The sequence below is a fragment of the Reichenbachiella agariperforans genome, from assembly GCF_900142205.1.
Lineage (GTDB): Bacteria > Bacteroidota > Bacteroidia > Cytophagales > Cyclobacteriaceae > Reichenbachiella > Reichenbachiella agariperforans.
In genome coordinates this window covers 686,831-917,516 of record NZ_FRAA01000001.1, presented here as the reverse complement: position 1 = coordinate 917,516, position 230,686 = coordinate 686,831, and the positions used below count along the sequence as shown (strand labels likewise).

General features: G+C 43.1%; 174 protein-coding genes, 3 tRNA genes, 1 other RNA gene, 1 pseudogene and 1 riboswitch (2 of these 180 cut by a window edge). Of the genes and pseudogenes, 123 read left to right on the top strand and 56 right to left on the bottom strand.

The features are described 5' to 3' along the window. A protein-coding gene (locus BUB99_RS03455; protein ID WP_073119445.1) for an aldehyde dehydrogenase family protein crosses the window boundary here: on the bottom strand, positions 1 to 655 show its 5' end (the start). 758 nt of this gene lie to the left of the window's left edge; the window shows 655 of its 1,413 coding nt (coding positions 1–655); the start codon lies at positions 653 to 655; the stop codon falls past the left edge of the window. A 225-nt stretch (positions 656 to 880) separates the two neighbouring features. On the opposite strand from BUB99_RS03455, the gene BUB99_RS03450 reads away from it, so the two are divergent. Further along, positions 881 to 1,675, top strand: coding sequence for a hypothetical protein (locus BUB99_RS03450; protein ID WP_073119443.1), 795 nt, complete (start codon positions 881 to 883; stop codon positions 1,673 to 1,675). Between the two features lie 122 nt (positions 1,676 to 1,797). On the opposite strand, the gene BUB99_RS03445 is transcribed toward BUB99_RS03450, so the two are convergent. Beyond that, positions 1,798 to 4,734: a DEAD/DEAH box helicase gene (locus BUB99_RS03445; RefSeq protein WP_073119442.1), complete on the bottom strand. Its 2,937-nt coding sequence runs from the start codon at positions 4,732 to 4,734 to the stop codon at positions 1,798 to 1,800. A gap of 177 nt (positions 4,735 to 4,911) precedes the next feature. On the opposite strand from BUB99_RS03445, the gene BUB99_RS03440 reads away from it, so the two are divergent. After that, on the top strand, positions 4,912 to 7,320 hold the full coding sequence (locus tag BUB99_RS03440; protein WP_073119440.1) for a bifunctional UDP-N-acetylmuramoyl-tripeptide:D-alanyl-D-alanine ligase/alanine racemase: 2,409 nt from the start codon (positions 4,912 to 4,914) through the stop codon (positions 7,318 to 7,320). Here the strand turns inward: BUB99_RS03440 and BUB99_RS03435 are convergent, their stop codons facing one another. After that, positions 7,321 to 7,503: a hypothetical protein gene (locus tag BUB99_RS03435; RefSeq protein WP_073119438.1), complete on the bottom strand. Its 183-nt coding sequence runs from the start codon at positions 7,501 to 7,503 to the stop codon at positions 7,321 to 7,323. After that, the gene (locus BUB99_RS03430) at positions 7,500 to 8,165 is read right to left on the bottom strand and encodes a tetratricopeptide repeat protein (protein ID WP_170863725.1); all 666 of its coding nucleotides are present in this window, start codon (positions 8,163 to 8,165) and stop codon (positions 7,500 to 7,502) included. The genes BUB99_RS03435 and BUB99_RS03430 overlap by 4 nt, the downstream gene beginning before the upstream one ends. Positions 8,166 to 8,223: 58 nt before the next feature. Between BUB99_RS03430 and BUB99_RS03425 the strand changes: the two genes are divergently transcribed. The 15 genes from BUB99_RS03425 to BUB99_RS03355 all read left to right on the top strand — a co-directional run bounded on the left by BUB99_RS03425 (position 8,224) and on the right by BUB99_RS03355 (position 26,865). Beyond that, on the top strand, positions 8,224 to 8,721 hold the full coding sequence (locus BUB99_RS03425; protein ID WP_073120565.1) for a PaaI family thioesterase: 498 nt from the start codon (positions 8,224 to 8,226) through the stop codon (positions 8,719 to 8,721). A 196-nt stretch (positions 8,722 to 8,917) separates the two neighbouring features. Next, positions 8,918 to 8,990: transfer RNA gene (locus tag BUB99_RS03420), tRNA-Gly, on the top strand. Between the two features lie 117 nt (positions 8,991 to 9,107). Continuing rightward, a tRNA-Leu gene (locus BUB99_RS03415) sits at positions 9,108 to 9,191 on the top strand. Between the two features lie 362 nt (positions 9,192 to 9,553). After that, complete coding sequence (holA, locus tag BUB99_RS03410) at positions 9,554 to 10,573, top strand: DNA polymerase III subunit delta (RefSeq protein ID WP_084190322.1); 1,020 nt, start codon at positions 9,554 to 9,556, stop codon at positions 10,571 to 10,573. A 66-nt stretch (positions 10,574 to 10,639) separates the two neighbouring features. After that, the gene (locus tag BUB99_RS03405) at positions 10,640 to 13,606 is read left to right on the top strand and encodes a tetratricopeptide repeat protein (protein WP_073119433.1); all 2,967 of its coding nucleotides are present in this window, start codon (positions 10,640 to 10,642) and stop codon (positions 13,604 to 13,606) included. A gap of 7 nt (positions 13,607 to 13,613) precedes the next feature. Next, positions 13,614 to 15,251 (top strand): porin family protein, encoded by a 1,638-nt coding sequence (locus tag BUB99_RS03400; protein WP_139280881.1) that lies wholly within the window; start codon positions 13,614 to 13,616, stop codon positions 15,249 to 15,251. An 85-nt stretch (positions 15,252 to 15,336) separates the two neighbouring features. Further along, positions 15,337 to 15,879, top strand: a complete 543-nt coding sequence (locus BUB99_RS03395) for a hypothetical protein (protein WP_073119429.1) — start codon at positions 15,337 to 15,339, stop codon at positions 15,877 to 15,879. Between the two features lie 194 nt (positions 15,880 to 16,073). Continuing rightward, positions 16,074 to 16,211 carry a hypothetical protein gene (locus BUB99_RS03390; protein WP_317041705.1) on the top strand — a complete coding sequence of 46 codons (138 nt, stop codon included), beginning with the start codon at positions 16,074 to 16,076 and terminating at the stop codon, positions 16,209 to 16,211. A 547-nt stretch (positions 16,212 to 16,758) separates the two neighbouring features. Beyond that, the gene (locus BUB99_RS03385; RefSeq protein WP_073119426.1) at positions 16,759 to 18,318 is read left to right on the top strand and encodes a type I restriction-modification system subunit M; all 1,560 of its coding nucleotides are present in this window, start codon (positions 16,759 to 16,761) and stop codon (positions 18,316 to 18,318) included. Position 18,319: 1 nt separating this feature from the next. Next, on the top strand, positions 18,320 to 19,594 hold the full coding sequence (locus tag BUB99_RS03380) for a restriction endonuclease subunit S (RefSeq protein ID WP_073119424.1): 1,275 nt from the start codon (positions 18,320 to 18,322) through the stop codon (positions 19,592 to 19,594). Between the two features lie 5 nt (positions 19,595 to 19,599). After that, positions 19,600 to 20,796, top strand: coding sequence for a PDDEXK-like family protein (locus tag BUB99_RS03375; RefSeq protein WP_073119421.1), 1,197 nt, complete (start codon positions 19,600 to 19,602; stop codon positions 20,794 to 20,796). Positions 20,797 to 21,101: 305 nt separating this feature from the next. Continuing rightward, positions 21,102 to 22,049 carry an Abi family protein gene (locus BUB99_RS03370; RefSeq protein ID WP_073119420.1) on the top strand — a complete coding sequence of 316 codons (948 nt, stop codon included), beginning with the start codon at positions 21,102 to 21,104 and terminating at the stop codon, positions 22,047 to 22,049. A 145-nt stretch (positions 22,050 to 22,194) separates the two neighbouring features. After that, the gene (locus BUB99_RS03365) at positions 22,195 to 23,094 is read left to right on the top strand and encodes an Abi family protein (RefSeq protein WP_073119418.1); all 900 of its coding nucleotides are present in this window, start codon (positions 22,195 to 22,197) and stop codon (positions 23,092 to 23,094) included. Then, on the top strand, positions 23,091 to 25,964 hold the full coding sequence (locus BUB99_RS03360) for a type I restriction endonuclease subunit R (protein WP_073119416.1): 2,874 nt from the start codon (positions 23,091 to 23,093) through the stop codon (positions 25,962 to 25,964). The genes BUB99_RS03365 and BUB99_RS03360 overlap by 4 nt, the downstream gene beginning before the upstream one ends. A 487-nt stretch (positions 25,965 to 26,451) precedes the next feature. Further along, entirely contained in the window at positions 26,452 to 26,865 is a 414-nt protein-coding gene (locus BUB99_RS03355; protein WP_073119414.1) for an HU family DNA-binding protein, read from the top strand. A 51-nt stretch (positions 26,866 to 26,916) separates the two neighbouring features. Here BUB99_RS03355 and BUB99_RS03350 read toward each other — a convergent pair whose 3' ends face one another. Both BUB99_RS03350 and BUB99_RS03345 read right to left on the bottom strand, forming a co-directional pair. Then, entirely contained in the window at positions 26,917 to 27,129 is a 213-nt protein-coding gene (locus BUB99_RS03350; protein ID WP_073119412.1) for a hypothetical protein, read from the bottom strand. Between the two features lie 167 nt (positions 27,130 to 27,296). Continuing rightward, entirely contained in the window at positions 27,297 to 27,620 is a 324-nt protein-coding gene (locus BUB99_RS03345; protein WP_073119411.1) for a hypothetical protein, read from the bottom strand. 216 nt (positions 27,621 to 27,836) lie between these two features. Between BUB99_RS03345 and BUB99_RS03340 the strand changes: the two genes are divergently transcribed. Then, positions 27,837 to 28,202, top strand: a complete 366-nt coding sequence (locus BUB99_RS03340) for an STAS/SEC14 domain-containing protein (RefSeq protein ID WP_139280880.1) — start codon at positions 27,837 to 27,839, stop codon at positions 28,200 to 28,202. Positions 28,203 to 28,239: 37 nt separating this feature from the next. Here the strand turns inward: BUB99_RS03340 and BUB99_RS03335 are convergent, their stop codons facing one another. Both BUB99_RS03335 and BUB99_RS03330 read right to left on the bottom strand, forming a co-directional pair. Further along, positions 28,240 to 28,632, bottom strand: a complete 393-nt coding sequence (locus tag BUB99_RS03335) for an acyl-CoA thioesterase (RefSeq protein ID WP_073119407.1) — start codon at positions 28,630 to 28,632, stop codon at positions 28,240 to 28,242. Positions 28,633 to 29,226: 594 nt separating this feature from the next. Next, positions 29,227 to 29,574 (bottom strand): 4Fe-4S dicluster domain-containing protein, encoded by a 348-nt coding sequence (locus BUB99_RS03330; RefSeq protein WP_073119405.1) that lies wholly within the window; start codon positions 29,572 to 29,574, stop codon positions 29,227 to 29,229. Positions 29,575 to 29,681: 107 nt separating this feature from the next. Here BUB99_RS03330 and BUB99_RS03325 point away from each other — a divergent pair, with 107 nt between their 5' ends. The 3 genes from BUB99_RS03325 (at position 29,682) to BUB99_RS03315 (ending at position 32,586) form a co-directional block, all read left to right on the top strand. Next, positions 29,682 to 30,680, top strand: a complete 999-nt coding sequence (locus BUB99_RS03325; RefSeq protein WP_073119403.1) for an acyl-CoA reductase — start codon at positions 29,682 to 29,684, stop codon at positions 30,678 to 30,680. Positions 30,681 to 30,830: 150 nt separating this feature from the next. Then, positions 30,831 to 31,703: a hypothetical protein gene (locus BUB99_RS03320; protein ID WP_139280879.1), complete on the top strand. Its 873-nt coding sequence runs from the start codon at positions 30,831 to 30,833 to the stop codon at positions 31,701 to 31,703. A gap of 184 nt (positions 31,704 to 31,887) precedes the next feature. Then, entirely contained in the window at positions 31,888 to 32,586 is a 699-nt protein-coding gene (locus tag BUB99_RS03315; RefSeq protein ID WP_139280878.1) for a phytochrome family protein, read from the top strand. A gap of 58 nt (positions 32,587 to 32,644) precedes the next feature. On the opposite strand, the gene BUB99_RS03310 is transcribed toward BUB99_RS03315, so the two are convergent. The 4 genes from BUB99_RS03310 to miaE (BUB99_RS03295) all read right to left on the bottom strand — a co-directional run bounded on the left by BUB99_RS03310 (position 32,645) and on the right by miaE (BUB99_RS03295) (position 36,121). Continuing rightward, positions 32,645 to 32,717: transfer RNA gene (locus BUB99_RS03310), tRNA-Thr, on the bottom strand. A gap of 144 nt (positions 32,718 to 32,861) precedes the next feature. Then, positions 32,862 to 34,913 carry a DUF349 domain-containing protein gene (locus BUB99_RS03305; protein ID WP_073119398.1) on the bottom strand — a complete coding sequence of 684 codons (2,052 nt, stop codon included), beginning with the start codon at positions 34,911 to 34,913 and terminating at the stop codon, positions 32,862 to 32,864. A gap of 41 nt (positions 34,914 to 34,954) precedes the next feature. Next, the gene (locus BUB99_RS03300) at positions 34,955 to 35,533 is read right to left on the bottom strand and encodes a YqgE/AlgH family protein (RefSeq protein ID WP_073119396.1); all 579 of its coding nucleotides are present in this window, start codon (positions 35,531 to 35,533) and stop codon (positions 34,955 to 34,957) included. 3 nt (positions 35,534 to 35,536) lie between these two features. Then, entirely contained in the window at positions 35,537 to 36,121 is a 585-nt protein-coding gene (miaE, locus tag BUB99_RS03295) for a tRNA-(ms[2]io[6]A)-hydroxylase (RefSeq protein WP_073119394.1), read from the bottom strand. Positions 36,122 to 36,224: 103 nt separating this feature from the next. On the opposite strand from miaE (BUB99_RS03295), the gene pdxH reads away from it, so the two are divergent. Continuing rightward, the gene (gene pdxH / locus BUB99_RS03290; protein ID WP_073119393.1) at positions 36,225 to 36,869 is read left to right on the top strand and encodes a pyridoxamine 5'-phosphate oxidase; all 645 of its coding nucleotides are present in this window, start codon (positions 36,225 to 36,227) and stop codon (positions 36,867 to 36,869) included. Positions 36,870 to 36,879: 10 nt separating this feature from the next. Continuing rightward, positions 36,880 to 38,121: a glycosyltransferase gene (locus tag BUB99_RS03285; RefSeq protein ID WP_139280877.1), complete on the top strand. Its 1,242-nt coding sequence runs from the start codon at positions 36,880 to 36,882 to the stop codon at positions 38,119 to 38,121. Positions 38,122 to 38,124: 3 nt separating this feature from the next. On the opposite strand, the gene BUB99_RS03280 is transcribed toward BUB99_RS03285, so the two are convergent. Next, complete coding sequence (locus BUB99_RS03280) at positions 38,125 to 38,718, bottom strand: tetratricopeptide repeat protein (protein ID WP_139280876.1); 594 nt, start codon at positions 38,716 to 38,718, stop codon at positions 38,125 to 38,127. 332 nt (positions 38,719 to 39,050) lie between these two features. On the opposite strand from BUB99_RS03280, the gene BUB99_RS03275 reads away from it, so the two are divergent. The 5 genes from BUB99_RS03275 (at position 39,051) to BUB99_RS03255 (ending at position 43,879) form a co-directional block, all read left to right on the top strand. Next, entirely contained in the window at positions 39,051 to 39,896 is an 846-nt protein-coding gene (locus tag BUB99_RS03275; RefSeq protein ID WP_073119388.1) for a prephenate dehydratase, read from the top strand. Next, positions 39,877 to 41,034, top strand: a complete 1,158-nt coding sequence (locus tag BUB99_RS03270; RefSeq protein WP_073119386.1) for a pyridoxal phosphate-dependent aminotransferase — start codon at positions 39,877 to 39,879, stop codon at positions 41,032 to 41,034. The genes BUB99_RS03275 and BUB99_RS03270 overlap by 20 nt, the downstream gene beginning before the upstream one ends. Further along, on the top strand, positions 41,031 to 41,924 hold the full coding sequence (locus BUB99_RS03265; protein WP_073119385.1) for a prephenate dehydrogenase: 894 nt from the start codon (positions 41,031 to 41,033) through the stop codon (positions 41,922 to 41,924). The genes BUB99_RS03270 and BUB99_RS03265 overlap by 4 nt, the downstream gene beginning before the upstream one ends. Positions 41,925 to 41,949: 25 nt before the next feature. Beyond that, positions 41,950 to 43,062, top strand: coding sequence for a chorismate mutase (locus tag BUB99_RS03260; RefSeq protein ID WP_073119383.1), 1,113 nt, complete (start codon positions 41,950 to 41,952; stop codon positions 43,060 to 43,062). Positions 43,063 to 43,327: 265 nt separating this feature from the next. Next, positions 43,328 to 43,879: a hypothetical protein gene (locus BUB99_RS03255; protein ID WP_073119381.1), complete on the top strand. Its 552-nt coding sequence runs from the start codon at positions 43,328 to 43,330 to the stop codon at positions 43,877 to 43,879. A 70-nt stretch (positions 43,880 to 43,949) separates the two neighbouring features. Here BUB99_RS03255 and BUB99_RS03250 read toward each other — a convergent pair whose 3' ends face one another. Then, entirely contained in the window at positions 43,950 to 44,669 is a 720-nt protein-coding gene (locus BUB99_RS03250; RefSeq protein WP_073119379.1) for a cytidylate kinase-like family protein, read from the bottom strand. A 615-nt stretch (positions 44,670 to 45,284) separates the two neighbouring features. Here BUB99_RS03250 and BUB99_RS03245 point away from each other — a divergent pair. Then, positions 45,285 to 46,934, top strand: coding sequence for a lipocalin-like domain-containing protein (locus tag BUB99_RS03245; RefSeq protein ID WP_073119377.1), 1,650 nt, complete (start codon positions 45,285 to 45,287; stop codon positions 46,932 to 46,934). 251 nt (positions 46,935 to 47,185) lie between these two features. After that, positions 47,186 to 47,668, top strand: a complete 483-nt coding sequence (locus tag BUB99_RS03240) for a GNAT family N-acetyltransferase (protein ID WP_221407480.1) — start codon at positions 47,186 to 47,188, stop codon at positions 47,666 to 47,668. Positions 47,669 to 47,820: 152 nt separating this feature from the next. Here BUB99_RS03240 and BUB99_RS03235 read toward each other — a convergent pair whose 3' ends face one another. Further along, on the bottom strand, positions 47,821 to 48,348 hold the full coding sequence (locus BUB99_RS03235; RefSeq protein ID WP_084190321.1) for a CAP domain-containing protein: 528 nt from the start codon (positions 48,346 to 48,348) through the stop codon (positions 47,821 to 47,823). 197 nt (positions 48,349 to 48,545) lie between these two features. Between BUB99_RS03235 and BUB99_RS03230 the strand changes: the two genes are divergently transcribed. The 6 genes from BUB99_RS03230 to BUB99_RS03205 all read left to right on the top strand — a co-directional run bounded on the left by BUB99_RS03230 (position 48,546) and on the right by BUB99_RS03205 (position 56,426). Further along, complete coding sequence (locus BUB99_RS03230; protein ID WP_139280875.1) at positions 48,546 to 48,725, top strand: hypothetical protein; 180 nt, start codon at positions 48,546 to 48,548, stop codon at positions 48,723 to 48,725. Between the two features lie 502 nt (positions 48,726 to 49,227). Continuing rightward, positions 49,228 to 50,850, top strand: a complete 1,623-nt coding sequence (locus tag BUB99_RS20540) for an SEC-C metal-binding domain-containing protein (RefSeq protein ID WP_221407479.1) — start codon at positions 49,228 to 49,230, stop codon at positions 50,848 to 50,850. A gap of 530 nt (positions 50,851 to 51,380) precedes the next feature. Further along, the gene (locus BUB99_RS03220) at positions 51,381 to 52,865 is read left to right on the top strand and encodes a xylulokinase (protein ID WP_073119372.1); all 1,485 of its coding nucleotides are present in this window, start codon (positions 51,381 to 51,383) and stop codon (positions 52,863 to 52,865) included. A gap of 16 nt (positions 52,866 to 52,881) precedes the next feature. Then, positions 52,882 to 54,225 carry a xylose isomerase gene (xylA, locus tag BUB99_RS03215; RefSeq protein WP_073119371.1) on the top strand — a complete coding sequence of 448 codons (1,344 nt, stop codon included), beginning with the start codon at positions 52,882 to 52,884 and terminating at the stop codon, positions 54,223 to 54,225. A gap of 50 nt (positions 54,226 to 54,275) precedes the next feature. Further along, positions 54,276 to 55,754, top strand: coding sequence for a sugar porter family MFS transporter (locus BUB99_RS03210; protein ID WP_255416049.1), 1,479 nt, complete (start codon positions 54,276 to 54,278; stop codon positions 55,752 to 55,754). Between the two features lie 195 nt (positions 55,755 to 55,949). After that, positions 55,950 to 56,426, top strand: a complete 477-nt coding sequence (locus BUB99_RS03205; RefSeq protein ID WP_073119367.1) for a DUF4468 domain-containing protein — start codon at positions 55,950 to 55,952, stop codon at positions 56,424 to 56,426. Positions 56,427 to 56,536: 110 nt separating this feature from the next. Here BUB99_RS03205 and BUB99_RS03200 read toward each other — a convergent pair whose 3' ends face one another. Then, the gene (locus tag BUB99_RS03200) at positions 56,537 to 60,670 is read right to left on the bottom strand and encodes a carbohydrate-binding protein (RefSeq protein ID WP_073119365.1); all 4,134 of its coding nucleotides are present in this window, start codon (positions 60,668 to 60,670) and stop codon (positions 56,537 to 56,539) included. Between the two features lie 364 nt (positions 60,671 to 61,034). On the opposite strand from BUB99_RS03200, the gene BUB99_RS03195 reads away from it, so the two are divergent. The 5 genes from BUB99_RS03195 to BUB99_RS03175 all read left to right on the top strand — a co-directional run bounded on the left by BUB99_RS03195 (position 61,035) and on the right by BUB99_RS03175 (position 67,656). Further along, complete coding sequence (locus BUB99_RS03195) at positions 61,035 to 63,461, top strand: ATP-binding protein (RefSeq protein WP_073119363.1); 2,427 nt, start codon at positions 61,035 to 61,037, stop codon at positions 63,459 to 63,461. Next, complete coding sequence (locus tag BUB99_RS03190; RefSeq protein WP_073119361.1) at positions 63,458 to 64,801, top strand: sigma-54-dependent transcriptional regulator; 1,344 nt, start codon at positions 63,458 to 63,460, stop codon at positions 64,799 to 64,801. Before BUB99_RS03195 ends, BUB99_RS03190 begins: the two co-directional genes overlap by 4 nt. 131 nt (positions 64,802 to 64,932) lie before the next feature. Then, positions 64,933 to 65,430: a hypothetical protein gene (locus BUB99_RS03185; RefSeq protein ID WP_073120559.1), complete on the top strand. Its 498-nt coding sequence runs from the start codon at positions 64,933 to 64,935 to the stop codon at positions 65,428 to 65,430. 136 nt (positions 65,431 to 65,566) lie between these two features. Then, complete coding sequence (locus BUB99_RS03180) at positions 65,567 to 66,469, top strand: Cbp1 family collagen-binding glycoprotein adhesin (protein WP_073119359.1); 903 nt, start codon at positions 65,567 to 65,569, stop codon at positions 66,467 to 66,469. Between the two features lie 809 nt (positions 66,470 to 67,278). After that, the gene (locus BUB99_RS03175; RefSeq protein WP_073119356.1) at positions 67,279 to 67,656 is read left to right on the top strand and encodes a hypothetical protein; all 378 of its coding nucleotides are present in this window, start codon (positions 67,279 to 67,281) and stop codon (positions 67,654 to 67,656) included. 191 nt (positions 67,657 to 67,847) lie between these two features. On the opposite strand, the gene BUB99_RS03170 is transcribed toward BUB99_RS03175, so the two are convergent. The 3 genes from BUB99_RS03170 to BUB99_RS03160 are packed head-to-tail and all read right to left on the bottom strand — an operon-like array spanning position 67,848 to position 71,260. Then, on the bottom strand, positions 67,848 to 69,335 hold the full coding sequence (locus BUB99_RS03170; protein WP_139280874.1) for a tetratricopeptide repeat protein: 1,488 nt from the start codon (positions 69,333 to 69,335) through the stop codon (positions 67,848 to 67,850). Between the two features lie 37 nt (positions 69,336 to 69,372). Then, positions 69,373 to 70,158 carry a zinc ribbon domain-containing protein gene (locus BUB99_RS03165; RefSeq protein WP_073119353.1) on the bottom strand — a complete coding sequence of 262 codons (786 nt, stop codon included), beginning with the start codon at positions 70,156 to 70,158 and terminating at the stop codon, positions 69,373 to 69,375. Positions 70,159 to 70,165: 7 nt separating this feature from the next. After that, positions 70,166 to 71,260: a Nif3-like dinuclear metal center hexameric protein gene (locus BUB99_RS03160; RefSeq protein ID WP_073119351.1), complete on the bottom strand. Its 1,095-nt coding sequence runs from the start codon at positions 71,258 to 71,260 to the stop codon at positions 70,166 to 70,168. A 56-nt stretch (positions 71,261 to 71,316) separates the two neighbouring features. On the opposite strand from BUB99_RS03160, the gene BUB99_RS03155 reads away from it, so the two are divergent. From BUB99_RS03155 to BUB99_RS03105, 11 genes are all read left to right on the top strand, one after another. Beyond that, entirely contained in the window at positions 71,317 to 72,087 is a 771-nt protein-coding gene (locus BUB99_RS03155) for a hypothetical protein (RefSeq protein ID WP_073119349.1), read from the top strand. 15 nt (positions 72,088 to 72,102) lie between these two features. After that, positions 72,103 to 73,938, top strand: coding sequence for a putative porin (locus BUB99_RS03150; RefSeq protein ID WP_139280873.1), 1,836 nt, complete (start codon positions 72,103 to 72,105; stop codon positions 73,936 to 73,938). Positions 73,939 to 74,020: 82 nt separating this feature from the next. After that, the gene (miaE, locus tag BUB99_RS03145) at positions 74,021 to 74,614 is read left to right on the top strand and encodes a tRNA-(ms[2]io[6]A)-hydroxylase (protein ID WP_073119345.1); all 594 of its coding nucleotides are present in this window, start codon (positions 74,021 to 74,023) and stop codon (positions 74,612 to 74,614) included. Positions 74,615 to 74,816: 202 nt separating this feature from the next. Further along, positions 74,817 to 75,548, top strand: a complete 732-nt coding sequence (locus tag BUB99_RS03140; protein ID WP_073119344.1) for a hypothetical protein — start codon at positions 74,817 to 74,819, stop codon at positions 75,546 to 75,548. After that, entirely contained in the window at positions 75,545 to 78,292 is a 2,748-nt protein-coding gene (locus tag BUB99_RS03135; RefSeq protein WP_073119342.1) for a TonB-dependent receptor, read from the top strand. Before BUB99_RS03140 ends, BUB99_RS03135 begins: the two co-directional genes overlap by 4 nt. Positions 78,293 to 78,296: 4 nt before the next feature. After that, a complete protein-coding gene (locus BUB99_RS03130; RefSeq protein WP_073119341.1) occupies positions 78,297 to 79,469 on the top strand; it encodes a DUF4249 domain-containing protein in 1,173 nt (390 codons plus the stop codon). Continuing rightward, entirely contained in the window at positions 79,466 to 81,673 is a 2,208-nt protein-coding gene (locus BUB99_RS03125; RefSeq protein WP_073119339.1) for a hypothetical protein, read from the top strand. Before BUB99_RS03130 ends, BUB99_RS03125 begins: the two co-directional genes overlap by 4 nt. Positions 81,674 to 81,829: 156 nt before the next feature. Further along, positions 81,830 to 82,888, top strand: coding sequence for a S66 peptidase family protein (locus tag BUB99_RS03120; protein WP_073119337.1), 1,059 nt, complete (start codon positions 81,830 to 81,832; stop codon positions 82,886 to 82,888). A gap of 591 nt (positions 82,889 to 83,479) precedes the next feature. Then, the gene (locus BUB99_RS03115; protein WP_073119335.1) at positions 83,480 to 86,578 is read left to right on the top strand and encodes a SusC/RagA family TonB-linked outer membrane protein; all 3,099 of its coding nucleotides are present in this window, start codon (positions 83,480 to 83,482) and stop codon (positions 86,576 to 86,578) included. A gap of 5 nt (positions 86,579 to 86,583) precedes the next feature. Next, positions 86,584 to 88,026: a SusD/RagB family nutrient-binding outer membrane lipoprotein gene (locus BUB99_RS03110; RefSeq protein WP_073119333.1), complete on the top strand. Its 1,443-nt coding sequence runs from the start codon at positions 86,584 to 86,586 to the stop codon at positions 88,024 to 88,026. Between the two features lie 23 nt (positions 88,027 to 88,049). Next, entirely contained in the window at positions 88,050 to 88,490 is a 441-nt protein-coding gene (locus BUB99_RS03105; RefSeq protein WP_073119331.1) for a hypothetical protein, read from the top strand. 125 nt (positions 88,491 to 88,615) lie between these two features. On the opposite strand, the gene BUB99_RS03100 is transcribed toward BUB99_RS03105, so the two are convergent. The 7 genes from BUB99_RS03100 to BUB99_RS03070 all read right to left on the bottom strand — a co-directional run bounded on the left by BUB99_RS03100 (position 88,616) and on the right by BUB99_RS03070 (position 97,930). After that, positions 88,616 to 89,581: a hypothetical protein gene (locus tag BUB99_RS03100; RefSeq protein WP_073119329.1), complete on the bottom strand. Its 966-nt coding sequence runs from the start codon at positions 89,579 to 89,581 to the stop codon at positions 88,616 to 88,618. 92 nt (positions 89,582 to 89,673) lie between these two features. Beyond that, positions 89,674 to 91,926, bottom strand: coding sequence for an ATP-binding protein (locus BUB99_RS03095; RefSeq protein ID WP_139280872.1), 2,253 nt, complete (start codon positions 91,924 to 91,926; stop codon positions 89,674 to 89,676). Positions 91,927 to 92,110: 184 nt separating this feature from the next. After that, complete coding sequence (locus tag BUB99_RS03090; RefSeq protein ID WP_073119324.1) at positions 92,111 to 93,544, bottom strand: TolC family protein; 1,434 nt, start codon at positions 93,542 to 93,544, stop codon at positions 92,111 to 92,113. A 22-nt stretch (positions 93,545 to 93,566) separates the two neighbouring features. Continuing rightward, entirely contained in the window at positions 93,567 to 94,688 is a 1,122-nt protein-coding gene (locus BUB99_RS03085) for an efflux RND transporter periplasmic adaptor subunit (protein ID WP_073119322.1), read from the bottom strand. Between the two features lie 54 nt (positions 94,689 to 94,742). Next, positions 94,743 to 96,005 (bottom strand): ABC transporter permease, encoded by a 1,263-nt coding sequence (locus tag BUB99_RS03080; protein WP_073119320.1) that lies wholly within the window; start codon positions 96,003 to 96,005, stop codon positions 94,743 to 94,745. 1 nt (position 96,006) lies between these two features. Beyond that, positions 96,007 to 97,236, bottom strand: coding sequence for an ABC transporter permease (locus BUB99_RS03075; RefSeq protein ID WP_073119319.1), 1,230 nt, complete (start codon positions 97,234 to 97,236; stop codon positions 96,007 to 96,009). Continuing rightward, positions 97,226 to 97,930, bottom strand: coding sequence for an ABC transporter ATP-binding protein (locus tag BUB99_RS03070; RefSeq protein WP_073119317.1), 705 nt, complete (start codon positions 97,928 to 97,930; stop codon positions 97,226 to 97,228). Before BUB99_RS03070 ends, BUB99_RS03075 begins: the two co-directional genes overlap by 11 nt. A 415-nt stretch (positions 97,931 to 98,345) precedes the next feature. On the opposite strand from BUB99_RS03070, the gene BUB99_RS03065 reads away from it, so the two are divergent. Then, a complete protein-coding gene (locus BUB99_RS03065; protein ID WP_073119315.1) occupies positions 98,346 to 100,406 on the top strand; it encodes a beta-N-acetylhexosaminidase in 2,061 nt (686 codons plus the stop codon). 184 nt (positions 100,407 to 100,590) lie between these two features. Here the strand turns inward: BUB99_RS03065 and BUB99_RS03060 are convergent, their stop codons facing one another. Both BUB99_RS03060 and BUB99_RS03055 read right to left on the bottom strand, forming a co-directional pair. Beyond that, positions 100,591 to 101,307 (bottom strand): LytR/AlgR family response regulator transcription factor, encoded by a 717-nt coding sequence (locus BUB99_RS03060; protein WP_073119313.1) that lies wholly within the window; start codon positions 101,305 to 101,307, stop codon positions 100,591 to 100,593. 3 nt (positions 101,308 to 101,310) lie between these two features. Beyond that, positions 101,311 to 102,366, bottom strand: a complete 1,056-nt coding sequence (locus BUB99_RS03055; protein WP_073119311.1) for a sensor histidine kinase — start codon at positions 102,364 to 102,366, stop codon at positions 101,311 to 101,313. 307 nt (positions 102,367 to 102,673) lie between these two features. Between BUB99_RS03055 and BUB99_RS03050 the strand changes: the two genes are divergently transcribed. The 5 genes from BUB99_RS03050 to BUB99_RS03030 all read left to right on the top strand — a co-directional run bounded on the left by BUB99_RS03050 (position 102,674) and on the right by BUB99_RS03030 (position 112,556). Continuing rightward, the gene (locus tag BUB99_RS03050) at positions 102,674 to 105,766 is read left to right on the top strand and encodes a SusC/RagA family TonB-linked outer membrane protein (protein ID WP_084190319.1); all 3,093 of its coding nucleotides are present in this window, start codon (positions 102,674 to 102,676) and stop codon (positions 105,764 to 105,766) included. Between the two features lie 26 nt (positions 105,767 to 105,792). After that, entirely contained in the window at positions 105,793 to 107,367 is a 1,575-nt protein-coding gene (locus BUB99_RS03045; protein WP_073119310.1) for a RagB/SusD family nutrient uptake outer membrane protein, read from the top strand. Positions 107,368 to 107,729: 362 nt separating this feature from the next. After that, on the top strand, positions 107,730 to 109,685 hold the full coding sequence (nagB, locus tag BUB99_RS03040; protein WP_073119308.1) for a glucosamine-6-phosphate deaminase: 1,956 nt from the start codon (positions 107,730 to 107,732) through the stop codon (positions 109,683 to 109,685). A gap of 85 nt (positions 109,686 to 109,770) precedes the next feature. Then, on the top strand, positions 109,771 to 111,576 hold the full coding sequence (locus BUB99_RS03035; protein WP_073119306.1) for a sodium:solute symporter family protein: 1,806 nt from the start codon (positions 109,771 to 109,773) through the stop codon (positions 111,574 to 111,576). Positions 111,577 to 111,581: 5 nt separating this feature from the next. Next, complete coding sequence (locus tag BUB99_RS03030; protein WP_073119305.1) at positions 111,582 to 112,556, top strand: ROK family protein; 975 nt, start codon at positions 111,582 to 111,584, stop codon at positions 112,554 to 112,556. A gap of 29 nt (positions 112,557 to 112,585) precedes the next feature. Here the strand turns inward: BUB99_RS03030 and BUB99_RS03025 are convergent, their stop codons facing one another. The 3 genes from BUB99_RS03025 to dnaK form a co-directional block, all read right to left on the bottom strand. Beyond that, positions 112,586 to 113,638 (bottom strand): tetratricopeptide repeat protein, encoded by a 1,053-nt coding sequence (locus BUB99_RS03025; RefSeq protein WP_073119303.1) that lies wholly within the window; start codon positions 113,636 to 113,638, stop codon positions 112,586 to 112,588. A gap of 80 nt (positions 113,639 to 113,718) precedes the next feature. Beyond that, positions 113,719 to 113,877: a hypothetical protein gene (locus BUB99_RS20355; protein ID WP_170863724.1), complete on the bottom strand. Its 159-nt coding sequence runs from the start codon at positions 113,875 to 113,877 to the stop codon at positions 113,719 to 113,721. A gap of 194 nt (positions 113,878 to 114,071) precedes the next feature. After that, positions 114,072 to 115,991: a molecular chaperone DnaK gene (gene dnaK / locus BUB99_RS03020; RefSeq protein WP_073119301.1), complete on the bottom strand. Its 1,920-nt coding sequence runs from the start codon at positions 115,989 to 115,991 to the stop codon at positions 114,072 to 114,074. A gap of 259 nt (positions 115,992 to 116,250) precedes the next feature. On the opposite strand from dnaK, the gene BUB99_RS03015 reads away from it, so the two are divergent. After that, positions 116,251 to 116,493: a hypothetical protein gene (locus tag BUB99_RS03015; protein ID WP_073119299.1), complete on the top strand. Its 243-nt coding sequence runs from the start codon at positions 116,251 to 116,253 to the stop codon at positions 116,491 to 116,493. 2 nt (positions 116,494 to 116,495) lie between these two features. After that, on the top strand, positions 116,496 to 116,840 hold the full coding sequence (locus BUB99_RS03010) for a type II toxin-antitoxin system PemK/MazF family toxin (RefSeq protein ID WP_073119298.1): 345 nt from the start codon (positions 116,496 to 116,498) through the stop codon (positions 116,838 to 116,840). Between the two features lie 18 nt (positions 116,841 to 116,858). Here the strand turns inward: BUB99_RS03010 and BUB99_RS03005 are convergent, their stop codons facing one another. After that, the gene (locus BUB99_RS03005) at positions 116,859 to 117,203 is read right to left on the bottom strand and encodes a phage holin family protein (RefSeq protein ID WP_073120556.1); all 345 of its coding nucleotides are present in this window, start codon (positions 117,201 to 117,203) and stop codon (positions 116,859 to 116,861) included. A 170-nt stretch (positions 117,204 to 117,373) separates the two neighbouring features. Between BUB99_RS03005 and BUB99_RS03000 the strand changes: the two genes are divergently transcribed. The 23 genes from BUB99_RS03000 to BUB99_RS02890 all read left to right on the top strand — a co-directional run bounded on the left by BUB99_RS03000 (position 117,374) and on the right by BUB99_RS02890 (position 143,361). Beyond that, entirely contained in the window at positions 117,374 to 118,957 is a 1,584-nt protein-coding gene (locus BUB99_RS03000) for a peptide chain release factor 3 (protein ID WP_073119296.1), read from the top strand. A gap of 29 nt (positions 118,958 to 118,986) precedes the next feature. Continuing rightward, a complete protein-coding gene (locus BUB99_RS02995; RefSeq protein WP_073119294.1) occupies positions 118,987 to 119,727 on the top strand; it encodes an RluA family pseudouridine synthase in 741 nt (246 codons plus the stop codon). Continuing rightward, a complete protein-coding gene (locus tag BUB99_RS02990; protein ID WP_073119292.1) occupies positions 119,728 to 120,042 on the top strand; it encodes a DUF6787 family protein in 315 nt (104 codons plus the stop codon). After that, positions 120,032 to 121,006 (top strand): aminodeoxychorismate synthase component I, encoded by a 975-nt coding sequence (locus BUB99_RS02985; protein ID WP_073119290.1) that lies wholly within the window; start codon positions 120,032 to 120,034, stop codon positions 121,004 to 121,006. The genes BUB99_RS02990 and BUB99_RS02985 overlap by 11 nt, the downstream gene beginning before the upstream one ends. Further along, entirely contained in the window at positions 120,990 to 121,583 is a 594-nt protein-coding gene (locus BUB99_RS02980; protein WP_073119289.1) for an aminotransferase class IV, read from the top strand. Before BUB99_RS02985 ends, BUB99_RS02980 begins: the two co-directional genes overlap by 17 nt. 56 nt (positions 121,584 to 121,639) lie before the next feature. Beyond that, positions 121,640 to 122,263: a SiaB family protein kinase gene (locus tag BUB99_RS02975; RefSeq protein ID WP_084190318.1), complete on the top strand. Its 624-nt coding sequence runs from the start codon at positions 121,640 to 121,642 to the stop codon at positions 122,261 to 122,263. A 167-nt stretch (positions 122,264 to 122,430) separates the two neighbouring features. Then, the gene (locus BUB99_RS02970; RefSeq protein WP_073119287.1) at positions 122,431 to 122,835 is read left to right on the top strand and encodes a DUF1987 domain-containing protein; all 405 of its coding nucleotides are present in this window, start codon (positions 122,431 to 122,433) and stop codon (positions 122,833 to 122,835) included. A gap of 62 nt (positions 122,836 to 122,897) precedes the next feature. Further along, positions 122,898 to 124,214 carry an ATP-binding protein gene (locus tag BUB99_RS02965; RefSeq protein ID WP_139280871.1) on the top strand — a complete coding sequence of 439 codons (1,317 nt, stop codon included), beginning with the start codon at positions 122,898 to 122,900 and terminating at the stop codon, positions 124,212 to 124,214. Between the two features lie 27 nt (positions 124,215 to 124,241). Next, positions 124,242 to 125,510, top strand: a complete 1,269-nt coding sequence (locus BUB99_RS02960) for a response regulator (RefSeq protein WP_170863723.1) — start codon at positions 124,242 to 124,244, stop codon at positions 125,508 to 125,510. A gap of 46 nt (positions 125,511 to 125,556) precedes the next feature. Then, positions 125,557 to 126,150, top strand: a complete 594-nt coding sequence (locus BUB99_RS02955; RefSeq protein WP_073119282.1) for a chemotaxis protein CheW — start codon at positions 125,557 to 125,559, stop codon at positions 126,148 to 126,150. A gap of 8 nt (positions 126,151 to 126,158) precedes the next feature. After that, complete coding sequence (locus BUB99_RS02950) at positions 126,159 to 129,521, top strand: methyl-accepting chemotaxis protein (RefSeq protein ID WP_073119281.1); 3,363 nt, start codon at positions 126,159 to 126,161, stop codon at positions 129,519 to 129,521. 9 nt (positions 129,522 to 129,530) lie between these two features. Beyond that, positions 129,531 to 130,280 (top strand): ParA family protein, encoded by a 750-nt coding sequence (locus tag BUB99_RS02945; protein WP_073119279.1) that lies wholly within the window; start codon positions 129,531 to 129,533, stop codon positions 130,278 to 130,280. Positions 130,281 to 130,285: 5 nt separating this feature from the next. Beyond that, the gene (locus BUB99_RS02940; RefSeq protein ID WP_073119277.1) at positions 130,286 to 131,293 is read left to right on the top strand and encodes a chemotaxis protein CheW; all 1,008 of its coding nucleotides are present in this window, start codon (positions 130,286 to 130,288) and stop codon (positions 131,291 to 131,293) included. Between the two features lie 5 nt (positions 131,294 to 131,298). Then, on the top strand, positions 131,299 to 132,339 hold the full coding sequence (cheB, locus tag BUB99_RS02935; protein ID WP_073119276.1) for a chemotaxis-specific protein-glutamate methyltransferase CheB: 1,041 nt from the start codon (positions 131,299 to 131,301) through the stop codon (positions 132,337 to 132,339). A gap of 11 nt (positions 132,340 to 132,350) precedes the next feature. After that, positions 132,351 to 134,132 carry a chemotaxis protein CheA gene (locus BUB99_RS02930; RefSeq protein WP_073119274.1) on the top strand — a complete coding sequence of 594 codons (1,782 nt, stop codon included), beginning with the start codon at positions 132,351 to 132,353 and terminating at the stop codon, positions 134,130 to 134,132. Positions 134,133 to 134,156: 24 nt separating this feature from the next. Continuing rightward, positions 134,157 to 134,792, top strand: a complete 636-nt coding sequence (locus tag BUB99_RS02925; protein ID WP_073119272.1) for a hypothetical protein — start codon at positions 134,157 to 134,159, stop codon at positions 134,790 to 134,792. A gap of 39 nt (positions 134,793 to 134,831) precedes the next feature. Continuing rightward, positions 134,832 to 135,659, top strand: coding sequence for a CheR family methyltransferase (locus tag BUB99_RS02920; RefSeq protein ID WP_084190316.1), 828 nt, complete (start codon positions 134,832 to 134,834; stop codon positions 135,657 to 135,659). Between the two features lie 4 nt (positions 135,660 to 135,663). Further along, on the top strand, positions 135,664 to 136,029 hold the full coding sequence (locus tag BUB99_RS02915; RefSeq protein WP_073119270.1) for a response regulator: 366 nt from the start codon (positions 135,664 to 135,666) through the stop codon (positions 136,027 to 136,029). Positions 136,030 to 137,070: 1,041 nt separating this feature from the next. After that, positions 137,071 to 139,419: a zinc-dependent metalloprotease gene (locus tag BUB99_RS02910; protein ID WP_170863722.1), complete on the top strand. Its 2,349-nt coding sequence runs from the start codon at positions 137,071 to 137,073 to the stop codon at positions 139,417 to 139,419. Between the two features lie 162 nt (positions 139,420 to 139,581). Further along, complete coding sequence (locus BUB99_RS02905) at positions 139,582 to 140,181, top strand: Crp/Fnr family transcriptional regulator (RefSeq protein ID WP_073119267.1); 600 nt, start codon at positions 139,582 to 139,584, stop codon at positions 140,179 to 140,181. Positions 140,182 to 140,234: 53 nt separating this feature from the next. Continuing rightward, positions 140,235 to 140,684 carry a DMT family transporter gene (locus BUB99_RS02900; RefSeq protein WP_073119265.1) on the top strand — a complete coding sequence of 150 codons (450 nt, stop codon included), beginning with the start codon at positions 140,235 to 140,237 and terminating at the stop codon, positions 140,682 to 140,684. Then, positions 140,681 to 141,427 (top strand): GNAT family N-acetyltransferase, encoded by a 747-nt coding sequence (locus tag BUB99_RS02895; protein ID WP_073119264.1) that lies wholly within the window; start codon positions 140,681 to 140,683, stop codon positions 141,425 to 141,427. The genes BUB99_RS02900 and BUB99_RS02895 overlap by 4 nt, the downstream gene beginning before the upstream one ends. Positions 141,428 to 142,308: 881 nt before the next feature. Continuing rightward, a complete protein-coding gene (locus BUB99_RS02890; protein WP_073119262.1) occupies positions 142,309 to 143,361 on the top strand; it encodes a S66 peptidase family protein in 1,053 nt (350 codons plus the stop codon). 39 nt (positions 143,362 to 143,400) lie between these two features. On the opposite strand, the gene metF is transcribed toward BUB99_RS02890, so the two are convergent. The 3 genes from metF to BUB99_RS02875 form a co-directional block, all read right to left on the bottom strand. Further along, entirely contained in the window at positions 143,401 to 144,357 is a 957-nt protein-coding gene (metF, locus tag BUB99_RS02885; protein WP_073119260.1) for a methylenetetrahydrofolate reductase [NAD(P)H], read from the bottom strand. Positions 144,358 to 144,402: 45 nt separating this feature from the next. Then, a complete protein-coding gene (metH, locus tag BUB99_RS02880; RefSeq protein WP_084190314.1) occupies positions 144,403 to 147,132 on the bottom strand; it encodes a methionine synthase in 2,730 nt (909 codons plus the stop codon). A 98-nt stretch (positions 147,133 to 147,230) separates the two neighbouring features. Then, complete coding sequence (locus tag BUB99_RS02875; protein ID WP_073119259.1) at positions 147,231 to 148,223, bottom strand: homocysteine S-methyltransferase family protein; 993 nt, start codon at positions 148,221 to 148,223, stop codon at positions 147,231 to 147,233. Positions 148,224 to 148,271: 48 nt separating this feature from the next. Continuing rightward, a riboswitch (SAM riboswitch) is annotated at positions 148,272 to 148,394 on the bottom strand. 480 nt (positions 148,395 to 148,874) lie between these two features. On the opposite strand from BUB99_RS02875, the gene BUB99_RS02870 reads away from it, so the two are divergent. Next, positions 148,875 to 149,942: a ferredoxin--NADP reductase gene (locus BUB99_RS02870; RefSeq protein WP_073119257.1), complete on the top strand. Its 1,068-nt coding sequence runs from the start codon at positions 148,875 to 148,877 to the stop codon at positions 149,940 to 149,942. Positions 149,943 to 149,967: 25 nt separating this feature from the next. Here BUB99_RS02870 and BUB99_RS02865 read toward each other — a convergent pair whose 3' ends face one another. Genes BUB99_RS02865 through BUB99_RS02855 form a run of 3 tightly spaced genes read right to left on the bottom strand, consistent with a single transcriptional unit; the run spans position 149,968 to position 152,413 of the window. Beyond that, the gene (locus tag BUB99_RS02865; protein ID WP_073119256.1) at positions 149,968 to 150,675 is read right to left on the bottom strand and encodes an SIMPL domain-containing protein; all 708 of its coding nucleotides are present in this window, start codon (positions 150,673 to 150,675) and stop codon (positions 149,968 to 149,970) included. Between the two features lie 51 nt (positions 150,676 to 150,726). Beyond that, positions 150,727 to 151,527, bottom strand: coding sequence for an ABC transporter permease subunit (locus tag BUB99_RS02860; RefSeq protein ID WP_073119254.1), 801 nt, complete (start codon positions 151,525 to 151,527; stop codon positions 150,727 to 150,729). Further along, positions 151,520 to 152,413, bottom strand: coding sequence for an ABC transporter ATP-binding protein (locus BUB99_RS02855; protein ID WP_073119252.1), 894 nt, complete (start codon positions 152,411 to 152,413; stop codon positions 151,520 to 151,522). The genes BUB99_RS02860 and BUB99_RS02855 overlap by 8 nt, the downstream gene beginning before the upstream one ends. Positions 152,414 to 152,513: 100 nt before the next feature. On the opposite strand from BUB99_RS02855, the gene BUB99_RS02850 reads away from it, so the two are divergent. Together BUB99_RS02850 and BUB99_RS02845 are read left to right on the top strand one after the other, a co-directional pair. Next, positions 152,514 to 153,221 carry a DsbA family protein gene (locus BUB99_RS02850; protein WP_084190313.1) on the top strand — a complete coding sequence of 236 codons (708 nt, stop codon included), beginning with the start codon at positions 152,514 to 152,516 and terminating at the stop codon, positions 153,219 to 153,221. An 80-nt stretch (positions 153,222 to 153,301) separates the two neighbouring features. Then, on the top strand, positions 153,302 to 154,135 hold the full coding sequence (locus BUB99_RS02845) for a mechanosensitive ion channel family protein (RefSeq protein WP_084190312.1): 834 nt from the start codon (positions 153,302 to 153,304) through the stop codon (positions 154,133 to 154,135). 114 nt (positions 154,136 to 154,249) lie between these two features. Here the strand turns inward: BUB99_RS02845 and BUB99_RS02840 are convergent, their stop codons facing one another. From BUB99_RS02840 to BUB99_RS02800, 9 genes are all read right to left on the bottom strand, one after another. Further along, positions 154,250 to 155,113, bottom strand: coding sequence for a DUF4249 domain-containing protein (locus BUB99_RS02840; protein ID WP_073119251.1), 864 nt, complete (start codon positions 155,111 to 155,113; stop codon positions 154,250 to 154,252). 4 nt (positions 155,114 to 155,117) lie between these two features. Continuing rightward, positions 155,118 to 157,712, bottom strand: coding sequence for a TonB-dependent receptor (locus BUB99_RS02835; RefSeq protein WP_245816783.1), 2,595 nt, complete (start codon positions 157,710 to 157,712; stop codon positions 155,118 to 155,120). Positions 157,713 to 157,793: 81 nt separating this feature from the next. Next, the gene (locus tag BUB99_RS02830; protein ID WP_073119249.1) at positions 157,794 to 158,786 is read right to left on the bottom strand and encodes a FecR family protein; all 993 of its coding nucleotides are present in this window, start codon (positions 158,784 to 158,786) and stop codon (positions 157,794 to 157,796) included. A gap of 132 nt (positions 158,787 to 158,918) precedes the next feature. Then, positions 158,919 to 159,533, bottom strand: coding sequence for an RNA polymerase sigma-70 factor (locus BUB99_RS02825; RefSeq protein WP_084190311.1), 615 nt, complete (start codon positions 159,531 to 159,533; stop codon positions 158,919 to 158,921). 599 nt (positions 159,534 to 160,132) lie between these two features. Beyond that, positions 160,133 to 160,429, bottom strand: coding sequence for a hypothetical protein (locus BUB99_RS02820; protein ID WP_073119245.1), 297 nt, complete (start codon positions 160,427 to 160,429; stop codon positions 160,133 to 160,135). 112 nt (positions 160,430 to 160,541) lie between these two features. Then, positions 160,542 to 161,606, bottom strand: a complete 1,065-nt coding sequence (cydB, locus tag BUB99_RS02815) for a cytochrome d ubiquinol oxidase subunit II (protein ID WP_073119243.1) — start codon at positions 161,604 to 161,606, stop codon at positions 160,542 to 160,544. Positions 161,607 to 161,608: 2 nt separating this feature from the next. Then, entirely contained in the window at positions 161,609 to 162,940 is a 1,332-nt protein-coding gene (locus BUB99_RS02810) for a cytochrome ubiquinol oxidase subunit I (RefSeq protein ID WP_073119241.1), read from the bottom strand. Between the two features lie 316 nt (positions 162,941 to 163,256). Continuing rightward, entirely contained in the window at positions 163,257 to 164,063 is an 807-nt protein-coding gene (locus tag BUB99_RS02805; RefSeq protein ID WP_073119240.1) for a 3'-5' exonuclease, read from the bottom strand. A gap of 16 nt (positions 164,064 to 164,079) precedes the next feature. Further along, positions 164,080 to 165,438: a UDP-N-acetylmuramate--L-alanine ligase gene (locus BUB99_RS02800; RefSeq protein WP_073119238.1), complete on the bottom strand. Its 1,359-nt coding sequence runs from the start codon at positions 165,436 to 165,438 to the stop codon at positions 164,080 to 164,082. 216 nt (positions 165,439 to 165,654) lie between these two features. Here BUB99_RS02800 and dnaB point away from each other — a divergent pair, with 216 nt between their 5' ends. Then, positions 165,655 to 167,232: a replicative DNA helicase gene (gene dnaB, locus BUB99_RS02795; protein ID WP_073119236.1), complete on the top strand. Its 1,578-nt coding sequence runs from the start codon at positions 165,655 to 165,657 to the stop codon at positions 167,230 to 167,232. A gap of 262 nt (positions 167,233 to 167,494) precedes the next feature. Here dnaB and BUB99_RS02790 read toward each other — a convergent pair whose 3' ends face one another. Then, complete coding sequence (locus tag BUB99_RS02790; RefSeq protein ID WP_073119235.1) at positions 167,495 to 169,015, bottom strand: FMN-binding glutamate synthase family protein; 1,521 nt, start codon at positions 169,013 to 169,015, stop codon at positions 167,495 to 167,497. A gap of 154 nt (positions 169,016 to 169,169) precedes the next feature. Between BUB99_RS02790 and BUB99_RS02785 the strand changes: the two genes are divergently transcribed. The 3 genes from BUB99_RS02785 to BUB99_RS02775 are packed head-to-tail and all read left to right on the top strand — an operon-like array spanning position 169,170 to position 171,301. After that, on the top strand, positions 169,170 to 169,727 hold the full coding sequence (locus tag BUB99_RS02785) for an RNA polymerase sigma factor (RefSeq protein ID WP_073120544.1): 558 nt from the start codon (positions 169,170 to 169,172) through the stop codon (positions 169,725 to 169,727). Continuing rightward, positions 169,717 to 170,271, top strand: a complete 555-nt coding sequence (locus BUB99_RS02780) for a hypothetical protein (RefSeq protein WP_073119233.1) — start codon at positions 169,717 to 169,719, stop codon at positions 170,269 to 170,271. Before BUB99_RS02785 ends, BUB99_RS02780 begins: the two co-directional genes overlap by 11 nt. Continuing rightward, positions 170,252 to 171,301 carry a DUF4097 family beta strand repeat-containing protein gene (locus BUB99_RS02775; protein WP_073119232.1) on the top strand — a complete coding sequence of 350 codons (1,050 nt, stop codon included), beginning with the start codon at positions 170,252 to 170,254 and terminating at the stop codon, positions 171,299 to 171,301. Before BUB99_RS02780 ends, BUB99_RS02775 begins: the two co-directional genes overlap by 20 nt. Positions 171,302 to 171,308: 7 nt before the next feature. On the opposite strand, the gene BUB99_RS02770 is transcribed toward BUB99_RS02775, so the two are convergent. The 3 genes from BUB99_RS02770 to ffs all read right to left on the bottom strand — a co-directional run bounded on the left by BUB99_RS02770 (position 171,309) and on the right by ffs (position 172,358). After that, the gene (locus BUB99_RS02770) at positions 171,309 to 172,019 is read right to left on the bottom strand and encodes a cell division ATP-binding protein FtsE (RefSeq protein ID WP_073119230.1); all 711 of its coding nucleotides are present in this window, start codon (positions 172,017 to 172,019) and stop codon (positions 171,309 to 171,311) included. Between the two features lie 3 nt (positions 172,020 to 172,022). Continuing rightward, on the bottom strand, positions 172,023 to 172,226 hold the full coding sequence (locus tag BUB99_RS02765; protein ID WP_073119228.1) for a fructose-6-phosphate aldolase: 204 nt from the start codon (positions 172,224 to 172,226) through the stop codon (positions 172,023 to 172,025). Between the two features lie 34 nt (positions 172,227 to 172,260). Further along, positions 172,261 to 172,358: signal recognition particle sRNA small type (gene ffs / locus BUB99_RS02760), an RNA gene on the bottom strand. Positions 172,359 to 172,486: 128 nt separating this feature from the next. Here ffs and BUB99_RS02755 point away from each other — a divergent pair. After that, positions 172,487 to 173,296 (top strand): hypothetical protein, encoded by an 810-nt coding sequence (locus BUB99_RS02755; protein ID WP_073119226.1) that lies wholly within the window; start codon positions 172,487 to 172,489, stop codon positions 173,294 to 173,296. Between the two features lie 98 nt (positions 173,297 to 173,394). Here BUB99_RS02755 and BUB99_RS02750 read toward each other — a convergent pair whose 3' ends face one another. After that, positions 173,395 to 174,294 (bottom strand): nucleotidyltransferase family protein, encoded by a 900-nt coding sequence (locus BUB99_RS02750; RefSeq protein ID WP_073119224.1) that lies wholly within the window; start codon positions 174,292 to 174,294, stop codon positions 173,395 to 173,397. Positions 174,295 to 174,480: 186 nt separating this feature from the next. On the opposite strand from BUB99_RS02750, the gene BUB99_RS02745 reads away from it, so the two are divergent. Together BUB99_RS02745 and BUB99_RS02740 are read left to right on the top strand one after the other, a co-directional pair. After that, positions 174,481 to 174,825 carry a hypothetical protein gene (locus BUB99_RS02745; protein ID WP_073119222.1) on the top strand — a complete coding sequence of 115 codons (345 nt, stop codon included), beginning with the start codon at positions 174,481 to 174,483 and terminating at the stop codon, positions 174,823 to 174,825. 25 nt (positions 174,826 to 174,850) lie between these two features. Then, positions 174,851 to 175,126 (top strand): acylphosphatase, encoded by a 276-nt coding sequence (locus tag BUB99_RS02740; RefSeq protein ID WP_119843630.1) that lies wholly within the window; start codon positions 174,851 to 174,853, stop codon positions 175,124 to 175,126. A gap of 3 nt (positions 175,127 to 175,129) precedes the next feature. Here the strand turns inward: BUB99_RS02740 and BUB99_RS02735 are convergent, their stop codons facing one another. Next, on the bottom strand, positions 175,130 to 175,681 hold the full coding sequence (locus BUB99_RS02735) for a DnaD domain protein (protein WP_084190310.1): 552 nt from the start codon (positions 175,679 to 175,681) through the stop codon (positions 175,130 to 175,132). 239 nt (positions 175,682 to 175,920) lie between these two features. On the opposite strand from BUB99_RS02735, the gene BUB99_RS02730 reads away from it, so the two are divergent. The 5 genes from BUB99_RS02730 (at position 175,921) to BUB99_RS02705 (ending at position 185,006) form a co-directional block, all read left to right on the top strand. Next, positions 175,921 to 178,503, top strand: coding sequence for a TonB-dependent receptor (locus BUB99_RS02730; protein WP_073119219.1), 2,583 nt, complete (start codon positions 175,921 to 175,923; stop codon positions 178,501 to 178,503). 21 nt (positions 178,504 to 178,524) lie between these two features. After that, entirely contained in the window at positions 178,525 to 180,243 is a 1,719-nt protein-coding gene (locus BUB99_RS02725; RefSeq protein WP_139280870.1) for a choice-of-anchor J domain-containing protein, read from the top strand. 65 nt (positions 180,244 to 180,308) lie between these two features. Next, positions 180,309 to 182,828, top strand: coding sequence for an endonuclease (locus BUB99_RS02720; protein WP_084190309.1), 2,520 nt, complete (start codon positions 180,309 to 180,311; stop codon positions 182,826 to 182,828). 868 nt (positions 182,829 to 183,696) lie between these two features. Next, entirely contained in the window at positions 183,697 to 184,329 is a 633-nt protein-coding gene (locus tag BUB99_RS02710; RefSeq protein ID WP_073119213.1) for a hypothetical protein, read from the top strand. Positions 184,330 to 184,331: 2 nt separating this feature from the next. Further along, positions 184,332 to 185,006, top strand: coding sequence for a hypothetical protein (locus BUB99_RS02705; RefSeq protein ID WP_073119211.1), 675 nt, complete (start codon positions 184,332 to 184,334; stop codon positions 185,004 to 185,006). A 151-nt stretch (positions 185,007 to 185,157) separates the two neighbouring features. On the opposite strand, the gene BUB99_RS20350 is transcribed toward BUB99_RS02705, so the two are convergent. Then, positions 185,158 to 185,298 carry a hypothetical protein gene (locus tag BUB99_RS20350; protein WP_170863721.1) on the bottom strand — a complete coding sequence of 47 codons (141 nt, stop codon included), beginning with the start codon at positions 185,296 to 185,298 and terminating at the stop codon, positions 185,158 to 185,160. Positions 185,299 to 185,597: 299 nt separating this feature from the next. Further along, positions 185,598 to 185,984, bottom strand: coding sequence for a hypothetical protein (locus tag BUB99_RS02700; protein WP_073119209.1), 387 nt, complete (start codon positions 185,982 to 185,984; stop codon positions 185,598 to 185,600). Positions 185,985 to 186,856: 872 nt separating this feature from the next. On the opposite strand from BUB99_RS02700, the gene msrA reads away from it, so the two are divergent. From msrA to purU, 3 genes are all read left to right on the top strand, one after another. After that, positions 186,857 to 187,459: a peptide-methionine (S)-S-oxide reductase MsrA gene (msrA, locus tag BUB99_RS02695; protein ID WP_245816782.1), complete on the top strand. Its 603-nt coding sequence runs from the start codon at positions 186,857 to 186,859 to the stop codon at positions 187,457 to 187,459. Beyond that, positions 187,460 to 187,693 carry a hypothetical protein gene (locus BUB99_RS02690; protein ID WP_215976413.1) on the top strand — a complete coding sequence of 78 codons (234 nt, stop codon included), beginning with the start codon at positions 187,460 to 187,462 and terminating at the stop codon, positions 187,691 to 187,693. It abuts the gene before it with no gap. A 190-nt stretch (positions 187,694 to 187,883) separates the two neighbouring features. Further along, on the top strand, positions 187,884 to 188,753 hold the full coding sequence (gene purU / locus BUB99_RS02685) for a formyltetrahydrofolate deformylase (RefSeq protein ID WP_073119206.1): 870 nt from the start codon (positions 187,884 to 187,886) through the stop codon (positions 188,751 to 188,753). 182 nt (positions 188,754 to 188,935) lie between these two features. On the opposite strand, the gene BUB99_RS02680 is transcribed toward purU, so the two are convergent. Further along, the gene (locus tag BUB99_RS02680) at positions 188,936 to 189,505 is read right to left on the bottom strand and encodes an acyl-CoA thioesterase (protein ID WP_073119205.1); all 570 of its coding nucleotides are present in this window, start codon (positions 189,503 to 189,505) and stop codon (positions 188,936 to 188,938) included. Between the two features lie 111 nt (positions 189,506 to 189,616). Here BUB99_RS02680 and BUB99_RS02675 point away from each other — a divergent pair, with 111 nt between their 5' ends. The 22 genes and pseudogenes from BUB99_RS02675 to BUB99_RS02565 all read left to right on the top strand — a co-directional run. Continuing rightward, on the top strand, positions 189,617 to 191,824 hold the full coding sequence (locus tag BUB99_RS02675) for a B12-binding domain-containing radical SAM protein (RefSeq protein ID WP_073119203.1): 2,208 nt from the start codon (positions 189,617 to 189,619) through the stop codon (positions 191,822 to 191,824). A gap of 96 nt (positions 191,825 to 191,920) precedes the next feature. Further along, positions 191,921 to 193,072, top strand: a complete 1,152-nt coding sequence (locus BUB99_RS02670; RefSeq protein ID WP_073119201.1) for a hypothetical protein — start codon at positions 191,921 to 191,923, stop codon at positions 193,070 to 193,072. Between the two features lie 793 nt (positions 193,073 to 193,865). Then, the gene (locus tag BUB99_RS02660; protein WP_073119197.1) at positions 193,866 to 194,462 is read left to right on the top strand and encodes an RNA polymerase sigma factor; all 597 of its coding nucleotides are present in this window, start codon (positions 193,866 to 193,868) and stop codon (positions 194,460 to 194,462) included. A gap of 117 nt (positions 194,463 to 194,579) precedes the next feature. After that, a complete protein-coding gene (locus tag BUB99_RS02655) occupies positions 194,580 to 195,512 on the top strand; it encodes a FecR family protein (RefSeq protein ID WP_073119196.1) in 933 nt (310 codons plus the stop codon). 184 nt (positions 195,513 to 195,696) lie between these two features. Then, positions 195,697 to 199,062, top strand: coding sequence for a SusC/RagA family TonB-linked outer membrane protein (locus BUB99_RS02650; protein ID WP_139280869.1), 3,366 nt, complete (start codon positions 195,697 to 195,699; stop codon positions 199,060 to 199,062). Positions 199,063 to 199,074: 12 nt separating this feature from the next. Further along, entirely contained in the window at positions 199,075 to 200,997 is a 1,923-nt protein-coding gene (locus tag BUB99_RS02645) for a RagB/SusD family nutrient uptake outer membrane protein (protein ID WP_073119192.1), read from the top strand. A gap of 51 nt (positions 200,998 to 201,048) precedes the next feature. Continuing rightward, positions 201,049 to 204,024, top strand: coding sequence for a SusC/RagA family TonB-linked outer membrane protein (locus BUB99_RS02640; RefSeq protein ID WP_245816781.1), 2,976 nt, complete (start codon positions 201,049 to 201,051; stop codon positions 204,022 to 204,024). A gap of 21 nt (positions 204,025 to 204,045) precedes the next feature. Beyond that, positions 204,046 to 205,809, top strand: coding sequence for a RagB/SusD family nutrient uptake outer membrane protein (locus BUB99_RS02635; protein ID WP_073119188.1), 1,764 nt, complete (start codon positions 204,046 to 204,048; stop codon positions 205,807 to 205,809). Between the two features lie 20 nt (positions 205,810 to 205,829). Further along, positions 205,830 to 206,921 carry a DUF5627 domain-containing protein gene (locus tag BUB99_RS02630; RefSeq protein ID WP_073119186.1) on the top strand — a complete coding sequence of 364 codons (1,092 nt, stop codon included), beginning with the start codon at positions 205,830 to 205,832 and terminating at the stop codon, positions 206,919 to 206,921. A 25-nt stretch (positions 206,922 to 206,946) separates the two neighbouring features. Further along, positions 206,947 to 209,073: an endo-1,4-beta-xylanase gene (locus BUB99_RS02625; protein ID WP_170863720.1), complete on the top strand. Its 2,127-nt coding sequence runs from the start codon at positions 206,947 to 206,949 to the stop codon at positions 209,071 to 209,073. A 251-nt stretch (positions 209,074 to 209,324) separates the two neighbouring features. Next, entirely contained in the window at positions 209,325 to 211,709 is a 2,385-nt protein-coding gene (locus BUB99_RS02620; protein ID WP_170863719.1) for a cellulase family glycosylhydrolase, read from the top strand. 23 nt (positions 211,710 to 211,732) lie between these two features. Then, positions 211,733 to 213,643, top strand: coding sequence for an alpha/beta hydrolase-fold protein (locus BUB99_RS02615; RefSeq protein ID WP_073119181.1), 1,911 nt, complete (start codon positions 211,733 to 211,735; stop codon positions 213,641 to 213,643). A gap of 227 nt (positions 213,644 to 213,870) precedes the next feature. Beyond that, entirely contained in the window at positions 213,871 to 215,814 is a 1,944-nt protein-coding gene (locus BUB99_RS02610; RefSeq protein ID WP_073119179.1) for an RICIN domain-containing protein, read from the top strand. 234 nt (positions 215,815 to 216,048) lie between these two features. Then, the gene (locus BUB99_RS02605) at positions 216,049 to 217,155 is read left to right on the top strand and encodes an endo-1,4-beta-xylanase (protein WP_245816780.1); all 1,107 of its coding nucleotides are present in this window, start codon (positions 216,049 to 216,051) and stop codon (positions 217,153 to 217,155) included. A gap of 14 nt (positions 217,156 to 217,169) precedes the next feature. Next, complete coding sequence (locus BUB99_RS02600) at positions 217,170 to 218,504, top strand: family 43 glycosylhydrolase (RefSeq protein ID WP_170863718.1); 1,335 nt, start codon at positions 217,170 to 217,172, stop codon at positions 218,502 to 218,504. Between the two features lie 15 nt (positions 218,505 to 218,519). Next, entirely contained in the window at positions 218,520 to 220,988 is a 2,469-nt protein-coding gene (locus tag BUB99_RS02595) for a glycoside hydrolase family 95 protein (protein WP_073119176.1), read from the top strand. Continuing rightward, on the top strand, positions 220,985 to 222,541 hold the full coding sequence (locus tag BUB99_RS02590) for a glycoside hydrolase family 43 protein (RefSeq protein ID WP_073119174.1): 1,557 nt from the start codon (positions 220,985 to 220,987) through the stop codon (positions 222,539 to 222,541). The genes BUB99_RS02595 and BUB99_RS02590 overlap by 4 nt, the downstream gene beginning before the upstream one ends. 8 nt (positions 222,542 to 222,549) lie before the next feature. Then, positions 222,550 to 223,373: pseudogene (locus BUB99_RS02585) on the top strand (sialate O-acetylesterase). Positions 223,374 to 223,406: 33 nt separating this feature from the next. Further along, positions 223,407 to 225,170 (top strand): glycoside hydrolase family 43 protein, encoded by a 1,764-nt coding sequence (locus BUB99_RS02580; RefSeq protein ID WP_073119172.1) that lies wholly within the window; start codon positions 223,407 to 223,409, stop codon positions 225,168 to 225,170. 87 nt (positions 225,171 to 225,257) lie between these two features. Then, the gene (xyl3A, locus tag BUB99_RS02575) at positions 225,258 to 227,870 is read left to right on the top strand and encodes a xylan 1,4-beta-xylosidase (RefSeq protein WP_073119171.1); all 2,613 of its coding nucleotides are present in this window, start codon (positions 225,258 to 225,260) and stop codon (positions 227,868 to 227,870) included. A gap of 41 nt (positions 227,871 to 227,911) precedes the next feature. Further along, complete coding sequence (locus tag BUB99_RS02570; RefSeq protein ID WP_245816779.1) at positions 227,912 to 230,488, top strand: glycoside hydrolase family 9 protein; 2,577 nt, start codon at positions 227,912 to 227,914, stop codon at positions 230,486 to 230,488. Further along, positions 230,485 to 230,686, top strand: partial view of a glycoside hydrolase family 97 protein gene (locus BUB99_RS02565; RefSeq protein WP_073119167.1) — the 5' end (the start) only. 1,727 nt of this gene lie beyond the right edge of the window; the window shows 202 of its 1,929 coding nt (coding positions 1–202); the start codon lies at positions 230,485 to 230,487; its stop codon lies beyond the right edge, outside the window. The genes BUB99_RS02570 and BUB99_RS02565 overlap by 4 nt, the downstream gene beginning before the upstream one ends.

The following is a 230,686-nucleotide window of genomic DNA, read 5'->3' as shown; positions in this document are numbered from 1 at the left end:
CGGGAGATTTCCCGCCTAATTCTAGGGTCACTGAGGTGAGGTGCTTTGCAGCTGCTGCCATCACGATCTTCCCTACAGGTGTGCTGCCCGTAAAGAATATGTGATCAAAGGGTAGCGATAGCAAGGTCTGTGTTTCGTCAATAGCTCCTTCCACGACGGTGACCCAGCTAGGGTCAAAGAGCTCACGTACCATTTCGGAGATGAGCCGCGAGGTGGTAGGGGTGTTTTCGGAGGGTTTTAGGATGGCGGTATTGCCCGCAGCTAGACAGCTCACCAAGGGACCTACCGTTAACTGAAAGGGGTAGTTCCATGGTGCGATGATTAAGCAGCGTCCCTTAGGTTCATATTTGATTTTTCCTTGCGTGCCGATGTAGGTTAGTCCTGAGCTGACTCGTCGCTCTCTTGTCCATTCGCTAAGGTGCTGGAGTGTATGGCTGATTTCAGCCATGACGGGAAATATTTCGGAAATATCTGCTTCTAGTTGTGGTTTGTGCAGGTCTTGGTATAGTGCCTCATAGATGCGTGACTTGTTGTCTAGTATCCACCTTTTGAGTTTGGAGAGTTGTGCTTTTCGTTCGCTGATGGGAGCGCTTCGTAGTGCCGTAGCTTTGTTTTTTTGGGAATCAAAAAGAGTTTGGATGGAGCTAGATGTCATGTTGTTTTGGGATTGAAACGTTGCAAAATCTGTAAGCAGAAGTTAATGTATCTTTAAGAATTAGCAAGTTGGATATAGGGTTTTGCAGTGCGTTTTGGTTAAAAAGCTCATTTTTTAACTCTAATTAGGTGTTTTGCGTATAGATTTAGTGTGTTAATACGGTTAACATTGTGGTAACATTAAATTAACATTGACTATATTGAGTTAGATTCCATTCGAAAATAGATGAAAACAGTTTTTAAAACCATACCGATACTATTAGTCTTTTTGCTCCTGAGAGTAGAAATGATGATGGCTGTAGTCCCGACGGGTGATACGAAGCTGGCACTATTTATACGTGACGATTTTGATAGCTTTTCTCATGAAGAGTTCGTGAGTTTCGAAGCGACCTACCTTGATATGTTGAGCAAACTAAGAGAGAAGGATGAGTCGATGAAGTCTGATGAGGCTTTTTTGAAATTCATGTTTTACAAAGTGCACCGTAAGTTTTTGAAAAGCTATGAGCAGCAGGTGTTGTTCAGTGAGATATTTCGCCCGTCTGGTAAGTATGATTGTGTGACGGGGTCTGCGCTGTTGGCTTTGTTTCTTGATGATCTCGGTTATCATTACCGTGTGGTCGAGACGGACTATCATGTGTACTTGATGGTAGAATCTGGGGGTAGGGAGTTTATGATGGAGGCCACCGATCCGTTGAATGGTTTTGCTTCGGATAAAGAGGAGATCAAGGAAAGAAAGCAAATCGTACTAAGCGATGCACAGCGAATCAATGAAAAGTTGGCCATGTCTGGTGTATCAAGCGATTTCAGCATGGGGTCACCCAAACAAGTAACTGTGATAGATAATGAAGTAGGTATGAAGGAACTTGCTGGTCTGCATTATTACAACCAAAGCCTTCGGGCTTACAATAACGAAGATTTACGTAAAGCCTATAAATATATCACGGTAGCGCAGGGGATTTATCCTTCTAAGCGTATCAAGAACGCCAGTTCTTTCATTTTTGCAATGGCTTTTTCTAATTAATAGTCTACATTTTTTAATGAGGTCTAACTACTAGGTCATTTTGTCTAGAATATTTCGTCCTTTGGTCACGGTTTTATTGATTCAATTTCAATCCATAATTAGGCGTTGAATTAGAGAGTTGTTTAATCTAATAAGCCTACTAAGTCGTCTTTGGATAGGTTCTTTACGAAACTCTCTTCTGTTGTGATCAAGTCTGCTGCCAGTTGTTTTTTGGACTGCTGGAGGTGCATTATTTTCTCTTCTACGGTGTTTTTGGTGATGAATCGGTAAGTGAATACTTTGTTTTTCTGACCGATGCGGTGCGCACGGTCTATGGCTTGTGCTTCGATGGCAGGATTCCACCAGGGGTCTAATAGGAATACATACTCGGCCTGTGTCAGATTGAGGCCTAGCCCGCCTGCTTTGAGGGAGATCAGGAATACCTGTATCGTAGGGTCGTTTTGGAACTTCTCCACTTGGCCTTGTCTATCCTTGGTCGTACCATCTAGGTAGGTATATTGTATCTTTTGTCCATCTAGGTACTTGGATACGATTTTGAGATGCTTCACAAACTGTGAGAATACCAGTATCTTTTGATCCTTCTTTATGGCATTTTCTAGCATGTAGCTGATGTCTTCTAGTTTGCCAGATTCCCCCTCGTAGGTTTCATCTGCTAGGAGCGGGTGATTGGCGATTTGCCTTAGTTTGGTAAGTCCCTGCAGGATCATAAACTGAGACTTGCCCAGACCACCTGCGTCGATCTCCTTCATGATTTTGTCACGGTAGGCAGATTTTACTTTTTCATAGGCTTCTTCTTGTTCTGCACTCATGGTGCTGTAGCGTACATTTTCAATTTTTTCGGGTAGGTCAGTGGCGACCTGCGATTTGTTTCGTCTTAGCAGAAACGGTTTGATGATCGAATACAGCTTTTTGGTACTCGCTTCGTCTTTCTTCTTTTCGATAGGAAGTTGATACTGCTTCTTGAAGAATGATTTGGTTCCCAGTAGGCCTGGATTGACAAAGGACAGTTGAGACCAAAGATCCATGGTGGTGTTCTCTATCGGTGTACCTGTCAGGATCAGTTTGTTAGACGAGTAGAGCTCTCTGATGCTCTTAGATATGATCGAATCAGGGTTTTTGATGACTTGAGATTCGTCCAATATGATGTAGTTGAAATGAAACTCTTTGAGGAGATCGATATCTTGCCGAATGATTCCATAAGAGGTCAGTACCAGGTCATACTTAGAAAAACCCTTGATGTTTTTTTCTCTTTTTCCTCCAGTATAGTTGAGGATTTTAAGTTTAGGAGTGAATTTCTCGGCTTCTTTCTCCCAGTTGTATATCAGAGAGGTAGGCATGACCAGAAGGCTGGTGCCAGCCTCTTCTTCACTGTGCACTGACTGTAGGAGAGCTAGTGTCTGTACGGTTTTACCTAAACCCATATCATCGGCTAGACAGCCTCCCAGACTATAAGATCGTAAGAAGCGCATCCAGTTGTATCCGGCTTTTTGATAAGGTCTCAGATCTCCCATGAACCCCTGTGGAATCTCAAAGTCATCGATCTTATCAAAGTCCTGTAATTTTAAGAGTTTGCCTTTAAGGTTGATCTGAGCTAGATTGGATTCAGTCAGCTCTTTGACTAGAGAGATGTGATGCTTTTGTAGTTGTAGCTCTTCGGCATTTCCTTCATCACTGAAGGCCATGAGCTCTGCATATTGTTCGAACCATGCATCGGGGATCACCGCAATCTCACCGTTAGGTAGTTCGATTTCCTTGATATTCTTTAGTATGTAGTTACGGATGACTTTGAATGGGATTTCAAATTCACCGAATTTGACTATCGCGTGGATGTCAAACCAGTCGATATTCTCTTTGATTTCCAGTGTCATCTCCGACTTGCCTATGAAATATCGCTTGATGCTTTTTCCATTTTGTACCAGCGAGATGCCAGCATCTTGTAGGAATTTTTTGGTGTCTTCTATCCATGAGAAAGCTTTACCCAGAGGAACTGTCACTTGAGAGGATCTTAGTGCTAGCCCTGATTCTTCGAGGAACTTGAGGTATTTCTTTTCTTGCGTGATATTTCGGCGGATACGGTAGAAGGTATAGTCGTCATCTTCACTCTCCACATGCACATTGACTTCTTTGAAGTGATCTGCTTTGTAACTGTGGTTCCCATATTTGAACTTGAGTTCAAATAGGATTTTACTCTCTTGGAGCAGATCGGTATTGGCGTTTCCATTAGAGCCGAAGAGCTCCATAGATTGGCCATTTGTACTGGCGAGTTCGGAGAAGTATAGCGTCGGCTTCAAGTCATGATGCTCTGTTTTGATGTCAAACCCCTTGGCATAGACATCAAAAGATGCAACCAACGGTGCGACGAATTTTCGATAGTAGCTGTCCTCTATTTTTTTAGGGACGGCTATGAATTTCTTGTTGAGGAAAGGCTTTAGCTTGTTGGCATCTACGTTTTTTTGAAAACTATATAGCTTGTTTTCAATGACGATAAACGCAGGGTCATTGCAGAGGATGTATGCTCCTTTGTACTGAAACTCTATCTTTTCGTCTCGATGTTTTATTGTCGGGAAGTAATGCGTGTTCTCCTCGTTTCGTCTGAAGTGAAACAATACGGAAGCCTCATCCTCAAGTACCTCGATTTCTTTCCAAGCTGGCTCACCATCATTTCCCATCTCAAAGAGTCTCTTGCCCTTTATGAGCGGCATGATTTTCGCCCTTCTCCTCTCTACATAAGCCCGTATCTCATCTTGTTTGGTTTGGTCTCCATTCTTTGGGTCAAAGACTTTGAGGAAGTAATCGTCAGGTTTTATTCTCTTCTTTTCAAAGTGTTTGACGACAGTGTCGGCTTGCATAGAGTCCATTTGTTTGATGAGCTCATAGTCTGCCTCGTCTAGTCCATCGGCGAACTCCGCAGCGTTCATAGCAGAGATATTCTGATGAGCAAAAGTCAAGCGTCCCTCCGTATCCTTCTGAATCACAAAGGATTCGAAAAGATAGCCTAGATACTGGTGATCAAATAGGGTGTATATAAGTTGAAAAGGTTCGTTAGGAGAGACTTTCATCTACCGACAATCACATTAAATTGATACTGGATTCATATCGAATCAATCTTGCAATTTACTCCAAAATGCGAAACGGGAAACAAAAACATTGTGAAATTTTGGTCGTCAGATATTGAATAATTACAATTAAATTGGGACGGTAAATAACGTCATTCAGATCATCAATTAGCAGTGTATATGAAGTTCACAGAGTTAGAAAAAATAGGGAAGGGTAAAATCACTAAACTGTCCAGAGATGCCGAAATTAAGGAGCTCGTGACCGATACCCGTAATATTTCTATTCGCTCTGGTGTGTTGTTTTTTGCGATTGAGGGGATCAACCATGATGGGCATGAGTTTGTGCAAGAAGCCTACGACAAAGGGGTGCGTTGCTTTGTGGTAGAGAAGGAAATCAAACTACCCGATGATGTGAACATACTGGAGGTGCGCCATTCGCTCAGTGTGATGCAATGGATCGTGACGTATCATAGGTTGCTTTTTACCTATCCTGTGATAGGAATCACAGGCAGCAATGGCAAGACGATCGTCAAGGAATGGCTGGCGCAGCTGCTGGATTATAAATTTAAGATCGTCAAAAGCCCAAAGAGTTATAACTCACAGCTCGGAGTGCCTCTGTCGGTGTGGCAGATGTCGGATCAGCACAATCTGGGAATCTTCGAGGCGGGAATATCTGAGCGTGGAGAGATGGCTCGTTTAGAACCGATGATCAAACCCACACTAGGCGTATTTACCAATATCGGTGAGGCGCATAATGCTGGTTTTGAATCTCTCCAGCAGAAGGCTAATGAAAAGGCGCAGCTCTTCGCTGGTTGTCAAAAGGTGATTTACAGTGCTGCGTATCCTGAAATCGAACAAGCACTTGAATCCGTATTTTCGGCTGATACAGAGTTGATTCCATGGACCGTTGAGCGTCAAGAAAAAGGAGTGGTTGAGATGATTATAGGAGAGCAAATACTCTCCTTGCGTCTTAAATTCTCTGATCCAGCTTCGATAGAGAATTCACTCCAATGTGCAGCAGTACTACATGTGATGGGGTTCGGCGTGGAGATGATACAGACGCGACTCGATACCTTGTCGTCGGTGAAGATGAGGCTTGAGATGAAACAAGCAGTGAACAGATCCTATGTGATCGATGACACTTACAACAATGACCTGTATGGACTAGAAGTTGCGTTAGATTTTCTCCATCGCCAAAATCAAAAAAGTAAGAAAACTGTGATCCTGTCAGACCTTTATCAAACGGGTCTATCATCAGATGCACTGTACCAACGCATCGATGACCTGATGCGCAATTTGAACATTCATCGTTTGATTGGTGTGGGAACAGAAATCTCCGAGGCGAGAGGGTTGTTTCATACGCAGGCAGAGTTTTTTGCGAGTACAGATGCGTTTTTGTCATCTGATTTTCAGGTGCAGGATGAGATTGTACTGGTGAAAGGAGCAAGGGATTTTCAGTTCGAGCGAGTGGTAGAGAGACTAGAGTACAAAGCCCATGGTACGATCATGGAGATCAACATGGAGTCTCTCACCAATAACTTGAACTACTACCGGGCGAGGCTGAGACCAGAGGTCAAGTTGATGGTGATGGTAAAGGCATTTGCTTACGGTGGAGGTAATTTTGAGATTGCTAACCTGTTACAGTTTCACAAGGTAGATTATCTCGGTGTGGCGTATACGGACGAGGCTGTGGAGCTTCGTAAGAGTGGGATTCATCTTCCGATTATGATCATGAATGCATCACCTGATTCATTTCGGTTTTTGAAGGAGTATAATCTAGAGCCTGAGATTTATTCCTTAGAGCAGTTGTTTGATTTTAATGACTTCTTCGAAGGGGAGGAGCAAGTCCCAGCTATTCACATCAAGCTGGAAACAGGGATGAATCGCTTAGGTTTTAAATCTGAAGAGCTCAAGCGTCTCGTCGAGGTACTGAAACTGCACAAGAGGATCAAAGTAAAGAGTATCTTTAGCCATTTGGCTGGGAGTGAAGATCCACGCCATCGCGACTTTACCTTGAAGCAGGGACGAGTCTTTGAGGAGATGAGTGACCTGGTGATGAAAGCGCTTTGGTACAAACCGCTGCGGCATTTGGTCAACACGGCTGGGATAGACAATTACAAAGCTTTTCATTTTGATATGGTGCGCTTAGGGATAGGATTGTATGGATTTGATCCTGTGATGTCGGAGGAGCAAAAGCTAAGTATAGTCAGTACGCTCAAAGCACACGTATCTCAGGTGAAGCACATCAAAGAAGGGGAATCTGTCGGCTATGGACGGCTTGGGTTTGCGAAGCGGGATATGAAAATAGCGATTGTGCCTATAGGTTATGCGGATGGCTATGCACGTGCCTTTGGTAACGGGGTAGGTAAGATGTCCATCGCAGGGCAGTGGGTGCCTACGATTGGGAATGTATGCATGGATATGACCATGCTAGATGTGTCTGCCGTAGAGATCAAGACTGGAGACGAAGTGGTCGTCTTCGGCGAGAGTCCTACCATTCAGGACTTGGCCAGTTGGGTAGGTACCATTCCTTATGAGATTCTGACCAGTATCAGTCAGCGTGTCAAAAGAACCTATGTTTCGGGTTAGTTAGCCACCACAGCCCATAAATTTTTTTAGATCTATATCAGGGAGTCCTAACTGTGTCGTTTCATCATCCTTGTCAGAGGTGTTGTCTGCTTTTTTTGTTTCGGAAGTGTCCTTTGATTTGGAGATATGACTGTTTTTCTTGCTTTGCTTTTTCTTCTCGCTAATCTCTTTTTTAGTGGTCATGGGCAGTATCTGTCTATGTATTTTTGGGACATTTTGCTACCGAGTTCTTGCGCTTTGTAGAAGTCTTGGCAAGCCATGTCGTATTCCTCCCTGTTCTTATACGCAAGTGCGCGGTTGTGGTAGGCGATAAAGCTATCTTCATTCGCATCAATGACCCGAGAAAAGTCGTTGATAGCAGAGCGATACATGCCCGCCGAGAAGTAGGCATTGCCACGGTTGTAGTAGCAGTTGATCAGATCAACAGGTATGTCAGAGGTGTCGTTGGCACGGATGGCACTACTATAGTTGCGTGCGGCTAGTTCGAAATACTCCATCTTGAAATAGATATTTCCTGCTAAATAGAACATGTCTGCTTGATCTGGTGCCAGCAATAGTGCGGTCTCTATGTCTTTTTGCGCCTCGCTGAATCGGTCGATTCGTAGTAGTGCATTGGCACGACCAACGAAACTGTCAGCATTGCCATCGTAGCTATCTATCGCTAGATCAAACTGCGAGAGCGCATCTTCGAATTGCTCTTGGCCAATCAGATCCCAGCCATTAGAAGTGTGCTGCTGGTTGGAATTGTAGTCATCCTCATCTATGACAGTATCCTGTGCTGTACTGCTACTAACTGCCAATAGGACAATGCAACCCGTCATCCATCCAATGTATCTCCTTCTCATAGCCATTTGTTTTGTATGGATGCTTAAATTAGCAAAAACTGATAACCCAACATTAATAATGAGTGAACTAATTGAAAAAAAATATTTTCAGGATTACATGCCCGAAAATGTATGCTTCGGCTGTGGGATCAACAACGATCAAGGGCTGCATGTCAAGAGCTATTGGGAGGGAGAAGAATCCGTTTGTAGGTGGGATTCGGAGGAGAAATATCACGGGTGGTCTGAATTGATGAACGGAGGAGTGATAGCCACGCTCGTTGATTGTCACTGTATGTGTACGGCCATGGCGTATGCGTATCGCCAAGAGGGGAGAGCGCTCGGTTCCTTGCCAGAGTATCGTTACGCTACAGGAACCTTATCTGTCAAGTATCTGAGGCCTACTTCCAACAATGATACCGTGGAGCTGCGTGCTCGTGTGGTAGAGGTCAAAGGCAAGAAGACGGTCTTGAAGTGCGATTTTTATTGTCTCGGAGAGAAAACCGCTGAGGCGGATGTTGTCGCAATCCGCGTCTTTGATAGTAGTCAAGATGGGGGAGACAATGTTTTTAAATCCTGAGACCATGAGTAGTGTGGTGAGTGCTGGTTTTGGGGGCAATCCAAAGGTGCTATTGTTGAGGGTGAAAAAAGTTTCAATCGGAAAAATCAGATAATCAATAGCTTAGAAAATTCTTTTCTTTTTTTGCAAGTCAAGACTTGAATATGTCGAATTGCTTTCTATCTTTGCACTCGAATTTAGTCAAACGGACTAACAAGTGAAAGTAGCTCAGCTGGTAGAGCGCCACCTTGCCAAGGTGGAGGTCGCGGGTTCGAACCCCGTCTTTCGCTCAATTGAGTGTGAGAGTGTATGTGAGTGAGAAGGTGCAATAGCATCGCGCATACACTTTTTTTGTATCCAAGCAGTTCTTAACTTTAGTCTCTGGTACAGCACTACATCATGATCCTGCCGGAGTGGTGGAATCGGTAGACACGCAAGACTTAAAATCTTGTGACCTTCTGGTCGTGCGGGTTCAAGTCCCGCCTCTGGTACAAAAACCTCTGTTAATCTATTGATTTTCAGAGGTTTTTTGTTTTTAGGTGGTGGAGTTGGCGGTAATTTCGGATCAGTCGGTAAAGTTAGGATCAATCCGTGATTCAAGATTCATTGTTCGAAATTCATTATTGTTTTTCGTGAATAACCATCTCTTATAGGTCCTTGAAGTTAATTTGAATGATTGGAATAAAAAATATCGAACCTGTCTACCGAGTTTATCCCCCAAGTTAACAGACTGACCCTAATGTTAGGGTGAGATGTCGCCCTAGTGTTAGTTGATCGAAATCTGATGCTTCTTTTCTGCGATAAGTAAGCCAAAATTCATTTATTTGTGCTGTTTTAATCCTAACACATCGAAGTGGCACAATTCCCAGAAATATTAAAGAATCTAAAAGCTGGACAATACGCTCCTGTGTACCTTCTGCAGGGCGAAGAGTCTTTTTTTATCGATCAAATCGTAGACTATATAGAGGCCAACGCGATGGATGAAAGCATGCGAGGGTTCAACCAAATAGTGGTCTACGGCAAGGACTCTGATATCCCCAATATCATCAATCATGCGAAAGGCTATCCGATGATGGCAGAACGAAAGGTAATCATCGTCAAGGAGGCGCAAGAGTTGGCGGGATTGGATAAGGAGATGGGGGAGAAGTTCTTTACCAACTATCTCGAAAATCCACAGCCGTCGACCATATTGGTGTTGGCCTATAAGTATAAGTCCCTCGACAAGCGCAAGAAGATCACCAAAGCTTTCGTGAAGCACGCTGTGGTGATGGACTCATCCAAAATGTATGACAACCAATTGCCTGCCTGGATAGAAGGTTATGTCAAGGACAAAGGCAAGAAGATAGATCAAAAGGCACTCTTTCTGATCACAGAGAACATAGGGAACAACCTTACCAGAATCTCCAACGAGATAGACAAGATGCTGATCAATATTCCGAATGAGGCGTTGATTACGGCTGATCATGTTTATAAGAATATCGGAATCAGTAAGGAATATAATGTGTTTGAACTCCAAAAAGCACTGTCCTACCGAAACGTGATGAAGGCCAATGAAATTATACATTATTTCAAGTCCGACCCGAAATCAAATCCGTTGATTCCGATCATTGCCAATGTATTTGCGTTTTTTAATAAGTTGCTGTTGATTCATCATTCACAGAATAAGTCGGACAAACATTTGGCATCTTTATTGGGTGTTCATCCATTTTTCGTGAAAGAGTACATTATGGCAGCTAAGAACTATCCGTTATCTAAGGTGATCGACAATATCAAATATGTCAAGATCGCTGATATGAAATCGAAAGGAATCGACTATCCTTCACAGTCCGAAGGGGAGATCATGAAAGAATTGGTTTTTTCGCTCTTACATTGATTCCTAGGGCTTAAATTTATTGTATTATTCATACTGCTAGTTAGTATCCTAAATTACTATTGAGACTTGAGGACCATCATACATACTCCACATATTCTATTCAAAGGTTTTATAATCACGCTGTTGCTCCTGACACAGGTAGCGGCACAGGCGCAAGAGTTAGATCAGGACGCACGTTTTCGGCATGCTAAGCTGCTCTACCAAAAAAATGCCTATGTAGCGGCGCGCTTGGAGTTTGCCAAAATCACGGCGAAGGTTTATCGAGAGGATGTGGACTATTTTATCGCATCGTGTGCCGTACGTGCAGGGCAGGACGATGGAGAATACCTGATCCAAAAATTCGTAGAAGACTACCCATATAACCACTATGCGAAGAGTGCCTATGTCGATCTAGGTAACTACTACTTTGATCGAGGAGAATACCAAGAGGCGATTCGCAGCTATGAAAAGAATCAAAATAATACCTCTCCCGAACTCATGTTCAAGAAAGGCTATGCATTCTTCAGTACAGGAGAGAATAACAAAGCGATGGCTTCATTTGCGCAGTTGGATAATAGCTTTACTAGCTATGAAAAGGATGCAGCCTATTTTCAGGGCTATATTTTGTATCACGGAGGAAAAATCAAACAATCGTATGAGTACCTCGAAAGAGGATTCGAGTCAGAGGAGTTTGGCGTATCTGCTTTCGAGCTGTATATGTCAGCACTCTATAGCACCAAGCAGTACAAGGAACTGATCCGTATGGTGGATGATCGTGGCACGGCCAAAACGAGCCAAATGATCGTGAATTTCTATGCGGATGCACATTATGCATTAGGCAAATACAACAAAGCATCTGACGAATACACCAAGTTGTTTAACGCCTATAGCCGTTCTCGCAATGAGGTGAACTACTACAAAGCGGGCTACTCCAACTACAAGCTGGGTAATACGAAGTTGGCCGAGGAGCAACTCAAGAGATCAGCGGTCGCAGATGATACTGTAGGTGCTTATGCTTCTTATTATTTGGGGGTGTTGTATTTGCAGACGGCCAATATACCGTTTACCATCACGTCTTTTGAGAATACGACCAAATACGACACAAGACTGAAAGAAGATGCCTACTACCAACTAACGAAGGCACTGATGCAGGTGCCCAATTATTCAAGAGTCATAGAGGTCGTCGATGAATATGCGGATCAATTCCCGAACGGAAAGTACAAAGATTTGTCAGGAGAGATGCTGAGTATGGCCTATGCGTTAACTGATAACTATGACCTAGCGATCAACTACATCGAAAGCCGAGATGTATTGACTACCCAGATGAAAAGAACCTATCAGCGTGTTTCTTTCCTGAAGGCAATGTCGTTGTTTAATGATAAGAAGTTCGAACTAGCGATTGAGGTATTCAAAAAGTCATTGATTCATAATTTGGATCGATCTATTACTCAAAATGCTTACTACTGGACAGGGGAGAGCTTGGCGGTATTGGAGCGAGATGAGGAGGCATTGTTTTACTATCGTAGTGTCACCAATGACGGATCAGAGATTTACAAAAAATCACTATACGGTAAGGGTTATGCCTATTTTAACATGAAAGAATACGAGGATGCAAAGGTGTCCTTCGAAGCATTCGAGAAGAACTATACCAAGGATCTGAATGCAAAATACATCTCGGATGTTTACATGCGTTTGGGTGACTGTAATTTCGCTTTGAAGAATTATTCGAAAGGCATAACTTATTATAAGCAAGCCGAGCAAGCGGGAGACAAACGATTAGGGGAAATCTATTTTCAGATCGGATTGTTGAACCGATACATTGATAAAGATGCCGAAGCAACGCGATATTTTAAGAAGCTGATCGCCGAAGTGCCTAACTCTCCTAAACTCGATCATGCGCATTTTCAAATTGCCAAAATAGAATTTGAACAAGGAGATATGACCGAAGCTATCGAGTCTTACCGAAAATTCATGTTTAAGTTCCCGAGTAGTCCTCATGTGCCTTTTGCGCTGCTAGATCAGGCAGTAGCCTATGACAACAAAGGCAATACTGCTTCTAGTATTACGAATTATAAGGAGATTCTAGATCGGTTTCCAAGACACGAGACGGCCAATAGCGCCCTCTTGGGACTGCAGCAGAAAAGCAACCAAGGGGAGTTTAAGGATTTCGAGACTTACTTGTCCCGCTACAAATCGGCTAATCCGAATAGTGAAGCTTTGGAGAATATTGAGTTTGAGACAGCTCAGGCACATTACTACAACCAGCAGTACACGTTAGCGATTAGTGGCTTGCAAGATTTTATCAAGACATACAAGAAGAGTTCACTCGTGGTAACGGCTAAGTATCTGATCGCAGACTCCTACTACAGAATAGACGAATATGATAAGTCACTCAGCCAGTTTTATGAAATAGAGCAGGAGAAGGATTTTTCGAAGTATAGCAAGGTGCTCCACCGCATCGCAACTATAGAAGCTGAGAAGGGGAATGTAGTCGTGTCAAATGTGTACTTCCATGAGATGATGAACGCATCTACTTCGTCTAAAAATATGATTCAGGCAGCAACTGGACTGATGGAGAATTTCTACAGAGTGGATCAGTATGATTCGGCGATCTACTATGGTACCGCCTTGCTGAGCAATGCAAGGACGAGCGTACTGGTAGAGGCTAATGCCAACTTGATCGTAGGAAAGTCCCAGTACCATCTCGAAAACTATGAAGACGCTCTCGTATATCTACTACCACTAGTGGGTAACTCCCCTGACGAGCGTGGAGCAGAAGCCTATCTTTATATCAGTAAGATTTATTATCTCTACCAGGATTATGAAAAGGCACTTGAGAGTCTGTTCATCTTGACGAACAATTTTAAGAATTATGAATATTGGCAGAGTGAAGCGTTCCTTTTGATGGCAGATATATACATCGATACCGATGAGGTGTTCCAGGCGAAAGCCACGCTGAATTCATTGATCACGCATTCTACCATAGATGAGATCAAATTCAGAGCGGAGAGCAAATTGAAGAAGATAAGTGAGGAGAATAATGAAAACAACTAATCAAATCATGAAGTCAAATTTGAAAAATATACTTTGGGTGACCTTGATGTTAGTTGCGGGTACTGCAGTGGCTCAAGATGAAGATGGCGATGTGCAGGATGCTGAAATTGTCATAGAGAAAGATAGACAGATAGAGTTGGAGAAGGAAACCAAGCTCTATGAGTTTATCAAATGGAAACCTGAGCCGCAGACGTACGAGCCTGTCAATCCGGGAGAGTTTACCGTGTTCGAGTATGATCTAGCAGACGAACCACAGACTTTCAAGTCCGCGAAAACCTCAGTCCAAAAGAAGGAATCAGAATACCATCAGTACCTCAAAGCGGGGATAGGAAACTACCTGTCTCCATTGGTCGATCTGTCGCTAGTTTCCCCAGGTGATCCCAATCAAAATATAGGACTGAACTACAAACATTTGTCCTATAAGACAGGGGAGGTAGACAAGGAAAACAGTGCCTCGGCACTCAATGAAATCAGTGTGTATGGCACCAAAGTATGGAAACGAGTCAAGACCAACGCTATCGTGTCCTACAAGACAGACGCCAACTACTACTATGGGTACGCTGATGGGGCTGTGATTAGCCGCCAAGATATCAAGAAGAGAAATAGGTTCTTCAGTGCTACGCTGGGATTAGAGGACAACAACCTAAATGATGACTGGGAGTATAGTCTCAACGTAGGTTATCGAGGATTCTTCGACAATTATGAAAATACCGAAAACACGATGGATGTAAGCGGTCATGCGATCTATTCGGAGCAGTTTCATTTGGATGCAGTGCTGAATATGTCTAGTTATAACACGGCGTCTCCTCAGGGTAGAAGTCACTTTCGCGCTAAACCTTACTATAATATTGAGTTTGGAGGGATTGATCTGGATGCAGGGCTAAGTGTCAACCTGCAGAGTGATGATGCGCAGGACATGAAGAATTTGAAAATATTTCCTTATGTCAGTGCTTCTTACCCATTGACGGATCAGTATGAAGCCTATGTTACACTGGATGGGGGATACAAATTCAATACGCTATATGATTTTTCTACAGATATTCCATATCTCAATCCACAAACCATAGTGGAAAATACAGATAACAAAGTAGATGTCAATCTAGGTGTCAGGGGAGATGTGACTGATAAGTGGTATGCTAGACTGAACGTAGGGATCAAAAGCATGCGTAACCTCCCGATGTATGTCAACAACCAGATCGATCAGCAGTACATCGATGTAATCTATGATACAGGTGTGACTAAGCTGTTTTCGATTGGAGTGAGTTCGCAGTATTTTATCAATGACGAGCATAACATAGAGTTGGCTTATACTTTTAACAATTACGCTGGAGGGAAAATTGATACCCCCTATCATTTGCCCACCTCGGAGCTTTTTGTCAAGGGAGAGCATCTATTTGTAGATAAGCTGACCTTACAGTGGCAGTATGGATTGCTGGCTGGGATCACCGCTTACGATGGGATCAATGACGTAGATGTATCTTTGGACCCAATCAACCGTCTGGATATTAGTCTACACTACCAGATACAGAAGCGACTCGGGGCGTTCATCTCATCCGACAATACCATAGGCAAATCCTACTCTAGGTATCTGTACTATCCGCAGAGAGGAATTCAAATCAAAGGAGGCGTAACCTATAGATTTTAAGTTTTTTAGCTGCGAAGAAACATAAAAATAAGGCTTTACATCGGGTTGGTATTTCTCTAATTTGGGATGAGAAAAATAACCTATTATGAGAACAATCTTTTTATTATGTTTAGGTCTTTTGACTGTAGGGATAACCTATGGTCAGACAGACTATGAAAACAATGGTTATAACTTGAAAAACTACTGCGAGCCAGGTAACTGCTTGTACTTCAAGTTTAACAATGATATGAACTACCCCGTGGGCTCAACGGAGGTGGAGTGGACGATGACCAATACCGAGATAGCAGTTAAGCGAGCGGGGAGTTATTTGGTCACAGGGGATTTGGCCATCATTGGAAAGGACATGGGAGCCAAGCTGAACTTTGAAGTCCATTTCTATGATGCAGATGACCAACTGATCTTCAAGAAAGAAACAGGTATTTTTGAATTTTACTCTGAGCCCAATCGCGCAGAACCGATCGTGTTTTATGGTGAGTTTGACTCGGACATAGCAGAAAAGGTAGATTTCATGGATTTCATCGTGATATCTAGCGAAGTATTGCCCTACTATGAGTTATCATCAGATTGCTATGGTCCATGCAAGGATCATCAACTCAACGTAAGTATCAAGGAGTTTCGTAAATCATAAGGTGTATTTGACTTGAGCAAGGGCTATGATACCCTTCGCAATACTCCAGTCTAAACTAAGCATAGTCTTTCCGAATAACACATCGTTTCGTCGCTTGACAAAGAAGCCTCTCTCTAGGAGTGTCCTATGGATTGTTCTTTGCGAGTGGCAATGCCTCTAGCTATCTTGTAAAAGATGGTAGTAATTCTTACGTTATGAACAGAAGCTATGACGATGCATACTTCAAAATTGGTAACTATACGCAGAGTAATGCAGAGAAAGAAGGTAGTGACACAGGCAGCTCTAACAACTATGGAGAGGTCGTTGTTTATGACTTCTTTGTAGAACATTAATTAGGTACTTAATGAAACCTACAAGGCTTCATTCTTATATGGAGGCTACCTCAAAAGGGTAGTCTCTTTTTAATTTAATGGGTTGGAATGCTTCGATAGGCAGACTGTGAGATCGATCGGACGCTGAATTGTAACAGGCTGGAAACAGTGGATCACCTTGTATTTCTGGGGGAGAGTTAGTAGATCACTTCGTTATTCAAGATTCATTGTTCGAAATTCGTGATTGTTTTTTTTATAAAACAATCACCTATTATGCGTCTTTGAGGTAATATTTAAATGATTGGAATAATGAATCTCGAATGCTCAATGTCGAATATTGATTTTTATCCCCAGAAATACCGACTGATCCGAAACAGTGATATCAGCGGCAGTGGTTTGCACCAATCCCCACATGAATTCTTTACCATCTCAGCCAAACCATATCAATCCATTCCCTTGCATACCAAACCATTTTTAATCAAATTGAGCCAGCATTTTGAGATTCAGATATTGGACTCGGGGTGCTTTTTTCATTTTCAAGCTATTATACTTTAGGATCTATTCATAGATGACACAAAAACAACATCTCGAACAACAACTTTGGAAGATTGCAGATACCCTGCGAGGAAAGATGGGAGCAGATGACTTTCGAGATTATATACTGGGCTTTATATTTTTCAAGTACCTCAGCACCAAGATGCATAGCTATGCCAATGTGATTCTCGAACCAGACGGCATCAAATACGAAGACATAGACGCGAAGACTACAGAGGGTCAAACCTACTTGGCTGCTATACGAGTAGAAGCCGTAGAGACACTAGGATACTTCCTAGAACCCTCCGAGCTATTCAGTGAACTCGCTAAAAGAGGTAATGCCGAAGGTAAAAGCAAATTCATCTTAGATGACTTGACTGCTACACTCATCCATATCCAACAAAGCACCATGGGTGCAGCAAGCGAAGAGGAGTTTAGCAACCTATTCGAAGACCTGGACCTGACCAGTAGCAAACTGGGCAAAACAGAAAATCAAAAGAATGACCTGATCGTCAAAGTGATGGCACATCTGGATGAAGTGGACTTTCGACTGGATGACATTAAGAGTGATGTGCTGGGAGATGCGTATGAATACCTCATTGGTAAATTTGCCAGTGGTGCAGGTAAGAAAGCAGGTGAATTCTATACGCCTCAGGAAGTCAGTAAAGTACTCGCTAAGATCGTATCTACAGGCAAAGACAAACTCAAGAGTGTATATGACCCCACATGTGGATCAGGATCGCTGCTACTACGTGTAGCGAAGGAAGTCAAAGAGGTGAGCAAGTTCTATGGACAGGAGAGCAATCCTACGACCTATAACCTTTGTCGCATGAACATGATCATGCACGATGTACACTACCGCAAGTTTGATGTCAAGAATGAAGACACACTAGAGCATCCTCAGCATCTAGATGAAAGATTCGAGGCGATAGTGGCTAATCCTCCATTCTCTGCCGACTGGAGTGCCAGTCCGCTGTTTATGAGTGATGATCGATTTGCAGCTTATGGCAAGCTAGCACCCAGTAGCAAGGCAGATTTTGCCTTTGTACAGCACATGGTACATCAGCTAGATGAGCAAGGCACGATGGCTTGTGTACTACCTCATGGTGTGCTCTTCCGGGGTGGAGCCGAGGGACACATTCGCCAGTACCTGATCGAGGACAAAAACTATCTGGATGCTGTGATCGGCTTACCCGCTAATATCTTCTACGGCACCAGTATCCCTACCTGTATTCTCGTACTCAAGAAACTACGTGCAGCCAGCGACAACATCCTCTTCATAGATGCCAGTCAGCATTTCGAAAAAATAAAAACACAGAACGTACTCCGCGATGAGGATATCTCTAAACTGGTAGAGACCTACCGTGAGAGAAAAGAAGAAGACAAATACAGTCATATCGCACTGATAGACGAAGTACGAGAAAATGACTACAACCTCAACATCCCTCGCTATGTGGACACCTTTGAGGAAGAAGAACCTGTTGACTTGGCGGCTGTCGCCAATGAGCTGAAATCACTGGAAAAAGACATGCTGTCTACCGATGGAACCATCGCTGACTATTGTAAACAACTAGGTATAGAAACCCCTTTTTGAGATGGAAGCAGTAGCAAATAAAAAAGAGGTGAGTCTGATTCCTAAACTTAGGTTTAAGGAGTTTGAGGGGGAGTGGAATAATTTACTTCTGGGTGAATTATTCACATTTAAGAACGGATTAAACTCTGACAAGGATAAGTATGGAAGTGGAGTTAAATTCATAAACGTTCTTGATATAATTAATGAAACGCCTATTACCTATGACAGCATAATAGGGTCAGTAGAAGTGTCTGAAAAGGAATTTAAAAAGAATGAAGTTGGATATGGTGATGTTCTATTTCAAAGAAGTTCTGAAACAAGAGAAGAAGTAGGGCAGGCGAATATTTATATCGATAAAAATCAAAGTGCAGTCTTTGGAGGATTTGTAATAAGGGGTAAAGGGAAACTTGATTACGATCCTTTATTCATGAATTATCTCCTTAAAACTTCTCCAGCTAGAAAGGAAATAACAACGAAGAGTGGAGGTAGTACCAGATATAATGTTGGTCAAGATTCTCTCAGCTCTGTATTGATTAAGACAACGACCCTCCCCGAACAGCAAAAAATCGCTTCGTTCCTAACAGCTGTAGATGAGAAGATTCAGCAGCTCACTCGCAAGAAGTCCCTCCTAGCGCAATACAAAAAAGGCGTCATGCAAAAGCTCTTTGCTCAGGAGATCCGATTCAAAGATTACAATGGAAACAACTACCCAGATTGGGAGGAAATTGGGATTGGGAAACATATTGAATTAATTTCTGGTATTGCAATCAAAGGTCCTGAAATGGTTGACGAAAAGATTGGGACTCCTATCTTAAGAGGCATAAATATTACTGAGGGCTTTGTCAGGCACAGTGTTGAAATTGATAAGTATTTTATTGGTTCGATAGATAAACTTGATAAATATGTTCTAAAAACTGGAGACTTAGTTTTGGGAATGGATGGCTCAAAAGTTGGAAAGAATTGCGCCATAATAAGTAAGAGAGATGAAGGCTCTATATTAATTCAAAGAGTAGCTAGAATCAGGACAAAGGAAACGGCAAGTTTAGAATACATCTATCAGCACATATTTTCTTCAAGATTTCATAAGTACGTTGATGTGGTAAATACAAGTTCTGGAATTCCACATATTAGTGCAAAACAGATTAATGAATTTATGATTCCTTTTCCTTGTCTTGAAGAACAACAAAAAATCGCCACCTATCTCAGCAGCCTAGACCAAAAGATAGAAACCGTAAACCATCAAATCACCCATACGCAGACCTTTAAGAAGGGGCTGCTGCAGGGGATGTTTGTGTAGAAACTATGGAAGGAATTAAATCATTATTAGCAAGTACCAAACGAATCAGGTTACGGCAAACTGAGCTAGCAACACTCCGTGGGGAAAATTTCAATGTCTTCTCTATTCTCAAGATGGAGTCTAAAGAAAATGAAACGCATTCAGCCTTTTTGGGTGAATTACTCAATCCTAAAGGAAGTCATTTATTCAATACCACCTTCTTATCACTATTCTTGGAGGAGATAGATTATCAGGGCGACCTGCAGTTGGAATCTGCCCAGTTGACTATAGAAAAACATATAGGAGCTAGAAATACAGTAAACCAATCAGGTGGAAGAATAGACATCTACATATCCGACTCAAAGGGAAATTCAATTTCCATAGAGAATAAGATATACGCTGGAGACCAAGAGGCTCAAATACTCCGATACGTCAATCACAACAAGGAATCCAACAAAGTATATTATCTCACGCTTGATGGCAAAGGAGCCTCTGAAGATAGTAAAGGCGAATTGATAGAGGAGCAAGACTATCATTGTATCTCTTACCACCATTCGATCACTGGATGGCTAGAGAAGTGCATGAAAGAAGCTGCAGATCAGCCCATCTTACGTGAATCCATCAAACAATACATATTATTGATTAAGAAACTCACCAACCAATTAAGCGATAGTCAAATGGAAAAGGAAATTAAAGAATTGATTGCTAATGACTACTTGTCTGCTAAAGCCATAGAGTCTAGTTTGATTAATGTAGAAATTGATGCCATCCATTCATTTCTACTAGGTGTGAAATCACTTTTGAGTGAGACGTTGAAGGAGGGTTGGGAAATTATTGTAGATGATCAACTGGATCAAAACTGGAAGGGACTTAGCATATCATATAAAGATTGGGGAGGCATTCGGATAAAACTGGAAGGACAATCTAAAATCTGGACTCAACCTACCATCTATGGTATTCATGCTCAGAAAGATTTCTGGGATAGGGATTTGATAAAGAGTAGGTGCTCAAAAATAGACATATTCCAAAGCGGATTTAAGGAGACCTTTTATTGGCCATACTCTCAGAACATTCTATCCTTTGAAAAGACAGAGGAGAAAGTAAAACTGTTCGACGAATCCGAGAGGAATAATATGATTGAGGAAGTTGTCACTAAGCTGAGCAACTTGGCCCTTGCATGCAAAGTCCCACTGTCTGATATCGAAAAAATCAGTATTTCTTAAAACTCTTTAAAACATCACTTATCTTCAAACTGTCTAGAAAGATGTTCGCATAAAAAAGTAAGCTGTGAATATGAGATTTGAACTAAAGTCAAGTTAAATGTCGCACCAACCAGAAGCCATGCAAACTATATTTTTTCATTTTCCAACACAAAATACATATATGCCGTATATATTTGCCTCAACAGTACACGCCGCGCTACCCGTCAGATCAGCGTCCCAGGGCGTGTCTTTTAAAGATAATATACCTTCCTTGCCTCTCTCTGATGCACACTTGGGAGGTTTTTTCGTTTATAAGCCTTTGTGTGATGGGTAAGAAAAAATACGCAAAGGTTCCATTGTCCTATGAGGAGCAGCTAAATCTTATCAAAAGCCGTGGATTGATTGTTGACGATGATCATAAAGCGACGAGCTACTTTCAGCAAATAAGTTATTACCGATTAAGTGTATTTTTTCTCCCTTATCAAAAAGACAAGGATCAATTCAATCCGGGCACCACGTTTGACAACATACTTGATACTTATACATTTGATAGAGAGCTTCGCTTGTTGGTGTTTGATTGTATCGAAAGGATAGAAATAGCTATAAGGACACAATTGATCTCTGTCCTCTCTATGAAGTATAAGAATGCACATTGGCAAGATGATCAACGCATATTCAAACCTGCCTTTCAGGTGAAAAATAAGTTTACTATCGATCCATTCAATGACTTACAAAAGATCGTCTCAAAAGCACGATCGGCCAAACATCCAGAAGTGTTTATCAAACATTACATGGATACTTATAGCTCGCCAGCCAATCCTCCTGCTTGGATGTGTTTGGAACTGTTGACTATCGGAGAACTGTCCAGAGTGTATGATGGATTAAAAAACAATAGTGACAAACAAGGCGTTGCTGATTTTTTCAAGCTTCCTCATAAGGTATTTACTTCTTGGTTACACGCATTGACCTATATGAGAAATATATGCGCACATCATTCCAGGTTGTGGAATAGAAACTTTGCCATTAAGCCGGACATCTTGAAAAAGCCAAGGTTGCCTTGGTTAGATGCTCAATTCAATAATAATTCAAGAACATTTTATGCTTTATGTGTCATTCAATATTTAATGAAAAATGCCAACCCGAGCAACCATTTTAAAAACAAGTTAGTAGCACTTTTTAAAAAATATCAAGGTGTGCCGATACGGTATTTAGGCATCCCTTCAGATAAAACTGGAAAAATGTTAGATTGGCAAAATGAACCTCTTTGGAACTAGACTATGTCGCACCAACCTGAAGCCATGCAGACTATATTTTTTCATTTTCCAACACAAAATACATATATGCCGTATATATTTGCATCAACAGAACCCGTGTTGCATACCATAAGAACTGCTCGCGGGTCATTTTTTTTATCTAGCTATGGCTCATAAAGAGCCCTACACCATAGCAAACCAAATCCAACTTCTCAAAAGCAGAGGGATGCTTTTTAGGAATGAGATCACAGCCTCACATTTCTTAGCAAATATCAGCTACTATCGCCTCAAAGGCTACTGGTGGGACATGCAGCTTGATTTCTCTAAACACAAATTTCATCCTAATAGTTATTTCGAAGACGTGATCGATCGATATAATTTTGATCGGCATTTGAGATTAATATTATTTGATGCCATCGAAAGAATAGAAATTGCTCTTCGTACTCAGATGATTTATCATCTATCGCTGTCTTATGGTTCGCTATGGTATCAGGACGCCAACTTGTTTCCCAATACGATTATTCATGCCAAAAACCTCACGAGCTTGATGAAAGAATTTGGATATAGTCAAGAGGTTTTCATTGTCGATCATAAGAGGCGTTTTCCCAATGACGATCCTGAATCATGGAAGTTGCTTGAAATAGCATCCTTGGGTACCTTGTCAAAAATCTACAAGTCATTGGGTCATCACTTGCCAGAGAAAGCAAAAATCGCCAATGGCTTAGGTTTAAACCTTCACAATGAGCTTTCCAGTTGGCTGGAAGCAATCGTATACGTTCGTAATATTATAGCGCATCATTCCAGACTCTGGAGTAGAAACATGGTCAAGAGACCTGTAGAATCCATTCGTAACCCCAAAGGTAATTGGTTTGACAAGCCACTTGATCCACTACAAACGAAAAGACCTTTTCTCATCATATCAACCATGATTTATCTTTGTGATAAGGTCACTCCAAATCATCAAGTGAAATCAAAGATTATTAAATTGATCCAAGAAAACCCCACCATTCAAATTCATAAGCTGGGATTTTTAAAAGACTGGGATAAAACAACTCTTTGGAAATGACAGCCCAACCTGAAGCCATATTAGAAAACAACCTGGTCAAGCAATTGACTGATCTTGGTTATGATCGTGTGATCATTCAAGACGAGGAAATGCTCCTAGCTAATCTAAAAAGTCAGCTAGAGAAGTTTAATCAAACCTCTTTTACTGATAAGGAATTTGGTGCCATCCTCAATCACCTTGGCAAGGGCAACATCTTCGAGAAAGCAAAGACCCTAAGAGATAGATTTCAGCTTACCAAGGACGATGGAGAGAGCGTCTATGTACGCTTCTTTGACAATGAGTACTGGAGTAATAATCTGTATCAAGTTACCAATCAAATCGCGCAAGAGGGCAGTTTTAAGAACCGCTATGATGTCACTATTCTAATCAATGGTCTCCCGCTTGTACAGATCGAACTCAAGCGAAGAGGACTAGAACTCAAAGAGGCATTCAATCAAATCAATCGCTATCAGAGACATTCATTCTGGACTAACCATGGGCTGTTCCAGTATGTGCAACTCTTTGTGATCAGCAATGGAGTCAATACCAAGTACTACGCTAACAATCCGATCTCTACCCTTACCTTCAAGCAGACCATATTTTGGGCCAAGGAGAACAACCAAAAGATCACTGAACTCAGTGCCTTTGCGACTGATTTTTTGAATACCGACCACTTGGGACACATGATCTCCCAATATGTGGTGCATAGTGAAGCACACAAAATACTGATGGTATTGAGACCCTACCAGTTTTATGCTGCGGAAGCAATAGTCAGGCAAGTGCATTCAGGCAAAGACAATGGATACATCTGGCATACGACTGGATCAGGAAAGACCCTGACTTCATTCAAGGCCAGTCAAATCATCATGGATTTACCTGATGTACATAAAGTGGTCTTTGTCGTAGACAGAAAGGATCTGGACTATCAGACCATGAAGGAATTCAATAGCTTTAAGAAGGACAGTGTAGATGTGACCAACAATACCAGCTCTTTGGTCAAGCAGTTCAAGGACGATAAAAAACTCATCCTGACCACTATACAAAAGCTAAACAACGCCGTTGCTAAGAAACGATACGAAGCAGGGATGGCGCATCTACGAGACCAGCGCATGGTGTTCATTTTTGACGAATGTCACAGGAGCCAGTTTGGTGACACACATCAGACGATCACCACGTTTTTTAGAAACAGCCAGTTGTTTGGGTTTACAGGGACGCCCATTTTTGCAGACAATGCCTCCAAGAATGAATTAGGTAAACGTACCACCAAAGACCTGTTTGGTTCATGTCTCCATCGGTATGTCATCACAGATGCCATCCGTGATCAGAATGTCTTGAAATTTGGCATAGAGTACGTAGGTAAGTACAAACAAAAAGGCAATACCTTCATCGACATAGAAGTCGAGGATATTGATAAAAAAGAAGTGCTAGAATCCCCCAAGCGACTAGAAAAGATAGTGGATTACATCATTGCCTACCATGACCTAAAGACTCATCGAAAGGATTACTCTGCCATTTTTGCTGTCAGTAGTATAGATAGTGTGATGGCTTACTATGATATATTTCAGCAAAAGAAAACCGCTGGAGAACATGACCTACGCATCGCGACCATCTTTACCTATGGAGCCAATGAAGAAGATTCAGAAGCTATGGGGTATTTACCTGATGATAGCCTACTGGCTGCAGAACCACAGGTTGCTTATAAGTCCAGTCATACTCGGGACAAGTTGGAGTCTTACATCGGCGATTACAATCAGATGTACAATACCAGTTTTTCTACCAAGGATAGCCAACAGTTTGAGAACTATTTCAAGGATCTGTCTAAGCGACTAAAAGAACGCGAGAAAATTAACTTCCAAGACAAGGATCGATTGGATATTGTGTTAGTGGTCAACATGCTATTGACTGGCTTTGATGCCAAGAAAGTCAATACGCTGTATGTAGACAAGCACCTCAAACATCACGGTCTCATACAGGCCTTCTCACGAACGAACAGGATACTAAATGAGCAGAAGTCTCAGGGTAATATTCTAAGCTTTCGTAACCTCAAGAAATCGACTGATGATGCCATTGCGCTGTTCAGTAACAAAGATGCTAGAGAGGAGATATTATTGCCGGATTATGGGGTCATTGCTGAGAAGTTTGACGAAGCATATGAAAGACTTATATCCATAGTGCCCACCGTCGAGAGTGTAGATGACTTGCCTAGTGAAGAGGAAGAAATGGCTTTTGTACAAGCCTTCAGAGCTTTGATGAGAGCCAAGAATGTATTGGGAGCATTCACAGATTTTAGTTGGGATGACTTGCCCATCGACGAGCAGACCTTTGAGGATTACAAGAGTAAGTATCTAGATCTTTACGACAAGGTGAAGAGTGACCATCAAAAGGAAAAGGCATCTATCCTAGAAGACATTGATTTTGAACTGGAGTTAATCCATCGAGATGAAATCAATGTCGCTTATATCTTGAAGTTGTTAGCCGGATTGAAACTAACTGATACAAAAGAAGCCGCTAAACAAAAGAAGGCCATCATAGACATGATCACTGGAGAAATCACTCTCCGAAGCAAGCGGGAACTGATTGAGAAGTTCGTAGAAGAGAACTTGCCGAAAATCAAGGATGTAGACAATATACCAGATGAATTTGAGAAGTTCTGGACGGATCAAAAGGTATTGGCCTTAGAGAAACTTTGTGAGGAAGAGGATCTGGACAAGAGACAATTTCAAGCATTAATCGATGCTTACATTTACAGCGAGCAAGAGCCCCTCAGGGACGAAGTATTCAAGTGCCTAGACAATCGTCCAAGCGTACTACAAGCCCGTGCCATAGGTGAGCGCATCATTATCAAAATGAAAGCGTTTGTAGAAGTCTTTGTCCATGGGATGGTGGGGTAGTCTATCGGGCTGTGGTCTCTATAGGTCACAGGACGATTAGTTGGCTTGGTATGGCGATCGGTAGGGGATAGACAGGTTAGGACACTCGTATCCTGGTAGTTTTGCATTGTCTCTGGCGTACCGTTACCATCAGGCAAAACTACTGTTAGGTTAGGATCAGGAGTACGGTATTGTAGGGGGGTAGCCTCTAGTACCCTTGGGTGAGGGTACCGTTGCTAGGGAGCAATTGTACCGTTGACAGGGAGTGACCATAACGTTACCTACGACTGGAGGTAACGTTCGCACATGAGGAAGGTAACGCTAGTCTACCTGTGCCGCTTTTAGGGAGAGCGAAAGCCTAAGTAAAGGTCTGTGTTCTTTTAACAAATTTTAGCGTTTTGGAACTAGTTTTTGGTATCAAACTTGCTGATAGTCAAGTGTGTCCCACAGAGCGCTCAGTTAGGATTACAAATCAAATAATTTTTTAATCTTTTAAATATTTTCAATTATGTCAGTAACATATAAAGTAACTGAGCGCGTTGATCCAAGGGATCTTACGCTCCCCAAAAAGTTTTATGCAAGAATCATCAATGGCGATGATGTCAATTTCGAAGAATTGGCCAGCATTATTAGCAAAGTGTCTAATCTCAATTATGGCTCGGTGGTAGGTACATTGGCCACTTTAATAGAGGTAATAGAGATGCAACTCGTCCATGGTAGACAGGTCAGGCTTAGCAACCTGGGTACCTTCTTTATGACCTTGAACAGTGATGGAGTAGAGTCACAGGAGGATTTTAGAGTCAGTAATATCAAAAACGCTAGAATACGGTTTCGTCCGGGTCCAAGGTTGAAGAGACTCATGAGAAACCTAGATTTTGAAAGAACTGCGGTTTTGGATGCATCTACTACGACAGCAGCATAAGTAGTAACGAAGTATAGATTTTCATTTAACAGACAAACACAATGTTCAATCTTACACCCTGAAACGGTCTCGCGATAGTGAGACCGTTTTTTTTTTGTTTTTCAGAATGCTAACTGGCTTTTTATCCTCATCGATAGCGACGAAAGTGAATTCTCCACTGATGGCTTTTTCTCGCTCGTTTTTGTACATCTGCTCTACGAATATATCGACACGGACTTTCATACTCGTATTGCCAACATGGGAGACGTTGCCTACTAGCTCCATGAGAGTACCGACCTATATGGGGTGAGAAAAATCGATACGGTCACTGCTGACGGTGATCATTTGTTACCTGCTGCACTTGGCCGGATATCTACTTTTTTCTTGACAAGGATATTAAGCTGCTCTTCTTCTAGATAAGACATGATCTCTTCGGTATTCCCCGGCCTGAGTCAGATATTGGCCATCCTACGAGTCTGGCTTACAAAAGCCATCAATGGGTGGTGGGAATTACGCCCGCGTTTATTGGATTGTAGTACTTCATCGCTTCTAAGCCAATCACAATAAACATATAGACTCGCCCCACCCCAAATACTTAACCAGAAACGCTCAATAATATGCTTTGGGTCATAACCACGATTAGAACCCAGAGCAGGTACATCCAGTTCGTCGAGCTTCTCTCTTATCCCTGTTTGATCAATGAATCGTTTCATCAAACTCATGTCTATGAAAGGAGTGACTGGCTTGCTTGAATACTCAATCGGAAGGTTAACCATTTTGGTGAATTTAGTTCCATACCAAAATCTTTATTCTAATGCATAATCGAGGTTAAAGGTGTATTTGGAGATGTGCTTTTGCAGTAAACGAAAGAAGTTATCTATTCAACGGGTATAATAGTTGTTTCAACGAGTAATTTGAATTCATCTCAAATGAAGTCGGTATTCTTGCAGATAGAATAACTAAAAGAAGGGATGAGGTACCAATCAGAAGAGATGGAAACAAAGATTTTTCATGAATATCAGGAAAATTGTTTGTTGTTTAAATTTAAAAACAAGTTTACTGAGGAAGCCAGTGAAAAAGCATGCTCATTTTGGGAGCGTGAATTTGAAAAAAGAGACGTTGACCATAAGATGACACTGGTGTGGGACTGTACAGAGATGTCTGGTTTTGAGTTAAATGCTCAAAAAAGATGGGTCAAGTGCATGAATAAACATGTGTCTCAAATAGAAAGAGTGACGGTCATATCCGATAATATAGTGATAAGAGGTGCTGCGCGGTTGATCTTGCAGGCATATTCCTATGAGACTAAAGTGGTGAAATCATACAAGGAGTTGAATCTATTGCTTCATAGTAATTAAAAACGAATAAAGTCTGTGTCATACTATGACACAGACTTTATTCGTTTTTCAGAATGCTAACTGGCTTTTTATCCTCATCGATAGCGACGAAAGTGAATTCTCCACTGATGGCTTTTTCTCGCTCGTTTTTGTACATCTGCTCTACGAATATATCGACACGGACTTTCATGCTCGTATTGCCAACATGGGAGACGTTGCCTACTAGCTCCATGAGAGTACCGACCTGTATGGGTTGAGAAAAATCGATACGGTCACTGCTGACGGTCACCATTCGTTGTCTGGAAAAACGTGTCGCGGTGATGAAGGCGACTTCATCCATGAGTTTCATGGCAGTACCACCGAATAGTGTGTCGTAGTGGTTGGTCGTGTTAGGGAATACGGCTTTGAATATGTGCGTTTCTGAAGCTTTGATCTGTTCTTCGAGGGTCATACAAACATGGTTTATGCTTTGAATTACTTTAATGTATCAGCCCTTTAAGTCAGGCCGATGTTAGTACTATTGTCTCGTTCATATTCAGCACATCTGTAATCATAGCGTTGGAAGACTCCTGCCAAAATCAGATGATGCTGCAATCTATACAACTTAGCGCATAGCCTGTCTTAGCTATTAGATTAAGTCAGAAGATGGGCGAATATTACTACGTTGTTTTTTGTGTGAGCAATCTGTACCCCATGTACAGATCATGATAGCGTAGTAGGAGTGTCGAATATCTAATTTCGGATCACCCTGTATTTCTGGGGGAGAGGTAGTAGATCATACTTCGTTATTCAAGATTCATTAATCGAAATTCGCGATTGTTTTTTTTATAAAACAATCACCTATTATACGTCTTTGAGGTAATATTTAAATGATTGGAGTAATGAATCTCGAATGCTCAATGTCGAATATTGATTTTTATCCCCAGAAATACCGACTGATCCCTAATTTCTATCTCAGCTATAGAGATGGGCTATTAAGAGAACATTGGATATAAAAAAAGCTACGCGGTTGGCGTAGCTTTTTGATTGTATCTTTCGATAGCTATTATTCGTTGTGAAGCCAAGCTTTCTTAGCGAGTAGCTCTTCTTCTTCTTCTTCGTAATCTGGATCATCGACACAGCAATCTACCGGACAGACAGCCGCACACTGGGGTTCTTCGTGAAATCCGTTACACTCAGTACATTTCCCAGGGACGATGTAATACAAATCTTCAGACACAGGCTCTTGTGCTTCTTTGGCATCTACCTGAGTCCCGTCTTCTAGCTCCACTTCGGTTAGGCTCGTTCCTCCAGCCCAGTCCCATTCTACACCACCTTCATAGATAGCAGTATTGGGGCATTCTGGCTCGCAAGCTCCGCAGTTGATGCATTCATCGGTAATAATAATTGCCATTTTAGTTTACTTTAATTATCCTAAAAATTAAGTGTGCAAAAATAAAGATTAATTTTGCCTGCCAAAGTGTTTCTGGCATTAGTTTAGGTATACGGATTTTATAAAATATGTTTTTAGAGGAGAGAGTAAAATTATTTGTGGGTTTAGGGAAGATACTGTCAAAACTGAGCAAGGAACAGCGGACAGAGCTAGCGCTATCGGCTCGCAACCAAAACAGTTGGTTTACAGAGGAGAGTGTTGATTTTGCCTTGCAAGGTATTCAGTCTTTCTTAGAGCAATCTTCTTTAGAAAAGTGGGTCTCATCCTATGACTTGTCACATACCAGAGCCAAAAGGGTAGGGGTGATCGCTGCTGGTAATATCCCTTTGGTGGGCTTTCATGATATGCTATCGGTTTTGATCGCTGGACACCATTTGCTTATCAAACCTAGTTCTCAGGATACTTTTTTGGTGACTTATATCATTGCGGAGTTGGTCAAACTGGACCCACGAGTCGATGCGTATATTTCTGTCGTGGAACGCCTCAACGATGCGGAGGCGTACATCGCTACAGGTAGTGACAATACGGCGCGGTATTTCAAGCATTATTTTAAAGACAAACCTAATGTCATTCGCGCAAACCGCACTTCGCTGGCAGTCATCACAGGTAAGGAAACTCAGACAGAACTAGAGGCATTGGGTGAAGACGTGTTTCGCTACTATGGTCTGGGCTGTAGAAATGTCTCTAAAATACTTGTTCCAAAAGGCTATGAACTGCCCCAGCTATTAGATGCATTTGCTGGTTATGCGGCAGTGGGAGATCATCACAAGTACCGAAACAACTATGACTACAACAAATCCATCTATCTGGTCAACCGAGAGCCACACCTAGACAATGAGTTTTTGCTAGTACGAGAGAGTGAAGAACTCGTGTCTCCTATATCTGTACTCTATTATCAGTACTATGAGAGTCATGCAGAGTTGGAACGCTATCTCCAAGCACACGAATCAAAAATACAATGCGTCGTAGGGCAAGAGTATATTCCATTCGGTCAGGCACAATTGCCGAGTCTGGAGGATTATGCAGATGGTGTGGATACGATGGCGTTCTTATCTCGTTTGGAATAGTTCGTGTCAGTTACTAACTTTTCTAGTAAAGAGGTAGATATATAGTGATTAGATTCTTGCTAAAAGTGTTTTTGCTTTAGGAATAGCAACTCACCATGATTATATTGATACTGTTACCCAGAAAAAGTAACTGAAACCACAACCTACTAGATGAGTAATGACCAACTAAACAAATATGTCTTTGAGAGAAAACTACTCATAGGGGTATGTATGATTGCATTGCTTCGATCCATGTATTCGATGTACCAGTTGTCTATGGGAGTGATTGATACGGGAAACCTTGTGGGTCAGTCCGTATTATTTACGGTATACCTAGGGACTTTGATTTATGTATGGGTTATTGGTTATCGAAAAGGGGTCGCTATGTTTTTTGGTGTGGTTTTTTCATTGGCCAACTCATACCTTTGGTTGGTGAATGGTGGGGTGACGGGAGTGGTAGAGACGGGGATGGTAGCATCTGTTATTGTAGGAGCTATTATAACATCAGGACGTCATCATGTTTATATAGTCGTTTTTACCCTAGTGTGCCTGTTGGTCGCGATATACTTGTGGGAGTTTCAGCAAGATTTTATTTCAATAATCGTAGGAGATCAAGGGAACTCTATATTCAAGTATCAGATTCTTGTAGTTCTAGTTACAATTGGTATGGTTTATTTTTCATTTCAGCACAATGCCGAGCGAAAGGATCAGTGGGAAATTAAAAATGTATTGCATAAGAAGATGGCTGAGATCAGAAAAGAGAACGTGAAACTCATAGAACAAGAAAAGGAATTGTTGGCACTGAATCAGTCACTAACTCAAAATGTGCAAAATAGGAAGGAGCAATTGAACAGGCAAAATAGCGCAATAGAACAATACCTTGAGTTGACCAGCATGCAAATTTCCCCGTCTGTTGATGAAATGAACAATCAAATTATGCGGTCGAATTTTGAAGGAGAGTATGGTAAACTACTTAAGAAATCAGGTACAAGTCTGGTGAAATCTTTACTTCGTATTCAGGGCAAGAAAGACAAGAAAGAATAGGGAAACGATGAACATTCAAGATCGATATCAGACACCTAGTGCTTATTTGTTTTTTTCAAGGCTCTTGAAGATATCAGTTTTATGTTTTTTGATTAACATTCTTAGGGTTACATTTTTGAGTTTTGATATGTTAAGCTTATCTCTCAATATAGTGTTGCTTGGGGTTACGCTGTTTTGTATTTGGATGCAAACGAGAAAGAGACTGATGGCGTATGCAGTATTTGTTTACTGTGGATTCTTGGTTGCGATATACGTCCTGTTTTGGGGGACGCAAGGGGGCGTGTATGGGGCTTTTAGTACAGCATATTTCACAATATTAGTCATGTTGATAGCTGTTTTGCCAAGGGTGTACAAAATCCCTGCTGCGGTGATATTATGCCTGCTCACTCTGGTTTTGAGTACCTATTATAATAAGCCGATTGAGGAAGCAGAATTGACTAGCATTTCCATGTATATGGATTTCTTGATCAATGTTGTTTTTGTAGCAATTTGTATTGTGTATGTCAAGAAAGATATGGAACAGGAACGCATAACCTACTATCAATATAATGGGCAAATCGATAGGTTGACCCAAGAACTGAATGATAAGCGGAAAATGTTGCTTGAACAACGAAAGCATATAGAAACCACCAAGAATAATCTAGAAAGTATCATAGAAGCCAAGACGCTTGAACTCAAAAAGAAGAATCAAACACTATATGACTATGCCTATGACAATGCACATATATTGAGAGCTCCCTTGTCTAATATCTTAGGGCTAATTGCGATTTTGGAAAAGGAAATGGGGACTAGTACGGATTTAACCAATGACCTGGAGCAGCTCAAAGCACTTGCTAATAGTTTAGATGATTTAGTTAAAGAGGTTAATGTGATTTTGCGTTAAACTTAAAAAGAAAAAGCCTTTGTAAATTCATTATTTACAAAGGCTTTTAAATTTCGAGAGCCCCCTGTCGGACTCGAACCAACGACCGCCTCATTACAAGTGAGGTGCTCTACCAACTGAGCTAAGGAGGCAATAAACTTGCGTAAAAAAAGAACCGTGATTCTATTTTCTTGACCTCTTTTGGTCAATTGCGAGTGCAAAATTAACGTAGAATTTTTCTCATGCAAGTATCTCTGATAAAATTTTCAGAGACTTTTATAAACCGTATTGATAGCCTATCCTGCGTAGGTGATTAGCTTTAATTCTTCCTTTAATTCTATCAATTGATTTTCAGCATCTTGGATCTTTTGTTCGAATTCTTTGAGCATCTTTTCCGCATTTTTAGAGTTGGCGAAGAATCCCAAATTATTTTTCCAAGTCGATACATCGCTCTCTAGATTCTGGATTTTTCTCTTCAACGAGTACTCTTTTCGCTGCAGTTTTTGATCCCCGTGAGGGCCAGCTTTGATTTTGTGAATGCTGATGAGTGACTTTAGTTCGTCTAGCTCGTCTTCTTCGAAATTTTTAGCATTGTTGACTACTGCTTTTAGCGCCGTTTGGTACTTGTTCTGAATACTCTTGATGGCCTTCTTAGGGACGAAACCTAGTGCATTGTATTCGTCTTGTAGTTCGTAGACTTTTTCTGGATCTAGATCATCGACATGTGCGAGTTCTTCTAGCTGTTTGATGATAGCTTCCTTTTTGACCAAATTATCATCATAGGATGATTCTTTGATTTTGTTGTGATCTCTGCGTTTGTTAAAGAAGGTGTCACAGGCTTTCTTGAAAGACTTGTATATAGACTCTCTTTGCTTTTCAGGAACTGGACCGATGTCTTTCCATTCCTTTTGTAAATCCTTTAGTTTGTTAGCCGTATTTTCCCAGTCATCATCTTTGCTGGCTAGTTCTACCGCTTGGTCGACTAGTTTTTGCTTGATCTCTAGGTTTTCTCCTCGCTGAGAATCCAAAGTCTTGAAAAATGCGGACTTGTTGCGGAAGAAAGCCTTAAAGGCTCCCCAGAATTTTTTATTGATTTGCTTGGCCTGCTCTTTGGGCATGCTACCAGTGGCATCCCACTCTTTTTGGAGTGCTAGTAGCTCTTTGGTTTTAGCATTCCACTCACCGATTTTTTCAGCACTAAATTCTGCGTACTCTTGGATTTGATCTGCGAGCGTTGATTTTTTGCTGAAGTTTTCTTTGAACTCTTCTTTCAGATGACCGTAGTATTCTTTTCTTTTCTGATAGATTTCATCCGAAGCGGACTTGAATCTTTGCCAAGTTTCTTCTTGTACCTCTTTTGGGATGGGGCCGATATGTTTGTACTCCTCATGCAGTTCGTTGAGACGTTTGATCGCTTCATTGAGGTTTTCATTTTGAGCTAATGCTTCTGCTTGATCGCATAACTCTAATTTCATTCCCAGATTTTTCTTCTTGTCGAGTTCTTTTAGTTCGAAGTAGATGCTGCGATGATCGTAGAAGAGGTCCAAAAGTGCGTTGTAATTCGCCCACAGTGTTTTGTTGTGCTGAGGATGAACTGGGCCTATGGATTTCCATTCATCTTGGAGTTTTCGTAGCTCGTTGATGCTGGCGGTGTTCTCGTCATCGTCTATGAATAGTCTCAGACGCTCTAATAGATCGTTTTTAAGTTTGAGGTTGTTCTCTTTTTGTTTTTCGAGTTCTTTGGCGTTTTTGTAACGCTTTTCTCTGAGTATTTTATGGTATGCTTCGAAATTTTCGCTTGTTTCATCAAGTTTGTAATCGAAATCATCTTCTTCGCCTCCGTCTTGGATGAAACGAGATAGTGCGGCTTCTTTCTCTTTGTCAAAAATTACATCGTAGGAGGCACGAATGGCTTGTATTTTCTTTCCCTTTTTGAACCCCTCGTCAGATTTGGATATTTCAGCGATCTGATCCAGTAATTCTTCTTTGGACATGGAGGAGTAATCTACCTCATCGTCATGCTGGTCTTCATTGAGTTCGTCATGATCTTTGTGATCATCATCCGAATCATCATTGTCCTCGATCTTAGCTTCCTCGTTTGACAGAGTAGCGGGGTTAGACTCCTCTGTAGACTCAGTATGTGCAGTTGAGGGAGTAGATTCAGCTTCAGCTTCACTTGTGGGCAGCTCTGTAGTCGCAGTAGAGTCCTCTACTGGTGGCACATCTACTTCGTCACTAGATAGTTGTGTTTTGTCATCGGTTTGTTTGGATTCAGCCTCGGGCTGAACGGCATCTGGCTTCAATGCTTTCTCAGCATCTTGCGCAGCTAGGTCTTTTTTATCAGTCATAACTATCGGTTTCTCTTATTGCAATTTAGCAAAAATCAATATTAGTTCATTTTTGGGTCAGTAGGGTAGTTTGCGAACATTTTGAATTTTCCTCCGAGTTCGCTCATCGATACTTTCCAAAGTTCTTTGGTGTCTGTGTCTAAAATCTGTTTGGCATTGGCTCCTTTGTGCACGATCCACGATTTTGCTTCTAGTTCTTCTTCTAATTGGCCAGCGTCCCAGCCTGAGTAACCTACAAAGAATCTGAAATCGGTAGGGTCTATGATGCCCACCTTGATCATTTCCATTAGTCGATCATAGTCACCACTCCAATATAGCCCCCCGCCAATATCTTGTCCACCAAGGGTTTCATCTGTAGATCTGTGGATGAAATGAAGCGTGTCTTGCTGCACAGGGCCGCCGACGTAGAGTTTTTCTTCAAAACCCTGCGCTTCAAGGATGGCTTCATCAAATCTCAGGTTGGCTTCCTTGTTGAGTACAAAACCAAAACTTCCCTCTGTACCATGAGAGCAAATCAGAATCACAGTTCGTTCAAAATTCGGGTCGGGCAAGTAAGGTTCTGAGATCAGTAAATCTCCTTTTTCTGGCTGGAAGGTTCTTTTTGAGTGAAAATAATCCATAGGCTAATGCAGTGCGGGTGTCAAGGGCATGTCTGCCATAATCTTCCCTTCAATTTCATTAATTTCTGTCAGACGATCAAACACTTCGTCTTCTTTGAAATAGTTGAGAGCCAATTTGACGAATACCTCACCATGTTTTGCCTCGGAGGCCCAGAGATCCTGGTAGAATTTTTTGAGTTCCCCTGGCTCTAGGTGTTCATAGACCAGCTTAAAGCGTTCAGCCCCTCGGTTTTCTACGACAGAGGCTAATAACAGTCTATCCAGAAAGCGTTCTTCTCTACCGCTTCGGCAGTTTTTGATCAGCTTTTTCATGTAGAGGTCTTCGCGGATTTCGTGGCGTAGCTGGATGCCTCGCTTTTCCATGATTTCATAGACTGACCTAAAATGCTCGAGCTCCTCTACTGCTGTATCGATTAGCTCTGGGATGATCTCTAGCCGATCTGGAAATTTTGCTACAAAACTCATTGCCATTGCGGAAGCCTTTCGTTCACAGTCAGCATGGTCTTGCAGGAATTCATCGAAATTATCTAGCACTATTTTGACCCATTCAGGTGAACTGTCGTAGACTAGAGGTAGGCGTAATTGCATGTGATTATTCGTTTGGAGTGACGCTAGGAGGACGAACTATTGCCTCCAATTTTGCACATAGTTAATGATTTAATTCATATTTGCACAACATTGAAATAGAAAGATGGGAGAAGGAAATATACAAGGAATACGAAAAGATTATGGGGTGGAAGAGCTTTCTAAAACCAGCGTTTTGGACAGTCCCATTGATCAATTTGAACTTTGGTTCAAGGATGCCATGAAAAGTGAAGGGAGTGAGGTAAACGCATGTGTGCTGTCCACTCTGGCTGAGGACAATTGCCCTGAAGGGCGGGTGGTTTTGCTGAAGTTTTTTGCGGAGGATGGTTTTACGTTTTACACAAACTACGAGAGCAAGAAAGCCCAGCAGCTGGCTAAACATCCATTTGCATCGATGACTTTTTACTGGCGTACCAGAGAACGCCAAATCCGTCTTAAAGGCAGGGTCGAGAAGGTGTCTGCTGAGGTGTCTGATGCCTACTATTTCGAACGGCCAGAAGGGAGTCAGTTAGGTGCGTGGGCTTCTCCACAAAGCCAAGAGATTCCAGATCGGGCATTCTTAAAGAAGCGTGTAGAGAATGTGAAACAAAGGTTCGAGACTGAAGAACTAAAAAGACCTGATTTCTGGGGTGGTTATATATTGATACCTACTGAAGTGGAGTTTTGGCAAGGAAGACCCAGCAGGCTGCACGACCGTATCGTGTATTCGCTCGTCGACGGGCAATGGGTGACCAAGCGTCTCGCACCTTAAACCAGCTGTCTTGAGTCATATTTACCTTACGCGCTATGCGTATCCCGAACGCTGCCTTGACGTGGACTGGCATGCAGAGAATCCCGAAATTATAGTCGTGCTACCTGCACACAACGAACCTGATTTGATAAGATCGTTAGCGGCCTTGGAGGACTGTGCATGCAGTGCGGCAGTGTCTGTTATCGTCATGGTCAACGCATCTGCCAAGGCTAGCGATCAGGTGAAAGAACTGAACCACAAGAGTTATAATGAAGCCTGTCAATGGTCTGTTAACCGAAAACACAATTACCACTTTATAATCAATAATGAGCTGCCTGCTAAACATGCTGGTGTCGGACTGGCTCGTAAAATCGGTATGGACGAAGCGGCACGGGCATTTGATATGATAGATAAGGATGGCGTGATTCTGTGTTTTGATGCGGATAGCGTTTGTGAACCTAATCTATTGGAGGAAGTGCTTCACTTGTTTTCTGACCCCAAAGTCAACGGTTGCTCTATCCACTATGAACACCCGATGTCTGGTGACCTAGATCAAATGCAGTATGAAGGAATTATCAATTACGAACTGCATTTACGTTACTATATAGATGCTTTGCGATTTGCAGGGTTTCCATATGCCTTTCAGACGATAGGTTCTAGCATGGCTGCCCGATCATCTGTTTACATGAAGCAGGGTGGGATGAACCGTCGCAAAGCGGGTGAAGATTTCTATTTTCTTCATAAAATTATTCCTTTAGGTGGTTTTTATAACTTGAATACCACGACGATTTACCCTTCTGCTCGGGTGTCAGACCGTGTACCTTTTGGGACAGGCAAAGCGATAGGTGATTGGATGGAAGATCGTTTGGAGCACTATATGACCTATGCTCCTCAGACATTTTTAGATCTCAAGCAATTTTTGGAGCAAGTGTCGTCTTGCTATGAGATGACTGAGTCGGAGTGGGGTAGTTTTTACGATTCATTGCCAAATTCTATTCGTTCGTTCGTGTACAAAGTCGAGTTTATGGATAAGATGAAGGAGATAAAAGTACATGCCACGAATCATGCACTCTTCGAACGACGTTTTTACCAATGGTTTGATGGGTTCAAAATGCTAAAGTATGTTCATCACGCAAGAGATCAGTTTTATCCTAATACACTGATTAGCGACGCTGTAGAATGGTTATTTGATGTGTTGGATTTGGATAGCTCGCAGAATGCCTTGAGGGATAAACTGGGAGTAATTAGAGCCTTTGATCGAAAACAGCCTTAGCTTTTACTCGTCCCGCATTTCCATGCCTAGTTCGCCCATGAGGTATTGGTTGTATTGTTCGCAGGTGAGTTTGCCAGTGAGTCCAGAGTAGGGGCATGTCTGGTAGACCGAACCGAAATTACCAGGTTTGATAAGCACACCACTGCCATGACAAATTGGACACATGACGTAGTCTGAGGGGCAGTCATAGTACCCGTCAGTAGTCAATTGATTTTCGGTTTCTTGGACTTGTTGTTCTTTGATGAGTCGGTAGGCATTGTTGGCTCTGTCTAGATAGAGCACGGCTTGGTCGTAGTATTGGCCAGAAGTTCCTTTGAGTTGGACGTATTTGGTGAGCCAGTTGATGGCTTGTTTGTACTTTTTGAGGTGGTAGGAGTTGCGGCCAAAGTAGTAAGCCATTTCGCTAGGTAGCTTGCCTAGTTGATTTAACGCTTCGCGAAACAGGAGGTCGGCAGTTTGGTAGTTGCCATCGTACATCGCCTCAGCACCCTTGTCCATATTGGCTAAACCATCACGCTGGATGATTCCCTGCGCTGTAGCATCATGACTGCTGATGCTTACCCAAACCATAATGATCAATAAGATATATCTATTCACTCGTACTACTTAAATGTCTTTTCACTGTAAAAGGTTGCAAAGAAAAGGATTGCCATGATAAAAGTTGAAATTATTGCAATTATTCATAGTCATTAATTGGAATTTTGAAAATGTGTAAATATTTTCATGGGTTTTCTTTGATGTTATCTAATGAATTTTCAAATTTGGGGCATCAATAAAGACTATGAAGAACTCAAGAGCATATTGGAACTACTTTTATTTTTATTACTATGCAAAAGCATCAGGGGTGAAAGAATAGTTCTTTTGTGTAAACAAGAAATATAAAAACCTCGGATGTGTTCGGGGTTTTTTTTTGATATAAACATGATTAAATGGAGGTTGGAATTCAGGGTGTATTAGGATCGTTTCATGATCAGGCAGCGGCCAAATATTTCGCAAGAGAAGATTTGGAACTGCGTCCATTCAACGACTTCAGGTCGCTGGCCAAATCGATACAGGCCAAAGAGTTGGATTATGGCGTGATGGCTATAGAGAATACGATCGCTGGGAGCATTTTGCCCAACTATGCATTGATCAATGAGTACGATCTAGAGGTAGTAGGAGAGGTTTACATCAGGATAGAAATGAACCTCATCGTGAATCCTGGAGCTAAAGTGGAAGAACTCAATCAGGTGTTCTCTCATCCTATGGCGCTATTGCAGTGTGCGGATTTTTTGGCTTTGCATCCTCAGATCAAATTGACAGAATATGAAGATACCGCCGATAGTGTGCGGTTGATCAAAGAGTCTCAGCTGACGAATGCTGCAGCGATAGCCAGTAAAAAGGCCGCTGAGTTATTCGGTATGGAAGTACTCCATGAGAATATAGAGACGAATAAGCTTAATTACACAAGATTTTTGATCATGAAGAGTCGTATGAATGGTCATACGGCTGAACCAGAGAAGGCTTCTTTGAGGATCATGACCAAGCACGACCCGGGTCGGTTGTCTGATGTGCTGGTGGCGTTCAAAGAGCACAAGATCAATATGACGAAGATTCAGTCTATGCCTGTTTTAGGCCAGCCATACCGATACGCATTCAATGTGGATGTGGTGTGGGAGGATTACAAAGACTATCAATCTGCCCTCAAAGCCATTGAGAAAAGTGCGGAATTGATTAAAATACATGGTGAATACAAAAAAGGAGTAATGCCTGAATATGATAAAGGTAGCAGATAGAATAGCGGATGTAAAGGAGTACTATTTCTCTAAGAAATTGGATGAAATCAGGGCCATGGTCGCGGACGGAAAGGACGTGATCAATTTGGGGATCGGTAGTCCTGACTTGCCCCCAGCGCCAGAGGTAGCTGAGGAGTTGGTGAGGAGTGCCAGTGATGCGACGAATCACGCCTATCAGTCTTATCGCTCGATTCCCGAGTTGAGAGAGGCGATAGCTGCCTTCTACCAAAGTCATTATGACGTGGAGTTGAACCCCGTTTCGGAGATTTTACCCTTGTTGGGTTCCAAAGAAGGAGTGATGTACATCTCTATGGCCTTCTTGAATGCTGGGGATACGGTTTTGATTCCTAATCCAGGGTATCCTGCCTATAAAACAGCAGCAGAAATGATGGGGGCTAAAGTAGTGTTCTACGACCTGAAAGAAGAAAATGGATGGGTACCACAGTTTGATCAGATCGATGCAGCAGTGATCAAGGCAGCCAAGATGATGTGGGTGAACTATCCCAATATGCCTACAGGGAAAAAGGCGAACAAAGAAATTTTGGCAGGCTTGGCAGAGTTTGCCAATCAAAATGAAATATTGGTCATCAATGACAATCCATATAGTTTTATCCTCAATGACAACCCATTGAGTTTGTTGTCTATCCCGGGGAGCAAGGAGAATTGCTTGGAACTAAACTCTATGAGTAAGGCTTTTAATATGGCAGGCTGGAGAGTAGGGATGGTCAGTGGACGACAGGAGTACATCGATGCGATTTTGAGAGTAAAATCCAACGTGGACTCTGGGATGTTTAGACCTGTACAGGATGCAGCGGTTAAAGCACTGAGCCTTCCAAAAGAGTGGTTTGAATCCATCAATAAAGAGTATCAGCAGAGGCGTCTGTTGGCAGAGCAGTTGCTTGATATATTAGAATGTCAGCATGACGAACAGCAGTCGGGTATGTTTCTATGGGCTAGGATTCCTGAGGGGAGACAGAGCGAGGAGTTTGTCGATGAGATACTGCAAAACAAGTATGTGTTCATCACGCCGGGAACAATTTTTGGTTCGAATGGCGAAGGATATATAAGAATATCTCTTTGCTCTACGCAGGATGTATTGCGTACAGTATTGGGGAGATTAGAAACGGTAAAAGCATGATCGTATCAATAATAGGTTTAGGACTGATCGGAGGATCGGTGGGTAAGCGACTTAAAGAAGTAGGTTTTGCAGACTTAGTGCTGGGGGTGGATCTCAGCGATAGCAACTGTGCGAAAGCGGTGGAGTTGGGTCTAGTAGATGAGACAGTCGTCTACCAGCAAGCGATCCAACGTGCCGATCTTGTTATTTTGGCAATCCCTGTAGATGGGATGACCAAACTGCTACCAGCTATGCTCGATGCGATTGATGAGGGGACGACAGTGATGGATCTCGGGTCTACCAAAGAACAAATATGTCAGGTGGTAGAAGGACATGAGAATAGAAAGAGTTTTGTAGCGGCACACCCTATTGCAGGGACTGAGAATTCTGGGCCAGAAGCGGCGTTTTCGTCACTCTTCGATGGTAAAACGGGGATTATCTGTGATGCAGAGAAGTCTCAAAGGTCATGTTATGAGCTGGCCAAGTCATGTTTGCTGAATCTTGGGATGCATATCATCGAGATGGATAGTCAGTCGCATGATTTGCACATTGCGTATGTGTCACACATATCGCACATTAGCTCTTTTATCCTTGGGCAGACGGTCTTGGAGATTGAGAAGAATGAGGCGAATATATTTAACCTCGCGGGGAGTGGATTTGCCTCTACGGTGAGGTTGGCCAAGAGTTCGCCGCAGATGTGGGCGCCTATATTTAAACAGAATAAAAAGCACATCAGCAAGGCGTTGGGTGCATATATTGATAATTTAGCGGCGTTTAAGACGCTGTTGGATGAAGGAGAAGAGGATGCCATGATCTCTTGCATGGATAATGCCAATGAAATCCGTAGGGTTTTGAAGGGTATTGATAGCAAGAAGAGGACTGACAGCCCCATTAAAGAAGAAGTAGTATAACTCATTATTATTATTATTTAAAGACATGAAAGTTAATTTGACATTGTCGCCTTTGGAAAACTGGATTGAAGGGTTGAACGCCCCTTTGATTATCGGTGGACCATGTAGCGCAGAGAGCGAAGAGCAGGTTTTAGAAACTGCTCGTCAGATCAAAGCAAATACCAATATTCAGGTATTGAGAGCGGGTATTTGGAAACCAAGAACAAGACCAGGAGCATTTGAAGGTATCGGTGTAGTGGGCTTGAAATGGCTAGAGAAAGCAAAAGCTGAAACGGGTCTTTTGACCGCAGTAGAAGTAGCGAATGCTGAACACGTAGAGTTGGCGTTGAAATTCAACGTAGACATCCTATGGGTAGGAGCAAGAACAACGGTGAACCCGTTTTCTGTTCAGGAAGTAGCAGACGCACTGAAAGGTCATGATGTGCCTGTATTGGTTAAGAATCCAATCAATCCAGATTTGCAATTGTGGATCGGTGCGTTGGAGCGTATTAACCAAGCGGGTATTACCAAATTAGGAGGTATTCATAGAGGATTCTCTGCAAAGAGTGGTTCGCAGTATAGAAATGACCCGACATGGGAGATTCCGATCGAGTTGAAGAGAATCATTCCTAATCTACCTATTATTTGTGATCCTAGTCACATCGCAGGTAACAGAGCGTTGATCGAACCAGTGTCACAGAAGGCATTTGATATGCAAATGGACGGTGTAATGATAGAGACGCATATCGATCCAGACAATGCACTCAGTGATGCTAAACAGCAGATCACACCAAAGACATTGGCAGGTATCTTGGATAGATTGATCATCAGAGAAGCGAATTCTGAAGATGTGGATTTCGAATTGAGATTGAAAAATCTTAGAGAGAAGATCGACAAGATAGACAATGAACTGTTGGAAGTATTGGCACAAAGAATGCAAGTGGCTGAAGAGATCGCGATGCACAAGAAGGAGCACAATATCACGATCTTACAGGTCGGTAGATATGAGGAAATCATGGAGAATAGAGTGAAAAAAGGGAAGGACTTGTTGCTCCAAGAGCAGTTCGTACATGATCTCTACGAAATGATCCACAACAACTCTATCAAGAGACAGACAGCGATCATGAATTCTGGTGAAACAAAAGCAGAGAACGCATAAGGGATAGATTCCTTTGGTGAAATATCAAGCCCTGGTTTTCCGATTTGGAAGTCAGGGCTTTCTTTTTTTGATTTGGAGCTGAACGCCAAATAGATAACTTAATCGATCGGGCTGTACTTTTTAGTATTAACTTGTTGATTAGTAGTTGGTTATTTATTCAATTCTCTTTTTCTATATCTCATCGTCTGAAACTTCTTTTTACTCCAATTTTTATTTGAAATCATCTTTGTACAAATTGCGACGAATACGGAATTATACAAAGTACATGGAGGTAAGAGGAATAATGCTGAGAGGGATCGATGATTTTGTATCTAGCAAGCATGAAGGGAAATATAAGCAATGGGTGTCTAAGTTGCCTCAACAAACATCTGAGCTTCTGGGTAACGTATCCAATTCGTCATGGTACAACATCGAAGACGCACTACTCAAACCACTCGAAGCGTTGTGTAACTTGGCATATTCAGATCCTTTGAGAGGTTCGTGGGAGGTAGGTCGATACAGTGCTGAGACAGGCTTGACAGGGATATACAAAGTCTTCGTGATGGTGAGTACACCGAGTTTTATTCTCAAGCGTGCCCCCAGAATACTAACGACTTTTTACAACCCTAGCCAACTGGAAATCAAAGAGAGTTCGAACAACGGCATCTTGGTGAGATGTACCCAGCTACCCGTCAATAGTGAGTTGATAGAGCACCGTATCGCAGGATGGATCGAGCGGGCAGGTGAGATCTGTGGCTGTGTCAATATGAAAGTCGAAATTCTAAGCTCGATGGCCAAAGGGGATCAGGTTTTTGATCTCAAAGCAAGCTGGGACTGATCGTCGTGTACAAAAAAGAGGTTTCAAGTCCATGGACTTAAAAACCTCTTTGCGTTTTGTGTTACATTTCTTACACCGCTTTTGCAATCGATGAATGCGGAGAGACCAAGCCCCTTTTTTGTAGAAGAGAGATGATCAGATCTGTGATTTCGTCTACAGTGGCTGTTTCCATATTGAAGGTCAAATCAAAGATACTGTTGTCTATCTCGTGCTCTACCAAATGCTCCGCCCAAGCTTTTCTGTCATTGTCCATGCGCTGGATGAGTTCTTTTGCTTCGGTAGCGCTGATTCTTTTCGCTTTCGAAACGATCGCTACGCGATGCGCTAGCGGAGCAGTCAACTTGATATGTAGACTGTTTTTTATAGAGCGAGTCACACCTATCCCTCCGCGTCCTACGATGATAACGTTGCCTTTTTGGGCATAGGTCGTGATGATCTCTTTGACCTTATTGATGATCACTTGATCTGGCAATCGATAGTGATGAGTGAAACCAGAAAGCAATTCATTGACAATGGCAGAATGATGCAAGCGTACTCGGTGATCTACATCTATGGCTTTGATGCCTAGTTCATGGGCAGATTCTTCTAGAATTTCTTTGTCGATGTACTGCCAGGGATGGGGTTTGAGTCCCTCACCTTGGAGCTGGTTCAGCTTGGTGATGAGTGACTGGATGACAGCCTCTTCATCACAACCAAAGTTTCTAGAGATCGTGAGAGTTGGCCCCTCTACGGATTGAAAAGCCTGCATACGATCACGCTCTTCTAAGTAGTTTTTTAAATTAATTTTCATAACATATTGTTGTTAACTCAAAAAGGAATCAACCAGCAGTACGAGTTGTTACAGCTGCATGACTCACTTTTCGAAATGATACATGTTTCGTTTAGGTTTTGATAGGGTTGTTTTGATGTGTGGAGTAGACGTCTACTGGGCTTATGGATGTTTTGGGGTCATCAGGTACGCTACGCTACACACGATTCTTATTACGATTGCGAAATAAAAAGGTGTTGTTTTTTTAGTTATTTATTACTCACCGATGGAAGGTTAATACACTACTTTTTGGTAGTAGCGTTTTATACGCTATGGTGATTTGGCAGACATATCTATAAGATTCTATGTAGAGATTTTAAAAAGTATAAGAATCGTCAGTGTATGAAAAGTACGCTATAGGAGTTTTTAATCATAGTTTTTGTCAGACCGATACGGTATATGTGTTACCTATTTTAGCAAAAGGAGGTATTGAGGTAAATCATTATTTGGAGGTATCAAGGCTTCAAAGATAACAGGCACTTTTGAATTGTGACCGAAAGCATATTGCTCGATGGAGTAGTGCCGGTCATTGTAGTCTAAGAGGAGAGGTCTGAAAATCCAAAATAGAGTAGGAGAGGATTAAAAAGTATACACAAGATGAAAACAAAACAAAAAATTCAAGTGCCAGCCATTCAACTTCCTAAGGATCAATATGCTCATGTAGAAGCTTCTACTGAATGGTGGTGGCATATTGGTACTTTGCAGGATAAGTTCGGCAAGCGAAAATTTGGCTTTGAGGTGAATGCCACTAGAATGGAAACTTATGGTCTGATTCAAATCTCTGTTGCAGATATAAACGCCAAAAAACATTATGAATGCTATGAATTTAATGCATCATGTCCTACGGATTGGGCAGAGTCTGATTTGTCTAAACCATGGAGTGTCAACTTGGCTATAGATGAGGCGACTATTTCGATGAATGCTCCACAAAATGATCCCACGAATATGAATGTTCGGGCGACTTTCCAAACGAAAGATGGTACGGCATGTACCATAGATATACAGGTCAATCAGGTAGGGCCTCCATTGCTCGTCTGGGGGACAGGTATAAAGGAGGTGTACAAAAATGAGAAGCTACCTCCTTTAAAGAAGAATAACTATTACTATTCGCTGACTAATCTAGTCGCTAGTGGAACGATAATCATAGGAGACGAAATAGTAGAAGTCGAGGGGACGACCTGGATGGATCATGAATATGGTGCTTTCCCTGCCAGTACCAAATGGATCTTGCAGGATGTACAGTTGGAGAATGGTATTCAGTTGTCCAATTATGCTCTAGTAGAGGGGCCGTTAATCGCGGGGCAAGCGATCGATAGTCATGCAACTGTATTGTTAGAGGATGGTACTAGTGTATATGTACCGACTAAGGTGACACCTCTTCATTCGAAATCGTTGGATGGGTTTGACTATTTTATGGAATTCAGTCTGGCTATTGAAAATAAAGAATTCGATATCCACACAACACTGAATATAGTGACGCTCATGGATGACCAAGTATTTACCAACGCTTTGTCGGCACCTATATATGAAGGAGTTGCTAGTTGTTCGGGGACTTATAATGGCACGGCAGTTCAAGGTGCGGCTTGGATTGAGCAAAATATTAAAAAGAATGTAAATTCTAAGTCGTTGGGAGTAGCTAACCCTGATCTGTCTAGCTATACGGGATACTATATTTTGGAAGGAGCCGAGGAGGGCGCATTCTTGACTATAGATACTAACCAAACCGCGGGTTTATCTGGAGATGAGACTGGAGTGACTATTTCGTATTCTATGGATGGGGAAAAATCAGTGACGGATGATTTTGGTCCTACGTATTCTTTTGAATTCAGTACTTTGACTTTTCCGAATGGGGATACACTTAAGTTTGATCGTGGTTTTGACAATGGGGTTTTGACGAGTGTTTCAGGGAAACTAGCTGGTACTAATGTCATAGGGTCGAATGCCTTTAACCCTGTATCGTTGCAGAATTTTGCCGGTGATTATTATTTGTCCGGAGGACCTAATGATGGGGATTTGGTATTATCTGTCAACTCTTTAGGTGAGGTTTTTTATGCGTTTTCTTCAGGCAAGTTGAGCAAAGTACAGAAGTATACCTATAATCCTGCGATGTATGTACTGCAGTTTAAGTCTCCCGAAGGTACTGGATACATACTGATGTTAGGTACGGGAGGTGCGCTAGGATTGGCATGCTCGATCATTGAAGATGGTCAGGCGACTTATGCTTTTTCATGTACCCCATCAGTATAGGATTAGTAGAAGTATAGAGTGTCCTCCTCAGTTGTAGCGCGGAAGGGCAATGCTGGGGTTGAAATAAAAAGTAGTTCAAATGGTTCGTCCAATTGGACTACTTTTTTTGGTTTAGATAATCGTCACTGAGTCGTCCTGAAATAGTTGATAGGTTTCACAGTAATGTACTACTGTTAGTAGAGCAGGTAGAGGTGGGTGTTTTGTATTTATATGCTAAGTTGCGCTTAGAGGTAAGTGGGACATTGGGAGTAATGAAAAAAACAGAATTGGAAATTATAGAAACACATAAAAACGAATACACTATTTCAACTGATAAGGATAAACTGGACATTTCTAGTATTCACCGATTCCTTGCAAATGAAACGGACTGGAGCAATGGGATCCCTCTAAATACTTTACAGATATCTATTGAAAACTCTTTGAATTTTGGACTTTACCATCAAAATAAACAAATAGGCTATGCCCGAATAATTTCAGATTATTCTACCATTGCTTATTTAGGCGATGTTTATGTCCTCAAAGAGTACAGAGGGAATGGGTTAAGTAAATGGTTGATAGAGGCAGTTATGGGACACCCAAATCTTCAGGGACTCAGACGGTGGATTTTATTGACCAATACGGCTGAGTGGCTTTATAAAAAGTTTGGCTTTACGGAGTTACCTAATCCTGAATTTTACATGGAGAAACACAATCCCAATGTGTACCATAGAATAGAAAAAGAAGAGGGGTTGTAATGGCTATAGGTAATGGTATGGTGGCTAAAAACCTTCTCTGGCTGTAGGTTAAGCGATCTACGTCCTAGGAGGAAAAGTTGGTGTATGATAGGAAGAGATGTTTACAAATTGCACTCAGTTGGGATTGGGGTTTAAAAATTCTCTTGATCAATTTACTCTCTGCCTAACACCATTACCCAGTAAAACCCTTCGGTAGATTTGGCAATACCGATGTGTGTCGCACGGTCTCCCATGATGTTTTCGCAATGACCAGTACTGTCCATCCATCCTTGCATCACGGTATCTTCTGATCGATAACCATTCGCGATATTCTCACCTACAGGACTGCCTTCAAAGCCAGCTGATGTAGCCCTCTGGGGAAATGTGCGTCCGTCTTGTGAAGTATGGCTAAAGTAATCATTTTGCTGCATGTCATTGGCATGGTCTAGTGCGGCATTTGCGAGTTCATCACTCCAAGCTAGTGCGGAGACAGCGTCTTTCTCACTCGTGCCACAGGTCGCACCTGCGCTACGGTATTCGTTGACCAAACGCAGTATTAGATTGATATCTAAGTTAACCTCGATGGCTGTGTCTGGTGTCATCGAATCATCACCATCATCGCTACCACAGGAGAAAAAAAGTATGGGAGATAAGATGAGTAAAACGAAAAATGTACGTGCTGTAAGCTTGATTTGAATCATAGGAGTGATTTTTGACGAGCGAAGATAGAAAAACAAAATAGCTTTGTTTGAAAAACGCTCAGACTATCTGGTGGTAGGTTAAGGTATAATGATCCTAGATCGCAGGAAGGGTATCTTGCCCGTTGCATAGGTAATGCATTATGCTTAGGTGGTGTGCTGACATTCGCCTCGCCGGCTTGGCCTTACTTTCTTCCTTGATGAAGAAAGTAAGCAAAGAAATCAAGGGCTGCATTCATTTCTTAACGCATTTCGAAAGCGCAAATCAGGAAACAAAAGAAACTCGCCCTGCTGTCTGCTGCATGATGATTGTCTTTTGTGCCAGGGCTCAAACAGCTTTTGTTTCTGATCTGATTTTCCCTCCCTCAAAGCTAAAATGAATAATGCCCAATGGTGTTTTCTTTTCTTTGGTAGGTTAAGGGATGGTGATCATAGGTCTTAATATAGGTTTTGTTGATAGAGGAGAGTGGTCACGCACTGCATCGAAAAGGGCTAAATGTATCCTTTGGTGGTGCCAGTGCAACATGAGTTCTTGCCTTGCGCAAGCACCGGCTTCAGCTTGTGCAAGCAGAGTCCTCACCTTGCGCAAGCATGGGGTTGACCTTGCCTTACATGAACCTTCATGTAAGCTTACTTCGAGCCTGAACTAAAGACAGCTAAAAGTGGAAGTATGAATCATATTGCTTTGGCAATGACCTCATGCCTACCTGTGGGTCCATTGGCTATACCTAGTTCTGGGTATTATTCACGGGGTGGCTATTATTTGGCAAATAGATGTTTGTCGCAATGACAGGAAAGAGGTATTCTTGAGGAAATCAATCATAACAAGTATAAACTGCGGAGTGAACTTTACTCGGTTGTTATCACCCAGACCTTTCAGTATTGAATAAAAAAGAATCTATCCTAACTCAAATTGAGACCTTTTCTCGCTATTCCAATTATTTTGATGTGTTAATGCTTTTAGTAGACAGGAATCTAAACTGTTACGTTGATGAGCTTGACACAAGAAACCCAAGAGAACTACTAGATACAAATGAACTTGGGCACCTATTCGGTTATTGGGTGAAAAATATCAGCAACTCAAATACCGAAGCTCTTAATGTAACCGAGGCAGCTACGGAGTTAGAGAACCTTATGAATAAGCTCCATTGGGCGCTATTTGAAGAATTTCCTGCGATTGATCCGAAAAGCGAAAACTTTATTGAAGAACTAGAGAATCGGATGACAAGTTCAGCTTCACTTCAAGAGACTATTTTTTATTCTAGTGGAGGAGTCTATGATTATCAGTATGCCTTATTCTCAACCTTAAAGTACGCTGAAGACAGAAAATGGATAAAAGAGCATTTCAGCTTTGATGTGGAAACACTTCTGCATCTGTATGTTTACATTAAATCTTGTCTAAATTTTAAATACAATAAGGATTATAAAGGTGTAGATGAGCCCTTCATAATTCACAAGAAGAACTACGTGTTCGATAGATTTCCACAATTTCAGATTGTATTGGACACCTTTTCATGGGATATGAAATCGGAGGAGAACAAGGACTTTAAAAATATTGGCGACATCAATTTTTTCAATCAAAAACCCGTCATAGACTTTGGTGATCGTTACGTAATTCCGATTCCTTACCTATTATCTGAAGCTATTTATGAAAGTCCATTCTATTGGATGAAGCGGGATAAAGAATATGACAAAAAAATAGCAACAAAGAATAGAGGAAAAGCTGCTGAAAACATAGTACATCAACTGTTAACCAACGTTTTTGGAGGTAGTAATGTCTTTAGCAACGTGTTGGTCAAAAAGAATAAAACAAAAACAATTACTGATTTAGATGTATGCGTTGTTCACAATACTACGCTAATAGTCTTTCAAATTAAGTCCAAAAAGCTAACACAGTCGTCAAAACAGGGAAATGTGGAATCAGTTAAAACTGATTTCAAAAAATCTGTTTCAGACGCTTATCAGCAGTCCATGAAGGCTTATGAACCTATACTGAGTAATCAGTGTATTTTAGTTGATGACTCAAATCAAGCTGTTCTACAGCCAGAGAATTATGATAAGATATTAACGGTTTGTGTTGTCTTGGACAACTATGCCTCAATAAGCATTCACTCCAACATTTTCTATGAAAAAGAAGAAATAACGCCCATAGCAATTTCAATTTTTCAACTTGAAATATTTACTAAATATTTAAGAACTCCAGACATATTTTGTGAATACATATCAAGCAGAACTTACAACTCAAAGTACGTCCTTGCAGATGGAGAACTTTCCTATCTATCATTCTTTCTTAAAAATGGTTTAAATAAACTAAGCGGGTCTGATAAAGTAATGATAGACGGAGAATTTGCACAGCATTTTGATCGTGATTACTACATGTCATTAGTAGAATATTACGAACCGAAACTTGGTAACTATGTTGATGGGATAGGTAGAAATGATTTCTGCTTTTGCGGAAGCGGGAAGAAGTTTAAAAAATGCTGTGAAGACATTTTAAAAGAGTGATAACAATCGATATGACTGCAGGGCGGTTCAGAGCTAAAGAGGCTGCACAGCTTTTGGAAGTCCCGCCGATTCTGTGGTGCGCCTCATTGTAAATCAAAAAATATGAGTCGAATCCCAGATTCGACTCATATTCGTACAGAAACAAACTACATAACATACGCCCCACAGCATATCGGGTCGTTGAAAACACTTAAGTAGTTTAGATATTTTACTCCTCCTCCTATGAAAAAGAGCATGTTGCCTGTTGAGTAGGTTTTACTCGGTGAGTATTGTATATTCTCTGCAATAGTCACGCATTGCATCAAAAAAGCCTAAACACGCTCCACAGTGTGATATGATTGATGCGCACAAAGCCATACTTTTTATCTCCATCTTATTCTCTGCCTGACGTAGTATTGAAGTGAATTGAAGAGTTGTTGAAGTAGCTGTTTTTTATCATTCCGATACAAACAAGTCTTTCTTTGTTGTCTAGTTGGGCCAGTGTATGAGCACAGCTCGACTTTTTCAATGACAAAGACTAAATAGACGCGATGTATTTATTAGGATATGACTTGGGTAGTTCTTCGGTAAAGGCCGCCTTGGTAGAAGTGGATAGTGGCAAGACGGTAGCGTTGACGCAGTATCCAGAGGTGGAGATGGATATCATTTCGCACGAGGCGGGCTGGGCAGAGCAAGAGCCCCTCGTCTGGTGGAACAACATCCAGAAAGTGACGCAGAAGCTTCTTGCTTCTAATGCGATCGATACTACTCAAATCAAAGGAATAGGCATCTCCTATCAGATGCATGGGCTCGTGCTCGTGGACGAAGACGATGCACCACTGCGACCCTCCATCATCTGGTGTGACAGCCGTGCGGTAGCGATAGGCAATCAAGCCTACCAAGAGATCGGAGAGAGCAAGTGTCTAGAGCGATTGCTCAACTCACCGGGCAACTTCACCGCGTCCAAACTCAAATGGGTCAAGGACAACGAACCAGAGATATTTGCCAAAGTGCACAAGATGATGCTCCCAGGAGACTTCATCGCACTCAAGATGACGGGCCAGGCGACCACTACGGTTTCGGGCTTGTCGGAGGGGATGCTTTGGGACTTCAAAGAAGAAAAAATAGCAAGCTTCCTATTGGATCACTACGGCATAGACGCCAGTGTGATCCCAGAGATCGTACCTTCTATAGGCGATCAAGGGCAGCTCACGGAGGCAGCGGCGGCATTCTTAGGATTGACGGCTGGCATACCTGTCGGGTACAGAGCAGGCGATCAGCCCAACAATGCTTTGTCCCTCAATGTATTCAACCCCGGAGAGGTAGCTGCGACAGGGGGTACGTCTGGTGTGGTGTACGGTGTGGTAGACAAGCCAGCCATCGATCCACAGACGAGAGTTAATTCATTTGCGCACGTGAATCACACCCAAGACAACCCACGCGTGGGCGTCTTGCTGTGTATCAACGGGGCAGGGATACAATACAGCTATGTGAAGCAGATGATTGCTACCAACGGCATCTCGTATCCACAGATGGAAGAGATGGCTTCTGAGATCGCGATCAATTCGGACGGCTTGCGTATCATTCCTTTCGGCAATGGCGCAGAGCGTGTCTTGGAAAATCAAAATCCGGGTGCACATATATCCAACCTACAGTTCAACCGTCACGGACAGGCACACTTTTTCAGAGCGGCCTTGGAGGGGATTGCTTATTCGTTCATCTACGGGATGGAAGTGATGCAGGACATGGGCATGGATGTGCGTGTGATGAAGGTCGGCAATGACAACTTGTTTCAGTCCGAAATCTTCTCTACGACGATCGCGAGTGTCCTAGACTGTGAGATACAGATGCTGGAGGCGACAGGTGCTGTGGGTGCTGCCAAGGCATCAGGAGTAGCGGCGGGTGTGTATGAGAATGTCGAGGTGGCATTCGCCAAAATGGATACGATCAAAACCTACAAAGCGGCACAAGATCCTGCACCATATAAGGCAGGGTACAAGATTTGGAAAGAAGAATTACAGAATTTACTAAAATAGAAAAACAGATACAGACATGGCAGATGACGCAAAAATCGTGACTGGAGACAAAGAGTTCTTCAGCGGAATAGGCAAAATAAAATATGAAGGCAGGGATTCTGACAACCCGATGGCATTCAAATACTATGACGAAAACAAAGTCGTAGCAGGCAAAACCATGAAGGAGCACTTCAGGTTTGCGATCGCATACTGGCACACGTTCTGTGGGACGGGTGGAGATCCATTTGGCCCGGGTACGAAAGTATTTCCTTGGGATGCGAAAGCGGATGCAGTAGAGAGAGCAAAAGACAAAATGGATGCTGCTTTCGAATTCTTTACGAAGATCGGAGCACCATACTACTGTTTTCACGATGTGGATTTGGTAGACGAGGGAGCCTCTTTGAAGGAGTCGGGTGAGCGTCTAGATGCGATCACAGATTACGCCAAGTTGAAGCAAGCTGAGTCAGGGGTTAAGTTGCTTTGGGGTACTGCGAACGCATTCTCAAACCCACGTTACATGAACGGAGCCTCTACGAATCCTGATTTTGATATCGTAGCGTACGCTGGTGCACAGGTTAAAAATGCCATCGATGCGACGATCAAACTGGGTGGTGAAAACTACGTGTTCTGGGGAGGTAGAGAAGGCTATATGTCTTTGCTCAATACGAACATGAAGAAGGAGCAAGAGCACATGGGTAGGTTCTTGACCATGGCGAGAGACTATGCACGCAAGCAAGGCTTCAAAGGGAATTTCTTCATCGAGCCTAAGCCCGCTGAGCCATCTAAGCATCAGTATGATTTTGATTCGGCGACAGTGATTGGTTTCTTGAAGGAGCACGGATTAGAAAATGATTTCAAAATCAATATCGAGGTGAATCACGCGACTTTGGCGCAGCACACGTTCACGCACGAACTACAGACTGCTGCAGATGCAGGGATGCTCGGTAGTATTGATGCGAACAGAGGAGATTACCAAAATGGATGGGATACGGATCAGTTCCCGAACGACATCACCGAAGTGACTGAGGCAATGCTCGTGATCTTAGAGAACGGTGGCCTACAAGGTGGAGGGGTGAACTTCGACGCGAAGACGCGTAGAAACTCTACTGATCTAGAGGATATCTTTTATGCGCACATCGGTGGTATGGACATCTTCGCAAGAGCACTGATGATCGCAGACGATATCTTGACCAACTCACAGTACTCTAACTTGAGAAAAGCGAGATACAGCTCATTCAACACGATCCAGGGCAAGGAGTTCGAGTCAGGTAAGATGGATTTCGAGACGTTGGCCAAGATCGCACACGAAGGAGGCGAGCCTAAGTTAAGAAGTGGTCAGCAGGAGCTCTTCGAAAACATCATCAATCAGTATATAAGATAATATTGATAGAAATAACAGGGGTAGATTTAACATAAGTCTACCCCTTTTTTGTGCTTCATTTTGTAGCATTGCAGCAACAATTACTAAAGACTAAAACTATAACAATTTTGAAAACAGAAGAAAAAGTAAACAATCTCTATGTGATAGGGATTACGCTAGTAGCGACTTTGGGGGGATTCCTCTTTGGGTTTGATAGCGGAGTGATTAACGGTACCGTGCATGGGCTGGAGGTTGCGTTTGAAGCGGAGGATGTTGGCAGTGGATTCAATGTAGCTTCTATGCTGTTGGGCTGTGCAGTAGGAGCCTTCTTTGCAGGTAAGCTGGCAGATGCCTATGGTCGACGTACGATGCTTATCGTGGCGGCTGTATTTTTTATCATCTCTGCATGGGGATCGGGGATTGCGACGGTTTCTCCAGAATTTATCGTTTACAGAATCATCGGTGGACTAGCAGTCGGGGCGGCGTCTGTGATGGCACCTGCTTACATTGCGGAGATTGCACCGGCACGCTTCAGAGGGGCTTTGGCGACGGTGCAGCAAGTGGCGATTATAACGGGGCTATTTTTGTCTTTCCTTAGCAACTATATTTTGGCAGATATTTCTGGTTCGGCCATCAATATCCTTTGGATGGATTTTGAAACATGGAGATGGATGTTCTGGATGGAATTGTTCCCAGCAGCGATCTTTTTGATTTCCTTGTTTTTCATCCCAGAGAGTCCACGATATCTCGTGGCTAAGCAAAAGAATGAGAAAGCGCTCAAGGTCATGGATACGCTCTATGGTGCAGGTATGGGACAGCCCAAAGTGGATGAAATCGAATCTTCTTTAGCCAAAGATCATCACAAGCCGCGTTTGTCTGATTTGTACGACAAGACATTGGGTAGAATCAAGCCTATCGTATGGATAGGGATAGGGCTCGCCAGTTTTCAGCAGTTCGTCGGGATCAACGTGGTATTCTACTACGGATCTATCCTATGGCAGGCGGTTGGTTTTGGAGAGAATGATGCGCTATTGATCAACGTGGTATCTGGCGCACTCAGTATCGGTGCGGTAGTAGCTTCCTTGTTGCTGGTAGACAAGATGGGTAGAAAACCTATTTTGGTCATCGGATCGATAGGGATGAGTATCACGCTTATTTTGGTCGTGGTGGCATTTGCATCAGGATCATTGGTAGCAGACCCAGTGACAGGCAATGAAACGCTAGCACTCAGCGATTCGATGGGTGTATTGGCACTGATAGCTGCCAATCTCTACGTGATCTTTTTCAACTTCTCGTGGGGACCTGTGATGTGGGTGATGCTTGGTGAGATGTTTCCGAACCAAATCCGTGGATTGGGTCTGGCGATTGCAGGTATCGCGCAGTGGGTGTCTAACTTCCTAGTGACACTGACATTCCCGATGATTTTGGGATCAGCCGGTTTGGCCTTTGCGTATAGCTTGTACACGCTCGGAGCGATCATATCGATCTTCTTTGTGATCAAGTACGTGAAAGAGACCAAAGGAAAGGAACTAGAAGAGATGGAGGGCTAAAGTACCTCTCTTATAAGATTTTAAAAATCCCCTAGCTCCTCTGGCGTTAGGGGATTTTTTTATAATAAGCTGACTGGTAGTGTTGTAGGTGTATTGTACTACATTTTAAGCAAAAACCGTAAAAGTATAAATAGGTATTTATCAGGTAGTTAAGAATTGCGACTTGATCTAGTTTTGTAACAAAAGAAATTAGTTATGAAAAGAATCATATTCATTCTTGTTGTGATGGCTAGTTTTCAAGCGACAGCACAACTAACCTTGGAGAGCGGCAAGTACATTCATCAAAAGATCGTCAGAGTAGAAGGCGATAAAGTAGAGTTGTATAGAAAAGCACAGGCCTTTGTAGACAATAGATTTTCTGGATCTGAACATAAAATTTATAGTCTAGAAGCGGAGAATAAAATCCGAATCAAGGCGACACAAGAGCATGAACTAGATGGGATGCCCAATGCGGTGAGTTATACTCTGGTGATTGAGTGCCTTGATGGGATGTATAGAGAAACCGTCAAAGATTTGACTTATAGAACCAAGGGTAAAGTATATGTCCTAGAAGATAAAAAGCTGAAAGCCAAAAAGAAGATCATCCCTGATTTGGATAGTGAATTTCAAGTCATCTCCGAAAGCTTAAAAACGAGCATGTATGGAGAAATGATGGCGCAAAAACAGCCTTAAGAAATAGTAATTAGTCATATAGTTTTAGAAAGCAAAAGCCACTGATGAATCTCATCAGTGGCTTTTTGTTTGTGTCCGAAACTAAATGTACAAATCTAGTTTTTGGGCTGTTACTGTTTGATAAAGCGTTGTGTATAGCTCTTTTGTGCCGTATGCAGTCTTAGCATGTAGACTCCATTGGGCAGATGGCTCAGGTCAAGAGTGATCCCATTGCTGGCAGGGGTCCACTGTAGCTGCTGGTAGCTCTTGCCTGTCAAGTCCAAGATTTCCATCCACTCTATGTCCATACCTGATTGGTTCACTTGTAGGTGATGGGTGGTAGGATTAGGGTATAGTGTGAACGCCTGTTTTTCCTGAGTTATAGCAGGGGAGTTAATCGTTCTGGCACCAGAGCAGCTACTGCCTACTACGAAACTGTGTGGGTTGGCGGCTGTGTTCCTTTCGCCCCCTTCGGGTACACTGTATGTGTAGTAGAAGTAGACCGTTTGCTCTTCGCTCACATTGGATAGCGTCAGTGGCGTATTGGGAGATACGCCATAGCCAGGGTAGGGACCCGTTGGGTTTGTGCCGTAGTAGAGGATCGCCAGTGAGGCACCGACTCCCGCATACCCAGGTTCAAAAGTTAAAGCGGGTGTATTGCCACCTGTGATACTATAGGTATAATCCCCATTGCTAGGTCCTCCTGTACACCCAGTGGCTGTACTATTGACCGTGAGGTTGGTGTTGGCGCTGATGCTGCCACTGGTGGCTGTGATGACATAGTTGCCCGCGCTGCTGGCCGTATACAGCCCACTACTGTTGATGCTACCACCTGAGGCAGACCATGTATAGCTAGCAGCGATAGGGTCACCATTTTGGTCATATCCTTGTGCACTGTACTGCTGTGTCTGTCCTTCGTCTATTGTCGCATTGTTTGGTAAGACCGTGATAGTGGTCAGTACAGGAGCTTCGTCCAGGCTAAAATCCATTCTGTTGATGTTGAAACCACTTGAAGTCGCTGCTAAGCGCAGTGTTTGACTGCCTGCCGAAAGACTGACTGATGAAGTCACGGTCGTCCATGCTTGCCAGCCTCCTGTGGCGGTGAAGGTGACGTTGGTCAGAGTAGAACTATTGGATTGTATGTCAAAGGTTTTTTGCCCAGCGCCAGCTGCTGCCACTCTAAATGCTACGGTGTAGTTGCCTGATGCAGTCACGTTGACTTCATAGTCTAGCCAGTCTCCTGCATCGATATAGCCGACGTTGATGCCGCCTCCTGCGTCAGTGGTTGTCTCGGTTTGAATACCTGAAGCATCGCTGTAGTCTTCAGCTTCGATACTGCCCGGTATTGCTAGGCCTGTACTGCTTGGTGTGACCAGTACAGGAGCAGTGGTTGTGATCGACCCTGCCTGTGCACTAATGGTGAAGTTGCCCTCGGCTGTCGCGGTGTAGGTGCCATTTTGATCGATAGTACCACCGTTTGCGGACCAATTGATGTTGGCAGACATGGCATCACCGTTTTGATCAAAAGCTTGTGCTGTGTAGACCTGTGTTTGTCCTAGGACTAGGTTGGCACTGGATGGAGACACGGAGAGGCTGGTCACTACAGGCGTGAAAACATCCGACTGTATGTCGATCCAGTTGATGTTAAATCCGCCAGTCGCTGCGGAGAGTCTGAGTGTCTGACATCCTGCATTGAGCGTGATCGTACTGTTCACAGTGGTCCAGTTTTGCCATCCACCTGTACCATTAAAGTTGACAGTCGCAGTACTGTTGCCATCGATCAGTAGGTCGATAGATTTAGCCGCTGTACCATCACCAGCGATACGTAGGTCGATAGTGTAATTACCCGCATTCGGGACATCTAGGATATAGTCCATCCAATCCCCTTGGTCTATCCATCCGACATTGAGTCCACCGTCGGTGTCAGATGTAGCCTCTGTGTCTGTACCACTGGTTGAGTTGTAGTCCTCTGCTTGTATCAGCGCAGGCAGAGGCGTACTGCCAGCGCAGACAGAGGCTTCTGTGACGGTGATTTCTACCGATGCGGTATGGGTCAAGCTGCCGTCTGAGACTGTCAGGCTGGCGGTATAGCTGCCGGTAGCTGTATAGGAGTGAGAAGTAGAAGCTGTTGTTGCGCCATGTCCATCTCCAAAATCCCAAGAGTAGCTCAATGGGTCTCCATCGGTATCAGTCGATCCTGCTCCGCTGAACTGTACAGCCAATGGGGCATTGCCTGAGGTTTGATTTGTGGATATTACAGCGGTAGGAGCGGTGTTCGATCCATCATATTTGTAGTACACATCTGCAATGGCAATATCGCTGATGTTGCCCGCGCCACTGATACTGAGTAGTTGTAGGACATTGGCGAAGTTGACACTTTCGAAATCCGCCAATGGAATCTCTATTTCGTGCCATTGCCCATCTCTGGCAAATCCATAGGGATCACTGCCCGCTTCGAAATAGATCACGTCTTCCTGTAGTCCGACATTGATTCTCATTTCCAGCGTTTCGGTGGCAGAGGATTTCATGGCGAGGTGTAAGTAGCCTCCCTGAAATGCCGACAAGTCGTGCAGTTCGTTGGCGGTAAATGCAAAGCCAAACCAGCCCTTGTTGTTGTGTGTGTAGCTGAGCGCTGCTTGCCCATCGAATGTCTGAGGAGTCCCTGCGATGAGTGTTTCGCCCCACACGAACAGCTCACCTTCGGTACCTAGGTCGAGCTCGTCCGCTACGGCTGATTCGGTAAACAAACCATAGTCTCCTAAGGCAGGTACGACTTTGGTGACTTGGGTGGAGGGTTCAGAGGAGTAGTGGATCTCGTCGATCTCTATCGTGAGGTTCGTACTCGGCTCGTTGAACTCCACATTGCCAATGATCAGCGGCATGTAGACTTGTTGGAAGTTGGTGATCAGCAGTGAAAGTGGAATCTCTACATCGTGCCACTGGCCATCACGGACCAATCCATATTTTTCTTCCCCACTGAGAAAGTCAATGCCTGCACTTCCATTGGCGCTTTCCGCAGAGATGCGAAAGGGCTCTTGTGACGAAGTTTTGAATTTGAATCGCAGCGAGCCGTTGCTATAGTTGGTGAAGTTGAGCACATCGGAGCTGTTGAATCCCAGTCCTGCCCACTGATTGGCAGGGAAGGTGATACTATAAGCAGAATCTCCGTAGATACTGGCGACCGTCTGGATAGTGAGCGATGGCGCTACTTCGGCTTCCCAAGTGAATATTTCCGAGTCTACCCCGAAACCAAGCGAGCGAGGTGTACTGTGCGTCTCGTCATAAATGCCAAAGCCCTGAGCAGGGAGTAGGTCAGCCTCTACGTTGCCTAGCGTAACCTGACCCTGTCCAGAAATGTCATAGACGCGGACATAGTCGATTTGCATGCTGGACTCTGAGCCAGGGTTGGGGAGGGCGCTGACATTGGCGGCAGTGTTTTCTCCGTTGCTGGGGTCAAAAGGTAGCCATCCGCCGACGGCTAGATTGAGGAGTATGTAGAAGTTGTCTCCCGAGAAGAACTCGTTTTGAAAGGTAGGTGTATTGGGGATACTGAATATGACTTTGGCTGTAGACTCTATCGGTTCACCTTGAGCATCCGTTTGGAGGATGAGTGTAGTGAGAGAGTCAGGTGTCCAATGCGCTCGGTAGACGAAAAAATCGTCGTTTAGCTGCTTGCCCGCTTCGATGCTCGCGTCATATTTGAATGCCTCTTCATTGCCGTATTGAAGGTTTCCTGTCACTCCAGCGTCTTCTGCTCTCCAGAACACGTTGGCTTTTGCTACATCATTGCAGTCTGTAGAGAGCGCATTGAAGCCCGCTTCCATGATGTCAATCTCTCCCGTGAAGGGCCAGCGATTGGCATCTCCGAGCATCCAAAAGGCAGGCCATAGCCCATTGTTCATGTCGGGCAGTTTGATACTTGCTTCGATCATTCCGTATTTGACGCTTAGCTTGTCTTTGGTGAGTAGTCGTGCGGACGTGAATTCTTTGCCGTTGACGTTTTCGCGTCTCGCAGTAATCGAGAGGATTCCGTTGGATACACTGGTGTTTTGATCGGTGTAGGTCTGTAGCTCTTGGTTGCCCCATCCGGGGATGCCTTCCGCTGATCCATCACCGATGGCGTAGCTCCAGATGTTTTGGTCTAGCGTCGTCCCGTCGAACTCGTCCGACCAGAGTAGGTTCTGTGCCTTCACGGTAGTAAAACTCACCAGTAGGCACAGGTAGGTGAGATAGTGTTTGACTTTAGTCTTAGTACTGTCTTTCATAATTTGATGTTTTAGTAATTAGTTATGGGCTCATGCTGTAAACCCATAACCAATGTTTATTTATCCGAGTACTATTCAAAAGAAATCACCACTACAAAAATTCATCATTCCTTTGATGCTTAGTGATTTGTGAATGAATGATGAGAGTGAGAAACAACACTATTTCATAGCGTTGGCTGTTTTTGCTACATCATTACTACTTCATGCGTGGAGAGAGATTTTTTCGGAAGACTGCTCAATTTAGAATTGTCAAACTCGGACGACATCAACATATAAGGGGAAACTCCGTAAAGTATTTGAACAAAAGTGACTGCTGTTTTGTGATTTTTAGTCATCTGCTATATTGCTTCTCTATATTTGTGAATTGAAGAAAACCCTGTTCCCATATTTCCTAAGTGCCTCACTGCTTTTCCTGACTTTAGGGGCTGCGGTGGTCGGCTATTTTGCCTATCTCAATCTCAATAATATCATCATCACTCTTGAGAGGGAGGTCGAGCCTAACGTAGATTTGATCACACTGGGGCAAGTATCCAATGAACTGGAGCGGATGGAGAATGCCATTGAAGGGTATGTTTTCTACGAGGACTCTACCTATATGCTAGAGTTTGAAGAAAGTACAGCGCATGCGATTGCACTCCTTGGAGAGATCAAAATCAGAAACGAACATGCGGCGTTTGATGATTATATCGATTCACTCGAAAAACTCATACTTAATAAAGTCACCTTGCTTAATCAGGCGACAGAACTGGGTATGGAAACAGTAGAGGAGACGATTCAGCATATCCATAAGATTGGTGAGAAAAAGAAAGTAGAGCCTGCTGAACCCGCTCAGGTCAATGTAGTCGTTCAGACCAAGAAGATGGGCTTTTTTCAGAAGCTACTGGGCAAACGAAATCAAGAAGATACTGTGGCGGTCGATACGGTCAGGACTGTTGATAATCGTGCCGAAGAAGTCTGGACAGAGGTAAACTCTCAGTTGGATTCAATTTCACGGTCAGCACAGAAACGCGCCTACAATCAGAAGATAAGAGAATATACACTCTACCAAGATCATCTCGATATCGATAGACAGATCGTGTTGCTCATCGCTGAGATGGAGTCATGGCAAGTGGAGCAGATCAAGACCCGTGCTACGTATGCTAAGGATAGAGCGGAATTTACCAATCGCTACGTGACGATATTTACCGTCATGGCGGCAGTGGTGCTATTGATTACCCTGACAGTACTTATCATCTATGTGCTGAGGACGCGCAGCTATCAGGATGCACTGAGTGCTGCCAGAGAGAGTGCGCTGCAGACTGCGCAGGACAAAGAGCAATTCTTGGCCAATATGAGCCATGAGATACGGACACCCATGAATGCTATCGCGGGTTTTTCGAACTTACTATTAAAGTCTAAGCTAAGCCACAAGCAAAAAGATCAGGTAGCCATCATTGATAAATCTTCTAAACATCTGCTTCATATCGTCAATGACGTACTGGACTTTACCAAACTCCAGTCAGGTAAAATCAAGCTGGAGGAGGTTGCTTTTAAGCCTATTGAGGTAATACAAGACGCAGTACAGCTCCTCGAACAAAAAGCCCATGAAAAAGGGTTGGTTTTGGAACTCAAAATAGGAGAAATGCCCAGCGGATTGACAGGTGATCCGTTTCGCTTGAAGCAGATTTTGCTAAATCTGATTTACAACAGTATCAAATTTACAGAGCAGGGGAGTGTACTGGTAGAGGCGACTACTGTTGAAAAAGAGTCAGCGGTGGTGTTACAACTGTCTGTGACTGATACGGGTATTGGCATACCCACGGATAGACAGCAACAGATATTCGAAGAGTTCGAGCAAGTCAGCCAGGGAGATAACCAAAAAGGGACAGGTTTAGGTCTATCTATTACCAAGAAGTTGATAGATATGCAGCAGGGGATGATATCCCTAGAGAGCAAAGTGGGAAAGGGTACGGTTTTCAATATCCAGATACCATACCAACCTATAGATCTTCCCGTCGAAGCATCAGGTACAACAGATACCGTAGCGTTTCGTGACTGGTCAGGAACGCATGTGTTGATCGCCGATGATGAGTTGTTTAACCGTAGGCTTTTGACCACTATACTAGATGAGCACGGGATCACATACCAAGAAGCGGAGGATGGTCAAATAGCCTATAACTATTTGACCAAAGAACGCTATGATATGCTGCTACTTGATTTTCGGATGCCAAAAATGAATGGCCCAGAGTTAGCCGTTAAGTTGCGCGCTTCGTCTATCGAGAATGCAACCATACCTATCATCGGACTTACCGCCACCATATCGGATCAGGATATCCTAAAAGCGAAAGACGCAGGTATAGACCATGTGCTGAGAAAACCATTTACTCCCGAGGATTTGCTAGCTACGATGGCAGGAGAACTGGATCAAACCAATATTGAGAGCAAAGAAGATCGTACACCTGACGACCACCCCATGTTTTCGTTGGAGGGGCTGAGCCGAATGGGAGATGAGGCTTTTGTCATGGATATGGTAGAGACTTTCATCCAGAGTACCGAAACCAATCTTGATCTACTCGATCAAGCCCTGCAGCGGGAAAACTGGGAAGAAGCTGCTGATGTGCTGCACAAGATCATCGCTCCGGCACGTCACTTTCGGTTGACACAGTTGGTTACATTGATGAAAGAGACCGAGCTCACTGCACGTCAGGGAGTCGCTATCTCGGCAGAAGATTATAAAGAAATCCGTCAATCTACGTTTTCAGTGATTGCGTCGCTTCGCCTATATTTACACCAAACACAACAAGCGCAATGAGAGATAAGCCCATGAAGGTATTTGTAGTAGAGGATGATGTGTGGTATAGCAAATTATTAGTGCACACCCTGAGTCTCAACCCTGATCATGAGGTGACGCCCTTTACAGATGGCAAGTCGCTGCTCGATCAGCTCAAACAGAAACCTGATTTGATTACCCTCGATTTCCGCTTGCCAGATTACTCGGGTACGGAGTTATTCGACAAGATCAAGGCTTTTGATCCCAACATAGAGATTGTCATTATCTCAGAGCAGCAGGATATTGAAACTGCTGTGAGCCTACTCAAACGTGGGGCCTACGACTACCTGACCAAGAGCGAAGACATCAGGGATCGGTTGATCCATGTGATGAACCAGCTAGGCAAGAACAGAGAACTCGTGCAGCGTGTTGAGACCTTGCAAGAAGAGGTAGAGCGCAAGTATGATTTTCAGTCTAGTATTATCGGGCAGAGCAAGGGGGTCAAGCGCGTCTTTAAGCTCATCGAAAAGGCTGTATCGACCAACCTGACTGTCATGATCTCTGGAGAGACTGGGACGGGCAAGGAAGTAGTGGCCAAAGCGATTCATTACAACAGTCCGCTCAGCAAAAAACCATTTGTGCCTGTCAACATGAGTGCGATCCCTAAAGATCTCGTGGAGAGTGAACTATTCGGTCATGAAAAAGGAGCCTTCACAGGCGCAATGGGTCAGCGCATAGGCAAGTTCGAACAGGCGCATGGTGGGACGATTTTTTTGGATGAGATCGGAGAGATGGATATTTCGCTACAGGCCAAACTACTCCGTGCCCTTCAGGAGAAAGAAATCACTCGAGTAGGTGGGACGCAAACCGTGAAAGTCAATAGCCGTGTCCTAGTCGCCACACACCGAAATTTGCAGGAGGAGGTGAAGAATGGCAATTTCAGAGAAGATCTTTACTATCGACTTTTTGGTCTTCCTATCGAGTTGCCTCCTCTTAGAGAGCGTGAGAAGGATGTATTGATCCTTGCCAAGCATTTTGCTGAGTCTTTTGCCAAAGAGAACAAGCAAGCCAATAAGAGTTTTACTAAAGAGGCGCAGCAGAAACTGCTCAATTATTCCTATCCCGGCAACATACGTGAGCTCAAAGCCATCGTAGAATTGGCGATGGTGATGGCGGATGGCTCGGAGATCGTACCCGATGACATTACTTTTGCACAACGCGATGTGGTCACGGACGTACTCTCAGAAGACCTGACGATGAAGGAGTACCAGCTCAAAATCATCCGACTCTACCTCAAACAGAACGACGACAATATCAAACTCGTAGCGGACAAACTGGACATAGGACAGTCCACCATATACCGTCTGCTCAAGGAAAACTAATTCCCACTTCCAAAGCTAATTTCTCATATTGAGAAAAATTACAATCCTATAGTCGTGTAACTATCTGGTAATCAGCGCTATTTTGATTTGGTATGTCTCTTGGAAGACTAGAGGCAAACAGATTTGAAATCATGAAATATCTGATAATGACCTTGACTGGCTTGCTTATGATGACAGGCACACTGTACGCTCAGAACATGCGTTCACGCTACGACTACCAGACTGCCGTCGGGGTGCGTGGCATTGGGACTTCTGGGCTGACGATCAAACATTTTACGAAACGATCTACGGCGATAGAAGGGATCATCGGGTTTTATCCGAATGCATTTTCGGCGACTGTACTCTACGAGCGCTATGCCTCAGCCTTTGACGTCCGCGGACTCAATTGGTACTATGGTGTGGGGGGACATATAGCCACTCAGTCAGACGTGGTGGACAATGAGGGTATCTATCGCCGCGAATCCTCCGAGTTTGGTCTCGGGGTGGATGGGATATTTGGGATAGAATACAAAATTCAAAACGTCCCCATCGCAGTTAGTTTGGATTTCAAACCCTTCGTCGAAGTAGCCACGGATGGAGATGCTTTTATGGCATTGGATCCTGGACTGGGGATCAAGGTGGCTTTTTAATCGCAGCGTGATAGCCTGTTGGGTTTTACACCCCTGTGAGGATTTGTTATCAAATGAGAAACACTAAATCAATCAAAATTCCAAAGTGGAATTTGTTAACCATAAATAGAAAATAAGAACCTAAAATTTAATAATCATGAAAGATAGAACCATTAAAATCACATTATTCGTCAGTGCGCTCGTCGTGACGGTGGGGCTTGCGGCGTTGTTCTTCACGATGGAAGAGGAGAAAGGTCGTTTGTCTGAGAAGTCTATAAGACTGGAAGAGAAACTGCAGAGCAGAGATTCTGCATACAACGAGATCATAGACATCATGTACAACGTAGAGTCTAAGATCGAGACGATCAAGGACAGAGAAAACCTCATCACACAGACTGCTGTAGGTGAAGTGACCAAGCAAGACCAGATGCAGATGATGAGAGACATGAGTCTCATCGATAGCCTGATACTCGAGACCAACGATAAGGTGGCGAGTCTTGCAGATAGATTGGACAAAGCGAATTTTAACCTCAAGTCTTTTCAAAACAAAGTAGGACAACTGTCTGCTGATTTGAAAGAAAGGCAAGAGTCGTTGATCGCTCTCAGAGACAACCTGAAAGAGAAGGATGTCAAAATCATAGAGCTCTCTACCGACTTGGCGAGCCTAGAGACCAAAGTAGTCAACCAAGACTCTACGATCCAAGATCAGATGAGTGCTATCAACCAGCAGGAGGATAGACTGAACACGGCCTACTTGGCGATAGGGACCAAAAAAATCCTAGAAGAAGAAGGTCTCGTGACCAAAGAAGGGGGATTCCTTGGCTTGGGCAAAACCACCGCACTGAGACAAGATATGCCTCAGGAAAAATTTGAGGAGATAGATATTCGTACCGTCAAGAGTCTCGCCATAGACGCTGACGAAGCAGAACTCATCTCGGAGCACCCTGCCAGCTCTTATGAGCTGGTCAAAGAAGGTGACCATGTGAAGTACATCAGAATCTTGGATTATCAAGAGTTCTGGAAGATCTCTAAGTTCTTGGTAGTAGCTGTCAATAGCTAATACTTGGTCAGTTTGTGCACTTCTCGATCGGTGGATCGGGGAGTGCTAGTTCTTAATACACAAGATCGATACGATCAATCAGCAATAATGAAGGAATGACACACGAAGAGTAGTCAAATTTGTGTTTCATTCAAGCGGATGCTGCTATCTGCGACGAAGGCCAGCGTAATGCTGGTCTTTTTTTGAGTGTAACAATGTCTGGAAGTTAGATGCATGTAGAATATGATAAGTCTATTCATCTGATACAGTTATGCAATCAAATTTTAAAAATAGTATCTGTTTCGCGAGTAAATTTTGACCAACGTCTATGTGATTTTTCTTATGCACTAGTTCGAGAAAGATGATCATCCAATTTTTTAAATTCTTAGGTCAATTGAAAATGCTATGCTATTTTGAGTTTTTGAAACCAGCCTTGGCTAGCTTTTGATGCTTAGTTTGATGTTTTTGATATTTGTGCAACAGCGCAATTAACTATTAATTGCTTCTTTGAGCTGTGGGAGTTTAGTTAGATCGGTATTCTCGTAGAGTATGTCAAAAATTACACCTTTTTGATATTGTTTTCCTTGAGCTGTAGATTGATCTAGTGTTTTTAAATGTTGACCGATCAATCTTGGAAATAATCTGTGAGAATAGATTTAAAATTCGGCATGGAAGTGTGCTGTTTTGTTGTTCAACCCTAAGATACGTTGGGACGCTATTTAAAGAGGGGTAAAAAAGTCCAAATACAGGTGGATGTTTCTGGTTATTTCTTTGATTAGGAGTTTGTATAGTATACATTTGCACCTCCAAAAAATTATTGATAGCGAAAAATGGCTGTAACTAGACTAAAAAGAAAAGGAAGAAGAAATAAGGTTGTTGCAAAACAGAAAGTAGCTAACATCCAGAGATTGAATAGCAAACCAGTGATTAAGGCTGTGGATGTGGATGCAATCAAAGAGGATTTTGCTAAATCTGCATCTAAACCGAAAGCTAAAAAAGCTGAGAAAGTAGAAGAGGTGAAGGCAGAAACTGCTGAAACAACAACTGTAGAAGAAAAGCCTAAGAAAGCAGCAGCTAAGAAACCTGCCGCTAAGAAAACTACTGAAAAAGCAGAGGAGACTGAAGAAAAGAAGCCAGTAGCTAAGAAAAAGCCAGCGGCTAAAAAAACAGCAGCAAAAAAGACTGAAGACAAGTCAGAAGAAAAATAAGCAAGCATTAAGCTTACTACTAAAAGCCTTGATAGTTAACTGTCAAGGCTTTTTTTACGCCCTGATTCTGAATGATAACTGTGCAGCCGTTATCTTTAGTTGAACACGAATGACGCCATGGCATCATCGTAGTTAACTATCCTGATATGTGTGGTTTTTTACGACTGTGTGGTTCCTAGTCTTTTGAACTGCTACTTTTTGTCTTGAATCAATAGTAAAGCTGCCTTTGCTTGGTAGTCGATCCCGTCCTTGTACTTGTGCTTGTTGTAGGATTGGGCTTTCTTGAAATAGTATTTTGCTTTTTCGTAATCCGCTCGTGCTTCATAGATGTATCCAGTTTGTAGGCAGGCTGAGGGTGCAAAATACCAGTTCTCATTTCCTGATTTTTTGATGACATTGAGGTAGTTGAACAAAGCTCCTTCTGAATCACCCTGTTTGTCATACAGTCTGCCATACCTGTAGAAGTACTCTACTTCGTCCTTCTTATTTTTGATACTTTCTTGTTTAATCCGATCGAGTGTACGCTGTGCCATACTAAAGTATCCGCCATCGATGGCCAGTCGTGCCTTATATAGTTCAGGGTTTGGGTAGCGGTCATTGGAGAGGTAGTCTGTTGCATTTTTGTCTGCAGCGACGAGAGACCTTCCCGCTTTTTTGGCTTTGTCCCAGTGTAGTTCTGCATTTTTCTTTTGCCCCTCTAGCCAGTAGGTCAGGAAGATTTTGAACCAAGTGTCTTTGATGTAGTTTTCTCCTTTGTGCATATTGAGGAAGCGTGCGTAGTTGAGTCTAGCTAGGGCGTATTGCTGTTTTTGTAGATAGATCTCGCCGAGCTTGTAGTAGATGTTGGTGATGGGGTAGTAGCTGTCTCCTACGAAGGTTAGCTTAGTCAGTGCTGGGAGAGCTTCTTCGCTTTTAGCATATTTGACGAGCGCTACATTGTATAGATAGCTGACGGCTAGGTTGTCCTTGTTGTGTCTGCGGATCTCATCTATCAGATCCATTGTCACCTTTTCCTTGTTGATGATATTGATTGCAATAAGGCACTTGGATAAGCTAGTTTCTAGCCAGTAAGGGTTTTGAAAGGTGATGTTACTTAGTTCTTCCCAGCCTTCGATGACATTGGCACGTAGGCCGAAGTAGCGAAGTATCCAGTGGTAGCTCTCTGGGACTACAGCGAAGAGTACGTGCAGTGTGCCGAGTGTTTTGTTGTTGTGTACAAAATCGGGGAATTGTTCGATGTTGTCATTGATCTCTAGGTAAGCGCTACGGAGTGCCCACCCTGCACGCATTTCTTCCTGAAACATCGTCTTGACGAGTGCCCAGTGTACTTTGATCTCAGCGGAGTAGAAGCGTTTGTAAGGATCGTCACCGTCTAGGGCTTTTAATCCGTCTAAGTGATCTTCTTCGCTATCATCGTACCGATTGTATAGGTCTGGGTCTTCGGTGATGAGTATCTCTAAGGCATCTGCCAAACTTTTCGTGTAGTGGTAGTGTCCTAGTTCTTCGTGGCTGGGGATGATTTGTTTTAGTTTCTTTCGGCCCGATTCTATTTTTAGTTTGAGTATATCCTGATAGGCTGAGTAGACACGTGGGTAGCTGTCTATAGATTTTTGAGCGTGGGAGTCGAGAGATAAGAAAGTAAGGCTGAGTAAAAACAAAAAAAGGTGAGTACGACTCACCTTATATTTTTTGATATTTCCAACAGTATAGCTCAAGTTAAGCTTTTTTCTTAGCTGCAGTTCTTCTTGTTCTGGTTGGCTTTTTCTCTTCTACTTCTTCTACCTCTTCTACATCTGCCAATACTCTACCACAGTGCTCACATACGATCAGTTTCTTTTTCTCTCTGATCTCAGCTTGCTTTTGCGGAGGCACTACGTTGAAACATCCGCCACAGGCACCTCTTTTGACAGGTACTACAGCTAGGCCATTTCTAACGTTTTTTCTGATCTTGTTGTATGAAGTCAATAGACGCTCATCGATTTTGTCAGATGCTTTTTCTCGTCCTTTTAGAAGTTTCTTTTCCTCTTCTTCACTTTCAGAGGTGATGTTGTCGAGTTCTCCTTTTTTGTTGTCGAGATCCTTCTTTCTTTCTTCTAGAATGTTTTTGGTATCAATGATTTCCTCGTTTTTAGCATCCATTTTGGCGTGAGCCTCTTTGATTCTTTTTTCGAGAATTTGAATCTCCAACTGTTGCAATTCTACCTCTTTGGTGATTGCGTCGTATTCTCTATTGTTTCTAACATTCATCTGCTGCTCCTCGTATTTTTGGATCAGTTTTTCTGAATCCTTGATGGCAGTTTTGTTGTTAGTAATAGACAACTCTAGTTCCTCAATAGCACTGTTGTGGTTGCCCACTCTGGTTTCGTACCCAGCGACTTCATCTTCCAGATCCATTACCTCTTCTGGCAATGCCCCACGGACTTTGATGATTTCGTCTAGTTCTGAATCTATTGATTGTAATTTAGTGAGAGCTTCAAGCTTTTGCGCTACAGTACTTTCCATGAATTTTCTAAAAGTAATTAACCGGATTTGTATTCTCCTCGGAGAAATTGACTGCAATATTAGGTATTTTTTCGGTTAAATGATCATATATTAATTCTTTTGTAAACACTTCACTTTCATAGTGTCCGATGTCTGCAATGATGATTGAATTCTCTGCATCGAAAAATTCGTGATACTTAAAATCCCCAGTGATAAATATATCTGAGCCACTCGCTTTGGCAGTATTGAGGAGGAAGCTACCTGCGCCACCACAGAGCGCAACTTTTTGTATGGTATCGGTGTGGATGGTGGTGTGTTTGATCACCGATAGGTTGAACTGGTCTTTTAGGTGTTGAAGAAAGTCCAATGTTGGCATAGGTTTGACTAGGTAGCCGATCATTCCGGCGCCCACTTCATGGTTGGTGTTCTCCAATGTAATGAGATCGTAGGCTACTTCTTCATAGGGATGAGCTTTTTTCAAGGCTTGAATCACCTTATTTTGTCGATGACTAGGAAGGATGACTTCCACGCGGTTTTCCTTTTCCTGATGTTTTTCTCCGACTGTTCCGAGATGTGGTGTAGCCCCTTCGGTAGCACGGTAGCTCCCTGTGCCCTCTACCGAAAAACTACAATGTTCGTAGTTGCCAATCTGTCCAGCACCTGCGGCGTGGACCGCTTCTAGTACAGCATCCGTATCGTCACTAGGAATATAGGTCGTTAGCTTGATCAGTGTCTGGTTTTTAGGAGCTAATATTTTGCAATCGGTTAGACCGATGGTGTCTGCTATTTTTCGGTTGACACCTGAGGGGATGTTGTCGAGGTTGGTGTGTATACTAAATAGAGCTATGTCGTGTTTGATGGCTTTGATGACGGTGCGCTCGACGTAGTCTTTGCCAGTAAAGCTTTTGAGTCCTTTGAATACGATCGGGTGATGCGATACGATCAGGTTGCACCCTTTGCGTATCGCTTCTTCGACTACAGTTTCGATGCAGTCTAGGGAGATGAGTACGCCGGTGAGTTCTGTGTTTGGGTCTCCCACGATTAGCCGTGAGTTGTCATAGGATTCTTGGTAGGCGGGAGGCGCCCATTGGTTGAGGGTATCGATTACTTGACTGATTTTCATTGTGGTCTGTTGTATTGAAACATAGCGTTCAAATCTAGGGTTTTTTGATCACCTTTATGAATACTTTTGCAGTCATGATCTCAATCTCCAAGATACTTTTAGCCCCGCTGGTGGGGATGACTGCTTTTTTTGCGTTTTGGCGTAAGCGACAGTTTGAAACGGGTGTATGGAAGTCTGTGGAGTTCGAGTTGCCGACGATAGCGGTACTGAGTAGTGAGGATCATCGATCAGTGCCTGTCTGGTCCTTTGTACAGATTATGCTGAGGCGGTATGATCACCAGGGCGCTCTGCTGGTGGATAAACGTGCCGCTAAGTATCGAGCATTGTCTATAGAACCTATGGCAGATGCGGAGTATTTTGATCAGATCACTACTCCAACTAATTTGGGCGCTGCTTATGCTTATACCAATAATCCAGTGATAGCCATGTCAGAGTCTGTAGCGATGTTCCCCGAGGAGGATTGTTTTGTGATCCCAAAACAGAAACTCTACAATGAGGTGAGACATCATTTGGCTATTTTGACGATGGATGTAGTGCAGCCTTATTGGGAGGAAAGTTATTGGCCTGTAGGAGGGAGATTTGAAGCACTGAAAGGTTTGAAAGCTATAGATGTGGTGTTGTTTACTTTTTCTGGCTCTGTCCCAGATTTTAAATTTTGGCGAGATAAAACCTTGGTTTTTTGTCATTCTGAGGTCGTGGTTGCGTTTTTGGAATTAGATAGTATGAATGACGAGGAAGTTAAAAATGTATATTATTCAACCGATGGATCAGAATTTGTAGCGGATCGTGATACCTTTGAATCCTTGTTTATAAATTTGCTTTTTTAGAACAGAAACTACGGAGTGGCAGCCAAGAAAATCTCATTATTCTTATTGTTAAGCATCATCTCGTGGGGTACGATGGCTCAAATCATCGATGACTCGACCAAGCTGGTGTATGGGCCGACTTCTACACGATATATCACGATCGGTGATCTCAAACACAGTGATACACTTTACCATATCATGGATAGTTCGATTCATAATATGGAAAACTTCGAGCTGCACCGTACTTCGGCTATAGACTATCAGTCCCTAGGCAACAATGGTACGGCACTAAAGCCAGTCTACTATCAGATCCCTACTACGATCGGGAGTACAACTGGATTTTCTGCCTTTGAGCCCTACGTTAAGAAGGTGGAGGATTTCAAATACTATGATAGTAAGTCTCCGTTTATCAACCTTCATGTTGCCATAGGGGGTAAGGGGCGCTCTATGGTGGATTTTAGTTTTTCTAGAAATATTAACCCTCAGTGGAATGTAGGGTTCGATATCTACCATGTGTCTTCGGAGAAGCAAATAGGCACTTCGTCCATTCGTGAAAACCAAGTCAAATCAACCGCCGCAGATTTTTATGCTTTCTACCGCAGCAAGAATAGAAAGTATCACGCTATGTTTCATGCCTATACCAACGATCAGGTGATCCTAGAGACAGGAGGGATTACTGAGGATACGCCTGTGAAGGAGTACTATGAGTATCAGGATGCCAATATCTACCTACAGAACTCACAAAGCTTTGATAAACGTGGACGTTTGTTTTTGTACCATCAGTATTCTCTCAAGCCATTTTTTGAGCTGTACAATACTATAGAGCGAACCAATACCAATAATCAATACACAGACACTCCACTGACCCAATCTATTACTGACGGATACTATGATCAAATTCTGATTCGGACAGACTCTACTGAGGATGCTTCTAATATGATAGAGACCAAGATCGAAGCGGGAATCAAAGGAAGAGTAGCTGACCGGATATTTTATTCTGCCTATGTCAAGCGTCGAGATATGAGTTTCAAGTATCGCTATATCGAGCCCTTTACGGGAGAGTATGAAAACTATCTAGGTGGGGATATGAAAATTCATCTCACGGATAAATACTTGGTAGGAGGTGAGATAGAGGCAATGGATGAAGGGAACTATTATTTCAAAGGCTTCTTCGAGAACAATTTCTTGCGCGCCAGTTATACGAGTAGTTTGTATGAACCAGCATTCATGACGGAGCGGTATTTTGGTAATCACTACGAATGGAGTAACAGTTTTAATTCTACGTTAGCGAATAGTATTCAGGGATCACTGTTCTACGCACTGCCGTTTTTGTACCTGGAGCCGTCGGTTGATATCAGCACGGTGGATGAGTATGTGTATTTTGATTATGACAAGATGCCCAATCAGTCCAGTAGCCCTATATTTATCAATAAGTATACCGCCAAGGCAAACCTTACGCTGTGGAAGCATATTCATCTAGACAACCGTCTGGTCTGGAATAATGTATCGGGCGACGGAGCGAATGCGATGCGGATGCCCGATTGGAACTATTTTGGGAAAGTGTATTATGAGAATATTGTCTTCAATGACTTCATGCAGTTTGAAATAGGGTTTGATCTAAGATGGCAGTCGGCCTATTTTGCGAAGGCTTATGACCCGATCACCCAGCAGTTTTTTTTGCAAGACGATTTTGAGATGCCGTCATACTTTACAGCGGATTTATTTTTTGTGATGAAGGCCAATGACCTAACTTTCTTCTTCAACTGGATCTATTTGAATCAAGCCAGAGATTCGGGGTATTTCACTTCTCCATATTACCCCGGTCAGCGTAGAGCCATAGATTTAGGCGTACGCTGGATGTTTTTTGATTAACACAATACACAATACACAATACACAATACACAATACACAATACACCTTCACTTAGAGAGCAACCCTATATCCCACTATCTGTATGGACAAGACAACTTTAGGACTCAACCTACCAACTGACCCACGATGGGCCAACGTATCCGAAATGGATCTTGCTGAGATATTGATTGATCATGCCTACTGCGAGCAAAAGGCTGCTTCGTCTGGCATATCATTGATCGTGACCTATCCTGAGCGTACAGAGCTGGTGGAAGTGATGACGGATTTGGTTGCTGAGGAGTGGGGGCATTTCGAGCGTGTGCTAGAAAAAATGAAAGCCCGAGGGATCACGTTGGGACGGAAAAGAAACGACGAGTATGTGGCAGCCATTAGCAAGATTTCGAAAAGCGGAGGTAGCAGAGACGAACAGCTGGTAGAAAAGCTCCTGCTCAACGCCCTGATCGAAGCTCGTAGCTGTGAGCGGTTCAAGCTGTTGTGGAAGAATATAGGAGATGAAGACCTATCCAAGTTCTACTATGAACTGATGATATCCGAGGCAGGTCATTATCATACCTTTTTGGATCTAGCCAAAAAATATAAAGGTGAGGAATATACGATGACACGATGGGCTGAGATTCTGGAGAAAGAAGCCGAAATTATTCAAAAACTGGAGGTGCGATCTGATCGGATGCACTAAACAACTCATGTAGGGAGAGTGTTAATTCTTAGCAAAAAACCTTTTTGTTAGATTGATTTTCAATGATTCGCTCATTCGTAGTGAGATCTTCTAATTTTATGTTGTTAAAATTAGAAATCTACTTGACCCATATCATATATTTCATAACTTACGTATCCCTCTATTCATTGAAATTTGATTTCAATTTTGAATAAAACACAGCATGTTTAAAAGAATATTGTATGGTGTCTTTCTCTCGTTGGAGATGCTTCTATCTAATGGCTTGCATGCGCAAGTAGATGTGTCTATTTTAGACCTAGGTGGAGATTTAGAAGCTTGGTATCAAGAAACTATAGCGCTCAAAAATACACCCATTGCAGTTGGTGCTTATTATCATATTCAACCTCAAAGCATTAAAGAGCACCAGTTCTTTTTGAGCCCTGTCTGGGAGGAGGGGAGCGTGCATATATCAGATGAGTTCTTTCAAGATATCCGTATGTTGTACAATACCTACGAGGATATTCTTATCGTCGAGAATAGTGGGATTTATCGATCTAGTTATCAACCTCTCAAGCCTAATCAGCAAGCTATCGGTTCTTTTAGTATTCACGGAGCAGAATTTATTCGGCTAGATGCTAATGAGATTCTTCCGGGTGGTTTTTATGAATTGCTTTATGAAGGGGGGCAAGCCCGTGCTTTGGTAAAGCGAATAAAAATTAAACGAGTTGCGTCTCAAGGAATAGAGTATGAAACTCAGGATGTGCTGTACTTGCAACTGGGTAGTGTTTATCATAAATACAGAGGAAGAAAGACCTTTTACGAATTGTTTCCAGACCATAAAAAAGAAATCAAATCTTATATCAGAAGTCAAGGTATAACGAACCTAAACCGTCATAACGAATCGGGATTTGTGTATGTACTTCAATTTTGTGAAAAATTCATGCCTGCCTTATGAGATACTTGATATTAATCCTCTTTCTGGCAGTTGCACAGTTAGGTGCAGCACAGACTCCGGACTCTGTAAGACTGGATATGGTATTAGCCGAGATAGAGTCGCACACTGATTATGAATTTTCCTATCGTAGCGAGTGGCTGAACGGTATCTATGTGAGTTCTAAGGTAGATTACAGTCAGCCAATTGTTCCACAGTTGGATCAAGTGTTGGTTAATACTGTTCTTACTTTTTATATCATGGGCAACCAGATCGTGTTGCTCAACAATCAAGAGATTGTCACAGAACCTGTTTTTGTACAGTCTATCAATTCCAAACAAGAAGTAGTGCCAGAGGATGAGGACGTTGTGTTTAGTCGCGAGCAGTCTGGTCAGGACTTGAGTCTAGAGGAGACTCTATTAGACGTAGGGAATAGAAAATTGTACGAAAAAGGTAAACGTAGTACGCTGGCAGGGTATGTGAGAGAGTCTGGTAATGGTACACCGGTACAGGATGCTTATGTCTATATAGAGAGTCCATTCATTGGGACGACTACAGACGCGGAAGGCTTTTATTCACTCAATGTACCGAATGGTAAACGTACTTTGCTTATTCAGTCTGTGAATATGAAAAATACGCATAGACGTTTAATGATGTATTCGGATGGACGACTGGATGTGGATATGGCCGTAGATGTGATTGCACTTAACTCGGTGGTGGTCAGTGCCGAACGGGAGGCCAATACGAAGAGTCCTCAGATGGGATTGACTAAAATCAGTCCAGAGAATATGAAAATCGTACCTGCGCTGCTAGGAGAGAAGGATTTGGTTAGAGTCGCTACTACGACAGCTGGTGTGCAGTTTTTGGGTGAAGGCTCGGCGGGTATAAATATACGGGGAGGTAAAGCAGATCAGAACTTGTTCTTGTTCGATGGTACGCCTGTATATAATACCAATCACTTTTTTGGGTTCTTCTCGGTCTTCAATGCAGATGCCCTCTCAGGGATGAATTTGTACAAGAGTGCAATTCCTGCGGAGTATGGAGGTAGACTTTCTTCCGTATTTGATATCAAATCAAAAGAGCCGAACAAGGAAAAATACTCTGGTTCGGGTGGAATAGGACCTGTGACTTCTAAACTCATGGTAGAAGGTCCAACCTTCAAAAATGGCCCGACCTTCATGGTAGGAGGGCGAGCAACCTATTCGGACTATGTACTCAACAAAATCAAGAACTCCCCACTGAAGAATAATGATGTGTCTTTCTATGATCTGGTAGGAAAACTGGATTATGAGATCAATGATAAAAACTCGGTCTCAGTTAGTGGATATTATAGCAAGGATAGATTTCAGCTGTCCTCAGATACGCTTTTGTCCTACACGGATTTTTCCTATTCTAACAAGCTGTTGACTGCCAACTGGCGTCATGTATTTAATGATAAGTTGCAGGCGGATTTTCAGGCAGGGATGTCGCAGTATGATTACGATATTGGGTACGATGTATTGCCGACGCAGGCGTTTCGTATTGATTATGGGGTAAAGGAAAACCACTTGTCAGCTAAGTTTGACTACTATGTCAACGAAAAATTGAATTATAAATTCGGGATGCAGGTCAAGCATACTTCTGTGACACCAGGTATCAAATCTCCCACTGGTAGCGAGTCGCTAGTAGACAAAGATCGAGTTCCTGATGAGCAAGGTGTAGAACTGGCTCCTTATGCCTCTGCACTTTATAGCCCCACAGATAAGCTGTCTGTAGAGGGAGGGGTTCGGTTGTCAATGTTCGCTGTATTAGGCCCTGGAGAGGTGAATGAGTATGCGCCGAATCAACCCATCGATCAGAATTATGTCATTGGTACTGATACGTATGGAAAGAATGAAATCGTGAAGACCTATATAGGACCGGAGTATAGATTATCGTCTAGGTATTCATTGACAGAGACGAGTTCAGTCAAGGCGAGTTATAACCGTACCCGCCAGAATATCCATCTGTTGCTCAACTCTTCGTCTATTGCTCCGACTGATATGTGGCGGTTGTCAGGTCCTTATATCAAACCACAGATATCAGATCAGGTTTCTCTAGGTTACTATCGCAATATCTATGGAAAACATGCGCTAGAGATGTCTGCAGAGGTATATTATAAGCATATTCAGAACCTATTGGATTTTAAAGTAGGAGCGGATTTACAGTTCAATAAACATATAGAGACAGACCTATTGCAAGGCACGGGTAAGTCTTATGGTATAGAGTTGTCACTCAAAAAGAGCTCGGGTTGGCTGACGGGCTGGATTAATTACACCTATTCGCGATCGTTGATCCAGCTTGATGGGGATTTTCCAGATGAGATTATCAATGGTGGAGAGTTCTTTCCGACAGGGTATGACAAACCGCATTATCTTAACTCTGTGACGAATTATAAATTTACCCGTAGACTGACGATGACGGTCAACTTCGTCTACGCGACGGGAGTACCGACGACTTACCCTACAGGGAAATACACCTTTCAAGGTTCTGAAAACCTCTTGTATTCTGATCGAAACTCGTACAGAATACCAGACTACTTCCGTGTGGATCTGGGAATTAACATAGAAGGCAATCATAAGATTAAGAAACTGGCACATTCCTATTGGTCATTTTCGGTGTACAACCTCCTAGGTCGTGACAATGTTTATTCTACTTTCTTTAGAGTAGAAGATGGAGAGGTCAAGGGCTATAAGATGACGGTTTTTCCATCTCCGATTCCTACGATTACTTATAATTTTACTTTCTAAGATCATGAAGAGACTATTGTATATCGCGCTATTTCTGCTCGGTTTTGATGCCTGCGTCGAACCTTATGATTTCGAAGTGAGAGAGACAGATGAAGTGATGGTAGTAGATGCTGTACTTACGAATGTTTCCGAGCATCATACGGTGAGATTGAGTATATCGTATGCGCTAGATGGTGAGCAGGCAACGAACGTGTCAGGTGCCACGGTATCAGTGGAAGAAGTCGGAGGGATGCAGTACGCATATACAGAAGTAGAGGCTGGAGTGTACGAGTCAGATTTGGAATATGCAGGAGTGCCTGGACATAGCTATATCTTGCATGTAGAGTTGAATGATGGCAATCGCTTTGTGTCAAGTGAAGAGTTTTTGCCTAGCCCAGTGCCTATCGATAGTATTTATGGTAGGTATCTAGAACAGAATTCGCAAGTAGACGAGAGTCAATTAAAAGGAGTTCAATTTATGGTGGATAATCATAACAATTCAGAGGAATTCTCTAGCTATCGGTATGAGTATAGAGAGGACTATGAGGTCAAGGTGCCCTATCCTTCAAGTTATGAATGGTTAGCGGCAGAGGAAGTATTGGAACTTCGTGAAACATATATTGGTACATGTTATAGGTTTTTGGAGTCAAATGAGCTGATAGCTGAGACGACCAGTGGGCAAGTGGAAAATAGATTGTCAGAATTCCCTATCGTTTACATCGAGGATAATGAGGCTCAACTACGTTATACTTTCTCGCTCATTGTGGATCAGTTTTCTATCACTCCAGGAGCCTATCAGTACTATAAGAATTTGAAGGAAAACAATGAATCGGCAGGTAGCTTTTTTGACAAACAAAAAGGTACAGTGTTAGGCAATATGAGTCATGTGAGTGATGCGTCTTACCCAATTTTAGGCTATTTCGAAGTAGCCGGTGTGAGTACCGATTCCCGAGTATTTCGAGCAGGGTCATTTAGAGATCAGGGTTTTTCGCCGATTCAGCCATACAATTGTATCTATGATCGGGTAGCTGATTCGGTAGCTGTGGAAGAACTTCCAAAATACTCTGGACTGGGTTTTTCTTATGAGGTGTATCAGTTGACTTTTCCATCGCCAGACACTGCTATTATTATAACGAGTACTTGTAGTGATTGCCGTAAACACGGGACTTTGGATAAACCAGATTTTTGGGATCAATGAAGAGAATTTTAACATACCTTTTGCTATTATGCATTAGCCTGACAGGATATGCTCAGCAAAATATAGAAGAGCAGGTTTATCTTCATCTCAATGCCACGGATCTAATCGTAGGTGAGGCACTATACTTTTCATCGTACACTACGAGCCAAGTGACAGGACAGTTGTCCGGGTTGAGTTCATTGCTGTATGTGGAGTTATTGGATGAGGAAGGAAATCCCGTACATCAGACGAAAATAGCCCAGAAGCAAGGAAGAGGAGCTGGTAAAATTTTCCTCTCTACGGATTTAGTGACGGGTCGCTATCAATTGGTCGCTTATACGCGATGGATGCGGAATTTTAATTCCTACTACAGTCAGTCCGTGACGATTGTGAATCCATACAAGACCTATCAAAATGGAGTCTATGAAGAAGAAGTAATCTATGATGTGAATTTTGAGGTTGAAGGAGGATTTTGGCCTCAGGGGAAAGAAGCAAATGTGCTGCTTCATATCAAAGATCAATATGGTAGAGCCCAGCAGCCCAAAGCACGTATCCTTGCTAAGGGGGGAGAGAAGGTTGTTGATGTGGAGTGGGATGCTTATGGTTTTGCAGAAGTGACGCTTGACGCCACGTCTGTAGTTGACTACCAACTGGCTATAGAAACAGAATCCGCTTTTCGGTTCATTGATTTACCTAAGCCATGTAATTCGTGTACAGGCTTGAGTGTTGAAAGAGATCCTTTGACTGGGGATTATCAAGTACAGGTGACCAGTACCTCAGATTTGAGCAACCAGTTGGGGTACTTGGAGATTTGGGATCAGACTGGAAAGATACAGGGTATGCCAACCACGCTCAATACTAATACCCTCTTGGTATCAGCAGACTTGCCAGCAGGCAAGCTGACTGTCAAACTCTTGGTGGGCGGTGCTGTTCAGAATACGCGCGTTTTCTGGAATGGAAAGCGAGAAGCGATTAGTCAAGTAGTACTCCCACAGATGTCAAAAAAAGAGAAGGTGACTAGAGTATTAGACTATCCAGTAGGCAGTACGCTGTCCGTATCAGTAAAGAAAGTATATGGCTATGACCAGCCCGAGTCTAGTGCAGCATACCGAATAGTTCCGATGAAGTATCGGGGTTTATCCTTGTCTTCGGATGCGCTATCGGGTGATTTGCTTGATAGAATGATGTGGCTGTCTCGATCCGTAGATATTGAAAGTGACTCTATCCAAATGGTCAAGTATCTGCCAGAGTATAGGTCTGGTGTCGTGCAAGGAGTCGTGACATCTAGTAGCAAACTGGTAGACAAAAACGTTAATGTAGCTCTGTCGTTTCAGTCTTCGGATATGGAGATAGATGCTACTTCAGTATCAGACTCAGGTGTATTTTTCTTGAAGTATAATCCCGATTTCGCTAATGAAAAAGGAGTGGTGAGAGTACTTAATGATCCAACGGGTGATTATCAAGCTACGATTTATCAAGAGTACAATGAAGCTTATGCTCCCTTGTCAGTTATGCCACTGGTTTTCGATACGATACGTATTGAGCAGGTGGCACAGCGGTCTATCGCCAATCAAATCGAAAATGCTTACTATGTGGTGGATACTGTGCCATCGGCCACCCGACCATACCCTGTAGTAGATGAAATGATTTCTTACGTGTTAGCAGACTATACACGTTTTCCTTCGATGCGTGATACGTTCATCGAACTAGTATACCAGGTGGGGGTGAGTAAAAATGAAAACAAGTTCGCATTTAACATGCGAATAGTTGATCTCCCATTTTCTGATAAATTGGACGTAGAGACGATGGTGCTGCTGGACGGAGCATCTTCTACTGCAGAAGACGTTCTCAAGCTTTCGCCTTATCTGGTGGAAAGAATCGATGTGATGAACAAACGCTTCTTTATAGGGGATGTGATGTTCGATGGGATTATTTCGATAGTTACCTATGAGCACGACGGTGGCGATACCGAGCCAGTAGGAGAATCACTGAGTCTATCTGAGGTACAACCTGAGTCAGAGATAGTGACCACTGCTTTGCCTACTGAGAAAGCGCCAATGTTTAATGATATGTTATATTGGAACCCTTTGATCTATACAGATAGCTCCAATGCGACGGTAGAGTTTTTTACCTCCAATGTGACAGGAATCTTTGAAATTCAGATAGAAGGGGTTGATAAAGCTGGAAACGCTATTTCTGAGACTTCAAGATTTGAAGTGAAGTAGTTTTTTGGTTTGACTTTTTTAATATTCTCTTTTACAGCTTGTTAGTTGTTGGTTAGTGTTTTTTCTTTTCATTTTTATGATTTCAATGACTTGATTACTCTTGTTGTTAGAACGCATGAAGACAGCATAAATAATTAACAGTTAAATCATCATACCATGAAAAGAAGAAATTTCATTCAAAAATCCAGTCTTACTGTAGCCATGGGAGCACTGGGAATCCAGCAGGCTTTTTCCTCGAATCATAGGACCATCGCTTCTCCCGAGGTGATCAAGCCCAAGGCGCTGAAACTAGGAGATACGATAGGTTTAATCACCCCTGCAAGTGCCGTGAGCCGATCTGCTTTCGAAAAGACCCTGGAGAATATTGATCGACTGGGTTTTAAAGCTGTCTATTCTGATAACATTCGAGTAAAGAGAGGGTTTTTGGCTGGCACGGATGAGCAACGTTTGGCAGATATACATGCGATGTTTGCCAACGATCAGGTCGATGGGATCGTCTGTGCACGTGGAGGCTATGGTACGGGACGCTTGTTGAGCGAGATAGACTATTCGATCATCAAGGCGAATCCCAAGGTGCTGATCGGGTATAGTGATATCACAGCCTTACTTTATGGTATTTATCAGCAGACGGGATTAGTTTGTTTTCATGGTCCTGTTGGTGCATCTAATTTTACGGACTTTACTACAGATGGCTTCAATGAGGTGTTGATGAACAAGACGAAAGGGACTGTGATCGCTCGACCGAAGACTTGGGAAGAGAAAGGAGCTACTTATGATACTTATACGATTACACCGGGTAGTGCTAGAGGCAAGTTGATTGGTGGTAACCTTAGCTTAGTCGTTTCTTTGATAGGTACACCCCATGACATTGATTTCACTGACAAGATTGTATTCATAGAAGAGATCGGAGAGTCCTCTTATCGAGTAGACCGTATGCTAACTCAGCTGTTACAGTCAGGGAAATTAGAAAAGGCGAGGGGTATTGCTTTGGGTATCTTCAATGACTGTGACTATGAAGAAGAGGATCAGAGCTATCCTAGCTCTATATCCCTCAGAGAGGTGCTAGAGGATAGACTCGAAGATTTAGGAATACCTGTAATGTATGGATTGCCTTTTGGTCATATTGCAGATAATGCTACCCTTCCTTTTGGGATAGAGGCAGAGTTGGATGCTTCTAACCATACGTTGACCCTTTTAGAGTCTGGTGTTTCTTAATCTATTTTTTGAGTCGTGAATTCTTATCTCGGTCGTTATCGTTTAGCCTTTGATTCTAATAACCTGAGTTCGATTAAAAATGAATCATGCTCTATATACTTTATTCAAGGGGATTGAAAATTATACTGTTTACACGGTAGCGCGTTTATAGGTTCTCTAGCCTTTTAGCTTCTTTCATTGACAATGAAAGAAGAGGGGGCTATTTATCTACCGGAGGTATGGTCTATCTGGCTTGAAGACAAAGTGTGATTGATGCATTTCCGACAAGGGTTTAATGAAAGTTGTAATCGAACTCAGGTTAACAAATGACTGATATTTAAATGGCTGGTGAAAACACTTGTTTTTTCAGTGATTAACCCATTGTAAAGCCTGTGTTATGGCATTTGACACTGTGGTAACTATGGGGTGATAATTCTTATTTCTTACACTTGACCATTGATATTAGAGCGGTCAAATATATGACCTTTTTATAATACTGTTAATCAATGTTTTAAGTGTTCTTATTTATCATTGTTGACCGTTTTTTTATAGAGATTGACTTGGGTAAAATTGATTAATTGAAATTTTCTAGAACCAAAAAACGTTTTACCTATGTTAAGAGTTTTTACTTTATTAACGCTGTTTTTCGCGGTGGTGGTCTCGGGAGCGTATGCTCAGCAGACCGTTAGCGGGAAAGTATTCGGCGAACTGAATGACCCACTTCCAGGAGTGAGTGTTGTGATAGCAGGTACCACTCAGGGTACTATTACTGATTTGAACGGAGAGTATAAGATAAGTGTAGATGGAGACAGTCCTTCTCTTATGTTTTCTTTTATCGGATATGAAAATCAATCTGTAGAGGTTGGTGGTCGTTCTGTAGTAGATATTACTATGGTAACAGACGTAAAGAGCTTAGATGAAGTCGTGGTGACAGCTTTTGGCGTAGAACAAAAGAAGAAGGCTCTGGGGTATGCTGTTCAACAGTTGGACTCAAAAGAATTGATGGAATCGCAGCAATCTAATGTAGTGAATGCACTACAGGGTAGAGTTGCTGGGGTACAGATCAATAGCTCGAGTGGACAGCCGGGAAGTGGATCGAGTATTATTATTCGAGGAATTACTTCATTAAACCCTAGCGCCAACAACCAACCATTGATCGTAGTAGATGGGATCGTTATGAGCAATGCGACGGATGTACCTGATATATTGCCATCGTCTGGTAGTAATGCAGCTAACTCTGCAGAGCAGGGGTCAAGCACGAACAGAATGGCTGATATCAATCCTAACGATATAGAATCACTCAATGTACTCAAAGGTGCAGCAGCAGCAGCCCTCTATGGAGTGAGAGCTGCGAACGGTGCTATTATCATCACGACTAAATCGGGTAAAGCAGGGAAAACAGTTGTTAATTTCAGTGCAACTCAAGGATGGGATGTATTGGGTAACCGTCCAGAATTACAAGAGAAGTATAGAGAAGGTCGATATGGACGATTGAGATTTAATAGCGATGGTTCTCCATTGAGGTTTCAGACTCAGGGACCAAAAGTTAGAGAAGGAACAGAAATATATGATAACATCGAAAACTTCTTTGAGACTGGAAGACGTCAGGAGTACAATATCAGTGCACAGGGTGGTACGGAGCAGGCTCGCTTTTTTACATCTATAGGACGGTTAGATCAGTCGGGTATCACACCTGAAAGTGACTGGGCTAGAACTACTTTTAGATTGAGGGGTGATATTACTGCTTCTGATAAATTGACCATAAGATCTGCAATCAGCTATACTAATTCTGGAGGAAACAAAGCACTTTCAGGAGACAAGTCCATCATGAGTTCCATGAGTTATATGACCAACAGTTTTGACGTAACGGATTATATAAACCCGGATGGTTCTATGAAGGATTATTCAGATGGGATCATCGATAACCCACTGTACTTAGCGAAGTATGCCAAGTATACCGATGATGTCAATAGAATATCTGGGAACGTAGGGTTCAACTATAAGATCACCCCATGGTTGTCAGCAGACTATACGATAGGGCTTGATCAGTACAATGATAACCGAAATAGATTTATGCCTCCAGGGCTAGATGGGACTTCACAGACCGGTGGCTTTATCGTAGATGCCAATATCGGTAGACGGGAGATCAATTCTAACTTTTTGTTGACGGCAACAGTTGATCTCACAGAAGATTTAAACGCTAGTTTGACGCTAGGGCAGCAGGTGATTGATATTAATTCTCGCTCTACTACTAGAAGAGGAGAGGGCTTTTTGTTCTCTGATTTTAATGATATAGACAATACATCTAATCTTTTTGGTAGCGATAACAAGAGCCAATACAGACAAGTAGGTTTTTTCTTTGATGCAAAGGCAAACTATAAAGGAATCGTCTATCTCGGAGTGACAGGGAGAAACGATATCTCGTCTTCATTGTCAGAAGAAAACAACAGCTATTTTTATCCTGCGGTGAATTTAGGACTGATATTTAGTGAGTTCTTATCGAGCAATCAAATCTTGAGCTATGGTAAAGTACGTGCGAGTTGGGCTCAGGTAGGAAAGGATGCAGCGCCTCATCTCATTGGCTTTACTTATAGTGGTGCCTCTGGTTTTCCATTTGATGGTGCCAATGGCTTCCGAAAGAGTTCAGTCGCTGGAGATGTAAACCTAAAACCAGAGACTACTACGTCCTTCGAGATTGGTACAGATCTACGCTTTATCAATAACAGATTGTCACTCGATGCAACATATTATGTCCAAAATAGTACGAATATGATTACGAATGTGCCATTGTCTAATTCTACCGGTTTGTCTAGATATACCACTAATGCGGGTGAAATAGAAAATAAGGGGATAGAACTGATGTTGAATGCGGAAGTCATCAAGACATCAGCTTTCACTTGGGATATGAATATGAACTGGTCTAAAAATGAAGCTACCGTGATATCTGTCGCTGATGGTATAGACGAAATCGAGGTGTACAATGAGGGTAAATCGGAAATTATTTACAAGCTAGTACCAGGAGGAAAAGTGGGGGATTTGTATGGTAATACCATGGCAAGAACCGAAGATGGCCAAGTGATTATAGGCTCGGATGGTTTTCCACAAAGAGCAACTGATCCCGAAACAGGTGCATTGGCGATTTCTAAAATCGGGAATGCCATACCAGATTTTATTGCAGGGTGGAACAACCGTATCTCCTACAAAGGAATCTCACTCTCAGCGTTGCTTGAATGGCGCAAAGGGGGTGATGTAATGGATATGGCACTGATCAATGGTCAAAGAAACGGGATTTGGAAAGATACCGAGAGAAGGTTCGAGGACGTGATTTTTGCTGGAGTTAAAAACGTAGGTACAGCAGAGTCGCCAGTTTACGAAGACAATGATATCGTAGCAAGATTAGATGATGGCGGTAATACATACAGAGCGAGTTGGTTAGCGTATGTGGGAGAAAATACGCTGCAGGATGCATCTTGGTTACGCCTGAGGACAGTGACGCTCGGGTATCAGCTTCCTTCTACTTTGATCAATAAGGTAGGCTTGACGAGTGCGAGAATCACTTTTACAGGAAATAATCTTTTTGTGAATACTCCTTACAAAGGATATGATCCAGAGTCAAATTACTTTGGTTCGGGTAGCAATATAGTAGGCTTTACGGGTATGACTGTACCGGGTACGAAAAGCTATTTGGTGACATTAAATCTTAAATTTTAATTGAGATGAGAAATAAAATATATAAAAATATAGCGCTAGCTCTTTGTATCATATTTGGTGCAAGTGCTTGTGACGATTTTGTAGGCAATGGGTTCAATGACAACCCTAATGCTGTAACTTCAGTGTCGTTAGAATCTTTGCTGCCAGTAGGTATAGAGTCTGCAGCAAGTTTGCAGTATCAAGTTAGTTTTACGACTAGCCAAGTGACACAGCAGATGTATGGTGGTGGAGCCTCTGATCATGAGCCATTTTCACTACCAGGATCATGGACAGAAGCGTATTTGGTGTCATTGCTGAACATGGATCAAGTAGTCAAACAAGCTACTGAAGAAGGGGTGCCTCACTACGCTGGAGTCGCTCAGGTTTTGATGGCACAAACCGTAGGAATGGTTACTGATACATGGGAGAATGCTCCATACTCTGAAGCTCTTTCTGGTTTTACAAATCCACAGCCAGCTTACGATTCGCAAGAGGATCTTTATGTGGCTATTGATGAACTATTGACCAGTGCATTAGTCAACTTGTCTACTCCTGCAGTAGAAGGTGTTGAAATCGGAAGTGAAGATTTAGTATACGAAGGAGATATTGCTAAATGGATTAAGCTGGCTTATTCCTTGAAGGCTAGATATGCAATTCATTTGACTAACAAAGGGGCGACAGCAGCCGCTGACGAGGCTTTGTCAGCGATTAATAGTGGTTTTGACTCCAATGATGATGATTTCGAATTGATTTATAATGATGTCAACAAGAATCCATGGCATTTGACACCTGTATTGGCTAACAATACAGGGAATATAACGATCTATCCTGGAGCCTATTTTATCGACGAGATGAATGGAGTGAATTTTCCATTTACTACGATTACTGAAGACCCTAGGTTGAGAGTGTTAACTACGCCAAATGACCCATCATTTACTACTTTGGTAGGGACGTCATTGGACGGGACGCAGCTGGGTAATACCAACCTTAGTGAAACATCGTATAACACGACCGTGGATGCGCCTGTGACAGTGATGGGATATGCAGAGTTGAAATTTATTGAAGCAGAAGCATACTTGATTAAGAATGATAATGTGAATGCTTATAGTGCTTACCTCGAAGGGATTAGTGCTACTATGGAAAAACTTGGAGTAGATGGATCATCATATTTGGCGGATGCCAGTGTCTCTGTAGGGGCGGCTAATTTGACGATGGCGTTAATCATGAAGGAGAAGTATATAGCATTGTTCTTGAGCCCAGAGACGTGGGTAGATATGAGAAGAATGGGCTATGATACTGATGTCTACCCTAATTTTTTGGCTCCCCCTGTGGAGATTCAAGATAGCGAGGTGCCAGAGGGAGAGTTTCCTCAGCGTGCATTGTACCCACCAGATGAGTATAGTAGAAATAACGCAAGCGTGACAGCAGCCTTTAATTCGTTTGCTGATCAGATGTGGAGAGATCAATAATTTAATGACTAAAGAAATTTATTATGAAAAAGATATATAACGTACTTATGGCTGTGGCACTGACGGCTTTGGTAACATCCTGTTATGAGAAACCTGAGGCCAAGATCGATGAGTTGATAGAAGAGAGCTTAGGTTCTGTGCCTGTGGCAGCAGATTATACCTTTGTAGGGGATGCTCCTGTAGTAGGTGGACAGGTTAGTTTTACATTTAACTTTTGGTCAGATGTGGAGATAGCCACCATCAACATGTATTCGTCAGTAGATGGAGGTACGACGTTGGTACTAGAGCAGACCAATACGTTTGCAGATGCGGCATATTCGGAATACTATGATACGGATACCATCGCTTATACATTTGATATTCCTACCACTTTAGTCTCGAAAGATGCGATTCAGTATATCGGGGAGGTAATCAATGAGAATACCAATAGTGATAGTCGAACACTGACGTTCGAAGTACAATAAACTTCTATTGATCAAAGGTAGAAGAGATTCTACCTTTGATCAATAATACTTTTTTTGGCTTAGTGATAATTCCAAAAGACAAGGCATCATTATGCCGTGAAGACGTAATTCATCAAGTCTTAATATTATCTAAGATCATCTAGATTAGACACTAGTTCGGATGATATGTAGTTGTCTTTGTTGCGTTTAAAATAGTCTAAAATACGCCCTTCTGCTTGTTCCGGATCAATGTCTGAGTGAGTGGATATCTCATGGTGACTAATCTCATTAAAGTCAAAGTTTTCACCCACTCGAAGTAGAATATTCTTTTTGGAGATGGCTTGTTTCTTGTTGTTGAGTGATGAGGATGACCCCATGAGTATCTGGGGGAATGGAGCAATTCCGATGTTGAATATCAAGTATTCGTTTTCGTCCCAGTTGAGATTCTCCATCAAAATGTAGATAGCACTGTCTCTGATTTCGATATGCTTGCTTTTATAACTGTGCCCGATGGTTTTGCTCTCGGCTACCACTGTTCCAAGGTTATTTTCGTAGATTCGAAAAGGAACTTTTGCGATGGTGTCACCGAATTTGGATTTTTGGTAATACCGGAAGTAATTCCCGAGGTAATTTTTCTTTAATAACACTTGGCTGGGGTTTTGACTGGTATGTGGAAGTAGTTCTGAACGCTCTTTTTTCCATTCATCCCACTCTTCTATTTCTACCTCTAAGAAGCATAGGAGGGTATTGAGTTTTTTATCTTTGGGTGTAGAGGGTTTAGTCCAGTAGGTTTGCAGGGTTTTACCACTGATCCAGTTGAATGTACGATACTTTGGGATGCTTTTGAGGTAGTCTATCATATCCTCAAAAGATTTGAGAGACTCGGTATGAAAGAGCCTATTGAGCTCATTTTCTCCTATGAGCCATTGGTTTTCTACCAGTACTGGATTGTTGATTACTTGACTCGTTACTTTGTAGTTTATCCTCTTCGCTATATGCGTAAATACGGTTCTATTGTATTCGCTCCAGTTTAGACCATTTTTTTGGGTGTTGATGACAGAACGGATTAGCTCTGAGTTTTCGAGTGCATTTTTTATTTTTGAAGGTATCACCTATCAAATATATGGTGTAGGTGCATTCATTATCAAGTTTATGATACTAATATTTAGCGGATAAACAGACTATTTGTGAACCTGAAATTGTGTTAGATCAGTTGTCTGATTGGTAGGGTGATAATGAAGGCTGTACCTAGTCCGACTTTGGTTTTTAACTGAAGCTTTCCATGATGCTTTTTGATCAGATCAGCCGTGATGGATAAACCTAGCCCTGTACCTTCACTTTGTGTTTTGGTGGTGAATAATGGGCTAAACATCTTCTCTTTTACGTCATCTGGGATACCGCTACCGTCATCTTGGATAATGATTCTCACATGTGTGTCCTCCACTTGCTTGATCGTAATGGTGATGGTGCCATACTTATCGAGTGCATCTACACCGTTACCGATGATATTGATGAATACCTGATTGATTTCTCCTTGGAAACAATCTATTTCAGGTATGTTTTCGTCGAACTTCTTAACGATTTCTGCCTTGTGCTTGTACTTGGGTTTTAGGATGAGTAAGGCAGCGTTCATGACTTGAACGATATCTGCTTTTTGGAAAGTTACATCGTCTTTTCGTGAGTAGACGCGTAGACCTTCTACGATCTCATGAATCCTAGTTGTACCGAATTTGGTGTCTTTGATCAGCTCTTTGATATCAGATCTTATTTCGTCGATTTCTTCATTTTGTACACTGACATGCTTGAAGAGTTCTTCAGCATTTTCTTCTATCAACAGTACACCATTGGAGATGAAGTTGATTGGATTTTTGAGTTCGTGAGCGATACCAGCTGTGAGCATACCGAGTGCAGACATTTTTTCTGCTTGGATCAAGCTGTTGTGTGTTTCTTTCAGATCCTGGTGAGCTTTCTCGAGTTCTTGCCTGATTTTCTTTTCCTTTTGGAAACCTTTTGTCAAGTCATCTTGTGCCTGCTGAAGGTAGCTGTTGGTTCGTTTGATGTCGTTGTTACTTGCTTGTAGTTGTATGTTACTTTCGGCAATGGTCACTTGCTGTTTAGCGAGCATTTTGTTCAATTTGCGTACTCTGACATACTCTATACTGAGTATGACAATCACGATCACTACTGCGATGAGTAGGGTGACATAATAGAGTCGTTGTTGGCTATGGATTTTTAACTCCTGTTCAAGAATGACTTTTTCCTCTTCGGCTATTTTTCTTTTACTTTCTTCATTTTCTTTGGCTAGTCGGTTTCGTTCAGACTCTAGTTTGTAGCGAGCTAGTTCTGCTTGCCTTTCACGGTTTTCATATTCGTGATGTGCGATCAGTAGATCCTGATGCGTGTATTCTGTTTCGATTGCCGAATGATCTAAAATTTTAGTCCCTAACAATAGGTTGTGAGCAAGGTCTGAAAGTTGTTGTTTTTCCTGTTTATGGACATTTTGTAAGACGCTTGATTCTGATTTGGATTCCTTTTGCTCTTTGGCTTTGATTTTATTTAGCGCATTGGCTTCTAGTTTTTGTGCATAGAGTTGTGCCTTGTTTAGTTCTGTTTCTGATGTTTTGGAGGGGAGCTTAAACTTGATGGTTTTTGACCGGTATGCTTTGGCTTGCTTTGGATTCCTTTTGATCGCGACTTCTAAGAATTCTTCTGCTTTAGAAGTTTCTCCCATTTTTTCATAAAATATCGATAGGTGATAGGCTACTAGTCCAATAGTAGGAGTGTTACCTTCACTCTTAATAAGGTCAAAATAGGCTAGGGCATACTCGCTACCTTTTTGTGGTTGGTTTAATGCATCATAAATTTCAATCAATCCGTCATAGGCTTCATACTCGAAATAGCTAATGCTGTCTTTGAGAGCGAGTGCTAGTAGGTTTTTAAAATCACTTTCAGCGGCGGTGAGTTGATGGGCACGAATATGGTTGTATCCAGCAGCTAGGGATATTTCTATCATCCCTAGTTCATAGTCTATTTTTTCGAATTGGGTATAGGCTTTTTCGTAGTATTCTGTCGCTTTGTCAAAGGCACTAATTGCTGAGAAAGTATTGGCTAATGAAAAATATGCGTTTGCCGAGATAGAATAATTCTGTCTTTTCTCTCCAGATATAGCCATATCTAGGAACAGGTTTACAGTTTTGTCATACTGTCTTTGCATGAGGTATATCTCGCCACGTAGATTTTGCGCTTCCCAGGAGAGTTGCACGTTTTCGATTTTGTCCGCACGTGATTCGGCTTGCTGAGCCAGACTCAGTGCCCAGCTGTAGTTGCCCTGTGCAAAGCTATTTCTACCTTTCTCCAGTGTTTGGTTGATACGCGCCACTTCTGCCTGATTGATGTTTTGACCAAAAGAGACAAAGTGAATTAGAAGTAAGGTGATAATGCAAAGAGAATTTCTCACGTGTATTATGATGTTATTTTTAATATGTGGCGAATATACGAGATAATCGATTTTCTATTCTAATATAATCCTCTTCATTGAATATCCTAAAGATATCTTGCTCTAATACAACGTATATAAATTAAAAAAGGTACTAAAGTGCTTTGTGCTCCTCTAGTACCTTTTTTGTCCGAATAGATATTGACTATTCAGTGATTGGAATTCCGAAATAAAATTCTAACACTTTGAGTTTGAATATGTAGTCGAATTTGGCACGTACTACCTCGGACTGTGCCGCTTCTAGTGCTTGCTTTGTCTGTGTGAATTCAAACGTGTTGATCACGCCTACACCATATCGCTCTTCTGCATAGTTGTAGGCTTGTTGGCGAGCTGTTTGCGTTTTGTCTGCAGCGGTATAGGCTTTGGCTGCTGCGGTAGCGTCATTGTATGCTTGATATACGTTGCTCTCTAGGTCGATTTTCGTGTTTTCTAGGTTAAGTTTCGCTTTCTCTAGGTTGATACGGTTTCGCTGCATATTGACATGGTTACTAAACCCGTTGAAAATCGGTATGTTCAGTTGTAGACCAAACGAATGCCCTTTGTTGAACTTGAATTGGTCGTACAATGGATCTGCACTTCCAGTAATGACATTATAGTTTGGTGCGACTACATTATCACGATCACTATTATCAACTACTCCAATTACTTGCGTAGGATTGTCAGGGTCTATTTCAGAACCTGTCACGATACCTCTGTTGCTCGCCCGGGTGTTGAAACTATAAAATGCTGATAGTGTAGGCATTGCGCCACCGACAGACAAGTCATAGTCTTTCTCGGCGATCTCTACATTGGTTTCCGAGATTTTCACTTCGTTTCTAATCTGGAGTGCTTTCATGTATATCTCACCTGGATTGGTGTCCAGTATGGCAGAGGCTGGAATGTCGTAATCATCTGATGCGATTTCAAAGTTGTCGTAATCCGAGATTAACAAAAGCTGCGCAAGAGAAATGGTCGATAGGCGTACATTGTTTTGTGCCACGACGATTTGTTGTTCTAGACTGGCTGCATTTGCTTCCAGATCATATATTTCCCCCTCTGGTAGTTGTCCGTTCTCTATCAAGGAACTGGTACGTTCCAGCTCAGAGAGGTTTAGTTGATGCTGCGACTGAGCTACTTTTAGAGATTCTTTGTTGAACAAAATCTGTAAAAAAGCATTGGCAACCATCAGAGAGATGTCATCCTTCATGCCATCTATTTGGTACTGATTGGCGAGGATCTGAAGATTGGCCTTGTGGAGTTGATTCAGGTTGTTGAGCCCCCTGAAAATATCTACACCGACTGATGCGCCCAGAGCTGTGTTTTGCGTGGTTTGATTCACCAAGATACCCGTCGTGATGTCTTGGTTCAAACCTATGTTCCAAGAGTGACTGGCATTCGCATTGACAGAGGGGAGAAAGTTGCCGACAGCCCCTTTTTTATTATACTCTGCTGATTGCGCGTCTAACAGGCTTTGTTGGATAGATATATTGTTCTCTAGTGCATAGTTGACGCACTCTTCTAAGGTCCATTTTTTGACCTGAGCAAAGCTCGTAGCACTGATGAATAGACCCAGTGATGCTATGATGATTCTTATTTTCATTGCAATTCTTTTAGTGTACTATTTAATCGTTGGCGTATTGGCTGTCTCTTTTGACGGGTTCGGTTTTGTTCCAGACTTTGATTTTGTCTTTGTCTGTTACACCTGAGAGTATTTCTACATTGATACCATCGGAGAGACCTAGTTCTACGTCTTTACGTTCGAATACCTGATCCGCAGTTTCTATTTCTACATAAGGGTCATTGGTCTCTTTGTCAAACTGTAAGAGCACCTCTTTGATAGAAAGCACACTGTCTCGTGAGTCGAGCACCATGGTGGCATTCGCACTGTATCCTGCACGGATGAAGAACCCTTCGTCTAGAAAGACGTCTGCTTCTATCGTGAACTGCACTGTGCCAGATTCTTCGGTTCCTTTGGGTGCGATAAACCTGAGTTTAGCATCAAAAGTCTTGTCCTTGATCGCAGCTAGGCTGATAACCAAAGGCATGTCCATTTTGAGTTTACTCACATCCGCTTCGTCTACTTTCCCCTCAAAAATCATTTTGGTTAAATCCGCGATCGTTGCGATGGTGGTTCCTTCATTGAAGTTATTGCTTTCGATCACTTGGTCTCCTTCTTCTATAGGGATTTCCAAAATAGTACCCGGTACGGTTGCTCGAATCAATGTATTGGTAGCTCCACCTCCAGCAGTTCCTTCCTTGATGATCTTGAGATCATTTCTGGCATTTTCCAGTTCCTGGATGGCTTGTGAATGATTGAGTTCTGATACGTTGTAGGCTTGATCCGCAATGATGCCTTTCTCGTAGAGCTTTTGATTTCGCTCAAAATCTATTTTGGCATTCTTCAAGACGATTTGAGCATTTTTGACTCTACCTTCAGCGCTATTGAGACTGGCCTCATTAGGGACTACTTTGATTTTAGCGATTAGCTCACCTGTCTTAATGACCGTTCCTTCCTTGACATAGACTTTGTCGACGATTCCAGATAGTTGGGGTTTGATTTCTACCTCTTGCTCAGGGATGACTTTTCCAGTTGCGACGGATTCATTTTGAATCGTAGCGATAAAGGCGGTTTCGGTTTCGAACGTTTCTGCAGTCTTGCTATTGGATTGGATAAAGAAGTTCGTCGCAAAGGCAACCCCGCCCAGGGCTATTACGATCGCAAGGTATTTCAATACTTTTTTCATTGTTGATATAATTATGAGGTTTAAGCTTTTTTGTCTTGTCTAATGTCTAATTCGTTATTCTTCTCTGAGTGCATCTATGGGCTTGATACTGACAGCACGCTGTGCTGGGATCAGACCAATCAGTGTACCTAGTACTACCATGATGGCTAAGGCTCCCAAAACAAATGAAATAGGAACTGTAGGGTTGGAGTAGGGGAATTCGAGTCCCTGTGTGGCTGCATTGATCCCAAAGAGAACAAATGCGCCGAGGACGATTCCCATCATTCCAGCGACTAGAGTGAGGAATACTGATTCCAGTAGTATCAATCCGCGGACTTCTCCAGGAGTCGCACCGAGTGCACGGCGTATGCCGAGTTCTTTGGTTCTTTCTTTGACCGAAATCAAAAGGATATTACCGATCCCGATGACGCCCGCTAGGATGGTAGCAACTCCCACGACCAGCGAGAGAAAGGTCATGCCATTGGCAAAGCCCATGATGCGGTTGAACATCTCTCCGAGGTTAAACGACCCTAATGCTCTGTCATCTTCTGGTGCGATTTGGTGTATTTTCTTGAGTGTATTTTTGACATCCGCTTCTACCTGTGTCACATTCGCGTCATCATAAGCTGCGATGGCAAACCATCCAACGTTTTCGCCGGAGTTGTAGAGCTTTCGGAAAGTGGTAAATGGGATATAGATGTCACTATCTGACTCAAATCCACCGCCTGGCTCGAATTTGTGTACACCGATTACTTTGAAGTAACTACCGTCTACACGAATGTATTTACCCAGCGGATCATCTTCTTTGTCAAAGAGGTCTGTTTGGGTTCGTTCTCCGATCACACAGACTTTTCTACTGAGGTTGATGTCTTCTTCATTGAGGAAGCGTCCTCCATCGAATATCTTCTTGGCTGCAATTTTCACCAATGAAGGGAAGTCTCCATACACGTTATAGCTTCCGTCTTTTTGTCCATAGACTACTTTGGCAGGAGAACCATCCCACATGCCTTTGACATTTCGTGGTGCTATAAATTCGATCTGTGGGATTTTGGTTTTGAGCTGTTCTACATCCGAGATTTTGAACTGTGGTCTACGGCCTGTTTTGAATCCTGCATAAGGGACGCTGGTTTGGTTGGACCAGACGAACATACTGTTAGTGGCCATATCCTGAAATTCTAGCGTAAACCCGTTGTTGAGCCCTTTGGCAGCCCCTGATAGGGTGATATAGATGAAAATCCCCCATAGTACGCCGATGACCGTGATGACGGTACGTCCTTTGTTTTTTCGGATAGAGCCGAATATCTCTTGCCAAGTATCTCTGCTAAATAAAAGTTTCATCTTATTCGTCTCTAAGTGCTACAATTGGTTTGATTCGGGCTGCGCGACGAGCTGGGATATAGCCTGCTATTGCACCGAATATGATCAGTATGACTGTAGCAAATATCCCTGTTTGCATGTCGATATAAGGGTTTTTGATAAAGTAATCCTCTAGTGTCACACCTAGGGAGTTGAGAATCAAAATCCCAGCAAAAAGTCCTATGTATCCTGCTATCGTCGTGATGAAGATAGACTCCTGTAGGATCATCGCGATAACGGATCGAGGTGTCGCTCCGAGTGCTTTTCGGATACCTAGTTCTTTGGTACGTTCCTTCACTACAAAGACCATAATGTTACTGATACCAATGATCCCTGCCATGAGTGTGCCTAACCCGACGAAGGTTACGATGATCTGCAATACGCTAGCAAATTGCTGGTTTTGCTGTAGGTTGTCTGCCACGTTTCGAATGAAAATACCACGCCTATCATCTGGATGGATTTGATGCTTGTCTTTGAGGAACTGCCGTAGTTTCTCTTCGAACATCATTGCTCCGGTATACCCAATTTCTGGCTTGAACCCGATTACGAACTGATCTAGTTTGTCAGTATTCTTGTCCATGAGTTGTCTTGTAGTGTAAGGGATGTAAATTCTACGCTCCTCATTGTCTCCACCATCGTCTTGGAATACACCGATGACTTTGAACATACTGCCTCCTACATCTACATATTCACCTAATGGACTTTTCTTCCCAAACAAATCGTCTCTAACGAGTCGACCGATGACTGTATATTTTTCTTGGTTTTGGGTATCGTCCTCATTGATAAAACGGCCTTCCATGAGATAGACTTTCTCTGCGAATTGATAGCCAGGTGCTATGGCTTGGATACTATAGTTGTTGTATTCGTTTTTGTATTTTATTTTCTGATTTCTATTTATACCAGGTGATATGTAGTCCATGTACATACCGAAATTATATTTGATGTCTGCTATGTCATCATTTTTAAATTCGATTTGCCTGTTGGATTTAAATCCCTTGTAGGGCATGGATGTCCTGCCTCGATATACCCAGATAAGGTTGGTGGCGTCATTGAGGAAAAACGATTCGAAAGTATTTTTAAGTCCATTACCTAACCCAAATAAAATTACAAAAATGAAAATACCCAGTGCAACAGTAAAGCCAGACAAGAAGGTTCTGAGTTTATTTTTGGAAATCGTCTGGAAGATTTCCTGCCAGCGGTCTCTATTGAACATACTGTGCGGCTCTAACTTGTTCTACTTTGACATCTTCGATGATGACACCATCTTTGAGCCGAACGATGCGTTTGCACATGTTGGCGATATCCTCTTCGTGTGTTACGATGAGGATGGTTTTTCCTTCGTCGTTGATCTGCTGGATGAGGTCCATTACTTCGTAGGAGGTCTTGGTATCGAGTGCTCCAGTAGGCTCATCAGCTAGGAGTACTTTCGGCGCTGCAGCTAGTGCTCTGGCGATGGCGACTCGTTGTTTTTGTCCACCAGACATCTCGCTAGGTAAGTGTCCTGCCCATTCTCCTAATCCTACTTTTTGGAGGTAGGCAAGTGCTTTCTCTTGCCGCTCTTTTCGGTTGGTTTTTTGATAGTAGAGTGGGAGTGCTACATTTTCTGCAGCAGTCTTGTAGTTGATGAGGTTGAAGGATTGAAACACAAACCCTAGGAATTTGTTTCTATAGTGTGCCGCTTTGGTCTCGTTTAGGTTTTTGATCAAAACTCCGTCTAGGATATACTCACCTGTTTCTGCTTCGTCCAGCATACCGAGTATATTGAGTAGCGTAGACTTCCCTGATCCAGAGGATCCCATGATGGCAACTAGCTCTCCTTCGTTGATGTTGAGGTTGATTCCTTTCAAGACTTTTAGGGAGTTTTGTCCCATTTTGTAAGACTTGTGTATGTCTTTTACTTCTATCATGGAGTATTCGATTGGCGTTTAATTGAGTTCATTTGATTGCTATGCCCTATAAGTGCGATAGAGCAGGGGTTTATTACAAGTAAAGTTAAAAAAAGATAAATTCTTTCTTTTTGTTGTCTGTAGGGGGCTATCTGCTGTTTGGTGGTACGATTGACTAAAGCATAGTAATTCTTATTTTATGGTGTAGTGCGTGTGTCTACAGTTGTGAAATCATGGGGGAATGAGTAATTAATTCATAGAAATGAGTTGTTTGGCGGACTTGCCATTTAGCGTTAGAAATACCCTCCTTAGCTAATATATTTCTCCACCTTTTAACTCGGGTATACTTTTATCTTGTGGTTATGATTAAGACCTCTTTGATCCCTTGTGGTCATCGAGATCGGACTTGTAATATGAAAGATCAAAATTTAGTAAGATGAAATATTTATATCTGGTTGTTTTTAGTCTCTGTGCTACATTCACTTCCGCGCAAAACATCAACGGTTTGGAGAATTTGATGCCATGGCCGAAACAGATTGAAATGAAGGATGGGAAATTTAGGCTAACAGAAGGTTTTGTACTGGGAATGACTGAACTCACGAGTCCGAGGCTGTGCAAAGCGAGTACCAGATATATAGAACGACTCACGAACCGTACGGGACTTTTTCTTGATCAAAATATCATTACAGCGGCTGATACGAGTCGTAGCGCTGATTTGCAGATACAAGTAGACCGTATAGGGCAAGTAGAGTTAGGGGAGGATGAAAGTCATCAGATAAGCGTCTCAGCATCTGGTGTTGTTCTCAAGGCAGAAACAGATATTGGAGTGGTGAGAGGTTTGCAGACTTTGTTTCAGCTTATCTCTGTGGACAAAGTGGGGTATTATTTACCGGCTGTGGAAATCGTGGATGATGCACGTTTTCAGTGGAGGGGATTGATGATAGATGCGTCGAGGCATTTTCATCCCGTAGATGTGATCAAGAGAAATATCGACGGTATGGAAGCGGTCAAACTCAACGTACTGCACTTTCACCTCTGTGATGACCATGGCTATAGAATCGAGTCAAAGTTGTTTCCGAGACTGAATGAAGTCAGCTCTGATGGGCAGTACTATACTGTTGCAGAGTTGAAGGATATCATTCAGTATGCTGCTGACCGTGGGATTCGTGTGATGCCTGAGATCGACGTGCCTGGGCATGCATCTGCACTGTTGAAGGCTTACCCAGAGTTGGGTAGTAAGGATACGACCTATTACTTGTCCCGAAATGCAGGAGTGTTTGACCCTACTTTGAATCCTATCATAGATGAGACCTATACTTTCTTGGATCAGTTGTTTGGAGAGGTGATTTCTATATTTCCAGACCCTTATTTTCACATCGGTGGAGATGAAAATGAAGGGAAACACTGGGATGAAAATGAGGAGATTCAGGCCTTTATGAAGGCGCATGATATGCATTCTAACCACGATCTACAGACCTACTTTAACCAGCACCTGTTCGAGATACTCAAAAAACATGATAGATATATGATGGGATGGGATGAGATTCATACAGACGGAATCTCCAAAGAGACCGTAATTCACTCATGGAGAGGTGGAGGGCAGAGTTTGGCTGATACGACGACATTGTTTAATGCTGCACGTCAGGGATTCAAGTCTGTTTTGTCCAATGGTTATTACATTGATCTGATGTACAATGCTGAAGATTATTACCGTGTTGATCCTTATTTTGGGTATGAATTAGATGAGGAGATGAAAGCAAATATTATGGGGGGAGAAGCGACCATGTGGAGTGAGTTGGTGACACCACTGACCATAGATACTAGAGTGTGGCCTAGAATGGCAGCACTTGCGGAGCGGTATTGGTCGCCTGTGGATACCAGAGATGTACGTAGTATGTACTCGCGGATGAACAAGCTGTCGTTGGTCCTAGAGCACTATGGTCTACAACATATCTCTGCACAGGAGAAGATTCTCCGAAACCTTGCGAATTCACGTGCTATAGAACCAGTTCGTGTGATTGTAGACGTATTGGAACCTATGAAGGGCTATACGCGAAACGCAGGTGGGTTCATGTATGATGTGTTCGATCCCTATACCAAGCTTGCTGATGCAACTCTAGCTGATGCGATGGCTGCAAGGGATTTTGCCTATCAGGTAGAAGACTATCAGCGTGGTAAGGTTGATTCTAAAGCTATGATGGCACAGTTAAAACTGTGGGTGGGGAATGATGATGCATTGCAAGCAGCGATCAAAGTATCACCGATTTTGGCTCAGGCCAAGGAGCATTCGACTAACCTGAAATTGCTGTCCGAAGATGCGCTAGTCGCAATAGACTATATCGATAGCGGTAAAAAAGCTCCCAAGAAATGGTACAAGCAGGCTGTGTCACATCTCGAACAGGCGAAGATACAAGATGGACGTGTAGAGCTACAGGTGATCGCTCCAGTCAGTGAGCTGGTAGAGATGACCCAGAGCAAGAGCTCAGTACAGAACTAAAGATTACTTATTAGAGTTAGAGTTGAGGTTAGCAGCGCTGTGAGAATGGAGACTCACAGCGCTTATTTTTTGTCCAAAATGAGAGCTTACCTTGGCGTATGTTACGTGGGGATTGGGTATCCAGCTTCTGAATCCTTAAGGCGTAGTTTGGTACAAACTGAACGGCAAACTGATAACAGGTGATTTAGGTTCCCAGTAGTAGATCCTTGATGTCCTTTTGATAGTTGCGGCCGATCGGTAGGAGTTTGTCTCCTACCTCGACTTGGTTGCCATCGATGACTTTGACTTTTTTGATGGCGATGATGTAGGAGCGATGTATACGTACAAATTCATCTGCGGGCAGTAGTTCTGCTACACTCACTAGGTTGTTGTGGTTGATTAGGCTCTGATCAAAGGTTTTGATTCGGATATAGTCTTTGAGACTTTCGATATAGAGTATTTCATCTAGGTAGACTTTGATCATCTTCTTGTCCACTTTGAAGAATACGTGGGGTCTTTCTGTCTCTGCAGAGTTTGTAGGTTCTGTCCGGTTGATGTTTTTTTCTTCCAGTCTGGATTCTATACGATTGACAGTCTTCATAAACCGTTGTAAGGCAAAGGGCTTGACCAAGTAATCTACCACGTCCAGTTCGAAGCTCTCTACTGCATACTCGCGGTACGCCGTGGTGATGACAATCATCGGAGGTTTATTCAAGCTTTTGAGGAAATCTAGTCCACTGATTTTGGGCATGTTGATGTCCAAAAATATCACATCTACCTCGTGCTTAGAGAGGAAATTAAACCCCTCGACCGCATCAGGGCAAGTGCCCAATAGCTCGAAGTTCTTAAAATTGACCAAGAAATTCTTGATGACATTGATAGCCAGTGGCTCATCGTCGATTATCAAACACTTTATACTCATATACTAATCGATAGGTATAGTTAATATTACCTTGTACTTGTCAGCGGTCTCCATTACCTCGAGGCTGTGGGTGTGGCCATAGACCAGATTGAGCCGACGTTTGGTGTTGGTCATTCCTACACCATGTTTGTGCGTCTCTAGACCATTGTCTAGCAGGATCTCATCTGGTTTTAGATTTTCGGTCGAAAAGGTCAGTATATTATCAGTCACATCCAAGGAAATATCTATCGGGATGAGTTCGCTATCTACTTTGGTGCCGTGTTTAAAGCTATTTTCTATAAATGGGAGTAGAAGGACGGGAGGGATCACTTTGCCCTCTATGTCTCCAGATATGGCGAGATCTATCTCTAATCGGTCGCCGTAGCGTAGCATTTCCAAATCCAGATAGTTCTGGATATGTTGAACTTCATTGATCAGGGGTACTCTTTTTTGTTTGGCATCATAGATCACATAACTCATCAGTTCGGAGAGTTTCAGTACCGTGTAGGGTGCTTTGTCTGACTTGTCTAGGGTGAGTGAATACAGGTTGTTCAGCGTATTAAAGAAGAAATGAGGCTGTATTTGGGATTTCAAAAAGGCAAGTTCTGTTTCGAGGTTTGTTTTGACCAGTTCGCTGGCTTTGTTCTTATAGGCTATCCAGTCTATGGTCATTTTGACTGCCATGGCGATTGCGACAACATAGACCTGTCCGATGTAGGCAGCTAAGACATAGTTGAAGTCGAATAGATCTGTGTGTTCGAGATTCGATTCTTTGTAGATGTCTGTCGTGACCAGAAAGTAGTTGAGGATAATCCGAATGATGACGATACCTAAGATCGATAGAGCCAAGAGTATGATGTACCAAAACACGCGTTTCGGGATCAGTCGGGGCATCAAAAAGTAGATATTAAAGTAAACGATGGCTAGGTGCAAGGGAAACTCCACTAGGTTAGACTCAAACGAATAGGTATAGTCATCAAAGTAACTACCCCACCTCAGCCAGTTGATGCAGAAGTAGGCACCCCAAAACAACGAATGTTGAATAAAAGGTTTTTTGAGGAATCCCAAATATGCTGGCATAGTGAGCGATTGTTTGTCCAATAGGTATGTGTATGAGAATGCCAATTTAGAAAATTATGGTTCGAAACGATGTTTATATATGTATAATAATTACTTAAAATCTGCTATGCATTTCATATCGCTGTACCGAGTCATTCTGTAGACCAACGGCGAAAAAACACCCTTTTGATGGAGATAGGAGTGGGTAGGTGACGTTCGGAGGAGAATTCTCTCCACTGAGCTAATATATTATTCGCTTCACGATTTAGTAACGATCATTAAGATGTTAAAATCAAAAAACGATTACTAATAACTAAATATTAATTCTATGATTAAAAGAATACTCATATTGAGTTTAGCTCTTTGCACGACGCTGTTCGTGCAGGCTCAGACTCGTACGGTATCTGGTAAAGTAACTGACTCGGCAGATGGAGCAGCCCTACCAGGAGTAAATGTGCTAGTGAAGGGATCTTCTAATGGTACAGTGACAGACATCGAAGGTGCTTATAGTGTAGAAGTGTCTGATTTGGATGTCTTGGTGTTTTCTTTCATTGGCTATCTCACAGCTGAACAGCCAGTAGGAGCTAAGACGGTGCTAGATCTAGGGATGGAGCCAGATGTAGAGCAGTTGGACGAAGTGGTGGTGACGGCTCTCGGTATATCGAGAGACAAGAAGTCATTGACCTATGCTGCACAAGAAGTAGACGGTGAAGAGTTGACGAAAGTCAAAGATGCCAACTTTATGAACTCATTGACAGGTAAGGCTGCCGGTGTGTTTGTCAATAGAAGTGGCTCAGGTGTAGGTGGATCTACGAGAGTAGTACTTAGAGGTAACTCTTCTACAAGAAATAACTCTGTGTTGTATGTGATCGATGGTGTGCCTATGAACAACTTTTCTCCCTCACAGCCTAGTGATGTCTGGGGACAAAACTTCGGTGTAGCTGGATCTGCCGGTACTGGTGGAGCAGGTAGAGATGGTGGTGACGGTGTTGCTAACATTAATCCTGAGGATATCGAAAGCATCAACGTACTGAAAGGAGCATCTGCAGCAGCACTATATGGTAGCCAAGCAGCGAATGGTGTGATCTTGATCACGACCAAAAGAGGAAAAGCAGGAAAAGTGTCAGTCTCTGCTTCATCTAATTTTACTTCAGAGTCAGTATTGATGATGCCTGAGATGCAGTTCAATTATGGACAGACTTCTGCTGGAGCTTTGGATAGCTGGGGAGGATCTGTAGATGCTAAGGATCATGTAAGTGACTTTTTTGACAATGGCAAAACATGGATTAATACGGTCTCTGTTGCTGGTGGTAACGAGATGGCACAAACCTATTTCTCTTATGCAAATACGGATTCTAAAGGGATTATTCCTAGCAACGAATTGCAAAAGCATAATGTGACTTTCAAAGAGTCTTTGAGTCTCTGGCAAGATCGCTTGAAAATGGATGGTGGTGTAAGCTTGATTACGCAAAGCACTAACAATAGAGCAAACTCAGGAATGTACTTCAACCCATTGACTGGGTTATACTTCTTCCCAAGAGGGTTGGATTTTGATGAGTATAAAAACAATTATGAGACCTTTGATGCCAATAGGAACTTCAATACGCAAAATTGGGTCAACAACATTGATGTGCAACAAAACCCATATTGGATTCTAAATAGAAACCAAAACGAAGACTCTCGAAACAGAGTAATCGGTAACATCGGAGCGACATTGAAGATCGTAGAAGGTTTGACTTTCCGTGTGAGAGGTAATATCGACAAGTCTGTGGATAGATACGAACAACGAGTTCACGCATCTACTCAAGCGACATTGTCAGATATCAATGGTCGATATGTACAGCAAAATGCAGAAGCTACGCAGATGTATGGAGATGCTTTGTTGATGTACAACAAGACATTCGAGAAATTCAGTGTATCTGCGACAGTGGGTACGAGTATCACGGATAGCGAAGTGAAAACGCAGTTTTTCGATTCGAAAGGAGGAGACGATATTCGAAACGAAGGTATTGAAGGGTTGTTTTATGCCAATACTTTTAACATTCAAAACATAGCCATTGGAGGAACAGCTTTGTTCAACGAAGGAGGTAGCCATTCGCAGTTGCAATCAGTGTTCGGTAGTTTGAACTTAGGCTACAACGGTATGTTGTTCCTAGACGTGACAGGTCGAAACGATTGGTCTTCTACTTTGCCTGATACAGATTTCTTCTATCCATCTGTAGGTTTGACTGCTGTGATCTCTGAGATGGTGGACATATCTTCTGTAGACCTTTTAAAGGTAAGAGCATCTTTTGCTCAAGTAGGTAATGCAGTGAATGCGTATGATTTGACATCTGGCTCTTTCAACTCGATTATCCCTTATGGTACGGTAACGACTCCTACGAGTAGAGTAGAACCAGGACAGACTTTGAATCCTGAAATGCAAAACTCGTTCGAAGTAGGTGCTGAGGTTTCTGTTTTAGACCAAAGAGTTAGTTTAGATGTAGCATACTACAACACCGTGACTGAGAACCAAAGAATTCCTATCGTAGCACCAGCTAGTAAGGGTGGAGGTTTCTTCTATATCAATGGTGGTGAGATCGTAAACAAAGGTGTTGAAGCTGCTTTGACAGTAGTACCAGTTTCTACGGAGAACTTCACTTGGACTTCTACATTGAATTTTACGAAGAATATCAACGAAGTGAAGGCGCTACCTAGTGAGCTAGAAGACGGTAGACTACAGTTGACAGCTCCTGGAGTGAATAGTTATGCAATGATGCTTACCGAGGGATCGCAGTTTGGTGATATCTACGGACAGAAATTCGCTAGAAATGAAGATGGCGTAATAATCGTAGATGCAGATGGCCGTCCACAGGTACAAGAAGGGGGACTAGATTATGTTGGTAATCCTAACCCTGATTACATGTGGGGATGGAATAACAACTTTAATTACAAAGGGATTTCGCTTGGTTTCTTGGTTGATGCTCGGATAGGTGGTGAAGTAATGTCGATCACCGAAGCGATGAATGACCTTTATGGTGTATCTAAAGCAACTGGTGACGCACGTGATGCAGGTGGTGTAGATATGAAAGCAGTATATGCAGATGGTACGGCATATTCAGGATTGTTGCCAGCGCAAGAGTTCTATACAACTGTCGGAGGTAGAGCAGGTATCACGGAGCAGTATGTGTACAGTGCTACTAATATTAGGTTGAGAGAGATGTCGATAGGATATTCGCTTCCGTCTACTGTGATGGAAAAGTTGGGTCCAATCAAGACAGCGAAGCTTTCATTGATCGGTAGAAACTTGTTCTTCCTAAAGAATGATGCGCCGTTCGATCCAGACGTGTCTATGTCTACAGGTACAGGACTACAAGGTGTTCATGTTTTTGGTTTGCCATCTACGAGAAGCATCGGTTTCAACCTGTCTTTGACACTATAATTACTGTTCACGATAAAATTTAAATCATGAAAATAAATAAGATATATAAATCAATGCTTGCTTTAGCAACTGCCTCTATCATGACAGTTGCTATACAAGGTTGTACTGATAATTTCGAAGAGATCAATACCAATCCCTATGGGATATCCAATGAGGCATTGACGCAAGATTTCAATCACATCGGGGGTAGAATTGTACAGGCTACTCAGAATATTTATGTGATTACACCAGCTTGGGTGACGCAGTTGCAGCAGAACTTGAATGCAGATATTTATAGTGGGTATTTGGCACCACCTACACCGTTTGCAGGAAACATTAACAACAATACTTACGGTCTAGTAGATGGATGGAATGGTTTCATTTGGTCTTCTGCATACGAAAGCGTAATGTATCCATTGGCAACTATGGATGAGACTGCTGGTGATGAGTTTCCTCAGTTTGTAGCATGGGGCAAGATCATACGTGTAGAGGCAATGCACCGCGTGTCTGATGTTTTTGGTCCAGTTATTTACTCACAATATGGTCAGTCTCCAGCGATGTATGACTCGCAGGAGGAGGTGTACAAGCAGTTTGTCGCAGATTTGGATGAGGCGATTACTGTATTAAAAGGTTATACCGATTTTGTAGGCTTTGCCAAGTTTGACTTGGTGTATGGCGGTGATGTCAACAACTGGCTGAAGTTTGCTAACTCTTTGAAACTGAGATTAGCGATTCGTATGTCTGGAGTTGATCCAGCTTATGCTAAGACAGTTGGAGAAGAGGCTTTGACAGATGCTGTAGGTTTACTTGATAGCAATGGTGCGAACTTTACATTGTCTCCTAGTGCAGGTGATCACCCACTCAATACACTCAGTGGTGCATGGGGCGATACACGTATGAGTGCTGAAATGGAGTCAGTATTGAGTGGATACAATGACCCACGTCTAGAAGTTTACTTTGCTCCATCTACGGATGCTACTTTAGCAGGAGGCTTTAAGGGAGTTAGAAGCGGAATAGAGATAGCATCTAAAGATACATATGTAGGTCATTCAGCAATATCTACTCTTGGTGGAGTGCAGTTGATGACAGCAGCAGAGGTGGCTTTCTTGAAAGCTGAAGCAGCCCTCAAAGGATGGGCAGGTGCAGGTACTGCACAGGCTAACTATGAGGCTGGTATTGCTTTGTCATTTGCACAGCATGGTGCTGGTGGGGCGGATACCTACATGGTAGATGCAGTTAGCATACCTGCTCCGTTTGTAGATGCCTACAACGCTGACAATAGTGTATTGGCGGGAGACCCTAACCTTAGTACAGCGACGATTGCTTGGGATGCTACTGCTACTGAAGATCAGCTCTTAGAGAAGGTGATCACGCAGAAGTGGATTGCGATGTTTCCTGATGGACAAGAGGCGTGGTCTGAGTTCAGAAGAACGGGATACCCAAAGAAATTCCCTAATGTAGTGAACTACAGCGATGGAAAAATCGATACGGATGCACAAATCAAAAGAATCAACTTTTCAGCAACTGAGTTGACGACTAATCCTGATGGTGTTGCGTCAGGCATACAAGCACTAGGTGGACCTGATACAGGTGGAACATCACTTTGGTGGGATATTAATTAAAACACCCCTGTTTATTGTTCAATGCTTTTAGTATTTGAAATGAAGAGCCATGCATGCATGGCTCTTTTTTTGATTAAATTTAACTGTGTGTCCGCACACAAAATGAAATTTAGTCTATATTGCATACGTTGCTGTTTAGCTTCAGTAGCACTCACTTCAGCTAATATCTTTTAGCAAGTGGAGGAGTAGAATTAGTTTTAACCAAGCAATTAAATCCAAAGGGCTATCGCCCTGCGATTAAATACTTTTTGAGTTTGAATTAGTAAAACAAGGCCAGATCCAAGTGTTTGTGTCAATAGTTAGTCAAAATTGTCGACTTATATCTGGTCTGTTTTTCTTACATTTAGATAGTTTGAATAGCCATGAATACATTAGAAGCAAAGCCTAAGATGAAACGTATCAGTAGAAAGGAGTGGAGTACTCTAGAGTCCACCAAGTTTGAAAAAATTCATTCAGAAGTATTCACAGATGCAGAAGAAGCATCTGTCATTGTAGCACACGAGATAGCAGCATTGATCCGTTACAAAACAGAAAAAAATGAAAAATGTGTATTAGGACTGGCCACTGGATCTTCTCCCATCAAAGTCTACAAAGAACTGATCAGGTTGCACAAGGAAGAAGGGCTTAGCTTTAGGAACGTCGTGTCATTCAATCTCGACGAGTACTATGGATTGGCCAAAGAGGACGTGCAGAGTTATATCTATTTTATGCATCATCACCTCTTCGATCATGTAGATATTCTTCCCGAAAACATTAATATCCCTGATGGGAAAGCACCCTTCGAGTTCATGTCTGAGGCGTGTACACAGTACGAGGAAAAGATCGAAAGCTATGGTGGACTAGATTTTCAGCTCCTAGGAATAGGCCGTACGGGACATATTGGGTTTAATGAACCTGGATCTAAGATCAACTCTACCACTCGAATGATTACCCTAGATCACTTGACGATCCAAGACAATGCTTTTGCATTTGATAGCATGGCAGATGTGCCTACCAAGGCAGTCACGATGGGAGTCGGTACGATCCTCAAAGCAAAAAGAGTCGTGATCCTAGCATGGGGAATGAAGAAGGCTGAGATTGTCAAAAAGACCGTGGAGGGCGAAATGTCTAGCAATGTGCCTGCTACTTTCTTACAAGAGCATAGCGATGTGTCTTTTGTGATGGATGAGTCTGCTTCACAGCAGTTGACACGTATACAGACACCGTGGCTCGTGGGCGAATGCGAATGGACGGATGCCTTGAAGCGTAAGGCTGTGGTGTGGTTGAGTCAAAAAGTGAATAAGCCTATCTTGAAATTGACTGACCGTCATTACAATGACAACAGTATGTCAGATATCTTAGGAGAGGGAGGTTCGTATGCGGTTAACATTAAGATGTTCAATCATTTTCAGCACACTATCACAGGGTGGCCTGGGGGTAAACCAAATGCAGACGATAGTCACAGACCAGAGCGTGCCAATCCAGCTAAAAAGCGTATTATTATTTTCTCTCCGCATCCAGACGATGATGTGATCTCTATGGGAGGCACATTCCTGAGACTCGTAGATCAGGGGCACGAAGTACATGTAGCTTATCAGACCTCAGGTAATATCGCAGTGGCAGACCATGAGACTTACCGTTTTGCGGAATTTGCCAAAAATCTCTATGAGTATGCGGCAGGAGAAAAAGCGGATGATAAAGTCTTTGATAAGCTGTTCAAACAGATCAAAGCTGGCGCTAACAAAGAGGTGCTTCCTGTAGAAGTACGGAAGATCAAAGGTTTGATTCGAAGAGGAGAAGCCATCAGTGCTTGTCGTTATTACGGTATTCCTGATAGTCAAGTGCATTACTTGGATTTGCCATTTTATGAGACGGGCAAAGTAGAGAAAAATCCACTAGGTACTGCAGATGTACAAATTATCAAGGACCTCATAGAGGAGATCAAACCGCATCAAATCTATGCAGCAGGAGATTTGGCTGACCCACACGGGACGCACGAGGTTTGTCTCAAAGGGATTTTTGCGGCAGTCGATCAGTTGAAAACAGAGAAGTTTATGAAGGACTGTTGGATGTGGCTCTATAGAGGGGCGTGGCATGAGTTTCCTATCGATGAGATAGAAATGGCTGTACCGATTAGCCCAGAGGAACTACTCAAAAAACGTGTAGCGATCTGGAGACACCAGTCCCAAAAAGATGGAGTGGTATTCCAAGGAGAGGACGATAGAGAGTTTTGGCAGCGTTCTGAGGACAGAAATAGGCAGACTGCCTATGAGTATGACGAACTCGGGCTAGCCGAATACGAGGCTGTAGAAGGTTTTGTTCGACATCACTTTATGTAATAATTGTTGGGAAGTGTTTACTTCTCTATCCACTTGTATTGCTTAGGTTTGAGTTGGTTAATTTTTATAATCGAATAGAATTCATATGTTATTAGAGACAATAGATTGGGTTATTATCGGGATTTTCTTCCTGATAGTTTTAGGGATAGGATGGCAGGCATCTAGATCAGCTGGGCAGAGTTCTAGCGAATTTTTCCTTGGAGGTAGAGGTATGCCGTGGTGGTTGTTGGGTATCTCGATGGTGGCTTGTACGTTTTCGGCAGATACGCCCAATCTAGTGACAGGTTTTGTTCGCGAAAATGGTGTAGTCAAAAACTGGGCCTGGTGGGCCTTTTTGATTACTGGTATGGTGACTGTGTTTATCTATGCCCGTCTGTGGAGAAAATCTGCTGTGAGTACGGATTTAGAATTTTATGAAATCCGATATGGAGGCAAGAAGGCTTCTTTTCTTCGAGGCTTTAGAGCGATCTATTTAGGCGTGTTTTTCAACTGCTTGATTATGGGGTCTGTGACTTTAGCAGCGATCAAGATCGGTGGAGTCATGCTTGGTCTTGATCCATGGGTTGTCGTAGTGGGAGCTTCTATTGTAGTAGTGATCTATTCAGCCTTGGGCGGGATCAAAGGGGTCGTTTGGGCCGATTTTTTCCAGTATGGTATAGCGATGTTTGGAGCTGTATATGCAGCGTATGTGGCGTTGAGTCAGCCAGAAGTTGGAGGGTTGACTAAATTGATTACTCATCCAGCAGTACAGTCAAAACTGAGCGTAGTACCAGATTTTACTGATCCGTCGGTATGGGTGCCGTTGTTGTTATTTCCGATCGCTGTGCAGTGGTGGGCAGTGTGGTACCCAGGCGCTGAGCCAGGTGGGGGAGGTTACATCGCCCAGCGTATGCTCTCAGCCAAAGACGAAAAAAATGCTGTTGGTGCGACCTTGCTATTCAATTTTGCGCACTATGCGCTGCGACCTTGGCCATGGATTATCGTAGCACTTGCTTCGATCATTATCTATCCAGATATGGCTTCTATTCAGGCGGAGTTTCCGAATATAGACCCTACCTATCTCAAAGATGATATAGCTTACCCTGTGATGTTGTCCAAACTCGGGTCGGGTTGGTTAGGTTTGGTGGTTGCATCTATTATTGCGGCCTACATGTCGACGATAGGGACTCATTTGAACTGGGGTTCATCTTATTTTGTCAATGATTTTTATAAGCGATTTGTCAAGCCAGATGCGAGTGAAAAGCAAATGGTAGCCATGGGGCGAATGACAACTGTAGTGCTGATGTTTTTTGCAGGTACGTTGTCTTTAACTATCCTAGATAATGCTACAGATGCCTTTAATATTCTCCTCCTTTCTGGTGCCGGATCAGGTGCCATATATCTTTTGAGATGGTTCTGGTGGAGAATTAATGCCTTGACGGAAATCGTCGCTATGGTGGTCGCTACAGTCATGGCAGTGGTATTGACTTTGGTGGTAGATGATGCTACGGTAGCTACTTCATTACTCGATGGGATGACGATGAAGATATTGATTACGACTGGTGTAGTGACGGTGACATGGTTGGCTACTGCGCTTTTGACACCTCCAGAAGACAAAGAAACATTGAGAGCGTTCTATAAGCTCACTCGTCCAGGTGGGCCAGGATGGAAAAAAGTAGTAGAAGAAGCGGCCCAAGAAGGTAAACCCTGTGATGAAAATGAAGGGATAACCTGGCAGATGCCAAGGCAGGTTCTACTCATATTTATTGGCTGTACAGTGATATATTCTTCATTGTTTGCCATAGGTGGGTATGTGTATGGCAATATGATACAAGGGGTCATCCTGACCATGGTAGCGATAGTAGGCACGGTTGCCTTGTTTAAAATAATGACTAAGCTTAATCTGGATTAAAAAAGATGGAAAGTGTGATTGTAGGGATTGATATCGGGGGGACAGGAACAAAGTTCGGTCTCGTCGATAACAGTGGGAATTTACTATGTGAAGATAAAATTGACACGGGCGGAGAGACGTTTGATCATTTTGTAAGTCAAATAGTGGAAGCTATTCAGCAGATGTTGGTTCAGTATCCTGATTGTCAACTCGAAGGAGTTGGAGTAGGTGCACCAGGTGGTAATTATTATACGGGAATGATCACAGGAGCCTCCAACCTACCTTGGAGTGGTGACCTGCCGTTAGTAGAAAAGATGAGTCAGTATTTTGACGTGCCGGTGGTTTTGAGTAATGATGCCAATGCCACAGCCATGGGAGAGAAGGTTTTCGGTGGAGCCAAAGGGATGAAAGACTTTGTCATGATTACTTTAGGGACTGGCTTGGGTAGCGGAATAGTCTCTTCTGGTAACTTGCTAATAGGAAGTGATAGTCTGGCAGCCGAGTATGGTCATGTATTGATCAAGGGCAGTGGGGGTAGAGATTGCAACTGCGGTAGGAAAGGCTGTTTAGAGACTTATGTGTCTGCTACGGGGATTAAACGAACCATGATGGAGCTATTAGCAAAGTATACTACACCTAGTGTTTTGAGAGGGGTGGCATTTGATGACTTATATTCTAGAGATATAGCTACAGCAGCGAATGCTGGGGATGCTTTGGCACAAAAGGCTTTTCGTATTACAGGAAAGGTTTTGGGTAGGCAGTTGGCTAATTTGGTAGCAGTTGTGAACCCTGAGGCTATATTTTTATTTGGAGGACTTGCTTTGGCAGATGGATTGATTTTAGATCCGACACGCAAGCATTTGGAAAAAAACCTCCTCGGTATGTACAAAGGCAAAGTGAAACTTATGCGTTCTCAACTGGGGACTCAAGGGGCAGCGATAGTAGGTGCTGCAAGTCTAGCCTATCAGTTCAAAGATTATTTACAGTTTCAAGAGGATTGAAACTGTGGTGTTGTGAGTAAAGTGATTATTTATATGGTCACTTTACTCATATTGTAGGATTTTTTCTTTTCATCCAATATCCTTTCGAGTTCTTCGAAGTGCAACTGATTATGATATTCGCTCTGTTGTATTTTGCCTAGTTGTAGCTGAACATCACTCAGTTCTTTAAATACATTTACCGCTTGCTTGTTTCTTTCATTATGAGGGTAGTAGATTACTGCTCTTTTTAGATTATTCTCTGCTTCATTCAGGTCGCCTGTGTTGCGATATATCCTACCTAGCAAGAAATAGGAGGTAAACAGTAGGTCATCATAACTGCGCTCGGTTTTTATCTTGAGTGCTTCCAATGCATGTAATTTAGCACTGTCATAGTCTTTAGAAGCATATTCTGCTTCTCCGAGCCCTTGGAGAGCAATGGCTCTAGACCGGACGTGATTCTTAGTGTACTCGTTATCCAATGATTCGTGAAAGTACTCTGTAGCTGCTTCGTAATTGCTGGTTTCTAACATAAGATTACCCAAATCTGACAAACAATAGGCTTCATATCTCTTGTCTTCAAACTTGGAGGCATACTCTAGTGCCTTATAATAAGAATCTATACAGGCAATGTTGTCTGTTTGACTTTGACTATATGCTAGGTTGTAGTAGGCTATAGGGAGCTTCTTGTTGTTTCCAGTTTCATAGAGGTTAATGGCCTGTTGAAAATACTTGATGGCCGAAGGGTGAGTTTGTTTGTGTTGAAAGATAACCCCGACCATGTTGAGAGCATTGGCTCTTTCTGTATTGTTTATGTTTTTGATAGAAAGCGCCTTTGTGTAATAGTGGAAGGATGAATCGGCTTCTCTTTTTTCATAAAAACTGTACCCAATGATACTCAGTGCTAAGAATTTGTTTTTATCATTTTTAGAAAAGGTTAGAATTTTTTTTGCCAATATGATAGCTGAGTCATACTCCCCGTTGGTCATTTTTTCTATAGAAGGCTTGATGTCCTGTGGGATGCTTTTTCGGTCAGACGATAAGAAGTAGAATACGGTTGCCCCAGATAGAATGGTGATGAGTGTGACTACTAGGAATTTCTTCATGGATTAAAGATAATTTATACTTGACATAGTTGCCATAGAAATCATCTTTAATCCATTTTTTGATTTATATGAGTTCTGTCTTAGTCTCCTAAAGGTGGAGTTTTTCCATCTTCTCTATCACCCACTGTCTCCGTTTCTTGGAAATCCAAAGTTGGTAATACTAGCTCTTCTTCTTGGCTACATGCTGATACTAATGTCAATAATGCGAATGCTACAAATGCTGCTTTTAAAACTTTCATCTACTTGATTTTTAGTTACTTGATGAGCAAATATGTATAAAAAAAATAACAATTACACATAACGGTATAAAAAAATAATTTTTTTATAAAAAAAGGAGGTTGAATGTAGTTAGGGGGCATAAAAAAAGCCTTTCTGGTTTCCCAGAAAGGCTTCAATTCTTGAATTAGATACTAGTGTCTAGTATCTAATCATATTACTTTTTATCTTCTACTTCTTCGAATTCTACGTCAGAGACATCAGAGTCAGCATCTGCACCAGCGTCAGGACCTGGTTGCGCTCCACCGGCAGCACCTGCTGCGCCGTCTTGCGTATCCTGGTACATTTCCTGAGAAGCTCCCTGCCATGCGGCATTGATTTCCTCTAGGGCAGTGTCGATAGCTGCTAGGTCACCGCTTTTGTGTGCCTCTTTCAACTTTTCAAGCGCTGCGTTGATTTTGGCTTTGTTGTCATCAGACAGCTTATCGCCAAATTCTTTCAACTGCTTTTCAGTTTGGAAGATCATCGAATCGGCAGCATTTACTTTTTCGATTTTCTCTTTCTCTGCTTTGTCAGACTCAGCGTTTGCTTCAGCCTCTTGTCTCATCTTTTCGATTTCCTCGTCTGTCAATCCAGATGAAGCTTCGATACGGATACTTTGTTCTTTGTTAGATCCTTTGTCTTTAGATGTCACGTGCATGATCCCGTTAGCATCTATGTCGAAAGTCACCTCGATCTGTGGAATACCTCTTTGTGCTGGAGGAATACCATCTAAGTGGAATCTACCTAGGCTTCTGTTGTCTTTAGCCATTGGACGCTCACCTTGGAGTACGTGGATTTCTACAGATGGCTGGTTGTCAGCTGCTGTAGAGAATACCTCAGACTTCTTAGTAGGGATCGTTGTGTTCGCATCGATCAACTTGGTGAATACACCGCCCATGGTTTCGATACCTAAAGAAAGTGGGGTCACGTCTAGGAGTAATACATCTTTAACTTCACCTGTCAAGACACCACCTTGGATCGCAGCACCGATAGCTACTACTTCGTCAGGGTTGACACCTTTAGATGGCTTTTTGCCAAAGAACTTTTCTACTTCTTCCTGAATGATTGGAATACGAGTTGATCCACCTACCAAGATTACTTCATCGATCTCAGATAGAGAAAGACCAGAGTCAGCCAAAGCTTTCTTTACAGGATCCATTGATCTTTTGACCAATGAGTCAGCTAACTGCTCGAACTTAGATCTGCTCAAAGTTCTAACCAAGTGCTTCGGTACACCATCTACTGGCATGATGTATGGCAAGTTGATCTCTGTAGAAGTACTGCTTGATAATTCGATTTTTGCTTTCTCAGCAGCTTCTTTCAAACGCTGTAGCGCCATTGGATCTTTTTTCAAATCCAATCCTTCGTCGTTTTGAAATTCAGCAGCCAACCAGTCGATGATTACTGTATCGAAGTTGTCTCCTCCAAGGTGTACATCACCGTTAGTAGATTTCACTTCGAATACACCGTCACCGAGCTCTAGGATAGAGATATCGAATGTACCCCCTCCAAGGTCAAACACTGCGATTTTCATGTCAGCGTTTTTCTTATCGAGACCGTAAGCCAATGCCGCAGCAGTAGGCTCATTGATGATTCTCTTAACTTCCAAGCCCGCGATAGCACCAGCTTCTTTGGTTGCCTGACGTTCTGCGTCGTTGAAGTATGCAGGGACAGTGATGACTGCCTCTTTTACTTCTGTACCCAAATAATCCTCAGCAGTAGACTTCATTTTCTGAAGGATTACTGCAGATAGCTCTTGAGCGGTATATTTTCTGTCACCGATCGCTACTCTGATCGTGTCATTGTTTCCACTTTCTATTTTGTAAGATACAGTTTTGGCTTCCTCAGAGATTTCACCAAACTTCTTACCCATGAACCTTTTGACTGAGCTAATGGTATTCTCAGGGTTAGTGATGGCCTGTCTTTTGGCAGGGTCACCTACTTTTCTTTCGCCTTTTCCACCGTCCAAAAATGCAACGATAGAAGGAGTTGTTCTCTTTCCTTCACTGTTAGGGATGACAACTGGCTCGTTACCTTCCATTACAGCGACACAAGAGTTGGTAGTTCCTAAATCGATTCCGATTATTTTTCCCATGATCTAATTTTAATTTATCGCTTCTAAATTCTTTTTCTAATTGATACTCTGCTTTCAACAACAGCTGTGCCAATTCAAGTTTGACTGACAGAAGTGACACATTGTCATAAATGTGACCGGCGAAGTGAGAAGATGTCTGCCGAATTGTAAACTTAGGTGGCTGAAAAGTGTGACAACATGTGAGTCACCGATAAAGAAATCTCGACACAGGAGGAATTACAGTGTATGCTTTTAGTGTATTTAAATAAAGAATATCGACATGAAAAACTTATCACGCAAACTGGACGAAAGTGTTTTTTCGGAGACCGAGGAGATTATCTCTCAAATCAACAAGAAAAGAAACAAGTACATCAATGAGGCTCTAAAGTTTTACAGTCAGTTCCAAAAACGCAGATTGATGCGGCAGGATTTGCTACAGGAGTCGCAGGCGGTATATGCGAGCTCTGCTGAGGTGTTGCGTGAGCTAGAGGAGTTGGAGGATGATGGCTTCTTGTTGGGTTGAGGATGCCGAGACCTTTCGAAATCTGGTTGACAGACCTCAATCCACTGAGAAGCACTGAGCCAGGCAAGGTGAGGCCAGTTCTGATTGTACAGTTCAACCTGCTCAACGAGGTGCATTTGAGTACGCTCGTTTGCCCGATGACTACTCACCTCGTCGATGATGCGAAAGTGCTTAGGGTACGTGTACCTACTGTACTGTCAGGATTAGATACTGATTCTGATGTATTGATTGATCAAATCCGTGCCATTGATAACCGCAGGCTTCTACAAAAGCCAAGAGATTTGCCCATGGATTTAAAAAATGTCGTACGGTTCAATTTGAAAGTAGTGCTGGACTTAGAGAGGTAATCTGTCCAGCACGACATGCTATTCGTTGTTGTTCAATCCTCCCAATAGTGAGTTGATCAATGAGAGTATTAAGCTGAACAAAAAGGACCACCAAAAGCCATCTACCGTGAACCCGGGGACGAGTGCACTGACGAGCATGATCATAAGTGTGTTGATGACGAGCAGGAAGAGCCCGAGTGTCACGATGGTCACAGGGATGGTCAATATCACCAAAATTGGTTTGAAAAGGATGTTGACGACAGCCAGCACGCCAGCTACTACGAGAGCAGTCCAAAAGCCATCTACGTGAGCGCCAGGTAAGATGTAGGCACAGATCAGAACAGCAATTGCGGATAGGATTAATCGAATCAATGTGGTAGTCATAGGGTTGTGTTTCTTGTTTGGATGGGTAAAATAAAGAATATCATACAATCGAAAGAAGTTTTTGGAGTAACAATTAGACTCAAGGAAGATCATTTTGGAGGTAGTTGTCAACATCCTTTCACAACTTCAAAATGGCATACTATCTTTGCGCCTCATTTTGAAGTGAATCCATGACAATACAGGAAGAAATAAAGAAGAGACGGACATTTGGCATCATCAGTCACCCTGATGCAGGTAAAACTACTTTGACGGAAAAGCTGTTGCTGTTCGGGGGAGCGATCAAAACGGCTGGGGCGGTCAAGTCTAATAAGATCGATAGACACGCCACTTCTGATTTTATGGAGATAGAGAAGCAGAGAGGTATCTCTGTAGCGACTTCTGTGATGGGGTTTGAGTATAAGGGTCGCAAAATCAACCTGTTGGATACACCTGGTCACCAGGATTTTGCGGAGGATACTTATCGTACGCTTACGGCGGTAGATAGCGTAGTGCTGGTCGTGGACTGTGTTAAGGGGGTGGAGATTCAGACTGAAAAGCTCATGGAAGTTTGCCGTATGCGAAACACGCCTGTCATGGTGTTTATCAATAAATTGGATCGTGAGGGGCAAGATCCATACGATTTGCTCGATGAAATCGAAGAAAAACTCGGGATAAAGGTGAGGCCACTTAGTTGGCCGATCAGTATGGGCAAGACCTTTAAGGGGGTTTATAGCTTGTATGAAAAGAAATTGAAGCTGTTTACGGCTAGTAAGCAAAAACTCGATACCGACAATGATATCAGTATCACGGATCTCAATGATCCTAAACTGGATGAGTTGATCGGTGAGAACTATGCCAAGACGCTGCGTGAAGATGTAGAATTAGTAGATGGTGGATACCCAGAGTTTGAGATAGAGACCTACCGTAGCGGTGAGGTAGCCCCTGTGTTCTTTGGCAGTGCGGTCAATAATTTTGGAGTACAGGAGCTGCTGGACTGTTTTATCGATATCGCACCCAACCCGATGAAACGGGAAACAGATGAGCGTGTCATCGAACCAGAGGAGTCCAAGTTTTCAGGGTTTATCTTTAAGATTCACGCCAACATGGATCCCAAACACAGAAACCGTATTGCCTTTGTGAGAGTATGTGCGGGGACTTTTCAGAGAGGAAGTACTTACTACCATACGAGGTTGGATAAGAAATTTAGATTCTCCAATGCGACGGCATTTATGGCGCAGAGTAAGGAAATCATCGATGAGGCATGGCCTGGTGATATCGTAGGACTCTACGATACGGGTAATCTCAAGATTGGCGACACGCTGAGTGAGGGAGAGAAGGGGATGTACAAAGGTATCCCGAGTTTCTCTCCAGAGATATTTCGTGAAGTTATTAATACCGATGCGATGAAGACCAAGCAACTCGAAAAAGGGCTAAAGCAGCTCATGGATGAGGGAGTGGCACAGCTATTCACCTACGAGATGGGAGCTAGAAAAGCCGTCGGTACGGTAGGCGCTCTACAGTTTGAGGTGATTCAGCACAGATTGCTCCATGAGTATGGTGCGTCGTGCCGTTTTGCTCAGATGAATTTATTCAAAGCATGCTGGTTTACGAGCAAGGATAAGAAAAAATTGGACGAATTTATCAAGTCAAAATATAGACATATCGCGAAGGACAAGGATGGCCAGTTGGTCTTTATGGCTGAGTCCAAGGCATGGTTGCAGATGGTGCAGGATAATTTTCCTGACATTGACTTTCATTTTACCAGTGAGTTTTAAGTTTATCTTTGTTCACACATTAACTTACTATCATGCAAAAGCCGTTTTACTCAGTATATGAAGACAATCACCTGCTCATCGTAGATAAAAGGCCAGGTATCCTTGTCCAGGGGGACAAGACAGGAGACAAACCGCTCTTGGACTACTGTAAGGACTATGTAAAAGAAAAGTATAATAAGCCTGGAGCGGTATTTTTAGGGACGGTTCATCGATTAGATAGGCCGGTCAGTGGTTTGGTGGTATTCGCTCGAACATCTAAGAGTCTGGAGCGCATGAACAAACTCTTCAAAGACCGGAAGATCAAAAAGGTGTATTGGGCGATTGTGAAAAATAGACCACCGAAGAAAGAGGATAAACTTGTACACTGGCTCAAGAAAGATCCCGCCAAAAACAAGACTGAGGCGTTTGACAAAGAAGTAGAAGGCTCGCAAAGAGCTGAACTCAAGTACAAAGTCTTAGGAGGGCTCAATGACCATTATCTGTTAGAAGTACAACCGCAGACAGGGAGGCCTCACCAGATTCGCGTACAGTTGGCTAGTATGGACTGCCCGATCCGGGGCGATTTGAAATATGGGTTTGCTAGAGCCAACCCAGATGCCAGTATCAACCTGCATGCGCGTTCGTTGGATTTTATTCATCCCGTTAGCAAGGAGCCTGTCAAGGTGGTGGCAGGGGTGCCAGTTAATGATTTTTGGGAGCAGTTTCTCGTTTTGGACAAGAAGTCTCCTAAAATCAAGAGCAAGGACAAGTATATGGATAAACTGCAGTAAATGGGTTTTTTGGATAAGTTGCAAGCGAGGTGGAAGCTGAAAAATGCTTGGCAAGTAGTAGTGGTACTTCTAGTTTTTGCTTGTACGGGGTTTTCTGTGATGTTTTTGAGAAAACCCATTATGGGTATGATTACCAGTTCGGATCAGTATGAGTTTCTGTTTACTATTTTATACTACATTTTTATCCTTCCTGTTTACTTGGGTATCCTTCTTTTTTATGGTTTTTTGTTTGGCCAATTTGCGTTTTTTTGGGGCTTTGTCAAAAGGACGTGGTACCGGATGACGCGTCAAAAATCAAAACTCGATGCGAAGTAAAACCGAGGCAATCGCTCGGATCAATGAATTGGCATCTGCGCGTACTCCATTCTTGTTTATTTCTGACTTCAAAGGGCAGAATAATCTAGTACTGACCACAGAAGAGATCGATCCGACACAGATCATGTATCAGATCAACGGCCATGGCAATGCGCAGGGGAGTGATCGCAGAGATGTGTCTACGCAGCTAGAGAGGAGTCCGATGTCTTTCGCAGCATATGAGGAAAAATACAACCGAGTCCATCACGAACTGACACAAGGCAATAGTTACCTGCTCAATTTGACTTGCCCTACGCCTGTGCAGGGAGATTGTAGTCTACAAGATGTGTTTTTTCGTAGCAATGCCCGCTATCGACTGTGGTGTCGCGATGAGTTTGTGGTTTTTTCGCCTGAGATATTTGTACAGATTTACGAGGGACAAATATCTTCTTTTCCTATGAAGGGGACGATTGATGCAGATTTGCCACATGCCCGAGATGTTTTGCTGAATAGCAAGAAAGAGCTCGCTGAGCACGCTACGATTGTTGACCTCATTCGCAACGACATGAGTATTCATGCGTCGAACGTGCGGGTGGAGCAGTTTCGCTATTTAGATGAGATCAGGACCAATCATAAGCATCTTCTACAGGCCAGTTCTAAGATTACAGGTCAGTTGCCCACGGATTATTTGGAGCGAATGGGAGAGATTATTTTTTCACTTTTACCCGCGGGATCGATCAGCGGAGCTCCTAAAGCCAGGACGTTGAAAATCATAGAAGAGGTGGAAGGGTACGACCGAGGTTTTTATACAGGGGTAATGGGGTATTTTGATGGGGAGAATTTTGACAGTGGAGTCATGATTCGCTTTATTCAAAATGAACGTGGTAAATGGGTTTACAAGAGTGGAGGAGGGATTCATTCTCTCAGTGATGCTAGTGCCGAATACCAGGAAATGATAGATAAAGTGTATGTCCCAGTTTATTGAAAGTATTAATTATCAAGGAGGTAAACCAGAACTGTTAGATTTGCATCAACAGCGTGTGAACAGAACCTTTGCTCACTTTTATCCACAGGCGCATATTCATGATTTGGGTAAGTTGCTTCCAGAGATTCCTGATTGTAACCAGCATAAGTGTAGAGTGTTGTATGACGAAAGTGAGGTGTATGTAGAGTTTATCGTTTATCACCGACCCACTATTCAATCTTTACGGTTGGTCGAGGGGGATGAGATAGATTATACTTATAAGTATGTAGATCGCAGTGCGCTATCCACTTTGTTCGAAAAAAGAGGTGAAGCAGATGATATTATCATAGTTAAAGATGGGATGTTGACAGATAGTTATTTTGCCAATTTGGCGTTTTATGATGGGAATAGATGGTTGACCCCAGAGACTCCTCTACTGTCAGGAATACGTCGCACTCAGCTGATCAACGAGAAAATACTGCACCCAACGAAGATATCAGTTAGTGATTTACGTAGGTTTCAAAAGGTGTCATTAATCAATGCCATGAATGATCTGAGTAAATTAGAAATTAATGTTGATGGTATTATTTCGAACTGAAATAGTTTTATTTTAATATTGAGGTCAAATTCATCGCCACCCTTTTTTTCGTAGATATGAGGAAAAATAGAAACAGAAGTAAGCAAGCAACCCAGCTCAATCACCTGAAAAATATAATTGCATTTCAGGATCTCATGCAAGAATCTGCAGCCAACATTGTCTATTTGGGCAAAGTGACTCAGTCTACTATCGATGGTATCACAGATATGATGGAGGAGAGTATGATCGAACGTCAGGAGAGCAAACAGACAACCAAACGTGTCTATCATGTGATGATCGAAGCGCTTCAAAACATCTGTAAACATGCGGATAGTACAGCAGATTATGCATCCAATAGTCTTGAGCAGGGTTTGGCAAAGGATGGTATTTTCTTGATCGGACACAATGAAGACGAGTATTATGTCACCACTGGTAACCAAATCTCTACTGAGAACACGATTAGGTTGCGTGATACTTTGGATAAAATCAATGCGTTAGATAAAGATGGGTTAAGAGAAATGCACAAACAGGCGATGGCCGAAGGGAGTATCTCTGATGTGGGGGGGGCTGGCCTTGGTTTTATCGATATCAAGAAGAAGACAGGGACCGAGTACGAGTATTATTTTGACCCTGTCAGTGCAGAGCACTGCTATTTTATCTTAACGATTCGAATTCTTAAAGAGTCAGTTAAGGATTTTTGATATACCACAGGTTGAGAACTGCATTAGTACCAGTTTTACGAGAATTTCTTAATACCTAAATTAGGTAGAATAGCCAGTTGTATCCAGAACATTAGTTTTCTACATTTGTAACAGCAGTAGAATAGAATGTTTCACAGTAGGGATACCTACCAACCCCCACCAAAAATATGGATGGATATTTCATTAGAGCCACAGGATCAACGCCTTCGATCGAATTCAGCCCTGCCAAAGGACTGTTAGAGATTACGGGAGTGTCGACACCAGATGATCCGCTGAGCTTTTATGGACATATATTTAGTCTTTTACATGAATTTGAAAGTGCCAATAAGAAAGAGATCGTCGTAAACTTCGGATTGAAGAACATGACTGGGTCTACTACCTATATCTATATTCTAGTCAAAAAGTTGATTTCGCTAGAGAATGAAAATAGAAAAGTGACTTTTAATTGGTATTACGAAAAAAACAATGAGAAAATACTGGAAACTGGCAAAGAGATGAGTCAGCATTATCAGCATCCATTTAATTTCATTGGGGTATTCAAAATCAAACAATCTCTGAAACAGGCTAGTTAAACTTTAGACTTTCTAGTGTGTGTTTTTCTTTCTACTGCTATATTTAAGAAAAGAAAAATATTGTGAAGAGTAAGCATTATCTACCGTTGTTATTAGTTGCCTTGTTTGTCTATTCGGACACCATAGGGCAGACCATCTCCCGTGAGGAAATCAATAGCCTTAAAGATCAGGCTGCATCCTCCAATGTATATCTGGTTTTTGCCATCGTTTGTTTTGCCCTCCTTATTGTAGGAGCTTTTGTGGCTTTCAGTAAACTAAAAACACTTCAATCCCTCGAAAGTGAAAAGAAGAAACTACAAAGCCAATACGGACAACAGATTAGCGAACTCAACGAAGATTTAAAAGATTGTAGGGTTCAGAGTCAGAGTCTTTATCAAAAACTCAATCTCCTCAATAACAAGAGCAAGGAAATGAAGAAGGTCTTTAAGGAGGCCTATGATAAAGTAGTTGCGCAAAATGGAGAGCTCAAAGGTCGCCTAGGTGAAAAACAAAAAACAAGCAGTCAGACCGAATTGGAGCAGATATATGACAAACTAGAGGACGCACAAGCCATGGTGTTGCATTCTGAGAAGATGGCTTCACTGGGACAGCTTACAGCAGGTATTGCGCATGAAATCAACAACCCTGTCAACTTCGTGTCCAACGGGGTTAACTCCATCAAAGAGAATTTTGAGAAATATCAATTGTTCATTCAGAACTACCGCACGGTATGTGAGCAGCCTACGATAGAAGATGTTAAAAAGCTCTACAAGTCTATTCGTGATGATGACAAAGAGTACGAGGAGCTTCGAACGTTGACAGAGGAGTCCATCGATGATGTAAGTTACGGTACCAACCGTATTACTGAGATCGTCAATGGCCTTAGGATCTTCTCTCGTCAAGACGAACATGAGGTTAAAGAAGCAGAGGTAGGGACTATTATTGATAATGCCCTGCTGATTCTAAAGCCAAAGTATAAGAAGAAGGCTAAGATTCTCAAAGATTTTGATCATGGGCTAAAGGCCATAAAATGTCTTCCTGGGCAACTCAATCAAGCGCTGGTCAACCTAATCGGTAATGCTGCTGATGCGATTGACTTCAAAGGGACGATAACGATTCGTACCATTGATAAAGATGCGGACACGGTACAGATTCAAGTGCAAGACGACGGGAAAGGTATTCCTGAGGATGTACGCAAGAAGATTTTCGATCCGTTTTATACAACTAAGCCTGTGGGTAAGGGTACAGGTTTAGGTCTGTCGATTACTTATAGTATTATTGATAAGCATGGAGGGACAATTTCGGTAGATAGTACTGAGGGTAAAGGAACAGTGTTTACGGTCAACTTGCCGAAAAAAATACAGCTCAAAAAAGAACGAGGAACAAACCAATTTATCTAAGACTAAATATACAACGTGGAGGACTTGTTGAATAAATCATATAAAACGGACGTAGATAAGAAGTATACAGTACTGTATGTGGATGATGAAGAAGTGAATCTGCGTGTATTCAATAGGAACTTTGGTAAGTTTTATCATGTCTTAACGGCTATCGATGCGTTCGAGGCACAGCAAGTGCTATCACAGAATACAGTCGATTTGATTATGACGGATCAGTGTATGCCTCGTATGAACGGGTCTGATTTATTGTTGAAAATCGTACCGATGTACCCTGATATTATACGGATGATCATGACGGGGTTTAGTGATGAAGAGGATATCAGTGAAGTGAAGAAAAAAGTAGGGCTACACCGATTTTTGAAAAAACCATGGGATCCCGAAACGCTCCGTAAAGAAATCGATGTAGCCTTTGAGAAAAAAGAAGAGCGTCTAGCAGAAAAAGCTGTGGCAAAGAAACCGCGGCCTGCTGTCAAAAGTCAAGATACAGGAATTGACCTGCTCGAGTCAACCATGTCTCTGGTGGAAACTAGCGAGTCTAAGCAACTCAAAAATGATATCAATAGCCTGGTAAAAGAGTCAAAGACCAAGAAGTCCGAATTTATGGATGGAGGAATTAATTATCTCCTGAGCCTGAAGGACTCTATGTTGCCTAACCAGCATGAACTCAAGCTATATACAGAAGATGCTTTTATCGTCTATGATAAGAACCGTGTCAATCAAAATGGATATTGGTTTGGAGAGTGTAATGATCAATTGGTTATTGCCTCGTTTTTTTCGAAGACCCATACCAGAGAGGCTTTAGCACTCAATTCTTTCGTGAGTGCTATGCTGACTGAGATTATCTACAAAGAGAATTGTACTAAATCAGATTTGATTCTCAAGAAGCTCTCCACTAGAATATATGTGAGGTTTTTGGGACAAAAGACTGAGACAACTTGTCCACTAGAGATAGCAGTGAATGTATATGATAAGAAACAGGACAAGCTGACGCATTCTGCTGCTTATCATGATGTGTTTTTTCTCAATGATAGAAATGAGTTTAAGACTCTGGCAGGTAATCAGGAAGTGATGGTGCCTGGTAAGGACATAGAGTATGATGTCAATACGGTGTCTGGCGAGAATATCAAAGCACTGTACATCGTACCCGTCAATATTCTCGAAGAAACGAATGAACAACGAGAAGACGCAGGCGCATTGAAGATGCTGTTGAGTGAGGTGCACAAGCTGCCATTTGGCATGCAGTCTAAGATGTTCTCAGACTATGGGTATAGGAGCGTGATAGGTTTGAAAATTTAAGCAGCAAGGAATTTAAATCAAGAAGTATTAATATCAATCTGACAAAATGAGCAACGAAATAGCTACCCAAAGTGAGAGTCAAGTGTCTGCAAAACGAGCACTGTCGGATGACGAAAGGCTAAAATTGATCAATGACACTGCTCAGGCTGTGAAAGAGATGAATGATGATGGTCAGGGGCGAGATATTACCGAACATGAGGAGACTTATATGTTGGTTGCCTTTAGCGTGGGAGATGAAGAGTACGCGGTTTCGATTGATCAAATCAAGGAGGTCGTGCCATGCCCTACGATAGCACCCGTGCCTCAGGTACCTGATTTTGTCAAGGGGGTAGCGAATGTAAGAGGGAATGTTCTGGCAATCATTGATTTGGCCCTCCGATTCGGGCTGAAGCATGAAAGGACGGAAGGAAAGTTTGTACTGGTCATGAAGAGCGAGGATTTGAAATTTGCGATTAGTGTGCAGGCTGTACCTAATACTATGATGGTAAAGGAGAGTGAAATTACGCAGGCCACCAATATCATCAATCAGTCGACACTTGGATTGAATTATGTTAAAGGTATCATAAGACGCAATCAAAAAATTGTGGTTTGGATTGATATGCTTGACATAATGAAAAATGAAGATTTAGGAGAGAAATAATAGATTATATGTTAAAAGACATGAACATTCGGGGGAAACTAATATTCCTCGTACTCGGTGTTGCGATAGGGATTTATGCAGTGACCTTGACATACGTAGGGTACAACATGAGAGAGAAGTCTATTCATGATGCTGAACAGCTTCTTAACTCAGTGGCCAAGGAGAAATCCAACGAGATCAAGGCTCAGCTAAATGATGTGATGTCTTCTATTAGAGCGATGGCAGTTATCATTGAGTCTTATGCTACTCGACCTGCTGACGAACGAAAAGTACTTCAAGAGGACTTGATGTTTAGTGTATTGGAAGAATACCCACTCTATGAGTCGACTTGGCTAAGCTGGGAATTAACAGCCATAGATACCACTTGGACAAAACCTTATGGTAGAGAGCGTACCACATGTTATTTGGAAAATGGTCAGAGAAATACCACGATCACTATGTTGAATCTGGACGGTGATGATCAGGGGAGTTTGTACCTCGATACCAAAATCAAAAAGAAGGAGACCATATCACCCCCGTATACTTATGACTCCTATGATGTAAACTCTAATGATTTGATATTGGGTACTTCTCCTATTGTACCTATTGTTGATGATATGGGTAACTACATGGGGATGATAGGCTCTGACATGTCTTTGAATGAATTTAAGGAAATGTCTCAATTGAATGGTTTTGAAGGAGGATATACCTTTTTGGCAGCTTATGATGGTACATTGGTGTCGTACCCTCAGGATTCATTGATCAATACTAATATTGACGATCTCCCTATTAATCAATCATTAGATTTTCGCATGTCAGATCTAATTCAAGACTCAGACTTTGCCTCATTTACGGTATATGATGAGGTGTTGGGAGATAAAATATACGTAGCACTGTCAGCACTAAATATAGGCAGATCTGAAGAGCCGTGGTTTGTTGTGACAGTAGTGCCCTATACTGCGATTACCGCATCATTTGTATCTACGCTCAGAAACACAATTATCGTCGGGATATTGGGGATGATTCTGCTGACTTACATTGTTTATAATTATTCGAATCAGATCACAGTAGCGATAGAACGAACCCACCGTGTCTTACAAAATTTATCTGTGGGGCAGTTGGATAGTAGTGACTTAGAGATCGATGAGAAAAATAATGAACTGAGTCAGATGCAGTCTCTCATGAATAAGCTAATATATGACCTGAGAGATAAGACCGATTTTGCCAAGGCGATCGGACAGGGAGACTTGGATAGAGAGTATACGCCCTCTGGTGAAAAAGATGAACTGGGGCATGCTTTATTGATGATGCGTGGCAATCTTCGTGAAGCTTTGGAAGATATTAATACAGTTATTTATGAAGCAGGCGAAGAGGGGAATCTGTCTGCTAGAATCAATACTGAAACTAAAGTAGGTGCTTGGTCAGGACTTGGCGAAAGAGTCAATAATCTGATAGAGTCATTCTACAAACCACTCATGAGATTTAACCGTCTTTTGGGAGCGATGGCCGCAGGAGATTTAACCTTGCGCTATTCAGATGCTGCAAAAGGAGATATCAAAAAAATGGCTGATAACATGAACTTGGCCATGGAGAATCTAGATGGATTGATGCATCAGATTGCACAGAGTGCCATTTTTGTAGAAGAGTCATCAGCGGAAATGAGGGGGTCTAGTGAGGAGATGAGTACCAATACGCGAGAGATCGCTTCAGCGATATCGCAAATGAGCCACGGAGCACAGACTCAAGTGTCCAAGGTAGATGAGTCATCTAATCTGATTGAGGCAATTTTGACATCATCGAATGAGATGGGGCAAAAAGCTGAAACGATTAATGAAGCAGCTAAAGCGGGATTAATCAGCAGCGAAAAAGGTAAGGAAATGGTCAACCGTGTGATGTACAACATGGGAGATATCTCAGCTTTTTCTAGTCAGACCAATGATTCGATCAAGGTGCTGGCTGACCGATCTAAGGAAATCGCAAGAGTGTTGGGTGTGATAACTGATATCGCATCTCAGACCAATCTTTTGGCCTTGAATGCAGCGATTGAGGCAGCTCAGGCTGGAGATGCAGGTAGAGGTTTTGCTGTGGTTGCAGAAGAGATTAGGAAACTAGCCGAAGGTTCAAGGAAATCAGCACAGGAGATTGAAAAACTAGTTACCGATGTTCAGGCGGATACACTAGAGGCGACCAAAGTAATCGAGGTGATGATTAGTAGTGTTCAGAGTGGGGAAGAAACCTCTAAAGAAGCAGCGAGTGTGTTTACCGAGATATTGGATTCCTCAAACTCTACCTTGAGCTATTCTGAAGAAATATTGAACTCAGCTAAGAGTCAGACTGAAGGGATAAACAATGTAGTCTCGATAATAGAAGGTGTCGTTGTGATTGCAGAGCAAACTGCTGCGGGTACAGAGGAGGTGGCAAGTTCAGCGACCGAGCTGTCATCAGGTATGGAGACTTACAATGAGAAGTCTCTGAAACTATCAGAGATTGCAGAGAAGCTAAAAGATGGCATCAGTATGGTGAAGTTGTCTGGTACAGCCACTGAAAATACGGCAATCTTTAAGATGAAAGAGGCCTATGAAAAAGAGAAGTATCTCCTTGATGCTTTACTGAATTATATGCCTGACACCATTTATTTCAAGGATCTTGATAGCAAGTTTATCAGAAATAGTGTGTCTCATGCTAAGCAGTTTGGGTTAGATGACCCGAAGGGGTTAGTAGGCAAGAGTGATTTTGATTACTTTGGAGAGCATGCTAAACAAGCCTATGATGATGAACAAAAAATCATTCAAACAGGTCAACCATTGCTCAATCAAATCCAAAAAGAAGATATGCATGACGGTAAAGTCTCTTATGGCTCTACCACCAAGATGCCTTTGATAGATCTGGATGGTAATATTGTTGGGACGTTTGGTATTACTAGGGATGTCACGGAGTTGAAAGCTTCAGAGATTAAGTTTGATAAACAAGCACAAGAGTTAAAAGAGAAGGAAGCGGCTTATCAAAAGGAGAAATCGTTGCTGGATTCGCTACTAGAGTATATGCCTGATGCGATTTATTTCAAGGATTTGAATAGTAAATTTATTCGTGCGAGTAAGACTGTCGCCAAATTAGTCGGGCTGAATGATAAGGATGAGGTCATAGGTAAATCTGATTTTGATTATTATGATAAGGATTTAGCTCAGGCATGGTTTGAGCATGAGCAAAAGATCATAAAATCAGGTAAGGGAGTAGAAAATGACATCAGTGAGAACCGTTTGCCAAGTGGCGAAATAATCTATGTGACAAATACCAAAGTGCCGCTAATGGATGTTGACGGGAAGGTGATAGGTACAATGGGGATTTCTCGTGAGATCACAGAAGGGATGAAAAATAAATTGAGTAAGTATTAACGGCTAACCATGATAATTACAGTCATCAATCAAAAAGGAGGAACAGGCAAGACCACTACTTCAGTGAACTTGGGATGTGCACTGGCACAGACGAAGAAAAAAGTGCTATTGATTGACCTAGACCCCCAAGGGAATTTGAGTTATTGGTTAGGAGTGACTGCTCCTGAATTGACGATGGCTGATGTGATGATGCAGGAAGCTAAAATAGCAGATATATTGCAGGAGCGTGAAGGGCTGTCTGTTGCGCCCTCAGATATGAGTTTGGCAGATGTTGAGATCAATATAGCCAGTATCGAGCAGCGAGAATCTGTTTTGAAAAAGGCACTAGAAGAGGTAGAAGCAGACTATGACTATATAGTGATAGATTGCCCACCGTCTTTGTCATTACTGACAGTCAATGCACTAACGGCTACCGAAAGGGTGATTGTACCCCTACAGATGGAGGTATTAAGCCTTCAGGGACTCGATCAGATTGTTAGCAGTGTTGCTCGGATCAAGGAGGTACTTAACGACAAGTTGGAGATACTCGGTTTATTACCCGTGATGGTAGATGGACGGAGAAATCTTAGTAGAGAGATTTACGATTATATTGAAGAAAATTATGATTTGAATCTCTTTGAGAGTAAAATCAGAAGTAATGTTAGAGTAAGCGAAGCACCATCATTTGGTGAGAGTGTGTTGAGCTATTCGCCTAACTCCAATGGAGCTGAGGACTATCGTCAGTTTGCTAAAGAAATCTTAAAATTAACCAAGAACTAGCAGCCATGCCACTAGGGAAGAACTTAAAGAAAGATACATTGATTCCTTCTGAGAAGAAGGGAGAAGAAACTGTGGCTAAACCGACAGTTAAGTCCGCAGCTAAGCCAAAGGCTAAAGCGAAAAAGGCAGCTTCTAAATCAAAAGTAAATGAAAAGATAAAGGCTAAAACTACACCCAAGGCTGTCAAGACTCCTGTTAAAAAGACTGAGTCTGCCAAAGAAAAGGTGTCGGCTAAAAAAGTAAGCTCCGTCAAAAAAGATGTGAAAAAGCCGGTCAAACAACCTGAAGTTCCTCAAACTGAGACAAAAAAAGAGACTCAGTCTGTAGCTCCAACAGTGGTTGACGAAAAGCAGGAATCACCAGTAGACATAGTTCCGGGTGTCGTTTCTATAGAGAGAGAGCAGCGTTTAGCAAAACCTCCACAGGCACAAGGGATAGATTTACTTCGTCAGAAAATCGGGACAGTTAAGTATCTGACTGAAGAGGAGTATCAAGCAAAGAAGAGACTGAAAGCCAAATTTGATCAGGAGATCAAGAGCTATGCAGGCAAGAGTGTCCAATTGATCGTGTTCAAGATGGGTGGGGAAAAGTATGCCATTGAAATCGATAGAATCAAAGAGGTTGTCCATACGCCTAAGGTTTCTAAAATTCCACATGCTCCTAATTTTATCAAAGGGATTAGCAATGTCCGTGGTACAGTGATGGTGGTCTTAGACCTTGGACTAAAGTTCGGGATAGAGACCTCTGAAGAACTGAAAGAATTCATATTAGTGATTCAAAATAAAGACTTTAAAGCAGGGATTTTGGTAGATGAAGTACCTCTGTCAGTCAAAGTGTCTGGTGATGATATTGTCAGTTCGTCTGGACTGTTGCGAAATACCTCATTAGATGAGACCTATATCAAGGGGATCATTAATACCAGCGAGGATATGATCATTTTTATAGATATAGCAGAGCTCGTTCAAGAAGACGAAGTAAGTATTATTTCCCAATCTTTAGTTGGGCAAGCCTAAACCGAATGACATTGAATAAGATTCGAGTAGTAGTAGCGGATGATTCAGGATTTATGAGACTTTTAATCTCTGACATATTGAGCGAAAGTGGTAGCGTCGAGGTAGTAGGAACTGCCGTAGATGGCAAAGATGCTGCGCTTAAGGTTGCAGAGTTAAAACCTGATGTCTTATTGCTAGATATGAATATGGGAGAGTATGATGGCCTATATGCGGTCAAACGCATCATGGAAGAATCTCCTCTGCCCATCATTATCCTGAGCTCGATAGGTAATACCAATTTGCAACCCATATTTGATGCCTTGGATTTAGGAGCAGTAGACTACCTAAACAAGCCACAAAAAGGGAATTCTAAACTTCGAAATATAGAAGTAGAACTGCTACAAAAGATAAAAAGTGCCAAGCGAGCCAATGCGGGTGCTATTCCTAATCCACATGCCAAGGTTAATACCTATGAGCATACATTTAGTGATAAGCGGAAGTATGATGTGATCGTCATTGGCGCTTCGACAGGAGGGCCTAGTGCCATTGAGAAGGTGATCAACTCCTTGCCGGGCAACCTTAATGTCCCCGTGTTGATTTGTCAGCACATGCCGCCTAATTTTATACCCTCGTTTGTCAAGCGACTCAATGGGATGTCACCTCTCAAGATAGAAGTAGGACAGGCCAATATGCGCCCAAAAGCAGGAACGATCATCGTGGCACCAGGAGAGTCTAATATGATAGTGACTAAAAAACGCGGAGGAGGTGTAGTGATTGATTTTACCGACAAGGTCTTCCCAGAGTATAATAACCCCTCTATCAATGCCCTGATGCTGTCGGTAGCTGAAGCCTATAAAGACAAAAGTATCGGAGTGATCTTGACTGGGATGGGGAAAGATGGGATGCTAGGGATGAAGGAAATCAAAAAGTACGGTGGGTTTACCATAGCTCAGAGCGAAAAGTCATGCGTGATCTACGGAATGCCTAAGGCGGCTGTAGAGCAAAAGGTTGTCGATCGATCGGTTGACATCAAGGAAATAGGAGGTTTTTTAGTGAATAGCTTATAAACAGAAGAAACTTGGATTCGAAGGAACAACAATATCGCGATTTATTTCATCAAGAAGCCACAGAGAGCTTTGAGGAACTTAATAAGTTATTTACTGACTTAGAAAAAGATCACGGCAATCAGGGTGCCATAGATTCTATTTTCAGAATCACCCATACCATCAAAGGGAATGCCATGGGCATGGGCTTTGATGATATCGCTAAGCTATCTCATATCATGGAAGATGTCATGGGAGCGGTGAAAAGCGGTGATATGACGCTGAACAGAGAGCTGTTCGAAAGTTTATTTACGGCCAATGACAAGCTAGGAGCGCTCATCGATGCTCTAAAGTCTGGAGCCAAGGTGAGCTATTTGGGAATAAAGACCAAACTGGGTGTGATCATGAAAAACGTGACCCAAGCACCCATTCAAGAAAATAATCAGGAAGAGAAGAAGGCTCCAGATCCAGTGGAACATTCTACTGCTATAGAATCAGGATCTACGGAGTCTTCTCCTTCTTCTGAATCCGATAAAGATAATGAAAATGCTGAAAGTAAGGCGCAACCTGACGAGCAACCTAGCATTACTTTTACTGATGTAATTCAGATTCCTGTCAAGAAGATGGATGAGCTCATGAATCTCGTGGGGCAGTTGACCATCGAGCGTGATCGTCTAATCAGTATTAGTAGCCAGAATGGCAGTCGAGCGTCTGAGTTTGAAGGACTGCAGCGGATCTCGTCAGATTTGCAATACAGTGTGATGAATGCTCGCATGGTGCAGGTCGGTTTTCTGTTCAATAAGTTTCACCGTATCGTGCGCGACGTGGCACATATCGAAAACAAGCAGGTGGACCTAGTTATCAAAGGGGCAGACGTAGAGATCGATAGAAATATCCTTAAAATCATGAGTGATGCCATGATACACCTCGTGAGAAATGCCGTGAGTCACGGGATAGAAGGGGAGGAAAAGAGAAAATCAAAAGGTAAAATTGCAGCAGGCACAGTGACTTTGAATGGACGCTACGAGCGGGACAACGTCGTGATAGAAGTCAGTGATGATGGCAATGGCATAGATGCAGCTATTATCAAAAAGAAAGCGATTGAGAAGGGGCTCGTGAGCAAGGAGATAGCTGATAAGCTTAGTGAGAAAGAGATCATTATGTATATCTTCGAGCCTGGGTTTTCTAATGCGGAGAAGATTACAGAAATATCTGGTAGAGGTGTAGGGATGGATGTCGTCAAAAAGGCTACTGAGTCGATCGGAGGACAGCTGTCGGTATCTACAGAGGTTGGCAAAGGGTCGACGATTAGTTTGATTCTGCCTTCGTCAATGGCACTCAAAGGAGCACTGCTTTTTGAGATTAATCATCATGAATACGCCGTGCCATTGACGTATACGGACGCAGTGATCTCTCTGCCGAAAGATGAAATACATAAAATAGGAGATGGTCTGATGGCCAATTATCTGGAGGATACGATATCAGTCGTATTTTTGAAGGATTTTCTCAATACCAAACAATTGACCGACCTGTCTGAGACAGGAGCGCTGCATCGCAGTTTCGATCAATTGGAAGATAATGCAGTTTTGGATGTGATAGTTGTCTCATATATGGGTAAATTAGTTGGACTCGTAGTAGACAAACTGTTGCAACAAAAGGAGATTTTAGAAAAATCATTGGCTCGACCGCTTGATAGAGTTAAATTATTGAGTGGTACGACTATATTAGGCAATGGGAAGGTGTGCCTAATCGTAGATGTGGGAGCCATTACAGAGTTGTTATTCAAGACAATGACTCAAAATGCAACAATGAATTAATGTTTTACAAAAACCATAAACAGGATGTTTAGCGATTTGACTGAAAATGAAAAAGGTATAGCAGAAAGGCTGATGAAGCTGGGGCTTGCCAAAGGAGCGTTGTCCTTAGAGATGATGGTAGGCAGTCCGGTGGTGATGAAAAGCGTAGAAATGGGAGTACCCAGTGTAAAGGGTGTCAATCAGTATACGAACAAAGAAGACCATAAGCTTTATTTATTAAAGACGGAGCTAGTGGGAGACTTGAAAGGGTTTTGTCACCTCATTTTTTCTGAAGAAGATGTTCTCAAAATTCAAACCAAGTGTTTGCCTCCAGATATCATGGAAGCCAACAACTCTCAGAGTAGGTTGATGAAGTTGGAGTTCATGACGGAGATTGACAACATGGTAGCAGGCTCTGTAGTGACACAGTTGGCCAACTATCTCAATCTGGAAGTCTATGGCAATGTGCCGATTCTGACGACTATGAAAGCCGAGGAGGCCAACGGACACATCGATACCGAATCTGTAGATCATAGCTCTACCAATATTTTGAGGACTGTGTATCACGTTCCCGAATTGAACATATTCACAGAGTTTGTGTGGCTCTTCCAGGACAGGTTCATGGATTTGATCTCTGAGTTTTCTAAGAGTGAAAAATCGAAAGAATTTGCCTCGTTATAATTTATTCAATAGTACAAACTGTAAACTAACCTGTAGCCCGTGGTAGAAAGTATATCCGATGAAGAGTTGAATGCTTTGATGCAGGCGATGAAGAATAGATACGGTTTGGATTTTACAAACTATGAAAAAAAATCCTTCAAACGAAGTATCGTTCGACTCATGATGAAACATAAGATTGGATCTATGCTGGAGTTATGGTCTCGGATATTGAAGGATAAACAGTTTTTCTTAGATGGGATAGATGACTTATTGGTCAATCTGACTGAGCTGTTTAGAAATCCAGATGCATGGATCATGATTAGAGATAATATTTTGGACAAGTTCAAAAATAAGTCTCAACTCAAAATCTGGCATGCGGGATGTTCTACCGGAGAGGAAGTGTACACCATGAGTATGGTTTTAGATGAAAAAGGGATGCTTTACAAGACCAAATCGCTAGCAACCGATTTGAGTGATGCAGCACTGAATAAAGCAAAGAACGGGGTGTATTCACTCTTGATTATGAAACAATATCTAAAGCCATTTCTGGAATTTTATCCAAAACGGAAAATGGATGATTTTTTCGAGTTCAAAGAGAAAGATGCCGTGATCCGACAGGATTATAAAAGACATATTACTTTCAGAAAACACAACTTGGTACAAGATCATGTTCGTGAAAAATTTGATATAATATTTTGTCGAAATGTAATGATATATTTTGACGAGACTTTGAAATTAAAAGTGCTAAACTTGTTCAATGATTGTTTGAACGAGGGTGGTTACTTGGTAATAGGGTATTATGATATCATGCCAGATGGTGGCAAACAGATATTTGATACTTATGATGTTAGAACAAGAATTTACAAAAAGAAAATAAATAAATATTGAGCTTATGAGCAAGAGAATATTAGTAGTAGACGACTCTATGTACATGCGCACACTAATCAAGGATGCATTATCTAACGAAGGATTCGAAATAGTAGGGGAAGCTCCGAATGGAGAGACTGCGATCGATCTAGCGATGGAGTTGAAGCCTGATCTTATCACGCTTGACAATATTCTTCCAGATATGATTGGTACGGACATATTGAGAGTATTGATGGACGAAGGTCTAGAGTCTAAAGTGATCATGGTGAGTGCTGTGGGGCAGCAATCAGTGATCAATGAAGGGATAGAGCTAGGAGCATCTGATTATATTGTGAAGCCTTTTACGGCGGATGACTTAGTAGATGTGGTCAAGAAGCACATAGGTAGCTAAGATAGTTGTAGTACGTTTGAGATATTGGGTGTAGAACTTGCAACGTAGCTTTGCAAGCAGAGTGACCTTGAGCAAAATCTTACCATATTTGGTAGGATTTTTCCAATATACCATTGGTAGTGATTCGTCTTGCGGTTATTTAAGATGAATCATCCTGTATGAACTAGGGATTTGACGGGTAGTTACTTGTGTGAAATAATGTATAGAAACAAAAAAGGTCAGTATCTACTGACCTTTTTTGTTGTGTAATGGGTGAGAAAAACTCGCCTTACACGTCTTGCGGATCACTCCGTATTTCTGGGGGAGAGGTAGTAGATCACTTCGTTATTCAAGATTCATTGTTCGAAATTCGTGATTGTTTTTCATATAAAATAATCACCTATTGTGCGTCTTTGAGGTAATATTTAAATGATTGGAATAATGAATCTCGAATGCTCAATGTCGAATATTGATTTTTATCCCCAGAAATACCAACTGACCATTCTTACACTTCTAGGTATTGGTTTCTTTCTTACGTCATTGATGGCGGAAAGTCTATGGTCATATGTGTAGCTTTCTGATGATGCATTTTGAAGAAACTCAACTTTTTATGCCACTGTACTAACCGTGTAAATGCTACGCCTTTGATCTTACTGGTTTGACTAGATACGGACGTTTTGATACAGAATAACGTCGGGTTTGTTATATGAATTGGCGGAATAATACGCTGTTGGTTATCAGAGAGGTCGTTATTTTACACGAATTGTCATTTGAATTAATACTATAAAGTCAATGAAGTACGAAACGATAAAATATTTCCTTTTTTTCACCTGTCTCATACCCCAAATCCTAAGTGCCCAAAATACTTCCGTATGGAATCAATCTAGTGGTAACACAAAGCTTGAGTCTAAATGGGCGGGAATTCAAATTCATAGAAGTGAACTGAATAAGTCCGTGTTAGATCCGTTTTTGAGACAAGCATCTAGAAAAGGTGAGTCTCAAATTTCCTTTCTGGATCCCCATGGTAAAGAGATGGTATTTACCGTTCAGTCATCAAACCTAATGTCCAAAGGTCTACAGGGAAAATATCCCGAGATCAAAACCTTCAAAGGCGTCAGCTCCAAAGGCGAGCGCGTGCGATTTACGATCACCTCTGCCGGGATGACTGGCATTGTCTTTACCCAAGAGGGGACTGTGGTGATAGAGCCGGAGAGTTTTGAGAGTACAAGCTATGTGAGTTATTATAAAAATGAATATCTAAACGCTAACCACTATAGTGATTTTATTGTTGAAGAACTAGAGAACTCTTCACTTGAAAACTCACCAAGCTCAAGAGTATTAAGCAATGATGTTTTCAAGAAAGTGGCTATCGGAAAGCAAATGAAAAAGTACCGAATAGCGATAGCGGCAGAGAGCGGATACACCTCCCTCTACGGCGGTAAAGTAAAGACTATTGAAGCAATCGTGACGACCTTAGATTTTATCACTGCAATATTCGAAAAAGAGCTGGCGGTTACCTTTGAGTTAATCGCCGACAATGACCAGCTTGTTTACTCAGCCGGATCTGACCCCTATAAAGATATTCCTAAAGTTACTCAGCAGTTAAGAGTCTTCAATCAAGAACACCTGGATGAAGTAATCGGTTTTGATAATTACGATTTGGGCTTTCTGTTCACCTCAACAGGTAAGGGACTTGGCGCTCAAGCATCAGCTGGACATGTATGTAGACAGTTTAAGGCTGCCGCCATGGCTGATTTTAGCAGTTTCACAAAGAACCTTGGTGTTTCTTATGCTTCTCTCTATGTAGGGCACGAAATAGGACATCTCTTTGAGGCACTTCATAGCTGGTCTGGTAGATGTAGTGGTACCAGTTCTGTTGCTGAAGCCTCTTCGTTTACCATACGGGATGCTTATGAGCTGGGTAGCGGCAGTACCATCATGAGTTATGCGGGGTTCTGCGGAGATGCTGATATTGTGCCTTTGTCAGAAACGGGAGATTATTTCCATGCCATATCTTCAACGCAAATATTGCGCTATATCAATGAGGAGATCGCATCATGTGCCACGCAGGTAGAGACAGGCAATACGCCACCCACAGTACAAATACCAGAGGGAGGCTTTGTTATACCCATCAATACGCCCTTTGCATTAGAAGCAAATGGAGAGGATACTGATGACAATACCCTGACTTACTGTTGGGAGCAATTTGATCAAACATTAAAGCAAGAGTATTTGAAAGACCATGATTTTGGTCCGCTGTTGACGAGAGAAGAGCTGGAAGAAAATCCTAACGCTACACCAGAATTTATAGATGCGATATTGGCTCTGCAAGATGAACAGTTAGCTTCTGCGTTTGAAGGTGATGGCCCTTTGTTTAGAAGTTTTCCGCCAAGTCTCGAAAGTTTGCGGTACTTCCCTCAAATAGAGGAGGTGCTGGCTGGTGACCTTAGTTCCAATGTAGAGGTGCTGCCTTTCAAAACAAGAGATTTGAATTTTGTGGTGACTGTCAGAGACAATCTAGGCGGGGTGACTAATGAACTAATATCCTTTTCGTCTACTGATGTGGCAGGGCCTTTTGAGGTGACTTCAGCCTTTACCGAGCCTAGCTATGCTGGATTTAGCAATGTCAAGCTGGAATGGGATGTCGCCAATACGAACAACGCACCTGTCAACTGTCAGAATGTATCCATCCTATACTCGATCGATGGAGGAGAGAATTTTGATGTGACCTTGGTGCAAAGCACGGCCAATGATGGCTCTGAAATCATCAGACTCCCCAATCTAGCTACATCCAAAGCACGGATTATGGTCAAGGCTGTTGACAATGTGTTTTTCAATGTGAATGATACCAACTTTAGCGTGGAGCCTTCTGAGGTAGCTGTTCCTGAAGCCTCTACAGCACTAGTCGGGACTAGATTAAGCACTGCTAAAGTAGAGTTGACATGGGAAGACAACAGTGATTTCGAAGATGGTTTTATCATAGAAAGAAGCCATGGTGATGACAGTTTCGAAGAGATCGCCAAAACAACCATTGATGTCAATCGCTATGTGGACGAGACCATCAATGCGGGCAATAGCTATGCCTATCGAGTCGCAGCGTATAACATTGAAGGCACATCCGCTTATAGCAACACGATACAATTAGACGCCAATATACTCAGCATCCCAAATACAGATCAGCTCGCTATGCTATACCCTAATCCAGCACACGACGAACTGAACCTGTCTCCATCGCTGATCTATCAGGCCGAGCAGATCAGAGTTGTGGACCTGAATGGGAAAACAATGCTCCACTACCAAGTAGTTTCACCTATCGAGAAGATAGACGTGTCCTCCCTAAAACAAGGCATGTACCTGGTAGTCATCTCTACTCAGGATGGAGAGAGCTTCCGCAAGTTTTACAAGAAATAAAAGTACAACCAAGGTCTTCCTTACTACCAGCGAGGGAAGACCTTGGCTTTACGCTAAGTTTTATTAACCTCGTTTTAATTAGAAGTGGTTGATTTCCTCACCAGCGACTACTAATCTTGTACCTTAGTATACACATAGGTATACAAGATAGCATACGTACAGATGGAAACTGTAGAGGAGAAATACATTTTAGCACTCAAGGATGCTTTTAACAGCTATTCTAAGTTATCAGAAGAGTCATGGTCACGCATTCGGGAGATCATACGATTTCAATCCGTCAAAAAGGGAGAAACCATCCTCAGCGCTGGGCAGACGGCCAAGAATATTCACTTCATCTGCAAGGGTATCATGCGAACCTTTGCCGCAGATAGCCAAGGTAATATTTACACCAAAAATATCTTTCTAGAGCATAGCTTTCCTGCCTCCAAGGTGTCGTTACTCCTGCAGGCGCCTTCCTACATCGCCATAGATGCTTTAGAGGATGCTGTATTGATCAATTTTAACTTCGGGGCTTATAAGCAGTTGATGGAGGAGAATGAAGACATTAAGCGCTTTTACATCGCCTATATCGAGCAGAACTGGATCATAGACAAGGAGCAACGAGAGATTTCCATCGTCATGGAAAATGCCAGTGAGCGGTATTTGAAACTGCTCGAAAAACATCCTCTGTTGGATAAGCGCATTGCGCAGCATCATATCGCCTCCCACCTCGGGATCACTCCTACACAACTCAGTAGAATTAGAAAAGCACTAAAAAAGTAGCGACATCAACCTATGTAAATGCAATTGGTGATTGAATCCCTCATCATTGCAGCATGAATCAATATACATTATCACTTTTAGCCTGTGTTGGAGGGGTGTTTTTAGCGGCCCAAGGTGGCTTGAATGCGCATTTGGGCGTATTGCTCAAGCACCCGTTGTTGGCCTCCGTGGTGGCCTTTTTGAGTAGTAGTATTTTTGCGATAGTCATGGTGCTGTGTAGCGTCAGGACATTCCCTACCGTCCATCAACTGAAAGATGTACCCGTTTATTTATGGTGTACAGGAGGTTTTTTTAGTGTGGTGGGGATCAGCTTGTATTATTACACGATCCCTAAACTAGGCGTATCGACCATGATCTCTTTTGGGCTGTGTGGACAATTGCTCTTCGCCGTGGTGGCAGGGCATTTTGGATGGCTCAATCTACCCGTCGAACCCATGACCCTCCAACGAATAGCGGGTGTGCTAGCCATGATAGGAGGGATCTTTTTAATCAATTGGACATGAAAAACAAGACTAAGATAATCTATCAAAATATACATAACCTGACTTCTTTGTGGACAGAGGCGGGACGTTTCAAAAGCAGCTTTGTTTCTTCGTCAAGGTTCAATTATGTAGCATGTGACGATTTGCAGTGGCCCAATCGACTGTGGTTTCATGATGATTTGGATCAGGAATCACTAGAGCTAGCCAAAGAACATGTTTTCGCTGAATCCCCCAATCTCATTGTGCCCTATTGGGATATCTATGGCAGTGATTCGGAGCAACTATTAACGCAAAATGGCTTTGTCAAACTTTTTGAGCAAACGGGGATGTCTCTGAAACTGCATGAGCCCTATGAAGAACAAATCGATTTGAAAATCACGCGGGTCTCGACGAGAGAAGAGGCGATCACATGGAGCAAGCTCTTTTTCGCTGCTTTTGGGTATGAAATCCACCCTGATTTAATCATGCATACGCATGTTGAGATCAATTACTACATCGCCCACTATCAAACCCAAGCCATAGGTACGGCGATCACTTATCAGACCGGAGAGGTGACAGGAATCCATGCCATGGGCATAGCACCAGCGGGTAGGCGAAAGGGATTAGCAAACCAACTGATGAACCAGTTGCTCCACCTCGCTACAGAGGACAAGAGCCAATACGTCACACTGCAAGCCTCTGAGATGGGCAAAGGGCTCTATCTCAAACTAGGCTTTGCAGAGGAGTTCAAAATCAAAAACTACCGCTTGACAGATGACGGGTAGGGGCATCTATTGTTTAGGTCTCTGCCACAGAGAAAAAGCTTGATGAAATATGCAATGAATGGGCGTCCATATGATCCTATTAGGCACAACCTTTATGGGTGACAGCAGGGGCGTGTATGAACCACCTGTCTTGTGGCTTGACACTACAGGTGGTTCTACCATTTAGATATATATCTAAATATAAAAAGATATATATGTAAAGTAAAAAAGATATATATCTAAATCAATTTAGATATATATCAAAAGTATATCAAGTAAGGTGATTCGATGTGCTTAGTACTGTAGTGTCGACTTTACCCTGCCTTTGCTGGTGGGAGGGTATAGCGGAGGAGAGGAGAGTAGGATACCATTTGGAGGACAAAACACTGCAGGATCATCTTCTGATGTGCTTTTTTAGAACGTTCCGATTTCCCTGCATATGGGCATAAGATGGTAGGCTGTGTTGACGAAGTGGAGCATTGCGTATATAGCTGCGCTAGAGGCTACGTTGGTTTGACGGGGTACTCGCCATTTTAAAATGCCAACTAGATGAGCATGCTTTGTTTTAGGCGCTACTACTTAGCCATTATTTTTGCTCTTTCCGCTTAAAAACTGGACTCAGTTTTGTATCTGATCATGGAGAAGATTGTCTAGGCAGTGTTCGTTAACATAATCTCTTTTAAAAGTCCCGTTAAAAGCCGCTTCTGTTTGATTGTGGAGAGTAGGTAGGTGTAATACCGTCTTCTATCTGCCATGGTATCCTTTTTCTTATGTTTAGTAAGATGCTGCTTAGCACATTGATTATTGCTTTTTCACCCTCTTCTTTTTAACGATTAACTACTGAATTGCATAATTCAGGTTAAAATTACAGGTAGAACCAAAAGGACAATATCCAAAATCGTATGAATCGAAGAAAGTTTATAGGGCGTTCTGCAGTGTTGGCTGGAGCGAGTGTGTTGCCTTACCAAAGTGTAGAAGCCAGGTCTCAGCAGGGTGAGTTGCCCATCATTAAGCCTAAAGCCTTGGCAGTGGGGGATACCGTTGGATTGGTCACGCCAGGGAGTGCTTTAGTCGGGGATGCGGAAGCTAAGGCTGAAGCCAACATGAAGGCACTAGGCTTTAAGGTCGTCAAATCTAAGAACTACAATGTGAGAACGGGTTTTGTTGCGGGGACTGATCAGCAACGTGTCGATGACCTTCATGAGATGTTTGGCAATCCTGACGTGGACGGTATAGTCTGTGCGCGTGGCGGATATGGAACGGGTAGACTGTTACAGATGCTTGATTATGATTTGATCAAAAGGAATCCTAAGGTCTTGTTGGGGTTTAGTGATATTACAGCGTTGCATTACGCCATCTATCAACAGACCGGTTTGGTGTGTTTTCATGGGCCAGTAGCTTCTTCTGAATTTTCTATCCATACCACTACCGATGCGCAGCGGGTATTGATGGCGGGTGATCGTGCGGTCATCAAGCGACCACTGACTTGGGAAGAAAAGTCAGCCGAATCCTACCAGTACATGCGTTTGGTAGATGGAGTAGCGAAGGGGCAGCTGATAGGAGGGAATCTGAGTATCGTATGTTCCATGCTGGGCACGCCGTATGATGTGGACTACACAAACAAAATCGTCTTTCTGGAAGAGGTAGGAGAGTCCCTTTATCACGTGGATCGGATGTTGACCCAGTTGCTGAACAGTGGTAAGCTGGATGCGTGTGCTGGCGTGGTATTAGGCGTGTTTGCGAGCTGCAGGGCTAAATCTGGTGGAGTAGATGATGATCACTACGTGACGCTCACCAAAGTGCTAATGGATCGTTTGGGCGAGTTGAACGTGCCAGTGATTTATGGGCTACCGATTGGACATATCGATGACAATAGTACACTTCCAATAGGAATAGAAGCGAAGATGGATTCAAAAAAAGGTACACTGACCTTGCTAGAGACTGCGGTCTGCTAGTAGATCGATGTACCTTTCATGAGGAGCTAGTGTTTTATGCTAAAAAACTGCCTCAGCTATTTTTTGGACACTCGTTGATTTGCCCATCGAGTAATAGTGGAGTACAGGTACACCTCGCTCCATGAGCTCTTTGGATTGTTTGATACCCCATTCTATCCCTATTTCTTTTGCTTGTTTATTGTCCTTGCATTGCTGCAGTGCTTCACTTAGTTCTACAGGCAGGTCGATGTGAAAAATACTCGGTAGTATGGTGGATTGGGCTTTCGTAGCAATGGGCTTAAGCCCTGGGATAATTGGTACATTGATCCCCATCTCACGGCAATGATCTACAAACTCAAAGTATTTCTCATTGTCAAAGAACATCTGAGTCACGATGTATTCTGCACCCGCTTCTACTTTCTGTTTCAAGAAGTCAAGATCCATTTCTAGGTTGGGTGCTTCGAAGTGTTTCTCAGGATAACCCGCTACACCAATACAAAAATCAGTCGGTGTAGGATCGTCCAAACTGTCGTCAAGGTAGACTCCTTTGTTGAGTCCATCGACCTGATGTAGTAGGTCGATCGCATAGTTGTTGCCATCTTTCTGAGGGATGAATTTCCCTTCGGATTTGATAGCGTCTCCACGTAGCAAAAGGACATTGTCTATCCCCAAGAAATCTAGATCGATTAGCGCGTTTTCGGTTTCTTCCTTAGAGAAACCACCACATATGATATGCGGCACTGGATCTACATCATAGCGATGACGGATCGCTGCACAGATGCCTACTGTGCCTGGACGCTTGCGGGTTGTTTTCTTTTCTAGTAGCCCGCTCGGATGCTTTTTGTAGACGTATTCTTCTCGGTGGTAGGTCACGTCGATAAACGGTGGATTGAACTCCATCAAAGGATCGAGGTGATTGAATATGGTCTGTACGTTTTCGCCTTTTTTGGGAGGGATGATCTCAAGTGAAAAGAGTGTCTTCCCGTTGGCGTTTTTAATATGTTCGGTAACCTTCATAGGTTGTTTGTTAATCGTTATTCTTTAATAGGTAATAGGGCAAAACTAGGCATCATAAGCGAGATTTGGCGACAGCCATTTTTCTGCTTCCTCTAGCGTCATCCCTTTTCTCGCGGCATAGTCTTTTACTTGATCTTTTTCGATTTTCCCCAATCCGAAGTATTTCGAATGCTCGTTGGCGAAATAGAATCCACTCACGGATGAAGCTGGGTACATGGCGTTAGACTCAGTCAGGATGATACCTGTTTCTTTTTCTGCATTGAGCAGATCAAATAGAATAGGCTTTTCGGTATGGTCTGGACAGGCAGGGTAGCCAGGTGCAGGACGTATGCCTTTGTATTTTTCTGAGATCAGCGCATCGTTTTCGAGCGATTCATCTGGGGCATAGGCCCACAGTTCTTTTCTGACTTTGGCGTGCATCAGTTCGGCAAATGCCTCTGCCAATCGATCCGCTACAGCTTTGATCATGATGACATTGTAGTCGTCATGATCTTTCTCGAACTGCTCGATGAGTTTTTCGATCCCGATACCTGTGGTGACGGCAAAGCCCCCCATGTAATCTTGGCGACCTGAAGCTTTCGGCGCTACAAAATCAGCCAGCGATAGATTGGCGATGTTCTTTCCTTTCTTCCCTTGCTGACGCAAAAAGTGGAAAGTGGTGACTGCTTTTCCTTCGCGATCTGATATTTCTATGTCATCTCCGTTTGTGTTGATCGCTGGGTAGATACCGATCACGCCGTTGGCCTGTAGGCTTCTTTTGGCGATCACATCATCGAGCATCTTGTTGGCATCTTCGTAGAGCTTGGTTGCCTCGGTACCGATCACCTCGTCTTGTAGGATTTTAGGATACTTGCCTTTGAGCATCCACGTCTGGAAGAAGGGTGTCCAGTCGATGAACTTTCTGATTTCTTCTAATGGATAGTTGTTGAAGGTCTTGTTGCCGATGAACTTGGGCTCGGTGATAGGAGTGGTCTCCCAGTCAATCTGAAAGTGATTGGCTTTCGCCTCTGGCCACTTGATGTAGTTTTTATCCTTGGTCCTCCCCGCATGATTTTCTCGTGCTTCGAGGTATTCTTGTTTGGTTTTGGCGACAAAGGCCTCTTTCTTTCCGCTAAGGAGATCACCTGCGACAGGTACACTCCGTGACGCATCGAGGACGTGGATCACCGGGCCACTATAGCACGGGTCTACTTTGACAGCTGTGTGAATACGCGAAGTAGTCGCACCACCGATCAGTAATGGGTAGCTAGCGCCCTCTTTTTCGAGGAGCTTCGCAAAATCAACCATTTCGTCTAGTGACGGAGTGATGAGTCCACTTAGGCCTATGATGTCTGCATTGACTTCTTTGGCTTTGGCGAGGATCTTTTCGTTGGGGACCATGACGCCCATGTCTATGATCTCGTAGTTGTTGCAGGCCATGACTACTCCGACGATGTTTTTGCCAATATCGTGTACATCGCCTTTGACAGTAGCGAGTAGGACAGTCCCGGCATTTTTAGCATCGCCTTCTGCTTTTTCTGCTTCGAGGTAGGGAGTCAAATAGGCCACTGCCTTTTTCATAACTCTGGCACTTTTGACTACTTGAGGCAAGAACATTTTTCCTTCGCCGAACAGGTCGCCTACGACATTCATGCCGTCCATGAGTGGACCTTCGATGACGTGTAGGGGCTTGTCTAGCGACTGGCGAGCTTCTTCGGTATCCTCATCGATGAATTCCACGATTCCTTTGACAAGGGCGTGTTCGATTCTTTTGCCCACTGGCAAAGAACGCCATTCGTCGTTTTTCTTTTCTTTCTTTTCTGCACCGATAAAGGACTCTGCAAAGTCTAATAAACGCTCCGTCGCGTCATCTCTGCGGTCAAGTAATACGTCCTCGACATGTTCTAGCAGATCTTTCGGGATGTCGTCGTATATCTCCAACATGGCAGGGTTAACGATCCCCATGTCCATGCCTTGACCGATGGCGTGATAGAGAAATGCAGAATGCATGGCTTCACGTACGGGGTTGTTGCCTCGAAAAGAGAACGAGACATTACTCACCCCACCGCTGACGTGTGCAGCAGGGAGGTTTTCTCTTACCCAACGTGTCGCTTTAAAGAAGTCCATGGCGTTTTGCCTGTGCTCTTCCATCCCTGTAGCGACAGGGAAGATGTTGAGGTCAAAGATGATGTCTTCTGGCTTGAAATTAATCTTTGGACCAACCATCAGTTCATAAGATCGCTTGACGATCTCGACGCGACGCTCATAGTTGTCGGCTTGTCCATCTTCGTCAAAGGCCATGACGATTACGGCTGCTCCGTACTGCTTGACAAGTTTGGCCTGTCGGATGAATTCTTCTTCGCCGACCTTGAGACTGATAGAGTTGACTACAGACTTACCTTGGGTACATTTTAGTCCCGCTTCGATGATTTCCCACTTGGACGAATCAATCATGACCGGTACTCGTGCAATATCTGGCTCAGAAGCCATCAGGTTGAGGAAGTTGGTCATGGTTTCAGCTCCTTCGAGCATCCCTTCATCCATGTTTACATCGATGATCTGCGCGCCTCCTTCGACTTGGTTGCGTGCTACAGCGAGTGCTTCTTCGAATTTCTCTTCTTTGATGAGACGAAGAAACATCCTAGAGCCTGTTACATTGGTACGCTCGCCGACGTTGATGAAGTTCATGTCAGGTGTAACGACTAGGGGTTCTAATCCGCTGAGTTTCATCGGCTCGTATTCGTGCCACTTGTATTGGTACTTGCCAGGGTAATCGGGATGAATGATTAAGTCCATATATTTTTATTTAGTCGATGGTCTTTGGGTGTCCCCAATGCCATGGATTTATTCTTTTTTTTGAAACGGCTCTAGGTTTTGACTAAAGAGCTGGGTTATCACTGAGTTAGTAGTCTCGGTTCATATTTAGCAGCCAGTTCTGCGATGGCCTTGATGTGCTCAGGAGTCGTGCCACAGCAGCCTCCGATGATGTTGATCAGTCCATCGTCGAGGAACTCTTTGATCTGATCGACCATGTCCTCAGGCGTTTCATCATACTCTCCAAACTCGTTGGGTAGTCCGGCGTTAGGGTGTGCGCTGATGTTGAAGGTTGACTTACTTGATAGCGTACTGAGGTAAGGTTTCAATTCTCTCGCACCGAGTGCACAGTTGAGACCTACACTGAGGAGGTCTAAGTGTGATACAGAGATCAAAAAGGCCTCTGTGTTTTGGCCTGATAGGATTCTACCACTTGCATCAGTGATTGTACCTGATACCATGATCGGTATCTTGATGCCGCGCGCTTCGGCTATGCGGTCGATAGCCATCAGTGCTGCTTTGGAGTTGAGGGTGTCGGTGATGGTTTCCACGAGTAGGAGGTCTGCACCTCCGTCAAGTAGAGCCTTGGCCTGCTCGGTAAATGCCTCCAACAATTGATCGTAAGTGATGGCTCTAAACCCTGGATTATTTACGTCTGGAGACATAGATGCCAGCCGGTTGGTAGGTCCCATAGATCCTACGACAAAGCGTGGTTTGCTGGGGTCTTTGGCTGTGAATTCATCGGTTACTTCTTTGGCGATTTTGGCAGATTCGTAGTTGATACGGTAGACCCAGTCTTCTAGCTGATAATCAGCCTGTGCCACCCATGTACTCCCAAAGGTGTTGGTCTCTATGATGTCTGCACCAGCTTCGAGATAGGCAGAGCAGATGGCTTTGATGATGTCTGGCCGGGTGATGGATAGCAAATCATTGTTGCCTTTGAGAGGGACGGGATGATCTTTTAGTTCTTCGTTTCTGAAGTCTTTTTCTTCCAATTGATACCGCTGAATCATGGTCCCCATGGCTCCATCCAATATCAATATTCTGCTCTTGAGAATATCTCTAATGTTCATATCTATAGTTTAATCAACTACTTACCTAGAAAAATATCGTTCGATGAATACCTATCTTATATCCAGATATTCGCATCTAGAATGGGAGTTGGCACAACATCCAATATTGCGGCTATGGATATGTTGCCAAGATGTCTTCGGGCCCAGTCCCTCGATCTTTCTTGATAAGTGCTGCAAAGATAGGGCTTTTTGATAGAGTATCAAGGCAATGAGCTAAAAGCCCAAAGGTGTTTTGGTGCAGTTTAGTGAGGTTGATGAATTGTCCCTTTGTTTTGGGAGAATTCGTAATTCGTGGTGCAATTCAGCGCTGGTTTTTGAGGAATTTTATTTTATGACAAAAAGCAGGCTGTTGTCTGTTTATATCTCTTCTTTCCAGACCTGCCCACGGTTACCTTTGTATTCAATAGATGATCGAAAAAGTCATTAAAGTATACCGAACTATTCACTTAAACTTTTCATTATGGATAAAGCCAAAACTAAAATTGTTATCATGTTAATAGCTTACACAGTTGTCATGTTGGCCTTTATGCAAGTGTAAGATTTGTTCAAATGACATGAGGGAAATTCACCAATGAAGGTGAGGATCGGTTCTTATTCTAATGATAAATGATTATCCTTAGTGTAGGAATCGATCTTTTTATATAGAAAGAAATGGAGAAGATATCAAAGTTGAAAGTGGAACGTGTGGTACAAGAGACCCATGATGCAATAACTGTTTTTTTCAAACAACCGCTGTTCTGGAAGCTGAAGTATTCGGCAGGACAGTACTTGACTGCTCTAGTGGAAATAGGTGGTCAGATGGAGCGCAGGTGTTTTTCTCTCAATAGTGCTCCAGGTATAGAGGAAGAATTGAGTATCACGGTCAAGAGGTTGAACGATGGAGATGTGTCTAGCCAATTGTTTGAGACGGTCAAGGTAGGAAATAGGATCAAAGTGCTGCATCCGCAGGGAGAATTCACTGTTACTCCTGATCCTGAGAACAAACGCCATATACTTTTGTTTGGAGGGGGGAGTGGAATCGCACCACTCATGTCTATTCTAAAGACTGTTTTAAATCTGGAACCAAAGAGTATTGTCTCGTTGTTTTATGGTAATCGCGACGAAGAGTCTATTATCTACAATGAGGAACTGAAGGATCTCAAGTTTGATTTTAAGGATCGATTGAATCTGGTACATATTCTGGAAGATCCTGGGACAAAGCAGTCCTATCGAAAGGGCCGAGTAGAACGAGGGCAAGTCCCTGAGTTGCTAAAACTTGTCCCTAAATTCCCTTTTGGACATACCTATTGTTATATCTGCGGCCCCTCTGGTATGATGATAGAAGCAGAGGCAGGTTTGCTCATGTCTGGAGTGCCTCGTTCTAATATTTTTATTGAACGCTATAGCCAGCAGGTATCCATACATGAGGTACGGGCTAAGGGGGCTTTGGTTCAGAATCGAGATATTCGACTGATTCATGGAGGTGCCACGAATATGATTACGGTAAAAGCCAACCGAAGTATCTTAAATGCAGCATTGGATGAGGGGCTGGATCTGCCCTATGTCTGCAAAGATGGTATCTGCGGGGGCTGCAAGGCAGTATGTGAATCTGGCGAAGTGTATATGCCAAAAGATCATGTCCTAGACGAGTCAGAAGTCGCCCAAAACATGATCTTATCTTGTGTCAGTTATCCGGTCACCAACAATGTAGTAGTACGGATACTGGATGATCCCAAGTGATGCTATAGAATCATAGAATTCAGATTTAAGACTTCTTTACGATAATGTAAGTAACGGAGACTTGATCTGTGACCACCATGTCTGAGGGTTGGTAGCTGGAGGTGTTGCTGTCTGCCATGCTTCTCACCATATCAAACTCCATTGTTTTGGCCATGGGTTGTGCATTGTTTGCATAATGACTGATCTCCTTTACCCCTTTGATTTCATAGCCTGCTTGTAGAGACAGTATTTCCGCTTGTTCGAGTGCGTCTTTCATTGCTGCTTTGAGGAGTACGGTTCTGGTGAGTTCTTTTTGTGCCTCTGATAACTCGAAGGAAATCGAGAGGTTTGGTGCAGACGCTTTTGCTGTCGTGGTGTTGAGCACATTCAGAAGTTTTTTGACATCATAGGCGAATTTGACAACTAGGGTTTGACTCGCGATGTATTCTTCACCACTGACTTTTCCTTGGTTGTAGATTTTGCTTTCTCGGATGTTGAACTGTGACGTTTTGATTTCCTCTTCTTTAAAGCCCGATTTTTTGAGTTGACCGATGAGACTGTTGACTCTCGTATTCATGGTTTCTACAGCAGTGTCATAGTTCTTTTCATTGGCAGAGATTCGGTAGGTGAACACGGCTATTTGCGGATTGGTCGCTACTTCTGATTGACCTGTTACCTGTATGATTGATTCGGTTTGTGCCTGAGCCATCAGCCCGATGCTGAGACACAGGAGGGTAGTGAGTATATGTTTCATGATAATGTGTTTTTATTATGTGAGTTTAAACGTAAGAACCGTTCCTAAATGTTACCAGTCTCTTTTGGTGAGCAATAAGTATGAAATACCAATGAATGCTAAAATCCACGCTACAGCATAGTTCAATTCTGTCATACTGATATAGGTTTGGACTTCTTCTGGGTTGAGCAGGTTGATAGGGCTTTGGATCAGGTTATCCAGTGCATTAATAGGGAGCAGCTGTATCAATAGCCCCTCTCCATCTAGAAATACCCAGCCAAAGAACGGTTCGAAAATGATGCTGTAAGCCAAGACAAACATGACGCTCATGACTGATTTTTTGATCCAAAAAGAAGCAGCCATCGCAAAGCACAAGTAACCGAAAATCTCGATGAAGTATGCCCCCACAAAACTGAGTTTAGAAAAAATAAGCTCGGTCTGGTTCTCAGAGTATTGGAATCCAAAATATAGACTAATCAGGAATAGTGCGATAGTAGCTATCGTCGCGAGGGCAGTGATCAGGATGAGTTTGGATACTAGAAAACGTGCTGGGCTCAACCCATCAATGATGTTTTGGCGCAGGGTACGAAACGTCACTTCGTTGCTAATATTAAAGATGATAATAACGGCGAGTAGCAGACGTACAAATGACCCAATATAGCTCATGTTGTGCCAGATGCCAGGGAACTCATAGATCGTGATCTGCGGAAAATCCTGAATCTCCTGATTGGAAGTGAACTCATAACTAGCATTCATCAGGATGGATCCTGTAGATAGTATGACGTAGGTAGCACCTATGTAGATCAGTAGCAGTATCCAAAAGGTCATGTTGGATTTGTTTTTGATCCATTCGAGTTTGATGAGATTAAGCATGACTGGCGAGTATTTTTAAAAATTCTTGTTCTAGGTTTCCTTGTTTGCGCAGGATGTGTGTGGGCGTGATGTGGTGCTCCTGCAGGTGCTGCATAATATAGCTGGTAGAGACCTCATGCTCGACTTCTAGTCGGTAGAACGAGCCGTCACGATTGATTGCCAGGACACCTTTGATGTTGCGGAGTACCTCTTCGAGTTGTGTCATATCGTCAGCACCTACCTCTATGGTGATTTTCTCTCCTTCGATCTGCTGTATGCTGCCTTGGTGGAGGAGTTTACCTTCTTTGAGTATCCCAAAATGACTACAGACCTTTTGTACCTCAGAGAGCAAGTGGCTGGCTAGGACGATGGTCTTGCCTGAGTCGGCGATTTTTTGGATAATCTCACGAATCTCTACGATGCCCGCTGGGTCGAGACCATTGGTCGGTTCGTCGAGGATAAGGACTTCTGGGTCTGCGAGGAGTGCCGACGCGATAGCGAGGCGTTGCTTCATCCCGAGCGAGTAGGTCTGGAATTTGTCGTGCTTTCGCGGGAGAAGTCCGACGGTTTCTAGAACGATGTTGATACGGTCATCGCTACAGTTTTTGATTTGAGCGACAGCTTTTAGGTTCTCCACCGCTGTGAGATAGGGGTAGAAACTGGGTTGTTCTAGGATAGCGCCTATCTTTTGTCTAGATGTAGCGCTGGGTTGCTGGCCAAACCAAGAGAACTCGCCTGCGCTGGGTTGGAGTACGCCTAGGATCATCGCTAAGGTAGTAGTCTTGCCACTGCCGTTGGGGCCGAGCAGACCGAACACCTGTCCGGAACTGATCTCTAGGCTCAGTTGGTTGACCGCAGTTCTAGAACCAAAATGTTTTGTGAGATTTTTTGTCTGAAGAATGGACATCTATGCGTTTTTTACGTTTAGTTGTTGTGTTAGCTAAATTATTACAAGCGCAAGGAACAATTCATGGTTTGAATTGATTAAATCTAAAAAAGGAGGAATAATGAGTGAATTGAAGTGTGAAGATGGTGTCTGCGAGGTGCCTTCTCAAACAACAAACCCATCAGCTACTATAATTCAAAACCCAATAGATAAGCCCAAACTGTTATATTTTGGCGACCCGATGTGTTCGTGGTGTTGGGGTGTAGCCAATCATTTGGATGCTCTGATAGAGGAGTTTAGCGATAAACTGTCGTTCGAGTTGGTCTTGGGAGGTTTGCGTCCAGGTGGTGGAGAAGAGTGGAATGAGGAGTTTAGAAACATGCTCCGTACACACTGGGAGCATGTACATGAAGCCTCCGGTCAGCCTTTTGATTATAGTTTTTTCGAGAGGGATGCTTTTGAGTATGATACAGAGCCTCCCGCTCGTGCAGTGAGAGTGGTGCGAGATATCGCACCAGACAAGGAGTGGGAGTTTTATAAGTTACTACAGGAGATGTTCTACGCTGAGAACCAAAATATACTGGATCCAGTGGTTTTGGAACGCGCCTGTACCGAACTAGAAATAGACTACTTGGCATTTGAGCCACTGTTTGAATCAGAGGGGTACAAGCGACTGGTTTATCAGGATTTTATCCGCTCACAGCAGTTGGGGGTGCGTGGCTTTCCTGCCATCGTGATCCAAAAAGGAGAAGAATATATCGCCGTGACTATGGGCTATTCGGATTTGGAAACCATGAAACAACGAACGGTTCAGATATTGGCGGATTGATTTTGCCAGTGATCGAAAAAAGGTAGAAATTACAGAGGCTCTTAGGAGTCTCTTTTTTTTGAACCAAAACAATCTACAATATGGATATTGAAAATATGGATGTAGAAAAATCCATTTCACAACTATACGAATTAGGTGTGAATTATGCGCCTAAGTTAGTGGGTGCTATTCTTGTATTGATCATCGGATCATGGGTGATCAAAGCTCTAGTGTCTGCTTTATCCTCTCTCATGGACAAGCGTGACTTGGATCCGTCATTAAAAACCTTTATCAAGAGTTTTTTACGTATCGTTTTACGGATTATGCTGATTATCAGTGTGCTCGGTATGGTGGGAGTGGAAATGACTTCTTTCATTGCACTGTTAGGTGCAGCGGGTGTTGCCATTGGTCTGGCACTGTCGGGTACCTTGCAGAATTTTGCAGGGGGAGTCATGATTTTGCTATTCAAACCATATAGAGTGGGAGACTTTATCGATGCGCAAGGCTACATGGGTACAGTCAAGGAGATTCAGATCTTCAATACCATCCTAAAGACGCCAGATAATAAAACGATCATCATCCCCAACGGTGGACTAGCTACTGGCTCGATGACCAATTTCTCTACTGAGCCTCGTCGTAGGATTGATTTTGCCTATGGGATAGGGTATGGTGATAGCGTAGACAAGGGCCGTGAGGTGCTCCTCGGGCTAGCGAATGCGGATACCCGTATTATCCAAGAAGAAGGTCTTGCACCGCAGGTGATGCTGGACTCACTCGGCGATAGCTCGGTCAACCTGAAGCTGCGTGTCTGGGTAGAGTCAGGTGACTATTGGAACGTTTTTTTTGAAATGAACGAAAACGTCTACAATTCATTCAATGCACAGGGACTCAATATTCCATTCCCACAAATGGATGTGCATGTGCATAATAAGTAAGGGGTATTTAGATTTTTACAATAGACAACTGTCTAAAACCATGGTGCATCGATCCATGGTAGTTTAGTAAAGACCTTAGCTGCTAGCTATTTACCTAGCAGCTAAGGTCTTTTTTTATAGAGTAGTGTCTTCTTCAGACTCCTCTACGGGAACAATTACCCTGTGAGCTCCTCCAATCATGAAATAACCCACAGCTCCATTGCTAATGTTGGTGCGTAGGTTGGCAGGAGGGCCTGCAAATGGATCGACATCTCCGAAAGCTTCTGCCTCTAAGTCGTAAATAAAGAGGGTTGCCTCCTTACTAATGGAATAGATCTCAAGGACAGCTTCATCATGAAGAAAGAAAGGTCTATCTGACGAAGTGACGCTCACATCCAGTTGATATTCTCCATCAAAAAAGCGATCATGTGTGGTGTCACCATTGCTGATACTGTCTCCGGCAAGGGATCCCTTTAGATAATCTACGAGGTAGTATCCGTCACCTAAGCCTAGAGAGTCTTGGAAACTGAAGGTGATCCGATAAGTATCCTCATCGTAGGTCTCGTCATCAAATATGCTTTCGAAATCCACTATTTCTGCAAAGGGGTTTTCGATCTGTGGGCATACACGCATCTGTTCTCTCGCGGTGTAGGTCTCTCCATCTAGGAGGATAGTGAGTGTGTAGTAGTTGCCTAGTCTTGGTTGCCAATCCTCGGATAGGTAGTATTTGCCATCTTCTTGCTGAACCAGCTGTATATCTTCTACTTCATCATTTAGGGTTACTATGGCATCAGTGACATGATCTATCTCTTGTTCACCGAGGTAGTTGACCGTACGGCTCAGTTCTATGTACTGTGGTTCGTCCAGGTCTGTGATCCACGCCTCTACGGCCAGTTTGGGATTCTCCGCATTCAAGTCTAAATCTATTCTGTCGTAGAAACATGACGTCATGGTACATGCCAGTGCTAGTGCTATGATTGTGTTTTTGATATTGCTCATGGGATTAAAATCTAACGTTGTAGGTTAATGAAGGAATGATTCCGAATATGGCACTCTTTTCTGCATAGGTTACGGTAGGGTTGTCTGCTTCTTGTTTGAAACTGATCGTGAAGGCATTTTTCCTATTGTATAGGTTGTAGACACTAAATACCCATTCTGATTGAAACCGTCTGTTATCATTCTTTTTACTCTTCAAAGTCACAGATGCATCCAATCTATGGTAATCGGGTAGACGCTCACCGTTTCGTTCGGAGTAGACAGGTACTGCAGCACCACCGTAGTAGTAGCGACCGGTTGGGAAGGTCACTGCGCCCCCTGTAGAGTAGACAAAGCTACCACCTATGGATATGTAGGGCGTGATATCGTACACACCTACGATAGAGAGATCATGCGGTTTGTCAAATTTGGCATTGTACCAGTTGCCCTCGTTGATCGTGGGTATCTTCTTCTCCGCTTTGGATAGCGTATAGCCTATCCAACCAGTCAACTTGCCTACATTTTTTCGGAGCAAAAACTCTACACCATAGGCTCTCGCATCTCCAACTCTGAGTTCGCCTTCCAGGTTTTCGTTGAAGAGCAATTCTGCGTGATCCTTAAAATCAATAGAGTTTTGGAGGTCTTTGTAGTATACCTCGATGGATGCCTCGTAGGTGTTTTGCTTGAAGTTTTTGAAGTAGCCTATGGAGAATTGGTCTGCCAACTGTGGTTTGATCTGCTCTGTGCTCGAAAACCAAATATCGAAGGGAGAGGAGAAGTTACCGTTAGAGGCCAACTGTATATATTGTGATGTACGGTTGTAGCTCGCCTTAAACGAGCTAGAGCTGTTGATTTGATAGCGAGCAGCTATCCGCGGCTCAAGGTTCCAGTAGCTGTTGTAGGCGCCTTTGTTATGCTGTACCGTATCCGAGATCTCGTAGTTTTCATCAAGGGTATAGACTTCCTGAGGTCCTACGTTTTGAAAATTGGAGAGTCTGAGTCCATAGTCCAGTTTGATTTTTTTGCTGACGACCTGTTCATTGCTGATATATGCTGCCGACTCATAGGACTTGTTCTTTTGAAGATTGTGCGTGTCTTTGGTACCATCTGCTTCGTAGGTTTCGATATTGCCTGGAGCGATGGCGTGCTGTATGGTCTGTATACCAAATTTCAATGTGTTGTTGGGGTTTAGATAGGCGCCAAAGTCCAATTTTACACTATGTTCTTGCAAATCAGAATCCCATAGAAACTCGGAGACTTCTTGATCGAACTTGAGGGCATAGTCATAGTTACTATAGTAGTAGGTCAAGTTAGAAAAAAGCCGAGGACTGAAGAGGTGGTTCCATCTCATCATGGCAGTAGAGTTTCCCCAGTCTACATTGATATTCATATCACTACCGATATCCGTAGCGATGACATCTCTACCAAAATAACCTGATGCAAACAATCGGTTGTTGTCATTGATACGGTAGTTGGCTTTGGCGTTGAGATCATAGAAATAGAACTGCTGACTACTGTTTATTTCCTTGCCTTGTACCCAATTGGACACTTTGGCAAAGGTGTCTAGGTAGGATCTCCTGCCTGCGACCATGATAGAGCCTTTAGGTGTAATAGGACCTTCCACACCTAGTCGAGTCATCATGGTGCCGATACCTCCTGCTGCTGTCCATCGTTTTGAGTTTCCATCTTTCATCCGAATGTCTAGCACAGAGGACAGACGCCCACCGTATTGTGCGGGGATGGCTCCTTTATAGAGCTTCATGTCCTTGACCGCTTCAGGGTTAAATGCCGAAAAGAAACCCAAGAGGTGCGAGGCGTTGTAGATAGGCGCCTCGTCTAGTAGGACTAGGTTTTGATCGACATTGCCCCCTCGTACATAGAAGCCTGACCCCCCTTCACCGACTACTTTGACACCTGGGAGTAGTTGGATCGTCTTGATGATGTCTACCTCACCGAATAGCGCAGGTAGTTTTTTTGCCACATCGATACTCACCTCATCAGCTCCCATTTCGGTAGAGGTGATATTGATATCCTCTTCTCTGCTGGCTAATACGACGACCTCTTCCAAAACTTCTTCATTCTCTGATAGTTCGAATTTTTGCGTTTGGTTGGAGGAGAGATCAATGGTGACAACCTGTTCTTGGAAGCCCACGAAACTACAACTAACCTGATAGGTTCCCTCTGGTAGAGTCAGTGAATAGAAGCCATAGACGTTGGTCACCACACCGAGGGTTTGTCCTACGATCCGTATGGTCGCACCTATTAGATCTTCTCCAGTCTGTGCGTCGGACACTTGTCCACTTAGCGTGTATTTGGTTGGATTAACTGTGCGTGACGTCTTCTCTTTTTTCAGAATGAGAATTTGTTTTCCGACGATTTGATAGTCTGTACCTGTCGCATCAGCTATGGCATCCATGACCTCAGTTATATCCAGTTTTTCTGTATAGGACAGCTTGACAGTACGCTGCATGTCCAGCGTACTTTCTTCGTAGGCTACATTCATGTCCGTGTTTGCGATGAGCTCATGTAGTACAGTACCTACTGTCTGGCGTGAGCGGTCTATAGAGACAGTAAGCTGTCCTATATCATCTGCTTGGCTCAGGGCTATGTGGCTTAGACTCATACCCAGTAGGCATAAGCACATACTGATGACTCTAACGGATAGTGTTAATTGATTATTCGATTTGAAAAACATGCGATAGTGTTATTTTTTGGCTAGTGTGATGGTATTATTTTGTTGTGTTTTTTGGAGACCGTACAGATTGCAGATCACTTGTATGGATTCTTCGGCTGTCATTCTTTCGAAGGTTGCGGTTAGTCTTTTGCTTAATATGTCTTCATCTGTGATGATGATTTCTAGATCATAGTAGTCACTAAGCATTTTTTGAACATAGTCTAGGTCGTTATTTTCGAAGAGAAGAATACCAGATTTCCAGGCTAGGAAGTTGGGGTCCATACTGGTTTTGACTGGTAGAAGTGTATGAGAAGTCAAGATTGCATGTTCATTCTTGACTAGCTCTATGCTTTGGTCGGGTTTCTTCAGTGTCGAGTAGGCTACTTTTCCGCTGGCCACCGTTAGACTCTCATTCCTTAGGTCTCCATGAGAGTTGATATTAAACGAAGTGCCAAGTACTTGGATCTGTGCGTGGTTGGTCTTGACAATGAAAGGTTTTTGTTCGTCCCGAGTGACCTCAAAGAAAGCTTCTCCGTCTAGGGTAACCTCTCTCGTCTCTCCACTGAAATCTCCATAAGAAATCGTTGTGTGCTTGTTGAGCCATACATGTGTACTGTCAGGAAGGTAAGTGGAGTCTGTGAAATTAGTCGTCTCAAAGTGTGTTTGGCCAGTGAGTAGGTCTGTGTTATGCCGCAGAACTGTCCATGCCAGACCTAGCGTTACTGCTAACATAGCGGCCACTTTGTAGATCCATGCATAGCTTGTGTGCTGGCGCTGCGGTGTATCGATCTGAGATAGGATGCCCTGCCAGACTTGCGCTGAGTCAGACTGGATGTGCTGTAGAAACTCCGCATCTCTCAGCTTGCTATCCGCACTCTTTGTTTGCCATAGCACTTTGGCTTGTTCGTATTGGGTCTGGTTGGTCTCGCTTTTATCGAGCCAATCCTGCCACTCTTGTTGTTCTGAGGGAGTCAGTTCTCCTTTAAGTTGTTTGGCGATCAGTTGCCAATGATGATCCTGCATGGGGTCAATAGTATATGGTTTTCATATATCAGTAACCTGATCAGGAGACTACCCTAGTGAAAAGGTGAAAAAAGAGTCAAGATTTTTATAACCAAGAGCCTAGAAGCAAGATTCAAGACATTGATAAGTAAACTATAGGAATAGCATCGCAAATAATAGAGTGAAAAAACCCATGCTGGTAAGGTTCCTTTTGAGTGTTTTTAGGGCTTTGCCCATGTGGTATTCTACCGTTTTGAGGGAGATGTCTAGGTGCTGAGCGATCTCTTGATAGGAGAGCTCGTCTTCTCGACTCATCAGGAAGACTGCTTTGGTCTTGTCTGGTAGAGCGGAGAGAGCTAGTGCTATGCCTTCCTTGAGATCGGATGAGTGTATGGCCATGTCTGCTGTGTGGCTGGAAGCTGGATCAGTTAGATGATCGATCTCTATGGTTTCTTGGTTCATGCCTCGTTTGAAATAGGTGTAGCAGCGGTAGCGTACCGCTTGGACGAGATAGGGTCTGAAACTCCCTTCTATATGGAAGCTGCCTCGTTTGTTCCAGATGGAGATAAATACATCCTGAGTGAGCTCTTCGGAGACTTCTTTGTTTTTGGTCAGGGTATAAGCGCAGCGTATCATAGCAGCAAAGTGCTCGTCAAACAATTGGTTGAGTGCATGGACTTCTCCATTGTTTAATTCGTCAATGAGTTTTGATTCAGCAGCGGTAGGCATGCCGCGAAGATATAAGAAGGTAGTCGTATTGTTGTCCATTGTGACATTAACAGTTGTTTACATTATTTATAATGTAGAATAGAAAGGGGAAGGTGTAACGGGAATGAAGGGACTATTATTTTTCGTAGGAGGGGTATGGTTGTCTTTTGTCGTGTATTGGAGATTTCGAAATGAGTTATGATGGGGGCAATTACAGTGATATAGGATTTGTATCAGGACAAGGAACAATATCACACATGTAAGTCTACCAGTGTGAATGCGAGAGTCACGCAGAACGAGTCTATTTTCGGTTGAGACAGGAGGATTATGATGGAGTCTTTGAATATAGTCCTGTAGTCAGAGTTGATCGAAGGGATGTAGGTAGTCCATATTTGATTTATCCTAATCCTACCACTGGAGGTGTTACTTGGCAAGGATTTGTTGGTGGGTGTTGAATGTGACTGTATTCTCTTTGAGCGGCAATCAAGTTTGTGTAGTATCAGAGACTACTGAAGGGGTGCAGGTTCAGATCAGCCAGTGTCTGCAGTATCAGGTCAACGGAAAGTATATTATGCAGTTTCAAAGTCCTACCGATCGTTACCAAACCTTGTTGATTAAGGGTTAACTCTGATAATAATGTCGTTAGATGGTTAGGTTGCCTACTGGTTCATCTTTTTTTTGATCCCAAAAGCGATCACTATGACTAGGCATCCACCTAAAAAAGAAACCACGAGATTGAGTGTCAATAGCCCCGTATGAACTGTCCCGCTAGCCATGATCGATAAGGGGTCAAAGCCCAGTCTACCCAGCGACTTGATCAGGAAGATACTGCCAAATACCCCAGCGATGCTATTGCCCGTCAGTCCAAAGTCGTAGCGAGGCATTAAGTAGCACAGCGAATGTGCGCCGATGATGCCACAGATGATGCTGAGTAGTGAGATAGAGGTCTCTGTCATAGGAGAGTTGGAAAGTAATAAGGTTGAAAGTGACACATGGCAAGCAATGGTGTAGGCAGATACCTGTCAAGGATAGGTCTCTGATGGCTAATGCTTGTAGATTCCTTTGTGATCAATGTCCATAGTCCATGTCATCGATTTTTCCTCCCAGTAGTTTCTTTTGGACGATGGTGTATACGGCCAATAGGATGATCCCGATGATCATCCAGCCCGCGGCGACTGATAGCCCATAGGCTGAAGTAGTCGTGTTGTAGATGGTGAGCGAGTCATTGAGTGTATTGGTAGAAGGTAGGATCACGGGAAATATAGAGGCCAAAGAGGAAGTAATACCCCCTACGATGATCATCGACGAGCTGCAGAATTTCCACCAGTAGGTAGGAGCGAAGAATTGCCCTGCGATCCCTGCCAGATACAGTAGTGGAAATATCAGAAACATAGGGTTGTCAGCGAAGTTGCCAAAGGGGCGTGGGTTGATGACATGCCATACTGCTAATGAGAATATGGTGAGTGCAATCAGTACCCAGGTCAGGCGTGAGACGATGCTTTTGAGTTTCTCGTTGATAGACGAGTTGGTCTTGAGACGTATCCAGTTCGCACCATGTATCGCCAGCGTGACCACAGCAATGATGCCGATGATAATAGTGAACCAGTCGATCACACCAGGGTGTGTACCAGAGGGACTAAAGCTGCTGTTCCATAATGGGAGAAAAAAGTAGTGTGCTTCGTAGGTCGAGACGCCATTCTCTACTCCGCCGAGGTTGACACCACGGACGATATTACCTAGTCCTACACCGAAGAACAGCGCCATGAGTAGACTCGATATCCCGAAGGATTTGTCCCAGATGCTCTTCCATATCGGGTAGTCGAATTGCCCTCGCAGTTCTAGCCCAATCGCTCGAAAGATAATGAACCATAGTACGAGAATCAGCGGTAAATAAAAACCACTGAAAACCGAGGCATAGAATGTAGGAAATGCCATGAAGAGCAGTCCGCCTCCTGCGACGAGCCACACCTCATTCGAATCCCAAAATAGTCCCGCTGCTTTGGCTATTACTACCTTGTCTTTTTCTTCTTTGGCAAAGAATAGATGTATAATACCCGTCCCGAAATCATACCCATCGAGTATGAAAAAAATTGAAAGAACGATCGCAATGATGATATACCAGAAAATCTCCATGATTAGTGTTTTATAGGTTTAGGACCAGCGTGGATCGCTTTTCCGACGAGGAGTAAAAATAGGAGACCGAGCAGCATATACAGCCCGACAAAACCTAGCAAGGTAAACAGCGTGTTGCCAGAGGATACAGTAGGAGAAATCCCCTCTACGGTTCGTAAGAGTCCGTAGACGAGATAGGGTTGCCTACCTAGTTCTGCAACGTACCACCCAGTGATATTGGCGATATATGGAAAAGGGAATAAGAACATGATCACCCAGAGTAGCGGTGCAAAACTGTAAAGTTTTTTGCGCCATAGGAGAAAGGCGGCTAGAGCCATCACACCTATGAATATAGTACCCAGTCCGACCATCATATGGTAGGAGTAGTAGAGTGCGGGGATATTGTCGGGGAGTTCTTCCTTGTCGAACTCCTCCATGCCTTTGATCTCTTTGTCCCACTCTTGATAGGTGAGGAAACTGAGAATGTTAGGGACGGCTATTTTGTTGTCGAGTTTCTTTTCTACCATATTCGGTTGACCTATGAGAACGATCTCCGCACCACCTTCTTCGGTCTCGAAGATTCCTTCCATAGCAGCAAAGGCTGCGGGTTGATATTTGACGACATTCTTGGCATTCCAGTCGCCAGTAGGAAAGGCGACTAACAGACTTGATGTCAGTCCGAATATGACGCCTGTCTTGAGGAATAGTTTGCCGTATTCTTCTTCTGTTTTACTGAGTAGGTAGAATGCTCCGATACTCGCTACGACGAAGGATGAGGTCACGACAGAGGCCATCTGGTTGTGCAGAAAGGCTGGCAATAGCCAAGGATTGCTAAACAGTGCAGAGAAGTTTTCAAGAACGAACTTGCCATTGGCGAGCACCTCATAGCCTACGGGGTGTTGCATCCATGCATTGGTCGCAAGGATGAAGTAGCCACTTGCCCAAGACCCTAAGAAGACGAGAAAGCCTGTCAGTAAGTGTAGTTTTTGTCCCATCAGTTTCTCTCCGAAAATGAATAATGCCAAAAAAGAAGATTCTAGGAAGAAGGAGAAAGTTCCTTCCATAGCAAGTGTCTGTCCGATGATGCCTCCAGTCAGCTCGGAGAACTTGGCCCAGTTAGTCCCGAACTGAAACTCCATCGGGATGCCTGTTACGACTCCCATGGTGAAATTGATGGCGAAGATTTTCATAAAGAAGCGTGCTGCGTCGTTGTATTGTTCGGTCTTGGTACGCAGATACTGCCACTTGAAGTAGACGATGATGAGAGATAGCCCCATGGTCAACTGAGGAAATAGGTAGTGAAAAGTGATAGTGAATGCAAATTGCAGCCTATCGTAAAATATCATGTCTTCCATGGGCGGGAGGGTATAGGTGATGATTGGGTGAGGTATCCGTGTGCTGGATTTGGATGTTTTGAGTGTGGTGATTGGGACAAAGTGAATTCGGATTTATTGTGTTTTCTGAAGCTAAATGAGGAGCTTCTAATCGGATATAAAGTTAGCAAATCACGCTTATCTCACCACTTTGTGGACGCGAAGTTTTATCGTTTATTCATGATTTGTATCATCTTATCAATCGTCATTCACTGATGCGATATAGGAGTTGTCGGAGTGTGACGATAATGAGAAAGAGGGAGGTGGTTTCAAAACAACTTCCCTCTTTTTGGGAATCTTACCGCGCGTTGAAACCGCGCAGTTTGATTTGTGTGAGTTTTCGTTTGGTATCTTGAGGGAAGTCGCCCTTCATCATCCAGTCATAGTAGCCTGATTCTGCACGTAGTACCTCTTCGACGGGGCGATTGCGGTGTTTACCAAAGTTGAACACTTCTACACCGTCATTGTTGAATACAAAACGGCCTGCTAGATCCACCATGTTAGACGCGGTGATGTTGTGAAGACTGTCCATATTATTTTCAACGATACCGAGTTTTTTACCTAGTGCATCTACTACCTCTTGCCCATTGTATCGTTCGACTTGTGCCTTGATGACGGCTGCTGTAGCGAGTGTGTCCGCTTCTGCACCATGTGCGCCTTCTAGCTCTTGATCGCAGTAGAACTTGTAGGCTGCGCTAAGTGTTCGCTTTTCCATCATATGAAAAATCTTTTGCGCATCCACAAACTTTCTGTTTGAGGTGTCAAAATCCACCCCCGCTCGCAAAAACTCTTCGACCAAAAGTGGTATGTCAAATTTGAGGCAATTGAAGCCTCCTAAATCTGCTCCTGCTAGGAATGCTTCGAACTCCTTGGCGACTGATTTGAAAGTTGGTGCATCTTTGACGTCTTTGTCGTAGATGCCGTGTATCAAACTGGACTCTATAGGAATGGGGATTTCAGGATTGATTCTTAGTGTTTTGATGATTTGCTCATTGTCTGGGAGGATCTTGACAATTGATATCTCCAAGATGCGGTCTTGTGAAACACTGGTGCCCGTTGTCTCCAGATCGAATATGGCCAACGGGTTCTTTAATTTTAAATTCATAATTGCTGTCTGTTGGTTAGCTCAGTAGGTTGTCTGCTAGTTCGGATAAGTTGAGGCCGCCGAAGTTGCCAGAGCTCATCATGAGCAGGTCATGATTCTTCCAGTTTTGCTTGTTTAGATAGTTTTTTAGTTCGTCACTATCTGTGAAAACCAAAAGATTTTTCTCGTTGAAAAAGGCTTTGAGTTCATCTGTACTTAAGACTGTGTCTCCTTTTGCTTCCAAAGTAGCTTTGTTGTAATAGACGATGGCCGTGTCCGCATATTTCATCTTGTCTGCGTAGTTGGGGAGATATTCTTTGTTGAGACTGCTAAAGGTGTGGAGCTCAAAACAAGCGGTGAGTTTGCGATCGGGGTGTAATTCGTTGACTGCATGCACAGTCGCTTTTACTTTGGATGGCGCATGCGCGAAATCCGAATAGATGGCAGAGCTGTCGTTGGCCTGGACCAGATTGTTTCTTTTCTCAGCTCCCTCGTAGCTTTGAATCGCTTCATAGAACTGCTGATCGGTCACGCCTAACAAGTCTAGTAGCTTTCTTGCACCTTCTAGGTTTTGCATATTGTGCTTTCCGAATACTTTGAGCGGATGCTCACCGTCCAAAATGAATTGGCCATTTTTGACTTTGTATTTCGGTGTTTTGTATGGAATCGCCCGAACGTCATCTCTTTCTTTGCTACCAATGATCATCGCCATACGATCATCCTCGCAGTACAGTAGTGAGCCAGCTTTAGGAGAGCTGTCTGCGAGTAGTTCGAACTGCTCGATGTAGCTATCTGCTGTAGGGTAGACATTGATATGATCCCATTCTGTACCACTGATGAGTGCGATATGATGATCATATTTTAAGAATTTTGGAGACTGATCTAGTGGAGATGTGAAATATTCATCCCCTTCTATAACGATAATCGGGGCATTGGATAGTTGTATGGTATTGTCTATGCCTTTGATTTTGGCACCTAGGAGGTAGTCACATGGCTTGTTGAGGTAGTTGAGTACATGCACAATCATCCCGGTGATGGTAGTTTTTCCATGGCTGCCAGCGATCACGATGCGCTGTTTGTGTTCGCTTTGTGATCTGATGAACTCAGGGTAGGATAGTATGGTGAGTCCCAAATCCTGAGCCTTTTTGAGTTCAGGATTGTCTGCTTTGGCATGCATGCCGACGATGACAGTATCCAGGTCTTTGTGGATGTTGGCTTCATCCCATCCTTCAGCAGGTAGGAGGTTGTTTTGTTGAAGATTAGATAGCGCAGGGTCATAGATTTTGTCATCTGATCCTGTGACTTTCGCACCTGATTTTTTCAAGGCTATGCCTAGGCTGCTCATGACTGCTCCGCCAATCGCGATAATGTGTATGTTGTTGAAGTTACTGTTCATGCTACTAATTCTGTGATATCCAAAAATAAGACAAATACTGAGGCGTACAAATATAAGTTTCGATTCAGTTTAGATGTCCGAGTAGATATTGATGATGAGGTAAAATTACGGCGTTAAGGTGGATAAATTGTTATTAATCGTCATAGTAAGTCAAAGATATCTAGCAAGCATTTGTGTAGGTTTGCCCGTCATAAATTAAAGGTGAAATCTCATTCGATGGATACAAAAGGGTCAGAGGCTGCAACAGGGAATAGAAGCAATACAGGTCGTGGTGCTAAGCGTACAAAAAATGGAATCCATGAACTATCGGTTCAGTTAGGGAAGGTGCCGCCACAGGCTGTTGACTTAGAGGAGACGGTACTGGGTGCGCTCATGCTGGAGAAGGATGCGCTGACGGCAGTTATTGATATTCTCAAGCCTGAGAGTTTCTACAAAGAGGCGCATACACATATCTATGAAGCCATCGTGCAGCTGTTTAATAAGTCTGAGCCTGTAGATCTGATGACAGTCACGGCACAGCTCCGAAAAAACGGAACTTTGGAGATCGCAGGGGGAGCCTATCAATTGGCCGAACTCACTACTAGAGTCAACTCTGCTGCGAATATCGAATATCATGCTCGTATCATTACCGAGCAATCCATCAAACGTGAGCTAATTCGGATTTCTTCTCAAATCCAGACGGATGCTTTCGAGGATACACAGGATGTATTTGAGCTGCTGGATAAGACTGAGCAGTCCTTATTTGAGATTTCAGAATCCCATATCAAAAAGAACTATGCGGGCATGCAGCAGTTGATGCATGATGCGATCCTCGAGATCGAAGCGCGAAAGGATCAGAAGGATGGACTCACGGGAGTACCTACAGGAATGTCTGATCTAGATCGTGTTACGGCTGGGTGGCAGCCTTCGGATTTGGTGATTATCGCAGCACGTCCTGGTATGGGCAAGACCGCATTTGTGGTGTCGTGTATGCGAAATGCTGCTGTAGATTTTGGTGAAGCTGTAGCGATATTCTCACTGGAGATGTCGGCAATTCAGCTCGTCAATCGTCTCATCTCTGCTGAGGCAGAACTCGAAAGTGATAAAATTAAGAAAGGAAATCTCGCCGATCATGAGTGGGAGCAACTCGTTCATAAAACAGCTAAACTGACCGAGGCACCTATATTTATCGATGATACACCGGGGCTTAGTATATTGGAGTTGAGGGCAAAATGTAGAAGGTTAAAAGCCCAGCATGATATCAAACTCGTGGTGATTGACTATTTGCAGTTGATGTCTGGTGATACCTCCAAGAGTGGTGGTGGCGGAGGTAACCGTGAACAGGAGATAGCATCTATTTCTAGGGCACTCAAAGGGATCGCTAAAGAATTGAATGTACCTGTGCTTGCCCTCTCTCAGCTGAGTAGAGCGGTGGAGACTAGAGGAGGAGATAAACGTCCAATGCTATCGGATCTGAGAGAATCTGGATCTATCGAGCAGGATGCTGATATGGTGATGTTCCTGTACCGTCCGGAGTACTACGATATCACTGAGGATGAGGATGGATTACCTACCGCAGGCACGGGAGAGGTTATCATCGCCAAACACAGAAATGGTTCACTAGAGAATGTAAAACTGAAATTTATCGGTCGTTTTACCAAGTTTGCCAACCTTGATGGTAATCTGATGGGAGGAGACTATGGCGGAGGATTTCCTTCGGATGGAGCTGCCAGTTTTGATTCATCACCGAGCACCATGACTTTTCAGTCCAAGGCCAACGATGATGAGTCTTCTGATGATTCCGCTCCTTTCTAATTGCCTCTAGCAAATCGAGATTGTTTCTCGAAAGGGTTAAAGGTTAGTACGTTTTTTTGACATCCAAGAAAGCTAAGGAATAGTATATAGACCAAGAAGCTAAGGATGAATTTGATGGGTTTTTTTACTGATTTCATAAGAAATATTATTGCTGATTGATCTGTACTTGCACATCTCGTGCCAATCTGTACACGCAGTAATTTCTTTCTTTCAATGCTGCCATCAGTCCTGTTATGAACTGATGGCTCAAAGTTAAAGCAACTTAGGCGAACTCACCAGCCTTGACTTGTGGATATATTTCTGCGTAGGTCATGATCTTATCTTCACTGACCCTACGATAGACATGGTGGCGTTTGATTTTATTGGCTGATTTAATGCCTGTAGCTCCCATGAACTCCACGAAACTGTGAACAGTTTCGTTATGAAATTTGGCGACTCGATTGATCTTGTCAGGTACGTCAAGCCCTTGGATGAGGTCTTTCTTTTGTGTGGCAATACCCGTTGGGCAATTGTTGCTGTGGCATTCTAGTGCTTGGATGCAGCCTAGTGAGAGCATCATGCCACGAGCACTGTAGCAGGCATCTGCGCCCAATGCAAAGAGCCTGAACATGTGGAAACCCGTTAGGATCTTTCCAGAGGCAAAGAGTTTGATGTCCTTTCGTAGGCCATATCCGCGGAGTGTGTCGTTTACGAAAGCTAGTCCGTCTTTGAGTGGCATACCGATGCTGTTGGAGAATTCTAGTGGTGCAGCACCCGTTCCTCCTTCTCCACCATCTACGGTGATAAAGTCAGGCTTGACACCTGTCTGCTGCATCGCGATACAGAGGTCAATGAATTCCAGTTTGTTTCCAATGCATAGTTTGAAACCTATCGGTTTTCCATCAGCGAGTTCTCTTAATTGTTTGATGAATTCCATCATCTCTAACGGGGTGGAGTAAGATTTGTGTCCTGGAGGAGAGTCTACACGTGTGTGAACTTCCACGCCACGTATCGCAGCGATTTCAGGCGTGTTTTTTTCTGCGGGGAGTATACCTCCGTGTCCTGGTTTTGCACCTTGAGAGACTTTTAATTCTATCATCTTGACAGATGCTAGGGCTGCTTTTTCCTTGTATAGTTCTGGGCTGAACGTACCATCGGCGTTTCTACATCCGAAATAACCCGTCCCAATTTGCCATATCAAATCGCCTCCATGTTTGAGATGGTGAGGGCTAATGCTACCTTCTCCCGTATTGTGTGCAAAGCCGCCTTTCTGTGCACCGCCATTGAGTGCCAAAATGGCTCTGTTACTTAGCGAGCCAAAGCTCATCGCTGATACATTGAATATACTGGCACTATAGGGTTGTGTGCAGTCAGGTCCACCGACTAGAGTACGTGGGTGTGGATCTAAATCTTTGTGATCCAAAGGCATGATGGAGTGGTTGGCCCATTCATACCCGACGCTATAGACATCTAGTTTGGTTCCAAAAGGATTGGTGGATAATGCGCCTTTGGCGCGCTGGTAGACTATGGATCTGTACATACGGTTGATTGGAGTGCCGTCAGTCTCAGATTCAATAAAGTATTGATAGATTTTTGGACGCAAATCCTCCATGATATATCGTGCAACTCCGAGTACAGGGAAGTTTCTTCGTAGCGTGTGTTTCTTTTGGAATAAATCGGAAATGCCAAGTAGAATAACCGGTAGGACGAGAACCAATATCCAAAGTGTATTGATGTAGTAGTAAGCGCCAATACCTATGGCGACTAGAGTTAGGAATGATACTGCGATGAATTTATTTCTCATGGTGTCTAGCAATAAGGTTTGATGTCTCTCAAATTAGTATAAAATTACCTCACTACGTAATTTCATTAAAATTGGGAGAGAAATAATATTTTTATCAAAATGAATGCAACCCTTCTTTTAATTGGTAGTCATTGGTGTAGAATTTCGAAACTTTTTGGAGCAAGTAACTAATCATAAGGATATCCATTTTGAACTGGTGGAGGCAGTAAGACGGCAAGATCGAACGGCGCAGTTCGAGCTATACCAGCTATATGCTAAGGCTATGTTGAATACGAGCTACAGGATCGTCTATGATCAGATGGAGGCTGAGGATGTGGTGCAAGAGGCTTTTGTCAAGGCATTTGGTAGCATAGATCAGTTTCGGGGAGATGCCTCATTTGGTTCTTGGTTGAAACGCATAGTCATCAACGGGGCACTGAATGTATTAAAACGGCGAAAGGAACTCATGGATATCAATGATCAAAATGAGGAGGAATGGATCGAAGAGCCTGTGAGTTACGATACGTTGGAAGTGAATCAGGTCAAAGCAGCTGTAGCGGAGTTGCCAGATGGGTTTCGTATTGTGTTTACACTCTATATGTTCGAGGGATATGATCACAAAGAAGTAGCATCGATTCTGAATATTACTGAGTCTACGAGTAAATCGCAGTTGAATCGCGCAAAAGTTAAGCTACGTGAATTGCTCAAAAATATGTATAACTATGAAAGATAAGCTAGAAGATTTTATTCGAGAGCAACGCGACGAGTTTGATGACTTGGAGCCGAGTGAGGCTTTATGGAGAGGGATAGCGGGTAAACTGGATGGTTCTGAGATTAAGTCAAAGCAGTCTGACCGCTATATGTGGCTTTGGAAAGTCGCAGCGGTGGTATTCGTCTGTCTGAGCATAGGGTTGCTGTCTGAACGTTATTGGACAAGTGGTGTTTCAGAGGAGATAGTAGCGGTGGAAGAGGAACCGTCAGAGGATATTGAGCGTGTCGAGCGTTACTATTCACAACTCATCGCTGAGCGCCGAGCAGAAATAATAATAGTCATGAAGCAGACTGATATAGTTGATGATCAATTGCTGCATGATTTGGATGATTTGGATCAGATGTACCAAGAACTGAAAATGGATCTGGCACAGAATCAGAATAATGAAAAAGTGATCAATGCGATGATTCGCAACCTTCAGCTGAGAGTCGAAATTCTAAATAAGCAATTGAAGATTTTGGATCAATTAATCAAATACGAAGAAAATGAAGCAATTAATATATAATACATTTTTTGGTCTATTACTCACTGTAATAGTGCTGCCAGTGATGGCCAAAAGTAATGTTGAGAAAAAGAAAAGTGTACACAAAGTGTATGAGGTCAAGTCATTTGTGCAACTCAAAATCGAGAACAGTTTTGGTAGAGTTCATATCAATACGACCGAGGGACAAGAGATCGATGTATTGGTAGAGGTGATTGCTAGACGCAAGACAGACGAACGTGCGATGGAACTCCTCGATAGGATCAACGTGGACATCTCCGAGAGTGGTAGCGTTATAGCGTTCAAAACAGATATAGAAGGGAATATTAACAATCGAAACAATGAGGATTTTGAAATAAATTATACAGTGAGTATGCCTAAGGTGAACCCTCTCGATCTTAAAAATAGTTTTGGTGATGCATATCTGGCGAATCTCGATGGTGATGCGAAATTGCGTATCTCTTATGGTAATATCAAAGCTGAGCGACTCAATGGTGAAAGTGATATAAAAGTATCATTTGGAGAAGGAAATTTTGAATATGTCAAAACAGGTAATATAGAGGTAAAGTATTCAGAAGTAAATTTCGAACAACTAGGGATTGTGAAATTTGAGCAAGGGTTTAGTGAGGTGGGAATAGGCCGTGTGAAGACGATGGAATTGGTGAGTAAGTATGGTCAGCTCGAGATCGATCAAGTAAATGGTATTAAGGGCTATATAGGGTATTCCGATCTGCGAGTGGGTTATGTAGGGATAGAACTGGATATGGAGGCCGCTTATGTGCCAAGTTTCCAAATAGAAAAGATTGCTAAGAGCTTCAAGAAAGTAAATGTACAGAGTAAATTTAGTAGTATAGAACTGGAGTTCGAGGAGGGAGCTAATGGTAGTTTTGAGGCTTTCGTCAAGTATGGAGATATAGACTATTCCAACGCACTGATTTCTCTCAATTATAGAAATAACTCAGATAATAAGGCTGAGTATCGTGGTAAAATAGGGAATGGAAAAGGGGGAGTGGTGACGCTATCCAACAGCTATGGAAATATAGAAGTAGACTAAGGGGGGACTAATAATGTCCGCTAAGTTCGAACTCATGCTCAGCAGAGTCGAGTAGTTTTCCTTCGTCACACTTCAACACACGAGCAGGGTGATCTTCGATGAATTTGTGATTGTGAGTAGCCATGAGGACAGATGTTCCACTTCGGTTTATTTCCTTGAATAGACCGAATATACCGCTAGATACTTCTGGGTCTAGGTTTCCGGTAGGCTCATCCGCAAATAGGATCAAGGGTTCGTTGATCAGGGCTCTGGCGATTACTACCCGTTGTTGTTCTCCTCCTGATAGCTGGTGAGGCATTTTTTCTGCCGCAGCACCGAGACCGACCCGCATCAAAACTTCAGCCAGCCTACCTTTCATTTTTGTTCTGTCTTTCCATCCAGTGGCCCTCATGACGAAAGTTAGATTCTCAGTAACTGTACGATCTGGAAACAACTGGAAGTCCTGGAAGATAATGCCGATTTTTCGACGGAGATAGGGGATGTTTTTACTCTTGATTTTGGTCAAGTCATACCCTGCTACTTCGATGGCTCCTTTGTGGAAAGCAAGGTCAGCATAGAGGGTTTTGAGTAGAGATGACTTACCACTACCTGTTCGTCCGATTAGGTACACAAATTCCCCTTTTTCTATTTTGAAACTAATGTCGCTGAGCACGGTGTGGCTTTCTTGATAAATGTCGGTTTCACTGACTTCTACAACTGGGCGACTATTGAGTTCCATGCATTAGATGTTTAAAGGTTGAATCTTTCCGAAGGGGAGGTGTTCGATGATTTTCTGTAATTCGTTTTCCTTACCTTCTAGTCCGTATTTCTCTAATTTTTTGAGTGGACGATCTGCACGAAAATAGGCAATTAGTACAAAATCATCATCTCTCAGTTGGATATAATCTGGGATTTTTGCTTTGCCTTTGATTTTGATGATGTGCATTTCAGAAGGAAGGGGTGTAATCTGAAAGAAAAGAAAAATGGCAAACCAACATCGCACCGCTACGACTATCTACCCTTGCTGCCTTCCGGCCCTGGGGGAGTTCGACAGGAGCTGGTCGTATCGATTTGCCGCTGCAAAACTAGTCGAGTTTTTTCAGTTTACTAATATTCTAGAGAAAAAATATAAAATAGTACGAAGACTGGAAACCTATTCGTTGGAGAGATGTCTTTACCCTGATTTTAGCCAAAAAAATCTATCTAATGAAAAATTATTATTCCGTAGCAACGCTTGCTCTTTTAGTCTTTTTATCTTTTCCTGTTTTTGCTTTTCAGCAAATCACTACTGATACAGTAGCGGTAGAAGAACCTCTGCCTGATGCCGTGGTGGTATCTGTGGACACTTTGAACCGAGACTCGAGCAAGCAGGACGCTATAGTAGTCAAGTACTATCAAGCAGTGGATCCTCAGCCTCAGCCAGTAAGTGAACCCGAACCACAACCTGCAAAACCAAAAGAGAAAAAACATAGTGATATCAGAACCATATCTGGATCAGGACATCATGGAGGTGGATATGGAGCATTGGGGATCAAAATATCTTCGTTCAACGACGAGTCACTCACCATGGCAGGTGCTCGCGGAGCTTGGGTGATCAATCGTGCGTTGGCATTCGGAGTGGATCTTTGGGGAGTGATTCCGACCAATGAATATGATGATCTGCCTAGTTTGGCTATGGATGATCTGTCTTTGTTAGGTGGCTATGGAGGTTTTCTCTTAGAACCTATTCTGTTCTCTAATCAGGTCATTCATTTGACATTTCCTGTGTCAGCGGGAGCAGGTTGGCTCGGGTATGTGCCTAGTGTCTATAGTGGAGAGAGTTCAGAGATTGTCGATCAGGATGTGTTTTGGTATGTAGAGCCTGGAGCTGCTGTAGAGTTAAACTTGGCCAGATGTTTTAGACTCAATTTTGCAGTATCCAAGCGTTTTACGCAGGACTTGAGATTGATAGGTACTGCCAATGATGAGTTCGACGAGTTGAATTATACTTTGACTATGAAAATCGGGCGGTTTTAACCGCTTCGCTCGCACGACCTTTCGTCAATAGAAAAAATAGAATGGTTATCTACCCTCATCAGTATAGAAATTCTGAAAGAATAGATAACCATTTTTTATTACCCCCAAAGTGGAGAAGGGTAGTAGCCTTCTTTGACATACTGTTGGATGGATGATGCAGCAAAATCTTTATCCTCTTTGTAGGTCACACCAAACCATTTGGCTGATGAGTGCAGTACGGACACTTCTATCATTCCTTTTTTGATCATCTGATCGATGACAGTAGGAATCTGAAACTCATCTTTGGTGAGGTCATTGGTCTCATGCAGGAAGGTCTCAAATTGGTTTTTCATTTCTTCAAATAGATTGTTTTGAAATCCCCAGAAGTTCATAGAAGCCAAGCCTTCGGTGATTTCGAATTCTGAACCGTCCTCAGCTTGCGCGACTATTTTTCCGTCTTTTTCATGTATCCCATGGGTTTCTTTGATTGAGGCCAGTTTGCCTTCTTGGTCACTGATGGAGATGCCTCGCGATACTGTGCCATTAAGCGATAGCGTGTTGTGTAGGTCATAACCTACCATGCTGTACTGTTGATTTTCTTGATGAGTCTGGAGGAACTCAGCCATGGTTTTGAAAGCATCTGCACCATAGTAGTCGTCCGCATTGATCATCGCAAAATTCCCTTTGATATAATCACCAGCACTCATGATCGCATGTGCAGTTCCCCATGGTTTGGTACGGGCAGATTGCACATGGTGTGGAATCATGTCTATGTATAAGTCTTGATAGGCATAGGAAATACGTGTTTGGAGGTCGGGTATGTTTTCTATCAAGTTCATGGTTTCTTGTTCCACATCCTTGTTGATGACCAGTACGACTTGGTCAAACCCATTGTTGAGGGCGTCATAGATGCTATACTCCATGATCGTCTCTCCACTTGGCCCCATAGGGGTGACTTGCTTAGCTCCGCCAAATCTACTGCCTCTACCGGCAGCCAGTATCAATAGTGTAGGTTTCATGTATTAAGTAGTGTGTTAGAGTTTGAAGATTGAGTAGGCAAGTATAGTGTGTTTGGGAATAAAGAGAAATGGATCGTTAGTATAAGGTAGAGTGTCTGTCATTAGCCTTACTTCCAAAACCTAAATGAGAGAGCCGTGAGAATAGGTCTAATTTTTGTTACTTTGCTGGGATAAAAACTACAGGATATGCGTTTACTGATTTCGACTGGAATAGTGTTGCTGCTCTTAATGTCAATGGAGGCGAAAGCCCAAACGTCACGTGACTCAGAGGATAACTCTAGGTCATCGTCCGAGGCTCAGTTCTCTAACCGAAAGAAGGCTTCCAAAAAAGCTTTTAGGAGAAGAGAGGATCAAGCACTCGAAGAGTACGAGGAGCTGATGAAGAAGAACAGAAAGAAGTATAAGAAACAAGCCAAAGAAATGGAGAAGCCTCAGTATTCTGACCCTTCTTACTTTGGGCATAAAAGACCACCCAAAAAGCGGCCTATCGGAAAAAGAAAAATGTGCAAGGAATGTGGGATCGTCCATTGATTACAGATAGTAAACAGTTATGGTTATGCAAATAGGTAAATCAATCCTCGTATCTGGCAAAGTTCAGGGGGTGTTTTTTAGAGCTTCCACTTTAGAAGTCGCAATCTCTCTAGGTATTAGGGGGTGGGTTAAAAACCTGGCTGATGGTCGTGTAGAGATCGAGGCACATGGGGAAGACTCTTCAATAGAGCAGTTGGTTGCGTGGTGTGATACAGGATCCGACTTGGCAGAAGTAAACGAAGTATTGACCAAGCAGATTGCCTATGATCCTTCTTACAACGGTTTTGAGATTATATACTGAGGTTTAAGAAGCCTTCTTTAGTTTCTTCTGATAAACCACTACTTTTTTCACGCCTTTTCTCGTCAATATTTTGATTTCAAAGTGATCATTGATGATTGCCTTAATGGCGTTTCTAACAAAGGTTAGATTTCTACTGCCATCATTGAATACGGTCAGTTGTAGTATAGCTTTGACGAATGAGGGGTTATAGGTTAAATCATCTATCCAGCTTAGTAGCGTCTCTGTCCACTCGGTAGCATATTTCTCTTCCTGACTAGTTCCATCCCAGATGATCTCCAATTGGTTGTCACAGTTCTTATATCTATAGGTGACACAGAGGTTGTCGTAGATTCCTTTGATTTCTGTCGTGTTGTGATAGTTGTAGTCGATGATCTTTTGGAAAGTGTCGTCTACTAATCCTAGAGGGTTGAACAGTGCCCCATACTTCTCGATAGTTTTCTTGATGATCAAGTTCGCCAACTCGTCAAAGTGCACTTCTTGAGCAGCTTTTAGAATGACATTCTTATCTTTTTCGAAGCTTTGTTGGAGGAGTTCGTCTGTTATGATGTAATACACTTTTTGATCAACTGTTTAGCGTCCCAAAAATACACATACCCTAGACGAATTAAAAGTTAAGTACTTGTTAATTGTTAGAGAGAGAATGTTAACAAGTACTTAATCTAGTGGTTGCGTTTTATCAGGTTAGTGTCTGTAAAATTGCGGTCAAGTGTGATTAGGGCTTAAATGTGATCAATCAGCGAAAGAGAAAGTGCTAAATTGCGGACAATTAAACTATTTACAACTATTCAAAAATTATGAGGAAAACACTTTTACTACTTTTATGTTTATCGTCCATGACAGCTTGGGCTCAAACAGGGGGCATTAAGGGCCAGATGATAGACAAGGAATCAGGCGAAGCATTGATAGGTGCTACGGTCACGATTCAAGGTACCAGTATTGGTGCTGTAGCAGATGTTGAAGGGAACTACGTTCTAAACAATTTAGATTACGGTACTTACACTTTGCTGTTCAACTTTGTGGGGTATACAGAGCAGACGAAAACGATTGAGCTGAACAGTTCATCATTGACAATCGATCCAGTAGAACTTAAATCTTCTTCTGTTGGATTGGAAGAAGTAATGGTTCTTGCATCTGTAGCTGTTGATAGAAAAACTCCTGTAGCTGTTTCTAGATTATCTTCATTGCAAATAGAAGAGACCGCCAGTAATCAAGAGTTCCCTGAGTTGCTAAAGTCTACTCCAGGAGTTTATGCTACAAAGCAAGGGGGTGGATTTGGAGATGCAAGGATTAATATCCGAGGGTTTGAATCGGAGAACGTTGCGGTTATGATTAACGGTATTCCTGTTAATGATATGGAAAATGGAGCCGTTTATTGGTCTAACTGGGCAGGTTTAACGGCAGTGGCTAGTGATGTACAAGTACAAAGAGGTCTAGGGGCTTCAAAGGTAGCTGTGCCATCTATTGGTGGAACAATCAATATTGTCACTAAAGCTGCTGATACTGAGGCAGGAGGAACACTGACCGTTGGTATCGGTAATAATGGGTATGAAACTATCGGATTATCAGTTTCTACAGGCTTAATGGATAATGGATGGGCATCTACTATTTATGCCTCTAAGACAACAGGTGAAGGTTGGGCTACAGGATTGCAATTCGAAGCATACAACTACTTTTTCAACCTTAGTAAAATGATTGGTAAAAATCACACGATTAGTTTAACTGGGTTTGGTGCTCCTCAAACACATGGTCAAAGATCTACCAAACAAAAGATAGATGAATGGAAATCAAATCCTGAAGGACTAAAGTATAATGCTGATTGGGGGTATTTGAATGGAGAGGTTTATAATAGAAGTTACAATTATTATCATAAACCACAATTTTCATTGAATCATTATTGGACAATAAATGAGACTTCTGAATTATCGACTTCTGTGTATGCCTCGTATGGTGTCGGTGGAGGACGTAGAGATGGTGGAGATGCTGTTGATATCGTAAATGGTCAGTATGACTATAACTCTGCCTTTGCCGCAAATGTTAATGGAGATGGTGAAGCTGGTAGCTATATAGCATCTTCAGTAAACAACCATAAATGGTACGGCTTGTTAAGTACTTATACTAAAGAAGTGAATCAGAATTTAGACTTGATGGCAGGTATCGATCTGCGTCAATATACTGGTATTCATTATTATGAAGTAACTGATTTGTTAGGTGCAGAATATGTGTTGTCAGATGATAACTTGACAGGAGAGGAAACTGCAATATCTACAGGGGGGAAATATAATAAGAATTATGAAGGTTTAGTTGGATGGCAGGGTGTGTTCGTCCAGGGAGAATATGAACTGAATAAATTGACTGCTTTTGTTAATGCATCATTATCCAATACGTCTTATGCGCATGATGAGATGATGTATACTGATAAGAAATCAGATAGTTACAATTTTATTGGTTACCAAGTGAAAGGTGGAGCTAATTTCAATTTGACAGATCACCATAATGTATTTGGTAACTTGGGTTATTTCTCAAAGGCACCAATTTTTGATGCAGTATTTAATAGCGAAAGAAGTAATGACATTAGTACTATTAATGAAGATGCTGAAAATGAAAAAGTATTGAGTTATGAGATTGGCTATGGTTATAGAAGTGAGCAGTTGAATGTCAATGTGAACCTTTATAGAACCTCTTGGTTGGATAAAGCCTATACATCTTCAGTTCCATTGTATGATTTAGATGAAAATGGAGACGAGGTTCCAGTAGGAGATGGTGAAACAACTGTCTTGGGATATGCTAATATCTTGGGTGTAGATGCTCTTCACCAAGGTATAGAAGTTGATTTTCGTTATCAGCCTACCCCAAGATTAGAAATCAGAGGTATGGCTTCATTAGGTGATTGGGTTTGGGCAAGTGATGTCGATTCTACAATCGTTAGAGATCAAAATACAGGTGATATTGTTGAAGGTGCTTCTGTTAGTGGTTTATTTATTAAAGATCTGAAAGTTGGAAACTCTGCTCAAACTACTTTTTCTGGTAATCTTAGTTATGAGCTGATCAAGTCATTGAAATTCGGTGTTGCTTATAACTATTTCGGTAATCTATATTCTGACTACAGTATTACGTCTAGAACAAATAGTATTACTGATGGTAACGGAGATATTGTTCAATCTTGGAAAGCCCCTGATTATTCAACTGTTGACTTGAACTTAGTTTACTCTTTTAAAGTCGGCGATAAAATTGATGCTAAAGTGATTGGTAATGTGAATAACCTATTAGACACAGAATATATTTCTGATGCAAGCGATAGTAATCAGCAGGCATCGGGGGCGACTGTATTCTATGGTTTAGGAAGAACATGGACTGCTACGCTTAAGTTTAATTTTTAATTGATATAAAGAACTTTAGTAATGAAAAACATATATAAAATTTTTGTATTCCTTATCTCAATTGCATGCTTCTCTTGTGATCCAATGGAAGATACCTACAATGAGTTAGGAATTGAAGAAGGAGAGTTGGTTTTAGAGAAAACCGTTGCTTATACGCTGGATGATTCTGATTATGAGTATTTCGAATCAAAACCAGATAAAGACTCTTTGGTAGCTACTAATCTTTTGTTTGAAGATATCGAGCAAGCAGGAAGATTGATCCCTGAGATACTAGCTTCAGAATTTGTGTATTTAGCAAAGGGATCTGTTGCAGAAGTAACTTTTGAAGTTGAAGGAGGTCAAAGCGAGGTAAGTAGTTATACAGGAGCTGAGACACTTTGGATTGGTAGTGAGGAATTAGAAGTTGTTAGTGAAGAGGCTGCTGTTGCAGGTTTTTTATCACCAGCGTATGATTTAGATGAAAGCCTTGTATCGATTCTTGAAAATGAAGTTCAAGATCCGTCTGAAGGTGATGTGTATGCAGTGAGTTACAGTTATGCAGGACAAGATCCAATCGTCGATTTGGATGCAGCAGGTTTAAATACTATTTATTCAGAAGGGTTCGCTGATAATATAGATGCATTTAATGCCATATCATTATTAAATGATGACTTGGTATGGGAATATAACACCTTTTTCAATGGATGTGCTATTATGTCCGCATATAGCGGAAGTACACAAGAAGTTAATGATTGGTTGATCTCTCCTGCCATAGATCTCTCAGGGGTCACTGGTAGCGAACTTCAATTTCATCAAGTGATTAACTATTTAGGAACAGGTATTGATCCTGCTTCTGTACTAGGCGTGAAAATTTCAACTGATTTTGATGGAGCGGACGTTGCATCTGCAACATGGACAGACTTAGTCGTTGATGTTTGGCCTGCAGGAAATAGCTGGTCCGAAGAAGTTTGGTCTACTATCGATATTTCGACATATGATGAGAGTACTGTGTATGTTGCTTTTGTCTATGACAATACAACAGTATTAGATGACCCTTCTTGGGAAGTCGGTGAAGTGCTAGTTGAAGGGACTACTAGCGCTACTGTAGAGGTAGTCGAGGAGCCAGTTAGCTATACAAGCTACTATACGTACTCAGGAGGATCATGGAGTTTAAATGAAGGAGTTTATTCATTGACTTCAGTTGATTATAATTCTATGGGAGAGGCGAGTGGACAACCTGGTAGATACGATAACTTTGATTCTGGTACTCATCCTGATAATTATTTGCCAACTTATTTAGCGTCAAAATATCCATATGCTCAAGACATGGATGAAATTATCATTATGTACAAGTACTATAGTGGATCTACTAATGTACGTGGAGATTATTACATCTATCAAGATGGTGCATGGGGACGCATAGAGGAGAGTCTTAAATTCGGTTTAGTAGATGAGTGGGTAGTAGACCCAACTATCAAACATGAATTTAGTGATGCTGATTATATCTCTATGGCAGCATTATGGGAAGATAGAAACTCAGAAGGTGCAGCGAGTATGAATAGCTATAAAAACTTTGATTTAAGTCTGTGGTCTAATGACCAGATTATAGAGGCGGTAATCGAGTATACGCTTGTTTTGTATCCTAACCCTGATGTTGATCAACCATTTTTGATGACTTATCATACTTGGGAACCAGGTGATGGTGAGTACGATGTTAGGTTTGTTTATGATGGTACTACTTTAGTAGAAGTAGCTGAGTAAAGAATAAATAATGAAAACCATAAAAGACTGCCCAGCCATGGGCAGTCTTTCTTATTTCAGACCCAATGAAAAAAATCACAACATTAGCAATCCTGTTTTGCGCCTTGGTTCAAGTCGCTTGGGGACAAATTCCGACTGATTACTACACTGGTACAGATGGGTTGACTGGAGAAGAATTGAAGCTGCAGCTACACCAGATCATCAGAGGGCATACCGTCAAGACCTACGCAGATTTTAGGGATACGATCCTTCCGGATTTGGATGAAGATCCTGACAATTCTGACAATATCATTTTGTTCTACAAGAACAACTCGATCCCGAAAAGCAACTTCGCGTCTAACAACCAACCTGATTTTTGGAACAGGGAGCATACCTGGCCCAAATCCCACGGGTTTCCTGACGAAGCAGATACTGCGTACACCGATGTGCACAACCTGAGACCTTCGGACGCTACAGTGAATACCTCCAAAAGCAACAAGGACTTTAGCAACGTCGAGCATACAGACGAAAATGCAGAAGGAGAAGCGCCGGATACTTACACCGATTCGGACTTTTGGGAGCCACGCGACGAGATCAAAGGCGATGTGGCACGTATCCTGTTTTATATGGCGACTCGCTACGAGAGTGATGTCTTGGATCTAGAGTTGGTCGATAGAGCGAGTGGATCGTCAGATCCTGAGCTGGGTGTGCTCTATACCCTCATTCGATGGCACGAAGCTGACCCTGTCGATACCTACGAGCAGGAGAGACACGAAGGTGCCTATGGCTATCAAGAGAACAGAAACCCATTTGTGGATCACCCAGAGTGGGTAGCAGCTATATTCGGCTCGGCCACCGATCCTAACCTAATCGTGGACCAAAACAATTTCAACCCTGACTTTGGCAAAGTGGCTCTCGGGTCTTCTTTGGTTCAGTCCTATACGCTGAAGGCATACAATCTCACGGGAGATGTCAGCGTAGCAGTAGCAGCGCCATTCTCTTTGTCATCCAATGGGACAGATTATGCGCAGACACTGACACTGGCATCTGATGGAGAGAGTGAGCAGTCGTTTAACGTTTCGGTCAAATACGAACCGGGCAGTGAAGACGAAGAGGCCAGTGCCACGGTGACACATACCACGGATGGCGATACCTATTCGTTTGAGGTGACTGGATCGGAAGGCACACAGGAGTTGATCTCCATCGCTGAGGCGCGTCAAAAAGACGAAGGTGAAATCGTCTATGTGACGGGTATCGTGATCAGTGCTGGAACCAATAGCGCCGACAACAAATTCATCTATGATGGTACGGCTGGTTTGGTCGTCAGGAGTTTTGATGCGGGTAACGAATCGGAAAACTTGGTGCTAGGTGACGAAGTGACGGTGAGCGGTCCACTGACTGATTACAATTCACTCTTAGAGATAGACGGTAGCCCCATTGTGATTGATGTTTTGAATCAGAACGTGGATTTGCCGACTTATCAGGAGGTGACCATCGCTGAGATCGGAGAGGCGTATGAATCAGAACCTGTCATCATTCGCAATGTCACATTTAATGAAGCGGGGGACGAGTTTGCCTATGGCAACTTTACGATCTCTGATGACACGGGTAGCTTGATATTCCGAATCGGCAATGACCTTCATCCTTTGGTGGGGGAGACGATCCCATCGGGTAGCTATGATATTCAGGGCTTCATAGGGCAGTACTTTTCGGACTACCAGCTTTTCGTCAACGGCGTGGATGATCTGATCAAAGTAGCCGAACCAGAAGTGCCTTTTGAATCCATCGCTGAAGTGAGGCTCAAATCGGAGGGGCAGTCTGCCAAAATAAAAGGAATCGTGATCGGTGGTGAAAACAACAGCGAGCACAACCGTGTCGTCTACGATGGCACAGCAGGACTAGTCGTGAGGAGCCTCACGGGTGACCTGTCCGCTCCGCTGACGGTAGGGGATAGCGTAGTGGTGCAAGGCGAGGCGTTGGATTACAACGGACTCTTCGAGCTCGAAGGAAACGATGTGAGCATCACCGTGCTCAATACCGACAACACCCTGCCCGACCCGCAGGAGATATCTATCGCCGAGATAGGTGAGGACTATGAGTCCGAACTGATCCATCTCAGCGGTGTATCTATCGCAGAGTCAGGTGATTTTGGCCAAGGGGAGTACACCCTGACAGATGGCGATCTACAGATCACTTTCAAAATAGGAACCACGACCCATGACCTAGTCGGGACAGCCATCCCTGCGGGGACCTTTGACCTGACAGGCTATGTAGGGGAGAGCTCGGACGGATATGAAGTCTATGCACGGACTGCCGCAGACATCTCCAATGTGAGCGCCGTACTCGGGGCGACTGCCAGCATAGATGACCAGATGCGCATCTACCCAAACCCCGCAGCAGACATGGTGACGATAACCCTGCCGGCGGATTATGCAGAAGACTACTATCAACTGAACCTGTACCAGATGTCTGGTCAGCTGATCTACAGCCGATTCTATCACAGCCAAACGATCGAAGTAGATGTGAGCGAGGTGCACGCAGGTGTATATTGGCTACAGGCCAAATCCGCCGCTCAGGTGTATATGAAGAAACTAGTGATCCACTAACCATCACTAAACGTCAAAGAAAACCTCGCAGCTCCTGCGAGGTTTTTTTATGCTCCATAAACTCCACTGGTCTTAACACCCGCTAAGACTTATGAACCTGAGTTCGACTAATCAGTACTATAAATCATCTTCTATCTGCTTTATTCTAGGTTATCGAAAATTATACTGTCTGAGCGGTAGCGAGTTTATTGGTCTCTAGCCTTTTTGCGTCCTTTTTTGGCCATGAAAAAAGAAGCGTTTACCTGCCGTAAGCATGGCCTGACTGGCTTGAAGACAATGTGCGATGAAGGCATATAAGTTGAATAGTAGGAACCCGAAGACTGGGAACACTTCAAGCGGCGGTTTGGCCTTGCGCAAGGTCGGCCTTCCCCTTGCGCAAGGGGAAGCCTGTGCTTGGGCAAGCGCAACGGTCTGCTTGCCCAAGGTGGGCCTTCTGCTTGCGCAAGCAGAAACCCGAACCTGTATTACTCTCCTCAAAGCGATCTGAAAGATGAAAGCTTTTGACCCACTACCTAGATATGGGTATATATAAGTTGTACTTTGATCTTAAAGACCCGCTTGCTTGTCGCTACGCTGGGAAAAAGGTATTCTTGAGAAAATCAATGATTGACGAGGTGTCGGTAGCCGTGGTTTTTAAGCGTGTAAAATGAATAGTGTGCAGCTTGGCTGTCTGTTGTTTTAGGCCTTCCGCAGAGTGACTGAAAACCACTGAAACGAAAAGCATTGTCCCGACACGGCAGGCACTAGGGAGCTTTATACACATGTTGCTCATAACGCTATGAAAAACATTAAAAACCCACTAGATTAGCTTGAACCAATAATATATACGCAATTGCGTATAGCGAAATGTTGGCATGCATAAAGCACCATGAAACGAATAATTCTCATAGCTTTCTTTGGAATTCTTGGAGGAGCAACTCTTTTGTTTGCTTCTCTTAAGCTCTATTCGTCAATTCATCAACCAACTTCTATTGAGCAGCAGAACCCGAACGAATTTCAAGTAACTGGAACGGACAGTGCAAGTGTCATATTTGATGATGGAACCGAATTCCTCACGAACCTCTACGAACTTGAATTTGTGGCTCAACTTCCTACTAAAACCAAGATTCCTTATCTGATCTTAACGGGTCGTCAATGTACCATGTGTGATGCAAACATCTCAATTTACATACACAGTCCTTCAGATGGGTCAATGAAGCAATCACATGAACAACTTCGATATGGATTGCCGGGTGAACTCTACAATTGGGAAGACGGTGAACTCATAGCCAAGAAGAGAGCATTTTACGGAGAGATATTTCCAAACAACCATGGAGTTGTTTGGTATCAAAGCGAACTAGATGAAAAAGGTAACTGGATCGAATCAACATACTTTGCTGGTATTTCGGGAGACACACTTCTTGGAAGTTTTATTGAGGCGAACATCGACTCAACTTTACTTCAAGTAAACAAAAAATTAGCCTTTGAGCTGCCTGGAACGAGTCAATTAACCGAGCCTTAAATATGGATGATTTTGTAATAACAGAAGTCAGTGCACTTCAAACCAAACTTTTGTACTTGCACTTTAAGTCGGTGAAGATTAATGACGATATTCAAAGAATTAATTCTATCAATTTCACGGATTCATCATCAAAAGAATCTATTACAAAAAAGGGAGAGATCGCTTATAACTTAGTCGACATAATCTCTTTATTCGAAGGTTATTGGTCTTTGGCAGATAACATTTTTAAGTACAAGAATGTCTCAACTCATCTCAATTCAAATTTGAATACTCATTTAAAAGATCTACGAAGAAGAACTGGTAAGTGGAAGCATGTAAGGAACAAAATTGGAGGACATCTTGATATAAATACCATTATTGATTTCTGCGAAGATTATAACTACAAAGGTGTTTTCATCAGCAATGAATTAGAGGCAGATTTCAAAGGAGTCCTAATTCTTCAGATGATAGAAAGTGCTGTTAATTCGACTTTAGAAAAATCGCATTTATTCAAAAACGATTTGATATTAACTGAACCGAGAGACCTGAACTTGCTCATCGATAAAATAAATGAAGACTGGTTAGTTTGTCTTCAATCCTTTGAAATAGTTTCTAAATTCTTGTACAAGATGGGTAAGAAGGACAAGCTTCATCGGATAACTGCCGATGACATTGGTATAATCAAATTTGATAAGTGAAAACGCATGCCAACAAATACTATCATCCATAAGCTTACTGAGCTATTTGCAAAGGCTGGTGCTATCCGATACTTTTAAAGAAATTTGAAAAATCCTGCTTACGGATGATAGTCGGACGTTGTGGGTAATTACCTCTAGATGAAAGAAACACCTAATCGAGTAGACGGCTGACGGTCAAATCTGCCTTCCAGAAAGCTAGGATGATAGAAAACTGTAGAAAACGACCATCCAGACCATGATTCTTGAAAAAAGGTGCGCTTACACTCCCCAGCGAGGAAATGGTTAAAACCATTGAAGGTATATTGGAATGCCCTTGATAGCCCACGGTTTAAACCATGGGCTATGGTGTGCAATACCAAACATGATAGGATATATCATAGCCCATGAATTTATTCGTGGAGACATCAGCAAGAATGCCGATCCAACCATTTCAATGGTTTAAAAATGTATTAAACGGAATCCTCCTTTGGTCTTGGCATCCGCTAAGACCTAAAATGAGGAAGTGTCCGCCCGTTTTTGGTATTCACCCCATATCACGCGTTTAGCCTTTTTGGGCACAACGCGTGACTTTTGAGGGAGGCAACATTGTTTTTATGATGCTGGAATCGTAAAAGAAATAGGAGAGGGAGTCCAAACTACTCCAGAATCAGGCGTTGGATTCTTGTTTTGGGGTAGAGCATACGTTTCTCCGTTGAATGTAAAACTAAATTCTTGTGGCCCACCCCAATCAATTCCAATAGCAACCAATGTGTATTCTCCTGGTTGTAGATATAAATAATGGGTTGAAGGAGGAATTGGATGGTTGACACCATTGACAATGACACCCCCTTGATATGCCCCAGCTTCTATGTCCAAGGTCACATCTAGAGAATTATAATTACCACTTAATATTCTAGCGAGTTCAAAACTAGCTCCCCACTGGTAAGCAATAAGAATCAATTCGTTATCGCATTTTGTTACATTAATTGAATTACTCATTTTGTTTTAATTTAAAATTTCCTACTCTATTTAATAATGGGCTTTTCGGATTTCACCTGTGCAATCAGCATAAATGGTCGTAGCTACTCAATCGAATATTTTATTTTTGATCACTTTATAAAGTTGAGATTATTTGCATTTATATAAATCAGGCAAAAGAGGTATACTGTAAAATACCACGTCTGGACATAGGCTAGTAGCACCTCCTCTGGTCTTGGCATCCGCTAAGACCTAAAATGAGGAAGCATCCGCTCGTTGTTGGTATTCTCCCCATATCACGCGTTTAGCCTTTTTGGGCGCAATGGGAGACTTGACCCGAGCCTACCATTATCAAAACACAACATCACCGTCATTGCCCGACCAGGACGAGGTACGAGGACGCCGCTCGGCGCAATCCCCCACTATGAGCAGAGGAGCTGTTGCGCCACCACGGTGCTCACCCATGGGGATAACCCGGTCTCACGCCGGGTCATGACGGGGAGCATAGCGAGGGTTGAAATAAAGATTCAATATCTTTCATCTCCGAACTGTGTTGGCTGCACAAGCTGAAAGCCTGCGCTAGAAGAGGGACAATCATTAGAAGATTTTAGAATGAAATTATGGCAACAGTTAACACCTACTTGTATTTCAATGGCAATTGCGAAGATGAACATATCATGCATGATCACTTCACCGGTATTTTTTCTGAATCAGTCGTGAAATCATCGGAGAGATCAAATCTATTGGAGACATTGTTTCGTATGTAGAGGATCGGCTCCCGTTCGTCTGGTCAGATGAAGGAGACCAAGCACCTATCGTCGTATTGCGCGCGGGTTGGGGAATTAAAAGTACGGTGGGAGGGTTATGGATCAGTAAGGTTTAAAAGTAAAGACATGAAGGGATTAGTTTTTTTATCAATAATTATCAGTGCAATTTTGCCGAGTAAACAATTAGAAGCCAAAGAAATGGATGTAGCAACGTTTGGGAATGGATGTTTCTGGTGTACAGAAGCTATTTTTCAGGATTTGAAGGGAGTGAGTAAAGTGGAGTCAGGCTACTCTGGCGGACAGACGCTAGACCCTACTTACAAAGAAGTATGTACGGGTACGACTGGCCATGCGGAGGTGCTGCAGATCACTTATGATCCAGCAGTGATTTCGTTCGACGAGTTGCTAGAGGTGTTTTGGAAGACGCATGACCCCACGACGCTCAACCGCCAAGGCAATGATGTCGGGACGCAGTATCGTTCGGTGGTGTTCTATCACAGCGACGAGCAAAAGGCATTGGCTGAGAAGTACAAGAAGGAACTCAACGCCTCTGGCGCGTTCAACGACCCGATCGTGACAGAGATCACGGCTTTTGACAAGTTCTACGTGGCAGAAGACTACCACCAGAACTATTACAACCTTAACGGTTCACAGCCCTATTGCAACTTCGTGATCAAGCCCAAGGTGGAGAAGTTTAGAAAAGTATTCAAAGACAAACTCAAAGACTAAGTGAAGAAAGTAAAGATGATCTGGGACATGCGTGGGGGAGATGCCAAAGGGATGGCAGAGCACCACGCCATCCATCTCAAAGAATATGCAGCCAAGTGGAACATGACGCTACACGAAGCAGGGACAGAAGTCGTCAATGATGCCTATGTAGTGGCCTACATGATCATCGATGAGAGCGACATGATCACCGTGAGAGACAACTTGAGACCGCATCGCGCGGAGTATGCGGAGTAGAGTTTCTACGATACGGTATCGGACATTTCCTAGGCCTCTTGAAGGGAGGCAGAGGGAGTGAGACTTCATGATGATCCTGAGAGACAGGATATCGATTCATTCTTCCATCAAACATCTTGTCTCAAAAGCCTTTCTTCATTATTTTCTATTATTTTCGAGGCAACAACAAACCCGACATTAACAGAGATCAATGTCTGAGAATAGAATTACATTTCTGATCCAGTGCGAGGATAGCAAAGGGATCATCGCCAAGGTCACTACATTTTTTTACGACGAGGGATTCAACATCCTAACCTGTCAGCAGTTCACGGACAACATCGAGGATGCGTATTTCATGCGGGTGAGTCTGGATGCCAAAGACCTAGTGATGTCCAGAGAAGAGCTCTCCGAGAAGTTTCGTCAGGTCGCCGAGCCCTTGAAGTTGGACTGGAGGGTGTATTACTCTGTGGACAAGGCTAACGTAGCGATTTTAGCTTCTAAGACCAGTCACTGTTTGTTTGACCTACTGGAAAAACACAGCGAGGGCAAACTGCACTGCAACATCCCCCTCATCATCAGTAACCACGAGACGGTCAAGTACGTGGCGGATCAATTCAATATTCCTTTTCATCATCTGCCTGTCACAGCAGACAACTGGGTGATGCAACAGGGAGAGATGAAAAAACTGCTCAAGGCACACAACACAGAGTTGGTGGTGATGGCGCGTTTCATGCGCATCTTGTCCTCTGACTTTATCAATTCATTCAAAGAGAAAATCATCAACATTCATCATGCCTTTTTGCCTGCTTTTCAAGGTGCCAATCCCTATAAACGTGCCTACGAACGAGGTGTGAAGATGATCGGAGCGACGGCTCACTACGCGACAGATGACCTAGACGAGGGCCCCATCATCGAGCAGGATGTAGAGCGTGTCTCTCATGCCAGTTCGCCCGCAGGGTTGACGCAGATTGGCTCAGAGATCGAACGAAAGGTGCTCTCCAAGGCCGTGAAGTTCCACCTAGACCACCGCATCATCGTGACGGGCAACCGCACGATCGTCTTTCCAGAGACGGAGGGGTGATTTAAAGAACCAATACTCAAGACAATCCAGTAGGTGTATTAGACCGCTTCTGTCATCTCGACGATAGGAGAGATCTAAGCGGTGGTAGCTTTACTTTATGCATATGATGTTTTATGGCATCATCTGGGTTTACACATGGACAGATGAGTCAGACATAATCATCAAGTTGATTTTTTGAAGATTTACAAAGTAAAGTTCTTCAAATCCAAGATACATCTTTCATGTTCGAGGAGTTCCTCATGTGCTTGATCCATGATCACTGCGGATACTTCTTTGATTTTGCTGCGGAAGTCTTTCTTGAGTTCCTTTCTCTTGATGGCTTCAAGAAACAACCGGACTTCTTCTTGGGATTCTAGAATTAAAGCGGGGACCTGTGTTGGTTTGTCATCGTCACCTTTGGCGACCATGGTGACGTAGGAGTTGTTGGTCTTCTTGACCGAGCCTTCTTTGACGTTTTCGGCAATGACGCTGATGCCTACTACGAGGGAAGAGTTACCGACATGGACGACAGAGGCTCTGAGGTGTACCAGATCACCTACTTCTACCGGTTCTAGAAAGTCCACATTGTCTACCGATACCGTGACACAGTAGTTGGCGGCATGCTTGCTGGCGCAGGCATAGGCCACTTTATCAATCAAAGACAAGAGAATCCCTCCATGGATTTTCCCTCCAAAATTGGCATAAGAAGGAATCATCAATTCGGTAATGGTAGTCTTCGAAAAACTGACTGTTTTTGCGTTTGGTATGCTCATGATTGTTGCTTTGTATTCACTAGAAGTAGCGAAAATAAGCACATTAGACCGCTAGCGGAACATTCCCTAACCATTTTTTGATTTAATCCCCAAACAAGTGGAGATTTGCGGATGTCAAATCCCAAGGTGCTTCTTATTACCCCTCCTTTTACCCAGCTCAATACGCCCTATCCTGGCACCTGCTATCTCAAAGGATATCTCAATACCCAACAGGTAGCGTCTTATCAAGTAGACTTGGGGATCGAAGTGATCCTGCGTTTGTTCTCTAAGGCAGGATTGAGAGCGATGTTTGACGCAGTGGAGGCTGAGGGACTATTGGATAAGGTGAGTGACAATGCCATGCGGATTTATCAATTGCGCGAGGAGTATATCGCCACGGTGCACCCCGTGATCCGTATGCTACAGCACAAGAATCCCACGCTGGCTTATTCGGTAGCCGAGCGTGAGTTTCTACCAGAGGCGAGCCGTTTTGATCAGTTGGCGGACTTAGAATGGGCCTTTGGCAACATGGGCGTGCAGGACAAAGCGCGGCATTTGGCAACCTTGTACTTAGAGGATCTGGCGGATTTCATCAAAGAGGCTGTGGATCCGCACTTTGGGTTTAGTCGATACGCGGAGCGACTGGGGATGTCGGCTTCTTCGTTCGATGAGATGGCGGAGGCTTTGTCTCAGGAGCCTTCTTTCATTGATGGAATATTGATGGCGCTTTTGGAGGAGAAAATTCAGCATGCTCGACCCAATATGGTCTGTCTATCCGTGCCCTTTCCAGGGAATCTGTACGGCGCACTGCGCTGTGGACAATATATCAAGGCCAATCACCCAGGTGTCCATGTCGTCATGGGCGGAGGGTATCCCAATACTGAGCTGCGGTCGGTCTCCGATCCGCGTGTGTTTGCTGCTATTGATTTCATCACATTAGATGATGGAGAACGACCGATTCATCACCTGATGGGGCATCTCTTTGGGGATAGAAAATTGGAAGACCTCAAAAGAACTTTCTCTCTCGTGGAGGGAAAAGTCGTCTATCACAACGGGAGCAAACAAGGTGATGTGTCTTTTGGTCAGACGGGTACGCCAGACTATAGTGACCTGCCCATCGATCGGTACTTATCTGTCCTAGAGGTAGCGAACCCGATGCATCGTCTTTGGAGTGATGGCCGGTGGAACAAGCTGACTATGGCACATGGATGCTATTGGAAAAAGTGCAGCTTTTGCGATATCTCGCTAGATTATATCAAGAACTATGAACCTGTCAGTGCTTCGATTTTGTGTGACCGAATGGAGGAACAAATGGAGCAGACTGGCGAAACGGGCTTTCACTTCGTAGACGAAGCTGCGCCTCCTGCACTGATGCGGGAGTTAGCACTAGAGATACTGCGCCGAAAGTTGGTCGTGACCTGGTGGACGAACATTCGCTTTGAGAGCCGTTTTACACCCGACCTATGTCGTCTGTTGAAGACCTCTGGCTGTATTGCTGTATCAGGAGGATTAGAAGTAGCCTCCGATCGTCTGCTAGAGAAGATGAAGAAAGGGGTGACGGTCGAGCAAGTCGCTCAGGTTGCAGAGAATTTTACCCAGTCGGGGATCATGGTGCATGCCTATCTGATGTACGGTTTTCCTACGCAGACCGATCAGGAGACGATAGATTCGCTGGAGATGGTGCGTCAGCTGTTTATGCATGGTGTGATTCAGTCAGGTTTTTGGCATCAGTTTGCGATGACGGCACATGCTCCTGCGGGGTTAGAGCCAGAGTCCTTTGGGGTGGAGCGCGTAGGACCCGTGTTCGAGGGATTTGCTAACAATGATCTGCAGCATGTCGATACATCGGGTGCTGATCATGTCCAATACAGCGAGGGATTGAAGAAGTCACTTTTCAACTACATGCATGGGATCTGCTTTGATTATGACTTGCAGGAGTGGTTTGATTTTGAGGTGCCGGGGAGCAGTATCCCAGCACACTATATCGAGCAGGCTTTGGCGGACAACCCAGGGACGTATATCAGTGACTCATCTAGGGTGGTGTGGCTGGCGGCTGTTCCTGTTTTGAGTTTCTATGAGAAGAGAAAAAAAGGAAAGATTACCGTGAGAGCGAGACTGTCCGTGGAGCTTAAATCACATAGCATAGATGTGACCGCCGAAGAAACGGAAGGCAAGTGGCTTCATGCATTTTTGAACCGTATGTCCTTGGCATCCAAAGAGAAAATTACGTTTGCTACCCTGAGACAGGAGTACGAAAGAGATTTTGGTCAGTCCATCGATCGTTTGATCCATGGACAGGCATGGCAGGAACTGAAGAATACTGCCTTGCTGATTGTATAAAATGGTGCTAGGTTTGGCAAGGTTATTTCTAGAGACTGAGATGATCCGATAGGAGACCGCTATCGTTTTGGACATGACCTCACTAACAAATTGACTATGAAAACGAGACGTAAAACACTACTGTATTTCCTCATAATCACAATGCTAGTATCAGCATGTGGATCAGCCAAAAAACTCTACGAACAGGGAGACTACTATCAAGCAGTGATCAAGTCAGCTGATAAACTACGCAAAAATGCTGATCACAAAAAGACCAAAGAGGCGCTAAAGGTCGCATATCCGTTAGCTGTAGAAGAGCTGCTGGCACAGGTTGCACGCGCCAAAACGGTCAGTCCAGATTTTCAGAATACCGAATCGATTTATCCGCTGGAGAAGCTCAACCACATGTATGATGAGATCAAGCGATCACCAGGAGCACTGCGGGTGATCCCTAACCCGACGAGTTATTATCAGCAACTGGCGCATGTGAAACTAGCCGCTGCGGGAGAGCAGTATGAGGCGGGATTGAAAGAGTTACGTGCAGGGAGTAGGCAGCGTGCCAAAGAGGCCTATGCCTATTTTCAGATGGCAAACAAATATCAGCCTGGATACGAGGATGTGAGACAGAAAATAGAAGAAGCCTACAATCTGTCGATACTGACGGTATTGGTACAGTTGCAGCCCGTGCAGTCGCAGGCGTATCAGCTCAGCGGCGACTTCTTTTATGATCAGGTGGTGAAGGTGTTTCGTGAGATCGAAAGCGATGAATTTATCCGCTTTTATACACCGAACGAAGCGCGTCGAGTGAGATTAGAGAAGCCGCATCAGGTCTTGACGATGAATTTTGTAGACTTTAGGGTAGGAGATACGCGGACACTAGAGCGTGTCGAGAAAGTCGAGCGAGACAGTGTCGTAGTGGGTACGGTACAGCTGGATGATGGTACGACCAAGAAGGTGTACAACACCGTCTCTGCCAAGCTAACGATACGCAAAATGGAAGTGCTATCTGCTGGACGTCTGCGTATGTCAGTCCAAGATGGATATGCACGGACAATTTTGACGAAAGAGGATTTCGGAGGAGAGTTCGTGTGGTTCAACGAATGGGGTAGCTTCAACGGCGATGAGCGCGCACTGAGCCGTGACCAACTTGCGATCTGCAATGCCAAGATGCTGATGCCTCCACCACCGCAGGATCTCTTTGTGGAGTTTACCAAACCAATCTACAGTCAAGTGCGGACTCACCTGAGACGGTTCTATGATGGCTACTAGGCTTTAGAGATTAGACCCAAGATTTAAGAATGATTCTTGAAAAGAAAAAAATATAAAGACACAGTTTATTGAACAGACTCGGCTGTCTATGCGGTGGTATGATTTTCTTTAGCGGCTTTGTCATTATCTGCTGCGGTTGTGTGATTTTTCTTATTTCCAGATACGGTTTTGTCATTGTTGCGGTCGTTTGTGAGGGACAGGAGTGCTTTTGGAATGACCGAGGATGGTTTTGCAGAGTAGTTTTGAGTTGATCGTTGCCCTCGATAGGAGTGAAGGCAACGATCAGTTATAGTAGGCTTTTGCTGTACTTCTAGAAGACGTACTTAATCCAATCTATGCCAGTACTCACTTATACATGGATTATGGCGCACGATGTAACTAAGTAGAAAGCATATGTAACGTATCGGAAAAGCCTCAGGAGCAGTAGGAGATACCTTTGATTTTCACTGAACCTAGGTATTATGAAGTATAGCTTTCAATGTGCTTCAGGTCAGTTGCAAATGATTTGAAGGCATATGACTAAATTTCTATCGGGTATTCGATTTGCGGGATCGGAAAATATAGCAGCTAAACCGTCTCGATTAGTACTCCACTTCTCTACAGGTATTTCTAAGCCTGAAGGTAATTCACCTGTTGAAATAGGTGATCTCTCAAGTAAGCAATCGAAGAAGGTAATCGATGCTTTTCTGTCAACATCCCAATCATCATTTGTAATAGCGAGGTTTTGTGATGGCGTTTGTCTACAAAAGAAACAAACGAGCCAACAAATTTACTTTACTAAAGCAGCATGATTATGATCGAGAAAAAATTGAGCAATGACTCTGAGATGTGGGAAGCTTTCAAAAAGGGGGACGAGAGTGCGTATGAACTCATGTTTCGTGAAAATTATCCTATTTTGATAAACTATGGCTTGAAATTTAACAATGAAGAAGATGAAGTAAAGGACTGTGTTCAGCAGCTCTTTGCTAAGCTGTGGGAGTCTCGTGAGAGGTTAGGGGCTAACAACAATATACGTGGGTATTTGTTAGCGTCGGTTCGGAGGATGATTTTGAGAGAATCGAAGAGAAAACCTTTAATGGTTGAGATTTCAGGACTCAATCATAAGTTTCTTTTGGATGTTTCTGTAGAGAATCAGTATCTGAAGGGGGTGATTAAACAAGAAGATGCTGCAAGAGTTGTTCAATTGCTGAATCTTTTACCACATCGTCAAAAGGAAGCACTATACCTGAGGTTTTATGGAGATCAAAGTTTTGCAGAAATCGCCACGGTGATGGGAATTACCACCAGAGCAGTTTATAAGTTGGTTTACAAAGCAACTGCTCGTCTTGCAGTAGAGTTGAAGCAGCAACAAGAGACAGAAAAGTACAAATTGTCATTGGTAGCGTCTTAATTTCTTTTGTGTAGTGGGGTCAGTTTTGTAGCAACAGGTCTTTTTATCATTAGACTCAAGAAGTTCGATTGAAAATGTTGAATGCTTTGAGCTGGCAAAAGTCATTTTAAGAATGATATGAAGACAAATAGCAAAAACAACACAGGTAAGCACAAAGCAGATAAAATGTGGGAGATGGAAAACCTGCTTTCTCAACTCTCTTTTGAAACTCACCGTGTTACTGATCACGATGTAGAAGAAGCATGGAATTCGCTAAGACCGAATGGTTTGAATAATCCTAAAAAGTCTGGTCGTCACCTGTCCAGCACTTATCTGATTGCAGCTACGGTTGTGTTGTTTGTATTGGCTTTTGTTATCTCATCTGTGGTGTGGATGGACTCGTCTCGTCAATTGACTGACAATAAAGGTGTTCAAGTAGAAAAGTCAACCCTGAATGGTCAAAAACTCACCTTTGCACTGCCTGATGGAAGTAAGGTTGTATTAAATGCAGGTTCTACCTTAAAGTACTCGAAGGTTTTTGGACAGGAGAATTTAAGACAGGTGTTTTTAGATGGCGAAGCTTTCTTCGATGTAGTTCATGATCCTAAATCTCCATTCGTCGTAGTGGCGGATAAAACAAAAACCACAGTTTTAGGTACTCAATTCAATGTCAATTCCTATTCTAATAATACCGAAACAAAAATTGCGCTGGTGAAAGGTGCTGTCAATGTGAAAAATACTGATAGTGAGTTAAAACTCACACCAGGTCACATGGTCATTTTTGACAACAGTAATCATAAAACAACAATATCGGCATTTGATTTTGATCAACAGATCGCCTGGAAAGAAGGTGTGTTGGTATGTAATCATGAATCTCTGACTAGTCTAACCGTTAGGTTAGAAAGATGGTATGGGGTAACTATAGAAGTAGCACCTGATGCAGCTATTAATTCTAATTGGCGGTATCACGGGAAGTTTAGGGGGAAATCATTAGCCTATATATTGGAGGCTTTGAGCTACCCTGATCATTTTAAATATAGAATAGTGGATAAAAAAGTAACGATTTATTAAATGAAGAATACGAGTTAGCAACAGGGTAGCCGATGGGAGTTGTATGACTATAATTCCTAGGCGTGAAGCAATCAAACATGAACTATTATGAACTAATGAAAGTAAATTTATGAAAGCAAAATTACTAGTAATCCCTCTTCGATGTAGGGCGATATTTATTGGTTTATATCTTTTATGCGGACTAATGTCGAGTGCAAATGCATGGGACGGAAAGGCCATCAAGAGCATAGAGGATATATACGTGACGATACAGATGGAGGAAGGCAATTTGGAAGAGACCTTTACGACCATCAGTGAGCAAACAGGGCTCAATTTTCACTATGATCGACAGTTAGCTGTGAGTCGTTCGGTCAAGTCAGAAATGTCCCAAGTTACACTAGGCGAGTGTCTACGATACTTAGCCAAGGAGGCTCAGTTGAATTTTAGAAGAATCAATGAAACGATTCATGTAGAGGATGCCGCGGGTACCAAAGCACAAGTAACAGAGTCTTTTTACGAGCAGGATTTGGTCGTGACAGGTACTGTAAGATCAGAAGACGACGGTACTGGTTTGCCTGGAGTAAACGTTGTAATCAAAGGATCAACAGTAGGAACGGTCACTGATATCGATGGGAATTTTCGAATCAATGTACCTTCAAAAGAGTCTGTATTATATTTTAGTTTTATAGGCTACATCGCTCAAGAAGCTCTAGTAGGGGACCAAGCTGTGATTGATGTTGTCATGAAGCTAGATGTCACCTCTCTAGAAGAGGTGGTCATAGTGGGGTATGGCGAACAGAAAAAAGAGACCGTAGTTGGCGCTGTTTCTCAGACAGATGCCGCTGTACTGGAGCGAGTTGCTGGCGTGCCCAATGTAAGTACCGCCTTGACAGGTAACTTGCCTGGTGTGATCACTACTGCGAGTACAGGGATGCCAGGAGATGAAAACCCTCAAATCGTGATTCGTGGAGTTAGTAGCTGGAATGGTTCTCAACCTCTGATTTTGGTCGATGGGGTAGAGAGACCTGAATATTTCAACACGATGGACGTAGGTTCTGTCGAAAATATTTCTGTACTGAAAGATGCTTCTGCAACAGCGGTTTTTGGCTCTAGAGGGGCTAATGGTGTAGTTATTGTAACGACCAAACGAGGTAGAGAAGGAAAAGCGGAGATTACGGCTAGGGTAAATACAACCGCTAAAATCGTTTCCAAACTACCGGGGACATTGGATTCGTATAGTGCCATTAGGGTAAGAAACCAGGCCATCGAAAACGAATTGTCAAACAATCCTGGTAGTTGGGACTTTATGATACCTCAATCTACTGTGGACAAATATAGATATCCAGCAGATGCAGCCGAAGCTGAACGCTATCCAAATGTAGACTGGCAGAATGAGTTGTTTAAAGACTATGCCATGGCCTACAATGCGAACATAGGTATCAGAGGGGGTACTGAAATTACCAAATACTTTGCGAGCATTGATTACCAAAATGAAGGTGATTTGATGAAAGATGCGAACAACAACCGTGGCTATGATCCAGGGTATAGCTACAACAGACTCAATTTCCGTAGCAACCTGGATTTTCAATTGACGCCTACGACCAAACTCTCTACTAACCTGAGTGGTACCTATGGCGTAAGAAAAACCCCATGGGGTGGTGGAAATGAATACCCATTTTGGATAGCTGCCTATGGTAATGCGCCCGATGCTTTCATTCCTAGATACTCGGACGGGACATGGGGATTTTATGAGCCAAATGTGCAAGGTGGACTCAATTCGGTAAGAATCTTGGCCTTGTCTGGTGTACAATATACGACAAGAGCACAGATGTCAACCAATTTTTCCCTAGAGCAGGATTTAGACTTTGTACTCAAGGGACTGAAATTTACAGGTACGCTGGCTGTTGATAATCAATTTGTCGAAATAGACAGAGGGGTAAATGATCAATACAATGCTGTCCAAGAGAAGTGGATCAATCCTCAAACAGGTCAAACCCTTTATGGACAAAACTTTGATGCAGCTACCCGTTTCGATTTTTATGATCAAGGAGCGTCATGGTCTCCTACAGGAGGATCAGTGGCCGACTGGGAGTCACAGCGCCGTCTTTATTATCAGTTGAGATTGAACTATGACAAGACTATCGCCGAGAAGCACAATGTCGGTCTGATGGGACTCATGAGTAGACAAGAGGATGTGCTGGGTAGCCAAATCCCAAGATATAGAGAAGATTGGGTGTTTCGTGCGACCTACAACTATGATGGGAAGTATTCGATAGAGTATAATGGTGCCTACAATGGATCTGAGAAGTTTGGAGTGGATTATCGTTTTGCTTTTTTCTCATCAGGAGGGGTCAACTGGATGTTGTCTGAGGAGAATTTTATGAAGGGAATTCCATTTTTGGACGTATTAAAACTCAGAGCTTCCTATGGTGAAGTAGGTGATGATCAGGTAGCGGGTAGATTTCTTTTTGCAGATACTTGGAACTATCAGTATGAGTCTCAGTTAGGAACTGCAGGTGTAACAGGTGAGTATAGCCCATACACATGGTACAGACAGACAGAGTTAGGCAACCCTTCTGTACGTTGGGAAACTGTTTACAAATACAATGCGGGTGTGGATTTTGGTTTCTTCAAAGGACTGATCAGTGGTAGTGTGGATGTTTTTCGTGATAGACGAGAGGACATCCTGATAGGTGATGGTCGTGCAGTACCTTTCTATTTTGGGGCTTCCCCACCAGTAGCTAACCTCGGTGAGATGCAAACTCAGGGGTATGAAGTAGTACTCAATATTGAGAAAAACATAACAAACTCCCTGAGAGTGTGGGCCAGCATGAATATGACACATGCCAAAGATGAAATCATTAATCGTGATGATCCGGAGTTGTTGCCAGAGTATCAAAAACAGGCTGGATACCAATTGGGGCAGGCACGTACGCATATCAGTGCAGACTACTATGATACTTGGGATGAACTGTATGCGAGTACGCCACATGACAACAATGATCAGGCGAAGATACCAGGCAATCGTAACATACTGGATTACAATGCAGATGGAATTATCACAGCACAAGATGCAGCCCCTTTTGGGTTTTCGGGTACTCCACAGAATACTTACAGTACGACCGTAGGGTTTGAGTGGAAAGGCTTGAGTGCATTTGTACAGTTTTATGGTGTGACGAATGTAACTCGTCAGGTGGTCTTTACCAGTTTGTCTGGTCAGCTCAATAGGGTATATGAGGAAGGTAGCTACTGGTCTGAAGACAATACCAATGCTGATCAACCTATGCCAAGATGGCTGAGTACACCTAATTACAACACGGGTAGCCGTTACATGTATGATGGTTCTTATTTGCGTTTGAAAAATGCTGAGATCGCATATCGATTCAGTACTGATTGGATCAACAAAATAGGACTCAGCAGTATGCGTGTATATGTCAATGGCAACAACCTATTGTTATGGACCAAAATGCCAGATGACCGTGAGTCAAACTTTGCCGGTAATGGTTGGGCAGCACAAGGAGCTTATCCTACTGTCAAACGGGTCAACCTAGGACTTAATCTCACATTCTAAAATTTGATTCTGATGAAAAAATATATAAAGAGCTTATTTAAGCATACAGCCTTAATGGTTGGCCTGCTTGCAGGGTTTTCTTGTGAGGAATATTTGGAAAGAACTCCAGAAGCAGTTTTATCTTCTGAAGTTGCATTTAAGAATTTTACCAATTTTCAGGGGTTCACAGAGGAACTATATCATTGTGTGCCCAATTTTACCAACAGGTATTGGACGAATTCTTTCAATTGGGGAGATGATGAAATACAATCTACAGCACAAAATTTCCATTTTGGAACGAAAATAGAAAACGGTGACTTCTGGGGCTGGCAGTCTGAATTTGATGGCTGGAATGCTGGATGGATGGATAGAACAGGAGCATTTACGCCATATGAAAACGTAGATAATAATGATGCTAGAATGTTCAAAGGACTTTGGCCGCTAGCATGGATAGGAATTCGTAAGGCTAATCTGGGATTGGCGAATATGGATTTGATGACCGATGCGACGCAGGAAGAGCGAGATCTAATCGAAGGGCAGTTGTTGTTTTTTAGAGGGTGGTTTCATTTTCAGTTGATCCAGTACTTTGGTGGACTTCCTTATGTAGATGCATTGCTGCCAGCTGATGAGCAGCTTCGTTTGCCACGCTTGAGCTATCAAGAATGTGCCGAAAAAGCGGCAGCTGATTTGAGAATGGCTGCTGATTTACTTCCAGTGCATTGGGATGAAACAGTAGCAGGTAGTAGTACTTCGGGAAAGAATGATTTGCGTATTAACAAGATCATGGCACTAGGTTATTTGGGTAAAAATTTACTTTGGGCGGGTAGCCCATTGATGAATTTCGAATCGACTGGCAGTAGAACTTATAACGCAGACTATTGTCAACGTGCTGCTGTAGCTTTTGCTGAATTGATCGAATTGAGTGAGAGTGGAGAAGCTCCATATTCCTTGGTCAATTTTGAGGACTACAGTTCTCTGTTTTATACTGCGGGTCAAAATTGGGCCTATCCGGGAGCTGATGAGGCGATTTTTAGGTCTCCATATCTCGATGCACACAACTCTACGTATGGTACCGCTACCCAGTATACCCCAGCGATTTTGGCTGGTGGTGATGTCAAGTTTTTGCCAACAGCCAACTATGTCAACTTTTACGGGATGGCCAATGGTTTGCCGCTGCCTGATGATGTCAGCCAGATGGATGCAGCATCAGGGTATGACCCTCAGTTCCCTTGGAGAGACAGAGATCCACGTTTCTATCATGATATTATTTATGATGGTGTTCAGGTGGTACAAGGTTCTACGAATGGCCAAGAGGAACTTCGCTATGCCAACTTGTACTCGGGGGGTAATTACCGAGATGCCAGGACTGGGAGTCGTACAGGGTACCTGAATTATAAGTTTGTTCCTATCACGGTCAATAACTTTGACAATGGACAATCTTACGGTCAGGCCTTGAACATCAATGTACCCTACATGCGTTTGGCAGACATCTACATCATGTATGCCGAAGCAGCGACGATGGGTTATGGATCTGCTACGGGTCAGGCACCTGGAGCTAGTTTGACTGCAGTGGATGCTATCAACAAGATTCGTGATCGTGCTGGTGTAGGAGAGGTCGATGGACAATTTTTGGGTTCAGCGGAGGATTTTCTCGAAGAAGTACGTCGAGAGCGAGCAGTGGAATTGGCGTTTGAGAGACACAGGTTCAATGACTTGCGCAGATGGTTGCTGTTGATCGAAGAGCCTTATACGCTTAAAACTGCACTTTCTTTTGATCGCCCTGCAGCAGGTATGCCTACTGTAGAGGACACAGATGATCCTTCTCAAAATCGTGTGGTCAATCTGGTAGAAAATGTAATCCTAGAAAGGAATTTCACGGAGAAACACTATTGGCTTCCGCTCAAAGTGGCTGATGTGAGTATCTATCCAGAGCTCAATCAAAATCCAGGGTGGTAATACACATGGTTCAAGTACTTATAACTTTAAAGTGAAACAATCATGAATTATATGAAAATAGCAATGGTGCTATGTGCTGTGTGGGGCTTCTTTCCGGCTTTGCTACAGGCACAAAATACCATGAATACAGAATTGACCGCCAGTATTGTACCTATAAGGGCTCAAAGTGGTGTGGACATAGATTTATACAAGGATAACAATGGTGAAGCAGACAAACTCATAGCTTCTGCAGATACTGTGGCCAACAAGGAAGTGGTTTTGTTGCCAGGCTCGGACGGTTATCCTGTAGAAGTGGCGTTTCGTCAAGTTGGCGAAAAAGACCTTAGTCATGATGTGTCTTTTGTAGATATGCCATCTATTTTGGACAAAAACTACATTACTAATCCGTTAGATAATATGGAGGCTTTTGTAGGGGGATTCAACGGCAACCTTTGGGGGCAAACGGATTACCTCACCTTGATAGATGGAGTGCCTCGCGATATTGGTAGTGTCTTGCCTACAGAAGTAGCCCAAGTCACGTTTCTCAAAGGGGTATCTGCAGTCGCATTGTATGGTAGCATGGGCGCCAGAGGTGTTGTACTCATTACAACCAAGCGTGGCAAGATTCATGGACAGGAGATTACTGTGAGAACCAACGCTGGAGTTCATGTTCCTAAAGCTTACCCACGTTACCTAGGGTCTGCTGAGTACATGGACTTATTTAATGAGGCACGTGTCAATGATGGTTTGGATGAATTATATTCCCAGGAGCAGATTTATTATTCTGCACAGGGTACAGATCCATATAGGTATCCTGATGTGGATTATTATTCTACAGACTATGTTCAGAAGGCATACAGTCGCTATGATGCTACCGTAGAGATCGAAGGTGGCAATGAAAAAACACAGTATTATACCAACATGGGTTTTTACCGTACAGGTACACCGCTCAATTTTGGAGGAGCGACTGAAAACCATGACAAGCGTTTCAACATTCGAGGCAATGTAGATATGAATATTGCCAATTGGCTGACTGCCAAGGTTGATGCTGCTGTGGTTTTTTACAATGGCATAGGGTCTAATACGGATTATTGGGGTGCCGCAGATACGTTAACACCCAATCGATATACTCCCTTAGTACCGATTGACAGGATAGAAGCAAACGACCAAGCGTCTCTTGATTTGGTAGGTGCGAGCCAGAATATCATAAACGGCCAATATTTGCTAGGAGGTACACAGCTGCAGCAGTCCACCCCGATTGGTGCGATTTATGCTGGTGGAACGAATAACTACAATAGCAGACAGTTTCAGTTCAATGCTGGTGCCAATGCAGATTTGGGTGCTGTGGTACAGGGGTTGTCTTTGAGTACGACATTTGGTGTGGATTATAATTCTACTTACAATGTCGCTTTTAACAATGAATATGCTGTTTATCAACCCTCTTGGACGAGCTATGCAGGAGACAATAGGATTGCATCATTGACAAAGTATGGCAATGACGCCAGTTCTGGATCACAGGACATAACGGATAGTTGGTACACGCAGACCCTGTCTTTTAATGCACACTTAGATTATCAGAGAACCTTTGACAACAAGCACAACTTCTCAGGAATGTTGCTTGCATATGGATTTCAACGTTCTATCTCAGCACTCTATCACAAACCTAGCAATGCGAACCTAGGTCTGCATTTAGGGTACAATTTCAAACATAAATATTATGTAGATTTTGATGGGGCTTTGGTGCATTCGGCCAAGTTACCAGAGGACAACCGTCAGAGTATTTCTCCTACAGCTACGCTAGGATGGTGTTTGAGCGAGGAGGCTTTTCTGAAGGATGTATCTTTTCTTAGCAATTTGAAACTAAGTGTTTCGGGTGGTATTCTAAATACTGATCTGGATATTCAAAATGTAAATAATGAAGATGACGCATCTGATTACTATCTATATCAGCAAGTTTATAACCAGACCGATGGAGCATGGGTGACTTGGAAGGATGGTTTTTCTAACCAAAGTACAGACTCTCGAAGAGGATCTAACCCTAATTTGGATTATCCACAAAGAAGAGAGTTGAGCTTGGGTCTTGATTTTGCACTTTTTGACAATGCCATAGTTTTTGAGGGGTCGTTTTTTGCCAGTCAGACATCTGGTATTGCTGTCCAAAACAATGTGCTGTTTCCTAGTTATTTTGTTTCCAATGGCTACCCTAGTGGGTCATTTGTTCCATATACGAACTACAACAATGATGATCGGATGGGGGTTGATTTTAACCTAAGACTGAACCAAAATGTGGGAGAGCTAGCACTATCTTTAGGTGTGTCAGGGATCTATTATACTACCGAAGCAAGCCAGCGCGCGGAGATGTATGAGGACGCTTACCAAAACAGACAGGGACAACCTTTGGACGCAATTTGGGGGTTGGAAAATCTAGGCTTCTTTGCAGATGCTACAGATATTCAAAATTCACCAGATCAAATCGCATTGGGTGAAGTACAACCAGGTGATCTCAAGTACAAGGATCAAAACAATGACGGAATCATCAATGCGCAGGACGAAGTTTACTTGGGTAGAGCGGGTTGGTCGGGTGCTCCTTTGACGATGGGTTTTAACCTCACGGCCAATTACAAAAACTTCACATTCTTCGCATTGGGAACATACCGCTCTGGTGCTTATGGGATGAAGAACAACAATTATTTCTGGGTCAATGGTCAGGACAAATACTCTGAAGAAGTTCGAGGAAGATGGACAGAGGACACGCAGAACTCGGCGACATTTCCTCGTTTGACGACATTGAATGGTGCCAATAATTTCAGAAACTCTGATTTCTGGATGTATAGTACTGATCGCTTTGACTTGTCTAGAGTGCAGATTTCTTACGATTTTCCTGAAAGCCTATTGGGAGGGCCTGACAGCTTTATTCGAGAGCTCGGTATCTATGTCAATGGAGCCAACCTATTGACTATCTCTCCTAATCGTGAGATTCTGGAAATGAATATTGGCAGTGCGCCACAAACCAGATTCTACAATTTGGGACTAAGAGCAATGTTTTAAGTAGGACAAAAATTGAAAGAAATGAATAAGAATATATTAATATATCTAGCTATCATCTTTGTCCTAGTAGGATGTGATGACCTGATAGAGCCTGCGATCGAAAACAACCGTGGGCTGGAAGAGGGATTCAATGAGCCTCGGTTTGCTCATGGTTTGCTTCAAAACGGCTATGGACGGATACCCACCATCGGCAATGACCTGAGTGACATGGCTACTGACAATGCCGTTTCCAATGACCAAGATGATAATTTCTATGCTTTGGGGACAGGCCAGTGGGCAGCCAACAACAACCCAATGGAGCAATGGTCTAATTCTAGAGCGGCCATCCAATACCTCAACTTGATGTTGGAAACGGTGGATTCTGTGAAATTCTCTGAGACGCCTGTCGTCAATGAGATGTTTCAGGATCGGATCACGGGCGAAATCTATGGGCTTAGAGCTTTGTTTATGTACTATTTGCTTCAAGCACATGGAGGCATGAGCAATGGAGGTGAACTCTTAGGTGTACCTATTGTTTTGGGATCTAAAAATTTGTCTTCAGAGTTTAATGTGCCTAGAGCTACTTTCGAGCAGTGTATGCAGCAGTTCTACGCTGATTCTGAGGCAGCTTTAGCTTTGTTGCCCGATGACTATACCAATATTGGTGATGAGTCCCTAATTCCAGAGAAGTACGTGGCAGAAGGAGCAGGAGTACCAGACTATGAAAGAGTGTTTGGGGATGATGCCCGACTGTTGATCTCTGGACGAATCGTTCGTGCGGTGCGTGCACAGGCGGCACTCATGGCGACTAGTCCTGCATTCAGTGCCAATAACAGTACGACGTGGGCGGATGCGGCTGCTTATGCAGCAGAAGTCATTGATCTAAATGGTGGAGTGGCTGGTTTAGCAGCTGATGGAGTGACTTGGTTTGATGATGTCAGCATCTCAGACGTAGGAGGGGGAGTCAACCCTGATGAAATACTATGGAGAACCAGTATTGCAGATGTGAACAGCGATTTGGAAGCAGACAACTACCCTCCAACTTTGTTTGGAAATGGACTTGTCAATCCTACCCAAAACCTGGTAGATGCTTTCCCTATGGACAATGGATACCCAATCACGGATCCTTCGAGCGGTTTTGATCCATCGGATCCTTATACCGGCAGAGACCCGAGGTTGCGCCAGTTCATCATTGTGAATGGAGATACTTTTGGTGCTAGTGGAGGTGTCGTTAATACAGCTGTTGACGGTGATACCAATGACGGCTTAAACCAAAGTGAAAATGCTACTCGAACAGGTTACTATTTGCGCAAACTGCTCAGAAGTGATGTGAATTTGGATCCAAATGCGACCAATGGACAAGCGCACCTGGATCCTCATATTCGCTATACAGAAATTTACCTCATCTATGCAGAAGCAGCCAACGAAGCATTTGGGCCTACCGGTACAGGAGGCAACGCTTACTCTGCAGTAGATGTGATCTCGGCGATTCGCCAAAGAGCAGGATTGGGTACAGCAGGAACTGACCCTTACCTGACACTGGCTCAAGGTAGTACCGAAGATATGCGCGAATTGATCAAGAACGAAAGAAGATTAGAGTTATGCTTTGAAGGTTTCCGTTTTTGGGATTTGCGTAGATGGGAAGAGGATTTGACAGAGGCTGCACTAGGTGTACGCATCGAAAATGGAAATCACCAAGTTATTTCTGTAGAAAATAGGGTGTTCGATGATTATATGATCTATGGTCCGGTGCCTTTCAATGAAATGCTCAAGTATGGTGCTTTAGAGCAAAATATGGGATGGTAATTCAATAAAAGAAAAGAATTATGAAAAAGATATTTTTAATATTATTTAGTACTGCACTGGTTGGATTGACCTCTTGTCACAACAAGGACTGGGAGTTTAATGACTTTGAGTATCAGTCGGTATATTTTTCCTATCAATATCCTGTCAGGACTATTGTATTAGGGGATGATATATTTGATACGACACTAGACAATGAGTGGAAATGCAAGATCATGGCCACCACAGGTGGTGTATATAGCAACCCGCATGATGTGACTGTAGATATCTCTGTTGATAATAATTATGCACAGGATCTACAATTCGATAATGGTACAGATCTGTTGATCATGCCAACTACCTATTATTCTCTTTCTGATGATCAAATCGTCATCAAGAAAGGGGAGTTGACAGGTGGAGTTGAGGTGCAATTGACAGAGGCTTTCTTTGCTGATCCGGAGGCGATTCGAAACACCTACGTGATCCCTGTGCAAATGTCCAATGTGACCGCAGCTGATTCTATTCTATCAGGTGTTCCTCAGGTAGAAAACCCAAGACCAGCTGTAGCGGGTGATTGGAGTGTACAGCCCAAAGATTTCATCTTGTATGCGATCAAGTACATCAATCCATGGCATGGATACTACCTAAGGAGAGGTGTTGATGAAGTCACCAAAGATGGTGTCAACACTACAGAAGTTCGTCATCAGCAGTATGTTGAGGATGATGCGGTATGGCAATTGACTACTCGCTCCATGACCGAAGTTCATTTTCCTTTGGATTATCAGAATAAGGAAGGACAGAATCTTAATCTGGAAATGAACCTGACTGTGGATGATGATCTTAACATCACTGTGTCTGCGTTGAATGATACTTATCAGGTCAATGACTCTGTAAGAGTATATAATTTTGTGGCAACAGGCACTGGACAGTTCGTAGAGGATGGTGAAGTTAAAAGCTGGGGTGATCAGGATCGAGATGGTTTGTATCTAAACTACGAAGTTGGGTATGATGTAGAGATTGATTATCAGGACGCAGGTGTAATAGATACGGAGACTGTGCACTATAGTACTATAGATACTTTGGTCATCAGAAATCGTGGTGTGGACATAGAACTTTTTACGCCAATAGTGAATTAATGTGCAAACTATGAAAATGAAGGACATGAAAAATACATATAAAATGGTATGGATGCTTGCGCTAATTGTTGGCGCAACATCCTGTGCCGATTATACTGATTTGGCCTATGTTGTCGAAAAGCCTGTTAGTGTGGAGCAACAAGAAGCAATCAATGCTTATAATGAACTGACAGCTTACAAAGCTGAGGGGTTACTATTGGGCACAAAAGTTGACTTGTCCAACTATATGGGGCAAGGTGTCAACTCTCGCTTGGTCAACAGCAACTTTACCGAAATAGAGGCAGTCGGCATTAGTCATGGTACGATTGTGCAGGCAGATGGTAGCTCTGTAACTACAGATCTAGAGAGTTTCGTAGAAACGTCTACCGGAGTAGGTTTGTCAGTTCATGGGGGTGGTTTGGTTGCTAATAACAATCAAAATTCGACCTATCTGAATGCAACTATAGCACCAACTATCATCCCTGCTTCTGGAGGCCCTGAATGGGAAGAACAAGTAAATCTGGATTTTGAAACAGATGATGCTATTGGCTATCAAAGTAACGATGCAACTGCTGCAGCTTTGTCTTTTACTGCGGATGGAGAAGGTGCAGGTGGAAGTGGTCGAGCGCTAGTTGTCACAAATTCGGCTGTTCGTGAGAATGATTGGGAGTCGCAATTATTTGTGACTTTTGAGACGCCGACAGAAGAAGGAGATGTGTATCGTCTAAGGATGGATGTACGGGCGGATGCTGCCGCTACTATGGCGACTCAAGCCCAAACAGCACCAGGGGGGTATAAGCATTGGGATTTCTTTGGGGCTATTAATGCTACTACCGAATGGACTTCAATTGAAGTAGAGATCACGGTTACAGCCGAAACTTCTGAATGTAATACCATTGCTTTAAATCTAGGTAATACGGCTACCAGCTATTACTTTGACAATATAGTTGTAGATAAATTCAATGAAGAGGGTGGTGGAGGCCCTACTTGGGGTTTGTTGTCTGGAAACGATTTTGAAACAGACGATGCTTCTAACTATCAAAGCAATGATGAGGCTGCTGCGGCTTTGTCTTTTACAGCTAGTGGAGAAGGAGCAGAAGGAAGTGGTAGAGCTTTGGTTGTGACCAACTCAGCGGTTCGAGAAAACGATTGGGAGTCTCAATTGTTTTTTAACTTCGGTACTCCTACAGAAGAAGGACAGCAGTTGCAATTGACCATGGATGTCCGTGCTGATGCAGCAGCTACTATGGCGACTCAGGCGCAGACGGCACCAGGAGCTTACAAACACTGGGATTTTTTCGGGGCTATCAATGCTACTACAGAGTGGACTTCTGTCAACGTTCAAATTACAATTTCTGCAGAGACCTCGGAGTGTAATACTATAGCTTTCAATTTGGGTAGTACTGCCACAAGCTACTACTTTGACAACATAGAGGTAAGGTGGTACAACGAAGAAGGTGGTGGTGAGCAAGTCATTGAGTTAACTCCAGAGGAAAAGAACGATACTTTGAGTTACGCGATGGAGACATACATCGCAGGAGTGATGGAAGTCTCCAAGGAAAATGTGATGGCCTGGGATGTCGTCAGCAATCCGATGGATGATAACAACCCTAGCGACCTGAAAGGCGGAGGAGAAGAAGTGCCAGCTGGAGAGTTCTATTGGCAAGACTATCTGGGCAAGGACTATGCTGTGAAGGCATTTAACTGGGCCAGAGAATATGGCAATGAAGGTGACAAGCTGTTTATCACTGAAAGCAACATGGCTTCTAATCTTGACAAGTGTCAGGGCTTGATCGATTATGTTGCTTATATCGAAGAGCAGGGTGCTACGGTAGATGGTATTAGCGCACAAATGAATATCTCAGTGACCTCTAACAAGGAGAGCATTGTAGAAATGCTACAGATGCTGGCAGAGACAGGAAAGCTGGTCAGAATCTCTGATCTCTCCGTTGGTCTCGGTGATGCAGAAGTAAGTTATGAGCTGATGATGGAACAGGCTGATATGTACAAATACGTTTTGGATATGTACGCCGAGCATGTGCCTGCAGCCCAGCGCTATGGTGTAAGTGTTTCAAGTGCGTTTGATACAGATGCTATACAGGGTCTGTGGTATTCGGACTTGGATAGAAAACCTGCCTATTCAGCTTTTGCTGATGGGTTGGAAGGGATGTAATAAAATAGTAATTCATATTTAGTTTTTTAATCCATGGCTGCATACGCTTATCTACTGATTAGTGTATGCAGTTTGTGGGTTGATTTTATTAATCAAAAAAATCACAGTATAAAAACCGTTATTTACGAAATCTGATTTTGTTTGATATGATTTGAGGTATTCAAAAGGATTCAATGACTATTTCATCTGTGTTGCTAATTAGATCATGCGTGTAAATGCTGTGTACAATATGCAGGTTTAAATCTTCCAATATGTATTATCGTTTAGTTGTTATTTTTATATTCATTTTATGTGGATATGGGTTTAGGATCATAGCCATGCCAGATGATGCGACTCCACCACTTCAGGTGAATGGCCGCTACCTACAAGACCCGTGCGGCAATCAGGTTTTGCTACATGGTGTAGCCATGACTCCCAGTCCCTGGTTCAATGGGTGCGCCCAGGGAGACTGTCGCTGGGAAAATTATGATGTCCAAGGATGTCTGGATTACAATACCGCAGTGATGGATAAATTTACCAACGCGGAGGAAGGATGGCACCTCAACTATGTGCGCCTGCATATCGATCCCTACTGGAGCAATACACCTGGTCAAGCTACAGAGGGTGAAAATGATATTTCTGCCTTTGATTTTGATCGCTTTGTCTCGGCAGTGGACAATGTCATCGTACCCCTGATCCAACATGCCCAATCCCGAGGTATGTACGTCATCTTACGTCCACCCGGCGTATGCCCACATGAAATAGCTGTAGGGGATGCATATCATGATTACCTCAAAACGGTATGGAGACATTTGGCAGACCATCCTGATCTACGTAATGCAGACAATGTCATGTTCGAATTGGCCAACGAGCCAGTTCACATCAAAGGTACCAATGGAGAATATGGTAGCAACACCCAGTCACATTTCGATGCACTCAAGTTGTTTTTTCAGCCAATAGTGGATATGATCAGAGAGAAAGGTGCCAATAATGTCCTTTGGATTCCTGGTTCAGGCTATCAGTCGCACTACAAGGGCTTTGCCAATAACCCGATAGAAGGTAACAACATCGCCTATGCCGTACACATCTACCCGGGCTATTGGGGACAGGACAACAATGACCCAACTATTTTTAGAGACAACTGGAATGAAAACATTAAGCCTGTGGCAGATTTTGCCCCCATTGCCATTACCGAGATTGATTGGGCTCCGGAAGAATATCCCGTCTGGGGCAAAGGCGGTGTGACGGGAACCGCTGGAGAATGGGGCTTTGGTGCCAACTTCAAAGCACTGGCAGATGAATCGGGCAATGTAAGCTGGAATCTACTGTCCCCAGAAAACTTGATTGATAGTGGCTATGTAGACAGAGGGATTGCGTATAATGAGGATCTGGAGGCTTGTGCTCTACCTGTCTACAATTGGTTTCAAGAGTATGCCACAGAAGAGCCTGATCACTGTGATCGCTACCATGATGCCGTATATGAAATCGAGCTAGGGGCTGATGCTTCTCAAGTAGTCGAGTTGGCGAATGGTCAGGATACGAATGGTGCCGCTCTTGTTCCTGCCCAAAGAAACAATAGTAACAGTCAACGCTGGCGAGCTCAGATAGACGAAGAGGGGTATTGGAGTTTTATATCCATGTCCAGTGAATCAGATAGAGTGATCGTATTGCAAGGTGCTGAGACGAGCGTGGGTACAGCTTTGGTCCTCGGTGAGGGGGGAGGTGATCATGCGCTATGGGAGCTAACTGATCTGGGAGATGGACTGGTACAGTTCAGAACCAAAGCAGCAGCTCTGTCTGATGGTATGGAGAGCTGGGGAGTAGAAGATTGTAATTTGGATGGTTCTAGGGCTTTGCAGGTTCAAGAGTTCGTAGATGGGGCTTGCCAAACATTCCGATTGAATTTAAAGGAAACTTTCTATCCCTACATACCTACTGATCATAGTGATGAAATCTATGAAATTGAATTTAGGTCCAATGCGCTAAAAGTGCTGAGTGTAAAACAGGAAAACGGTACATACAAGGTATATCCCGAGAGCAGAAAAGCCGCAGATAACCAACGTTGGCGTGTGATTAGTACAGATGAGTACTGGCAGTTTATTCCTCTGTCTAGCTATTCTGGCAGACCTTTGGCCTTGGAGGGCGGCAGCATTGAGGCCGGTAGTCATATGACTCTAGGGGAGGATGCCAATGCTCCTACTTCTTATTGGAAAGTGGTGGATCTGGGTAATGGGTATCATCAGATTATTTCCAAAGCCGCAATAGAAGAATATAGAGGGGTAGATGTAGAAAACTGTGACATGAGTGGCGATAGTCCCGTTCAGTTGACTGAATACAGCGGAGAATTGTGTCAGCAATTTCGATTACACTATATCAAGGATTATGACCCGGAGGAGTATGTCTTGGATGCTGAGCAAGGGATGAATAGTTTGAATATATATCCTAACCCAATTACATCAGGTACGGAGCTTCTCATTACAAGTGAGGTGGGCATAGCCTCTGTCACTGTGCTCAATATGAATGGGCAAGAAGTTTACATTCAAACAGATATGTCAACTCGAAAATGGAAAGATGTATTGAACCTGAAAGCAGGAGTTTACATCCTGAAACTAGCAACATCTGAGGGAATGCAAACCCAAAAACTAATAGTGAGATAATAAGATTTGAACTAACACGGATTATGAAAAAACTAACACTGACCGTATTGAGCGTTTGTTTCAGCTACATGTTGATCCATGCCCAAAACTATGAAAACCTGGCACCAGAAGGGTTTGATCAGTATCAAGCGGATATTTCACATGGTGATATTGATACGATCACTTACGAATCCAAGACAGTTGGGAATACACGCAGGGCTTTGGTTTATACACCTCCAGGCTATTCTAAGAAGAAAAAATACCCAGTACTCTATCTGTTGCATGGAATCGGTGGAGACGAATGGGAATGGTACAAGAATGGTACGCCACAAATCATTCTAGACAATCTCTATGCAGAAGGGAAACTGGAACCAATGATCGTGATATTGCCCAATGGTCGTGCGATGAAGGATGATCGTGCAGTGGGTAATATTTTTGATAGCCTGAAGGTACAGGCCTTTTCTACCTTCGAAAAAGATTTGCTCAATGATCTGAACCCCTATGTCCAAAAAAATTATAAAGTCTACAAGGATAGGGAACACCGCGCAGTGGCAGGTCTGTCTATGGGTGGTGGACAATCACTCAATTTTGGATTGGGAAACATAGATCAATTTGCATGGGTTGGAGGCTTTTCTTCTGCTCCAAACACCAAAGCACCCTCAGAGCTGTTGCCAGAACCAGAGAAAGCCAAAAGTTTGAATCTGCTGTGGGTTTCATGTGGGGATGCAGATGGTCTGATGCCTTTTAGTAAGCGAACTAGTGATTATCTCAACAAGCACAAGGTTCCTCACATTTTTTATATCGAGCCAGGCGGACATGATTTTAAGGTTTGGAAAAATGACCTTTACAAGTTTTCTCAATTGCTTTTCAAGCCTTTGGACAAAAGCAAGTTCAACCAATACAGTGTACTGGGAATGCCAGCCGAAACCAATATAGGGTCGAATGCTTATCCGCAGGTATTACCAGATCATCGCGTGATTTTTAGAACAAAGGCGCCAGATGCACAACAAGTACAGGTAGACCTGAGCGGTAAATATGATATGATCAAGGACGAAGAAGGTTTTTGGTCAGTGACGACTGACTCTATCGGGCCGGGCTTTCATTATTACTCGCTTTTGATTGACGGAGTAGCTGTTGCAGACCCTGCTAGCGAGACCTTCTATGGTATGGGTAGGATGGCTAGTGGGATAGAAGTTCCATTTGCTGGAGGAGACTATTATGCTTTGAAGGATGTGCCTCATGGAGAAATCCGCAGGAAGAAGTATTTCTCTCCCGTGACCAGGAGCTGGAGGGAAATGTATGTTTATACCCCTCCAGGATATGATGAGTCAGAAGAAGATTACCCTGTTCTCTATATTCTGCACGGGGGTGGTGAAGACGAGCGAGGATGGGTCATGCAAGGCAAGACAGATTTGATCCTCGACAACCTGATCGCTGAAGGAAAAGCAAAACCGATGCTGGTAGTGATGCCGGATGCCAATATGCCGGGCAGAGGTTTTGACGAAGCTGCATTGAAACAATTCGAGGCAGAATTGAAGCAAGTGATCGTTCCTTTGGTGGAGGAAGAATTTCGAGCAGTACCCGATGCTGAGGGACGCGCCATGGCAGGCTTGTCTATGGGCGGTATCCATACGCTGTATAGCGGTGTTCAGAACACGGATTTTTTCTCTAGCCCGGGCGTTTTTAGCTCAGGATGGATTCAGGGCATGCAGGAGGAATTGGCCAATTCGCAATATGAATTCATGAAAGAAAATAGTGATCAAATCAATGGCAATCTGAAGAACTTCTGGGTTGCCATGGGCGGTCAAGATGACATCGCTTATGACAATTGCCAAATGATGATGAAAGAATTTGATCAGATCGGAATACAATACAAATACTACGAATACCCAGGTGGGCACACCTGGCCTGTTTGGAGAGATAATTTATACCGTTTTGTGCAATTACTGTTTTGACTAGGTTGACCGTGTTTATTGAAGGTCATATGGAAGTTGGAGTAGTATTGAAATTCTTGGTTAACTAGTTGAACTATTTGGTTCGCTTGCTTACTTGAGGTATTTCATTGCTCATGTGTTTGGAAGGTTGATTGGTTCTAACCTAGAATGTGACAGGCAAATGGCTGTTAATACCATTCTATTGTCAAAAACTAAATCAATATGTAACTAACAAATATTTATATGCTATGAAAAATGTAAGACTATTACTATTCATTTTAATGATCGGGTTATTGCCTTCGGTTTTGAAGGCCTGGCCCGGAATGCCTTTGCCACCACTTCATGTGGATGGAAGAAATCTTGTCGACAATTGTGGGAATAATGTAAGCCTTCATGGGGTCGCTATTACACCCAGCCCTTGGTTCAATGGATGCCAGTATGGTTCCAGTTCTCAGTACTGCACCTGGGACAACTATGATGTACAGGGTTGTCTGAACTACAACAATGCAGTGATGGATCGTTTGACAGATACCTCCGACGGGTGGTACTTGAATTACATTCGCCTGCACCTTGACCCCTATTGGACTAATACACCAGGTGCACCGATTCCAGAGAACGACATCTCGCGATTCGATTTCAATCGTTTGGTGACCTACACCGATCAGGTGATCGTACCACTGATTAATCATGCGGCGCAGAGAGGTTTGTACGTGGTACTACGGCCTCCTGGAGTTTGCCCTGAGCATATTGCGGTAGGGGATGCCTATCACAATTACCTAATCCAGGTGTGGACCTATTTATCTCAGCACCCGGCTTTGAAGAATGCAGATCATGTGATGTTCGAATTGGCGAATGAGCCAGTTCAGATTTTAGGAACGAATGGCAACTGGGGATCTACGGGCAATGAGCATTTTGCTGCTTTAAAAAATTTCTTTCAGCCCATCGTGAATCTGATCCGAAACAATGGAGCTAACAATATGCTTTGGATTCCTGGTACAGGTTGGCAGTCACACTATCAGGGCTATGTTAACTATCCGATTACTGGAGGAGACATCGGCTATGCTGTACACATTTATCCAGGGTACTGGGGAGGTGTGCGCAATTACTCCGATTTCCAGGCTGGTTGGGATACCAATGTAAAGCCTATCGCAGATATCGCGCCTATCATCGTGACGGAGACCGACTGGGCTCCAGCGGGCTATGGAACCTTTGGGACCGCGACTACTGGAACAGCCGGAGGCAATGGCTTTGGAGCCAATCTTAATAATATCCTCTACAATTCCGGGAACGTGTCTTGGAATGTACTGGCACCGGACAACCTACTGGACCATGGAGATCCCAATGGAGCAACTGCCTATGGAGGAGATTGGCAGGCCTGCGCAGCTCCTGTGAAGCATTGGTTCAGGGAGTTTGGTGAGAATAATTATATGTTGCCACAGTCTTGTTCCAACCCTAATCCAAATCCAGTGGCGTTGGTCAATAATGGTATCTATGAAATCGAATTTTCTAACGATGCTAACCTGGTATTGGACCTGCAATATGGTGATGATTCAAATGGAGCAGTGCTGAGACCTTTTGGACGTAATGGTGCGATTGCCCAGCAGTGGATTGCCATCGATGCAGGCAACGGCAATTGGAGATTCATATCTGCGGCGAGTAGCTCTGATAGATGTGTAGACCTGGCGAGTGCATCTACCTCTAATGGTACCGATATCCGACTATGGGACAACTATGGCAACACAGCCCAGGCCTGGACGGTACAAGATGCAGGTAACGGCTACTATCGTATCCTATCCTCTATCGATAATAACAAAGGCTGGGATGTGCCGAACTGTGTGATGGACGGATCAGAGTCTATGCAGCTTTGGGATCACTACGGTACAGGATGTCAGCTCTTCAAATTCAACTATCTGGGATCGAGCGCTCGTCGCATTGATCAGCAGACGGAATCACTTCAGAAATCTCTGTCGGTGTATCCTAATCCGACCATCAACGGTAATCTGAATATCTCATTAGGTACAGAGGAGGATTTTGATCTGAAAATCTTCAGCATCGATGGCAAACAAATACTGGTAGAAAGGCTGGCAGGAGCCATGACGCATCAGTTGCAGACTAACTTGCCTAAGGGGATCTATATCTTAAAGGTGAGTGGTCAAGGGTTTGAAGATTCACAGCGTATTGTGGTTCAATAATTCTCTGATCGAAAATACAAATGAAAGGGGCATGCATTTGCCCCTTTTAAACTTTCTTATATCCGAAGGGGTATTTAAGTCGAAAAAGGTCTTTCACTTAGATAGACGTAAACTGATTATGGAATGACATCAAATAAATTTACTCTTGCTGAGAAGCAAAATAATGTATCAAGATATAGTGCAAATCCAGTTTTAAGGCATCTTTTGACCCTAGACTATAATCGAATAACTACTTTGAGTTATTCTGCACTACTATTCATTTTAATACCTTTTTTTTCCCAAGCACAAAAAATCACATCTTTCAAGGACGGGATCGGGGACAAATTTTATACGGGCGCAGCGCTCAATGTCCCTCAGACGATAGTAGGTAATGACACCACTATTCAAAATATTATTACAGAACATTTCAATGCTATTGTATCCGGCAATACGATGAAAAGCGGCTGGCTTCAGCGCAAAAAGGGAGAGTTTAACTTCAATTGGGCAGATGCCTTCGTGGATTTTGGAGAGCAAAATGACATGTTTATTACAGGGCATACCTTGGTTTGGCATTCGCAGGCGCCCAAATGGTTTTTTACTGATGATGATGGCAATCAAGTGTCCAGAGAAGAAATGATCCGCCGAATGAGGGATCATATCTATACAGTGGTTGGTCGATACAAAGGTCGTATTGATACCTGGGATGTGGTCAACGAAGCGATAGAAGATGACGGGTCTTGGCGCGAGAGTAAATTCTACAAAATCATTGGAGAAGACTTTATCAAACTGGCCTTCCAGTTTGCCCACGAGGCAGATCCTGAGGCTGAGCTTTACTACAATGACTATTCCATGAGTAACCCGGGCCGTAGAGCTGGGGTAGTGGCCATGGTCAAGAGTTTACAAGAAGCAGGGATTCCGATTCATGGCATTGGCATGCAGGGGCACTTGGGTCTGGATTATCCCTCATTAGATGAATTTGAGAAGAGTATTTTGGCTTTTTCAGAATTGGGATTGAAGGTGAGTATCACAGAACTGGACATAACTGTTCTTCCATCGCCGTGGGGTGATATGGGTGCGGATGTTTCGACCAATGTCAGCTATGAGGAAAGAATGAATCCATATCCGGACGGTTTGCCAAAAAAAGTACAGAAGAAATTCGACCAGCGATACCTGGACCTGTACAAGCTGTTTTTGAAGCATGAAGACAAAATAGACCGAGTAACACTGTGGGGGGTGACCGACGACCATTCATGGAAAAACAATTGGCCAATCAAAGGACGTACCGATTACCCTTTGCTCTTCGATAGAGAAAACCAACCCAAAGCTGTAGTACAAGAGATCATTGACTTATATCAGAAATAATAGAAAAGAGAAATATGAAAGTGAAGAGAGGGAGGTGTATTCTCGGTGCAATGGCTATGTTGCTACTGGGGCAGTTGAATGCTCAAAACCCATTGATACAGGATCAGTTTACTGCTGATCCTTCTGCACGTGTGTTTGGTGATAAGGTATATGTGTTTCCATCCCATGATATTCTGGCCGAGGAAGGCAAGGGGCGTGTAGGTTGGTTCTGTATGGAAGACTATCATGTGTTTTCATCTGCTGACCTGACCAATTGGACAGATCATGGCATGATCGTAAGTCAGGAGAATGTAGCCTGGGCTGATCCTAAAGGCTATAGCATGTGGGCTCCCGATTGCATCGAGCGAAATGGTAAATATTACTTTTACTTCCCCACAAAGAAAAAGGATGCGGCTGAAGGTGAGGGTGGTTTTACGGTAGGTGTGGCGGTAGCCGATTCACCAGAGGGCCCTTATGTTCCAGAAGAAAACCCGATTGAAGGTATCAAAGGAATAGACCCGAATGTGTTCATAGACGATGACGGTCAGGCCTATCTCTACTGGTCGAGAAGCCAAATCTATGGTGCTCCGCTCAAGGAAAATATGCTGGAGCTGGCAGCTGAACCTACTGTTTTGGGAGACCTTCCTCAAAAGGGACACAAAGAAGGCCCTTATATGATCAAACGCAATGGGGTTTATTACCTGACCTATCCACATGTAGAGAACAAGACCGAACGCTTAGAATATGCAACGGGTGATTCTCCCTTGGGGCCATTTACCGTGCAGGGCGTGATCATGGATGAGTCGCCTACAGGTTGCTGGACCAACCATCATTCTATCATCAATTACAAAGGACAGTACTTGCTGTTTTACCATCACAATGAACTTTCACCCCAATTTGACAAGAGCCGATCGATCATGGCGGATAGCTTGTTTTTTGAACCTGATGGAAAGATCAGAAAAGTGACGCCTACCCTTAGAGGAATTGGCATTACTATAGCTAGTGATAAAATACAGATCGATAGATATTCCAGTAAAAGTGAGGATGCCAGTATCAGTTTCAATGATTCCACGGACACATTCCAGGGTTGGTATTTGAACTTGTCTGGTAAAGGGTCTTGGGTGCAGTACAACAGTGTCGATTTTTCGAAAACACTGAAGGCTGTTCAGATCAAAGCACATAGCAGCAAGGGTGCTGTTTTAGAAATTAGAACCACTTCAGATGCGCTATTGGCTATTGTCAAAGTTTCTGGTGATGGTGATTGGCAGGAAGCCGAAGAAGAATTAAAAACAACAACCTCCGGATTGCAGAATTTGAAGTTGGTTGTGAAAAAGGGAGAAGCGAAAGTGGATTGGGTTCGCTTTGAATAACAAAACGGTTGAAATATGAGAAATGGTATCTCTTTACTGGTGATTTTTTTGACCAGTATTTTTGGGTTTTTGTCTTGTGCGGATCGACAAAGTCAGGATACAGTTGAATTGAAGCTGTGGTATGACGAGCCTGCAGAGCGCTGGGTAGAAGCCTTGCCTGTGGGCAATGGTCGATTAGGGGCAATGGTCTATGGACGACCTGGGCAGGAATTGATCCAGCTCAATGAAAATACCATTTATGCAGGAGGTCCCCACCGCAATGATAATCCCGCGGCAAAGGAATCTTTGAATCGTGTACGTGAGCTTATATTCGAAGAGCAATACGAAGAAGCCCAGCAGCTCATCAATCAAACTTTCTTTAGTGGGAAAAATGGAATGTCCTATCAGACTGCCGGTAATTTAAGGTTGGATTTTGGTGATGATGAAGCTTATCAGAACTACTACCGCGAACTTGATTTGGATAGGGCAATCACAACAACGAGATACACCAAAAATGGAATTGGGTATCAAACTCAGGTCTTTTCGTCCTATCCTGATCAGGTGATGGCAGTACAGTTATCGGCGGACCAAGCTGACGAGTTGAGTTTTTCGGCCAATCTGGATCGACCCGGGGAGTTTGATGTGTCAACATTGGGTAGCAATGGTCTTGTACTTTCTGCCCGTGGCAGTGACCATGAGGGTGTTCAAGGACAAGTGAATTTTGAGCTCCAAATACAAATCGAAGCAGATGGAGGCACAGTAAAGACTGAGCATCAAAAAATCGAAGTGGAAAAGGCCAATGCGGCCACCATTTACATTTCTATAGCTTCCAACTTTGAACGCTACGATGACCTAAATGGAGATGCTTCAGAAAAAGCGGCAAAATCTCTGCAAGCCGCAGTTGAAAAAGGCTTTGACCAATTATTGCTAGATCATATTGCTGACTATCAGAAGCTATTTCGTCGGGTAACATTGGATTTGGGCAATACGGATTCTGCATACAATACTACAGATCAAAGAATCGTCGATTTTTCCAGTGGAAATGACCCACAGCTTGCTGCCCTTTATTTCCAGTTTGGGCGATATTTATTGATCTCCTCCTCCAGACCTGGTGGTCAGCCAGCTAATCTGCAAGGGATATGGAACGACCAACTAAAGCCAGCATGGGATAGCAAGTACACGATCAATATCAATACGGAGATGAACTATTGGCCTTCTGAAATCACCAATCTCCCGACTTTGAATGAACCTTTGGTGGAGATGGTGAAGGATTTGTCCTACACCGGAAGGAAGACGGCCCAAGACATGTATGGAGCCAGAGGTTGGGTAGCTCATCACAATACAGATATTTGGCGGATAACGGGCCCTGTTGATGGAGCATTTTGGGGTATGTGGCCGATGGGAGGTGCCTGGTTGTCACAGCATTTGTTCGACAAGTACGATTATTCGGGTGACAGAGCTTTCTTAACGTCTGTCTATCCGGTGGTGAGAGAGGCTTGCCTTTTCTATCAGGACTTTATGGTCAAAGACCCGGACAAGGGGCGGCAAGTCATCGTGCCATCAATATCTCCGGAAAACGCTCCCTATTCAGATCATAGAGCATCGGTATCAGCAGGCACCACCATGGACAACCAGTTGATATTTGATTTGTTTAGCCGCACGGCGCAGGCAGCCGATATTTTAGGCACAGACAAGGCATTGGTTGTTGAGTTGAACAAGAGGCTTGAGGAGCTGCCCCCGATGCAAATAGGGAAATGGGGACAGCTACAAGAATGGATGTATGACTGGGACAATCCAGAAGATCATCACCGTCATGTGTCTCATTTATATGGTTTATACCCATCTAACCAGATTTCACCCTATAAGACTCCTAAACTCTTTGACGCAGCGAGGACTTCACTGGTAGCCAGAGGAGATGAATCGACGGGTTGGTCGATGGGCTGGAAAGTGAATTTATGGGCTCGTCTTTTGGATGGAAACCATGCGATGAAACTCATCAAAGATCAGTTGAGTCCATCGGTACAAGCCCAGGGCGAACAAGGAGGAACTTACCCTAATCTCTTCGATGCACATCCACCATTTCAGATCGATGGCAATTTTGGTTGTACCGCAGGGATAGCAGAGATGCTATTGCAGAGTCATGACGGTGCTTTGCATGTTTTGCCAGCCTTACCAGACGATTGGAGTCAAGGTGAAGTAAGAGGTTTAAGAGCTAGAGGTGGTTTTGAAGTGGATATCAAGTGGGAAAGCAGTTTAGCGAAAGAAGTTAAAATTACTTCTCAATTGGGAGGGGGCTGCCGAGTTAGATCTTATTATCCGCTCGTTGGGGATGGACTAGAAGAAGCGACAGGTAAGAACAGCAACCCTTTTTACCAGCAACCTAATATCAAAAAACCTTTGATTGCTAAGGAGGCCAACTTTAAAGGTTTGGAATTGAAGAAGATATATGAATACGACCTGACAACTGAGCCAGGTAAAACCTACAATTTAAAAGCAGCTAAATGAAATCTATAAGACTTGTTCTCATTCACTTGTTTATTACATCTCTTGTCGGTGCCCAAGATCGAGCAATAAATCCTTTGATACATGCCGATGTGCCTGATGTATCTATGATACGAGTGGGAGAAACGTATTACATGAGTAGTACTACCATGCATATGAGTCCTGGTGTACCTATCATGAAATCAACGGACCTGGTCAATTGGGAACTCGTTAGCTACGCCTACGATACACTGGCGGACATAGATGCTACCAATCTCGAAAATGGAGAGAATATGTATGGAAGAGGCTCATGGGCCAGTTGTTTGCGACATGTAGATGGACTTTATTACCTATCTACTTTTTCAGCCACTGCTGGCAAAACCTTCATTTTTTCGACTTCAGATATTGAGAATGAGCCATGGAGGCGGCATTCGTTCAAACCTTCTTTGCATGACAATTCCTTCTTTATCGACGATGATGGTAAGATGTATCTAATTTGGGGAGGAGGGGAATTGAAGATAGCAGAAATCAAACCTGATCTAAGCGGTGTGGTGCCGGGCACGGAAAGAGTTCTGATTGAAAATGCACATGCACCGATCAAAGATCCGATCATGCTCCCTGCTGAAGGATCGCAGCTTTTTAAGGTCGATGGCAAATATTACCTCTTCAACATTGCCTGGCCCAAAGGAGGTGTGAGAACCGTTATCATTCATAGAGCTGATAAAATCACGGATCCATGGGAAGGAAGGGTTGCACTCCAAGACAAAGGAGTGGCTCAGGGAGGTTTGATTGATACACCAGATGGACGATGGTTTTCATTCTTATTTAGGGACAATGGAGCCGTAGGGCGTATTCCTTATTTGGTACCAGTCGAGTGGAAAGAAGGCTGGCCGGTATTGGGAGAAAATGGCAAGGTTCCTATGGAATTGGACTTACCAGCAAATAAGAGTTTGATCCCTGGTATAGTAGCTTCTGATGACTTCAAGCGAAAGAAGGGAGATGCAGATTTGCCTTTGGTTTGGCAATGGAACCACAATCCGGACAATGACAATTGGAAGATCAATGGAAAGAAGGGATACCTAAGCTTGACCACAGGTCGTGTTGATCAGGATATATTGAATTCCCGAAACATATTGACGCAGCGGACCATTGGCCCTGTTTGTACGGGTAGTACGGCTATCGATGTGTCCAAAATGAAGGAAAGGGATCGCAGCGGACTTATCCTTCTACAGAAAAAATACGGTTGGGTAGGCGTCAAATACGAAAAGGGACAAAAGTACCTGGTGATGGAAGGTGTATTCGGTGAGTTGCCGGAAGAGAAAGAACGAGTGAAACTCGATCAGGATCAAGTGTATCTAAAGGCGATTGCCAACTTTCTCGACAGAAAAGACGAAGCGCAGTTTTTCTACAGTTTGGATGGAAAAAACTGGAAGCCAATAGGAGGGACTTTGAAAATGGCCTACACCCTACCGCATTTTATGGGCTACCGATTCGGGTTGTTCAATTATGCGACTAAAGAAAAAGGAGGGGTAGTCAACTTCGATTATTTCCAAATCTCAGATCAGATAGACAAATGAAAATAATAATGAAAACAAAATGGGTTTTGATCTTGATGCTGTTCAATAGCGGATTTTTGGCTGCTCAAGATCCAAACTTCTACATCTTTCTGGCATTTGGTCAGTCCAACATGGAAGGTCATGCAAGGTATGAAGCCCAGGATACCCTTGTCAACGAGAGGTTTCAGGTGATGTCAGCGGTGGATTGTCCGGAATTCGGTCGAACCATGGGAGAATGGTACCCTGCCCGATCGCCACTCTGTGCCGCTGCAAAACGGGCTTGACCCCTACAGATTATTTCGGACGTACTTTGATCAAAAACCTTCCGGATAGCATCAAAGTTGGGGTGATCAATGTCTCAGTGGGTGGTTGCAAAATTGAGCTTTTTGACAAAGAAAATTATAGCAGTTACATTGCTGAGTCGCCGGATTGGCTCAAGAATATGGCCAAAGAATATGACAACAACCCCTACGGTCGATTGGTCGAGATGGCTCAACTGGCCCAAAAAGACGGGGTGATCAAAGGCATTTTGCTTCATCAGGGAGAATCCAATACTGGGGATAAAAGTTGGCCTAGCAAGGTGAGGGACGTTTATGACAACCTACTATCGGAGCTGAACCTAGATCCAAAAGAAACACCACTATTGGCTGGCGAAATGGTAAGTGCAGAGCAAGGAGGTAAATGCGCGAGCATGAACGCCATCGTTGGTACTCTGCCAGAGTTGATCCCAAATGCACACATTATTTCTTCCGAAGACTGTGAGGCAGTAGAGGATGGCCTTCATTTTTCGGCAGAAGGGTATCGAAAACTGGGCAGGCGGTATGCGTATCAAATGCTCTTGTTACTAGACTGAAATAAATTATTGAATACAAAAATTAATAAATAGATGAATCAAGTGAAAGTTAGAATATTGGCGGCTTGTCTGGTGCTATGCTCGATGACAGCCATGGGTGGAACAGGAGACAAACAAGGCAAACTAGCCAGCCCGGTGTTTTCTAAAGTAGAATATGTAGGGAACGATAAGGTTTACAATGAAAATCCATTGGAATCTGGTGAGTTTTATAATCCTATTTTACAGGGCTGCTACCCTGACCCGGCGATTACCAGAAAGGGAGATGATTACTACATGGTGGTTTCATCCTTTGCGATGTTTCCCGGAGTACCGATTTTTCATTCCAATGATTTGGTCAACTGGACTCAGTTGGGGCATGTGTTGGATCGTACATCGCAGTTAGATGTTCATGATACTGGTATCAGTATGGGGGTATATGCACCTGGGATCACTTACAATGAAAATAACGATACGTTTTATATGATCACCACTGCATTTGCTGGGAGTACAAAACTGCCAGGTACTTTGGGGAATTTCGTCGTGAAAACCAAAGATCCGAAAGAGGGATGGAGCGACCCCTACAAGCTGGATTTTGCGGGGATCGATCCTTCGATTTTCTTCGATGATGATGGCAAGGCCTATGTCGTGCACAATGATGCTCCTGATCCAGGGAAGGAACTCTACGGTGGTCATCGTGTGATAAAGGTTTGGGAATACGATGTGGAAAAGGACCAGATAATCAAAGGTACGGATCAAATCATCGTCAATGGTGGTGTTGATTTGGCCAAGAAACCCATCTGGATCGAAGCACCGCACATTTACAAGAAAAACGGGAAGTACTACCTGATGTGCGCAGAAGGTGGTACAGGAGACTGGCATAGCGAAGTAGTATTTATTAGCGATAGCCCCAAAGGTCCATACGTGCCAGCTCCTAGTAACCCGATCTTGACGCAAAGACATTTCCCAAAGGACAGAAAAAACAACGTGGATTGGGCGGGGCATGCCGATTTGGTATTAGGGCCTGATGGAAAATATTATGGCGTATTCTTGGGTATTCGTCCCAATGAAGAAGACCGGGTAAATACGGGGCGCGAGACTTTCATCCTACCTGTAGACTGGTCTGGTACGTTCCCGGTATTCGAGAATGGTTTGGTGCCAATGGAACCTACATTGGCTATGCCTGCCGGAGTGGAGAACAAAACAGGAAAGGATGGCTTTTTCCCTAATGGAAATTTCACTTATACCGAAGATTTTACTTCTGATCAATTGGACTACAGATGGATTGGATTGAGAGGTCCGAGGGAGGAATTTATTTCTACAGGAAAAAAAGGTCTGTCCATTGATCCATTTGATACCAACATCAAAGAGCTCAAGCCTACATCAACCTTGTTTCACAGACAAATGCACAAGGCTTTCACTTTTACAACAGAGATGAAGTACAAGCCTCAGTCAGAGAAGGATTTGGCTGGACTTACTTGTTACCAAAACGAAGGCTCGAATTATGTGTTTGGTGTGACCAAAAAAGGAGGAGATTATATGCTGGTTTTGGAGCGTACAGAGACCAAAGGCAGAAGGAGAGATCGTGAGACTAGCTCTAAGGTGATTGCTAGTACGAGTATTGATTTGAAAAAGTCGATACAACTCAAGGTAAGTGCTGAAGGAGACGATTATATATTCAGTTATGCGCTGGATGGTGAAGATTTTCAAGACCTGGGTGCAGCAGTCTCTGGAGATATACTGTCTACCAATGTAGCTGGTGGATTTACAGGTGCCATGATTGGTTTGTATGCCACATCAGGCAACACTACTCTGCCCTAATCGGTAGTTCTCAACCTGAAAAAATTGGAGGGTTCTGGACTTATGTTCGTGACCCTCCTTTGTTCGTTAATCTGCATTGATTAAAACATGATGAAAAGACTAAACTACGCTACTCTATTTGTTCTCCTATCAGCCGTATTATGGGCTGGTGCCTGTCAGGAAAGCAAACCTGATTATCAAAATCCAGACCTGAGTTTTGATGAACGTGCCGACGATCTCATTTCTCGAATGACCCTCGAGGAAAAAGCGGCACTGATGTGCGATATTTCTGAGGCTATACCCAGATTGGGTATTAAAAAGTTTAATTGGTGGAGTGAAGCACTTCATGGTTATGCGAATAATGACAATGTCACAGTTTTTCCAGAACCGATAGGGATGGCGGCCTCTTTTGATGATGAGTTGCTCTATCATATATTCGATGCAGTATCAGACGAAGGGCGTGCCAAGTACAACGAGTGGATCGCTGCGGGAAATGAAAACAAGCGTTTTCTGAGCTTGTCGGTATGGACGCCAAATGTGAACATCTTTCGTGATCCCAGATGGGGCAGAGGTCAGGAAACCTATGGCGAAGATCCCTTCCTCACTTCTCGCATGGGGGTGCAAGTGGTCAAGGGGCTTCAGGGGCCTGAAGATGCCAAGTACCGCAAGCTACTCGCTTGCGCTAAGCACTATGCGGTCCATTCTGGACCAGAATGGAGCCGTCATGAACTGAACCTGGACAATGTAGACCCAAGAGATTTATGGGAAACCTATCTGCCAGCCTTCAAGGCACTAGTACAAGAAGCAGACGTACGGCAGGTGATGTGCGCTTATCAAAGATTAGATGGTGAACCCTGCTGTGGTAGTGATCACCTGCTCCAAACCACACTGAGAGAAGAGTGGGATTATGAGCATCTGGTCGTGGGCGACTGTGGTGCGGTTCAGGATTTTTATACCACGCACAATGTCTCACCGGACGCCGTTCATGCAGCGGCCAAAGCAGTGCTAGCTGGTACGGATGTCGAGTGTCAGTGGGACAAGCATAACTACAAGCTGATTCCGCAAGCCGTAGAACAAGGACTACTAAAAGAAGAAGAGATCGATGTGCGTTTGAAACGTGTGTTGATGGGGCGATTCGAATTAGGGGAAATGGATCCTGACGAGTTGGTGCCTTACACGCAAATACCTCCTTCTATCTTAAACAGTGAAGCACACAGACATCTCGCGCTGGAGATGGCACAAAAATCTATGACCTTGCTTCAGAATAAAAATGACATTTTACCGCTAAGTAAATCGATCAATCAGTTAGCTGTCATTGGCCCTAATGCGGACAATGAACCGATGCTGTGGGGTAACTATAACGGAACACCTGTCCGTACCATTACCATCCTGGATGGTATCAAATCCAAACTGGCAGAAGGGGCTGTGATGCATGATCAGGCAGTCGACCTTGTAGAAGACAAAGTCACAGTCAGTTATTTTTCTCAAATCCAATTTGAAGGGAAGCAGGGATTCAAGGCCACCTACTGGAACAATCCTGACCGTACAGGCGAGGCTGTAATCAGTAAGCAGATCACCAACCCAATGAAACTGACCACTGCTGGTCAGCACGAATTTGCGTCAGGAGTGAAATTGGAAGGCTTCTCTGGGAAGTATGAGACCACATTTACACCATCAGTTTCTGAAGAAATTGTTTTCAAGTGTGGAGCTACAGGCGCTTTTGAACTGGTGGTTAACGATTCGACTTTGTTCAAATCTCACAACTGGAGAACACTGCCGGGAAGGGTTTCTTATACTGTGGAAGCGGGTCAAACGTATAATATAGAAATCCGTTATGCTCAGCTCAACAGCTGGCAGGCCAATTTGGAGTTTGACTTTGGACGTGAAGTAGATATAGATTTTGCACAGTTGATCAACAAGCTGAAGGGTACAGAAGTAGTGGTTTTCGTGGGTGGTTTGTCCACTTTGCTGGAAGGCGAGGAGATGCCTGTTTCTTATCCAGGATTTAAAGGGGGAGATAGAACAAATATTGAACTTCCTTCTGTCCAGCGCAGATGTTTACAGGCACTCAAAGATGCTGGTAAGACGGTCATTTTTGTTAACTGCTCGGGATCGGCCATGGCGCTTACTCCTGAGACCGAAAGCTGCGATGCGATTCTACAGGCCTGGTATGCAGGTGAGTCAGGCGGTCAAGCGGTGGCTGATGTGTTGTTTGGAGATTACAATCCTTCCGGCAAACTACCGGTGACCTTCTACAAGCGTTCGGATCAGTTAGGTGATATCGAAGATTACGACATGCAAGGCAAGACTTATCGCTTCATGGATGATGCCTTGTTTCCATTTGGCTATGGTTTAAGCTACACCCAATTTGAAATCGGCACTGCTCAGCTGAGCAGTGAAAGCATTAATGCTGGGGAAAGCCTTCAAATCAATGTGCCGATTAAGAACACAGGTGATCGTGAAGGAACTGAGATTTTTCAGCTCTATGTAAGGAAAAAAGGCGATGAGGATGGCCCGTTGAAGACGCTGAGAGGCTTTGAACGTGTCGGCTTGGAGGCTGGCAAAGAGACGAAGTTAGAAATAGATCTGGATGCTTCTGCATTTGAGTTTTATAATAGATCAACCGAGAAAATGGATGTAATGCCTGGAACCTATCAGTTGTTTTATGGCAACAGTTCGGACAAAGCAGATTTGAAAGTAGTGGAGGTTGAACTTATTTAATCCATGGCTACAAGAGAGAAACCTAGATAAACAAAAAGTATATGCAAAGACTAAAGACAGCATGCTCACCTTTTATTAAAAGAGTAAAAGTGACTCGGATGATCCTAATGTCCTCATTCATTCTTGCTTTCGCACAGGTGACAACAGCACAAACCTTGATTCTAAACGACTCGGATTATTTTGAATCTAGAGGTTTGAATGTGTTGGTGTTTTCTAACGAGTACAATGGAGAGTTTTTTGATGAGAAAACGGCGGGTATCGAACTCATTCACCATGAGGTGAGAACGGCTACTGGTGGTGCGGTTCGACTGCATCACACACCTGAGCAGTGGGACTTGATCCCAAAGATGATCAACCGAACAGTGGACAAGACCAATAAGACCATCGAGGTTAAGCTCAGGTATGAGGCTTACGATTTCGATTCTAGACTGAAAGTGACCCCAAAAGGAAAGGGCTTTGTAATATCCGTTGTCTTGGATCAGCCTGTGCCAAAAGAGTTAGAAGGGAAGGCAGGATTTAATATGGAGTTTTTACCTTCTTCCTATTTTGAGAGCAACTATTTGATTGATGGAAAGCCTGGCATCTTTCCTAGGTATCCGGCAAGTAACACACTCACTAAATCTTCTAGTCAAAAAATTCCCCAGTTTGCCGGTCACAATACATTTGACGATCGTGGAAGGGACGAATACATCGTACCACTACCCTTAGAGTCTGGTAAAAATCTCATTCTCGCGCCTGAAAATCCAGAGCGCAGAGTGAAAATTCAATCTGAAGATGAAATTATGCTTTTTGACGGGCGCAACTTGGGACAAAACGGATGGTATGTGGTCCGAAGCATTCTTCCTGCCAACAAAACAGGGGAGGTTCTTTCTTGGTATGTAGAGCCCAACACTATAACTGATTGGCTAAGAGAGCCGGTGATTGGTTTCTCTCAGGTGGGCTATATGCCTAGTCAGGAGAAAGTCGCTGTTGTAGAATTGGACAAGAACGATCAACCCTTGAAAACTGCCTCCATCTTTCAGTTAAATGAAGAAGGTGAGTTCGTAGAGAAACTGAAGGCTGATGTGAAGCCTTGGGGGAAATATTTGAGATACAATTATGCTCAACTGGACTTTAGCTCCATACAAGAAACAGGTATTTATTATATCCAATACGGAGATTACAAAACAAATTCCTTTCAGATTGCCAATGATATTTACTCTAAAGTATGGCATCCTACAATGGACGTGTTTTTCCCTATTCAAATGGATCACATGGAAGTAAATGAGGCCTATCGTACCTGGCACGGAAAACCATTTGCTGACGACTGTCTACAGGCACCACTCAATCACAAACACTTTGATGGCTATGAACAGGGTGCTACCACAGATACAAAGTACAAGCCTTTGGAGCGTATCCCCGGTATGTCAGTGGGAGGGTGGTTTGATGCTGGTGATTATGATATCCAGACATTTAGACATGTGCTGGTGATTGCCAGTTTTGTAGAATCTTGGGAGACATTTGGCATAGACAGAGATGAAACCTACATAGATCAAAAAACACAATATGTAGATATTCATCGACCTGATGGGCAGCCGGATATCCTTCAGCAAATTGAACATGGTGTGTTGAACCTTGTCGCTCAGGTAGAAAATATTGGCCATCCGGTCAGAGGGATAGTCGTGCCCAATTTACATCAATACCACCACCTGGGAGACGCCTCTACCGAGACGGATAATTTGTCCTATAATCCATCACTGAAGCCTTATGAATCTGATGGCTTGTCGAGTGGTACGCTGGATGATCGTTGGGCATTCACCAACAGAAGTTCTTTCCTGGACTACCGAGCGGCTGGTGCACTGGCAGCTGCGAGTCGGGCACTGAAAGGCTACAATGATGAGTTGGCAGATAAATGTATCAATATCGCCAAGCGTCTATTTGAAGAAGCCAACGAAAACGCAAAAGCACCTGGTCATGTGATGTCCAGATGGGGACGGGGCAGCGATATGATTGCTATGATGCAGCTCTTCCTTACGACTGGAGAAGAACAATATAAAAAGGGCTTTTTGGATAATATCTGGAAGGTTTTGGATGAATCCTTGGAGCGCAACATCGATTATGCTTTGCTGGCATTGCCCTATATGGACGAAGCATATAAGTCTAAGCTACGAGGGTATGTGGTGAAGTATAAGGAAAATACAGACAAAGAAAATGCTGATAATCCCTATGGAGTTCCGATTGCCAAGAGGGGATGGGGCGGTAGTTCGGTTGCCATCAATTGGTCTATTACCAATTATCGAATTCTAAAATCCTATCCTGACATTGTGGATATAGAGGATGTGTACAGCGGACTGAATTACATTTTTGGTTGTCACCCATATTCCAACTTGTCATTCGTAAATGCGGTCGGTAACAAATCTAAGAAAGTAGCCTATGGAAGCAACAGAGCGGATTTCTCGACTATAGCTGGAGGGGTAGTGCCTGGACTTATTTTTCTAAAGCCGGATTATCTGGAAAATAAAGACGATTGGCCGTTTTTCTGGGGGGAAAATGAGTGTATCATCGACGGGGGTGCCTGGTACATTTTTCTCGCCAATGCAGCAGAAGAATTGGCGAAGAGTAATCTCAAGAACAAATGAAAAGAATTGTCTTAGTCTTTTTCATTTCGTCTATCATAGTAGCTAATGTGCGTTCACAGCGACTAGAACTTAAATCTCCCAACCAGAAAAATACGGTTGGTCTTTGGAAAGATTTGGAGGATCAGGGACGATGGTTTTTGCGTGTGGAGCACATGACCGCTGGGGCTAGAACGGAAATTCTACCAAGAATTGATTTAG

Bases quoted from the DNA above. Each gene is read 5' to 3' on its own strand.
- BUB99_RS03450 (WP_073119443.1), top strand. From the start codon at position 881: ATGAAAACAGTTTTTAAAACCATACCGATACTATTAGTCTTTTTGCTC.
- BUB99_RS03445 (WP_073119442.1), bottom strand. From the start codon at position 4,734: ATGAAAGTCTCTCCTAACGAACCTTTTCAACTTATATACACCCTATTT.
- BUB99_RS03440 (WP_073119440.1), top strand. From the start codon at position 4,912: ATGAAGTTCACAGAGTTAGAAAAAATAGGGAAGGGTAAAATCACTAAA.
- BUB99_RS03435 (WP_073119438.1), bottom strand. From the start codon at position 7,503: ATGACCACTAAAAAAGAGATTAGCGAGAAGAAAAAGCAAAGCAAGAAA.
- BUB99_RS03430 (WP_170863725.1), bottom strand. From the start codon at position 8,165: ATGAGAAGGAGATACATTGGATGGATGACGGGTTGCATTGTCCTATTG.
- BUB99_RS03425 (WP_073120565.1), top strand. From the start codon at position 8,224: ATGAGTGAACTAATTGAAAAAAAATATTTTCAGGATTACATGCCCGAA.
- BUB99_RS03400 (WP_139280881.1), top strand. From the start codon at position 13,614: ATGAAGTCAAATTTGAAAAATATACTTTGGGTGACCTTGATGTTAGTT.
- BUB99_RS03395 (WP_073119429.1), top strand. From the start codon at position 15,337: ATGAGAACAATCTTTTTATTATGTTTAGGTCTTTTGACTGTAGGGATA.
- BUB99_RS03390 (WP_317041705.1), top strand. From the start codon at position 16,074: ATGAACAGAAGCTATGACGATGCATACTTCAAAATTGGTAACTATACG.
- BUB99_RS03385 (WP_073119426.1), top strand. From the start codon at position 16,759: ATGACACAAAAACAACATCTCGAACAACAACTTTGGAAGATTGCAGAT.
- BUB99_RS03380 (WP_073119424.1), top strand. From the start codon at position 18,320: ATGGAAGCAGTAGCAAATAAAAAAGAGGTGAGTCTGATTCCTAAACTT.
- BUB99_RS03375 (WP_073119421.1), top strand. From the start codon at position 19,600: ATGGAAGGAATTAAATCATTATTAGCAAGTACCAAACGAATCAGGTTA.
- BUB99_RS03370 (WP_073119420.1), top strand. From the start codon at position 21,102: ATGGGTAAGAAAAAATACGCAAAGGTTCCATTGTCCTATGAGGAGCAG.
- BUB99_RS03365 (WP_073119418.1), top strand. From the start codon at position 22,195: ATGGCTCATAAAGAGCCCTACACCATAGCAAACCAAATCCAACTTCTC.
- BUB99_RS03360 (WP_073119416.1), top strand. From the start codon at position 23,091: ATGACAGCCCAACCTGAAGCCATATTAGAAAACAACCTGGTCAAGCAA.
- BUB99_RS03355 (WP_073119414.1), top strand. From the start codon at position 26,452: ATGTCAGTAACATATAAAGTAACTGAGCGCGTTGATCCAAGGGATCTT.
- BUB99_RS03350 (WP_073119412.1), bottom strand. From the start codon at position 27,129: ATGGAGCTAGTAGGCAACGTCTCCCATGTTGGCAATACGAGTATGAAA.
- BUB99_RS03345 (WP_073119411.1), bottom strand. From the start codon at position 27,620: ATGGTTAACCTTCCGATTGAGTATTCAAGCAAGCCAGTCACTCCTTTC.
- BUB99_RS03340 (WP_139280880.1), top strand. From the start codon at position 27,837: ATGGAAACAAAGATTTTTCATGAATATCAGGAAAATTGTTTGTTGTTT.
- BUB99_RS03335 (WP_073119407.1), bottom strand. From the start codon at position 28,632: ATGACCCTCGAAGAACAGATCAAAGCTTCAGAAACGCACATATTCAAA.
- BUB99_RS03330 (WP_073119405.1), bottom strand. From the start codon at position 29,574: ATGGCAATTATTATTACCGATGAATGCATCAACTGCGGAGCTTGCGAG.
- BUB99_RS03325 (WP_073119403.1), top strand. From the start codon at position 29,682: ATGTTTTTAGAGGAGAGAGTAAAATTATTTGTGGGTTTAGGGAAGATA.
- BUB99_RS03320 (WP_139280879.1), top strand. From the start codon at position 30,831: ATGAGTAATGACCAACTAAACAAATATGTCTTTGAGAGAAAACTACTC.
- BUB99_RS03315 (WP_139280878.1), top strand. From the start codon at position 31,888: ATGCAAACGAGAAAGAGACTGATGGCGTATGCAGTATTTGTTTACTGT.
- BUB99_RS03305 (WP_073119398.1), bottom strand. From the start codon at position 34,913: ATGACTGATAAAAAAGACCTAGCTGCGCAAGATGCTGAGAAAGCATTG.
- BUB99_RS03300 (WP_073119396.1), bottom strand. From the start codon at position 35,533: ATGGATTATTTTCACTCAAAAAGAACCTTCCAGCCAGAAAAAGGAGAT.
- miaE (WP_073119394.1), bottom strand. From the start codon at position 36,121: ATGCAATTACGCCTACCTCTAGTCTACGACAGTTCACCTGAATGGGTC.
- pdxH (WP_073119393.1), top strand. From the start codon at position 36,225: ATGGGAGAAGGAAATATACAAGGAATACGAAAAGATTATGGGGTGGAA.
- BUB99_RS03275 (WP_073119388.1), top strand. From the start codon at position 39,051: ATGGAGGTTGGAATTCAGGGTGTATTAGGATCGTTTCATGATCAGGCA.
- BUB99_RS03270 (WP_073119386.1), top strand. From the start codon at position 39,877: ATGATAAAGGTAGCAGATAGAATAGCGGATGTAAAGGAGTACTATTTC.
- BUB99_RS03265 (WP_073119385.1), top strand. From the start codon at position 41,031: ATGATCGTATCAATAATAGGTTTAGGACTGATCGGAGGATCGGTGGGT.
- BUB99_RS03260 (WP_073119383.1), top strand. From the start codon at position 41,950: ATGAAAGTTAATTTGACATTGTCGCCTTTGGAAAACTGGATTGAAGGG.
- BUB99_RS03255 (WP_073119381.1), top strand. From the start codon at position 43,328: ATGGAGGTAAGAGGAATAATGCTGAGAGGGATCGATGATTTTGTATCT.
- BUB99_RS03250 (WP_073119379.1), bottom strand. From the start codon at position 44,669: ATGAAAATTAATTTAAAAAACTACTTAGAAGAGCGTGATCGTATGCAG.
- BUB99_RS03245 (WP_073119377.1), top strand. From the start codon at position 45,285: ATGAAAACAAAACAAAAAATTCAAGTGCCAGCCATTCAACTTCCTAAG.
- BUB99_RS03240 (WP_221407480.1), top strand. From the start codon at position 47,186: ATGAAAAAAACAGAATTGGAAATTATAGAAACACATAAAAACGAATAC.
- BUB99_RS03235 (WP_084190321.1), bottom strand. From the start codon at position 48,348: ATGATTCAAATCAAGCTTACAGCACGTACATTTTTCGTTTTACTCATC.
- BUB99_RS03230 (WP_139280875.1), top strand. From the start codon at position 48,546: ATGAAGAAAGTAAGCAAAGAAATCAAGGGCTGCATTCATTTCTTAACG.
- BUB99_RS03220 (WP_073119372.1), top strand. From the start codon at position 51,381: ATGTATTTATTAGGATATGACTTGGGTAGTTCTTCGGTAAAGGCCGCC.
- xylA (WP_073119371.1), top strand. From the start codon at position 52,882: ATGGCAGATGACGCAAAAATCGTGACTGGAGACAAAGAGTTCTTCAGC.
- BUB99_RS03205 (WP_073119367.1), top strand. From the start codon at position 55,950: ATGAAAAGAATCATATTCATTCTTGTTGTGATGGCTAGTTTTCAAGCG.
- BUB99_RS03200 (WP_073119365.1), bottom strand. From the start codon at position 60,670: ATGAAAGACAGTACTAAGACTAAAGTCAAACACTATCTCACCTACCTG.
- BUB99_RS03190 (WP_073119361.1), top strand. From the start codon at position 63,458: ATGAGAGATAAGCCCATGAAGGTATTTGTAGTAGAGGATGATGTGTGG.
- BUB99_RS03185 (WP_073120559.1), top strand. From the start codon at position 64,933: ATGAAATATCTGATAATGACCTTGACTGGCTTGCTTATGATGACAGGC.
- BUB99_RS03180 (WP_073119359.1), top strand. From the start codon at position 65,567: ATGAAAGATAGAACCATTAAAATCACATTATTCGTCAGTGCGCTCGTC.
- BUB99_RS03175 (WP_073119356.1), top strand. From the start codon at position 67,279: ATGGCTGTAACTAGACTAAAAAGAAAAGGAAGAAGAAATAAGGTTGTT.
- BUB99_RS03165 (WP_073119353.1), bottom strand. From the start codon at position 70,158: ATGGAAAGTACTGTAGCGCAAAAGCTTGAAGCTCTCACTAAATTACAA.
- BUB99_RS03160 (WP_073119351.1), bottom strand. From the start codon at position 71,260: ATGAAAATCAGTCAAGTAATCGATACCCTCAACCAATGGGCGCCTCCC.
- BUB99_RS03155 (WP_073119349.1), top strand. From the start codon at position 71,317: ATGAATACTTTTGCAGTCATGATCTCAATCTCCAAGATACTTTTAGCC.
- miaE (WP_073119345.1), top strand. From the start codon at position 74,021: ATGGACAAGACAACTTTAGGACTCAACCTACCAACTGACCCACGATGG.
- BUB99_RS03140 (WP_073119344.1), top strand. From the start codon at position 74,817: ATGTTTAAAAGAATATTGTATGGTGTCTTTCTCTCGTTGGAGATGCTT.
- BUB99_RS03135 (WP_073119342.1), top strand. From the start codon at position 75,545: ATGAGATACTTGATATTAATCCTCTTTCTGGCAGTTGCACAGTTAGGT.
- BUB99_RS03130 (WP_073119341.1), top strand. From the start codon at position 78,297: ATGAAGAGACTATTGTATATCGCGCTATTTCTGCTCGGTTTTGATGCC.
- BUB99_RS03125 (WP_073119339.1), top strand. From the start codon at position 79,466: ATGAAGAGAATTTTAACATACCTTTTGCTATTATGCATTAGCCTGACA.
- BUB99_RS03120 (WP_073119337.1), top strand. From the start codon at position 81,830: ATGAAAAGAAGAAATTTCATTCAAAAATCCAGTCTTACTGTAGCCATG.
- BUB99_RS03115 (WP_073119335.1), top strand. From the start codon at position 83,480: ATGTTAAGAGTTTTTACTTTATTAACGCTGTTTTTCGCGGTGGTGGTC.
- BUB99_RS03110 (WP_073119333.1), top strand. From the start codon at position 86,584: ATGAGAAATAAAATATATAAAAATATAGCGCTAGCTCTTTGTATCATA.
- BUB99_RS03105 (WP_073119331.1), top strand. From the start codon at position 88,050: ATGAAAAAGATATATAACGTACTTATGGCTGTGGCACTGACGGCTTTG.
- BUB99_RS03090 (WP_073119324.1), bottom strand. From the start codon at position 93,544: ATGAAAATAAGAATCATCATAGCATCACTGGGTCTATTCATCAGTGCT.
- BUB99_RS03085 (WP_073119322.1), bottom strand. From the start codon at position 94,688: ATGAAAAAAGTATTGAAATACCTTGCGATCGTAATAGCCCTGGGCGGG.
- BUB99_RS03080 (WP_073119320.1), bottom strand. From the start codon at position 96,005: ATGAAACTTTTATTTAGCAGAGATACTTGGCAAGAGATATTCGGCTCT.
- BUB99_RS03075 (WP_073119319.1), bottom strand. From the start codon at position 97,236: ATGTTCAATAGAGACCGCTGGCAGGAAATCTTCCAGACGATTTCCAAA.
- BUB99_RS03070 (WP_073119317.1), bottom strand. From the start codon at position 97,930: ATGATAGAAGTAAAAGACATACACAAGTCTTACAAAATGGGACAAAAC.
- BUB99_RS03065 (WP_073119315.1), top strand. From the start codon at position 98,346: ATGAAATATTTATATCTGGTTGTTTTTAGTCTCTGTGCTACATTCACT.
- BUB99_RS03060 (WP_073119313.1), bottom strand. From the start codon at position 101,307: ATGAGTATAAAGTGTTTGATAATCGACGATGAGCCACTGGCTATCAAT.
- BUB99_RS03055 (WP_073119311.1), bottom strand. From the start codon at position 102,366: ATGCCAGCATATTTGGGATTCCTCAAAAAACCTTTTATTCAACATTCG.
- BUB99_RS03050 (WP_084190319.1), top strand. From the start codon at position 102,674: ATGATTAAAAGAATACTCATATTGAGTTTAGCTCTTTGCACGACGCTG.
- BUB99_RS03045 (WP_073119310.1), top strand. From the start codon at position 105,793: ATGAAAATAAATAAGATATATAAATCAATGCTTGCTTTAGCAACTGCC.
- nagB (WP_073119308.1), top strand. From the start codon at position 107,730: ATGAATACATTAGAAGCAAAGCCTAAGATGAAACGTATCAGTAGAAAG.
- BUB99_RS03035 (WP_073119306.1), top strand. From the start codon at position 109,771: ATGTTATTAGAGACAATAGATTGGGTTATTATCGGGATTTTCTTCCTG.
- BUB99_RS03030 (WP_073119305.1), top strand. From the start codon at position 111,582: ATGGAAAGTGTGATTGTAGGGATTGATATCGGGGGGACAGGAACAAAG.
- BUB99_RS03025 (WP_073119303.1), bottom strand. From the start codon at position 113,638: ATGAAGAAATTCCTAGTAGTCACACTCATCACCATTCTATCTGGGGCA.
- BUB99_RS20355 (WP_170863724.1), bottom strand. From the start codon at position 113,877: ATGAAAGTTTTAAAAGCAGCATTTGTAGCATTCGCATTATTGACATTA.
- dnaK (WP_073119301.1), bottom strand. From the start codon at position 115,991: ATGGGAAAAATAATCGGAATCGATTTAGGAACTACCAACTCTTGTGTC.
- BUB99_RS03015 (WP_073119299.1), top strand. From the start codon at position 116,251: ATGAAAAACTTATCACGCAAACTGGACGAAAGTGTTTTTTCGGAGACC.
- BUB99_RS03010 (WP_073119298.1), top strand. From the start codon at position 116,496: ATGCCGAGACCTTTCGAAATCTGGTTGACAGACCTCAATCCACTGAGA.
- BUB99_RS03005 (WP_073120556.1), bottom strand. From the start codon at position 117,203: ATGACTACCACATTGATTCGATTAATCCTATCCGCAATTGCTGTTCTG.
- BUB99_RS03000 (WP_073119296.1), top strand. From the start codon at position 117,374: ATGACAATACAGGAAGAAATAAAGAAGAGACGGACATTTGGCATCATC.
- BUB99_RS02990 (WP_073119292.1), top strand. From the start codon at position 119,728: ATGGGTTTTTTGGATAAGTTGCAAGCGAGGTGGAAGCTGAAAAATGCT.
- BUB99_RS02985 (WP_073119290.1), top strand. From the start codon at position 120,032: ATGCGAAGTAAAACCGAGGCAATCGCTCGGATCAATGAATTGGCATCT.
- BUB99_RS02980 (WP_073119289.1), top strand. From the start codon at position 120,990: ATGTCCCAGTTTATTGAAAGTATTAATTATCAAGGAGGTAAACCAGAA.
- BUB99_RS02975 (WP_084190318.1), top strand. From the start codon at position 121,640: ATGAGGAAAAATAGAAACAGAAGTAAGCAAGCAACCCAGCTCAATCAC.
- BUB99_RS02970 (WP_073119287.1), top strand. From the start codon at position 122,431: ATGGATGGATATTTCATTAGAGCCACAGGATCAACGCCTTCGATCGAA.
- BUB99_RS02955 (WP_073119282.1), top strand. From the start codon at position 125,557: ATGAGCAACGAAATAGCTACCCAAAGTGAGAGTCAAGTGTCTGCAAAA.
- BUB99_RS02950 (WP_073119281.1), top strand. From the start codon at position 126,159: ATGTTAAAAGACATGAACATTCGGGGGAAACTAATATTCCTCGTACTC.
- BUB99_RS02945 (WP_073119279.1), top strand. From the start codon at position 129,531: ATGATAATTACAGTCATCAATCAAAAAGGAGGAACAGGCAAGACCACT.
- BUB99_RS02940 (WP_073119277.1), top strand. From the start codon at position 130,286: ATGCCACTAGGGAAGAACTTAAAGAAAGATACATTGATTCCTTCTGAG.
- cheB (WP_073119276.1), top strand. From the start codon at position 131,299: ATGACATTGAATAAGATTCGAGTAGTAGTAGCGGATGATTCAGGATTT.
- BUB99_RS02925 (WP_073119272.1), top strand. From the start codon at position 134,157: ATGTTTAGCGATTTGACTGAAAATGAAAAAGGTATAGCAGAAAGGCTG.
- BUB99_RS02915 (WP_073119270.1), top strand. From the start codon at position 135,664: ATGAGCAAGAGAATATTAGTAGTAGACGACTCTATGTACATGCGCACA.
- BUB99_RS02910 (WP_170863722.1), top strand. From the start codon at position 137,071: ATGTCCAAAGGTCTACAGGGAAAATATCCCGAGATCAAAACCTTCAAA.
- BUB99_RS02905 (WP_073119267.1), top strand. From the start codon at position 139,582: ATGGAAACTGTAGAGGAGAAATACATTTTAGCACTCAAGGATGCTTTT.
- BUB99_RS02900 (WP_073119265.1), top strand. From the start codon at position 140,235: ATGAATCAATATACATTATCACTTTTAGCCTGTGTTGGAGGGGTGTTT.
- BUB99_RS02895 (WP_073119264.1), top strand. From the start codon at position 140,681: ATGAAAAACAAGACTAAGATAATCTATCAAAATATACATAACCTGACT.
- BUB99_RS02890 (WP_073119262.1), top strand. From the start codon at position 142,309: ATGAATCGAAGAAAGTTTATAGGGCGTTCTGCAGTGTTGGCTGGAGCG.
- metF (WP_073119260.1), bottom strand. From the start codon at position 144,357: ATGAAGGTTACCGAACATATTAAAAACGCCAACGGGAAGACACTCTTT.
- metH (WP_084190314.1), bottom strand. From the start codon at position 147,132: ATGGACTTAATCATTCATCCCGATTACCCTGGCAAGTACCAATACAAG.
- BUB99_RS02875 (WP_073119259.1), bottom strand. From the start codon at position 148,223: ATGAACATTAGAGATATTCTCAAGAGCAGAATATTGATATTGGATGGA.
- BUB99_RS02870 (WP_073119257.1), top strand. From the start codon at position 148,875: ATGGAGAAGATATCAAAGTTGAAAGTGGAACGTGTGGTACAAGAGACC.
- BUB99_RS02865 (WP_073119256.1), bottom strand. From the start codon at position 150,675: ATGAAACATATACTCACTACCCTCCTGTGTCTCAGCATCGGGCTGATG.
- BUB99_RS02860 (WP_073119254.1), bottom strand. From the start codon at position 151,527: ATGCTTAATCTCATCAAACTCGAATGGATCAAAAACAAATCCAACATG.
- BUB99_RS02855 (WP_073119252.1), bottom strand. From the start codon at position 152,413: ATGTCCATTCTTCAGACAAAAAATCTCACAAAACATTTTGGTTCTAGA.
- BUB99_RS02850 (WP_084190313.1), top strand. From the start codon at position 152,514: ATGAGTGAATTGAAGTGTGAAGATGGTGTCTGCGAGGTGCCTTCTCAA.
- BUB99_RS02845 (WP_084190312.1), top strand. From the start codon at position 153,302: ATGGATATTGAAAATATGGATGTAGAAAAATCCATTTCACAACTATAC.
- BUB99_RS02840 (WP_073119251.1), bottom strand. From the start codon at position 155,113: ATGAGCAATATCAAAAACACAATCATAGCACTAGCACTGGCATGTACC.
- BUB99_RS02835 (WP_245816783.1), bottom strand. From the start codon at position 157,712: ATGAGTCTAAGCCACATAGCCCTGAGCCAAGCAGATGATATAGGACAG.
- BUB99_RS02830 (WP_073119249.1), bottom strand. From the start codon at position 158,786: ATGCAGGATCATCATTGGCAACTGATCGCCAAACAACTTAAAGGAGAA.
- BUB99_RS02825 (WP_084190311.1), bottom strand. From the start codon at position 159,533: ATGGACAACAATACGACTACCTTCTTATATCTTCGCGGCATGCCTACC.
- BUB99_RS02820 (WP_073119245.1), bottom strand. From the start codon at position 160,429: ATGACAGAGACCTCTATCTCACTACTCAGCATCATCTGTGGCATCATC.
- cydB (WP_073119243.1), bottom strand. From the start codon at position 161,606: ATGGAGATTTTCTGGTATATCATCATTGCGATCGTTCTTTCAATTTTT.
- BUB99_RS02810 (WP_073119241.1), bottom strand. From the start codon at position 162,940: ATGGAAGACATGATATTTTACGATAGGCTGCAATTTGCATTCACTATC.
- BUB99_RS02805 (WP_073119240.1), bottom strand. From the start codon at position 164,063: ATGAATTTAAAATTAAAGAACCCGTTGGCCATATTCGATCTGGAGACA.
- BUB99_RS02800 (WP_073119238.1), bottom strand. From the start codon at position 165,438: ATGAACAGTAACTTCAACAACATACACATTATCGCGATTGGCGGAGCA.
- dnaB (WP_073119236.1), top strand. From the start codon at position 165,655: ATGGATACAAAAGGGTCAGAGGCTGCAACAGGGAATAGAAGCAATACA.
- BUB99_RS02790 (WP_073119235.1), bottom strand. From the start codon at position 169,015: ATGAGAAATAAATTCATCGCAGTATCATTCCTAACTCTAGTCGCCATA.
- BUB99_RS02780 (WP_073119233.1), top strand. From the start codon at position 169,717: ATGAAAGATAAGCTAGAAGATTTTATTCGAGAGCAACGCGACGAGTTT.
- BUB99_RS02775 (WP_073119232.1), top strand. From the start codon at position 170,252: ATGAAGCAATTAATATATAATACATTTTTTGGTCTATTACTCACTGTA.
- BUB99_RS02770 (WP_073119230.1), bottom strand. From the start codon at position 172,019: ATGGAACTCAATAGTCGCCCAGTTGTAGAAGTCAGTGAAACCGACATT.
- BUB99_RS02765 (WP_073119228.1), bottom strand. From the start codon at position 172,226: ATGCACATCATCAAAATCAAAGGCAAAGCAAAAATCCCAGATTATATC.
- BUB99_RS02755 (WP_073119226.1), top strand. From the start codon at position 172,487: ATGAAAAATTATTATTCCGTAGCAACGCTTGCTCTTTTAGTCTTTTTA.
- BUB99_RS02750 (WP_073119224.1), bottom strand. From the start codon at position 174,294: ATGAAACCTACACTATTGATACTGGCTGCCGGTAGAGGCAGTAGATTT.
- BUB99_RS02745 (WP_073119222.1), top strand. From the start codon at position 174,481: ATGCGTTTACTGATTTCGACTGGAATAGTGTTGCTGCTCTTAATGTCA.
- BUB99_RS02740 (WP_119843630.1), top strand. From the start codon at position 174,851: ATGCAAATAGGTAAATCAATCCTCGTATCTGGCAAAGTTCAGGGGGTG.
- BUB99_RS02730 (WP_073119219.1), top strand. From the start codon at position 175,921: ATGAGGAAAACACTTTTACTACTTTTATGTTTATCGTCCATGACAGCT.
- BUB99_RS02725 (WP_139280870.1), top strand. From the start codon at position 178,525: ATGAAAAACATATATAAAATTTTTGTATTCCTTATCTCAATTGCATGC.
- BUB99_RS02720 (WP_084190309.1), top strand. From the start codon at position 180,309: ATGAAAAAAATCACAACATTAGCAATCCTGTTTTGCGCCTTGGTTCAA.
- BUB99_RS02710 (WP_073119213.1), top strand. From the start codon at position 183,697: ATGAAACGAATAATTCTCATAGCTTTCTTTGGAATTCTTGGAGGAGCA.
- BUB99_RS02705 (WP_073119211.1), top strand. From the start codon at position 184,332: ATGGATGATTTTGTAATAACAGAAGTCAGTGCACTTCAAACCAAACTT.
- BUB99_RS20350 (WP_170863721.1), bottom strand. From the start codon at position 185,298: ATGGTTTTAACCATTTCCTCGCTGGGGAGTGTAAGCGCACCTTTTTTC.
- BUB99_RS02700 (WP_073119209.1), bottom strand. From the start codon at position 185,984: ATGAGTAATTCAATTAATGTAACAAAATGCGATAACGAATTGATTCTT.
- msrA (WP_245816782.1), top strand. From the start codon at position 186,857: ATGAAGGGATTAGTTTTTTTATCAATAATTATCAGTGCAATTTTGCCG.
- purU (WP_073119206.1), top strand. From the start codon at position 187,884: ATGTCTGAGAATAGAATTACATTTCTGATCCAGTGCGAGGATAGCAAA.
- BUB99_RS02680 (WP_073119205.1), bottom strand. From the start codon at position 189,505: ATGAGCATACCAAACGCAAAAACAGTCAGTTTTTCGAAGACTACCATT.
- BUB99_RS02675 (WP_073119203.1), top strand. From the start codon at position 189,617: ATGTCAAATCCCAAGGTGCTTCTTATTACCCCTCCTTTTACCCAGCTC.
- BUB99_RS02670 (WP_073119201.1), top strand. From the start codon at position 191,921: ATGAAAACGAGACGTAAAACACTACTGTATTTCCTCATAATCACAATG.
- BUB99_RS02660 (WP_073119197.1), top strand. From the start codon at position 193,866: ATGATCGAGAAAAAATTGAGCAATGACTCTGAGATGTGGGAAGCTTTC.
- BUB99_RS02655 (WP_073119196.1), top strand. From the start codon at position 194,580: ATGAAGACAAATAGCAAAAACAACACAGGTAAGCACAAAGCAGATAAA.
- BUB99_RS02650 (WP_139280869.1), top strand. From the start codon at position 195,697: ATGTCGAGTGCAAATGCATGGGACGGAAAGGCCATCAAGAGCATAGAG.
- BUB99_RS02645 (WP_073119192.1), top strand. From the start codon at position 199,075: ATGAAAAAATATATAAAGAGCTTATTTAAGCATACAGCCTTAATGGTT.
- BUB99_RS02640 (WP_245816781.1), top strand. From the start codon at position 201,049: ATGAAAATAGCAATGGTGCTATGTGCTGTGTGGGGCTTCTTTCCGGCT.
- BUB99_RS02635 (WP_073119188.1), top strand. From the start codon at position 204,046: ATGAATAAGAATATATTAATATATCTAGCTATCATCTTTGTCCTAGTA.
- BUB99_RS02630 (WP_073119186.1), top strand. From the start codon at position 205,830: ATGAAAAAGATATTTTTAATATTATTTAGTACTGCACTGGTTGGATTG.
- BUB99_RS02625 (WP_170863720.1), top strand. From the start codon at position 206,947: ATGAAAAATACATATAAAATGGTATGGATGCTTGCGCTAATTGTTGGC.
- BUB99_RS02620 (WP_170863719.1), top strand. From the start codon at position 209,325: ATGTATTATCGTTTAGTTGTTATTTTTATATTCATTTTATGTGGATAT.
- BUB99_RS02615 (WP_073119181.1), top strand. From the start codon at position 211,733: ATGAAAAAACTAACACTGACCGTATTGAGCGTTTGTTTCAGCTACATG.
- BUB99_RS02610 (WP_073119179.1), top strand. From the start codon at position 213,871: ATGAAAAATGTAAGACTATTACTATTCATTTTAATGATCGGGTTATTG.
- BUB99_RS02600 (WP_170863718.1), top strand. From the start codon at position 217,170: ATGAAAGTGAAGAGAGGGAGGTGTATTCTCGGTGCAATGGCTATGTTG.
- BUB99_RS02595 (WP_073119176.1), top strand. From the start codon at position 218,520: ATGAGAAATGGTATCTCTTTACTGGTGATTTTTTTGACCAGTATTTTT.
- BUB99_RS02590 (WP_073119174.1), top strand. From the start codon at position 220,985: ATGAAATCTATAAGACTTGTTCTCATTCACTTGTTTATTACATCTCTT.
- BUB99_RS02580 (WP_073119172.1), top strand. From the start codon at position 223,407: ATGAATCAAGTGAAAGTTAGAATATTGGCGGCTTGTCTGGTGCTATGC.
- xyl3A (WP_073119171.1), top strand. From the start codon at position 225,258: ATGATGAAAAGACTAAACTACGCTACTCTATTTGTTCTCCTATCAGCC.
- BUB99_RS02570 (WP_245816779.1), top strand. From the start codon at position 227,912: ATGCAAAGACTAAAGACAGCATGCTCACCTTTTATTAAAAGAGTAAAA.